Source organism: Myxococcales bacterium, assembly GCA_016720545.1.
Classification (GTDB): domain Bacteria; phylum Myxococcota_A; class Polyangia; order Polyangiales; family Polyangiaceae; genus JAAFHV01.
In genome coordinates, this window is the sequence record JADKKK010000009.1 from 1 (window position 1) to 230,686 (window position 230,686).

A 230,686-nucleotide genomic window follows, 5' to 3' on the forward strand; every position below is an offset into this window, starting at 1 on the left:
GACTACGAGGTGAAGGTGAGGACGCGCGGCGGCCTCACCGACGTGGCGTTGCCGGACGTCGGCTTCGGCGTATCCCAAGTGTTGCCTGCGCTCGTGCAGGCGTTCTACTGCCCTCCCGGCTCTACGGTGTGGATGGAGCAGCCCGAAATCCACTGCACCCGCAGGTGCAGGCGCAGCTCGCGGATACGTTCATCACGGCGATCCGTGCGCGCGAAGGAGTCCGCGCGACGTTCAGCTCGTCGTCGAGACGCACTCGGAGCACTTCCTCAACCGGCTCCACAGCGGCGCATCGCAGAGGCGACGCTCGCTCCGCACGATGTGGCCATCTACTTTGCGCGCTCGACCACGAACGGCGCCGAGCTCGAAGAGCTCAAGGTGAACGAGTACGGTGACATCACGAACTGGCCCGACAACTTCTTCGGCGATGAGATGGGCGACATCGTCGCGCGCACGCAGGCGGCCGCGGCGAGGCGCGAGAAGGCGGCACGACGATGACGGTGATCGTCGACACGAACGTCATCCTCGTCGCGAACGGGAGCCACGCGGACGTCAGCGACGCGTGCGTGAGCACCTGCGCCGGCAGACTCCTCGACATCTCGCGAAGCGGACGAGTGGCTATCGACGATGCCTATCGGATCCTCGCGGAATACCAGAACAAGACCTCGCCCTACGAGGGAAAGCGGGCCGGCGACGCCTTCCTGAAGTGGCTCCTCCGTAACAGCGCCAACCCCGCGAAGTGCGACCAAGTTTCCCTCTCCGAACACCCTGAACGCGGGTTCGAGTCGTTCCCAGACGACGAGCGCCTGCGGACGTTCGACCCGCCCGACCGAAAGTTCGTGGCCGTGGCGGTGGCCCATGCGGCAAAGCCACCCATCTTGCAGGCCGCCGACTCCAAGTGGCTCGATTGGGCGCTCCCGTTGCAAGACCACGGAGTTCGGGTGGACTTTGTCTGCGGCACCGATATCAAGCGGTTCGACGACAAGAAGAAGGGCCGCACACCCGGTCAGCCGAAGAATGGGTCCCGTGCGCCACGGCGGACCAAGGCATGACCGACTTCTTTCGCTTTCCGCACACACCGCATCTGGCATGGCTCGGTGCGGGCAAGACCGCGCGAGGACAAGGTCCTCGATGTGGCGGAGGCGGCCGCGCTCCTCGCTGGCGACGTTGTGGTCGAGGAGAAAGTTGACGGGGCGAATCTTGGATTTTCCGTGGACGAGCGAGGGGCGCTCCGCGCGCAGAACCGAGGAAAGTACCTCGATCTCACAGCGCTCACGGGCCAGTGGCGGCCACTTCGGCAGTGGCTCGGCGCACGCCACCGCTCGCTGGCCGAGCGCCTCTCGCCACACATCATGCTCTTTGGGGAGTGGTGCTACGCGGTGCACAGCCTCCGCTACTCCCGCCTGCCCGACTGGTTTGTCGGCTTCGACGTCTACGATCGCTCAACGGGCGTCTTTTGGTCGGTCGAACTTCGCAACGCCCTTGCGCGTGAGCTCGGTGTCGCGGTCGTGCCCGAGCTCGGTCGAGGCCGGTTCACACTTCCAGCGCTCGAAGCGCTGCTCGGCCGCTCCTCGCTGACCGAGGGCCCCGCCGAAGGGCTCTACGTGCGTCGCGAAGGCGGAGGCAGGCTCCGCTCCCGCGCCAAGCTCGTGCGCCCCGAGTTCGTGCAGGGCATCGACGAGCACTGGTCGAAGCGACCGCTCGAGGCGAACCAGCTGCGGATGGTGGGGCAATGAGCCCCAACGTTCACGCCCAGGCACGCTCAGGGGGCTGACGAGGCTCGGCCCGGCGCACCGGCCCCGCGAGGTGCGCCGCATCGAAAGGCCCGCCGGGCGTCCGGCGCGGTATGTTGCGCTCGGAGGTGACGCGTGAGCACTGACTGGAAGGCACTGAAGCCGCACGTTCCGCTGTCGCCGGGCGCGGCGCACTACGTCGCAAGGGCGGGCGCTGCTGGCGACGAGATCGCCGACTGGATTCTCGCCGACCGCGCGCCGCTCCTGGTCGGGGGGCCTGCGGGGGTGGGCAAGAGCACCGAGCTCGCGCGCGCCGCCGATCTGCTCCAGGCCCACCGCGTCGCGTGTCTGGTGCAGCTCGACCGCTTCGAGAACATGCGCCGCCTCACGCCCGATCGCATGCGCCTGCGCATCGCGCAGAAGCTCGGCTACCTCGCTCAGCAGGTGCTTCACCTGCCGATCTCCGAGAGTCTCGCGGCGCGCTCGAGAGAAGTGAACGAAGAGCTGGCGGGGAGCGCGTCAGCACCATGAGGCCTCGCCGAGCGTGATCTGAACGCGGCCTTGCCCGAGGTCGTGCGGCTCTCCCTTCAGGGGCGCGTCACCGTCTTGATCGACGGGCTTGAGAAGGTTCCCGAAGGCACCGAGAGTCTCGATCTCTTCGACGCGCTCGCGTCGATTCGCGAGGAGGTCGAGCTCGTCGTCGTCATTCCGTGGCACGCTGCGTTCGACCCCACGCGGAGACGGTCCTCCGAGCGGGGAGCGCTTCGTGCCGGTGCGAGGGCTGGAAGTCGAAGGCGACGCAGACCACGGTCAGGTTTTCTGTTCGAGAAGTGCTTCTTCGTCGTGTTCCGCTCCCCGCCGACCCAACGCCCATGAGCGGGTTGGCCGGGGTCCTGTATGGATCCCATGCCCAGGCTGCGGAGCGACTGAGCCTGGTCAATGACGCCGCTCGCTGGAGTGGCGGAATTCCTCGGACGTTCCTCCAGCTGATGGCCGACGCAGGCACGTACGCGCGCTTGCGTCGCGAGGCCCCGTGGCCGAACGCCACGGACCTCGCCGATGCCGCGCCGATCAGCCGTAGGACAGCTTCGGGCGGATCTTCCTGCCAGGGGACACACGGCGATCCGCCGTGGTGGGACGGACGGGCGTGAGCTCGCCCTCGAACGCAAAGGCGTTTGATGGCCCACGGGGTCGTGCTCGAGAGGATCCGTGGGGGACGACCTGTCTTGGAGATCCATCCGTTGGCGCGCAAAGGCATCGAGGAGAGCGCGCATGCGTGATCCCGTTGATTCGATCGTCAACGCGATCGAACGAGACGAGGGTGGCGTCGTGGTTTGGTGCCCTGATCTCGGCCTGCGCGAGTGGCTGGTCGGCGAGGTGGAGCCTTGGCGCTGCAGGCAGCGCACCCTTCGCGTCACGGACTTTGAAGCCGCGCTCGCTGAGCCGTCGCATGGCGATCTCGTGCCGGACGACGAACTGGCGGTGGTGCAGGACCCTCGACGGCCTCTCGCGACCGCCTCGAAGCGAGGACCGGCCGCGCACTCAACCCATCGTTTTGTTCCTGCTGCGAGGCGGAGACGGGCAACAGGCCCTCGAGGCATCGCGAGCCCTCAGCCCAGTGGGGTAGGAGGGCAAGGAAACCGATCCCGACAAGCCTGGCCGAGATCGACCCAGCAAGGAACGCGTGGCCTTCATCGCACAAGTGAGACAGAGCCCTGAGGGGTGGCTGTCAGTGGCGTGCTGGAGGCGAATTGCCTAAGACTTCCCGAAACCTGAGTCTGCCTACTGGGCCAATCTTTGGAGGCGCCGTGAACACTGTGGACGTCGCTCTATCGAGGCCACACGGCCGTTCGCGCCTTCCCCGCGGGGCGAGCGTCGTCCGCAAGGTCCTCAAGCGACCATTCTCGCCAGGCGGGGCACTGCGATCGCTCCGGAGAGCGGTTCAGCAACAAGAGCAGCGAGGGCGACCGAGTGGTGGATCCGAAGGCACGAACGGCAGGTTTCAGAGCCGCTCCATCAGGCATCGCGGCGTACGGCCAGCGGACTTGACGGTCCTCGCCTGACGGCAGGGCGAGACGGCACGCGCTCAGCCTCATGGTCGCCGCCATGAGAGGCGAGCGGCACGGCCGGAACACGCTGGGCGTCCACTTGCCCGATGATCGATGACCGTGGCAACTCGAGGCGGAGACCGCCAAGGACACGGCGCGTGCGGACACGCCGCAGTCCACTGCCGTAGGCCCGGACTCTGACACGCCCAGAAGGTGCGCGTGCCGCTTCCGGCCCTCGGTCCGTGGGCGCTCGATTGGATTGCTCTCGCAACTCGTACCCACTGTCGACTTCGAACCCGCGCCGTGGGCCGAGGTCCAGGCCGCTCTCAAGAAAGCTCCCGCATGACGACCCTTATCCACGAGCTCCTCGATCTGCCTCTTGCCGTCCGCAAGGGCGACTTCGTCCAGGACCTCACCGGCGGTATCTCGAACCCCGAGCGGACGGTGAAGGACTACGCGATCACGCCGAAGATCGTGCAGACCTTCGAGCACGCGCTGTCCATCATCGGCAGCGCGCTGCGCGACGGGCGCAGCCAGGCGGCGTACCTCCACGGCTCGTTCGGCGCCGGCAAGAGCCACTTCATGGCGCTCCTCGACCTCATGCTCGCCAATCACCCGGCGCCGTGGAGCCGCGGTGAGCTGCACGCGCTGCGCGGCAAGAACGAGTGGATCGGCAAGAAGAAGCTCCTCCAGCTCCCGATCCACATGCTCGGCGCGCAGGACATGGAGTCGAAGATCCTCGGCTCCTACGTCGCGTGGGCGGCGAAGAACCACCCCGACGAGGCGACGCCCGCCCTTTACGCCGACCAAGGACTGTTCGACGACGCGCGCCGCCTGCGCACCACGCTCGGCGACGACGCGTTCTTCGGCAAGCTGAATGGCGGCGTCCAGCAGGCCGCGACCGGCTGGGGCAAGCTCGCGCAGAAGCGCGAGTGGGACGCGGCGAGCTTCGACGCGGCGGCCTCGGCCACGTACGTCGGCGAGAGCGACCGCGACGCGCAGAGCCCGCGCGCCAAGCTGTTCAGCGATCTGGTGCGCACCTTCTTCACGTCGTGGACCTCGCAGCAGGGGCGCTTCGTTGACTTGGACACCGGGCTCGGCGTCATGAGTCGCCATGCCAAGTCGCTCGGCTTCGACGCTGTCGTGCTCTACCTCGACGAGCTGGTGCTCTGGCTCGCGGGCAATTCGAGCGACCTGCCGTTCATCGGTCGGGAAGTGCAGAAGATGGTGAAGCTGAAGGAGGCGCAGGACGCGGACCGCGCGATCCCCATCGTCAGCTTCATCGCGCGCCAGCGTGATCTCTCGCAGTTCCTCGGGGAGCACGCGCAGGGCGCGGTACGCAACGAGCTGTCGCGCAACCTCTCGCACCACGACGGGCGCTTCGAGACCGTCACGCTCGCCGACTCGAACCTCCCTGCGATCGTCGCCCACCGCGTCGTGCGCGCCAAGGACGAGTCCGCAGCGCAGCGGCTCGCCGATGACTTCGCCAAGACCTGGCGCGCCGCCGGGCAGGCGCAGAGCGTGCTCATCGGCAGCGAGGGCGACGAGGCCGACTTCAAGAAGGTCTACCCGTTCTCCCCCGCGCTCGTCGAGGCGCTCGTGGCGCTCTCGGACTGCCTGCAGCGTGAGCGCACGGCGATCCGCATCCTGATGGAGCTCTTGGTCAACCACCTTCCGGACCTCGAGCTCGGTCGCGTGGTGCCGGTCGGTGACGCGTTCGACGCCCTCGCCGAGGCCGAAGACCCGATCGACGATCCGGTGATGAAGGCGCGCTTCGACCGCGCGCGCGACCTCTACCGCGAGAGCTTCTTGCCAATCATCCGGCGGCAGCACAACACGGACAACCCGACCGCGTGCCAGCGCCTACGGGAGGACCACGACCGACGCCTCGGCTGCAGCGGCTGCCCGCAGAAGATGTGCCGCAACGACAACCGCCTCGCGAAGACGCTGCTGATGGCGGCGCTGGTGCCCGAGGCCAAGCCGTTCAAGGGCCTGACGGTGAAGCGGCTCGCCCACTTGAACCACGGCACCATCGCGTCGCCCATTCCCGGGGCCGAGATGCAGGTGGTGGCGCAGCGCCTCCGCGATTGGGCGAGCCAGGTCGGCGCCCTTCGCCTGGGCGAGCAGGCCGATCCCGAGGTGAACATCCACCTCGCGGGCGTCGACCTGCAGCCGATCCTCGCGCAGGCCGCGGAGGCCGATACGGCCGGAGCGCGCAAGAACGCGATGCGCCGCCTGCTGTTCCAGGCGCTCGAGCTCGACAGCGAAGGCACCGTCGTCGAGACAGAGCTGCCTTTCCACGGCACGCGTCGCAAGGGTCGAGTCCGCTACGGCAACGTTCGCGAGATGGACGACACCACGCTGACGTGCCCGCGTGAGTTCGAGTGGCAGGTCATCGCCGACTATCCGTTCGACGAACGCGGCCACGGCCCCGACGAGGACCTCCGCACCGTCGAGCGCTTCCGCGACTCGCGCCCCGCCGATGCGCCGCCGAACCCCACGGTGGTGTGGCTGCCGACGTTCTTCTCGCACTCGCTCGAGCGCGAGCTCGGCGACCTCGTGGTCCTGGAGCACATCCTCGACGGAGAGCCGCGCAAGTACCTCGGTCACTTGCGTGTCGAGGACCAGTCGACGACGCGCGCCGACCTCGCGAGCCTTCGCGCCCAGAAGCAGGCGCTGGTGAAGCGCACGCTGGCGCAGGCCTACGGGCTCGCGATGGCGAACGACAGCTCGTTCCTCGACCAGTCGCGCGCTGTGGACGAGCACTTCATCCCGCTCCTCGGTGATCTCGACATCCGTGCGGTGCTCGCCGGCACGATGAAGGACGGCTTCCGCCAGGTCGTCGACACGGTGCTGTCGAAGAAGTACCCGCACCATCCGCGCTTCGACGGAACGGTCTCGGCGACGCGCATGGAGAAGATCGGCGCGCTCGTCGAAAAGCTGCTCGACGAGCGGGACCGCCGCATGAACGTCGAGAAGGGCGAGCGCAACGACCTGCGCGCCTACGCCGATCCGCTCGGCATCACCGAGACGGGCGATGTCGCGGTGCTGCTCAACGAGCGGCCTTTCAAGGAGATTGAGCAGCAGCGCCAGCAGGCCGGCATCGACACCCCAACCGTCGGCAACCTTCGCGGCTGGCTCGATCCGCAGCGCACGCGCGGTTTGCCCGCCGAGGTGCAGGACCTGCTCGTGTCGCTCTACGCCGCGTGGAGTGGGCGCACATTCCGTCGCGACGGCAAGAGCTACACGCTGCCGCGCCCGGGGCAGGTCCCTGACGACGTCGAGTTGCTGCGCCCCGCCCTGCCCACCCAGGGCGAATGGACCGAGGCGCTGAACCGCGCGGGCGAGCTCTTCGGCGTGGCGATCGGCGCTCGCTCGCTCAGCGCACGCAACCTCTCGGCCTTCGCTGAGAAGGTGAAGGAGAAGCTGAAGGAAGTGGGCGACGCCGGCGAGCTGCCGGCAGCGCTCGAGCCGAAGATTTGTGACTGGGCCGAGCCGGAGGACGCGCCCCGCTTGGCGACGGCACGAGCCTCGGCGGCGCTGGTCCAGCAGCTCGCGCGAGGCGATGGGCGCGTCCATCGTACGCGACCTCGCGAGCTTCACGCCGCAGACCTCCGTCGACGGCCATGGAGCGCAACCTCAAGGCGGCCTCCGCGAGCAAGCGGCTCCTCCACGAGGATGCGCGCTGGATCGTGCTGCGCCAGGTGAAGGGGCTCCTGGGCGACGCCGAGCGAGGCGAGCGCGCGAGGCTGCTCCTTCAGGATCTCGCCACGCTGCTCACGTCCGACGAGATCACGAGGATGCTCGCCGACGGCCTGAGCGATCTGACCCGACGTGCGGACGAGCTGCTGCGTGTGCCCACCGGCCGGCCCGAAGGGCAGAAGCCGCGCGAGGTCGAAGAGAGAGGCGGCGAGGAGATCGTGCTCGAGGCGTCGAACGACCTCGCCTCTGCGACGTCGGCCGCGAGGGCGCTGCGTGAGCTCGCCGAGCGCTTCGAGTCCGAAGGCGCGGCCGCGTCCCGCATCACTATCCGGGTCACCGCGTGGAAGCGGAGGCCGGAATGATCGAGGGGCCGCTGCTCTCGCAGGCGGACGTGCGCCTGGAGGTGGAGCGTCTGTTCCGGCGCGACCACCGCTCCAAGCTTCTCGCGCTCTTCGGTCGAGGGCAGCCCGGGCGCTTCGAGCTCGATGGCCTCAAGTGGGATATCATCCCGACGGCGTGCGAGCTCTCGCTGCGCTCGAGGCTCCCGGCTCCAGGAGAACCGGTGACGACAGGGCGCGTCTATCTGGTGGACTGGGCCGAGGATGCGCTCCCGCTCGACGTCTCGTGCCGCCTCGCCGGCGGGCGCATCTACCATGTCGCGCGCGACGCTCGGCTCGCGGCGCTCTTCGGCGCGCGCCAGGTCGATCAAGGGCTGGCGTCCACTGCGCTCGCACGGCTCGCGCTCTCGGGCAGCGTCGATGGCCTCCGCAAGGTCCCTGGGCTTCGCCTCTCTACCGACGACCTCTGGAAGCGCGTTCTCGAAGCGCGCTTCGGGATCCCCGAGAGTGCGCTCGCAGCTGGGGCCTCGTGGCTGCGCTGGGTGCGCAGCTCCGATGCGGGCGTCGCCTTCGCGCGCGCGTGTGAGGGCGACGACCTCCTGCGCGCGGTGCGGCGCGAGCTGCTCGCCTGGCTCGAACAGCGGCTTGGCTCCGTTGGCGTGCTCGGGTTTCGCGCGTGGGAGCTCGGCCTCGTCGACCGCGCGATTCAAGCGCTCCTGCTCCTCGCGGCCGTGGAGCAAAGCGAGGACGCGTACCTGCGTGGCCTCGTGAACGGCCAGATCGCGAGCATCGCGCCGGGGCTCGCCAACGAAGTACGAGGGGCCCACGCAGGAGGAAGCTCCGAGGCCTTGCTCGAAGGGGTGCTGTCGGTGGAGGACGAGGCCGACCGGCGACTCCTCGACGGAGCCCAGCAGCACGCGATGGGCGGTGGGGCTTCGGCCCTCGTTACGGCGAGCGACTGGCTGCCCGCCGGCCACGCTGCGCGCGAGGCGGCTGTCGCTGCCGCGCTGACCGAGTTCGTCGACGCGCCCAGCGCCGAGTCGCTGGAAGGGGTGCTCGCTGCGTTCGACCACGTGAGCGCGCACCATCTCGATCGCGCCGTTCGCCGCTCGGAACACGTGGAGGCTCGAAAGATGGCGGCGCGCCTCTCGGCCTGGCTGCTCGCGCGTAGGGTTCGCCCACCGCTCGCCGAGCATGGCACGCCGTGGCAGCCGGCGATCGAGCTGGCGCGCCGATACGCCGAAGAGGGCGGATTCCTCGATTGGGCCCGCCAGAGCCTGCGCGGGATGCGTGGCGCGAGCGAGCCCCTGATGGCTGCCGTCCGCCAGCTCTACGGCGCCGTGGACGCCGTGGCGCGTGCCGACGACCAGCGCTTCGCCAAGGCCTACGTGTCGTGGGTCGAGGCCGGGAAGCCCTCGAACGAAGTGCTCCCCATCGAGCACGTGACCAAGCGCGTGGTCGCGCAGTTCCTCAAGGGCGGCGAGCATCGGCGCCTGCTCCTCGTGCTGATGGACGGCATGAGCTACGCGGCGGCGGTGCAGGTCCTGCAGCGCCTGCGCGAGCAGCGGCGGTGGAGCCCCATCGCGTGGCGCACGCCGGGCTGGAACGGGCAGCTCCCGATCCCGCCTGTGCTGGCGGCGGCGCCGACGCTGACCGAGGTGAGCCGCGCCGCTCTCTTCGCGGGCGTGGCCGATCCGCGCTTCGGCGACCAGGGGACGGACAAGGACGACTCGCGCTGGGCCTCGAACCCGCACATCCGCGAGCTGGTCGGCGAGGAGCCCCTCAAGGTGTTCTTCCGGCGTGACGTCCACGCCGGCCACGAGCTCATCGACGAGGTGAAGCAGGCCGTGGCGGGCGACCAGCGCGTGGTCGCGGTGGTCGTGAACGCCATCGACGAGCAGCTCAAGGGCAGCCTCCAGGTCGCCGTCGACTACAGCAAGATCCCCATCCTTCCGCTCGAGGCACTGCTGAGCGCGGCGGATGGTGCCGAGCGCGCGGTCTTGCTCGTGGCCGACCACGGGCACGTCGCGGGCGACGCGATGCGCGTCGCGGGCGGGCGTATCCCGGCAGGGCGTGAGGGCGGTGCCCGCTGGCGCGCACTGAACGAGGGGGAGCAGCCGCAGGACGGCGAAGTGCTGCTGCCGCGGACATCGTGGAAGCCGCGCGGAGCGGCGGGCATCGCAGCCCTCTGGGACACCGCGCTCGCGAACCGCGCACCGCACTACGGCGAGCACGGTGGGCTCTCGCTCGCAGAAGCGGTCGCGCCCGCCTTCCTCATCGGTCCCGAGTGGCTCGATCGCGTCGCGGGCGACGACGTCGAGCTGTCCTGCCGCGTGCTGCCTGAGCCCGACTGGTGGGCGCTCAAGATCGCGCGTCCGGCGGCGACGCCCGTCGCGACCGAGGAGCCGAAGACAACCGCGAAGGCCCAGCTCCAGCTGCTCGCCGTGGAGCCAGCGAAGACGCCCACAGCGCCGCCGGCTGCGACGACAGAGCCCACGCTCGTCGCGCACCTGCGCACGTCCAAGCTCTTCACGCAGCAGACCTCGGGCGTGCCCAAGCCAGACGTCGAGCGCGTACTCACGTGGCTCGCGGTGCTCGTCGAGGCGGGCGGCAGCCTGACCGCCACTGACTTCGCGCGGCTCTGCGGTGTGCGCCCCCATCAGGTTGGCGGCGCTGTCGCGCGCATGGGTGTTCTGAACGCTGACGGCTTCGCCATCGTCGAGCACGACGTCGCGGGGCGCCGAGTCGTTCTGCACAAGGCGAGGTTGCTCTCGCAGTTTGGAGTTACCGAATGAGCGAGACGAGTGGACCGAGCGTCCTCCTCCGCAAAGACGTCATCGAGGCGCTGCGCCGAGGTACGGTACCGCGGCGAGGTCTCGAGCTGTTCGCGGTCGGCACCGACCGCTTCTCCGTTTCCCTGAAAGAGGAGCTCGACCGCTGCGCCACGGGCGGCGCGGTGTTCAAGGCGCTGCGGGGCGACTTCGGGTGCGGCAAGAGCTTCACCGCGCGCTGGTATCAGCAGCAGGCGCTCGCGCGCGGCTTCGCCGTCGCGGAGGTGCAGATCTCCGAGAACGACACGCCGCTGCACCGGCTCGAGACGGTCTACCGCCGCGCGACCGAAGGCCTGCGCACGGCCGAGTGGGACACCGGCGCGTTCCGCGCGATCATCTCTCAGTGGCTGATGGGCCTCGAAGAAGAGGTCTCGCGCACGCTCCGCGATCCCGACGACTTGAATGCGCTCGCGGAAGGCGTTGGCAATCTGCTCGAGGCGCGGCTGAAGGACGTGAGCGCCGTACAGCCACAGTACGCGGCGGTGCTTCGCGCCTACCACGCAGCGGAGGTCGGGGGTGACCACGCGCTCGCAGAGGGCCTCATCGCGTGGCTGATGGGACAGCCGAACGTCAGCGCAGACCTCAAGAGGCAGGCGGGCATCAAGGGCGAGATCGATCACACTGGAGCGCTCGGCTTCCTGCGCGGGCTACTCGCGGTGCTCCAGCAGTGCGGGCGACCTGGGCTCTTGCTCGTGCTCGACGAGGTCGAGACCATCCAGCGGGTTCGCTCCGACAGCCGCGACAAGAGCCTCGAGGCGATCCGCAAGCTCATCGACGACCTGTACGGCGGGCGCTTCGCGGGGCTCTACATCCTCATCACCGGCACGCCCGCGTTCTTCGACGGACCGAATGGCGTGAAGCGCCTGCCGCCGCTCGCTCAGCGCCTGTACGTCGACTTCACGGGCGACGCGAAGTGGGACAACCCGCGCGAGGTGCAGGTGCGCCTGTTCCCCTTCGACCAGCAGCGGCTGCTCGAGGTGGGCCGGCGCGTCCGGGATCTGTACCCGACCGAGCATGCGGACCGCATGAAGGCGCGCGTCGGCGACGCGGTTCTCACGGCGCTCGCGCACGAGGTCGCCGGGAAGCTCGGCGGCAAGGTCGGTGTGGCTCCACGCATCTATTTGCGAAAGCTCGTCGCGAGCATCCTTGACCGCGTCGACCTGTTCCCCGATTTCGACCCGGCCAGAGACCTCGACATCCGCATCGATGCAGAGGAGCTCACGCTCGAAGAGCAGGCGGCGGCCGCCGGCAAGAAGCCGGACGACATCGAGATCGACCTGTGACGACGCCCGCCGCCCGGACGCCATCGACCGCCTGAGCCCTGCCGTTCGCTACCAGATCGCGAACGGGCTGGGCTGGAGCGGTCTGCGTCCGGTGCAGGCGCTCTCGACCGACGCGATCCTCGACGGCGCGAACTGCGTCGTGCTCGCGCCCACCGCGGGCGGCAAGACGGAGGCGGCGTTCCTCCCGCTCTTGTCGAAGATGGATGCCGAGGACTGGCGGGGCGTCTCGGTGCTCTACGTCGCGCCGATTCGCGCGCTCCTCAACAACCAGGAGTCGCGGCTCTCGACCCTCACGGGGCTGATCGGCAGGCGCGCCGGCAAGTGGCACGGCGACGTGAAGGCACCCGCGCGCCGTCGCATGATCGACGAACCGCCCGACGTGCTCGCCATCACGCCCGAGTCGCTCGAAGCGATGCTGCTTTCAACGCGCACGCCCGCGCGCCGCTTCCTTGCGCACGTGCGTGCCGTCGTCATCGACGAGGTACACGCGTTCGCGGGCGATGATCGCGGCGCACACCTAGTGGCACTGCTCGAGCGCGTCACGCGGATCGCGGAGAACGACATCCAGCGCATCGGTCTGTCGGCGACCGTCGGAGATCCCGAGGTCATCGTCCAGTGGCTCAGCGGCAGCAGCCTACGGCCGCAGCGGGTCGTCGACCCGGGCGGTCCCCGCAAGCCGCCGGAACTTTCGCTCGACTTCGTCGGGACGCTCGACAACGCGGCGCTGCTCATTGATCGCCTCTACCCGGGCACGCGACGGCTGGTGTTCGTCGACAGCCGCAGGCGCGTCGAGGAGCTCGGGCACCGTCTCTCGCAGCGCGGCGTGGACGTCTACCTGTCGCACTCGTCGCTGGCGCTGTCGCAACGCACGGCCGCCGAGAAGGCCTTCGAGGAGGGCAGCAACTGCGTGATCGTCGCGACCTCGGCGCTCGAGCTCGGCATCGACGTTGGCGACCTGGACCACGTGATTCAGATCGACGCCCCGAGCAGCGTCTCGTCGTTCTTGCAGCGCATGGGGCGGACGGGCCGACGCGCGGGCTCAACGGCCAACTGCACCTTCCTCGCGACCGATGACGACGCGCTTCTGCGCGCCGCCGCCATCATCGACCTGTTCAGGAGGGGCTACATCGAACCTGCTGCGCCGTCGGCCTGGTCGCCGCATGTGCTCGCGCACCAGGCCATCGCGCTGGCGATGCAGGAGCAGGGCTCGGCCACTCACGCATGGTGGAACTGGCTCGAAGGCTGCGCCGCCTTCCGCAAGGTCTCGGCACCAGAGCGCGAGAGCATCGTCCGCCACATGGTCGACAACGACATCCTCGTCGAGGCCGACGCGCGCCTAGCCCTCGGCGCGCGAGGCGAAAAGCTCTACGGAGCGAAGAACTTTCTGGAGCTCTACGCGGTGTTCTCGACGCCACGCGTGCTCCGGGTGATGCACGGCCAGTCGGAGGTGGGCGTCGTCGACGCGTCGTTCCTTCAGGACAAGGAGCAGAAGGTGCCAAACTTCGTGCTCGCCGGACGCCCTTGGCGCATCGCCGGCGTTGACTGGAAGGGCGGCACGTGTTCCGTCGAGCCCGCCGAGGTGGGCGGCTACCCGCGCTGGTTCGGCCTGCCCGTGAGCCTCGAACGCTCGCTCTGCCAGGCCATGCGACGCGTCCTCGCGAGCAAGGACACCGACCCCTCCTGGTCCAAGCGCGCCGTCACGCAGCTCGAGCTGCAGCGCGAGTCGCACGCATTCCTCGAGGACAGCTCTCTGCCCCTTGAAGAAGATCCCGATGGCCGCTGCCGCTGGTGGACCTTCGGCGGCGCAGCCGGCAACCGCGTCCTGGCGGGCTTCCTCGAGCTGAAGCTTGGCGAGCGCGTGTCGCCCAGCAACACGTTCATCACGTTCTCGAGCGGCGCCGCCGCGAGCGCCGTCGCGATCCGCCAAGCGATCGATGCTCTCGCGGCCCGCGCGCTCACGTGGGACGACGCCGCGCGCCTCGTCGATCCCGGCCAGCGGTCGCGCGTCTCGAAGTTCCAGCCCTGCCTTCCACCCGACATCGAGCACGGGCTGATTGCCCGCGAGACGATGAACGTCGAGGACGCCAGCGCGACGTTGGTGGAGTGGAAGAGGCGCGCGCAACACGGCGAGGGGGACGCATGACGGATAGCGCTGACACCATGGGAGCCGCCGCGCCCGCCCCGGGGGGGGCCCACGAAGCGTTCGGGAGCGTTGAAGCGCCTCGCGCGAGGAACGCCGACGGCGTTGGGCGGGCTTCTCCACGACGTCGAGAGCCACGTGACCGTCGATGGCACGCTGGTGACCGCGCACTGCCACTGCCTGAAGCTCGATGGGAACGGACGGGCACGCACCGAGGACCTCGGCGAAGGTCATCGCGGAGCACGTTCTCGACTACGCGATCCCGGAAGTCACATCCGGGAGGCGGACGAGGAGTTCCAGCGAAGCCGATCGACGCAGAAGCTGGTCCGCCTGGCCGACGAAGCGAGGAGTCTGTTCACCGATCTTGAACAGAGCGGCGAGGGAGGAGAGCTTCTGCTGTTCGCCTTGGCCGAGAAGCTTCTCCGGCTCCCGCAGCTCATCTGCAAGATGAGTCTCAAGACCAACAGGATGCACGTTCACGGTGCGGACGGCGCTCCACGCGGGGGGTCGACGGGCAAGCGCTTTTGTACTGGGGTGAGTCGAGATCTACGGCGACGTCACCGGCGCCGTGCGGGAGTGCCTGGCGTCCATCCGGCCAATGCTCGCAGAGTACTCCTCGGGTCAGCGTGACCTCCAGCTTCTCCAAAGGCACGCGGACCTCGACGATCCGGCGCTCGAAGCGGCTCTCAGTACCTCGATCCCGATTCTGACGAGCGCAACTCACTGGAGTTCCGCGGGCTATGCCTCGTCGGCTTCGACTGCGATGCGTATGGCGGCCGTCGCCGCAGCTCGCGTGATGGGCCGCAGCGCTACACACTTCCGCCTGGGGGTCCCAGAGCGATCGGTGAGAAAGGCGACGTCGTCGTGAGGGGCGGGGGGGCGTACTTCTTCAGCGTCATCGCTCTACGGGGGCGTTGGGTGGTCTTGGGGATGACGAGCAACCCGGCATCTTGCTCGCCGATGGGGACCCCAACCTCTCGAGGGCCCGTTCGTGGTGAAGACGGTCCGCGAACCTCTTCTGGGTGTCGCGGGGGGCGGCAAGCCGAAGGTCTGGCGTGCTGGCTCGTGGTTCGGGCGGTGGCGGGGAGATCGGGGCTCGCCCGACCAACGACAGCAGCGCCTTTCCTTCATCGGCTCGGTGGCCGCACGGCCATCGTCTACGTGAACGGCGCTGCGGGGCGGGCGCCGGGGCTTTTCGCCGTCGGTGCCGCGCGAGGTGATGCGGGGGGAGCCCGGCCCCAGCGCAACATGTCGTCCACAAGCGGTTCGCCCTCGCCACGTGCCTGCGACGCGGCGTCGCTCTCGATGCCATCTGGCTCCGCGAATGGACCGGCGCCGAGCTCAGGCCAGCAAGACGCGCGCCGAAGTCGGTGTTCGAGCCGTCGCGCTTCGCCACACGCGCGGCGGCTGGATGGTGCTCGGCGCCCCGCTGTGTAGCTGGCGACCACTGAGGCCCGCCGAGCTGGGCTCGATCTTGGGCATCCGCGCCGACAACCTCACCAAGCGCCACCTCTCGGAGATGGTTGCCGAGGGGCCTGCGCCGCCTGTTCCCGGGCGAGCCGACCCACCGAACCAAGCCTACGCCGCCGCGTCCGACGACGACGAGAAGAGCCTGACGGAAGACGCCGCCGAAGATGACCCGCAAAAAGAAGCCGACCGCCTCCCTCGTCCGCTCCTCGGCGGCCGAGTACCTGACCTTCGTGGCGGCCAGCGGCACGGGCGGCGTGGAGGCCGTCTACGCCGACGAGAACGTGTGGCTCAGCCAGAAGATGATGGCGCAGCTCTACGACGTCGAGGTCCCGACCATCAACTACCACCTGAAGAAGGTGTTCGAGGACAGCGAGCTGGAGGAGGACGCAGTTATTCGAAATTTTCGAATAACTGCCGCCGACGGCAAGACCTACGACACCAAGCACTACAACCTCTCGGCCATCATCGCCGTCGGCTACAAGGTCAACTCCGAGCGCGCGGTGCAGTTTCGCAAGTGGGCCACGCGCGTCGTCGAGGAGTTCACCATCAAGGGCTTCGCGATGGACGACGAGCGCCTCAAGCGCGGCGGCTCCGTCCTGAGCGATCGGTACTTCGAAGAGCAGCTCCAGCGCGTCCGCGAGATCCGGCTGTCGGAGCGCAAGTTCTACCAGAAGATCACCGACATCTACGCCACGTCGGTCGACTACGACGTGACGGCGCAGGCCACCAAGCGCTTCTTCGCCACCGTGCAGAACAAGCTGCACTGGGCCATCCACGGGCAGACCGCCGCCGAGGTCATCGTCGACCGCGCCGACGCGACCAAGGAGCACATGGGCCTCCACACCTGGACCGACGCGCCCCACGGCAAGATCCAGAAGTTCGATGTGGTCGTGGCCAAGAACTACCTGACCGAGCCCGAGCTCGCGCAGCTCTCGCGGCTGGTGAACGCCTACCTCGACGTGGCAGAGGACATGGCGCTCCGCAAGCTCCCCATGACGATGCAGGACTGGGAGACGCGGCTGAACCGGTTCCTCGCCGCGACCGACCGCGAGGTGCTGCAGGACGCCGGCAAGGTGACCGCCGAGATCGCTCGGGCGCACGCCGAGAGCGAGTTCGAGAAGTACCGCATCGTGCAGGACCGCCTCTTCGAGAGCGACTTCGATCGCGTCGTGGCCGAGACCAAGCGCCTTGGCGCGGCAAGTCCGGCTCCACGCGCGGCACCTTCCTCCCGAGATGAAGGCGAGGACGCCTCGTGAGCCGACGGAGCGGACTTCGACGAGGCGCGCTGGATCGATCGGCTCGCGAGCGAGGTGAACATCATCGAGACCTATGCTCTGCGGTTCGCGCTCCTCCGACTGCGCGCGCGAGATGTGTACGCCCTCTCGAACATGGCCGCTCAGGTGCCCTTCCCCCCTTGTGGGGGAGGGGCTCGCGAGTACCCGAACCGCCGAGGTGGGGAGAGGGCCCGCCGTGCCACGAGCCCTGATCCGCGCGCCGGAGCCCCCATGATCGATCCCGGCGCCGCCGTTTGGCTTGCCCGGAGCCCTATTTCGCGTGCCCAAAGGCCTGATCGGCGACCCGGAGCGCCCAAACTCGCGCCAGGAGTGACCGTGGCGCGCCCCGGAAGCCCTGATCGCCGACCGAGCGGCACCCTGACCGCGCCAGGCGCGCCCCGAGCGCGCACGGCGAGGGCCGATCCGCGCTCCGGCGCGGCCGAACTTGTGCCCGGCGCGACCGAAATTGCGCCAAGCGACGCTTCGGTGCGCGCCGACGGCCGCCCTTGCGCGTTTTTACGCTGCTTCCCGGCCCGCCCCACGGATGAGCCTTCCGCGTCCGCCGCGCCCCCCGTTTGCCTCGCGCCCCCTCCTCGTGACAGAACCCTGGGCTCCATGACCCCACTCCGTGTCCTCGGGCTCTCCGGCTCGCTCCGCAAGGCCTCCCTCAACACCGCGCTGCTGCGGGCCGCCGTCGACCTCGCGCCCGCGGGCATGACCCTCGAGCCCTTCGATCTCGGCGCGCTCCCGCTCTTCAACGAGGACCTCGTCGAGAGTCCCGGCGCGTGGCCCGAGCCTGTGGCCGCGCTGCGGACCGCGATCGCCTCGGCCGACGCGCTCCTGCTCGTCTCGCCCGAGTACAACCACTCGATCCCGGCGGTGCTGAAGAACGCGATCGACTGGGCGTCGCGCCCGCCCGCGGCGCCGCTCGGCGGCAAGCCGGCCGCGATCCTCGGCGCGAGCCCCGGGGGCTTCGGCACCGTGCGCATGCAACCGCACCTCCGCCAGGTGCTGACCGCCGTGAACATGCTCACGCTGGGCCGCCCCGAGGTGCTCGTCTCGAACGCCAAGGCGAAGTTCGACGCGAACGGCGCCCTCGTCGACGAGCCCACGCGCGAGGCGGTCCGAGCCCTCCTCGTGGCGCTCGCCGAGTGGACCGCGCGCGTGCGCCCGAAGACCTGAGTCGCTCCCGCCATCGATGGTCCCCGCGCGGCGTAGCTTCTGTGCTGGGCCGAGCTGAGACATCATGGAGGGATGCGCACCGCCACGCTGTCTGCGCTCGCCGCGCTGTCTGCGCTCGCCGCGCTCGCGTGCGGCGCGTGCCGAGCGCCGGCCACGCCGGTCGCGTCGGTCTCGCTGCCGGTGAGCGCGCCGTCCGCTCGCCCGCTCGCCCAGGCCCCGATCGCGCCGTCCGCGCCGGCACCTCCCGAGCTCCGCGCGCCCAGCGACGCCCCGGTGTGCACCTTCTCGAGCGAGCTCTGGGCGGGCGAGCCCATCGCGCTCCAGGCCCGGCCGGACGGAGAGCCCTTCGGCGTCGTGGCGACGGCGCGCCTCGCGACGGCCCACGTGCTCCCGAGCGGCGGCTGGCTCGAGGTCGACACAGGCCAGGCGAAGCTCCGCGGCCACTTCCGCGTCACCGCCCCGTTTCTGCACCCCACGCGGCCGCTGCTTCTAGGCGGCGTCCTCGTGACCACGGGGGCCTCGAGGCTCTCCGTCCAGGGGCGGAGCGGCGAGCGCGGCGAGCGCGGCGACAGCCTCCTCGTGAGCGCCGCGCCGCCTCTCGACTCCGAGCTCGTGGGCCCGGCCACGGTCGAGGCCACCTGCGCGGATCTGAGCCTCGATCCCGCGCGCTTCGAGCTCGACGCGTCGCTCCCGAGCGCTCCGTCGCAGCGGCCCCTCCCGCGGGCCTCGCTCGTCACGGGGCGGCCTGTGCTCGTCTCGGCAGAGCCCGGCGGCCCCGCTCGCCTCCGCGTGTGGCTCCAGGGCCGCGGGGGGCGGGACGGCGAGGCGGTCACGGTGATCGCGCGGCGCGGCGGGCTCGCGCGGATCGTGTGGCGGCGCGAGGAGGGCGTGGTCTTCGGCTGGGTCTCGGCGAGGGATCTCCCGCCCGCCACGGCCGCGGCGCCCGCGGCCCGACGCACGCTCACCCTCGCGGAGATCGTCGTCGCGGATCCCAAGAGGGCGCCCCCGCCGAAGACCGCCGCACGGAGCGCCGCGCGCGCCGCGCCCCTCGTGATCGAAGGTCGGGACGGGACGCGCGTGACCGTGGGCCAGGTCACCGCGGGGGCCGTGCTCGGCGCGGTCCTCCCGGTGCGCGCGGGCCCCAGCGAGGTCGACGCCGCGCCGCTCGGCCTCTCCCTGCGCTCCGGCTCGCGCGCGCTTCTCCCGGGCGCCCTCCTGCGCGAGCCGCCCGCGCCCGCGCTCGTCACGGTCGGCGTCCCGGTCCATGACGGCGCGACGGGCCGCACGATCCTCGCGCTCGCGAGGCGGTGCCACGACGGGCCGCAAGGCTCACCGTCGCCGCGCGGGACGCTCGTCGTTCGGGTGGCGGTCGACGCGGCGGGTCGAGTCGACGCGGTCAAAGTGATCGCGGATCCGAGCCTCGGGAGCGATCTCCCGAGCTGCCTCGCCGCGAAGCTCCGCGCCGCCACGCTCTCCCCAGACCCCGTTGGAGCCGCGCTGGAGGCCCGGGTCTCCTTCGAGCCGTGACGGCCCGCGCAGACGGCCCGCGCGCCTTACTCTGCTACCCCACCGACTTCTCGGCCTCGTCCTCGCGCAGCGCGGCCTTCTTCGGGCCGCCGCCCGGCGCGCTCTCGGGCGCGTCGTCGGCGGAGCGCGCCGCGGTCGTGGCCGCCACGCTCCGCTTGAGCGCCTCGAGCAGATCGATGATCTGCGCCTTGGGCGCCTCCTCCGACACCGTGACCTCGTTGCCCGCCACCTTCGCGTCGACCGCGGCGAGCACGCGCGCGGCGTACTCGTCCTTGAAGCGCGTGGGCTCGAAGGTGTCTTGCGCGAGCTGCTCGATGAGCTTGTCGGCGAGGTCGCGCTCGATGGGCTTGAACTCGAAGGTGCCCCCGGTCTCCACCTCGCCGAAGTCGCGCACCTCGTCGGCGTAGAACACCTCGTGCAGCACGAGGCCCTTTTTGTAGGGCCGCACGAGCACGAGGTTCTCCTTGCCGCGCTGGGCGAACTTGCCCACGGCCATGCGGCCGGCGCGCTCCATCGACTCGGAGAGCAGCGCGTACGCCCGATCGCCGCCCTTGTCGGGGCCGAGGAAATAGGTCTTCTCTATCGAGACCAGATCGACGCTCGCGGCGGGCACGAACTCGAGCAGCTCGAGCTGGCTCGTGCGCTCGGCCTCGAGGGTCTTCAGCTCCTCCTCGGTGAAGTGCACGTACGTGTCCTTCGTGTGCTCGTAGCCGCGCACCATGTCTTTGCGCTCCACCACCTCGTTGTCGATGGGGCACACGTACTGCTGCTTCATCCGGCTGCCGCATTTGCCGTGCAGGAAGTTGAAGTGCACCCCCTTCGGCGCCGCCGCCGTGTAGAGCTTGACGGGGATCGACACGAGGCCGAACGAAATGGTGCCGGATCCGATGGAGCGCGCTGGCATGGCCCGCTAAGCGTAGGGGACGGAGGCTAAGCTTGTCGAAAACCCTGCAAGAAGCGACCTCAGCCGGCGCCTCGAGTGACGCCGCTGTCGCCCTCGCGCCGAAGCAGCGCGCGCCCATGTTGTGCAAGCTCGCGACGCCTTCGGGCGGCGAGCGGCTCGACGACGCGGGCCGGCTCTACGAGCTGAAGCTCGACGGGGTGCGCATCGTCGCCGTCCGCGACGGCGACCGCGTGACGCTCACCTACCGCTCCGGCCGCGACGCGACCCGCGTGTACCCCGAGGTGGCCGCCGCGCTCGCCGCCGTGGGCGAGGCCTCCTTCGTGCTCGACGGCGAGATCGTGGCCCTCGACGCCGAGGGCCGGCCGAGCTTCGAGCGCCTCCAGCGGCGCATCGCCGCGGAGACGGGCGACGTCGCGCGGGCCGCCCGCGATGTGCCGGTGGCGTACCTGGTGTTCGACGCGCTCCTGGTCGCCGGCCGCGACGTGCGCGCCCTCCCGCTCGAGGCCCGCAAAGACCTCGTGCGCGCGCTGCTCCCGGCGCGCTCGCTCGCGATACCCCACGAGGGCCACGTGGGGAAGGGCGCGGAGATCTTCGCGCTGTGCGTGGAGCGCGGCCTCGAGGGCGTGGTCGGCAAGCGCCTCGGCTCGCCTTACCGCCCCGGCGAGCGCACGACCGACTGGGTGAAATGGAAGACCACCCGCGAGGCGGACTTCGTTGTTGTAGGATACACGGAAGGCGGCGCGAGCGGCCAGCTCGGCGCGCTCGACCTCGCCTCGTACGAGGGCTCGCGCCTCGTGGTGCGCGGCAAGGCCGGCTCGGGCCTCAGCGACGCGCTGGTGGCGCAGCTCCTGCCCGTGCTCCGGGCGCTCGCGGTGAAGGAGGCGCCCGCCGAGGGCCCGTGGGAGAAGGAGCCCCGCACGTACGTGATGCCCCTCTTGGTGGTCTCGGTGCGCTACGGCTCGTGGTCGTCCGACGGGCGGCTCCGCTGGCCGGTGTTCCTGGGGATTCGCCCCGACCTGGAGCCCGCCGCGTGTGTCGTGGGCCCGTCGAGCGACGACGCGCGGGATCCCGTTCGCGCCCCGTGACTGCGGCACCCGGCCCAGGCGGCCCAAGGGGCACCTTGTGGCCTGGCTCATCTCGCGGCGGGGGAAGTCATGCGGCACCCCAGGGGCACATTTGCGGAGCCCGGCCTGAAGGCCGGGGCAGGGAAACCGAGGTGACGCGGCACCCGCCGGGGCGGCTGCCCGAGCGCCCGAGGGCGTCGGGGGGGGGGGGGGCCGCGCTCGGTGTGGCTTGTCGGGGGCGGCGGGCGCGTAGGTACATCGTGAGGCGGGCGGGGGCACGACCCGATACGAACGCGGGCACGACGGGTGATGTCGAACGCCGCGTTCCGCGGACGAGGTGGAGGCGGCGCCATCGGCGCGTGGCCCAGCGTGGTGGCCAGGTGACCGCGCGAGCACGCCGACCGGGCGGCGGGGGGGCGGGGCGGGGGGGGGGGCGCGGAGGGCGACGGGCCCGGGGGGGCGGCGCGCGGGTGCGAGACGCGCGCGGGGTCGGGATCCCCCCTACCGACCGCCGAAACCCCCCGACGGCGCGGCGCGCCGGGCATGCGACGCGACCCCCGCTCCCTGGCCGGGCGCCCCCCCCCCCCCAAAGCTCTTCGAGCGCTCGCCGACGACTTCTCGCGAGTCGAGCGCCATCCACAGCCTCTCCGCGGCGGGGGGAGCCAGGGCTGCCGCCATCTCGCGGGCCTGAAGGCCGGGGGGACAGTCTCGAGCGCGGGGCGGGCCCGCGTCGCGAGCCAGGCGGTCCGTGTAACGTCCTGGCCGTTGCCCTTGCGCCCCGGCCAGGCTCGAGCCTCGGTCGCCCGCCGCGTTGCGTAGGGTCGGGCGCGCATGAAGGGGGGGGGGGCATGCAAGGGCCTCGCCGAGCCCTCGATGCGCCACCGCCGACGAGCCCGGCGTCGACGCCTCCACAAGCCTGCCGACCGACCGAAGGGAGGGCGGCACCCGCCAGGTCAGCCGCTCATGCGGGGGGGGGGCGGAACTCCCCATCCGGGCCCGCCACGGGCCGGCCCTCGGCCTTGCCGCGCGGCGGGCAGCGCGGGCGCGCCGGTCACCCCTCGAGCGGCAGCGCGTGGTGGGCGCCGAAGGGAGGCACGTGGGGGTCGAGCGCGGCCGGAGCCCCGCCCGGTGGGCGCCCCCGGGCCCCCTCGGCGGCGCGGCGGCCGAGCGCGCGTGGCGGGGCGGGGGCGCGCGAGGGGGGCGGCCGGCGGCATCCTGGGCGCGCAGATGGAGGCCCACGTGGGCCCCGACCTGCTCGACTTCGTGCGCGCCCGCGACGCGTATCCCAACTTCGCGCGCGACCTCGAGGAGCGCACGGGCGTGCACGTGGGGTATCGGCGCTGCGGCATCGTCAAGCTGGTGGACGACGTGCCCGCGGCGCGGGCGCTCCTGGACGCGCAGCTCGCCCTGGGCCTGCGGGCCGAGCTCTTGCTCGACGCCGCCGTGCGCGAGGCCGAGCCCGAGATCTCCCCCGAGCGCCGCGCCGCGCTGTTCTTCCCCGACGACGCCCAGATCGATCCGCGAGCGCTCCTGCGAGCGCTGTCGGCCGCCTGCGCGCGAGCGGGGGTGGAGGTGCGCGTGGGCGCGCTCGTCACGGGGCTCCTCCTCGAGGGCGAGGTGTGCCGCGGCGTGTCCCTTGGGGCCGAGTCGCTCGCGGCCGACGCGGTGGTGCTCGCCGCGGGGAGCTGGGCCTCTCTCGTGCCGGGTGTGCCGCTCTCGCTGCCGAAGGTCACGCCCGCCCGTGGGCAGATCGTGGCGCTCGAGGAGCGCCCGCCCCGCACGCGGCGCATCGTGTTCCACGCCACGGGCTACGTGGTGCCGCGCGGCGACGGCCGCGTGCTCTGCGGGTCGACGCTTGAACATGTAGGGTACACGAAAGACGTGACCGCCAAGGGCGTCGTGGACATCCTCGGCGCGGCGTGCGCGGCGGTACCGTCGCTCGGGACCGCGAGCGTGAGCGACTTCTGGTCGAACTTCCGCCCCTACGTGGCCGAGGGCGGGCCGCTCGTCGGCCCCTCGCCCGTGCCGGGCCTCTTCCTCGCGACGGGCCACTACCGCAACGGCATCCTGCTCGCGCACGACACCGCCCTCCGCGTGGCGAGCGCGGTGCTCGGGGGGTAGCGTGCAGCGGGCCGAGCGGCCCCCGAGGGAGGTCGGCCGCGAGTGAGAACCGCCGGGGGAAGGGGTGTGCCACGGTCCCCGGGATGGCACACGCCCGGACCAAAACCCTGGGAAAAAACACGATCGCGCGGGTGGTACACAAGGTGCAAGTCCGAGCCCATGGCCATCCACCGACCCCACCGCGTGAGTCTCTGCGGCGCCCTCCTGACGATGGGAATCGTCCTCGTGGCGTGCGCGCCGCCCCCGATCCCCGAGGGCATGACCGCCGCGTGCACGAACGGCGAGCTCCGCTTCGCGAACGAGATAACCCCCGAGCGCCCCGTCGACTTCCTCGGGATTCTCCGCGAGTCGACCGAGCCTGGCGGCTATTCGTCCAGCGGTTCGCCGCAGGTCAACTGGAGCGCCAGGATGACCGACGACGTACGGGGGACCCCCTGCTCGGGGGCGACCGACAAGGCCGCCTGCCAGAGCAAGGTGAGCGCCCTGCGTACCCTGCGTAGCTGCGGCGCGTACGAGGTGGCGCCGAAAGCGGCGCCGGAGGCCGTCCAGCGAATCGGACCGGCGACCGGCCAATGCACGGCCACGAACCTCGTCTATACACGGGGCGACGAGGTCGGAATGGTCGCCAGCGCCGTCGACGCCCGCGCCTTCTTTGGCGAGATCGACACTCCAAAGGAAGCCATCTACCTCGCGCGGCTCCGCGGCGAGCGCTTCGGCTGCGATGAGCGCCTGCCCGCAGCGTTCGCACAGGTCCCCGAGGGGTTCGACGTGCAGGCGGTCGGAGGCGCGTGCACCCAGCGCCTCCTGCGTGTCACTCGACAGGGGGTCGTCTCGGTCCTGAGCACCGACACCGACCAGCGCGGCTGTAGGGAGGAGAACCCCTGAGCCACGCGCGCGCTCAGGCGATATCGAGCAGGCGCGCGGCGTTGTCCCAGAAGATCTTCCGCCGCAGCTCGCGGCGCGAGTCGGTCGCGATGAGCACTCGCGCGATGGGCAGCGCCGCGGAGTAAAAGGGCCAGTCGGAGCCCATCAAGATGCGCTCGGGATCGCCGCGCTCGACCAGCGTGCGCACCCCGGCGAGCCCCTGGCTCGAGATCTCGAGGTAGACGTTCGGGTACTTGCGGCAGAGCTCCATCGCCGCCTCGAGCTGGAGCGCGCCCGCGTGCCCGAGCACGAAGGTGGTCGCGGGGTTCTCGGCGATGGGGCGCTCGTAGTGCCGCACCTGGGTGAGATACCGGCCGAGCGCCGGCTCGATGCCCACGGGCCCGCAGTGCCAGAGCACCGGGATCTTCGCGTCGGCGCAGAGCCGATAGAGCCTCATGGCGCGCGGGTCCGCGGGGTGCACGAGCTGCACGTTGGGGTGCACCTTCACGCCGCGCGCGCCGCGTCGCACTTGCTCGGCGAGCTTGCCCTCCAGGTCGGTCGAGTAGGGGTGCACCGAGCCGAACGAGAGCAGCGTGCCCCGGGTCTTCTCCTGGGCGTCGAGCGCGTAGGTGGCGTTCTGGCTGATGACCGGGAAATCGATCGGCAGGAGCACCGAGTGGCTGATCCCGAGCTCCGCCATCTCGCCCGTCAGGTTGGGGATCGTGTGGGTGCGGCGCATGCCCCCGGCGGTGAAGCTCCCGGCCGTGAGGTCCTTCTTCATGTTGGCGAGATCGCCCGCCGTGAAGTTGCGGTTCGAATAGGGCACGAGGTCGACCGGGCAGCACGACGGCAGGTAGTGCTCGGTGCGGTCCCACTTCTTGTCGAGGTCGAGCTGCATGGGCCGCAGGTACGCGAGCGCCACGTGCGTGTGCACGTCGATGATGGGCCCGAGCGAGGCGTCGCTCAGCACTACGCGGTCCTCGTGCGAAGAGAACCACGGGAGCCGCCCCAGGTCGGCGAGGTTGCGGAAGTGCGTGGGATGCGTGGCGTCCATGGACAGCGAGGACCTCTTTGGTGGCGCTCAGTTGTCGCGCGCGGCGGCGGTCGGTGCGGCCGCCGCGGGCGGCGCCGGCGGGATGTCCTTGGGCGCCTCGGCGGCGGGCACCGTGCGGATGGTCGCGGTGCCGCGGCCGGAGGAGAGGCGCGCGCTCCCGAACACGATCTCCGAGCCCGTGACCGTGCCGGTGGAGCGCACGGTGCCGTTCGGCTCCTTCTTGAACGCCGCGGTGAGGATGAGCCCATTGACCTGCACCTCGGGCTTCTCCACGACGAGGTTCGCGGGAGCGCTCACGAACGCCGCGGTGTTCTCGTCTTGGTCTTCGGCGCAGCCCGTCACCGTGATCGTGTAGCCCGTGGGCCTCGTGAAATTGGGAATGAAGTCCGGATACTCGTCCACCGTGCCCGCCTTGAGCGACGGGGGCACGCAGTCGGGAGCCGGGAGGAGGCGGCACACGGTCTCGGCGCTGCAGGCTTGCGGGCACTTCTGCGCGGGCTTCCGGTCGGCGTTGGTGAACTGCGCGCGCACGATGCCGGTGGCCGGATCGACGATGAAATCGCCCCAGAGTTGGATCTGCACGGGCACCGGCTCCTGGATGTCGAGCAGCGCGAAGTACGTGCCGCTCTGCATCACCTTCGTCGGGCGCGCGGCGGAGCAGCGGAAATCGTACGAGAACAGGATGCGCCGGCGGGTGGTGGTCGCGCGGCTCTCGTCGCGCGAGGTGAGCCCGGGCTCGATGAGCAGGGCGAGCTTCTGCCCCACAGGCAGCGGCGCGGTGGGGCGAATCACGAGGCCAGCGTCGTCGCCGAGGATCTCCGCCGTGCCGCCGAGCACCTCGACGCCGGAGGCCTCCGAGGGGTTCTGCGTATACGAGAACAGCGCCTTGAGCTCGGCGTCTGGTTTCCCCTGCTCGTCGGCGAGGTTGCCCTCGAGGTCGGTCTCGAGCGCGACCACCTTGAGGTTGAGGGTCTCTTTGCGGATCGATTTCGAGAACTCGAGGACGAGCGGCGCCTTGGTGTCGGTCAGGACGCCGTCTTTCGCGCCGCGGATGGTCACCTCGGGGGGCGCCACGAACGACTCGCAGCCGGCGCTGCCGGTGGCGACGACGAGCGCGGGGGCGGTGAGCGCGAGGAGCGCGGCGACGAGGCGTACGCGAGGGAAGCCGAGGGCGAGGAGGGCGAGGGGGGCGCGGCTCGGGCTCATGGCGTGACTCTTTCGGGGGTTCATGGGAATCAGAAGAAGAAGGTGGTGCGCCCCTGGAGGAGCACGGAGCGCGCGGCGTAGCCGTCCACGTCCTTGAACGCGTCGCCGGGGAAACATACGGCCCCCTCGAAGTCGAACGCGAAGTGCTCATACATCTTGTATTGCACGCGCCCCGCGAGCTCGGTGCCGTAGAACGAGCCGGGCTTGCCGCCCGCGAAGTTCTGGAGATCGTCAGCGATCTTCACGCCGTCGCGGCGCTGCTGCGAGAAGATGGGGTCGATGACCGGGGCCGGCGCCCACGCGACGAGCACGCCGCCGCGAATGAGCAGGTTGTCGACGGGCCTCACGTCGACCTGCGGGAAGATCGCGAACGCGTTGGTGAACGCGCCGTTGGTCGCGACCGACTCGACGGGGATGGTGGGGGCCTTCAGCGACTTCAGGAGCTCAGTCGCCGCCGCCGCCGTGCGCCCGGTCTGATAGGCCAGGAGGTGCTTGAACATGAGGAGCCCCACGTTCGAGTCGGGCGAGAAGTTCATCTGCGTGAGCGGCGTGCCCACCTGCGGATCGGAGTCGCCAGAGGCGTAGTCGGTCTCGAAATACAGGCTGAACTTCGGGCGGTCGTAGCGCACGACGCCGCGGAGGCCCACCTGCCGCACGGCCTGGCTCGCGGCCGGGTCGTTCGAGATCACGCGCAGCGCCTCGGACACCTCGCGCGTCTTGCCGAGGATGCCGACGACGTCGACCCCGGCGAACAGGTCGGCGAACCGCGCGGCCACGCGACCGCCGACCGCGTTGATGCGCGTCTCGTTGCGCGAGTCCCACCGGTAGGCGTGGAACGCGCGAACCTCCACGTCACGCAGGTCGCGGGTCACCTTCGGCGACAGCCACCGCATCGCGGTGACCCACTGATGCACGTCGTCTTGAGGATCCAGGGGCGTCGCCCACCACGCGGTCGTACGCGAGGATGAGGAACCCGCCGTTCGACTCGGTCTTGTCGCGCAGCGCCTTTGGCTTGAAGGCCTCGAGGGGCTTCGTGGCGAAGAGGATGCGGTCGACCGAGTTTCCGCGGTTCGCGAAGCCGAAGCGGTTCGCCCGCCCGTCGCCGTCGTTCAGCGCCACGGCGGCGCCGGCCGTGGTGGCCTGTCGCCCCACGCGGAAGAGGCCAATCGGCGTGGAGATGTCGCCGTAGAGTCGGCGAATGAAGAACGCGTCGGCCGCGCAGTTCGTGTACGAGTAGCTCTTCGGGTCGAAGGGGTTGCCCTCGCGCAGGCCCATGCAGAGCCGCGCCGAGTTCACGTTCTTCGAGTTGATGTTGGCGCCGCTCGACGACTCGGGCGGCCGCGCGAGGTCGCCGTTGTCGCCCCAGAGCACGCCATCGAGGGCGTCGATCGAGGTCGTGATCTTCACCTTCTCTTGGTAGTCCACCGCGCCGTCGAGGCGGAGGCGGTGCCTCATCCACGAGGCGTCGCGCGGGCCTCGTCGGTGAGCGCGAGCGGGCGTATCGTGAGCATGTTGGCGCGGTACTCGGCGCCGCCGCGAAAGCCGAGATCGCCCAGCGCAAAGCGGGTGGGCGGGGCGACGGGATCGTGGTCCGACCAGGGCTCCGGCGGGTTGGCGCGCGCGGGGCGTGGGGTCGCGAGCGTGACGAGCGCGAACAGCGCGAGGGAGGTGGAGGCGAGGGGGACGAGGGACCGCACCCCAAGACGTTCCCACGAAATCGCGTGGGCGCCTCGTCTCATTTTCGTGCAGAGTGCACGGGGGCTGGGCAGCGAGGCTCGGTGGCTCAGCCCACGAGGCGAGCGCGCACCTTGGCCAGCACGGGCAGGTCGGCCGGCGGGAAGCTCGCCGTGGCGAGCATGGCGAGGTCGGCCCAGGCGAAGGCCGCCACGTCGCGCGCCTCCGGCTCTGCGCTCCCGGGGCGCCGTGTGGCGTCGAAAAAGAGCAGCAGCACGGACTTCCCCGCGTCGTCGTACCGGTGGAACGTGACCTCGACGATGTCCCCGATGTCGGCCTCCACGCCGAGCTCCTCGACGAGCTCGCGGCGGAGGGCACAGCGCGGGTCCTCCCCGGGCTCGACCTTCCCGCCGGGGAGCTCCCACATGTCCTCCAGGTGCGTCCCCTTCTTTCGCTGCGACACGAGCACACGGCCACCCTCGATGATCACGGCGGCCGACACGAGGACGGTGGGCGAGGGCGGCGACGGAGAGGCGGGGTTGGCGGGGCTGACGGGACTTGCGGCGGTCACGGGGCGAAGGTAGGTGGCGCTCGCCGAGCCGTCCACGGGTCCGCGCGCGCCAGCGATTTCCGGCCCATGTGCGCCGCTTCTCGTCTAGCCTGCACGCGCCATGAATCCGCACACGTCCCCCGAGCAGCATCCCCACGCAGCGCCGCGCTCCGCCCCTCTCCCGGTCCTCCAGGCCGCGAAGTGGCCGCCGGACGACGACGCGCTCCCCTCCGGTCCACCCGGCGGCGCGGGCGGCGGTGGCGGCTACGGAGGCGGGGACGACGGCGACTTCAAGAAGGGCGCCACGAAGCCGGCGATGATCGCCATCGGCGCGCTGCTCGTGGCCGGCCTCGGCGCCGCGCTCTTCTTCGGCTTCCGCAGCGACGCGCAGAAGCCCACCGCGAAGGAGATCGCGGAGGACAAGAAGGCCATCGCGCTGCTCACGAAGGAAGAGCAGCTCCCGAAGTGGCGCCTGTGGGCCGCCCGCCAAGACGGCGCGAAGATGCAAGAAGAGGCGTTCGCGCAGCTCGCCTGGGCGAAGGACGCCGAGGGGTTGCCCCTCATCATCAAGGGGCTCTCATCGGGCGACCACCGCGTGCGCGGCACCGCGGCCACGGCCCTCCTCGAGTACGGCTCGCCGGCCGCCGACTCGGCGAAGCCGGCGCTGCTCACGGCCTTGAAGGAGGCCGACGCGAGCGACAAGCCGCAGATCGTGTGGGCGCTCGCGGCCCTGAAGGAGACCTCGGCGTTCGACGAGGTGCTCGGCGAGTACCGCCAAGGCCACCTCGCCAAGGTCCAGCGCCTCGATCAGAACCCGGCCTTCGATCCCGACGTGCTCGCCGGCATGGTCAGCCTCGACAAGCTCGCCCAGCTCACGAAGGACCCGAGCGAGAGCGTGCGGCAGCTCGTGGCCACGGTGCTGTCGCGCACGGGCGACGCGAAGTGGCTCCCGCAGCTCACCGAGCTCGTCACCGACAAGAGCGTCGACGTCGCGCGCGAGGCGGCCGTCGGCCTCGGCAAGATCGCGAACGAGTCGTCCATGACGCCGCTGCTCGCGGCCCTGAAGAACGCCGACAAGGACTCGCGCCCGCGCTTCCTCGAGGCGCTCCGCGACGGCGTCGGGGCGAAGGGCCTCGTGCTCGCTCTGCAGAGCGTCCAGAAGGACGTGACGACGGTGAAGGGCCAGGCCGACCGCGAGAAGTTCCAGACCAAGCAGCTCTTCGACATGATGCGCGAGCTCGAAGACCCGCGCGCTGGCGATCCGCTGATGGCCTATCTGAAGACCGAGCCGAAGCCGCACTGGAAGACCGAGGCCGCGCTCCGCATGGCGGAGATAGGCGATCTGCGCGCGGTGCCCACGCTCGCGTGGCGACTCCGGCAAGATCCCCTGAAGCTCTACGACAAGGACAAGGATCCGGAGTACCGCCTCGACGACAACGAGCGCGTTGTCTCGGCGCGCATGCTCGCCGACCTCGCGGTGCTCTACCCCGACAAGCACGAGGAGATCCGGAAAGAGGCCTACGAGGCCGTGATGTTCTGGATCACCGACAAGCCGCAGCCGCACGCCAACGGCCTGCGCTTCGTGGCGGCGGTCGACGCCCGCGAGGCGATCCCCCAGATGAAGAAGTGGGCGGATCCGAGCACCCCCTTCCCGAAGGAGGGGCAGCAGCAGATGCCCGAGTCCTGGGCCACCGCGCAGAGCGCGCTGCGCTACGCCGGGTGGATGAAGGCCGACTGGGGCCTGCTCGAGCGGCAGTTCGGGCGTCGCCCGAAGGACACCGACGTCACCATGGAGGGGCTCCAGCAGGGCGGCCTGGCGGTGCTCGGCATGACCCTCCGCGCGCTCGGCGTGGGCGCGTCGCACGGCATGGCCCAGTGGGGCGACTCGAAGGCCTACCCCATTCTTGTAAAGTACATCGAAGACAAGCAGAACAACGAGCAGGCGCGCCTCGAGGCGTGCTTCTCGCTGGGCTGGGTCTCGACAGACGAGCAGATGAAGGAGGTCGTGGGGAAGGTGAAGTCCTTCTCGCAGACCGACCCCAAGAGCCAGATGATCCGCGCCTGCTACCTGGAGACGCTCATCCGGCGCCCGGTGCCGCAGGCCACGGCCGGCCTCATGGACCTCATGCGGGCCGACGTCGATCTCGAGGTGCGCCACCAGGCGGCGCGCGCCATCGGCTTCGGCGGGCTCACCCCCGCCATGGCGAAGGAGCTCTTCGACAAGCTGAAGGACCCGAACACGCGCTCCGACGCGACGCTCGCGCTGCTCCTCGGCGGCGACGTCGACACGGTGAAGCGCGCGCTCGCCACCTACAACGACGCCGATCCGGCGGCGATGGAGGAGCTCAAGGTCACCTACAACCAGACCTTCGGCTACTGGTCGGATCGCAACTACGAGAACGGCGACGTGGCCCGCTGGATCGAGAACGCGAACGCGTGCGCGCGGGTGCGCGTGCGCGACGCCCTGCAAGACTGGCCGCGCCTCATCCTCTCCCGCGCGCTCCAGGGCATCGAGTACGACAGCGGCCCGCACTCCATGACCCGCGTCCAGCTCCGCGTGCGCCTCCTGAAGGACGCGCGCGGCGCCGACGAGAAGAAGCGCACGCAGGCCATCGAGATCCTCAAGTTCATGAAGGAGAAGGGCGTGCTCATGGCGCTCAAGGGCGAGTCGGGCCCGCACGCGCCGCTCGCCGCCAAGGCCTTCTTCGAGGTCATGAACCCCAAGATCGTGAGCGAGAGCCTCCCCGACGCGCGCACCCCGCACGGCGCCCATGTCGTCCCACCCAAGTGAGGGCGTGACGGGTGCCGGCGGCCGCTCCGCGCGCCCCTCGGGCTCCGCGGTGAGAGCGCCCGTCACCGTCACGAGGCTCGCCCTGCTCGGCGCCCTCCTCGGGGTCGCCGCGTGCGGCGCGACCCCCGTGGCGGTGGAGCCTCCCGCGGGGCCGACCGTCGTGGCGACTCACCTGTCGTCGAAGGAGGGTATCGCCCTCGAGTCCGCCTGCGTGGCCTCGGGCACCGAGCGCTGCTTCGACGCAGTCGACGACAACTGCAACGGCGTCATCGACGAGGGCTGCGGCATCGGCACGGGGCTCCTGCAGTTCACGCTCGCCTGGGGTGACAGCCCCGCGGACATCGACCTCATCTTGACCGAGCCCAAAGGCATGAAGGTGTGGCAGGGCAACCGCACTTCGCGCTCGGGCCTGCGCCTCGATCGCGACTGCCCGGGCGAGGCGGGGTGCCATGGGCAGAACATCGAGAACATCTTCCTCGAGTCCGGAGATCCGCCCCGCGGTCGCTACACGCTCGAGGTGAAGCTCATGGAGCTGAACAACGCCGAGACGCCCGTGAAGGTGCGGCTCGGCGCGCGAGTGGGCGGCCAGGTGTTCAGCGCGAAGCTCGAGCTGTTGCCGGGCTCCACGACCGACAAGAAGACGTTCACGTTCGATATCTGACGGCGGCGGGGGACGGCTCGTCAGCTATCGGAGTCGATTTGGGCGATCAGGTGGCCGAGGGCGAGGAACGAGGTCGTCGTGTGGGCCTTCGCGTCCGCGATCCGCCACAGCTCGCGGTCCTGGGCGTCCATGCCCACGAGGTCGATCGTGTCGCCGGACCACGCGCTCTTCCGGGTGATCTCCCGGCCAGCGCGGAAGACCAGTGCGCCCTCGTGGGTGAGGCAGACGAGCCCGTGGTGGCCCGAGAGGTACACCCGGTCTGCGGTCGCGAGCGCGGCGGCCGCCCGAAACGTGAGGTCGATCCCTCCTCGCTCGCTCCCGGTCGCCAGATCGAAGAGCGCGACGTGTCCTGCGGGATCCCTCGCCGTCGCCAAGAAGACGTTCCCTCCCGCGACGAGGACGCGATCCAAGGGCTCTCGGACGGGCCTCTCCCAGCGCAAGTGGCCGGTGGTGGCGTCGATCGCGACGAGACGCCCCTCGACCAGGCTGAGGAGTGGCATCGGCGCGGGCGTGGCGCGATAGGTCTGCATGGGCCCAGCATGCCCTGCGAGCGGACTCGCCTTCAAGGGACGCGTGCGCGCCGTCCCGGCGACCGCGCCGCGAGCCTTGTGCGTGGGGCGACGCGAGCGGCACGCACCACGACATTCATGACTTGCCCATGCACGCCCGTGCTAGTCGCAAGGCTCATGCAGACGCGCGAGACGGCCGCCTCTTCCCTCGCATGTCGCGCACGTCGCGAGGGGTCCGCGCGACTCGGCCGGCGGGTGGCCGAGCTCATGTGCCTGCTCGGGCTCACGGGGTTCGCCTGCGGGGGTCGGTTGGCCGCAGACGACCCGCCGGACGGCGTCCCCGACGCGGGCCCGTCCGCCGCGCCCTCGAGCGATCCGCGCGACGGCGCGCTGGGCCTTGACTCATCGGTCGACGCGAGCGACGGGGCCCAAGACGCGGCCCGAGACGCGGGTCCCGGGGATCCCTGCGTCTGCACGGACACCCTCGCGCAGGTCGCGGGCACGTGCGAGTTCGAGGTCGCCGATCGACCGATCCGCTGCGTGAAGGACATCACGGACTCCGCGGCTCCCGTGACGCTCGACCTCTTTCGCAGCTGCATCACGGGCCCCCCTCCCTCGTGGACCCCGGGCCTCACGCCGACGCGCATCGAGCAGTGTGACTGCACGCCCGGCGAGGCGCGTCGTCTCTGCGTCGCCTACCGGTGAGCTCGAGCATCAAGGGATCGCGGGTTCCGCGGCGGCGCCGAGGAGGCTCTTGGCCACCGAGTTACTCGCAGTGCACCGCCGGATCCGGGGGCATGCGTACGAAGAACGGGTGGGGCGCGACAGGACCCAGCATGACGTCGAACCACGACTTGATTTGGGTCACGTAGCCGTACCCGCCCGGATCGGTGGCCTGGAGCCCGTTCAGCGCGCTCTGGTTCGCGATGAAACCGCGGCCGCCCTCCGAGCCCTTCAGGTGAGACAGCAGACCCGTGATGATGTTGCCGCCCGTGCCGAGTCCGTTGCAGTACTGGTTGGGGTAGGTGACCGCGGCGGCCTTGCCATTCCCGGACGCGTTGACGAAGTAGAACCACGCGCCCATGGCCACGTTGCACGCGACGCTGGTCATGACCGACATATGCTGGGTTGGGCCGTTCACCGCCCAGAAATCGGAATTTCCGCTCTCGGCCGCGTGCGCCGCGAAGGACGCGGGCAGGGTGCACCCGGCGCAGGTGAGCCGGGCCTTCGAGGCGAGCACCGAGACCTCGTGCACCGTCGAGCTGAAGCGCACCTGGAGGAGGCCGACGACGGGATCGTTCGCCTGCTTGCCGCCGACGTTTCGCGTGGCGTAGGCGTCGCGCACGGTGACGGTCGGGTTGTAGCCCGACTCCTTGGAAATCGCGGCCGCGAGGAACGCCCAGCACGGCTCGCGCGGCCAGACGGCGGGCCCGAAGGCCTCGCAGGTGCGAAGGATCGCGTCGATCGCCTGGGGGCGAATCGCGGCAGACGGCTGGCTCACGAGCGTGTCGATGTAGCCCGACACGGTCGCCGCGCCGGCGGGGTTGCCCGCCGCTCCCGTGCAGTCGAGGCCTCCCGCGTCGGGATCCGGGGCGGCCCCGTCCTCGGTAGTGGCGCCGTCCTCGGTCGTCCCGCCGTCGTTCGGAGGCTTTGGGCTGCCGTCGGGCGCGACCCCGACGTCGGGGGTCGTCGTGGTGATGGGGCCGTCGCTGCCGGCCTCGCTCTCACCGCCGGGGGCGGGAGGATCGCTGGAGGAGCACCCGGCGAAGAGGGCGAAGGCGACGGCGGTCGTCGCGGTGGCGTAGCCAAGGACTCGAAGGGCGCTCATGGTTCGTTCTCGTTGGGCGTGGCGTGTGGCGCGGGCGTGCGATGTGTCGAGCGTGGCGCGTGAGCTTTCAATAGACGAAGCGCACGCCGGGGCATTTGGCCACGATGAAGTCGTGCTCCGGGCCCGAGCACAGGCGGGCGAGCGGCGGCGTGAGCGGGGGCATGCAGTTGATCGTGCCGTCGGGAGGGCAGGTGTAGCCGGCGTCGCCCGCGTCGCCCGCGTCTGCGCAGGCCCTCTTGGTGCACCCAACGGTGGCGGCCGTGCAGGTGCAGGTGTTGCACCCATCGGTCGCCGGGAAGGTGGCGCCGTCGGGGTAGACCTTGCCGTCGTAGGAGCACGCCCCACCGGCGTCGACGCGCGCGTCGGAGGCGCCGTCTGCGCCGCCATCAGGCGCGCAATAGCGCTCCGTGCACGCGAGGCCGCCGGCGAGGCAGGTGCACGTGTTGCATCCGTCGAGCGACGGAACCGAGTCGCCGCGGGCGATGGTCTTCCCTCCGAGCTCGCAGACGCAGGGCTCCACGCTGCACTGGACGCGCCCGCTCGAGGTGCACGTGCAGGTGTTGCAGTCGAAGGCCTTGAAGGTGTCCCCAACGCGGTAGGTCGCGCCCCCCGAGGTGCACTGCACCTCGGACGGCTGCGGGTCCGCCAGGCAGCCCACGCCGAGCAGCACGAGCGACGCGGTCGCGGCGGCCGAAGAGACGATGAGCCGGGCGGTTCCTGGGAGCTTGGCGTGGACCATGGCGTCAGTGTAGCGCGGTTGGACGCGCCGCGTGGGCGCGCAGGCACGCCAGCCTGTGCGGCAACATCGTCTGTCGACGATCACGCGGCGTGGCAGTGCGCGCGCGCCCTCCCAACGACCTGAGGCTCGTCGGTCGAAGGCAGCCACCGCGGGTCGTCAGGAGGGGATTCTTGGCTTCGCTCTGGGGATCTGTCAGGTATTCGTGCCGGCGCCCCGTCGCCGTGAACAAGATGCGAATCCCCAGCATCGCGAGCACGACGAGAGCGCCCGATACGTCCATGCTGTTCCCGAAGTGGCTACTTGAGGTTCTGTGCGATCGCGCTCTGCGTGTCCGCGATGCGCTTCAGCACGTTCGCGAGCGTCGACATCATCTTGGACGCCCGATCCATCGTCATCTGGAGGCGCAGCGACTGCATCTCCCCGAGCTCGGACAAGGAGTCGAGTCCGGTCGGGAGGGGGGCCTTCACTCCGGCGCGCCGCTGCTTGCGGTACTCGAGGAAGCGGCGGAGGTCCTCCTTGGTGCGCTGGGTCTCCTTGAGCTCGACGAGGACCGCCCGGAGATCCGCTTCGGCGTCGCTCGCGGCTTGCGCCATCACGATGAGAGCCAGGGCCTCGATGTCGGTGCCAAGGGCGCCGCCACGCAGGCTCGCCGCGGCGTCGCGCGCGTGCTCTTGGGGGCTCTTCGTCGCGCGGGTGTTCGCTGCGCGCTCGAGGCGAGCCCGATAGTCGCGCGCCGCGGCCTCGAGCTGCTTCCTTGCCTCCGGACGGAGTCGGGCGACCAGCGCGCCTTGCTGCGACACGACCGCCTCGGGGGTGGGCGTCGCTCGGGCGTCGAGCGCGGGCGCGGGAGCGGAGCTCGGCTCCGACGCCGCCGCGGTGCCGAGCGACGCGAGCAGAACGAAGGTCGAGGCGAGCGCGGAGCGCGACACGGTTCCCATGCGGAACGGTTAGCAGAATTCTGCTGGAGGACGAATCGGCTCACCGTCACTCACAGTGGCCGAGCTCCTGGTACCGGTTCACCCACGCCTCGTCGCCGCCCGGCTGGTCGACCGGTCCGTAGCTCGCGCGGATCACCCAGCGCCCCTGCTCGCAGTGGCGCGACGGGTGGACCGGGTAGGGCGCGCGCACGCGCACGCGCCACGCGGGCCGACCCTCGAGCTGCGCGGGGGTGACCTCCACGCTGCCCGGGGGCAGCGCGACCCCTACGTCGCGGCGCACGACGGCCGCGCGCGCGAGCGCCCAGGCGAACGCGATCCGGTCGGCCCGCGTGACGACCTCGAGGGAGAGCACGTCGTCCTTGAGCTCGGGCTCGCGGGTCACGGCGATCGTCGCGCCGCCCCGGAGCGCCTCGTCCTCCTCGTGGAGCTCGGGGAGGGCGATCTCGTGGCGCACTCGGCAGCGAGGCGCATCCCCCGCGACGCCCGACGCGAGCGCTCCGTCGACCGGTAGCCCCCCGTCGAAGGCGTCTTCTCGTCCCTCGGGGCAAGGCACCGCGGGGCCTGGGCGCGCCTGGCTTGTGCGCAACCGCGAGCACTTGTGGCCCTTCTGCTCGATCCATAGGTCGCCGCCCGCCGTGAGGCTCAGCCCCTCGGCCGCGCCCACGCCGGTGTCGCGTAGGGTGAGCGCGGCGCCCCGGAGCGCGACCTCGCACAGGTGGTGCTGCTCGCAGGTGAGCAAGAGCCTCTTCGGTCCAGAAGGCGCGGCCCAGGGCAGCCCGAGCTCCGCGGGCTTCGCCTCTGTCACCCTCTCCTCGAGCACGACGGGGCGCGAGCGCGCGATCACCTTGCCTCCCCCATCCAGCGCGACGAGCCGGAAGGCGGCGCCCTCCGCCGCCGCGAGCACGAACGCCCCCTCGATGCGGCCCATGAGGAGCAGTCGCCCGCCGGGCGCGTAGATCACCTCCGGCGCGAGCGCGTCCGCCCGCAATACCACGAGCTCGTGAACGGGCGCGCCTGCCCTGTCCGCGCGCACCCGCACGGCGACGGCGCGGCGCGCGTCGGCTGTGGGCACGAGCGTGCTGAAGGTGCCTCCGCGGGTCCCGTCCTCGGAGGTGATCCGGGGCCCGTCGGGGCCGAGGCGCGTGGTGCCGTGTCTCCACGAGGCGAGCCAGCGCAGCTCGACGTCCTCGTCGGTCGCGGGGCCTGGGTGGCTCGGGGTGGCTACACCCGAGCGGAACAGGAGCGCGCCTCGCTGCGCGTACAGCGTGCCGCGCACCTTCGCCGCGCAGTCCTCTCGGTCGACGTCGACGAGCTGAACCGGTGGTGCCTCGGCGGGGGCGCTCGACGGCGCGACGCGCCCCGTGGCCGCCGGGATGACGACCAGCCGCGTGCTCCGGGGCGCAGCGGGGGCGCCGCACGCCGACAGCGCGAGCGCCAAGAGCGTGCAGGTGGGGCGGACCGCGGAGGTGGGCATTCGCAAGTGGACGCGCCGCGGCGGCGCGTTGTCGAGCGGAAAGCGGAACGGCCTCGACGCCCGCGGGCACGCGCGCGGCTCCCCGCGCGCGATCCACTTCGCGAGATCGGCGAAGCTCACGCTCTTGCCCTGCATCAAGAGACCCACCCGGAAGACCCGCCCCGCCGCCCAGACGCACGTGAGCGCGGTCACGAGGACCGCCGCGAGCGCTGGCTGCCACCACGGGACGCCGGCGGGCGCCGCGAGGCGAGCCGTCATCAACATGGGCGTCGAGAACGGCACGAACGACCCAACGACCGCGATCTTGGCCCCCGGATCGCGAAGCACCACGCCGAGGAGCCACAGCGGCATCGACATCGCCATCAGCCGCCTTGGCCTCAACCCTGGGGTGTGCGAGAAAGCCGCGATGAAGAGCCCAACCGCGGTCGCCCAAGCGCAACTCGACGCCTACAACGCCCAGGATCTGGACGCGCACTGCGCGCAGTTCAGCGACGACGTGTTGGTCGCAGACCTCAACGGCGCCGTGACCATCGACGGCCTCGCCGCCTATCGCGAGCGCTACGCGAAGGTGTTCTCCGAGTTCCCGGAGAATCACGCCGCGCTCGTCAGCCGCATCGCGGTGGGCAACGTGGTCATCGACCACGAGCGAGTCACGCGCAGTCCGACCACGCCGCCGTTCGAGGTCGCGGCGATCTACACCATCGCCGAGGGCAAGATCCGAAGGGTCGACTTCGTTCGCTGAACACGGTTCTCCGCCGGTCGCGAGGCCGTGGCGTGGGCCTCATAGAGTCGCGACGACGTGCCCTACGCAGCGCGCGATGGTGGTCGCGAGGGGAGCGTGCCCTATCCCGAGGCCGCGGAGCTTCGCGGGGTCGAGGAACGACATCCAGCGCGTGCTGAAGGGCGAGACGTCGCTCGTCGCCGTCTCGTCTTCGACGAGCGTGGGGCGCGCCCCGAGCTCGTCGCCCAGCATCTCGAGCAGCTCGCGGAGCGTCGGCGTCTCATCTTGGGTCTGATTGACCGCCTCGCCGACGACTCGAGCGTCGCCGAGCAGGACGTCGATCGTGCGGGCGACCTCCTGCGCGTCCACGTGCCGCACGCGGCGATCGAGGAAAGCCGCGCGGATCGGCGCGCCGCCGAGCATATGTCTGATGTAGCGAGCGATGCGCTGCTGGTCGTCGCCCGGGCCGTTCACGATCGGGATTCGCAGGCGGGTCGACGGGAGCCGCCCGTGCGCGCGGACGAGCGCGTCCTCGCACGCGCGCTTGCCGGTACCGTAGTCCCACTGAGACCCGTCGCGCCCCCCGGGCCGCGCGATGGTGGGGCCGTCGTAGTCCTCCTCGCGCGAGGGGAGTCGAGGGCTCTCGCGAACGAGGTAGACCTGGCCGGTGCTCACGAAGAGGTAATGGCCCACGCGGCCGGCGAAGACGTCGATCGCCCGCTCGATGTCGCGCCCCTCGAAGCCGACAAGGTCGACGACGGCGTCGAACGTACCCTGCACGCGGGCGAGGTCGGTGGTGCGATCTCCCGCGAGCCGGGCGACGCGATCGCCGAACGGATCGCTCCGTGTGCCGCGCGTGAAGAGCGTGACGCGATCGCCGCGCGCGAGCAGCCTCGCGACGAGGTGGCGACCGAGGAATCCGGTCCCGCCGACGACGAGCACCGTGCGGCTCATGGCGCGACGCAGGCTTCGGGCCGCGCCCGCTGAGCGCGGCGGAGACAGCGGGGACGAGGGAGGGCGCGTGCGCTCACTTCGCGTACTCGCGTGAGAGCGCGACGGCGACGCGCACGATCAACGCGTACGGGATCGGGCGATCGAGCGGGAACGTGAGATTGCCCTTGGCGTTGCGGTAGCCCGACGTCGCCTCGATGAGCGCGGCGTCGTCGCGAACGGGCGGGTAAATGCCAACGTGCTTCTTGAAGGCCCCGAAGTAGAAAAATGTTCGAGTGAGCCTCAGCGCCGGCATCCCGTAGCTGAAGGTCTCGATCGCCGAGGGCACCGCCTCCTTGACGCCCCTCCGGATCTCCTCGAGGGCAGACCTCGCCACGGGCGAAGCCTGCGAGATGTACGCGTCGATGTCGGCAGCGGTCCCAGCCATTTCGAGACTCCAGCGGGCAGAACGACGAGGGCCACCCCCGGTCGTCCGAGGCCTGAGAATGCCCTCAAATCCGCGCGAGTGGGAAAGGAATATTCCCTCCCGTTTCGCCTCGTGGCTCGGAGACTAACCGGGCGCGCGCGCCGTCTTCGCGAGCTCGGCGAGCATCGCCTCGAGGTTCTCGAGGCCGCCGCGCTCCCCCTCGAACCGCCGGCTGAGGCGCATGTCCGGAGTCAGTCGATAGGGGCTCTTCTTCTCACGCACGAGCTCGGTGACCTTGCGCGGATCGAGCGTGGTGTCCTCGCGCAGGTGCAGCGTCACCTGCCGGCTACTCGCCTCGCACCCGAGCACGCGGAGGCGGCGGAGCTCGGTCTTGAGCGCCATGAGCCGCACCAGGCGGCGGGTCTCGGACGGGGGCGCGCCGAAGCGGTCCTCCATCTCCTGGGCGAGCTCGTCGACGTGGGCTTCGTCGAGCGCGCTCGCGAGCCGCTTGTAGAGCGAGAGGCGCACGCCCACCTCTGCCACGTAGCTCTCGGGGATGAGCGCCTCGACGTCGACCGACAGCTCGGGGTCGACCTCGTGCACCACAGGCTCGCCGCGGAGCTCGTGCACGGCGTCCTCGAGCATCTCGCAGAAGAGCTCGAACCCCACGCTCGCGACCGTGCCCGACTGCTCGCCCCCCAAGAGATCGCCACCGCCACGCAACTCGAGATCGAGCGACGCCACCTTGAAGCCCGAACCGAGCTCGGAGTAGCGCTCGAGCGCCTCGACCCGCGCGCGCGCCTCGTCGGTCATCGCGTCCTGCGGCGGCACGATGAGGTAGCAGTAGGCGCGCTCGCGCGAGCGGCCCACGCGCCCCCGCAGCTGGTAGAGCTGCGACAGGCCGAACAGATCGGCGCGGTCGATGAGGATGGTGTTGGCCCGGGGGATGTCGAGGCCGCTCTCGACGATCGCGGTGGCGCACAACACGTCGTAGTGGCCCTCGACGAAGTCGAGCATCGTGCGCTCGAGGTTCGTCTCCGTGTCGAGCGAGCCGCTGCCCGTTCGCCGCTTCGACTGCGTCATCTGCCCGTGGGCGACCGCGATGCGGGCCGTGGGCACGAGCTCGTGGAGGCGCTGCGCGCGCTCGTACAGCCCCTCGACCCGGTTGTAGACGTAGAAGACCTGGCCGCCCCGCGACAGCTCCCTCGTGACCGCCTCGCGGAGCACCTCGGCGTCGAACCGCGTGAGGATGGTGCGCACGCTCCGACGGTCGCTCGGGGCGGTGGTGATGAGCGACAGATCGCGGAGCCCACCGACGGCCATCTGCAGGGTGCGTGGGATGGGCGTGGCCGTGAGGGTGAGCACGTCGACCGAGGACTTTAGCTGCTTGATGCGCTCCTTGTGGGTGACCCCGAAGCGCTGCTCCTCGTCCACCACGAGGAGCGAGAGCGTCTTGAAGTGGACGTCCTTCGACAGGAGTCGATGTGTGCCCACGAGGACGTCGACTTTGCCCTCTTTCACAAGCGCGAGGGTCTCGTCTTGCTCCTTCTTCGACTGAAAACGCGAGAGGCACCGCACCGTGATGGGGTATCCCTGGAGGCGCGCCTCGAAGGTGCGGAAGTGCTGCTGCGCGAGCACCGTGGTGGGGCACAGCACGCACACCTGGCGCCCCGCCATGGCCACGCGGAAGGCCGCGCGAATGGCCACCTCGGTCTTGCCGAAGCCCACGTCGCCGCACACGAGCCGGTCCATGGGGCGCGGCGCCTCGAGGTCGCGGTTCACGTCGTCGATGGCGCGGGCCTGGTCGGCGGTCTCCTCGAAGGGGAAGGTGGCCTCGAACGCGCGGTACTCGTCGTCGACGGGGGGCAGCGCGTGGCCCTCCTGGGCCTTTCGCTCCGCGTAGAGCCGCAGCAGCTCGTCCGCCATCTGCCGCACCTCGCGGCGAACGCGGGACTTGGTCTTCGCGAAGGTGGTGCCGCCGAGTCTATCGAGCTTGGCGGACTCCACCTCCGAGCCGGAGAACTTCTGGACCTGGTTCAGCCGGTAAACCGGCAGATAGAGCTTGTCGGCGCCCGCGTACTCGACGACCAGGAGATCGACGACGTGCGCGCCCACGCTCTTGTGGATGAGGCCTACGTAGCGGCCAATGCCGTGCTCTACGTGGACGACGAGGTCGCCGACCGCGAGCGAGCGCAGGTCCTCCAGGAACGCCGTCTTCGTGTCTCTCGGCCTCGCCACCTTTCGGTGGGCGCGCTCGCCGAAGATCTCTTCCTCGGTGATGAGCGCGAGGGCGTCGGCGGGGAGCACGAGGCCCGCGGACAGGGCGCCTGGCACGAGCTCGACGTCGACCGAGGCCGCGCTCGGCGTGAGAACGTCGGCGGAAACCAGGTGTATGGTGCACGTGACCCCTTGGTGCCCGAGGAGACCTGCGAGGCGCTCGGCCTGGGTGGCCGTGCGGGCCGTGACGAGCACGCGGAAGCCCGACTCGCGCAGGTGGGCCACGCGGCGCACCAGGGGCTCGAGGCTCGGGATGCGGCCCTTGGAGGCGCGCGCGCGCTGCATCGCGGCCGACAGATCGCCGTGGTCGAGCGCGCCGAGCGCCACCGCGGTCGCGCTCGCCTCGGCGCGGGCGTAGGCGGCGAGGCCCTGCTCGGCGCCGCCGGCGACGGCGGCGCGTGTCACGGGGACCACCCGCAGGCCCGCGAGCGTCGCGGCGACCTCGGCCTCCGCGATGTAGAACGCCTCGGGCGGGAAGTGGACCGCTCCCGCGCGGGCCGCGGCCTCACGCGCCGCGCGGTCGAGCTCGTCGCGCACGGCGCGCGCGATGACCTCGGGATCGTCGAGTACCACTGTGGCGTCGGGCGGGAACAGCTCGCAGGGAGAGGACAGCTCGGCGTAGTACGCCGGCAGGAAGCCGTCGGAGCCGAAGAACGCGCGGCCGCTCGCCACGTCGTCGGCGAGGGCGCGCGCGCGGAGCGTGGGCACCTCCAAGGTGTCGCCGAGCTCGGCCACGCGCGCCCGCGCGCGCGCCGCGTTCTCACGGGTGAGGAGCGTCTCGCGCACGGGCGGCAGCAGGAGCTCCCTCTCGGCGCTGTCCTTGTGCGTGCGCTGCTCGAACGGGTCGAAGCGCTTGATGCTCACGACGAGCTCGTCGTAGAGCTCGACGCGCGAAGGCTCGGAGTCCTCCGGTGGCCACACGTCGAGCAGCGCGCCGCGCACGGCGAAGGTGCCGCGGTCTTCGACGAGCGGCACGCGCAGGTATCCCCCTTCGGCGAGGGTTCTGAGGAGGGCGTCGCGCGAGACCTCCTCCTCTGCGACCACCCGGGACGTGTGGCCACGCACGATCGCGAGCGGCACCACGCGCCGCACGAGGGCGGCGGCGGTGAGGCACACCACGCGGTACGCACCTCGGCCGAGCCGCGCGAGCGCGGCCACGCGGGCCATCTCGCCACGCCGATCGGGGTTCACGTCGGCGTAGGGGGAAGCCTCGGGTGTGGCGAGCACGAGCGCGTCGTGAGGTCCGTGCGTGGGCCCGAGGTAGAGGCTCACGTCCTCGCGTGCGCGGGCCGCGGCGTCCGCGTCGGCGACCACGAGGAAGACGGGCCGCGCGGTGTCGCGCGCGAGCGTCGCGGCCACGGCCGCAGCGGCCGAGCCGCGGGCGCCCGTCACGTCGACGCGCCGCGCGCCACCGAGCCGCGAGGTGATCTCGCGGAGCCGCGTCGCGCCCGTCACGGCGAGGTCGGGTAGCGGATCGCTCAGCGAGGGATCCCGCCGGATCGCGGCCGCGAGCGCGGCTTCGTCTTGATCGGCCTCGCCGGCCGCTGTCTTGGTCGCGAGTCGCTCGCGCAGGTTGCTCTTCACGGTATCTCCGGGGGCTGTTCGCGGGGGAGGACAGGCGTGGGGCTCGCGGCCGGAGGTGTCGGCGCGAGCAAGCGGAGCCCTGCGGGCACGACCACGAGCGAGGCGACGAGGCCCGCCACGGAGCCGATGGCGCCGACCGCGCCGAGGTCGAAGAGCCCCTCGAAGCGGCACGCGACGAGCGCCCCGAAGCCAGCCGCGGTGGTCAGCGCCGTGGCCGCGGAGAGCGGCGCCTGCTTGTCGAGGGCGGCGTCGATCGGATCGGCGGTGCCCTCGCTCCCGTCGCGGCTGCGCGAGCGCTCGTCGGCGGCGTGGAGGAGGAAGAGCACCTCGTCGAGGGTGATGCCCAGCAGCACGGGCAGGACGAGTGCATCATACACATGCCAGCGAATGTTGAGGACGCGCATGGCGACCCCCACCATCGCGATCTCGGTGGCCAGCGCGAGCAGCGCGAGGGCGACCGAGCGCACGCTCCGGAGCGTGAAGCCGAGCGCGACCCCCACGAACACCGAGGCCAGCAGCGCGATGCGCGGCAGGTCGTGGACGAGCGTGCGGCGCAGAGAGACCTCGAGCGCCGCGAAGCCCGTCACGACGGCCCGCGGCGAGGCCCCACGGAGCGTCTCGCGGAGGCGGAGGTCCTTCGCCGGATCTCCCGTCGGCCGCACGTACGCGGCCACGTAGTGCTCTCCCTTGTAGAGCTGCACGTGGCGCGAGACCACGAGCGACAGCGGCCCGCGCCCCTCCAGCGGGATACCAAGCGTCTCGGTCTTGGGATGCTCGAGCGACGCGGACGCCTCCGCGAACGCGTCGGCGTCGAAGCCCACCGCGTCGAGGGTCTCGCGGAGGAGACGCGCCTTGGCGGGAAGGTCGAGGCCGTCGCGCTCGAGGAGGCGTGCCCGCTGCGTGAGCCTGGAGGGGATGTAGGTGGTCATCGCATCGAACCCGTCGATCGTCCCGTCGGCCACGAGCGGCTCGAGCGCCTCGGCGACGGCGTCGATCTCGGCGGTCGCGCGGTCGAGGTCACGGTCGTGCACGAGCACGATCCACTGATTCGGGCGCCCCCCGAAGAGCCCGTAGATCGCGTCGCTCGTGCGCAGGGGAGCGAGGGCCGAGGGGCGGAGCGCGACCACGGCGTCCCCCGTGCGTGGGAGACCCATGAGCACGAGCGCTCCGACGAGCGCGGGGAGCACGGCGAGCGCGGCCCACGCGCGCCCACGGCCTCGGGTGAGCCGGGAGACCCCGCGGACCCACGCGGCTGGCGCGCGAGCCGCAGGGGTCCCGCGCTCGAGCCAGCGGCCCACGTCGGGCGCGAAGAGCAGGATGGCGATCGCGGTGAGCACCTCGCCGACCGCGCAGAGCACGCCCAGCTGGCCGAGGGCGGCGATGTCGGAGATGCCGAGCGCCCCGAACGCGAGCCCAGCGACGACCGCCGCTGTGAGCGTGGGCCGGGCAGAGGTGCGTCGCGCGATCTCCGCCGCCGCCTCGGGGCTGTGACCCTTCGCGCGTGCGTCGAGCAGGGCGCCATACACGTGCACGCCCGTGTCGACGCCGACGCCCACGACGACCGAGGTGAACGCGACCGAAAGAGAGGAGAGGCGCGGGTACACGAGCGCAGCGATCGCCGTCGTCCACACCGTGCCCAGCATGAGCGGCGGGAGCACGGCGAGGAGCGCGCGCGCGCGCCGAAACGTGACGAGGAACATCACGGCGGAGAGGACGAACGACAGCGCCGTGCTGAGGTAGAGATCGGTGCGGATCATGCGCTCGGTCGCGTAGGCCACGGCGTGCCCGCCGGTGAGCTCGAGGCGCACGCCGGGGTGGGCTCGTCGCACCTCGCCGAGCTCGCCCTCCACCTCGCGCACGAACGTCTCCGCGGCCTCGGGGTCGAACACTCGGCCCTTGGGCTCGAGGACCACGAGCCGCGCGCGCCCACCGTCGGCGACGAAGCGGCCCTCCCCGTCGGCGGTCACGCCCGCGGCGAGCTCGCTCCGGCCCTCCCATGGCAGCGCCGAGAGCCGCAGAGGATCGCGACGCAGCGCCTCGCTCGTCTCGGGCGAGCCGGCGGGCGCGAGGAGCAGCGAGCGGGTGCCCTCGAGTCGCCGGCGCATGCCGGCGGGCGTGAGGGCGTAGGCCAACGCCGCGCGGGCGCCCGGGCCCGCGTGGAGCCAAGCGAGCGAGGGATCGGGCGGCTTCGGCTGCGGCACCGAGGCCACGACCCGCTCGACCGTGGCGCGCCCCTCGAGCCTGCGCGAGGCGTCCTCCGTCGCCGCCGTGACGCTCGCCGGATCGTCGCCCCGCACGAGCACGAGGCCCACGTCGCCCCCACCGAACGCGCGCGTGAACGTCGCGAGCGCCTCGGCCTCGGGACCTTTTCGGGAACAGGTCGGTGAGATCGCCGGAGAGTCGGAGCCGCGAGCTGACGAGCAGGGAGACGACCCCGAGCACCAGCATCAGCGCCTGGAGCACCCGCAGCCGGCGGGACGGGCCGCCGCCCATCACGGCGTCGTCACGACCTTCACGCGGACGCGCACGCTCGTGATGCGCCGCCGGCTCATGCCGCTCACCTCCACCGACACCAGGGGGCCGAGCTCTACCTTGTCGCCCGTGCGGGGAATGCGGCCGATGCGCTCCTGGATGACCGTGCTTATCGCCTCGGCCGCGTCCTTCGTCTCGACCTCGACGCCGATGGTGCGCAGGTCTTCCATGTTCGCGCGGGCGTCCACGTCCCAGACCTCGGGGGCGTTCGGATCGCGGACGATCGTCGACGGCTCCTCGTCGAACTCGTCGCGGATCTCGCCGACGATCTCCTCGAGGAGGTCCTCGAGCGTGACGATCCCGCTCGACCCACCGTACTCGTCGATCACGACGGCGATGGGGATCTGGGTCTTCTGCATTTGCCGGAGCAGATCGAGCAGCCCCTTCTGCTCGGGGACGAAGAGGACGTCTCGCCGCAGGCTCGCGAGGTCGAGGCGCGCGGGCTCGACCTCACTCAAGAACACGTCCTTCGCGTAGAGGTAACCCGCGACGTCGTCGAGCGAGCGACCCCGGGTGAGCACGATGCGCGAGTACTGAAGGTCGCGCAGGAGCGCGACGGCGTCGACGCCGGTGGTCTCGATGGGTAGGGACTTCACGTCCACCCGCGGCACCATCGCGTGGCGCGCGGCGCGCTGCGAGAAGCGGATCACGCGCTGCACGAGCTCGCTCTTCTCGACGCCGCCTGGGCTCTTCGCCGTGTTCGCGACCAGGATACCGAGGATCTCCTCCTCGGACAGCTTGCCCTCGCTGGCCGCGTCGGCGCTCATGCCGAGGGCGCGGAGGAGCAGCTTCGTGGACGCCTCGAGGCCGAACAGCAGCGGCCGGAACGCGACGTAGATGAGGTGCAGCGGCCCCGCGACGCTGAGCGCGGTCTGCTCGGAGCGCTGGATGGCGACCAGCTTGGGCACGAGCTCGCCGAACAGCACGTGGCCGTACGTGAGGAGCGTCAGGGCCGCGACCATCGCCGCGATCTTCAGCGCGCCGCCGGGCTCGTGGCCCGTGAGTCGCTGGATGAGCGCGACGAACGCGTGCTCCATGGCGGGCTCGCCCACCCAGCCGAGCCCCAGGCTCGCCACCGTGATGCCGAGCTGCGTGACGGAGAGGTAGCGCTCGAGGTTCGAGACGACCTCGTGCGCGCGGCGCGCCTTCGGATCCTGCTTGGCGCGCGCGCTGAGCTTCGACGTGCCCACCTTGACGAGCGCGAACTCGGCGGCGACGAAGAAGCCGTTCAAGGCGATAAACACGACAGCGGCGAGCAGACCCAACACGTGGGGCGGTGGTTAGCACGGAAGCCGCGGGACGCGCAGTCCGCAGGTCGGTTGTGGGCCTGTCCGCGTGTGTAAGTCGTGGAAAGCAATTGATCTTGTGCCGTCGCTCGCGCTGAAACGAACGGCTGGTGAGCGCGCCACGGGTGGGCGTCGCGCGCTCGTCGAACCGCTCATCCGCGCCTCGGGGCGCGTGTCGGGAGGGCGCCGCTGCGCGTGGCGCGCCGATAGTGGACCACGGTCGACCCGCTCCAGCGCCGAAACGCCCGGGTGAACGCCGCGATCTCCGAGAAGCCGAGGCGCCAGGCCACCTCCACCGTTGGCTTCCCATCGGCGATCCAGGCGAGCGCCCGCGCTCGGCGGTGCCGGTCGAGCAGCTCCTTGAACGTGACGCCCTCCTGCTGGAGCCGCCGCTGGAGCGACTTCTCGGACAAGTCGAGCGCGTCGGCGATGCGACCACGCAGCGCCGCGCCGTCGAGCGCGTCGAGCGCGTCGAGCGCGTCGAGCACCTGGGCGCCGACCGTCACGGCCGCCGCCGGAGGGGCGACCCCGCCGAGCCAGTGGTCGGCGGCCACGCGCAGCACCGCGCCCAGGTAGGGATCTGCGTGGGGAAGCGGCGCGTCCGCGGCCGCGGCGTCGAGCTCGACGGCGGTAGAGGTAGCGCCGAACCTCACGCTCGGGCCGAGCACGCGATGGACCTCGGCGGCGTAGGGTGGGGCCCGCGTCGCGAGCTCGAACGAGACGTTCGCTTCGCCGGCGCCCAGCAGCGCGAGGAGGCGCCGCGAGAGCACGAGGTAGTGCTCGTGGAGGAACGGCACGGCGGGCGCGTCGGCGAGCGGCGCGTAACACAGCCGGAACCGCGCGCCGCGGTCCTCCGGGCGGAGCCGATCGGCCGTCGACACGAGCGACGCGTACCTCGCCCACGCGGCGGCCGCCTCGCGAAACGTGCCCGCGGACTGCACGATCCTCGCGACCACGTGCTGCCGCTCGGCCGGCAGCGTCTCGGCCACGTGCAGGCCGAGCGCCGGGTCGCCGAGCTCGTCGGTCGCGAGGCGCGTCAGCGCGGCGAACGAGGTGAGCGGCCAGCGGGCGTCCGGATCGCCCCACGCGGGGACCTGCGCCCCCACCTGCACCTCGATCGCGCCCCGCGACAACCCCGCCGCCTCGAGGCGCTCGACCAGCTCGCGGATGAGCACCGACGACGTGGTGTGCACCGCGAGATGCTATCGCGGCCAGGCGCAGGTGTCCCCGGTGCCCTGCCTGCGCGTCCGTCCTGCGCGTCCGTCCTGCGCCGGTCCCGCGCCAGTCCCCGCGTGTCCCGGCGGGTCGTCCCCGGCGTCCGCGCCGGTCCTACCGCGGCGACTCCCCTCGGGTCATCGTCTCACCATGTGGAAGCTCTACGTTCTGGTGGCGGTCGTCGTGCTCGGTGTGCTCGAGGGCTGGCGCACGCGAGGCGACACGTGGAGGCGCTCGCGCCGCGACTGGACCGTCGAGCTGCTCTGCGCGGGGTTGCTCCCTGGGGCGGTCGTGCCGCTGGTCACCTACGCCGTCGCGGGCGCGCTGTCCCACGCGGCGCCCGGCGGTCGTGGCGCCCTCGCGTGGCTCCCGTGGCCCCTGATGGTGGGCGCGTTCCTCCTGGTCGACGACCTCACGCAGTACCTGTGGCATCGCCTGTCGCACACGAGCCCCCTGCTCTGGCGCCTGCATCGCGCGCACCACGCGGCGCCCAAGATGGGTGTCGCGGTCACGTTTCGCAACAACCTATTTTACTATGCCATGATGCCCGGGCTCTGGCTCTCCCCGGTGATGGTCTATCTTGGCATGGGCGAGGTGTATCCATGGTATGCCTTCTTCAAGATGCTCGTCGTCGTCGGCGCGCACAGCGAGCTCCGCTACGACCGAGTGCTCTGGCGGCACCGCGCCACCCGGCCCATCGCCTGGATCCTCGAGCGGCTGCTCTCCACGCCCGCCACGCACTTCGCCCACCACGGCCTCGACGCGACCGATCCCGGCACTCACTACCGAGGCAACTTCGGCAACATGCTGTTCGTCTGGGACCTGTTGTTCGGTACTGCCAAGATCACGCGTATCTACCCGAAGTCGTTCGGTATCGAGGGCGAGCCGGAGATGTCCTGGCCCACCCAGCTCGTCTGGCCACTTGCGGCGGAGCCCCACGCGGCGCCGCCGGAGCCCGCCGTCGACCTGGTCGAGGTGGGTGCGAGCGAGCGGGGCTCGTCGTCGCGTCCCAGCGGCCTCACAGCGTGAGCCGCACCTTCGGCAGGCCCGCCTCGCCGGCGCTCGCGAAGCCGTACCGCGCGAGGTTGTCCATCACGCGCACGACGTAGCCGCGGGTCTCCAGGTAGGGGATCGACTCGACGAAGACCTCGAGGTCGGCGCCCTTCGCGCGCTCTTGCCAGCGCGTCATGGCCTCCGGCCCGGCGTTGTAGGCCCCCGCGACGCGGAGCGGATCGCCGTCGAGCTTCTCGCCGAGCTCGCGCAGGTAGCGGGCGCCGAGCGTGATGTTCGGGCCAGGTCGGGTGAGCCACGCGTCTTCGTGGGGGAGCTTCCCGCGCTCCGCGACCGCGCGCGCGGTCTCGGGGAGCAGCTGCATGAGGCCGACCGCGCGCGCCGGCGAGACCACCTCGGGATCGAAGCCGCTCTCTTGGCGCATGATCGCGTGCACGAAGCCGGCGCCGAGGCCGTTCGCCCGCTCGGCCTCGGTGACCTCGACCGCGAAGGGTCGCGGAAAGGCGCACTCCCACGCCCACCGCGCGCGCCCCTCAGGGCTCTCGCCGAGGAGCGAGGAGGGCACGCGGAGCGCGACCTGGTGCATGCGCCGAGCCCGTCCCGTGAGCGCGTAGGCCGCGCAGAGCGCCTGGACGCCGCGCCCGGGGTAGGCCGACTCGACGAACGCCTCGCGGCTGCGCAGCTCGTCCTCGGCGTCGTCGTCGAGGCCCACCGCGTGGAGCAGATCGGCGGGCGCGGGGAGGGCGACGGAGAGCGCGGCGAGCGACGACGGCGTCCCGCTCGCGGGCTCGAGCCAGGGCACCGGCGGGGCCTTCGCCTCCGCGAGGCGCGCCTGCGCGACGAGGGCGGCGAAGCTGAGCGGTCGGCTTCGCACGACCTCGGTCCACCGCGCGACGGCGTGCGTGCGATCCCCGTCGCGCAGCGCCGCGAGCGCGGCGAGGTTCTTCGCGCGAGCGCGGAGATCGGCCGTGTCCGCGTCGTCAGCGAGGGCCTCGAACAGGCGGCGAGCGCCCGGGTAGTCGCGCGCGGCGAGGTGCGCGAGCGCTCGGTAGCGCGCGGTCTCCCCTCGGGGCTGCGCGCTCCCTTTCCCCCCGCGCCCCTCGCCCGAGAGCTCGTCGAAGGCGCGCACCGCCGCCGCGTGGTCACCGTGGAGGAGCGCGATCCGGCCCAAGTGAAACCGCGCCTGGCTCGCGAAGGGCGAGCCCGGGTAGCGCTCGCGCACGTGGCGCATCGCGGCCTCGGCCTCCCGATCGCGATCGGCGCGCGAGAGCGCGCGGGCGGCGAGGAAGGCGTCCTCCGCGGCGCGCGCCCCTCCGCGTCGCTCGCACGCGCCGTAGGCGGCCGCCGCCTCCGTGTAGCGGCTCTTGGCCTTGTAGAGCGCCTCCGCGCGCGCGTGACAGAGCGCGTCCTCGCCGGGCGCGGGCTTCCCGGCGGCCGCGCGGGCGATGGCCTTGAGCGCCTCGTCGGGGCGCTGCTGGTCGGCGAGCGCGCTCGCGCGGGCTAGCCACTCCCCCGGCGAGAGGGCGCCCCCGAGCTTGGACAGCCTGGCGAGCGCGCGCTCGACCTCGGGCGGACTCGCGGCGTGGATTGAGAGCCAGCGCGCGTCCTCGAGCGCGGTTGGCTCGTCGTCGCGGCAGAGCCCGAGGCGCAGCGCGCGCGCCTCCTCCTCGAGCGCGCGAGGCAGCTTCCCGCGCGTGAGCGCTCGATCGACCGCCTGCCGTGCGCGCGCGTGGGCCCCACCGCGCTCGAACGCGCGCGCGGCCGCGAGAAGATCGCGTGGCGTGCCGCGGCGCAGGAATGCCTCTCCCGCCGCGTCGAACGGACCCACCTCGGCCATGGCCTGGAGGCGGAGGCCCTTGATGCGCGCGTCGAGCAACGGGAGCGCCTGCTCGAGCGAAGCGAGGAGCGCGGAGGCTTGCGTGTAGTCTGCACGTTCAAGGGCGCCGCGGGCGCGCGCCAGCCTCACGTCCGGCGCGGCCTGCTCCGCCGCGTCGAGCCGCGCGGCGGCGGCCTCGGCCTCCTCCCACCGCGCGTGTCGCACCGCCTCGCGGAAGCGCGTCGCGGGGTCGGCGCCTACGTCGGCGTCCGACGCGGGCTCTACGGGGCGCGCGCTCGCTGCGCTGTCGGTCACGGCGGCGCCCTCGGGCCCGCTGTCGCGGGCTTTCTCCGGGCCCTCGCGGTGGCACGCCACGAGAGCGACGCACGCGAGCGCGAGCCACCGGCCCTGCCGCCAGCCGATCGCGAGCGGCCTATCGGTAGACACCGAACGTCCCTCCTCCGGTGTACTCACGCGAGCGCCGGAGCCCTGTCGCGTCTTCTCCCCGAGCGAGCCTCGCGAGGCGCGGCAGGGCGAGCGACAGGGCGTGGTCTCCCTGTTCGATCCCGATCCAGCGGCGCCCCATGGTCTCGGCCACGGCCGCCGTCGTCCCGCTGCCGAGGAAAGGATCGAGCACCCAATCGCCGGGCGCCGTGGTGAGCGCGAGCAAGCGCTCCAGCAGCCGCTCGGGCTTCTTGTTCCTCGAGAACGCCACGCCGCCCTCGGGGGCGAGGCCCTGAAAGGGTATGTCGCTCCACACGTTCGTGAGCGGCTCCGCCAGCACGCGGGGCGCCGCCTCGGTCGGATCGAGGGTGCCGTCGGGCAGCAAGGAGCGGAGCTTCGACGCGAGGAACAGCACCCGGTTGCCGCCTCGCAGCACCAGCGCCGGCCGGCTCGGGCGCTCCAGCACGAGGGTCCGGTCGGGCTCCCGTCGCGAGCGCGCGACCAGCGCCTGGGCCTCGCGCGACACGGCCTCCACGCGCACCTGCGCGAAACGGACCACGCTCGCCGCGTGCGCGCGCGCGAACGCCGCCTGGCGGGCCGGCCACGCCTCGCCGAGCGACCTCTTCGCCGCGCTCCCCGTCGCGAACCCCGCGTGGGCAGCGACCGCTCGCGCGAGCGGCACGTACCGCCACGACGCGACGGGGGCGCCGCGATCGACGATGAAGGTGCGGTACGCGGGGTCCGCGCCCGCGCGCTCGCGGAAGAGGCGCGTCGGCGAGAACGCTGCGCGGCTCTTGGCGTAAAGGAGAATGAAATCGGACACATGGACAGGGCCCGCGTTCTGCGCCTTGTGACCCGTCGCCGCGCTGCGCACCACCGTGATGGTGCTCACGCGGTTGCGGCTCCCGAAGATCTCGTCGCACAGCACCTGCAGCGGCCCGAGCTCGGTGTCGTCGATCTCGACCGCCAGCACGCCGTCGTCGCGGAGCAGCGCGCGCGCCGCATGGAGGCGCGGCGCCATCATGGCGAGCCACGCCTCCCGGCTCCGGGCGTCGTCGTATTGCGAGAAGACACGGCCGGTGTTGAAGGGCGGGTCGAGGTACGCGAGGCGGAACCGCGCCCCGTGCGTGCGCTCGAGCTCCCTCATGGCCACGAGGTTGTCGCTCTGCACGAGGCGGCACTCGTCCGCCCGCCGCGCGCCAACGGAGAGCGACGGGTCTCGCGTCGTGCGCGGTCCCCGCGCGTCCGCGGCCACTCCCTCGGTCCCCTCAAGGCGGCGGGACGTGCGGCCCACGGATCCATTCGCGCGTGATGCGGTGGTAGTTCCCCTCGGCCCCGAGCCCTCCCATCACGCTCGCGAGCCCCCACTGCAGGCGGTTCATGAACGTGTGCTCGGTCGGCATGTGGATCGGCTTCGGGAGGTTCGGCACGCCCGAGTCGGCCGACTTCATGATCTTCTTTAGCCCGCGCGCGAGGTACGCCACGGTCTCGCGCGCGGCCTCGGGCGTGTGCCGGTACGGGGCGTCGACCGTGAGCGGGATCATGACGAACTTCGTGTAGTCGAGGTAGAGCTTGAACGACTCCTCGTCCGTGGGATCGAAGCCGAGGAAGTCGACGCAGGCGCGCTCGAAGTCGTCCCAGCGCTCGTCCATCGCGGCGATGATGTAGCGCTTCTCGCCGAGGAGCAGCTCGGGCGAGAGGATCTTGTGGCAGCCGAAATCGAGGAACGCGACCTTGCCGCCGCCGAGGAAGCGGTAGTTGCCAGGGTGCGGGTCGGCGTAGAGCACGCCGTGGCGGAAGAGCGCGCGCATCATGAAGCGCCAGATGGTCTCCGCCGCCTGACGCTTGTCGTCGGGGGTCGCCTCCGCGCAGAACGTCTTGTAGTCGACGCCGCCGATGAGCTCGGTCGTCAGGACCCGCCGCGTGGAGAGCGAGTGCTGAACGCGCGGAATGACGATCTCCGGATCTTCCGCGTGGATCGCGCGGAACATGTCGGTCGCGCTCGCCTCCCGTGAGTAGTCGAGCTCCGCGAGGAACACCGACTTGATCTCGTCGAGGGTCTCCTTCGTGTGGTAGCGGCGGCCCACCGGCGACATCATCTGCTCGAGCATCGAGACGCTCTTCAGGTCGTTCTCGATCGCCTTGTCGATGCCCGGATACTGCACCTTCACGGCGACGTGCTCGCCGCCGTGGGTCGTGGCCCGGTGGACCTGCCCGATGCTCGCCGCCGCGAACGGCTCGGCCTCCCACACCGAGAAGACCTCCTCGGGGACGCCGAGCTCGGCCGTCACCACCTTGCGCGCGGCCTCCCGCGAGAGCGGTGGCGCCTTCGCCTGGAGCTGCTTGAGGACGTCTTGGAACTTCTCCTCGTAGCCGGGGGGAGCGAGGCCGTCGATGTACGAGGCCATCTGACCGAGCTTGAGCGGGAGACCCTTCATCTCGCCGAGGGTCTTCAGCATCGCCTCCGCGGTCTTGCGCGCGTTCTCGCGCATGGCCTCGCGCTCCTTGGCGAGGCGCTCCGGGTCGTCGCCCTTCGCTCCGAGCCCGATGGCGCGCTTCAGCGCCGCGCCGCCTGCGGGGAGCGTACGGGCGGCGAGCGAGCCTAGCCGCGCGAGCCGGCCGAGGCGCGACGTGGGCGGCGCGTCGGGCCGATCGTCCTCCGGCTCGCCGTCTCGCTTGGATGCCATGGGGCGCATGGGACCCCCTCGCGCGCGGCGCGTCAAGGGCGCGCGTGGGGCCGCTCAGCCGCCGTCGAGCACTCGCTGCAGCTCTTCCGGGACGAGGCCGTACGCCTCCGCTGCGGCGACGAGGCCCGCGTTCTGGGCCACGTTGGTGAGAAAACCGCGGCCGTAGGGCGTGCCGCGCAGCCCCTGGACGCGCAGCGAGAGCCTCGGCATGGCCCTCACGATCGCGTCGCGGGCCTCTCGAAGCCGACCCAGATCGACGTACACGTCGTGCAGGGCCAAGAAGATGGGCGCCTCGTTGAGCAAGGAGGGCGAGCCGTCCTCGAGGAGCGCCGCCGCCTCGAGGGCGAGCTCCTGCGCGCGCTCGGGCTCGCCGAGGCGGCGCTCGGCCTCGGCCCACTCGCCGAGGGCGACCGGCACGAGGTCCAACATCTTGGTGGAGCGGTACGCGCCCGCGGCGGTGCGGAGGAGCACGCGGGCGCGCTCGACGTCGGGCGCCTCGACGCTGCGGAGGAGCTCGACCCCGCGGTAGAAGAGCACCCCTAGCGTCGCCCGATCGTGCGGCACCCAGCCGCCCGACGCCGCCCCGTCGGCCACGCGGCGCGGCTCGGCGAGCAGCTCCTCGAGGTCACAGGTCGCCCCGAACGTGGAGGCCCAGCAGAGCAGGATCATCTGCCCGTGCCGCAGCACGCCCTGGGAGCCCACGGCCTGCGCGAGCGCGATCCCCGCGTCGATCTCCGCGCGCGCCTCCTCTTTCGCGCCCACGGTCGTCAGCGCGAAGCCCACGTTGATGGTCAGCGTGGCCTCGTTCGCCTTGAGCCCGGCGGAGCGCGCGGCCGCCGCAGCCGAGCGTCGCGCGTCGAGCGCCGCCCCGACCTCGCCGCGCGCCTGCCGCACGACGGCGAGCGTCTGCCACGCGTCGACCGAGGCGCCGGGGACGCGGTGCCTCGTCGCGAGGTCGAGCAGCTCGGACGCCACGAGCGCCGCGCGGTCGAGCTCGCCGGCGAAGGCGCAGCGGGCGGCCAGCGTCGCCGAGGAGCGCGCTACCTCATCGAAAATGCCGAGCTCTTGCGCAGACTTGCGAATTTCGTCGAGCCCCGTGATGGTCTCGGGACCGCCGCCCTTCGCCGCGTCGTATCGGAGCCTGGCGCCCCGCGCTCGCACCGCGCTCGCCTCGTCGTACACCGCGTCCTCGAGGAGCGCGACGGCGGTCTCGCGATCCGCGGCCCGCGGATCGAGCCGAACGTAGGCCTCGTCGAGCAGCAGCGCGCGGCCGAACTGGGTGGGCTTGTCCTCGGCGAAGGCGAGGGCTCGCTCGGCGTAGGTCGCCGCGTCGGCGTGGGCGTTGGTGGCCAGCGCGCGGCGCGCGGCGCGCTCCAGGTACACCGCGCCTTCGGCCGCCTCGCCGCCGAGCTCGAGGTGCCGCGCGACCGTCGCGTCGTCTTCGCCCATGCTCGCGAGCCAGCGCCCCGCGCGCGCGTGGAGCTCGCGGAGGTCGTCCTCGCCGAGCGACGCGTAGGCCACCTCCCGCGCGAGCGCGTGCTTGAAGGCCCACTCGCGCGCGTCGCGGAAGCGGGAGCCGGCCTGCTCGACGAGGATCTCGGCGCCCGCGAGCGCCCGGAGCGCCTCGTGCGCGCGGGGGCATCCCAGCGCGGCGAGGCCCACGTCCCACCCCTTCAGGCCGAACACCGAGAGCCGGGTCACCGCGTCGCGGAGGTCCTCGTCGAGCGCGTCGAGGTGCACCTGGAGCGCGGCCTCGATGGTGAGCGCGCCGGCCGGATCGCGCCCCTGCGCCGCGAGGCGCGAGAGCTCCTCGGCGAAGAGCGGCGAGCCCGACGACTGCCCCGCGATCATCTCGAGCAGCTCCTCCCCGGCGGCCCCTTCGGCGCGCGCGCCGAGGATCGTCGTGGCGATCGCGCGGACCGTGCGTTTGGAGAGCGGACGCAGCTCGAGGCGCACGTGCTCGCGGCCCGTGAAGCGCTGCGCGAGCTCCCGCAGGAACGCCGGCCGCGCGGTCATCAGCACGAAGATGGGGTGCCTTCCCGCCCGCGCGAGCACGTGATCGAGCCACGCGAGGCTCTCGCTGTCGGACCACTGCGCGTCCTCGATGGCGAGGACGAGCGGCGCGCGGGCGGCGACGTTCAGGGCGGCCATCGTCAGCATGATCCACAGCGCGTCGCGCGCGCCGCTCTGCTCCACCGAGTTCGGCACCGCCTCGTTCGTGAGGAGCCGACCGACGAGCTCGCGCGTGGGGCCGCCCAGCCCCTCGAGCTGCGCGGGACGCACGGGCACGAGCGCCGAGAGCGCGTCCATGAGCTCCTCGTGGCCGGCGGTCTTCGGCAGGCCGGTGAGGGCGCGCGCGACGTCGGCCATGATCCCGAGCGCGTGGGTCTTCGCGAACGACTCGCACCGCACGAGCGCGATCTGGGGCGCGCTCGGGAACGCCCCAAGGCTCGCCAGCGCCTCGCTGCGGAGGCGGGTCTTTCCGATGCCCGGAGTCCCCGTCACCGACACGAGGATGGGGGTGCGCTCCTCGGCGCACTGCTCGAAGCTCCTCACGATCTGGGCGAGCTCAGCCTCACGTCCGAGGAAGGGCGCGCCCCCGACGGTCTCGCGCTTGGCCGTCACGGCCTGACCCAGGATCGACGTGCCGTCGGGCCGCAGCTGGAACTCGAAGCGCCCGCGAGCGAGCTCGGTCGTGGTGGTGTCGGAGAGCACCTGGCCGCGCCGCGCGTCGCGTGCGAGCGCGGCCGCGCGATCGACCACCTCACCGGTGGGCTTCGTGCGATCGATGCGTGAGCGTCCCGACGCGACGCCGACCGCCGCGTTCGTCTTCGCGAGGCGAGCGCCGAGATCGAGCGCGCGCCACGCCTCGTCGCCGAGGGTCTTGTGCACGCCGAAGTGCGCGACGATCGCGTCGCCGCCGAGCTCGGTGGCCTCGGCGCCTCGCGTGCGGAGGTGGGCGAGGAGCCGGTGGCGTGCGGGCCCCTTTGGCACACAGGTGGCGAGGATGCTGGTGACGAGGCGCTGGCCGCCAAGTCCTCGAGAAGACGAGAGAAACTGCGCCCCCACGCTCGGCGGAGGCTCGCTCAGCGGGTTCCTCACGGTCTCGGGGCCGTGCACGGCGAGCGCGTCACGGATTCGGCGGAGCTCGTCGGCCACGAGGCTCGCGCTGTCGGGGCGCTCTTCCGGGAACGTGGCGAGCATCCGCCCGAGCAGCTCGTCCAACGACAGGGGGGCGTCGTGGAAGAGCTCCCGGAGGCGCGGCGCCGGCGTGGTCACGAGCTTCGCGAGCACGGCGACGGGCGTGGGGCCGACGTGCGGCGGGCGCCCGGTGAGCATCTCGAAGAGGGTCGCGCCGAGGCTGTAGATGTCGGAGCGCACGTCGACGGCGCAGTCGCCGCGGGCCTGCTCGGGCGCCATGTACGCGGGTGTGCCTACGATGGCTCCCGTGCGCGTGATGCGCGCGTCCTCGGCGCTCGCCACGCCGAAGTCCACGAGCTTGGCGACGATGGGCGCCGGCTCCGCGCCGACCTGCGCGGCGCCGCTCCCGACGAGGATGACGTTCGACGGCTTCACGTCGCGGTGGACGATGCCCGCTGCGTGCGCGCAGGCGAGGGCGTCCGCGACCTGCGCCGCGATGTCGAGCGACTCCGCGATGGTCACGCGCTGCCGGAGCTGCCGCTGCGCGATGTCCTCGCCCTGGAGCCACTCCATGGCCACGAAGGGCTGGCCCTCGTCGAGCTGACCGAACGCGATGACCTTCACGATGCCTGGCGCCGAGAGCCCCGCGAGCAGCCGCCCCTCCCGGGCGAACCTGGCCTCTTCGCTCGCGTCTACGCCCGCGATCGCGATGACCTTGAGCGCCACCGTGTGCCCGGTGATGCGGTCGAGGGCGCGGTACACGATGCCGACGCCGCCACGCCCCACCTCGCGCTCGACGACGAAGCGGCCACCGAGCGTGCTCGGCGCGTGCTCGACGCCCCCGATCACGATCGACCCCCGGGAGCGGCCGGCTCCTGCGTGGCGTTCGGACTCGCGTGCTCGGGCGCCTTCCGCCGCTCGCCCACGACGAACACCTCGTAGCTCGAGGTGCGGGTGCCCTCGGGCCGGATGGTGCGCTCGGCGGCGAAGAGGCGCTTCACCTCGTCACGGGCGCGCACGAAGTCCTCCCCCATGAAGATCTTTCCAACGAACGCGCCCCCGGGCTTGAGCAGGGCCTCCGCGACCGCGAGCGCGCGCATGAACAGATCGAAGCTGCGGGTCTGATCGCCGAGGCGGTTGCCCGTGGTGTTCGGCGCCATGTCCGAGACGACGACGTCGTACGGAGCGAAGCGTGAAAGCGCTTCGGTCTCGAGCGACAGGGCGTCGCCAATGAAGAACTCCACGTTCGCGGGCACCTGCGTGTTGAGCTCCTTCAGGTCCATCGCGAGCACGCGCCCCTTGGGGCCGACGCGCCCCGCGGCGTAGAGCGTCCAGCTCCCGGGAGAGGCCCCCAGGTCGAGCACGCTCTGCCCGGGCCGGAACATGCGCACGCGCTTGTCGATCTCCTCGAGCTTGAAGACGCTCCGCGCGGGGTAGCCGGCCTTCTTGGCCTCCACCGTGAAGTGATCGGCCCCCTTGTACGGATTCTTACGCCCCTTCACGCCGGCACCTCAAGGTCTGTCCAGCCCCGCGAGCGCCTCCCGAGCGGCTCGGGGCGGTCTCCAGGCGGCATCTTAGACGCAACGCGGCCCGGGTTGTTCTCTCGCGTGCGCGAATGTGGGGTCGACAAAAGATAGAGCGCCCCGCGGCCACGAGGGCTGCGGGGCGGTCGCCGATGCGCCGTTCGCGCCTCGTGGGGCGCTCAGCCGTTCTTGAGGCGGCGCTTGACGGCGGCGCGGATGAGCACCACGCCCTGGTTCGCGCCCGGGACGCCGCCCTCGATCATGAGGAGGTTCTTCTCGACGTCGATGCGCGCGAGGGTGAGGTTCTGCATGCTCACGGTCTCGTTGCCGTACTGGCCCGGCATGCCGGTGTTCGGCAGCGTGCGACCCGGGGTCATGTTGGTGCCGATCGAGCCGCCGTGGCGGTGGTACTCGTGCGTGCCGTGCGAGCGGCCCATGCCGGCGAAGTTCCAGCGGCGCATGACGCCGGTGTAGCCGCGTCCGCGCGTGGCGCCTTGGGCGTCGACGAGCTGGCCCTCCGTGAAGACCTCGTCGAGCTTCATCGTGTGGCCGACCTCGAACTTCGCCGCGAACTCGGGCGAGCAACGCAGCTCGCGCACGACGCGCTTCGCCGCGACGTTGGCCTTCTTGAACGCGCCGGCGACCGGCTTCGTGACGTGCTTGTCCTTCGCGTCGGTCATTCCGTAGACGAGGGCGGTGTAGCCGTCCTTCTCGACGGTGCGCTTGCCGACGACGACCACGGGGCCGGCCTCGATGACGCACACGCGCTTCACGGTGCCGTCGGGGGTGAAGTACTGGGTGAAGCCGATCTTCTTGCCGATGATGCCAGGCTGCTGATTCATGTTCGTAGCTCCTTGGGTGCCCCTTCAAGGTCCCGGACGACACACCCGGCCGTTGGCGTTCCGCACGACTCTTCGTGCCAGACCGGTCCTTGGGGCTGGACCGGGGGAAGTCCCCACGCCTCGAGCACTGTCCGAGGGGCGCGCACCATGGCAAAAGACCGCCCCCGAGTCAAGCGGCTGTGACGCAGAAAGAGTGCTTGCGACTTTAATTCGCGAGCTTCCCGGCGGCCATCGTGAAGCGCGCGTCGGCGGAGGCGGCGAGGGTCTCGTCGTGGGTCACGGCGAGCAGGGTCATCCCGCCCGCCGCGCGCTCGCGGAAGAGCCCGGCCAGATCGGCGCGCCGCTTCGGGTCGAGCGCGCTCGTGGGCTCGTCGAGGAGCAGCACCGGGGGCTCGAGGACGAGCGCCCTCGCGAGCGCCACGCGCTGCGCCTCCCCGCCCGAGAGCGACTCGGGCGCGGCGTCCCTATGGGCCTCGAGGCCGAGGCGCTCGAGCATCGCGTGGGCCGCGCGCGTCGCCGTCGTGGGGTCGTGGCCGCGCACGTGCCGGAGCGCGAGGGTCACGTTCTCGGTCACCGAGAGGTGCGGGAACAGGTTCGCCTCTTGGAGCACGAGCACCGCGCGCCGGCGCAGCGCGAGCCGGAGCGAGTGCGGCGAGGGCCCCGGTCGCAGCGGCAGGCCGGCGATCACGACCGCGCCCTCGTCGAACGTCAAGAACCCCGAGAGCACGCGCAGCAGCGTGCTCTTCCCCGAGCCCGACTCGCCCACCAGCGCCGCGAGCGTGCCGCGCTCCACGGTGAGCTCGACCCCATCGAGGCGGCGCCGCGCGGGCTCCTCGGGATCGCGCACGACGAGCCCACCCGCCCGGATCATCGCGCCTCCCGCGGTGCGCGCGGCAGCCGCTTCTTCTCGAAGCGCCGCGCGAGCCGCGCGAGCGGGTAGCTCATCGCCAGGTAGAGCAGCGCGCAGGCGAGGCCGGGGCGCCCCCACTCGCGCACGTCGACCGCCGTGATCGACATCTGCTTCGTGAGCTCGACCACGGTGATGACCGACACGAGCGAGCTGTCTTTCAGCAACGACACGAAGTCGGAGGTGACGTTCGGCAGCGCGAGGCGCGCGGCCTGCGGGAGCACGACGCTCCACACCACCCGAGGCCTCGACAGCCCGAGGGCGAGCCCCGCCTCTGTGTGCCCCTCCGGCACGGCCTGAATGCCTGCCCGATAGGCCTCGGCCTCGTACGCCGCGTAGTTCAGGCCGAGCGCGAGCACGGCCGCCGCCGCCGCCGGGAGCTTCAGCCACGGGGCGAGCCCGAAATAGAGCAGGTAGAGCTGGAGGAGCAGCGGCGTGCCGCGGAGCACCTCCACGTACGTGGCGGCGACTCCTCCGAGCACGCGGCCGCCGTAGGTGCGCGCGCACGCGAGCAGCATCCCGAGCGGCGACGCGATGAGCATGCCTCCGAGCGACAGCGCGAGCGTGACCGCGGCGGCCTTCAGGAAGAGCACGAGGCGCGCGAGATCGAACCTGGGCTCCGGGGCCTCCGGGAGGGGCGAGCCGCCCGCCGCCTCCGCGCCCGCGTCTGCGCTGCCCGCGTCTGCGCTGCCCGCGTACGGATCGCCCGCCGAGCTCGCGCTAAGGAACACGCCGGTCAGGGCGCGGGCCTGGTCGGCTGCGGTCCACGCGAAGATGACCTCGTCGCGCGCGCCGAGGAGCTTGGCCCGCTGGAGGATGGCGCGAAGCTCGCCGTCGCGCACCATGTCGGCGAGCGCCGCGTCCACCGCGTCGCGCAGCGAGGCCTCGTCGCGCTTCGCCGCGATCGCGTAGGCGCCGGTCTCCAAGTCGCCCGCGACGGCGAGGCCCTTGCGGCCGCGCGCGTAGCGGTCGGCGATGAGGTCGTCGAGCAGCACGCCGTCGATCCGCCCCTGCTCGAGGTCGATGTACGGCTCGAGGCACCCCTCGTAGGAGACGGGCACCGCGCCGCTCTCCCGGGCGATCTCGAACGAGCGCGTGCCGGCGAGCGAGCCTATGCGCTTGCCCTTCAGCGCGGCGCGGGTGCCCTCGAGCGGTCGGTCTTGCCGCGCGGTGAGGCGCGCGGCGAACATTTTGTAGGGTCGTGTGTAAAGTACACGCGATGAGCGCGAGCGGGTGAGCTCGAACCCGTTGAGGATGACGTCGAAGGTGCCCCGCTCGAGCGCGGGGATCAGCGCCGACCAGTCGTTCTGGACGAACTCCTCGCGCACGCCGAGGCGCTTCGCGAGGCCCTGGGCGAGCTCCACCTCGAAGCCCACCCGGTGGCCCTTCGCGTCCTCGTGCACGAACGGCTCGCCGCCCTGCACGTCGCCGCCCCACCGGAGCACGCCCGCCTTCTTCACGCGCGCGAGCCCGTCGGCGGCACGTGCGGGGGCCGAGAGCAACGCGACACCGACGACCGTGAGCAGCGCCAAGAGGGCGCGCGCGCCGACGCGGTGGGGCGTCGAGGCGCGCGCGGGGACGGGTCGGGGTGCGTGGGCCGTGGTGGGCGTCACGCGGAGAGCGTACGCGAGGTCACGGCGTCGTGTAGGCGCAGCGGAAGCCGAGCTTGCCGTACTTGTTCAGGAGGTGCGACGAGTGGGTGCCGCCGATGCCGTGCCCCTCGAACGAACCGTTCTTCGCCCACGTCATGGTGGACCCGAACGGCGTAGACGCCGTAGGCGCCGAGATCGTGCCCGTGATTTCCATGAGGCCGTCGTTCAGCGAGTGACCATTGCCGCTCCGCCCGCGGAGCCGGCCCGGCGCGCCGATGAACACGGCGTAGTCGGTGCCGATGAGGTTCGGGTACTCGTAGCTGTAGAGGAAGTTCGCGTACTCGATGCTCTGGCTCGCGCTCGGCGCGTAGGTGCCGCCCACGGCGCGGAGGCTCGCGTCGGTGGCGGTGGGGAAGCGGTTGCCCGCGTAGGTCGCCGAGCCCTGGCCCTTGGGCGCGGGCGTGGCGCCCCACGGGTAGCTGCTCGCGCCCCAGGCGGCGTTGTAGTCGGCGGTGGTCTGCAGGCGGCCGCCGTCCCAAATGCAGAACGCCTGCGCCATCAGGTAGTTCACGCAGTTCAGGCCCTTCGTGTCGAGGATGTCCTGACCGTAGGCCCGCGCGTTGTCGTTCATGTACTGGGTCTCGATGGCCGCGGGCATCCAGTACGTGTGCGTGCCAGGCGAGTAGTTGTAGCAGCCGGTCTGGCTCTGCGTGTTCGCCCGGAAGATGAAGCCGCCGAGGTGGCGGTACACGCTGGTGTACACGCCGGGGATCGGCGCCGCGTCGTTCTGCGAGCCCTCCGCGAGCTCGGCCGGCGGCGCCAGCGTGTTTCCGCCGAAGCTCACGGGGAGGTAGGGGTCCCACGCCGCCGCCATGGGCGCGTTCGCGGGGATCTTCCCGGCCGCGCGGGCGCTCTGGATGAACCCACGGACGTTGCCGCCGATGCGATCGAGGAACACGCGCATGCGGCCGGCTGTGACCCCGTATTTGCCGAGGTGCACGCCTGGGGCGCCCGGCACGGGGGCCGTCGCGCAGCAGCTCTCGTGCGTCGCGCCAGGCTGACCCACCTCGCCCCGGCCGCAGGTGTCGCCGCCGTTGCGGGCCGTGCAGCTCGCGCGCGCGGTGCAGCGAAGATCGTACGCGCACCCGTCGGACGCGCAGTCGGCGTTGACGGCGCACACCTTGGTCACGCCGCACTTCGGGGCGGCGGCGCCGCCGCAGTCGACGTCGGTCTCGGTGCCGTTCTTCACGCCGTCGGTCGGGCTCGGCGCCTGGCACACCATGCCGGTGCACACGCGGCTCGTGCAGTCGTTGGCGACGCCGCACCCCTTGCCGTTCGCGCACGCCGGCGCGGTCGGGCCGCCGCAGTCGACGTCGGTCTCGGTGCCGTTCTTCTGGCCGTCGATCGCGGGCGCCTGGCAGACGTTGCCGACGCACACGCCGCTCGTGCAGTCGTTCTTGTCGCCGCAGCGGAGCGCGTCGCCGCACTTGGGCGCCGCGGGGCCGCCGCAGTCGATGTCGGTCTCGGTGCCGTTCCGGGTGAGGTCGGTCGGGCTCGGCGCCTGGCATCGGAGGCCCTGGCCGTCGGCCTTGTCTTTGCAAACGCCGCTCGCGCAGTCGAGGCGCGTGAGGCACTTCTTGCCGTCGTCGCACACCTTCTTGCTGATTCCGCCGCAGTCGACGTCGGTCTCGTCGTTGTTCTGGACGCCGTCGGTGAGCGAGGCGATCGCGCACTTGTTCGTGGGCAGGCAGATCTTCGAGGGGCAGTCCTCCGGCTTCACACACTCCAGCGGCGGCGCCGAGTCGGGCACGCTCGCGTCGGTCGCGGTGGCGGTCGCGGTGGGGCCGGGCGGCAGCCCGGGGATGGTGCTCGTGGTCGTCGCCGTCGGGCCGGGCGTTCCTCCGCCGGACGGCGGGGTGTCACCGCACGCCACGGGGAGGGCCACGAGCAGGCCAAGCAGCACGAATCCGGTTGCGCGGGTACGGTTCACCAAGGAAGCCTCCAGTTCACGCGTGCCGTTCACGCGGGGCGTGACTCATGAGCGTACCGCGACTTCTGGCCTCGTGCACATCCTACGGGGGGCTCGGTCCCAGTGTGTGGTCGGGCTACGTTCGGCTCGAGTTGACACCCCCCAGGCCCGGTGGTAATTCGGCGCGTCCCCAGTGAGGCCTCTGGCCCCAAGACCGAGAGAGAAACGGAAGAACCACGCCATGAACACCCCCATCCTCGCGGCGCTCGAGTCGACGCAGCTCAGGCAACTCCCCGAGTTTCGCGTCGGCGACACTGTGCGCGTCCACTACAAGATCGTCGAAGGCGACAAGGACCGCATCCAGGTCTTCCAGGGGGTGGTGTTGAAGCGTCACCGCGCGGGCGCGCGCAGCACCTTCTCGGTGCGCAAGGTGAGCTTCGGCGTCGGCGTCGAGCGCATGTTCCTCTCGCACTCGCCCCGCATCGACAAGATCGAGATCGTCTCCCGCGGCGTCGTGCGTCGCGCGCGCCTCTTCTACCTCCGTGACCTCCGCGGCAAGGCCGCCCGCGTCCGCGACCAGAAAGACGCCTGAGTTTCCCGCGACGCCTCCCCGGCGCGCCTCCCGACGCGACCCACACACACCGTGCGGTCGCGTTTGGTCGTTTTGTGCGCGCGGGTTTGGAGGCTGTTTTCAGCCCCCGCGCGCAGGTAGCCGAGCCTCCGCCACGAGGGCGGCGGGTATCGGGGGCATGAAAAAGCCCGCCGCGAGAGGCGGCGGGCGGCGTCAAGGGGGGAGGCTTGGGAGAGGGCGCGCGAGCGCGCGAAGCGCCCGCCCCCGGGCTCAGGCCTTCTTCGGCTGAACCAGCTGCCAGCGCTCGCCGAGGTACGAGCCGATCAGCGTGAACAGCACGCCGATGGCGCCCATGATCACGTAGAGGAAGGCCGGCAGCGTGCGCACGGTCTGGCTCGCGTGGAGCAGGTAGGTCGACGGCAGCGCCACGAGGAACGCCGCGATCATCGGCTCGATGAACGTGCGGCCGGGGGAGATCATGCCCACGAGCAGTCCGCCCAAGAACCACACCGGGATGCACACGATCATGCCGTTGCCGCCCTCGAAATCGAGCGCGCGCACGAGCCACGGGAGCCCGAACACGACCGCGGCGGTGAGCAGCCCCTGCACGCCGAGGGCGATCAGCGTCCATTGAGGGCTGATGCCGTCCTGCTGATATTTGCGGTCCCCTTCATCGGCCCGGACCTTGTCCAGGGCCTCCATCTTCGACCCGCAGGACCCACAGCGGAGGGCGTCGGCGGGGTTCTTGGTGAAACCACACGAGGGGCAGGTGGTGAGCTTCGCGGCCATTGGCCTTAGCCTACACGGGGTGCTTGGAGGTGCGCAAAGGCTTTGCTGCTTCGGGAACCTCCGCGTGCGCTTGCTGTCCTTACGGTGTACCCTTTTTTGAAACCCGTGCTCGCTCCCCGGGGTCCTCTCCGTGACGTTCGCCGCCTCCCACGCCCCCGACTCGCAGGCGACCCCGCCGATCTCGGGCTCGGGGGGTGAGCCGTCGCTCGTCGACGAAGAGCTCGACCCGGAGCTCCTGGCCCTCCCCGATCCCCCGAAGCAGGGGCGCGTCGCCACGGCGCTGCTCCTCCTGCTCACCGCCTTCGCGTCCATCGCGATGGCCGTCGCGCTTCGCCGCGACGTGGCCTACGCGTTCGCCAGCCGCGTGCCCCGCGAGCTCGGGGAGCTCGCGCCGGGCGCGCTCGCGTCCGGGAGCGTGAAGGGCAACGAGCTCGTCCACCTGCAGGTCCGCGTGGGTGCAGCGAAGGCCATCCGCTACGAGCGCCCCTTCGAGTCGATGAGCTTCAGGCTCGCGCCGGTGGTGGGGCACCCCGACCTCTGGGTGGAGCTGCACGTCCCCGAGGGCGCCGAGTCCGGGCGCTTCGCCCCCCCGCGCGAGTTCTCGGGCCGCCTCGTGCCGTTCGCGAAGGCGGGCCCGAAGCACCGCGGGCTCGAGGCCTCCATCGCGGCCTCGACCGGCAGCATCGTCCCCGAAGGGGCCTGGATCCTCGCCGAGGGCGAGCGCCCCGAGAACGCCCGCTGGGCCGTCGCGCTCGTGGCGCTGTTCGCCGCGTTCGCCGCGTGGAACGTCGTCACGCTCACGAAGCTCCTCCGTCGCGTGCGCGAGTAGCGCTGCCGCCGCGGCCTCGAAGCCGGATCCCGCGCTTCGATCGCAGAGTCGCGGGTCAGCGCGCCGCGGGGCGGAGCTCGTTCACGTGGAGGGGATCGCGCTCCTGTGCGCACCGAGGCACGTTCGCGGAGCAGCGCGCGCGCACGGAGGGGGCGTCGTCGGGAGTGCGTCGCGCGAGAAAGCTGTCCCGTGCACGCGCGGAGAGCGCTGGCTCCGCGCCGAGCGCGTCGAGCGCGAGCGACTGGACGCGCAGGAGATCGCCGTCGCGGGGCTGGAGGGTGAGGCCATGCGCCGCCGCCTCGAGGGCTCGCGCGTGCGCGCCGGCGCCGCCGAGCATCACCGCGAGCGTGGCCCACACCGTGTCGTCCTGAGGAGCGAGCTTCGCTGTCTGCTCGAGGTGCGTCGCGGCCTCGGCCCACGCCCAATCGGCGCGCAGGGCCTCGGCTCGGACGCGGGCGAGCGCGGGATGCGGCCCGACCAGCTCCTCCGCCCGCCGCGCAGCGCCGAAGGCGGCCTCCCGCCGCCCCTGCTTGGCCTCGAGGTCCGCCAGCAGCGCCACGGCGGCGGCGCGCTCCGGCTCGGTCTGCGCGCGCCCGATGGCGAGCGCGAGCGGATACCGCCCGAGGTCGAGGTGCTCCTGCAGCGCGTGCGAGAGGCCTTGGGCCCACGCGAGCGCGCGCGCGTGCTCGGCGCGCAGCGGCGCGCGAGACGCGATCGCCCCGCCTCCGAGCGCCACCCAGGCCGCTCCGAGCGTAGTCACGGGCTGCGGCGGGCAAGGGTCGAAGGCGCGGGCGCGGTTCTTCGGGGACTCCGCGGCGAACGCCCGGCCCCTCGGCGTGATCGCGTCGGCGCAGGCTGCGCGCTGGAGCGGGAGGCTCCGGGAGCGGTGGCGCAGCGTCGCGCGGACCGTCAGCGGCAGGCTCGCGCCCTCGGGGACCGTCAGCCCGTAGCGCACGATCGCCGCGTCGCGCGGGGCGAGCGTGTTGTCGTACACCAGCGCGCGAAAGTCGTGGGTCTCCCGCTGGCGCAGCGCCTGTCCGTGGCTGCCCGCGACGTGGGCGAAGAGTCGGTGCGCGGTGGGGTCCTCGCCCGTGGCCGCGTGCCGCGTCCCTGCCTCGTGCGTGAGCACACCCCGCGCGTCGGTCACGACGATCTCGAGCCACGTGTCCTGCGCGTCGAGCACCCCGCCCGGGAACCGGTGGCCGACGCGCTCGTTCTTGACGACCACGTCGACCACCAGGCGCTCGCCGGGGAGGATCGCGATCGGCTCCCCGGTGACGAACACCTGCTCGCCGCTCGCCCGGGTCACCCCAGCGATGTCGATCGTCGCGGATTGTTTCAGAAAATCGGCAACGATGGCGCGCAGCTCGGGATCGCGCTGGGCGTCGGCCAGCCAGGTGTGGCCGCCGAGGAATGCGTGCGAGGCGAGCGTCCCTCGCTTCGCGCCCGGGTCGCCGGCGACCGCCGGCACGCGCGGCATGTGGCACGATCGGCAGTCGCGTTCCGGCACCTCGTCGACCCTCGCGGCGTGGCTCCCCGCGTAGGCGGAGCGCCGCCACGCGCCCGCCTCGTCTTGGCCGGGCAGGTGGTGGGCGTTGCCGGTGGCCGTGTCCAGGAAGGAGCGGTGGCACCCGAGGCAGAGCTCACCCTCCCGCAGCACGGGCCGCGCGACGGCCTCACGGTGGGCCCGCGCGCTCGCCGGATCACCCTCGCGGGGCACCGGCACGGGCGAGGGGTCGAGGTCGAAGCTGCCGTTGCCGTCGGCTCGCACGGCCGTGATCCCGTGACACACGCGGCACGAGACGCCCGCGTGCGCGCGGGGATCTTCCGGGCGGACCTCGCGGTCCATCGCCCCGTCGACCAGCAGCGCGATGTCGTGGCACGCGGCGCACATGCGGCTCGCCTGCTTGCCGCGCTCCGCGCGCAGCCGCTCGACGGCCACTCGGTACACTGGATCGTCGAACGACGCGAAGGAGTGCGCGCTGGCCTTCCATCCCGCGAAGGCGTCGGTGTGGCACTCGGCGCAGCCGTCCACGTCGGCGAGGCGTGTCCCGTCGCCTTGCCCGCGTGGCGCGACCCGGAGCTGCGCCGGCGCGAGGTCTGGCGCCCCCTCCGAGGGGAGCGTGGCGCCGAGGGGTGAGGCGGTGATCGCAGGGGAAGCGTCGTCCGGCCTCGGCTCGTTCGGTGTCGGCGACGACGCGCATCCCACTCCGAGGCCAACGCTCAGCAGCACGGCGCGCCCCAGGGATCTGCGGCGCGCGGCGCCTGCCCGCCCGCGCCTCACCGCGCGCTTCGCCGTCGCCGCGCGAGCCCGACGAGCCAGGCGAGGCCCGTCAGCGAGAGCGCTCCGGTGGCGCCGTCGGTGGAGCCCGCCGCGCACCCGCCGCACCCCTGCTTCTTCGGCGTCGAGTCCGCGCTCGGCGTCGCCGCGTCCGCGTCCGCGCCCGGGGTCGGGCCTGCGTCGACGCTCGGCCCTGGCGTGGGGCCGGGAGCGCTCACGCCCGTGGGGCCGACGCCCGACACGAGCGCGCCCGCCGCGGTCACGCCGAGCTCGGGCGCGTCGGAGCGAAGAAAAGATGCAAGCTGCATGTTGCGCGGCGCGAAGGCGAGGCCCAGCGCGGGCTTCGGTCGGGGGTCGCCCGTGATCCCCGACGGCGGGCCACCCCAGCGACCTCGCTGCGGGTGCTCGCACGCGATGGGGCCCGTCCAGGGGTGCCGCACGGCGTAGCGCGCCTGGAAATTGTTCGCGTACGGGCTCGGTTGCGAGCGCTCCTCCAGGCGGCCTCCCGCGCCGCGCTGCTCGCGCCCGCCCATGATGGCCGGGGCGGCGCGGAAGACGAGGTCCTCGCCCAGCGACTCCTTCGTGTAGCGGGCGTGGAGGCGCGTGATCACGAAGCCGCCAAGCCCGCCGCGGCGCGTCGGGCGGCCGGGCATGATCGGGCCGGGCTTGCCCGGCAGCGCGCTGGGAGGCCGCGGCGTCGGGCGCGCAGGAGCAGGGGCAAGAGCCGGTGCCGGGGTGCCGGCCGTGTCGATCACGTCGGCGCCGAGGGTCGCCAGCTCGTTGAACGTGAGCGCGGGCAGCGGGCACGGATCGCACGACCCCGCATCCCAGGCGTACTCGGTGACGACGGCTCTCGGGCTCCTCGCGACCGTGCGATCGAAGAGCGACGTGTAGAATGCACCGAACGACTCGCGGGCGTTCTCGGCCACGTCGAGGTTCGTGGGGATGGTCACGTTCGGGTAGTTCGCGACCTCGTAGCGGGTGTTCCTGGCGAGCACGTGGACGATCAGATCTTGGGGCCCGTTCGCGTTCATGAGGCCGAGCCGCACGGGCAGCGCGAACTTCTCGGAGTCGTAGTGAAACCGAAGGGGCGACAGGTTCGCCATGCCCTTGTCGAACGTGACCTTGGTGGCGTCGACCTTGGCGACGAAGAACTTGCTCCCTTGCTGCACATAGGGGCGGAAGTACGGCTCCGCGCCCGGCGGGATCGAGTACTTCTGCTGTCGAAGCCAGGTGTCGAGGCCACCGGCGTCCTTCGCCGAGAGGATGACGATCTCGTACTCGCCGACGGTGAACTGCGCCTCGACGGTGACGCCGAGGTCGGCCTTCTTCGCGGCGGAGGCCGGGGCCGCTAGCGGAATCCCGGTCACTGGCGCCGCCATGGACTCGTACTCTCGCTCCACCTCGCAAGGGTCCCGCTCCCAGTACTCGACGAGCCTCGGTGCCGCGAGCTTGTCGAGCTTCTCGAAGATGTCCTTCGGGAGCGTCTTGACGTTCTCCTTCTGCAGGATGACCGGGACGGGCACGACCATCGCGAAGTTCGCGGCGGGGCCCTCGTAGTTGTTCTGCATGGAGAGCACGGTGCGCGTGCCCTCCCGCATGAGCGCGACCTGCGTCGCGTTGTTGAAGAGCTTCGCGTCCGCGCCGCCCACGTAGAAGCCGCAGAACGCGGCGGCCGGCTGGGGACTCGCGAGCAGGGTCGCCCCGAGGGCGAGCGCGACGGCGGTGGAGACGAACGCGGACTTCTTCATGGGAGGGCAGCTCCGGCGGCGTGGTGGTGAGTGGCGACGAGACGGCGGTGGCCGCGGTGGCGCGCGCCTCACGGAGTGAGACCCTTCTCGGTCACGTAGGTCGCGAAGCTCCGCTGCGCGTCCTCGTCGCCGTGGTGGAGGGCCAGCACCTTGGGGGTGGGCAGGTGACGGAGCCAGGCGAGCAGCTCGCCCCGATCGGCGTGGGCGGAGAGGCCTCTCAGGCTCTCGATCCGCGCGCGGACCAGCACCTCCTCGCCGTCGATAGCGACCTTCCCGCCCGCCTTGGCCGCGTCTTGGATGCGCCGGCCGGGCGTGCCCTCGGCCTGGAAGCCCACGAACAGGACGACGGTGCTCGGGTCCGGCAGGCCGTCGATGAGGTGCCTCAGGATGCGGCCTCCGGTGCACATGCCGCTCCCGGCGATGATGAGCAGCGGGCCAGGCAAATCACGCAGCCTGGTGGAGTCGCGCCCCTTCTTGACGACGAAGAGGGTCTCCCAGTCGAGCACGTCGCTGTCGCCGTGGGCGAGACGGTCGAGGCTCTCGCGGTCGAAGATGCGTGAGAAGCGCTTGTACGTGTCCGTCACCGAGAGCCCCATGGGCGTGTCGAGCGCCACGGGGAACGCAGGGACGCGGCCGTCCTCGACGAGCTCGTTCAAGATGTAGAGGAGGGTCTGCGTGCGGCCGATGGCGAAGCTCGGCACGAGGACGCGGCTCTTGTTGGCGTACGCGTCGAGGAGCACGCGCTCCAGATCGGCGCGCACGTCGTCGTGCCCGTGGGCGTGCTCGCGGTCGCCGTAGGTGGTCTCGACGACGGCGACGTCGAGCGGCCGGGACGTGTCCCACGTGGTGTTCGGATCGCGCAGGATGGGCGCGTTCGGGCGGCCGAGGTCGCCGGACAGGACGACGCGCGACCGCGCCGAGCGGAGCTCCACGCTCGCCGAGCCGAGGATGTGCCCCGCCTCGTGGAACGCGAGCGTGACGCCGGGGAGCAGCGGGTGCGGCGTGCCGTACGGCGCGGGTCGAGAGAGCGCGTCGAAGCGCCGAAGGAACGCGCGCACCTCTCCGTCGGAGGCGCGCTGCATCTGCAGGCTGTCCTCGAGAGAGAGGCGGGTCACCGCCAGCGTCGCGGGGGTGCCGACGATCGGCGCGTCGAAGCCGCCCTCGAGCAGCGCGGGGAGGCTGCCGACGTGGTCGTTGTGCCCGTGCGTGAGCACGACCGCGCTCACGTCACGCGCGGCGTCGGGCATACGGAAGCCGCGGGCGTCGCGGCCCTGCGGCGCGCCGCAGTCGACCAGCACCGCGCGGCCGCCGAGCTCGACGTGCGACATGGCGCCCGTGACCGTGCGCCATGCCCCGAGCAGCGTGAGCTGGCCGTCGGGGAGCTTATGGATCTTCTCGCACGCGACGACCTCGGTCATGCGTCGAGCATCGCAGGGAGCGGCGCGCGGTGGAAGGAGGGATGCGCGCGTCGCTTCAGTAGCGAACGTGGACCGTGGTGCCCTTGTTGTCGGTGGAGGTGAACCCGTGCCAGCCCTCGGGCACGGGCGGATCGCTCCACATGAAGATGCGCCTCGCGTCGATGGGCGCGAGGTTCACGCAGCCGTGGCTGCGCGCGGTGCCGAAGACGTCGTGCCAGTAGGCGGCGTGGAGCGCGTAGGCGCCCTCGAAGAACTGCACCCAAGGCACGTCGCGGAGCTCGAAGCTGCCCGCGCCGCGCCGGAGCTGCTTGCCGTCCTTGTCGCGCGGCGGCTGCTTGTGCCCGGGCTCACCCCCACCACCGGGGCTCGGGCCGCCGCCGGAGCTGCCGCCGGAGCGCTCGTTCGAGTCCATCGTGGAGGTGATGTGCTTGTTCTTGATGCGGAACGTGCCCTGCACGGTGGACTTGGTCGTCTTCGGATCCCGGGCGCCGTCCTGCCCGGTCGACACAAGTGTAGCATACACGGGTTTCTTGCCCTCCCAGAGGACGAGCACCTGGTTCTCGATGGAGACGTCGATCCACTTCTCGCCCTTCGCCGCCGCGGCGGGCAGCTCCGCGGGCGGGCGGGCGACGTGGAGATCTTTGGACTTGAGCCAGCGCCCACCTACGAGCTCGCGCTCCTGGTCCGTGCCTTTTCCGCGCGCCTGCCCGGTGAGCTTCACCGCCGTCCGCGCCTTCTTCGTGCCGTCGTCGACACGCAAGAACGCCATGGGAAAGCCGAACCCCTCGAGCTCGACGCCATGGAAGCGCGAGGCCGTGTCGGGCTTCACCTTCGTGGTGGGGATGAGGCGTAGATCGACCGTGATGGCGAACGGGCGGTTCAGGTGGTCTTTGTCGGTGTTGAAGAAGCCCACGAACGCGAGGCCCGAGTGCCGCAGCACCCGGTTCGCGAAGATGGCGCCGGGCGGCACGGTGAACCCCGACACGTTGGGGATGTTTCGGCTCGTGCCCTCGAGCCAGAACGGGGGTGGATCCGCCTCTCCCTTGCCGCCGAAGAGCTCGGCCTGGGTCATCGCCGTGGAGAGCTTCTCGGGCTTGTACCCGAAGACCTCGACGTCGTTCGCGCCGAGCACCACGGCGTTGAGCTCCTCGCGCTTCTTCTCGAACTTGGCGAGGTGCTCCTTCAGGCTCATCTCGCTCTTCAGCTGCATGTCCTTCGTGGGAACGCGGAGGTACTGCGGCGCGACCGCCCGAACGAACCCATAGGCGTAGGGCAGCGGCTTTCGGAGGTCGGGGCGGACGCTGGACGCGCGCACGAGCGGCGTCTCGAGGTCGAGGGTCGCGCTCTTGCCGACACACACGTAGCCCGCCGGCTCGATGTGCACGAAGCCCCCGGGGGCCGGGCACTCCCCGTTCGCGATCGGCCCGCCCTTCCTCGGCACGATCGCGCCCATGCGCAGGTAACCGATCTTGCTCGACGCGGTCGTGGGCTTCTCGAACACGCTGGTCTGCAGGTCGAGCGCGGCGACGCACGCGCCGCTCGGGCACGCCGGGCCCCTGCTCGGCTGCGCCGCCGATCCGCTGGAGGTGGTCGCGCCGGTGAGGGACGCCGCCGCGACGGGCTCGGCGTCGTCGCCTGCGTCGGCCGCGCCTTGCGCCTTCGAGCACCCGGAGCAACCCGACGTCACGAAGCCGCCCGCGGCGGCGGCGGCGAAGAGCGCGAGAGACCAGCGCGAGGTGGCGTTCGGGAGACGGCGCACGACGCGGGTACCATGCTGCGCCGAGGCCCGCTTGGCCAGAAAAATGGGCCGGGTTTCGTGGTCGCGATGGTGGTACCGATCGCGCCGTGAGGTCCCGCGACGAGCACAGCGCCTTCCTCGAGCGGAACACGACCCGCGCGCGGGTGCCCCTCGTGCCCGAGCTCACGGTGCGGGTCGCCGCCGAGGTCACCCCGCTCTGGCATGCGACCGAGGCCTGGCTCGCCGAGGTGGGGCTCGAGCCGCCCTTCTGGGCGTTCCCCTGGGCCGGTGGCCAGGCGCTCGCGCGGTACGTGCTCGACACCCCCGCGTGCGTGGCGGGTCGCGCGGTGGTCGACTTCGCCTCGGGCTCGGGCCTCGTGGCGCTCGCCGCCGCGCGCGCGGGCGCCCGCTCGGTGCTCGCGCTCGACGTCGATCCGCTCGCGGAGAGCGCCGCGCGGCAGAACGCCGACGACAACGGGCTCGCCCTCGCCTTCGAGACCGCCGATCGGGTCGGCGAGTCGCTGCGCGGAGTGGACGTGCTCCTCGCGGGCGACGTGTTCTACGACCCGTCGGACACACCGCGTTTTGTCGAGTGGTTTCGAATGCTTACGAACGACGGGGTCCGCGTGTTGGTGGGGGATCCTGGCCGCGCGTACGCGCCGCGCGAGGGCGTGCGTGTGCTCCTCGAGGTCGACGTCCCGGTGCCGGAGGAGCTCGAGGGGCGGCGCAGCCTGCGCGCGCGCGTCCTCGAGCTCACCTGCCGCGACGTGAGCCCGTGACGGCTACTTCGGGGTGCTCTGGCCGAGGTAGGTGCGGCACTGCGCGCCCTCGGCGCAGGTGACGGTGGGCGACGCGCCGGTCTGACGGCGCACGTTGCAGGTGGCCTTCTCGTCGCACCGCGCCGCGCAGTCGGTGGAGCTCGCGCAGTCGATTTCGCACGACGAGCCCTTGCCGCACTTCGCGTAGCAAGACTGGCCGCTCGGGCAGGTCATCGCGCACGTGCGCCCGTCTGGACAGGTGCAGTCGGTGGAGGTGCAGGCGATCGTGAGCGCGCCGCTGTCGGGCTCGGTCGTGGGGATGGGCGTCGCCGCCTCCGAGCAGCCTGCGACGAGCGTGGTCGCCAGCGCCGCGACGGACGCGAGCGACGCCGCCGAGGCGAGAGACGAGCGGACGAGCGACACCGGCGCCTGACGAGCGAGCATCGAGGCGTTCTAGCGGTCGGGTGCCCGAGGGCGCAAGGGCCTACGCGCCGGTCGTCGCCTCGCCGCCCTCGGGCACGACCGCGACGTGGAGGACGTCCGGCGGTGCCCAGGCGCGGAAAGGTAACTCGGTGGCGCCCACGCCGCGCGAGATGAGCACTCGCCCCGCGGGCGTGGAGTGCTCCCCGCTCACGAGGACGCGCCCGACACGACCCGGCACCACGGGCGCGCCGAGCGGCGTCGCGACGTGGCCACCGTGGGTGTGGCCGCACACGAACAGATCGAACCGGTGTCCGCCGGCCGCGCAGGCGAGCAGCCCCTCGGCCGCGTGGCAGAGGACGAGCACCACGCGCGCGTCGCCCACCCCCGCGAACGCGGTGGTGGCGTCGGGGCGGCCCGTCCACGGGTCGTCGAGGCCCACGACCGCGACCCCGTCGTGTGGCGCGCCCAGTCTGTGGCACTCGTTGACGAGCACCCGCGCGCCGGCGTCGGTGAGCGCCGCTTCGAGGTGCGCGTGGGTGGTCCACAGGTCGTGGTTGCCGAGCACGGCGAGCGTGGTTCGTGCCCCGACGCCCGCGACGCGCCGGCCGAGCGCGCGCGCCTTCTCCCTCGACGCGTGGAGAAACACGTAGTCCCCGCCGAGCAGCAGCACGTCGGGGCGAGCCGCGGCCAGGAGCGCGAACGCTCGATCGAGCGTGTAGGGAGAGGTGGTGGGGCCAAGGTGGAGGTCGGACGCGAACGACACGCGGAGCGGCCTGAGCCCGCGCGGCCCGACGACCTCCGCGTGCACCTCGCGGACGTCCCGCGACCTGCGGGTCGCGCCCCAGACTCGCGCGGGCCAGCCGCCCACGTAGGCGGCGTCGAGGAGCGACTCAATCACGCCGCGGGCACGCGAATACCCGCCGCCCCGCCCCTCGCTCGACCACTTCACGCTGTACTCCCCTCGGTCGCGTCGCAGGCCGCTCGCCGGCGGCTCGCCTGCATCTCCATGCGCATCCGGGGTGGACGCCCGGCGTGCGCCGAGTATTCCAGGGGGGCGCTCGCCGCTCCCCTCCATGACCTCTCCGCGCTCCCACGTTCCACGCCCTGCGCGCTCCGCGGCGCTCGCTCATCGCGTCGTGGGCCTCGTCGCGCTCGGGCTGTCGTGTTCGTTGACGGCGTGCTCCGACGGCGCCGCAGGCGACCCTCTCGAGCCTGCGTTCGTGGACGCGCTTGACCCGGACGCCGGCGCGGAGTCAGGGGGCCGGGCGGACGCAGGTGCAGACGCCCCGCGCGACGGCGCTTCGCCGGAGGACGCGAGGCCGGAGGACGCGGGCCCGCGCGACGCCGGTGAGGCCGGCGCGCCGACGCCGTGGGCCACCTTCGGCGCGGGCATCGCGGCGCGGCAGACCGGCCTCGGCGGCGGCGGCCCGCGCGACGTGGTCGTCGTGTACGGGGGCTTCGGGGCGACGTCGCTCCATGTGCGCGCTCTGGTCGACGAGCTCTTCGCGCGCGCGTTCGCGGCCCGAGGGGCGGCGTGGCTGGTGGCGGTGAAGGGGCCCGACGATCCGGCGTACCTGCGGCGCGCGGACATCGCCAACTCCGCGCTCGCGGCGGACCTCACGCGCGGCGGGTACGGAGCGGTGACGCTGCTCGCGCACTCGAGCGGCGCCTACGTGGCCGAAGAGCTCATCGGTCAGCTCGCGCCGACCTCCGGTGCGCTCGCGCGGGTGCGCTACTACGTCCTCGATGGCGCAGCCCGCGACCTCGCGCCGCACCGGGCCTCCCTCGGCTCGCTCCGGTTCGTGTACGCGAGGGACGGCGCGCTGCTCTCGCGCAACGCCTCCGCGATGCAGGCGGCGGCGGCCGCGGCCGGCGGGGCGCCGTTCGAGGTCCGCGCCACGGGCTCCGGCTGTCTGGCCGCGGACTGCCTGCACGACGCGGTGATCATCGCGCGCCCCTGGAGCCCCACCACGTTCGACGTGGCGCGCGACTACACGCAGTTCACGGCCGACCGCCCCGTGGTGACGAGCTATCTCGTTCCGTAGCCGGGGCTCGAGGGTCGCTCGCGCGCAGGTGTCCGAAACAGTTGACATCCCGGACCAAGAGCGTAGGTTGCACCTCGCTGACGCGCGGTGGAGCAGCCTGGTAGCTCGTCGGGCTCATAACCCGAAGGTCGTAGGTTCAAATCCTACCCGCGCAACTAAGAAACCCCGGTGAAAGCTGGGGTTTTGGCTTTTTGTGGCCCAATGCTCGGCCCAATTCCCCCCCGAAGAGAGGGCGTCAAGGGCATCGAGCGACGGCAGGAGCGGCCCGGCGATGGGGAACGTGCGCCGTTCGGGTTCGCTCTTCTGAGCCTTGACGGTCCGTGTCGCGTCGTCCCACGCCCCCGTGGAAGCCCGCCTCTTCGGAGCTCGCTCCCGCCAGCGCCATCGTCGACCTCACCCGGCGTGAGGCCGACCTCGCGCTCAGGACGATCTGGCGCAGTGGGCCGCGTTCCGAAAGAAGCTCCCGAACATAGTGCTAGTTCATTCGACTCGAGCGATCAGTGCTCCAAATATAGCCCATGTCTCGTGGAGCCTGGGTCGGGCGGCTGGCCGAATCCATCATGTGCGGGATTCGCTCATCGTCCTCGTGGACGGAGACGGCGCCTGTAGAGGTTCGTGCAGGGGGCCGCCCGGGATTCCTGGGGGCCAACTCGGGATATCCCCTCCGCAGCTCGTAGAACGAGTAGCCGAAGAAGGCCACGAGCCAGAGTGTCATGAACAGACCACCTGAGAAGATGTTCGAGTCACCCATGTTACTTCTCCCTTCTGGCGAGCTTTGCGAAACAGCCGAGCGACAGGATCGACGGCACCCATGACGCGACGAAGAGGCCCCCTTCTTTGTTTGGTGTGCCGAGTGGACCGAACCACAGGACGATCGAGAACAAGACCGAGAGCGCGGCGGGCGTGAGGATGAGGTAGTCCGGGCGCTCGAACAGCGCAGGTCTCGGCGGGTCTGGAGCGTAGGTGAGTGTTGTCGACTTCAATGTGTGCCTTCCCTTCGTTGTTGGACTCGTCGGTCGGTCCGCGCGTGAGGCGCGCCCCTCGGACCCGCCCACGAGAGCGATCTGCGCTCGTGAGTCGTGCTCCGAAACCGCGATCCCCGCTCGAACCGCGAGCGCCCTCCCTGGACCGCCGCTGTCCGAGCGCCCTCGCTCACCCCCCCCGGTTCGATCCACGCGGCGACGGGTGAGCGCTCCTGATAAACGTTCAAAACGTTCATCCATCTGCAATTTCGTGGCATCGCCTGTTTGATGCGTCGCTGCGCTACAAGGTTGCAAAATAAGTCGCGGTGGCTACGATCTCGTCATGTTTGGGGTCCATGAATCGTTCAAAACGTTCAAGGAAGAGCTCTCTCCGCGAGAGGTCGCGAAGGCGCTAGGGGTGAGCGAGTCGGCGGTCAAGCGATGGTGCGACGACGGCCTGCTCCCGTTCGAGCGCACCCCGGGCGGGCATCGTCGCGTCCCGTCCCACGCGGTGCTTCGCTTCGCGCGCGAACATGGTCGCGGGATCCGCGACGGGTCGGTGCTGGCCGCGGCGGCGGCCCCTCCAAAGCCAGCGGGCGCCGCGCGGGCCGCGCTGCTCAAGGCGCTCCTCGCCGGCGACCGCCCGGCCGTCCTGGCCGCGCTCGAGTCTCACTGGCTCGGGGGCCGCACGGTCGACGTGCTCTGCGATGAGCTCATTGCCCCTGCCTTTGCCGAGATCGGCGAGCGCTGGTCACGCGGCTCGCTCGAGATTTACGAGGAGCGCAGGGCGATCGAGCTCGTCCGCCGCTGCCTTGACGACCTCGGCGCGCGGCTCGCTCCGCTCGGGGAGCGCGCTCCGAAGGCGATCGGCGGGACGCTGGAGCACGATCCTTTCGCGCTGCCCACGACCATGACCGAGCTCGTCCTGCGGGATCGCGGCTTCGACGCGAGGTCTCTCGGAACCGGTCTGCCCGGGGCGACCATCGCGCGCGCGATCGCCCGCGTCGAGCCGCGGGTCGTCTGGCTGTCGGTCGGGGCCTCTGAAGACGAGCAGAAGACCGTCGCGGAGTGCAGCTTGCTGGAGCAGGCGGCCAAGGCTTGCGGCGCGGCGCTCGTCATCGGCGGCCGAGCCCTCGTCCCTTCGCTGCGCCGTCAACTTCGCTACTCCGCGTTCTGCGACGGCATGCTCCAGCTCGCCTCCTTCGCCGATGCCTTGGTTCCGCGCCAGGGTGGGGCCACCCGCTGAGCGGCTCGCCCAGGGCGCCCTACTGAACCAGCGGTGGCACGACGGGGTCCGCCGGAAATCCTAAGAAGTGGAGCTTGCGAGTGGCGACGCCCGTGGTGTCCCCGACCTCCCCCACCACGACGAAGACGTGGCTGCTGCCGAGCGCGATGGGGGTGCCGGCAGAGGTGGCCGCCACGGCTGACGCGAACGAATAGCTCGGGATCCCCGGGAGGGCCGGGTTCATCGACAACGTGTCGCTCGTCAGGTTGACCCCGGCCAGGACGACTTGCGGCGTGACCGGATCGCCATAGGCCACGGCGGCGGCCGCGAAGGGCTTGAACGCGCCGCCACCCGCGGCGGCGACACCCGCATTGACCGCGAGGGTGCTGGCCGCGCTCGTCGCGTGAACGAGCTGCGCGCCGAGCTGCGTCGGGCCGACAGGTCCGCGACTGATCGTGCGAACGGAGAGCCTCAGGTGGCCTGTCGCCGGATCGTAGGTCGGGCCGCATTTCGCCGCGGCCAGGGTCGCGTCGGTCAAGCCCGCGCTGCAGCCCTCTGCGGCCACCACGTAGGTCGTCTCGACCGCGAACGTCCCCGCGGGGATCGCCCCGAGCTTCACGAAGTCCACGCCCTCGACGGGGAGGGTCCCCGCGTCAGGGTACCCGCGCACGAAGAGGTCACCGCACGACGTGTTCGTCACGCCCTTGGACGCCAGGAGTTGCGCGTTCATCGCGTAGAGCTCGAGGCGTGTCGTGGAGAAGTCGACCTTCGCGGGGAGCACGCCGCCCGTGCCCGGCAGGTAGCCTGCGATAGGGAGCGGAGGCGCGGCCTTGTTCGGGATGGGCGGGACCGGCAGGAACGGATTGCTGCCGTCGGGGCCTGCGCGGAAGCAGATCCGCATCGCCCCGTTCAGCGCGGCGGCAGCGCCCGTCGAGCCCTCGAACGCCGGCCCGAGGTAGTTGGCCGCGTTCACGAAGATGAGCTTCTGCGACGACGGCGGAAGCGTCACGTCCGGAAACGTGGCGTCTCGGGGCGCGCCGTCTTGCGGAGGAGCGGCGTCTGGGGGAGAGGCGTCTTGGGGAGGCGCGGCGTCTTGGGGGCGCGCGGCGTCCTGGGGGCGCGCGGCGTCGAGCTCCGAGGCGCTCCCGTCGGTAGCCGGCGCAGGAGGGGTTCCGTCCGCGCCTCCGTCGAGCGGATCCGCGGGGGTGTCCGAGCAACCGTAGAGCGCGGCGCCCACACCCGCCGTCGCCGTGAGGAGCGCCAGCACCGACGAGAGTCTGAGTTGCCAACGTGTCGATGTCATTCGGGTGTCCCTCGGGATGGGCCGTCGCAGCTGAGCCATGCCGGGAGCGTAGCGCGTGTCCGCCGTGCCGGGGTAGCTCGCCGCCATTCTTTCTGGAATGGTTACGAGCAGGGAACCTCTCGCAGCAAGACTCGGCGGACCGCAGGGGGACGGCCACCGCGGAGCGAGCGCTCAGCGCGCCGACGCGAAGGTCTTGGTCTGTGTCGGCCGTTCGTGCCGATTCGGCCCCAGGTCACGATCAGCTCTTCTCCGTGAGCCTTCCAGCCTTCGCGGCGCGGATCATGACGGCGAGGGCTCGGTATCCCGTACGGTTACCTTCCATGGTGTGGACGGGCCCGACGGCCGACCCGAGCGTCCACAAGCGCTATCGCCTTCGCACAGCGTCGGGGCCGCCCGACGACGTCACTGACTCGGCGGACCGCGGGGACGGCCACCGCGGAGCGAGCGCTCAGCGCTCCAGCCTCGGGCCGTACCGGAGCGTTCGACCCTCGGTACCGACGAGCCACAGCGCGCCTCCCGGACCGCCTCCGAGCGCGCCGGCGAAGAGACTCCGCGCTTCACGAACAGGGGCCAGCTCCCGACCGTCCCAGTGAAGGACATGCCCCGGGGTACCGTCCGCGTGCGGCGGTTTGAGGAGCCAGACGTCATCGGCGCCGCGGCTGCCGATGACGTGACGCCCTCCGATGAACTCGTGACGCCAAGCGGCGCCGTCGAAGTGCCACCCCCCCACCCAGATGTCGTCTGGCGCCTTGATCCAGAGCCCGTCGTTGGGTGTCGGGCCGTGCGGAAGCGTGACGAGCTCGTCGAGTCGGCCCCCGCGCGAGATCTTCAGCTTGAGTGCGGGCTCCTCGTAGCAAATCGCATGGGCCAATCTAAAGATAGGATCTAAATTTCAGCAACGCCCGGACGCGTCCCCCAAACGCATGACACGACCCCCGCGGGCGTGGGGCCGACGGCCGCCATAGGGGCGGGCGGAAGTGTCCACGTGTGTCGCAGCGGTGCTCGACGGTCGCAGCGATCCGGACTCCTCGGGGGCACTCAGTCCGCGGCGCCGTCCCTCGGTCGCGGGGTGCCGGGCCACTCCAGCGACTCGGGGACGCGGCTCACCCCGCCACCGTCGAGAGGCGGGAACTTGCTCTCGACCGGTAGCGGTTCCCCGCAGGGCCCTCGCGTGATCACGGGCGGCCTCGTGCCGAGGCAGGCAGAGCCCGACTGATGGACCACCACGCGCTGCCCCTTGTGGCACTCCCAGACGTACACGTCCTCCCCTGCCTCGGTCCCCGTCCGGAACTGGCGATCGGGAGGGGCGTCGGGGGCTCCGGCCACGGACCATGGCGGCCCTCCGCAGGCGATCAGCGCGAGCCACCCGAGCCGGAGGAGAGTGGTGGGGGATCCCTTGCGCATGGCCCGAGGGTAACGCACCCCGACCGCCCCCGCGCCAGCGTCGCGCGGCGCCTGGGCCGCTGGCCCACTCGCAGCTACGGGCGAACCGCGTGGTCGACACGCTCGTCATGAACGTCGACCTCGCGCCCACCTTCGCGGAGCTCGCGGGGGTGACGCCGCCGCCGGGCACGAAGATGAACGGCAAGAGCCTCGCAGGGCTCGTCACGGGCGCCAGCGGAGAGGTCTCCCGCGCCCAGGTGCTCACGGAGTGCTGGGCCGGCAGCGGTCCCGGCCCCGACACCCACGCTGCCGTCCGCACCGATCGCTACGAGTACGTCGAGCACTACGAGGACACCTCCCGCGCGAAGGTGCGAACGCACTCGGCGGGGGGGCGAGGACGTCGAGCTCTACGATCTCCAAAAAGACCCGAACGAGATCGACAACCTGCTCCGCGTGCCGGACGCGACGCTCGCCCGCCTCGGGACCACGCGCGCCGATGTCGAGAGCCAGCGCGCCGCGCTCCGCGCCGCGCTCGCGAGTCTGCGCGTAGAGTAGGGAGTCCATTCCGGCCCCGTGGCAGCCCCCGCGTGTCATACTGAGTCACCGCAGAGGAGACCCTCATGACGATGCGTCGCGCGCTGCCCTTGTTCCTGACCGCCGTGCTGATCCCCGCGTGCAGCGTGGCAGCGGAGCAGCCCGCGGCGCCGCGACCGCCGGCCGGGGCGGACGGGGCCGCGCCGCTGCCCCCTGATGCTGGCGACGCGGGGCCGACCGCTACAGCAGCTCCGGACGGGGGGGCCGAGGCCGAAGCGCTCCGCCGGACCCTCGAGCCGCTGATGGCGCTCCATCTGAACTCGGGGACAGAGGCCGAGAAGCCCTTCGGCATGGTGCTGCGCGTGGAGTCACCGTCCGTCAGCTCCACGTTCGCTTTCGGAGCACTGACCCCTACGGAAAAGCAACCCGTCACGGGTCACGAGCGCTGGGTCATTGGGTCCGTCTCCAAGGTCATCACGGCCTTCATGGTGGCGCAGGCGGTGGAGGAGGGACGGCTCCGCCTCGATGCTCCCCTCGGGACCTACCTGCCGCCGGACTTTCGCGTGCCCAGTGGACCTGGCGGCGGCGTACTCATGCTCCGCCACTTGCTCGCGCACACGGGCGGCCTGCCCCGGTATCCCGCAACGCTGGACCGCTCGCTGGCCACCGCGCAAGGCGTCGCGGGCATGACCGCGGCGTGGCAGTCCTACACGAAGGAGAACCTTCGCGAAGATCTCGCGACGACGGAGCTCAGCGGCGAGCCGGGCGCCCGCTACACGTATTCAGATTTTGGTTTTGCGCTGGCCCAGCTCGCGCTCGAGCACTCCGCTGGAGAGGCCTACGCGACACTCCTCAAGAAGGCTCTCGGCCCGCTGGGCATGACGAACACCGTCGCGCCCGAGGAGCTGCCTCCCGGTGCGCCGGGCCTCATGCCTGGGCATAGCGGGGCTCGCTTCCAGCCGGCCGGCGTGGTGGCGCCCCGAGTCTTCACGGGCGACGGGTTCATCTACTCGAGCGCGGCCGACTTCGGTCGGTTCTTGCGCGTCTTGGGTCGCCTCGACGCCGCTCCGTCGCCGGCCATCGAGCGGGCCATTCGCGCCATGGAGACTCCGCGGTTCGCGCACACCGGCCCCGGTGGCGTGGCGGTCGACCAAGGCCTCGGCATTGGAATTCTCCCTCGCGGCGTCGCGACGCTCTACAAGAAGAACGGCGTGTCCACGGGCACGAGTACCTGCATGATTTACGAGCCAGTGCGCCACGTCGCCGTGATCCTCGGCGCCAACGGGGCGCCGGTCTCCACCCCCGCGGCGGGGGTGGTGCGCCCGCCCGCCGGCCTGCTTTTTTTGTCGCGCCCCCGCCCGCCGGGGGCGCACCACTCCCCCCTTTGCTTACGGGGCACCCCCGCCGGCCTTTTCCCGCCCGCCGGCCCGCGGGGGCCCACGGCCCCCCCCCCCCGGCCGCCGCCCCCGGGGCGCCGCGGCCGGCCTTCCTCCGCCCCCCCTGCCCGCGGGGGGGGGGGGGCCGCGGGGGGGGCGCCGGGGGGCCCCACGGACGCGCGCCCCCCCGCCCCCCCCCCGGGGCCCCCCCGCTCTGGGGGCGCGGCGGGCGGGGGGGGGGCGCTGGGGGGCGGTCGCGGGCGGGGTTGCCGGGCCCCGGCCCGGGCCCGGCCCTCGGCCGGGTGGGCCGCCCGGGGGCCCCCGCGGGGGGGGGGCGGGGGGGGCGGGGGGGGGCGGGGGGGGGGGGCGCGCCGGGGCGGGGGCCCGGCGGGGGGGGGGGCCGGGGCCGCGCCCTGCGGGAAGCACCCCGGGCGGGGCGGGCCCCCGGGGCCGCGGGTGCGGCCGCCCCCCCGCGCGCCGGGGGGCGGGGCCGGGGGCCCCGGGGGGCCGGGGGGGGGGGCCGGCCCCCCGGGGCGGCGCCGGGCGCCCCCGGCGGCGCCCGGCGCGGGCCGGGGCGGGGGCCGGTCCCGCGGGGGGCGGGGTCGCGGGGCCGCCCCGCGCGCGGGCCCCGGGGGGGGGGGGGGGGGGGGGGGGGGGGGGGGGGGGGGGGGGGGGGGGGGGGGGGGGGGGGGGGGGGGGGGGGGGGGGGGGGGGGGGGGGGGGGGGGGGGGGGGGGGGGGGGGGGGGGGGGGGGGGGGGGGGGGGGGAAGGGCGGCGGGGGGGGGGGGGGGCCGCGGGCCCCCCCCCCCCCCGGCCGCCCCCCCCGGGGGGGGGGCCCGGGCCCGGGGGCGCGGGCGCCCCGGGGCCCCCGGCCCCCCCCCGCCCCCGCCCCCCCCCCCCCCCCGCGGCCCCGCCCCGCGGGGGGGGCGGCCCCCCGGGGGGGGGGGGGGCGGGCCCCCGGGCCCCCGGGGGGGGGGGGGGCCCGGGGGCGCCGCGCCCGCCCCCGGGCCCGGCGCGGGGGGCCCCCCCCGGGGGGCCCGGGGGGCCCGGCCCCCCCCCCGCGCGGGCCCGCGGCCCGGCCTTCTCCCCCCCCCCCCCCCCGGGCGGCGGGGGCCGCCGCCGGGGCGGGGGGGGGGGGGGCCCCCCCGGGGGGGGCCGCGGGCCCCCCCCCGCCCCCCCCGGGCCGGGGGCGGCCGCCGGGGGGGGCCGCCCCCGGGGCCCCCCCCGCCCCCCCCCCCGGGGGGCCCCCGGGGGGGCCCCCCCCGCCCGCCCCCGCCCCGCGGGCCCGGCGGCGGGCCGCCCCCCGCGGGCCCCCGCGGGGGGGGCGGCCCCCCCCCCCCCGGGGCCCCCCCCCCCCCCCCCCCCCCCCCCCCCCCCCCCCCCCCCGGGGGGGCCCCCCCCCCCCCCCCGCGGCGCGCGCGCCCGGGGGGCCCCCCCCGCCGCCCGGGCCCCCGGCCCGCCCCCCCCCCGCGGCCCCCGCCCCGCCCCCCCCGCCGCCCCCCCCCCGCCCCGGCCCCCCCCCCCCGGCCCCCCCCCCCCCCGGCCCCGCCGCCGGGGGCCGCCGGGGGGGGCGCGGCCCCGCCGCCCCCCGGCGCCCCGGGGGCGGGCCCCCCCCGGCGCGCCCCCCCCCCCCCCCCGCCCCCCCGCCCCCCCCCGGGAAACTTCCCCCCCCCCCCCCCCCCCCCCCCCCCCCCCCGCCCCCCCCCCCCCCGGCCCCGCGGCCCCCCCCGCGGGGGGGGCCCCCCCGCCCCGGGGCCCCCCCCCCCCCCCGGTTCCCCCCCCCCCCCCCCCCCCCCCCCCCCCCCACCCCCCCCCCCCCCCCCCCCCCCGGCCGGGCCCCCTTTTTTTCCGGCGGGGGCCCGGCGGCCCCCCCCCCCCCCCCCCCCCGCCCCCCCCGGCCGCCGCGCCCCCCCCCCCCCCCCCGCCCCCCCCCCCCCCGCCCCCCGCCCCCGGGCCCCCCCCCCCCCCCCCCCCCCCCCCCCCCCGCCGCCCTCTTTCCCCCCCCCCCCCCCCCCCCCCCCCCCCCCCCCCGGTGCCCCCCCGCCCCGGGGCCCCCCCCCCGGGGCCCCCCCCCCCGGGGGCCCCCCCCCCCCCCCCCCCCCCCCCCCCCCCCCCCGCGCCCCCCCCCCCCCCCCCCCCCCCCCCCCCCCCCCCCCCCCCCCCCCCCCCGCCCCCGCCCCCGCCCCCCCCCCCCCCCCCCCCCCCCCCCCCCCCCCCCCCCCCCCCCCCCCCCCCCCCCCCCCCCCCGCCCCCCCCCCCCCCCCCCCCCCCCCCCCCCCCCCCCCCCCCCCCCCCCCCCCCCCCCCCCCCCCCCCCCCCCCCCCCCCCCCCCCCCCCCCCCCCCCCCCCCCCCCCCCCCCCCCCGGCCCCGCGGCCCCCCCCCCCCCCCCCCCCCCCCCCCCCCCCCCGCCCCCCCCCCCCCCCCCCCGCCCGCCCCCCCCCCCCCCCCCGCCCCCCCCCCCCCCCCCCCCGCCCCCCCCCCCGCCGCGCCCCCCGGCCCCCCGCGCCGCCCCCCCCCCGCGGGGGCCCCCCCCCCCCCCCCCCCCCCCCCCCCGCCCGCCCCCCCCGCCCCCCCCGGGCCCCCCCCCCCGCCCCCGCGGCCCCCCCCCCCCCCCCCCGCCGCGCTGAACACCGCGTGTTGCGCCGCCTTCATGGCCGCCGCCGAGGCCGCTGGCGTCAGAGATCTGAGAAGCCTGGAGGGGGACTGCAAGGCGCCGTTTTGAGCGCCGCGGGGGCTCGACTCTGAAGGGGGGACGTTGGGGCCGAGGGGGCGGAGGTCGAGGCCAAGCTCGGGCTCGCGAGCGGACGAGCTATCTCACGCGGAATGAGCGGAGAGCTCTTCCGCGCTCACAGCTCGCAATTTGATCCCACGTCGTCTACGGTCCCTGGAGCGCAGTGGAATATCACGCACTCGCTGATCCTCATCGCAGGAGTCAAGCTCCCGAACGCGAAGCGGGTCGGCCCCGTCTCCGGACTCGTCGAGCTGACATACGAGTTCGAGACGCACTGAGGGCAAGACGGCTGGCTTCGTGCGGGGGTGCGTCACATGGGCCCGAAGCGCCGACAGCGACCGACGGCCACGTTCGGGGCGCCTCGTCGGCCACGTCCCGGCGTCGCCCAGGGGCGAAAGCCCAGCGGAGCCCTCACGGAGGGGGACACTTCACCAGCGGCGTGAGCGGTGAGAACGCCTTCGCGGGTGCGCGTATGGCGTCGGTCTCGGCGAGCGCTTGAGAGAGCGCCGTCTGGATCTGGGCGAAGGTCTGGTCGAGCTTGTTGGCCGGGGTGGACGTCGCCGCGCAGAGGAATTTCGGCCGCCCGCAGATGTCGACGGTCTCGCAGCCAGGGGCCGCGGGCGCCGACGGCTCGAGCACCGTGTCCCCGTAAAGCGCGACCCCGCCTACCATCACGAGGGTGACCTCCCTCGGGCTCGCGGTGACGACCGCGTCGTAGGGGGCGCCCACGTTCCCGCGGAAGACCGAGATGTCGGCGAGGTAGCCAGGGGCAATTTTCCCGAGGCGGTCGTCGAGCGCGAGCACGGTGGCGCCGTTCGCGGTGGCCATGGTCACGAGGTCCCTCGAGGTGAAGCGCCCCGCCCAGCGCGTCGTGCTCCAGTTCGACGCGAACCGAAGCTCGTCGAGCATGTTCTGGCTTCCGCCCATCGACCAGTCGGGGCCGAGGGCGATGAGCACTCCCGAGTCGACGGCGAGCGGGATGTTGGCCGTGGCGCCGTACAGCGACAGGTTGGACTGGGGAGACCACACGAGCTTCATGCCCGTCGCTGCCATGCTGAGAAACTCGTTCGCGCCAAAGGCGACGCCGTGGGTCAACGTGGTCTGCGGGGCGTAGAGGCAGCCGGGCGGCGTCGAGACACCCAGACGCGCGAACTCGTTGAGGCTCCGAGCGTCGACGCCCTCTCCGCAGTGCGCGATGAACGAGGTGGTTCGCCCGGACGCGAAGTTCGCGCAGACGGCGTTGGCGTCGCTCGGAGGAAAGAGCGCGCTCGTCTGGACGGTGTCGGTGCCGAGTCCGTTCTGCGAGACGTCCACGGAGCGGGCGAGGCTGCCAAAGCAGCCGGCGCTCGTCCCTGGGAGGCCGACGATGCTCGTGGTCCCGGACACGAGGCCCTTCAGCTCACCCCACTTGTCCATCTCGCAGCGCAGGCTGCCGGCGGCGGTGCCGTACACCGTCGCGGCGCACCAGGCGGGCTTGCCCTGCGAGTCGTTCGCGAGGCAGTGCTTCACGTCGAGCATCTCGTGATACCCGGGCTCGTTGGTCCACTGGTCGTGGTTCTGATAGGACATGATCGGCGCCCAGTCGTCGGCGTCGAACACGTCGAACAAGATGTGGTTGTGCGTGTCGATGAGCCCTGGCGAGATGACGCCCTGGGTCTCGATTCGCGTGGCTCCCGCCGCGTCCGGGTGGCTCGAGCACGTGTTGCCCGGCTCCACGCACTGGATCGTGTCTCCGACGACGAGCACCTCGCCGGTGATCGCTCCAGTCGCCGTGAGGATCGTCCCCGCGAGCAGCGTGCGCCCGGGGAGGCCCGGCACGATGCTGGGCTCGGGAGGCGGACCGCCGTCGCCACCGTCGCCTGGGCCGCCGTCCGGCGCCGTGGAGTCAGCGCCGCCGTCCGGCGCCGTGGAGTCAGCGCTCGCGTCGGGGCTGCCCGCGTCGCCGGCGTCGGGCGCCGCGCCGTCCTTGGCGGGTGTGGCGTCCGGTGGCGTGGCGTCCGAGACGCTCGCGTCCTCGGAGGGGGGCAGGCCCTCCGACCCACACGCGGTGGCAGACGCAGCGAGGATCATCGCAGCGATGATCCCAGCCCACCTAGAGGCGTCGCGAAGTCTCGGCACGAAAAGAGCGTACGGTGCGACAACCGCCAAGAGAAGCTCGCCGATTCACCCCTCGGGCTGTTCGGTCCCGCGGCCAGCTACCGCCACTGCGAGAATGCAGGCTCGCAGAAGCCCAAACCTGGCAGCTGCTCACCCTTGGTGAGGTACCGCCACCGCGAGGGGCATCGAAGGCGTGGGCGCGGCGGGCGGGCGAGTGAGCGAGGCCCGCGCCGCCTCGAGGGCGACGGTGAGCGCGAACGCGAGGTCGGAGAGCGGCCGCTCGATCTCCACGATGCGGGCGCCCAGGCGGTCACGTTGAGCGAGGAGCCGCCCCAGCTCCGCGAGCTCCGCGGGGCGCGCGCGGGGGCTCGCGTCGTTGTAGCGCTCGACGGTGGCCTCGAGCTCGGGCTCCACGGCGAGGAGCGCCGCTCGCGCCGCGTCGCGCGCGTCCGCGTGCTCGGCCTCGGCGGCCGCGAGCTGACCGGCGAGCGCCTCGATCTCGGCGGGGAGGCCACCGAGCACCTCGCCAAGCTCGCGGGCCGAGAGCTCGCGAGCCTCGGCCGTCGGGAGACGGGGGGGCGCGCCGTCGCGCTCGGCGCGCGTGAGCAGCAGCGCCGAGTGGACCGCGCGCGTCGGCGAGGCGTACGACACCACGGGGGGGAAGGGCGCGGTGCTGTTCACGTCGATGACCGTGCGGAACAGCTCGGTCCAGGAGTGATCTTCGCCATAACCCGTGTCGGTCATCCCCACACTCTCGACCTCGGGATCGAGGAGGTCGGGGTAGCGCGCGCAGAGCGCCTCGAGCTTCGCGGGGCCCGCGTTGATGCGCTGTCGGCTCGGGCGCGAGATGTGCCCCGGCGCGCCGAGGGGCCGGCCCAGCCGGGAGAGATCGCACGGGGCGCTCGAGCCGTCTTCCAACTCCTCGACCTCCGTGGAGAGGAAATCGTCGGCGCCGAGCTCGGCGGCGGCGGCCTCCACGATGGGGCGAGGCGAGGCGCTGCTCAGAACGACCCGGAGCCCCGGGCAGCGTGCTCGGAGCCAGTCGAGATCGGCGCGATCGAGGGTCTGGTCGGCTGCGTGGCGGCGCAGCACGCGCGTGGCGAGCTCGCGCACCGTGGCCCGGGGGAGCGCGGCGAGCTGATGGAGGAGCGCGTGCTGCGGCACCCGCTGGACGGCGCGCACGGGCTCCGGGCCAAAGCGGCGGAACGTGCTGCGGCGCAAGGAAGAGGCGCCCCACGCGAGCTTGCCCCACACGAGGTAGAAGAGGCCTGGCGGTCCCCACAGCGCGACCGCCCGCGCGAGGTAGCGGAGACTCGAGAGCGGGCGCGAGGGCGCCAGGAACATTCTCCCAGGCGCGCGTGTGGGCTCGAGGTCGGCGAGGTATTCGGGCCCGTACCCGAGGTGCGCGGCGATCTCCCAGCCGAGCAGCTCGCCCATGTTGCGGTCGAGGTGCACGGTGCGGTCGAGGTCGAGCACGAGCAGGCGCGTGCTCGTCGGCACGGCGCGGAGGCACAGCTCGCGGAAGTCGATGGGCGCTCCGTGGACCCGAAAGCGCTCCACGAGCCTCGTGTGGACGCCGGCGCCCGAGTGCGCGCCCCGGCGTGACTCACCAAAGAGCGCGCTGCGTGCCGTTCCCATTCCCACACGGTAGCGCCGGCGTCCCCGACCGAGGGTCACACGTCCATCAGACGAGGCGCCGTACGCTGACGAAGCTGTGACAGCACCTCAGGCAGTGTTCACTCGGGTGGAAGACGATCTCGGGGGGCGCGTTTGGCGTGCCGCCGCCGGCGCCGGCGCGAGCTTCCCGGCCGCGTTCCGCCCGCTCCATGGCCCGTTTTTGCTGGTGACTCCCCAGCCGTCGGGGTACACTCCCACGCCTCCAGGCCCATGAACCTACACCGTTGTCGACTGTTCGGGCGGGCAAGGCTTGCCAGAGGGACGACGGCGCAGGATGCCCCTCGGAGCGCGCGAGGCATCGCGCAACGGAACCATCATGCGCATCGTTCTGCTGAACAACACCAACAACATTCTCTTCTCGACAGCTCGCCACCTCCGCGACCAGGGTCACGACGTGACCCTGTTTCTGATGGACAACGAGATGGCGGATGGGCCGCACTTCCACCCCTCGTGCGACACCTTCGACCTGGACTACCAGAACTACACGCGGGAGGTCCCGTGGGGGACGGCCAGCCGCTTCTCCTCGTACGACATGGACACGGTCGCTCGCGACCTCGAGCCCTTCGATTTCTTCGTCGGATCGGGCTCCGCGCCGGCGTTCGTCGCGCGCGCCGGCCGGGTGCTCGACGTCTTCATCCCCTTCGGAGGCGACCTGTGCGAGGACGCGTTCCGCCCGCCGAAGTTCGACCGTAGGAGTCTCCGCTCCCTCGTGGCCTATCCATACTGGCAGCGCCGGGGAATCGTGGAGAGTCGCGCGGTGTTCGCGGACATCTCTCCCTCCTACGTCGAGCCCGCCCTCGCCAAGCTCGGCTACAAGGGAAAGCGCGTCTTCGCCTCGCCGCCTCTCCCCTATGCTCCGCTCTACACTCCCGAGGTCCTCAAGGCCAGGACCGCCTACTGGCATCCCCCCGGGCGCCTCCGCGAGCGCACTGACGTGCTCGTCACCTCGCCTTCGCGCCACATCTGGAAGGGCGCGAGCTCCACGAACTGGTCGAAGGGCACCGACAAGCTCATTCACGCCGTGGCCGCGGTGAAGAAGCGTAGGCCGAGCGCGCGGGTCGGGATCGTGTTCTACGAGTACGGGCCCGACGTGGCCGCCTCGCGCGCCCTGGTCAACGAGCTCGGCCTCAAAGACGACGTCCTGTGGCTGCCGCGATCGAGCCGGAAGGACGTCATGGTGAACCTCACCCTCACGGACTTCGCCTGCGGCGAGTACGGGCCTGACTCCTGGTATATGGGCGGCGTCGTCGCCGAGGTCCTCTGCATGGGCAAGCCCCTCTTCCACCGGCGGGACGACGCGTTGTTCTCCCACCTTTACCCGGAGATGTATCCCATGATCGACGTTCAGCGTCCCGACGACATCGCGCGCGCCCTGGAGGGGTTCCTCGATTCACCCGAGGAGTACCGAGACATGGGCCGCCGAGCGCGGCTCTGGTTCGAGAAGCACATCTGGGGGCACTCGCTGGAGGCTTTCGAGAGCCTCATCGAGCGCCGATGAGCGCCGATTTCTCTTATGCCATGCTTCGCTCCGAGCTCGCAGCGGTGTGCGCAGCGGGCTACAAGCCCTTGCGGTGCGTGGACTACCTGGAGCACAAGAAGGACCCGGGCGACGACCCACACGTGCTCGTGATGCGCGTCGACATCGACCTCTCGCTCGCCAAGACGGCCATTCTGCTCGATCTCTTCGCCGAGCTCGGCATCAAGGCGACATTCTTCGTTCGGCTTCACGCGCCCGAGTACAACCCCTTCTCCTTCGAGGGGTACCGCATTCTCAAGCGCATCGTCAGTGAGGGGCACGAGCTCGGGTATCACGCCGAGATCATCGACCAGGCCAAGATCTGGGGAGAGGACGCCGGCGCCTGCCTACGGCGCGACCTCGCTGTCCTCGGTGCCATCGTGGGAATGCCCATCGTTGGGGCGGCCTGTCATGGTGGGCTCACAGGCAACAACAACCTCGACTTCTTCAAGGAGAACGATCACCGCGCGTTCGGGCTCTTGTACGAGGGCTACGATCGCACTCCGGAGTTCAATCTCTTCCACGAGAGTCGGTATGTCTCGGACAGCGAGTGGACTCGCTGGAAGGCGTACGACCAAGGCGTGCGCTTGGAGGGAGACGTGCGGGCGCCGAGCGGTCACCTCGCGGACCGCCCCAGCGTCCTTCACCTGCTCCTTCACCCGGACACTTACTACCACTCGCATTTCTACGAGCGTGAGAAGTGAGCCCCCGCGTCGTCGCCATTCACCAGCCGGACTTCTTGCCTTGGCTCGGATTCTTCGTGAAGATCGCGAAGGCGGATGTGTTCGTCGTGCTCGACCACGTGGAGAACAACCCTCGTCGCGCGTTCCTGTGCAAGCGAGTGAGCTTTCAGCTCCCGGGGTCGGTGGGGTTCCTGGGCCTCGTGCTCGAGCACCCCTCCGACGGGCGTATCAGTGTGCCGCTCTCCGAGATGGTGCTCGCCCCGGAGATGGAACGCAATCTCGTGAAGATGGAGCGCTCGGTCGAGCAGGCCTACAAGCGCGCGCCCTTCTATTCCGAGGTGTTTCCCCTCGTTGCCGACTTTCTGCGCTCGGGGGAGCGCCGCTTGGTCCAGCGAAACATGATGTTCATCGACCAAGTCCTCGAGCGCCTGGAGATACGCCCGGAGCGAGTGTACTCGAGCGGGCTCGGCTCCACCGCCCGCGCGGGCGAGCTCGTCGCGGAGCTGTGCGTGCTCGCGCGGGGTGACGTCTATCTGAGCGGCGAGGGCGGACGGGGCTACCAGTCTCCGGAGTCGTTCGCGTCCCGCGGCCTACGCCTCGCCTACAACCACTTCACGCCGCGCGAGTACCCCCGCTTCCAGGGCGTCTTCGCCCCAGGCCTTAGCGTGGTGGATGCCCTGATGAACCTCGGCTTCGCGGGCACCGCGGCGCTGATCGCCGAGGAGGTGACCCTCTCCGAGGCCAGGGCGAGGGCCGTGGGCGAGGCCGTGCGCCCCTGAGGCGCGTTCGCTCACTTGAGGGCGGTCGCGCTGGGATGGTGGCGCTCACCGGGCGCCTTCGGTTCTCTCTCGGCCCCTTGCCCGCGCGCCGGACAAGGGACGGTGACTCGAAGGTGCACGAGCTGATGCACGCGAGCGACAACGTGAGGGTCTGGTCGGCCCCGTCGGAGTCGACGACGTGAAAGCCAATCGATTGATAGAAGCGGAGCCCCCGCGGGTTGGAGACGGGGCACTTGAGATCGATGGAGCGCAGGCCGAGGCTCCGGCAGTGCTCGATGCACATCGCGAAGAAGTCTTTGCCCACGCCGAAGGCGCGGTGCTCCTCGGACACGAAGAGCAGGTGCACGTAGTATGCGGTCGGGATCTTGCCCGACGCCATGCAGAAGCCGACGAGCTGCTCGTCGCGAAAGAAGCCGAAAGAGTACTCCCACTTCTTCTCGAGGTCGGAGGTGAAGTTCGCCTCGCGCCAGTCGCCGTGCTCCCAGCCCCCGATGAGCACCGTGAAATCGCGCGCGTGCGCCTCCACATAGGCCTTGGACAAGCGTCGGAACTCGGTCTTCATGCGGTGCTCCCTTCGGTCGCGTGGCGGAGACACGCCGCTCGTCGGCGGCGCCTCGCATGTTCGTGGTCGGCGGTGCGCTCGGGCGGTGAGCCCCGCCGCGCGCGGTTGTCCCGCGCCCGTGAATGGTAGTCGATCAGGAGCATCCTTCGCCTTTCGACGCGCCCGCGGACGACTCGCGGAGCGCGTCGCTACGCTACCACGGTCCCGGTGGCGGGATCGGCTCTCGCGCCCAACGGCCACCGAAAGTGAAGACGAGAGCCCGCGGGAGCGCGGGGCCGTTGGCCAAGCGAGGGAAACTCAGCTACTCCTGCCTACGAGAACTCAGGGAGGATTGGTAAATGAAGCGTACTATTGTCTCTATCCTTGGTGTGGCGCTCGCGGTGGTCTCGGTCGCGTGCAGCAGCGCCGCGGACGACGTGTGCACGAAGAACAGCCCGTGCGGCAACGACGTGCCGGCCACGCAAGCCCAGAAGGACCAGTGTCTCTCGACTCTGAAGGCGAACGAGACCAGCGCTTGCTACAGCGAGGGCGTCTCCTACCTTCAGTGCCAGCAGAACAACATCGTCTGCGGCGGTGATCAGAAGACCGATCCGAAGCTGTCGGCGACGCAGATCGAGAACAACTGCAAGAACCAGCTCGCCGACTACCGCGCGTGCTGCACGAAGAACTCGTCCGCAACCGCCTGCAAGTAGGGCCCGCGGTCGCGCAGCGCGACTGGCTACAGCAGGCCTTGCTCGCGGTACCAGGCCGCGGCGTCCCGGAGGGAGCTCGCGGCCGGCCGCGACCGATACCCGAGCTCCCTCGCGGCCTTCTCGCTCGAGACCGCGACGCGAAGGCACGACTGAATGGCCATCTCCTCGGTGAGCAGTACGGGCGTCCCGCGCAGCGTGCCGAGCGCGTCGAGCGCGCGCCCGAGGGTGCGCATCACGGGCGCTGGCAGCTTCGCGATCGGCGCGTGTCCGCCGACCTCCTTGGCGATTCGCCCCATGAGGTCGCTCACCGACATGGGCTCGCCGGCGAGAGCGTAACGTTCGCCCGATCGGCCACGGAGCGCGGCGGCGAGGTGGCCATCGGCGACGTCGCGCACATCGCAGATCGTGCGCATGCCGTGGGTCGAGAGGTAGCCCGCCGGGCTCCGGGTGGCGCGGAAGAGGGGCAGCAGGTTGTGCTTGAAGTCCCAGGGGCCGAAGATGGCCGTGGGGTGGGTGACGACGACCTCGAACGCGGGGGTCGCGGCGGCGAGCGAGATCTCCTCGGCGAGCCACTTGGTGTGCGGATAGACCCAGCCGAGGTGAGCGAGGTTGTAGGCGCAGGTCTCGTCGATGGTGACCACCGGCCCGCTCGTGGCGGCGAGCGGCTTGCCGAGGGTGGAGCCGCTGGAAGTGAAGATGAACCGGCGCGCGCCGTTCGCCTTGGCCCGCTCGAGCATCACCCGCGTGCCCTCCACGTTCGTGCGGTGCACGTCGGCCCACGCGGCGCGCGACATGCGCACGTCGGCCGCGACGTGGAAGACGTGCTCCGCGCCCGCCATGCCGCGGTCGAGCGCCTCGACGTCGTGCAGATCGCCGCGTATGGGCTTCACCCCTAGCCCGACGAGGCCGCCCGGGAGGGCCGCGCCGCGGACGAGGGCGGTGACCTCCGCCCCCTGCTCGCGCAGGGCGCGCGCGATCGCGTAGCCCAGAAAGCCCGTCGCCCCGGTCACGAACGTCCGCTTGCCCGTCCACTCGCCCATGGCGCAGCCTACCACGCGCGCCGCGGAGGCGCGGCGCCCGGTCTCGCGGGCCCGAGGAGGCCACGCGGGCTGCTAGCAGCCCGTTGATAAACGGACCGAGCCCGCGCGTCGTCCGCGCGGCATCGGGCAAGGCGCGATCCGAGGAGCCCGCGGAGCCTGCTTTTGCAGGTGAGCAGGCACCGGAGGATCGCAACGCAGCCCGTGCCGATGCGGCGGCGCGGGGGCGACGGGAGTTTATCAACGGGCTGCTACGGCACGGCCGTGCCTTCGTAATAGGTGCGCGCGAGGGCGGTCGCGTCTTTGCCTATCTGCGAGCCGAGGCGACGCCCCACGAAGTCGTCCGGGGAGATGTGGATCCCACCCCAAATGCGCGACTGACCGGCTTGATCGGCTGCGTCGTAGTACGAGGCCCACTGGAGGTGCACGTCGGCGGTCGGACCGATCTCGAAGACGAGGTATTTGTCCTTCGGGCAGACGGCCTCAGCGAAGCCGCCCGGGAAGAAGGGACTGCCCGTGAGCGCGGTGAGCACCTCGGCGCTGGCCCGGCTGAAGGTGCTGTGGCCCGAGATGAAGCCGGGGAAGCCGGGCGTGACGAAGTTTCGGCGCTGGTAGGGCATCCAGTCGACCCCGCGCACCCAGCCGACGCCGGAGAGCTCGGTGGTGTGATCGCCGGGCTCGCCGCGCCAGGTCTTGATGGCGATCTGGCCTACGAAGAGCGACAGGTTCGCGTGCCGCTGGCCCGGGGCCGCGCTCTCCTTGGTGATGACCTCTACGAGGCCCGGGACGAGGGGCAGCCCCTCCGGCGAGTAGGCCGCGCCCGAGGGATCGCTCGACTGGCCCTTCTGCGACATGTAACGCACCCACGCGATGGGGCGTGCCCGCGCGGTGCGCCGCTTGATGTCCCACGCCGTAATGGCGGCGTCGTGGACGGCGCCGTTGAGTGCAAGATACACATGAACGTCCCAGGACAAGGGATCGAGGTCGGGCCCCGCGCCGAAGAGCTTGCGCGGAGGGTTCGGCGCGTCGGCGACCGAGTTCGCGAGCACGTTCCAGTGGCCGGGCGGCGTCTCGGACTTGGGGCCGTCGGCCCAGAACTCGGCGAGCACGCGGCCGAAGTCGCCGCGCTTCGCCATCGCGGGCGCGTACGGTTGGCCGGTCACGGGGTTCTGCGGGCGGCCCTTGCCGTCGTTCGTCCCGAGGGGGTTGTTGCCCACCGCGCCCGGCGAGGTGTCCATCGTCTCGCCGTCGTTCGGGTCGAGGAAGCTCGAGGTGCGGAGCACCTCGACGACGAGGGGCTTCAGCTCGGGCGCGAAGTCGGGCGCGGGGCCGGGGTCGTGCCACGGCACCGAAGCCGACGCGCGCTTCATCGCGAAGGGGCGCACGCCGCCCCAGCCGGAGCCGATGTACTCCTGCACACCCGCGGGCACAATGATGCCGTTCTGGGTGGCGGCGACCGAGAGGTTGAGCGGCTGCCACGCGCCCTTGTCGGTCATCGTCACGCCCGGGGCGTCGACGACGAGCGCGGGGTTCAGCGAGGTGTACGGCGAGAGATCGGCGTAACCCCCTGCCTCGTTGGAGCCGTCGGCGTCCCCGGCGGCGAGCACGGCCTTGGCCACACGGTTGCCGAGCCCGCGAGGGGTGTCGCCGAACTCGCTCGTGTCGGCGGGGTCGTAGCCGAGGTCCTTCATGACGGCGCGGTAGCAGGCGACCGAAACGTCGCCGCCGCTCGCCTTCTTGTAGCGGCGCTCGAGCACGCGGAAGGCCGCGTAGGAGATCGCCTCCTTGCGCGCGGCGGCCACGTCGGCGGCGGTCTGGCGCTCTCTCAGGAACACGCCGTCCGCGGTGGTGTCGTAGGCGGCCCAGGCGTCCCACATGGCGGCGGAAGAGTGGAACAGGTTCCGCGCGTGGACCGTCGGGCGGGGAATATCGCGCCGAATGGACGCGACAAGCTGTTCGTTCCAGCGCCGCGCGATCGACTTGGTGGCGCCCTCTGCGATGACCGCCGGCGGGCACACGGCCTGCGGCGTCTCGCCGTCGGGGCCCGCGTCGGGCGCGGGGGCGAGGATGCGCGGGAGCTCCCGGTCGCCGAAGTGCGCCACGCCGCCCGCCGCGAGCGCGGGCGAGAGCACCTCCCCGCCGACCGCGATCACGTCGCCCTCGGGGGCGATCCACGTGGCGTGGAACGACTGCACCTTCACGGTCGGCTGCGTCAGGGTGGGGACGAGCTTCGCGCCGCCGAGCTTCATCTCGTACACGAGCCCGCGCTCGCCGGCGGCGAACACGCGGCTGCCGCGCGCGAAGACCCCCTGGATGAGCGCCGTGTCGGTCGGCGAGATGTCGCGCACGGTCTCGGTGGCCGCGTCGATCTCGAGGGCGCGCCCGTTCGACGCGCCCCCTACGGCGTATACCTTGCCGCCCGTGCCGTGCACGGTGAAGAGCGTCTCGGTGACGCCGCTCGGGACGACCTTGAACGCGCCGCCCTTCTTCTTATGGAGCACCGTGCCCGCGCCGCCGACGGCCCAGACGTCGTCGCCCTCGCCCCACACCTTGAAGAGCCCCGGCGACTCTCCCTTGTCGGTCCTCGGGAGATCGTCCGGGAGGCGCTCTTCCTTGAAAGACGTGCCGTCGAAATGCCAAATGAAGCCGTCGCGCCCGCTCGCCCCGCCCACCGCGTAGACATCGTTGGCGGCGAGCGCGTGCACTCCGAAGATGGTCTGTTTGGCGAGCCCCGGAGTGGGCATTCGTTCGAACTTGCCGGCCTGGTACCGGAGCACCATGCCCGAGGCGCCGGCCATGAACACAGGCCCGCCGGGCAGCGCGTTCACCCACCAGAGATCCCCGCGCTGGCCGGTGGCCAGTGGAGTCCACGCCGTGCCGTCGAAGTGATGGACCGCGGGGCCGGCGCCCTTGTCCGCGCCGACCACATAGACATCGCTGCGCGAGGTGCCGCTCACCGCGAGGAGCGCGCTCGGGAGGCTCGTCGCGACGTCGCGCCACGCGCCGGTCGCCGGCACCACGACGACGTCGGGGGCCGCGTCGGGCTGCGGCTCGGTGGGGGTGTCCGGGCAGCCGCCGAGGCCTGCCGCGAGCAGCGGAAGCGCGCCGAGCGCGGCGAGCCGGATGGACCACGAGAGCTTGGCGCGGAGCCTGTAAGAGCGGAGCATGAAGCACCCAGGGTAGCAAGAATTGGCGAAGGGTTGAGCCCGTTGAAGCACCGCTCGTGCCAGCCCGTAACCCCGCGAATCGGCGCGGGTTCACCGTCGCGACGTATGTCATCGTGTGCCATCGCGGGGTGGGGGAGCACCCGCTCGGGGTGAGGCGGTCAGTCGAGCTTCGCGCCCTGGGCGACCCAGCGACCGAGGGTGTCTCGCTCTTCCGGAGTCATGCCCGTCTTGTTGGCGAGGGGCATGGTCTTGAGGACCGACGCCCGCTCGCGGATACGCGGCGCGAGCTGCTGCATGCGCTCGGGCGTGTCGAGCATGATGCCCACGGGCGCCGCCTTCCACACGTCGTCCGTGGGGTTCTGCGCGTGGCACGAGGTGCAGCGCGCCTCGATGATGGCCCGCGCCTCGGCGAAGCGCACGGGCGTGGTGTTGGTCGAGGGGGCGTCGTCCCAGCGCGCGGTGAGGACGTAGGTGCCGAGCAGCCCCGCGATCACGACGCCCACCGTGATGGGGAACCACGGCTTGAACACGAACCGCACGTTCATGAAGTGGCGCACGAGAGCGCCCGTGGCCATCACGACGAACAGCGCCGCCCAGCTCCACTTGGCGCCGGTGACGGCGGGGAAATGGTTCGACACCATGATGAACAGCAGCGGGAACGTGAGGTAGTTGTTGTGGATACTCCGCTGCTTGGCCTTGAGGCTCAGGGTCTTGTCCTGCTCGCGGCCGTCCTCGGTGGCCCGGACGAGCTCGCGCTGCGAAGGCACGATGGTCATCCACACGTTGCCCGTCATGCAGGTGCCCATGATGACGCCCACGTGGAGGAACGCGGCGCGCCCGCTCATGGCGTGCGTGAGCCCATAGGCCGCCGCGAACAGCCCCGCGATGGAGAGAGCCGTGGCGGCCGGCGCGCTGACCTTGCCGAGCGTCTTCCACAGAAGGTCGTAGACAACCCACGAGACGAGGATGCTGCCGACGCCGAGGCCGATGAGGGCGTGTGGGTGCAGCTTGGCGATGCTCGGATCGCCCATGAGCGACGCGCCGCCCATGTAATAGACCACGACGAGCAGCGCGATGCCGCTCGCCCAGGTGGTGAAGTTCTGCCACTTGAACCAGTGCAGCACCTTGGGCATCTCGCCGGGGGCGAGGAGCTTCTTCTCGACCTGGTAGAAGGCGCCCGAGTGGAGCAGCCAGATCTCCCCCTCGTGCAGCTTGGTGCGGCCGGGCACCTTCTCGAGGTTTCGGTCGAGCCAGTTGAAGAGCAGCGAGTTGCCGATCCACATGATGCCCGCGATGATGTGGACCCAGCGGACGACGAGATCGGTGATCTCCCTGAGGTGTGCGCTCACGACGGTCTCCTTGACGGCAGGCTTACTCGGTAGGGGCGCACAAGGACACTGGGAAGCGCGCACGGCGTGCTGGGCGCTGGCTGAGCCGCAGCGTCGGGGCCTCGCCGAGCGCCTCGCGGGTCGGCCCTGGTCGGGCCTCGACGAACAGCCAAAGTTGTGAAAATATGGACAAATGCGCCTTCGCTTCGTCGCCCTCGCCGCCGCCTTCGTGCCCTTTCTGCTGCGGTGCTCCAGCACCGACGCGCCGGGCGGCGCGACGACGGCTGACGGGGCCGTCCCCACCGCGTCGACCCCGCCGACGGGGAGCACTCCGCCCACGGCCACGGTGACCCCTGAGGGCGGCCCGGCCGACGCGGGCCGCGACACGGGCGCGAGCGACGCGTCGTCGGAGGAGGACGCCGAGCCGCCGCCGCCCCCGCTGCCCACCACGAGCCCCGGGTGCGGGCTCGCCGCGAGCCCGAGCCCCGCCGCGGGGGTCCGCAAGACGGTGACGGTGGGCGGCGTGGCGCGCTCGTTCGTGCTCTTCGTGCCGGCCGGCTACGACCCCACGCGCGCGTACCCCGTGGTCCTCGTCTTTCACGGCATCGGCGCCACGGGCGCGCAGATGGCGCAGTTCATCGCCATGCAGACGTACGCGGCGGGCGAGGCGATCGTGGCGTTCCCCGACGGTCGCGGTGGGGCGTGGGATCTGGGCGGCACGACCGATCTCGACTTCTTCGACGCGCTCACGGCCGATCTAGAGAACACGCTCTGCGTGAACCCGCAGCGCGCGTTCGCCGTGGGCTTCAGCTACGGCGCGTACATGACGAACTACCTCGCCTGCAACCGCCCGCGGACCGTGCGCGCGATCGTGGCCGCGGCCGGCTCCTTCGCAGGGACGGGGTGCGGCTCCACCGCGGCGCTCGTCTACCACCGCGCCGACGACAACGACGAGCCCGTGGCCAATGGCCGCAACGCGCGCGACGCGTGGCTCTCCTACAACGGCTGCGCGTCCACATCGACCCCGTCGCCCGCCCCGATGGACGGCCTCGGCTGCGTCACCTACGACGGCTGCGCCGCCGGCACCCCGGTCGTGTGGTGCGAAGACCGCGGCGCGAGCGCGTACAAGCACGACTTCCGCGACGTGTACCGGGTCCCCGCGTGGAACTGGCTCAATCAGTTCTGATCGGACCGCCGGTGGCCCGCGCCTCGAGCTCCGCGCGCGTGACGTAGAGGAGCGCGAGCGAGCCCTCGGCCTCGACCGCGACGCTCGCGGTCGCCGCGCCTCGCGCGAGCGCCTCGTCGACGCGGCAGCCAACGGCGAGGGCGCCCATGAACGCGCCCGCGAACGCGTCCCCCGCGCCCGTGGGATCGACCTCGCGCGCGGGTCGGGCGCTCCACGGAGTGAGCGTGCCCTCCCTCGCGTCGAAGAGCACGCCGCCGGCGGCGCCGCGCTTGTGGAGCACGTAGCGGACGCGGCCCACGGCGAGGGCGCGGAGCGCCGCCTCGGGGTGCTCGTCGGCCCCGGACAGGCGAAGCTCCTCGCGGCTCGCGAAGACCACGTCGACGCGCGCGAGCACCGCCCGCCACGCGTCGAGCGAGCCGTCGGTGATGGGCTCGCACGGATCGACGGAGACGAGCCGTGTGCCGTCGCCGAGCGCGTCGGTGAGCGCGCGTTGTCGCGGGAGAGGCATCGGCGCCACGTGCACGGCGGGCGCGCGGAGCCACGAGGCCGGCACCGCCGTGGGCTCCGGCGAGACCTCCGCGTGCGAGGGCCGGCCCGCGCGGTGGAGCATGCGCCGCCCGCCGTCCTCGTACAGCAGCCACACACGCGCGCCCGGCGTGCGCAGCGTGGTGAGGCCTTCGAGGGCGACGCCACGCCCTCGGAGGTCGTCGAGCGCCGCGCGTGGGTAGTCGCTCCCGGCGATGGTGACGCACCCCGCGCGTGTGCCCCACGCGGCGGCGGCGAGCGCCGCGTGCAGGAGGGCGCCGCCCGGCTGGGCCATACGCGTCGTGCCGTCCTCGAACACGAGGTCGTCGACGAGGAGGTTGCCGATGAGGACGAGGTCGAGTGGGCTCACGCCGGCAGCGCCTCGAACGCGCGCGCGACGGCCGTCACCGCGTCGGGGTCGAGGGGCGCCGCCCACGCGCCGCCTTGCTTCACCGAGGAGCCGACGATGAAGCCGTGTGCGCGCGCGTACTCCGCGAGGTTCGCGGGCGTGAGGCCGGACCCGACGAGCACGGGGAGCGCCGCCGCGCCGATCACCGCCTCGACCTCGCGCGCGGAGGCCGCGTGGCCCGTCGAGGTGCCCGTGACGATCACGCCGTCGGCGCAGAAGAACTCGGCCGCGTGGGCGGTCTCTTCGATTGATACATCTGATGTAATTGCGTGGGCCGAGTGCTTCTTCTTGATGTCGGCGTAGACGCGCACGTGCTCGGCGCCGATGGCGCGGCGGTAGCGGAGCAGCGGCCCCGCGCAGGCCTCGATGACGCCCTCGTCGGCCACGTGCGCGAAGGCGAACCCCTCGACCCGGACGAAGTCGGCGCCCGCGGCGAGCGCCACGGCGAGCGCCTCGTGGTTGGCCCCGGCGAGGATCTGCACGCCGAGGGGCACGCGCACCGCGCGCCGCACCTCGAGGGTGATCGCCGCCATGGCGGCCACGATCTCCGGTCCGACCGCGCCCTTCAGATACGGGGTGTCGTGCATGTTCTCGAGCAAGAGCGCCGTGAACCCGGCGTCGGCGTACGTGCGCGCCTCGGCGACAGCCCGTGCCGCCAGCACGTCGACCGGATCGCGTGACCTCGCCGTGCCGGGCAGGGCTCCCACGTGGAGCATGCCGATGAGGGCGCGCGGCCGCCCGAAGAGGCTCTGGAAGTCGTCGAGTGGGCTCACGGCGCGACCGTAGCGCGCGGGCGGCGGCGGGTCTACGCGTCCACCTCCGCGTCGCGCCCGAGCGCGCGCTTCGAGTAGGGTGGGGCCATGCCGTCGCCCCCCGCGCCCCCGACCACGTCGCCCCCCGACGCGGAAGATCCGTTCCTCCTCAGCGACGAGGTCGTCGAGGCCGTGGCCGCCCTGCGGCCCGTGACCGCCACCTTCTGGGGTGTCGCCGGTCACGATGGGGAGTGGGACGATCTTCGCCCGGAGGGCCATGAGCGCGCGCGCGCAGCGCTCGCCTCGTTCGAGGCGCGCGCCGCGACCGCGGCCGCGGGCGCCGCGCGTGACGGCGATCCGTGGCGTCGCCTCGCCGCCGACGTCCTCGTGGACTTCCTCCGCGTCGAGCTCGGCCGGTACACGCACCGAGATCACCTCACGGATCTGAACACCCTGGCCTCGCCGCTCCAGCTCCTGACCATGGCCTTCGACGTGATGCCCTCCGGGACCCCAGAGGCCTGGGAGGCGCGCGCGAGCCGCCTCGAGGGCCTCCCCGCCGCGCTCGAAGGGTACCGAGCCACGCTCGCGCTCGGCCTCGCGTCGGGAGAGGTCGTCGCGGCGCGCCAGGTGCGCGCGGTGCTCGCGCAGTGCGCCGTGCACGCCGGTCACGCGTCCTTCGTGCGTTCACTCGGTCGGCAGCTCGCGGAGTCCAAGCTCGACGACCCCTCGCTCAGCGCGCGCGTCGAGGCCGCGATCCCGCGGGTGTGCGACGCCTTCGCCGCGTTCGCGGCGTGGCTCGGGGAGACCTATCTGCCCGGCGCGCGCGAGGCGGACGGCGTGGGCCGCGCGCGCTACGCCCGCGAGGCGCAGCGCTTCCTCGGCATGAGCATCGACCCCGAGGAGACCTACGCGTGGGGGTGGCGCGAGATCGCCGCCCTGCGAGAGCGGCTCGGCGAGGCGGCGGCGCGCCTGTCGCCCGCGGAGTCCGTGGCCGAGGTGCTGGAGCGCCTGAAGGCTGCGCCCGACTACGCGGCGCCGAGCCTCGAGGTGTTCCTCGAGCGCATGCGGGCTCGCCAGCGAGAGGCCCTCGACCAGCTCGGGGGCGTGCACTTCGACGTGCCCGCGCCCGTGCGCACCCTCGACGTGAAGGCGGCCCCGCCCGGCGGACCAATAGGTGTATATTACACGGCTCCCTCCGAGGGTTTCGCGCGCCCGGGGTGCGTCTGGTATTCGCTCGGCGACGCGGCGGCCTCCGGCCCCGTGCCGATGTTCGATCACGTCGCGACCGCGTACCACGAGGGTTTCCCCGGGCACCACCTCCAGATTGGCATCCAGCTCTCGCTCACCGACAGGCTGAGCCGGCTGCACCGCGTGGCCGAGGGGTACTCCGGTTACGCCGAGGGGTGGGCGCTCTACGCGGAGGAGCTCATGGCGGAGCTCGGCTACTACGAGCGCCCCGAGTACCTGGTCGGCATGTTGTCGTGTCAGATGATCCGCGCGTGCCGCATCGTGCTCGACATCGGGGCGCACCTCGCCCTCCCCATCCCCGAAGGGCAGCCGTTCCATCCTGGCGAGGCGTGGACGTTCGAGCTCGGCGTCGAGATGCTCACCGAGCTCGGCGGGCTGCTCCCCGACCGCGCGGCGTCCGAGATGGTGCGGTACCTCGGCTGGCCGGGGCAGGCGATCGCCTACAAGGTGGGGCAGCGCGTGTTCCTCGAGCTGCGCGACGCAGAGCGGGCGCGCCTCGGCGCCGCCTTCGACCCGAAGGCCTTCCACGCGAAGGTGCTCGGCTCCGGGAACGTGGGCCTCGACCGCCTCTGCCGCGGCGTGACGGGCGCGCGCCCCTGACGCTTCTCGGGCGGGCCACGGGCGTGGTACGACGCACGGCATGGCAAACCCCACTGCGACCCTCGAGACCTCGCTCGGCACGTTCACCATCGAGCTTTTCACTACCGAGATGCCCATCACGGCGGGCAACTTCATCAAGCTTGCGAAGTCTGGGTTCTACGACGGCCTGCACTTCCACCGCGTGATCGCGGGCTTCATGTGCCAGTTCGGCTGCCCGCACAGCCGGGATCCGAAGAGCTCGCGCGCGGGCACCGGCGACGGCCCCGACGGCACGATCAAGGACGAGCACCCCGCGAACGCGAAGTTCTCCAACGAGGTCGGCACCCTCTCGATGGCGAACACCGGCCGCCCGAACAGCGGGAGCTGCCAGTTCTTCATCAACACGAAGCACAACGCGTTCCTCGACTTCTTCACTCCGGGCAACTCGAAGCACCCTGTCTTCGCGCGCGTGACCTCGGGCATGGACGTCGTGAAGAAGATCGAGACCACCCCCACCGACGCCGACGACCGCCCGCGCACCCCCGTGCAGATGATCCGCGTCACGGTGCAAGACGCCTGAGCGCTAGACCCGAGAGCAGGCCGCGGCCGTTCGCGCTCGCCGCCTCGGCCCGTCGCCGCCGTCAGCGGAACGTCGCGCTCGCCGCCTCGGCCCGTCGCCGCCGTCAGCGGAACGTCGCGCTCGCCGCCTCGGCCCGTCGCCGCCGTCAGCGGAACGTGTAGGCAGCGCCCAGCCCGAAGAGATCGGCGCTCGCCGAGTACGTGCCGCCGTTCACGGCCTCGAACGGCGCGTTGCCCTTGATGGGGTTCACGCGCGGGAGCTTGGCCGTGCGCGGATCGACCGCCTCGCCGGACGCGAAGATGTGGGCGTACACGAGGTCGAGCCGGAGACGCGGCGACACGTGGAGGCCCGCGCCGAGCGAGGCCGTCACCTTGGCGAAATCGAGCGACGAGAGCGAGAGGTATTCCGCGGGTACGCCGGAGGTCTCGTAGGTGACGCCCGCGCGCAGATCGAGCGCGCGGTCCTGGACGGTCACGCGCCCCTCGCCGCCGAGCCGAAAAGAGCTCGAGTCGGCGAAGCCCCGCGGGATGGTGATGGGCGGCATCGCCACCTTGGGGGGGAGCCCGGTGATGCCGTCTAGCGAGATGCCGCGGGGCGTGGCGGTGATCGCGTCGTGGGCCGACCAGAGCTCCCGCACGTAGGCGGCCTCGACCCGCAGGTTCGGCGTGGGCCGCGCCTCGACGCCGAGGCGCACGATCGCGGGCAGCACGAAGCGCACGTAGGCCTCGTCGCCGCGGATCTGCGCGGTGTCGAAGACCGCCGACGTGGGCAGGCGCACGGTGATCCTGGCGGTCGAGTCGATCACCGTGGGGAGCTGGCCGCTCACGCCGATGCGCAGGTACTTACTGGGCACGAACGTCGCGCCGGCGTTCATCGTGGGCGCGAAGATGGGCCCCACCTTGAGCTGTGCGGCCGCGTCGTACTCCGGCTGCTCGGGCGCGCCGATGAGCCGATCTTGCGGGCTCGCGCTGAAGGTGACCTGCGACTGGAAGACGCCGACGAGGGCCATCGCGCCGAGCCCGAGCCGGAGCTCCTCGAAGGGCTTGTAGGCGACCCACGCGCCGGGCACGGCGAGCACGCTGCCGTCGAAGGATCCGAGCGTGTAGCGCGCGGGCGAGGGCTGACCGCCCACGGTCTCGGCGTAGCTGTTCAGCGCCACGTACGGGGCGATGAGCCCGGCCGCGACGGTCCACTCCTTGTGGGCACCGAACGCGTACGAGCCTGCGATCGTGGGCAAGGGGATGAACTGCGAGTTGCCGTTCACCGTCGGCGACTTCACGCTCCGGTAGGTGCCGTCCGCGTCGAGGATGAGCAGCTCGCGCTGGTGATCGACCGAGAACCGCAGCCACGCGAAGTCGACGAGGGCGCTCGTGCCGGCGTCGGCGAGGCCCGCGGGGTTGTACCAGATGGCGTGGAGGTCGTCGGCGCCCGCGACGTACGCGCCCGCGCGGCCCATGGGGCGCACGCCGCGATCGGAGAAGTAGAGGCCCGCCGCTTCCGCTTCGGTCGCCCACGCGCTCGCGCCGAGCGCCGTAAGGCCAGCGAGGCACGCGAGCGTCGCGCGCGGTGCGCTGGAGACGCGCGCGCTCACGGCGCGGCGGTCGCCTGTCGGATGACCTCGTACACCTGCTCGAGCCCGCTGCCCTTGTCGAGCAAGAAGCCTCGGAGCTCGGTCGCGATGTTCGCGTAGTCCTTGCCTTCGAGCTTCTCGGTGAGCGTTGGATCGGCGCGGTTCACGTCGGCGACGACGTCGATGACGACCTCGATCGGGGCCGGCCGGTTCGGCTCTGGGGGCGTCATGAGCTTGCGGAGGGCGACCGCGATCACGCGGTTCGGGTCGACCTCGCGACCGCACACCTCGCGCCCCTCGGCGTCGCGCGCTTCTGCAAATACGCGGGTGAGGGCCTCGACGGCGGCGTCTGCGAAGCCGCGCCGCACCACGTCGCCCCGTTCGTCGACCAGGCGGGGCGCCACGGCGCTCGAGAGGGCCGTGTAGACCGGCGCGAGGTTCGTGTCGTCGCTCATCACCTGCAGCCCGTCGAGCATCGCGGCGAGCGTCGAGGCGTGCGCGTCGTTCTCCGACGCCGGATCGAGGAGATACTGAAGCAGGCGCTGGAGCTCGGCCCGCGCCGCCGGATCCGCGCGGAGCGCCTCGAGGAGATCGATCGCCGCGGCGAACGTGGGGCCGCCGACGGTCTCGCTCGCGTTTTGTCGGAGCTCGTCGCGTGCCCAGGCGCAGCGCGCGTTCGGCGACCTGTCGGGGCAGCGGGCGAGGACCTGCGACGACGTGGTCTCGAGCAGCGTCGGCAACATCGCCGCGGTCGCGGGGTTCGCCCAGGTGGTCGCCTTGCCCGTGCCCTTCACGCTGAAGAGCGCGTCGACGATCTGCGAGCGCGCCTTGCGCCACTCGGTCTGCCGCGAGGGTCCGTCCGGCGCTGCCGCGAAGGCCGCGTCGACCCCCTTCATCGCGTCGATGAGCAAGACGAGCGGCGTGGTCTGCGCGTTCTTCGTGCCGTCGTTGCGGACGGAGAAGGTGTTGCCGCGCGCGTCGGCGAGGCCCTTGTTCCGCGCGGGGTCGACGAGGACGCGCACCATGTCGACCAGCACGTCCACCCCGCTGCGCGGCGTGCCAAGCTTGAGGCAACGACCCGTCTTGGCGTCGGTGAGCTCGCAGCGCGGGATCTTCACCTCCTCGAGCACGGGGATGGTGTCTTGCAGCGCCTTGAAGAGGTCGGTCTTGCGGAGCACGTCGACGAGCAGGGGCTCGTAGGAAGAGGCGCCGTCTTGGGCGCACCACCGCGCGTTCGAGCGTGGGGCCGCGGGATCGCACACGTCCCTCGGCTGCGCGGCGCTGCCCCAGTGGAGGTGGAGCGTGTCGAACAGCTCGACGAACAAGAGGGGCTTGTTGTGGTCGTCGAAGGCGGCGGCGAGGGCGCGCACGTTCTTGATGAAGTCGTACTTCTCGAGCGGGAAGAGGGCGTTGTTGTCGCGCCCGCGTAGCGTGTCGGCGAACGAGCCGCACTGCCGGAGCTGCATCACCTTGCCGTCGGATGGATCTGTGAACGGCGCCGCGGGGCACACCATGGAGGGCACGGGCTCGAGGATGTCGCGGAGGAAGCGGTTCGTGTCGGGATCGCGCCGCGTGGTGTCCCCGGGCAGGCCGTCGTGCGCGGTGTCGAAGAACACCATGCGGGAGATGCCCGGCACCGTGGGGCGCGTCGATAGGCCCTTGATGCCCGAGGTGCGCTCGAGGAAGAGGTCGGCCCCGCCCACGAGATCGGTCATCGGGGACTTCATCATTTTGTCGAGGCAGTCGTCGCGCACGTCGAGCGGGAGGCGATCGAGCGCCACCTTGAGGAGCAGCTCCGCCACGTTCTCGAAGCGGAGCACGCCGCACTGGCGCAGCTTCGACGGGGCCTGCGAGCCGAGGAAGAGGCACACGGTCTTGGCGAGGAGGGCCGTCGGGTAGTCGAGCTGGACCTTCACCCCGCCCGGGTACGGCCAGATGATCTGCACGTGCGCGACGGCGTCCTCCTTCGTGCACGCCGCGAGGCCGTTCGCGTCGTGGAGGGCCTGCATGAAGCGCTGAAGGGCGCTCCGGTTCTCGCCCACGTCGGGCTTCGCGCGATCGACCCGCGTCTGGAACGACGCCGCGCTGTTCGTGGTGAGGTTCCACGCGGGGCCGTTGAGGTTCTTGCGGTCGTAGGTCAGCTCGTCGCGAAACTCTGTGTAGCTTGCAAATGCCTCCTGCAGCTTGACGGTCTCGTCGCGCTTGAAGGCGCGCACGATGTCCTCGAGGATGCCGGGCTCGCGGGCGATCTTCGCGAGCACGTCGAGCATCTCGTCCCAGAACGTGGAGGCGGCGGGGATCGACGCTTCGGGGTGGGCGTCGGCGATCTCCTTGATCTTGAGCCCGAGCCCGACGAGGCGCGCGAGCTCGCCGGGGTGGTCCTTCGCGAGGCGCCGGCCGAGCTCGATGACTTCGTCGACGGCGGGATCGGCGAGGAGCTGCCCCACCGCGTGCACGAGGTCCACGAGGGGCGAGGTCTCGGGGTGGAAGGCGCGGTAGCGGAGCACCACGGGGTCGGTCCCGAGGTTCCGTGGGGGGGGGGCCGAGTGCGTGAGCGCCCAGTCCCTCGTGAGGCTGGGATCGGGCGCGTACGTGCGAGCGCCGGAGGGCGTCGCGTCGCGCGCCCCGAAGAGCACGGGGGCCGCGCCTGCGGCCTTCATGAGCGCGTCGCGATCGCGCGTGGGGTCGGGGTCGAGCAGGGGGCGCAGGTCTTGCCCGAGCGACGCGAGCAGCGTGCGGTTGCTCTCGAGCGTCTCGTAGAGCGGAGCGCCGCTCGGCCCGAGCGCGCGCCCCTGGGCGTCGCGCGGCCCCTCTGCGCCGTTCGCCGCGAAGAACGGCGAGGCCACGGGCTCCGTGGTGACGAACTGGCCGAGCGGGCCGATGTCGGGGAAGCCGTCGGGGCCGACCCCGTCGGGGCCCACCTGGTCGAGGAAGGGCGACGGCACCTGGTCGCCTACGAGCGCCACTCCCGCGAACCCGCGCGCGTCTCGGCGGGTCACGTACTGCACGCTCGCGGTCTCGAGCTTGCTGGCGAATGCCGCGTCCTCGCGTAGCAGCAAGTGCCGCGCGAGCTCTAGCGTGGTGCGGGGGCGGCTCAGCGAGACGCGCGTGCGGATGAGCGGGTCGGTCCCCGTCACGAGGCGCGCGGTGGGGGCGGTCGGCGAGGTGGGCTCGGCGGTCCGCAGCTCCTCGCGCATCACCGCGAACAGGGACGAGAGCTCGCCCGCCGCGCGCCCGGGCACCGCGGTGCGGTTGTCGTTCGAGAAGGGGCGGGAGGGATCGCGGCGCGTCGACGCGTCGAGGGGCGCGGAGTCGCTCGCGACGACCCGGAGGAGCGAGCGCGTGAGCTCGACCAGCCGGGGATACGCGAGGACGGGGCGCGCGACGCCGAGCGCGATCCCCGAGGGGCGATAGCCCTGGCGCGCGTCGAGCCGGGCGAAGGCCGCCTGGGTTTCGGGTGTAGACTGCACGTTGTCGAGGACGTCGGCGAGGGCCCTCGTGAGCGCCGGGAGCGTGCCGTCGTTCTCGAGATCGGTGAGCCGGCCGAGCATGTCGCCGAGGGCCTTCGGCAGCGGCGTCTCGCCGCCCGCTTCGCACGATCCTGCGCCCTCCCCGAGGCGCTTGGTCGCGACGGGCTCGTCCGGGAACGCGGCGTCGAGGGCTCGGATGAGATCGCCGCGCCGTCGCGCGAGCGCCTCGATTCGCGCGATGCGGTAGCCGCGTCGCGCGCGCTGCTCGTCGATGGGGACCGCCGCGCCCGCGGCGTTCCGCGCCCCCTTGTCGAGAGGCACGAGCTTGCTCACATCGACGCGGTCGGCGAATTTGCCCCGGGCGTCGGCGTGGCAAACGGCGTGGAACGAGGCGCCGGTCACGTCCTCGCGGAGGGCCTGCGCGCCCACGCGGTCGCAGACGAGGGTGAACATCTCTTGGCCGAGCGAGCCGCGCCTGGGCACCACGCGGGTGGTGTCCAGGTCCGTGGCGCACGCGCCGAGCGCGGTCGCCAAGGTGGTCACGACTCCCAGGCTGGCCGCTGCGCGCGCGAGCCACGTAGCGGCGCGCGGGGCCCCCGAGGCGCGGCGTGGCCGATGGTGCCGGTGAACTGCCACTCTCACTACTCTACGATGGATCCGGGCCACGTCACCACGCGCCCGACGCGGGCCTGGGGTAGGGTGCATCGAGCGCCATGAGCGAACCTCTGCCGGAGTGCCTCTCGTGCGGCGCCTGCTGCTTCTCGCGCCTCGACGCCTACGTCGCGGTGACCGGCGCCGACTACGCGCGCCTCGGCGAGCGCGCCGACGACCTCGTGACGTTCCGCGGAAACCGCGCGTTTCTCCGCATGATCGACGGTCGATGCGCGTCGCTCGAGCTCGCGCCCGCGACGCGGGAGCTCGTCTGTTCCAGCTACGAGCTGCGCCCGGAGGTGTGCCGGGCCCTTACGCGAGGCTCGCCCGAGTGCCTCGGTGAGCGAGCCGCCAAGGCGAGTCGGCCGCTCGCCGCGCTCGCCGCGCTGGCTCGGGAGACTGCCCCGCCGTTCGAGTGAGCAGCCTCGCGTCAGCGCCGCCGCGCCCGGCGCCACCCGAGGACCGCGAGCGCGAGGCCCGCGGCGCAGATCGACCACGCGGGCGCGCCGCTGCGGATCGTGGCGGTGTCGCACGCGCAGCCTCGCGACGCGGGGCGCGCGGTGGGCAGGCCGGGCGTCGGATCGACCGTGGGCTCCGCAGCGCGCTGGGGTACTCCGCAGAAGCGCTCGCGGACGCACTGACTCTCCGCGGGGCATTCGCCGGTCGGGCATTCGCCGGTCTGCTCCCACGTGGGCGTCCCGCGGCTCTCGCCGCGATCGTGGAGGCAGAGCGCCCGCGTCTCGCACTTCGCCCCGCCGCACTCATCGTCGCGCTCACAGGAGATGGGGGCGCAGTAGCGGCCGTAGAGGTACCGCGAGGTCTGACCGGGAGGGCAGGATGGAGCCGGGCCGATGTCGGCGACGGCGACCGTGGAGAACGTGAGCAGCGCGAGGCCTGACGCCACGGCGAGCCGCGCAGGCTTGCCGCGCGGGCGGTGTCGGTGGAGGAGGGCCATTCAGGGAGCGTAGATGAGCGCAGCGCGCGCCGCACCGGGGAAAGAGTCCTCCCGGCGCCCACCCTCCGCCGCACCTCGTCGTGCGCCCGACTTGATTTTAGATAAAAATGACCAAATAGCTCTTGTGGGCGCCTGGCCCGTGCGGGAGCCTGGAAGAGCGCCTCCGCGCGGAAAGGCCGACCATGTTTTCCCTGAAGACCGGCAGCAGCAAAGCCGCATGCACCCTGTGCCCCATCGGGGCGGCGTCGCACGTTGGAACCGGCTCCGTATGTCCGATGGTCGACCGACGGAGACCGGCGGGCTCGACCCTGTTCGTGGCGGGGGCGCCCGCCGAGGCCGTCTATTATGTGAAGCACGGGTCGATCGCGCTCTCGCGCGGCGGCACCGAGGCCCTCGGCGAGGGGGCGCCGCACGCCCTGCGCCGGGCCGGCTCCCTCCTCGGCCTGGAGGCCATCATCCGCCCGACCTACCTCGACTCCGCGCGGGCGATCTCCGACGTAACCGTCTGCGTCACGAGCCGGACGCAGATGCTCGCGTGGCTCAGCGAGACGGGCACCTCCCGGGTCGTCCTCGACTGCCTCCTCGCGACGCTCGCCTCCGACAACCCCTCGCGCGCCACCACCGACGGGAGCGCGCCCCAGCGTATCGCGAGGTGGCTCCTCGACTCGACGCAGCAGCGGCGGCTCCCGCGGTCGGTGCTCGCGGGGCTCCTGGGGATGAAGCCCGAGACGCTCTCGCGAGGCCTCGCCACGCTCGTCCGCGGCGGGAGCATCTCGGCCACGCGCACCCGCATCGAGATCCTCGACGCCTCCCTCCTCGAGGCGATCGCGGGCGGCGCTTCGCGAGAGACCGTCGCGAGAGATCGCTCCGCGTAGAGGCAGGGCCGCGCGCGGCCCTCGGTCAGCGCTTGGTCGAAGGCGGCGCGACGTACTTCACGCTGCGCACGAGGTCGCGGAAGCGGACGTTCAGCTCCGCCAGCTTGGCCTGCGACTCGACCAGCTTCTTACCGACCTCCTCGCTCTTCTTCGAGAGATCCTCGAGGCGCTTGGTGAGCTGTACGCGCAGCTTGTCGGCGAGCTTGTTCTTCTCGATCGAGCGGAGGCTCCGGCGGGTCTCCTCGCTCTGGCTCGACAGCTCGCCGAGCTGCCGCTGCTGGTCGTTCGCGATGTCGTTTAGGCGGAGGATCTCGGCGCGCGCGGTCCACGCCTCGGTGAGTGAGGCCTTCGTGGCCGCGTCCACGCCCGGGCTCGCGAGCAGCGACTTGACGGCGGCCTCGGCCACCGGAGACATCCACGACTCCGAGCGCTGCACGCTCACGCGCTCGTCCACGAGCAGCTCGCCCTCGCTGCGCGGCTGGATGTCGTAGGGCACGAGCGCCGAGCCCGTCCCGACGTTGTCCTCCGTGCCCGCGGGCGGCTTCTCGAGGTGGCTGCCGGAGATGCGCGAGTGCTTCACGAGCAGCTTCGCGACCGTGGCCGCGCCGTTGCGAACGCGGTACAGGGTCTGCGTGGCGCTGTCGCGCTCGATCGTGAGCTCTCCGTTTTCGATCTTCTGGACGCGCTCGCCCAGCTCGTCGTGCTTGGTCGAGCGGTCGACGGCCACCCCGCGATCGAGCGCGAAGGGCACCGTCGCCGTGGCGCCCTCGGGGAGGGGATCGACCACGCCCTGACCGAGGAACGCGCCGTGATCGAACACCGCGATGGGGCCGCGCTCGAGCGCGCCGCCGCTCTTGTTGACGAACCTGACGACCCGGAACGGGTGGGCGAACGAGCCGGCGACCGCCCCGTCGGGGGCGTACAGGAACGCCGCGTCGCCGGGGAGCTTCTTGGCGAGGAGCATGACCATCGTGGCCGATTTGTCGGGGATGGTCACGTTGAGGGGCAGATCGTACCGGGTGACCCCGCTCGTGGCGCTGATGGCGGCGAGCGACCGGAGGTTGCGTGGCCCCGAGGGGGTGGTCGGCGCCCGAACGGCTGGGGGCGGCGGAGGAGGTGGCGGCGGAGGTGGCGCGCCTGGCCGCATCGCGGCGCCGCGGGGCGCGCTCGGCTTCTTGGGTGCGCCATCCTTCTTCAACGAGCGAGCCGGCCCCGCTGCGCGGCCGCCGCCCCCGGCGCCCATGCCGGTAGCCCCGAGCCCGAGGCCTCCCTGCTCCTCGTCTGCCAAGGCGTCATCGGCGGCCTCCTCGGCCTTCGCCGCCGGCTCTGCGGCAGGGGCCTCCTGGCGGGCGTACTGCTGCTGCGCGAGAGAGGTCTCCGCGCGAGGCACGGCCGCCACGACCTCGCCTTCGTCGGTGACGACGGGGCGCGCGGGCACGATCGGCGTGCCGAGCGTGGCCTCGAACGCGACGGGCGCGCCGGCGACGAGCGACAGCCTCACGTCGGTCCAGTCTTCCCCGGAGAGGTTCTGCACGATGCCCCAGGCCTGCATCGACGCGATCCCGTCGCCTTCGACCACGAGGCGGTACGAAGGGCGCCACATGGGGGCCTCGGTGACGTAGCCCACCTGGAGGTCGTGTTGCTTGCCGTCGAGCTGCAGGACCACTTCGCGGATGTGCCGTCGCTCCTGATCGGTGCAGGGGCGTAGGCGCGGCTCGGGCTCTTCTCCCAGAGGCCGCTTTCGGGGCGTCGCTGCGAGGGGGTTGGGATCACACTCCGGCACGTCGTCGGGGCTCGGGATAGGGAACGCCGCCGCGCGCACGCTGCTGCCGCCCTTCTCCATCACCGCGAGGGTGGCGAGGAAGTCGCCGACGGCCGCTTCCTTCATCTTGAATCGCACCTCGGACTCCGCCACCGTGCCGCCGCGCTCGAAATAGGCAATCCCATTTCGATAGACGACGACGCGCTGGAGGGGGAGGTTTGAGCTCACGGCGGCCGTACCACCGCAGCCGAGAGTCGCGACCGCGCCGAGGGTGGAGAGGAGCACGCCGAGAGACGAGAGAGCCTTCATGCGGCGAACGTACACGACCCCTCACGGTGCGGGAAGCCTGGCCTCGGGCCGGCCCCGCGAGTCGGTCGCCTCGGGTCTTGCCCTTCTCCGCGCCCGCTCCGCGCCCGCTCCGCGCATCCTCGCGCGCCTCTTCCCCGCGTCGCGAAGCGGGTCAGCAGGCGCTCCCGCCCGCGCGCATGCCACGCACGAGCTCCTCGACCGTGCTCTTCAAGATTCCGTATTCGAAGTTGCCATAAAGCATGGCGCGCCCGCCGTCGAAGACGTACGTGGGCGACCCCTGCATGCCGAGGCGCTCCTTCTCGTTGTGGTCCTCCCACACCGCGGCGAGCGCCGAGCCGTCGTCGAGGCGGGCCTCGATCGGCCCCCGCGGGAGCGACAGCTCCTCGGCCACCTCGAGCTGCACCGAGCGGAGCGCGATGTTGACCTCGCTCACGAAGAAGCGCTCGCGGAGGCGGCGCTGGTACTCGCCGCCGAGCGCGTCGTCCCCGTCGACCGTCGTGAGCGCCGCCTTGATCGCCGCGGCGGGGGCCCATGAGGTGGCGGGCATCGCCTTGCGCCAGCACTCGCCGCTCACGTCGCGTCGGCCGGCTCGCTCCGCGATCTGCCGCGTGGCGGCGACCCGGCCGTCTACGCCGTCCTTCGCCCACGCGCCCTTCTCCAGGCGCCAGCGCACGCTGCCGAACACCGGGACGACCCGGTAGTCGACCCGCAGGTGCTCCCCCAGCAGCTGCAAGACGCGATCGAGCTTCGGCTGCGCGACGAGCGCCCAAACGCAGAGGGGATCGGACCAATAGCTGAAGGTGGTACGCGTGCTCATCTTCGATGTCCTCGCTGGGGCCGCCGCCGCTATTGGAGCCACTCCACGCCGCGAAGGGTGCGCGGGGGAGGTGTCTTTGGCAATTCGGGAGGCCTCTCGTTGACGCCTCGCGCACGCGCACCCACGTTCCCCGCCAGACCCGACCCGCGAACGGAGCCGTGATGATCGTCGCTTGCAGCGCCTGCGCCCAGTCGAACCGCCTCCCCGCCGCGCGCCTGACCGACAAGGCGCGCTGCGCCTCGTGCAAGGCGGACCTCCTGCCGCTCGCGCGCCCGGTCGCGGTGGGCTCGGTCGCCGACTTCGACGAGCTGCTGCGCGACGCTCGAGTGCCCGTCCTCGTCGACTTCTGGGCGGCCTGGTGCGGACCCTGTCGCGTGGTCGCGCCCGAGCTCGAGAAGCTCGCGCGGGACCGCGCAGGTCAAGCGGTGATAGCGAAGGTGGACACCGACGCCCAGGGCGAGCTCGCCTCGCGCTTCGCGATCCGCAGCATCCCGACCATGATCTTGTTTCGCCAGGGCCGTGAGGCTCAGCGTGAGAGCGGCGCCATGACCCACGCGGCTATCGCCTCGCGGTTCGGTCTGTAGCCGCCGTTCAAGGCGTCGCTTCGTTCCGTGTCCCGACGGCGCGCGGTCTCGCGAGACGGTCGAGGCACGGGCTCCGACCGTAGCCCCCGGATCACTCCGCGAAGCGATCGTCCGATTTCGGCGCGCAGGCGAAGGCGAAGCGCTACCGTGGATACCCAATGAAGAAATCCGTCGTCGGGCTCGTCATTTCGCTCCTGCTCGTCACGTCGGGGGCATCGGCCGCGGTGGTGAGCTACGCGGCCACCCTGAACGGAGGCCAGGTCGTCCCCCCGGTCTCGTCACCCGGCAGCGGCACGGCGACGCTCCAGTTCGACACGGGCACGAAGATGCTCACGGGGACCGTCACGTTCAGCGGTATCTCAGTCGAGCGGCAGACCATCGGCGGCGCGGGCCCTTGCGGGGCCAGCCCGGCGACCCTGGTCGAGGCACTTCCCGCGCCGGTGGGGAACACGATCACGCTGGCACCGGTCGGCCTGTCGACGCTCTACGAGGGCCTCCTGATCGGCGGCGCGCTCTCGATCACGTTGAAGTCAACCGCGGGCGACATTCGCGGACAGATCTACGAGGTCGGCAGCGGAAAGAGCTGTGGCGGCGCGGCCCCCGACGCGGGGACCGTAGACGCGAGCGCTCCGGACAGCAGCGCTCCGGACAGCGGCGCTCCGGACAGCAGCGCTCCGGACAGCGGCGCTCCCGCCGACGCCGGTCGCCCGGTGGACGCGGCCAGCGCGCCTTCCCCGGCCCCCACGACGCCCGCGGAGTCCGCCGCCGACACCGGAGGCTGCAACAGCTCGGGTGGCGGCGCGGGCCTGCCCTGGCTGTTCGCCGTCGGGCTCGGCGCGGCCTTTGTCGTCTCACGCAGCAGGCTCGCGCGCAGGCGCTCGTAGCCGCGGTCGCGCGGTCGTTCCATCGCGAATACGGGGCGCGGACCCGCGTTTGGGACGAACCCACGCGGCGACTGACGGGCGTCCGGAAGTTTGTCGGAACAGCGATCCGTGGGCCGTCGCCGCGGCGCGATATGCTGGCCTCCAAGCCCATGCCCCGCGCGCTCCCTCCGACCGGCCTCGCCCTCGCGTTTCTTGCCCCGGCGCTCTTCGCGCTGGCCGGCGGGTGCGCCTCCGACGTGTCTCCGCCCGCGAGCGCGCTCGCTCCGCTCGACGTGCCCGCTGGGTGTGATCCGCTGCTCGGCGGCGCGGTCTGCTACTTGCCATTCCCCTCGGACCACGCGCGGAAGCCTGACCCCTCGAGCCCGACGGGCGCGCGGATCGTCGTGCCGGAGGGCGCGAAGCTCGTGGCGACCTCCGGGCGCTCGGGGGACGTGCACCCGGCGCTGCGGCTCGACGGGTTCTCGACCCTGACGCCCATCGTCGCGACGCTGCCCGGGGCGCTGTCCTCTCGTGGGCTCCCCGCGATCGACTCCGACGGCGCACTCAGCGCCACGGTCGCGAGCCCCACGCTCCTCGTCGACGCCGGCACGGGCGAGCTCGTCGCGCACTACGCCGACGTCAACGGCCAGCCCGGCGACGAGGCCGAGGGGGGCACGAAGCGGCCGCTCTCCCTCCGGCCGTTCGCGAAGCTCAAGCCACGCACGCGCTACGTGGTCGCGCTGCGCGGCGTCCTCACGGATTCGGGCGACCGCGCGGCCCCCGCCGAGGGCTTCCGGCGCCTGCGCGACAAGACCGCCGACGAGCCCGGGCTCGCGCCCCTCCGCGAGAGGTTCGAGCGCGACGTGTTCGCCCCGCTCGAGAAGCTCGGGCTCCCCCGCGCGGAGCTTCAGCTCGCGTGGGACTTCACGACTGGCTCGGACGACGCGCCCCTCGTCGACATGCTCCGCGTCCGTGAGCTCACGCTCGCGTGGCTGAAGGAGAACGCGCCGAAGGTCGCGGTCACGCGTGTCGAGCCGCGGAGCGGGCCCACGTGGAGGGTCGTATTCGGCACGATCGAGGCCCCGGCCTTCGTCCTCGCCGACAGCCCCGGCGCCCGCCTCGCGCGCGATCCGAGCGGCGCCGTCGTCGCCCGCGGCACCACGAAGGTTCCCTTCTCCGTGCACGTGCCGGCGTCGCTCAAGGGGCGATGTGTCCCGGGGCGCTCGATCGCGTACGGACATGGCTTCTTCGGCACCCAAGAGGAGATGACCTCGGCGCCTGCGACGTCCACGTCGAACGCCCTCTCGGCGGTCACGTTCGGCGTCGACTGGATTGGCCTCTCGAAGCCCGATCTCGGCTGGCTCGCGAACACCCTCTCGGCCGAGCCCTCGCGCGTAGGCGAGCTCACGGACCGGCTCCACCAGGCGATGGCCAACTGGATGGTGGTGACCGACGCCGCTCGGCGCGCGGGCTTCTCGGCGCCCGAGCTTCGCCGCCCCGACGCCGGTGAGGGCTCGTGCGTCGCCGAGGGGCAGGCGGGCGCGCTCCTCTACGACCCGACTCGCGTGGACTACTACGGGCCAAGCCTCGGCGCGATCCTCGGCGGGGTGCTCTCCACGCTCGACCCGAACATCACCCGGGCCGCCCTGAACGTGCCGGGCGCGGGCCTCGCTCACATGATGCCCCGGTCCGAGGCCTTCGCTCCCCTCTTCGCGCTCGTCCACCTCGTGTTCGGTGATCCCTTGCGCGACCACGCGTTCGCGGCCTCGATGCAGGGGGCCCTCGACTCCGTCGACCCGGCGAGTTACGCCTCGCGCATGCTCTCGCAGCGCCTGCCGGGCTCTCCCGGCGATCGCCGCGTGCTGTTGCAGGTGGGGCTCGGCGACGCCGCCGTTCCGGCCCTCGGCGCGTTCCTCTATGCGCGTGCGCTGGGCATCGCGCAGACCTCGCCGGAGCCGGTCTCCGTGTTCGGCGTGAAGGCCGCGCCGCCGGAGAGCCTGACCTCCGGGATGACGCTCTTCGACTACGGACTTGGCGCGAACAACGCGCTGCCGAGGCCTGTGCCCTCGAACGCCGTCCATGACGACCTCCGGAAGCGACCCGAGGCCACGAGCCAGCTCGACAAGTTCTTCACGGCCCAAGGCGCGATCACCCACCCCTGCGCGGGGCCCTGCCGATTCACTCTCAAGTAGCGAATGGATCTCCCGAGCACGGGCGCCGCGCCGGCGTCGCGACACCCTGACGTGATTCACCGTCGCGCCGGTGCGGACGCTGAGCGCCCTCTCGCGCAGCTACGCACCCTCGCCGGACTGGCTCGCCGCGCCGACGCGGAGGTCGACGCCTTCCCGCTCGAGCTCTTTCGCGTCGCCGTCGGGCTCGTCGCGACGGCCTACTTCGCGCGCCTCGCCTGGGAAGCGGGCGACATCGTCGCGGCCGATGGCCTGTACGACCACGCGCTCTCCCGCGACATCTTCTGGTTCACGGCCCAGCCACTCTTCCACACGTGGATGGGCGCCGCCTGGGTGCGCTCGGTTTACGCGCTCGGCGCGGTCGCGTCGCTCGCGCTGGCCGCGGGCGCGCGCGCTCGCCTTTCGGCCGCGGTCGCGTATGTGGTTGCAGTATGCAGCTATCGCTACAGCTTCCTCGTCGTGTCCGTCGATGACGCGGTGGTCCACCTGCTCCTCGCGTGGATGATCCTGCTCCCCGTGGGGCGTACACTCGGGCCCTCGCTCCTCGTCCGCCCGAGCCGCGAGGGGCTACACGACGCGCTCCGTGCGCGCGCGCCCGGGCTCGGGGTGCGCCTCCTCCTCGCGAACGTCGCGCTCGTCTATCTGGTCGCCGGCCTCACGAAGTGGCGAAGCCCGCTGTGGCTCCAGGGGGACGCGCTGCTCGCGGTGCTGAAGCTCCCCGCGAGCTTCTGGCCCGAGCAGTTCTCGGCCGAGCAGTCGTGGCTCTTGCGGCCGTTCAACTGGGCCGGGCTCGCCATCGAGCCGCTGTTCGCGTTGCTCGTCGTGCTCCCGCCGCGCCACGCGTGCAAGCGCGCGCTCGGCGCCCTGCTCGTCGTCTTTCACCTGTGCATCGCGCTCACCCTCGACGTGGGGCTCGCGAACGTCGGGTGCGCGGCCCTCGGGCTCGTGCTCTTTCGGAGGGAGCTCGCGGACCTCGCGCGGGCGAAGCTCGGAGCATCGACGGAGCCGCCGAGCCCCGCGTGCCCGCCCCGCGCAGCGCGTGAGCGGACGTCTCGGCTCGTCGCGAGCGCGTCCTTCGTCCTCGTGCTGCTGCTCTATGGCGCGATGGTCGGCTCGGCCCTCCAACCGAGCTGGCGTGCCGACGCGGCGCCGTCCGACGACCCGAAGGCCGAAGGCGGCGGTCCGATCCAGCGCGCCTGCGTGACGGGCCTCTGGGTCCTCGGCCTCGCGCAACAGTATCGGCTGCTCGACTGGATAGACGAGCGCAACTATGCACTCTCGCTCAGCGTACGCGAGCGTGACGCGCGCGGCGTTCTCCGTTCGATGCCGACGGAGCGCTACCTCCGCTCCTCTTCCGCGACGCGACCAACAAGTACCTCCTGCGCCGCGTCGCCGCGGGCCTCGTGACCGCCGAGGTGCTCTCGGGGCCGAAGCGCCCGTTCTTCGGTCCCCCGACCGCCGCCTCGGCGGCCCACCCGCTCGGCGCGCGCATCCGCGAGCTCCTTCACGGCTCCGCGCTCGACGACCTGCCGTTCCTCTCGCGGCGCGCGGCCCTCGCGCTCGCCGACCGCGCGGCGAAGGCCCCCGTCGCGGAGCAGCGATCGCTCGATCCGCTCATGTACTTGCTCGGTTCGGCCGTGGTGCTGCAGCGCGCGTTTCGGCCTTCGGCGTAGCGCGTGCTCTGCCCTCTCGCCGGCGCGCGCGGGCGCCGCGCGGACCTCCTCTCGCCACGACCTGGCCGCCTCACCCGCGGCAACGCGTGCCGAGTGCAAGCCGTGGTGCGCCTCGAGCGTGCTCGGGTGAGGCGACCTCGTGCAGCTCTGGTTTCTGCGAGTGAGCGCCCACGCGCGGGCGACTCGGCCCCCCGCCCGCCGCGGCTGCGCGCGCCCTCGGCTCCCTGGCGCGCGCAGCCGCTTTCCCTGCTTTCCCGCTGCCTGCGGCTACCCCGCGGGCGGCTCGTCCACCTTGACCAGCGGGCGCAGCTTCTTGAACGTGCCCCGGCCGATCCCCTTCACCCTCATCAGTTCCTCCGCGCGTCGAAACCGCCCCAGCTTGGCGCGCAGCGCCAGGATGGCCGCCGCCTTCTTGGGGCCGATCCCGGGGAGGCGCCTGAGGTCGTCCAAGGTCGCGGTGTTGAGCCCCACGGGAGACCCCTCGGTGGCCTTCCCGAGCCCCTCGGTCGCGGCCGCCTGCGCCTGCGTCCCCGCGCCGCCGTCACCGCGTGGGACCACGATTACGGTCTCGGCCAGGACGGTCGGCGCCGTCGTGGGCTCCGGGAGGGAGAGGCCCTGCGCGTCCGGCGGGCCCGTGGTGCCCCCGGTGGCGGCGGCCCCCGCGAGCGCCGAGCCGCCGATCGCCGACAGCACGACGAGCGCGAGGCCCGCGAACAGCGCGCGCCCGGCGGGCCCCGCCCACGGCGAGCGGGCCAGGCCGCGAAGCACCGCGGTGATCCGCGCGCGCGCGCATGCCAGGTTGACGGGCCCCGTTGACATCACGCGAACCTCCCGGCGGCGGTCTCCGCTGGGCCGCGCGTTCGCGTTCGCGTTCGCGTTCGTGCCCGCCCGCCCGCGCGCGCCGTGGTCACCCTCCTCGCGCGCCTCCCAGTCGCGCACCTGGAGCGTGCCGTTCGTGGGCACGGCGTCGAGCTTGAGGTTCAGCGAGCCGTCCTGGTTCTCGAAGCCCACGCCGACGCGCACCCAGTACGACTTCTGCCCGCGGTCCACGACCGTGTAGACCGTCTTCATCTTTCGCGCTTGATCCATCCTGCACCTCCTCGGTTCCTGCGTTCCGTCGCCCGGCCGCTGGCTCGGGCTGCGATGCGCTCATTGCGAGGTCGGTGCCACCGCGCGAGCGCGCGTGTCTTCGGGCTTTTTCGGGGTCGAGCGCGGAGCTCGCGCCGTCCTGGCCGTCCGTTCCCCCGTCCAGGACGCTGCCGGCTTGCCCGTTTCGCAAAAGCGCGTACAAATCCCCGGAACCCTTCGGAGAGTCCAGATGACCCAGCACGACGAGTCCATGCAGATTGCACGTATCGAGGAGAGCCTCGCGGCCGATACCCTGGCCTCTCGTCGCGCTTTCCTGGGCGTGGCGGGCGCGGCGGTGCTGGCCCCCAGCGCCCTGGCGCTGCTCGAGGGCGAGGCGCTGGCCGCGGGGGGGGCGAACGAAGCGCGCAGCTTCGCCGCCCAGCCGCCCGCCGGCTTCCGGCCCTTCTCGGCGCCCGGCAGGGTCGTCAAGGTCAGCAAGAAAGACTCGCTCGAGGCGAACCAGCTCTACCCCAAGGCTGACGACGCGAAGGCCATGCTCACGCGCGTCCTCACCGAGCTCACGGGAAAGCCCGACCTCGTGTCCGCGGTGAAGGAGTTCGTGCACCCGCAAGACAAGGTGCTCGTGAAGGTCAACGGCATCGCGCGCCAGAACATGGGCACCAACAAAGAGCTCGTGCTCCCCTTCATCGAGGCGATGATCGCGGCGGGCGTGCCCGCGGCGAGCATCACGGTGCTCGAGCAGTACGGCGGCTTCCTCGCCGGCACGCGCATCACCCCCCAGAACCTGCCGGCCGGCGTGCAGGTGGCCGTGCACAACAACGGCAAGATCAAGGGCCCCGATGGCGACAAGGAGAACCCCGCCATGGTCGCCATGCCGGAGCGCCTCATCCCCGGCACGGGCACGCGCACCAAGTTCGTGAAGCCCCTGACCGACGCGACGTGCGCCATCAACTTCGCCCTCGTGAAGGACCACAGCATCTGCGGCTTCACCGGCGCGCTGAAGAACATGACCCACGGATGCAGCATCAACCCGCACGATTTTCACGTGCACAACGCGAGCCCCCAGATCGCGCTCATGTACGCGCAGGACATCATCAAGTCGCGCGTGCGGCTCAACATCCTCGACGGCTACAAGGTCATGGCCCACGGCGGCCCCCTGTGGAAGTCACCTCAGCATGTGAAGCCGCACGAGGCCGTCTACGCCTCCACCGACGCCGTCGCGATCGACGCCATCGGGTGGGAGGTCGTCGAGAAGCTTCGCGCGGAGCTCGGCCTGAAGTCTCTCACCGACGAGAAGCGCGCCCCCTCGTACATCAAGGCCGCGGCGGAGCTTGGGCTCGGCGTAGCCGAACGCGCGCGCATCACCCTGAAAGAAGTAGCTATTTAGTCGCGCTCGCGAGTCCTGCGCGCCGGCCGCTCCTCGGCTATCGTGGGTCCATGCGCGAGAAGTACGCGACGGTGGAGACGTCCAGCTACACCGGCCGGACGTCGATTCCCGACCTGCCCGAGGGCACCGCGTTCCTCGTGGTGCTCTACGGTCCCGACATGGGCCGGCGCATCCAGCTTGGCGCAGATCCGTTCATCATCGGCCGTGTCGAGCCCGTTGACCTGCTCCTGCCCGAGGACAGCGTCAGCCGAAAGCACGCGCGCCTCTTCCTGCGAGGCGGCCGTCGCTACGCGGAGGACCTCGGGTCGACCAACTCCACGTTCGTCAACGATGCGCCCATCCGCGAGGTCGAGCTGACGAACGGCGCACAGATCAAGGTAGGGCGCACCATCCTGAAGTACATGACCGGCGACGACGTGGAGGCCCGCTACCACGAGGAAATTTACCTCCTCATGATGAGCGACGCGCTCACGCAGGCGCGAAACAAGCGCGCCTTCGATGAGGCTCTCCCGCGAGAAATCTCGCGCGCCGAGCGGTACCGGCGCGAGCTGTCGCTGGTGGTCTTCGACATCGACCACTTCAAGCGCATCAACGACACCCACGGGCACGTAGCCGGTGACTCCGTGCTCCAGCAGCTCGGCGGCCTCGTACGGGCCCGCGTGCGCGAGCACGACACGTTCGCCCGCGTGGGCGGCGAGGAGTTCGCGCTCCTGCTCCCCGAGGTCGACGTCGGTGGCGCGGGCGTCGTGGCCGAAAAGCTGCGTGCGTCCGTGGCGTCTGCCGTCTTCTCCGTGCGCGACCTCGAGTTCACCATCACGATCAGCGCGGGCTGCGCCACGTGGAGGCCCGGATGTTCAGCGGCGGAGCTCTACGAGCGCGCGGACAAGGCGCTCTACGCCGCCAAGCAAGGTGGCCGAAACCGCGTGGTCGCAGCGCCATGAGGGGCCACGCGCGGGCCCTTATGGCGCTCACCCTGTTCTCGGCGCTCGGGTGCCGCAAGCGCGATGCGCGCGTCGAACGCGACGCCGCCGTCGCGCTCCACGTGAAGGCGCCCTCGTCGGCGGCGACCGCCGACACGCCCGTCGCGCGCGGCAAGGTCGTCGAGCCGGTGGCCCCTAGCGCTGAGGACCCGCGAGCCTCGTTCATCGACAACCGCGTCGCGCGAGCCGCGGCCGGGACCCCCGAGATCGTGGCCCTGCGCGTTTGGAAGTGCGGTCCGTCGTGCACCTGCCCTCCGCCGTGCATCCAGGCCAGCGCCGAGGGCGAGCCTTCGCGGTGGCTCGACCTCCGCGGCGCCGACGGAGAACCCGTCGCGCTGGCCGATTGGGCCTCGGCCGACGTCACGGGGAGCTTTACCGGCCGCACGCGGGTCGCGCCGGGGCAGGCGGCCGCGCTCCCCGAGCTACGCCTCGTCGGCGAGCCGGTCGTCGTCGCGACAGGGCCGTCGCCGGAGCTCGGCGCGCGCGCTCGGATCGTGCTCGATGGGGCGGCGGCGAAGAAGGACGTCACCGCGATCCATGACGAGCGACCGTTCTTGGTGATCGCCGGGGCCTTCCCGCTCGGGGAGCCGACCTCCGACGCTGAGGCCGGGCGGCTCTTCGAGAAGGTCACGAGCTTCGGCGTTGCGGACGCCGAAAGGATCGACAGCCGAGCGTTCTCCGCGCTCGCGTGCTGCTTCGATCTCGTCGTCGCGGGGCGCTTCGCCGAGGCGAAGGCGGCCGCGACTCGGCAGCGTTTGCTTGCGTCCCGCGGCGTGAAGGCGGCCTACGTCAAGCGAGGCTTCTGAGGCCGCGGCGTCCGCAGATGCGACCCTGACCCGAACAACTCAACACGTTTCCGCGCGAGCCCCCCCGATCAGCCCCCCGATCAGCCCCCCGATCAGCCCCCCGATCAGCCCCCCGATCAGCCCCTCGATCGGGTGTCCGAGGAGCTCCGCAAGAGCGTTGCAACAGGCCTGTACCCCGGTGCGGAGCGAGATCTGTTCGCTGCGGCTGCGGTGCCTCGTCGCACGAACCTCATGAATCCGAGCTAGCGCGCGAGGACCACGAGGCAGGTCGGCGCGGCGCTCGTGCGGCACTTTCCGCGCAGCACGATCGAGCCGCCGTCGTCGGCGATCGATAGGACCTCTTCGGCGGACCCGAGCGCGTCCGACGCGACGGGCACCGCCGACGGCGTGACGAACGAGGCGTCGGAGGACACGCGTCGCGAGGCGACCAGGCTCAGGGTGTCCGCCGAGCCGGTGAGGCCGACGAGCCGGAGCCGGCTAGTGGAGAGGACGAATCCGCCCAGCTCGACGCTGTCGTAGACGGGGCGCCCAGACTCGCATCGGGACGGAGCTGCGTCGCTCCCCGCCTGGCACAGAAGGATTCGCGTGCCGCCGCTCGCCGACTGCGTGCCAACGAAGATCTCACCCCCTGCCCGCACCACCCGGACCACGCCGGCGTTGTCGCCGAACGGGGCCGAGGTCGTGTCCTTGAGGGCGATATGGAGCCCCGCGCCGCCGAGGGTGAAGAGCGCGTGGCTCGGGGAGCCCCCGGGCGCGTTGAATGCAGCAAAGCTCGTGGGTTGCCCGGGGCTCCCGAACGAGAACTGCGCTGCGCCGCCGACCACGGTGGCGCTGTAGAGGCCCGTCGTACCGGTCTCGTCGAGGAGCGCCAAGGTCCCGAGCGCGTCGTCCTGCGCCATGGCGACCACGTTCCCGGGCACCGGCGCCTCCTTCGCGAAGGCAAGTGGCTTCGCAGGCTCGGCGTCCACGGGGCTCGGGGGTGCGTCGGCGGGCGGATCTCCCCGACCGTCCGTCGAGGCGTCCGCACCGGCCCCTCCGGGGCCCGACGGCGCAAGCGATAGCCCGCACCCAACGACGCCGGTGATGAACGCGAGTGACAGGGCTCCCTTCATGAGGGCAGCGTAGCACGCTCGCGCTACGGCTTGGGCTCCGGGGTACGGGGCGGCTCGACCGGCTGAGGCGTGGGCGTCGCCGGCGTCGCCTTCGCGGGCGCCGCGCCGGCCTCGAGCGGAAGGAACTCGCCCTTCGGGAAGTCGACCTCGAAGGTGAACGTGCCTCCGGTGCCAGGGGTCAGCTTGTGGGTAGGGGTCGACGGCGCGCGGAGCACCACGATGAGGTGAAGATCAGCCCCCTTGGGCACCAGGCGAGCCACCACCATCGGCGTGTTGAAGTGCACGGTGACGAGCGCGTTGGTGTCGTTCCAATGCGAGATCCTCGCGCCCTTCAGCACATACGTGACGCTCCCCGCGGCCGCGTGCTCCTCGACCGCCACCGAGGCGGTCAGCCGCACGGAGAGGCGCGAGCCTCCACCCTCGGACGCGCTGAAGCCGGGGAAGGACGCGATCGGTCCCGTCTTGTTGACGGCGCGCGGACGCGCGGCACGCGCGCCCTTGCGGGCCGGCGGATCGCTGTACCCGTACCCTGCCGCCGAGCGCGCGGCCTTCGGTTGGGGTGGCGGGGGCTCGGCGGCGGCGCCACCCGCGGGCGGCGCCACGGGCTCGCTCGGCGCGCCGGGTTGGGTCGGAGCTGCGCCGGACGGTTTCGTCGGCTTCCGCTCCTGCGTTGCGGGCGCTTGGGCGAACGCAGGCGCCGCGAGCGCTGCCGTCATCGCGATAGTCGCGACCCACCCGAGCCCTCGATGCGCGCGCTTCTGCATGCGACGAGTAGACCATGCCTCCGAGTGGAAACCAACGGCGACGCAGGTGCGGGCGCCCGCGCGCGCGACGGCCGCGGGTCGAACAAAAAAAGCGGCGGGGTCGGGCCTTCGCGCCAGACCCCGCGTCGCGAGCCCGAGAGGGGGCTCAGAGCGACGTCGCGTTCTCCTTGAGGTACGCCGCCACACCGGCGGGGTTCGCCTTCATCGCGGTCTTGCCCTTCTGCCAGCCGGCGGGGCACACCTCGCCGTGCTCCTCCACGTACTGGAGCGCGTCGACCAGGCGGAGGGTCTCCTCGACCGAGCGCCCGAGCGGGAGGTCGTTGACCGTCTCCTGGCGGACCGTGCCCGCCTTGTCGATGAGGAACGTGCCGCGGAGGGCCATGCCGCCGTCGAGGAGCACGCCGTAGGCGCGCGCGATGTCCTTGTTCACGTCGGCGACGAGCGGGTAGCCGATCGGGCCGATACCGCCGTCCTCCACCTTGGTCGCACGCCACGCACGGTGCACGTGCGCCGAGTCGATCGACACGCCGAGCACCTCGACGTTGCGCTTCTTGAACTCCTCGATGTGGTTCGAGAACGCGAGGATCTCGGTCGGGCAAACGAACGTGAAGTCGAACGGGTAGAAGAACAGGACGACGTACTTGCCCTGGAGCGAGGAGAGCGAGATCTCCTTCTCATCGCCGTTGGCGAAGACGGCGGTGGCCTTGAAATCGGGGGCGGGCTTCTGAACGAGGGACATGGGGGCTCCTGAGAGTGGGTACGCTTTGGATGGTGACATACCATCGATGCCGGGAGCGCGTCGGGCGTCGCTTCTGGCCGGCGCGACCTCGCCCGGGTTTCGTAGACTCACCGGAGATGTTCCGCAAGACCCACCGCTTCGCGACGGGGCTCAGGCTCGTCCCGCTGGCCACGTGGGGCGCGCCTCTAGTCCCCTGGAGTCGTGGTTCGTATCAGAAGTCGGGTCTTCGGTGTCATTCCGAGGAGCGATGGGGTGCCCCGTTTTCGGCGGCGGCGGGCCCGTCCTCAACTCGGACGTCGTTCCGCGCGGTGGAGGCGGCGCTTTGCGCTCAGGGGACAGTGGTTTCGGGTGTGACCGCGCGAGAACGCCGACCCTCGAACATGAGTATCCTCCCACCGCCGCCGAAGACGGGACACCCCCTCGCTCCCTTGTGGCGAAAGGCCGAGCCGGGCGACTTCTGTAAGGGATCACGCTTCCAGGAGACTAGCCGTTCGTTCGACGCCGAGCGTGTGCGTCAGTCGCCGCCCGCGTCGCCGGGCGCGGCGTCGGCCCCGGCGTCCGGTGGAGGCGCGGCGTCGGCCCCGGCGTCCGGTGGAGTCGCGGCGTCCTCCGAGGGCGCGGCGTCGGTCCCGGCGTCCACCGGGGGCTTTGGGACGCCGCACGAGCCGCAGTCGTCCGGCACCTGCGCTCCGTCGCGAATCCAGAGGCGGAGCATCTCGCGCTCGGCGAACGTGAGCGGCAGGCTACGGTAGTCCCGGAACCCGGTCGGGAAGGGCATCTCACGGCCGAGGATGGCGTCGCGGAGCACCTGCTGCTCACGCTCGCTGGGCGCAGGAGTGACGCCTCCGGTCGCCGGCAGGTACTCGGGGGCGACCGGGCCGCCCTTCGCGCAAACGAACGGCGCGAACGGCGCCGAAGGCGGCGCGACCGGCGGCGGCGCCAGGAGCACCTTGTAGAGGAGCCAGCTGTTCCCCGGGTCTCCCGGCTTCACGAGCGGCATGTTGACGCCGAACACGCGCGGGGTCGGGGTCGGCGTGTCGGTGGCGCCCGTGTTCGCGCCCTGGGCGACGCGGCCGTCGTCGTTGCCGCGGGCCGTGCCCCGGAACCCAGCGGCCGTGGTGAGCATCAGCCCGGCCGCCTGCTTGCCGCCCGCGCCGTGGCAGGTGTCGCCGTCGCACTTGCCGAGGAAGATCGGGGCGATATCGTTGCAGAAGCTCGGCTTCGGGTCGGGCACGGCGCCCCGGCCCGTCACGAGGAAGGTGATCTCCACCGGCTCGGCGAGGGTCGCGCCGTCGAGCGCGCGCAGGCCGTCCTCACCCTCCTGCGCCACGCTGAGCTGCACGCGGTAGGTCTGCCCCTCGACGAGCCACGGGGCGCCCCCGTCCCCCGCCTCGTTGGGGCTCAGCACGTTGAGCGTGCGCGCGACCGGGTCGTACTGCACCCTCGGCGACCCCGTGCTCGCGCCGGTCGCCGTCACGATGCGGATCGACTGGCGGATCCCGGTAGACGGGAGGAGGTACCGGTTGAACGCGATCTGGACCGCGCCGTCGACCGGCAGCGGGCGGTTCGTTCCAACGTTGGAGCCCACCACACGGAGCGGTTCGGTCGGCTGGGTCGCCGGGTCCTTGCGGAAGGTCCCCGCGTCGCACCCCTGGCCGACTGTGAGCCCTGCGACCGCCGCGAGCGTCACCGCGAGAGTGACCAGCGTTCGGGACGGCGCGGGGGCGCGTAACCTGGCGAAAGAAAGGGAGAAGCGAGACGTCAGCTGTCGGAGTAGGTCGTGAGCTCCTGGCGAACCACCTGCTCGTTGATGCCGCTGCGGAGGTGCTCCTTCAGCACGTCGGCCAGCGCCAGCAGGAGGTCGTCCACGCCCTTGTCCTCGATCAGCTTCTGCAGGAGCGCCTTCGCCTCCTTGCTGTTGTCCCCCCGCAAGTACTGGCGAACCTGCTCGATCGAGATCTCGCCCTGGAAATCCAGGTACATGTTCTCCAAGAGATACCGAACAAGCTCTTGCACAGGAGGACTCCTCTTCTCCCTCGGGAAGGTCCGGGGGGTTTAGGCTATAGCCCCGCGGGCCGGGCTCTTGCAAGGAAAGGTGTGTGCCTGTGCCCGCGTCGGCGACGGGCTCGTGTGGGAGCTCGGGATCGAGGTCAGGGCGCGGCTTCGTCAGCGGCATCGGTCGAGCTTCCCGTCCTGAGGGTCGTGGCACACGTAGCAGGGGCGCGGGTTGCGCGAGAACTGCGACTGGCAGCCGGCGAGGAACCCGCCCTGGTGGGGGTTGAACCCGCCCCCGATGCCCTGGCCGCCGTGGCACACGACGCAGTCACGCTCGACGTGGCACGACACGCACGCGTTCAGGTTGCGCTTGGCCTCTTGCGAGTGGTGGCCGGGCTGGCGCGGCGGATCGCTCCAGACCGCCTTCGGCGGGTGGAATCGACCGGCCGACCGCACGTCGCCGGGGCCGCTCATGGTGATGCCCAGGCGCTGGTGGCACTGGAGGCAGAAGCTCTGCTCGCGGTGGCAGCTCTGGCACTTCTGCATGCCTAGGCGCGCCTCCACCGGGTGCATGGAGATGTAGTCGTTCGGGTGGATGTTGCGCGGGCGCACCCGGCCGTCGTGGCAGGCGGTGCAGAAGTCTTCCTTGTGGCAGTTCGCGCAAAGCTGCGAGTCGTTGGCGGCCACCATCTTGTGGCGTTCGAGGAAATCGGGCGTGTGCCCGGCGTTGTGCATCCACCGTGGCGGCTTCAGCGTGCCGCTGGGGAACGCGATCTTCATCTTGCCGCCGGTCGACGCCCCGCCGCTGATGTGGCAGTTCTCGCACTCGCCCTTCGCCGTGCCGCGCGCGGCGGCGTCGGGGTACTGGTGGCAGCCAAAGCAGCCGCGCATGCGGGGGAGCTGATCGCGCGTCGCCAGCTCGAGCTCCTGCACGTCGCCGTGGCACTGCTGGCAGTTGATGTTCTTGTCGGCGTGCTTCTTGTGGTTGAAGATCATGTTCGCCCGAGGGAGCACGAGCTTCGCGACGCGGTTGCCGTCGGTCGGCTTGTAGCCCTCGTGGCAGAACGCGCACTGCCCCGTGAGGTCGTCGCCGGGCTTCACGGCGGCGAGGTTCGCGTGGTCGGTGCCGTGGCAGTTGTCGCAGGTGGCCGGAGCCGGCACGAGGCGGTCCTGCGCCGACTGGCTCGTGAGCGCGCTCTTGTGGCACGAGGTGCACTTCGCGCCCACGCGGGTCATGTGGAGCTTGTGGTTGAAGCGGATCGTGAGCGACTGAGGCGGGTAGATGGCCTCGCTCGGGCCGGTGTCCGGCTCGAAGGCGCCCGGCGGCAGCCACTTGAGCGGCACCTTGGCGCCACCGGCGAGCGGCGCGTGGCCGCTCGAGAACGAGCTCGGGATGACCAGGCCGCCGCGCGCGATGACCGCCGCCGCGCCGGCGGGCGTCGGGGCCGAGGCGGCGGCCGCCCCGCTCGGCGCAGAGGGCGCGCCCGGCGCCGCGGTGGGCGCGGAGTCGGCGAGCGCGAGCGAGAGCGCCCCCACCACCCCGAGCACCAGCGCGAGCGTGAACGTCGCGAAAGAGGCGAAGGAGGCCGCCAGCGGCTTCGAGGCCTTGCGGGTCATTTCGTCACCGCCAGGGAGAGCCACGCCATGAGGCGGAAGCGGTTGCCGACCACGCGGTTGATATCATGTTCGAACTCGACGATGGCCTTCGATCGGGACGTGAAGAGGTAGCCGGCGCCGAGCACGTACTGGAAGCTCGTCGCGCTGCGATCGGGGCGCAGCGAGTCTTTCCAGTACCAAGCGCCCGCGCGCGCGGAGAGCAGGTAGCGATCGTTGAAGGTGCGGTCGATGGTTGCGTCGCCGCCGCCGCGCCCGCCCGTGCCGCCGCCGTCGCCCACGGCCTTGGCGGTGACTGCGCCTTTGCCGTAGCGGTAGCGCCCCGAGAGGCTGCCTCCGCCGTTCACGTAGAGGGGGCTCGCCGGGTAGAAGTTGGGGGCGGCGAGGGGGCTCGTGTTCGCGCTCAGGTCGGTCTCGCCCCGCTCCGCGCTGGGCTTCACCTCCGACGCGGTCTGGTTCGTGAACATGCGCACGTGGCCGCCCGTCGAGAACGCGAGCGCGTCGGTCGGCTGGTACGAGGCGCGCGCGCCGAGGTCGCTCGTGGGTCCGGCGACGAAGAAATTCCAGATGCTGTCGCCGTCGAAGGTGGGGCGGATGTGATCGAAGTCGGCGCCCAGGGTAAGCTTCTGGGTGGCGTAAAAGTCGGTGGAGACGAAGGCTTGGCTGAGCTTCTTGACGTAGAGGTCGTAGGCCAGCCCCGCCTTCACGCCGCCGACGTTCGGCAGGCTGGCGTCCACGGCGTAGCCGAGCCGCTCCTGCGAGATGCGCGAGCCGACGTACTTGGCCGGCTCCCGGAGACCCTCGGCGAACGGGCTCAGCCCCGATTCGCCTGTATTATACACGCGTCGGTAGGTGAGCCGCGTGTGCACGTAGCTCGTGCCGGTCGACTCGATGGCGGCGCCGAAGGCGGGCGCGATCGCCGAGGGCTGGTACGAGGGATAGAGGCCGTTCGGGTAGTCGCTGCGGTTGCCCCGCCAGATGCCGTCGCGTTCGAACCGCGGCGTCGAGAGCGGCAGCCCGCCGCGCTGCTCGAGCCCGCCGTAGGCCTCGACCGCGACGAAATAGGGCGTGGTGGCGCGCACCGTGGCGCCGTCGAACGACCACCACCCGAGCACGTCGGTCACGTACTGGCGCCCGAGCTTGAAGCCGAGCACACCGTTCGCGAAGCGGCGCCCCTCGACGTACGCGTACATGAGGTCGACCGGCCCCCGGTTGAACCCCGGCACGAGGGTCTCGGGGCTGGCCGCGTCGGCCTGGGACGCCGAGCCGCCGTAGTCGGAGTCGAACCGGAGCCGCGCGCGGAACACGAGCTCGGGCGCGAGGGGGTCCTGCGCGCGGACCTTGTCTTTGTCGAGGAGATCGTAGGCCGACACACCCAACGTGGTCATGAAGCGCCGGCGCGAGAGCACCTGCTGGCCGTTCGGGCTCGTGACTTGGTAAAACTGGGCGGCCGTCTCGCTCGTGACCTCGGGCTCGAGGGCCCGCGCGGGCGCCGCGGTGGCGAGCCCCCCGACGAGCGCGATCGCGCCCAGCGCGAGCGCTCCGGGGCGTCGTGTGCGCGCGGGGCGTGCGCGCGGAGGCTCTCGGAGGAGGGGGTGAGGAGGGGGGCGGGCTGTCACGGGGTTGCGGCGGGCGGGAAGCAGGGACGTTTGGGCGGTAGGCGATGAGGCGGCGGGCGAGCGGCGCCCGGTGCCTCAGGCGGTGGGGGGGGAGGCCGTCGCCTCTGGATCGCTGGAGCGGCGACCGCCGAACGACGCGACGAGCTGGTCGTCGAAGACGTCTGCGAGCGCCGCGACCTGCCGGATGGCGTAGAGGACCTCGCCCTCGTCGAGGTCCTGCGTGGGTCGTTCGGACACGAGCACGATCGAGTCGCCAAGGACGCCGAACGCGCAGGCCGCCAGGCCGGCCGCGTTCAGCTCCAATACGCGGAGGAAGAGCGCCTCGCGCGGGACGTCGCTGCCCTCGTCGGCGAACGCCACGACCGGCGCTACGACGCGGAGGTGCTGCGCCGGGTGGCCCGTGATCTCGCGCGTCACGAGCGCGACGAGCGCCCTCGCGCTGCCCCGCTTCATCGCCCACGCGCACTCGGCGTCGGGCCGCGACACGAGGATCTCGTCGGGCACGAGCCCGAGCGTGCGAAGCGCGCTCTCCACGACGGCCCGCGCGTCGGGCGCGGTCACCACGCGAGGCTCTCTCTGTGGCTGCGGGGATTCTTCTGCGCTCACGCCTTACGTTCGCATCGATCTTCGGGGCCTGGCAAGCATGCACCGCAGGTCACTCCGCGTGCCCGCGTGCCCGCGTGCCCGCGTGCCACGTGGCCGAGGGACGAGTCGAAGCGACTCGCGCGAACGCCCGCGCGAGCCCCCGAGCGGGCTGTGGTATGGTGGGGTATGCGCAGGCACTTGCTCCCTCTCGTGGCGCTCGTCTTGGTCGCGTGCTCCACGGGGGTCTCGGTCACGCCCGACGCGGGCGACGATGCTGGCGTCGACGCGGGGATCCCGGACGGCGCGATCGCCGCTGACACCGGCGTCGACGCGAGTGACGTGGGAAACCCGGACAGCGCGAGTGACGCGGGCAACCCGGACAGCGCGAGTGACGCGGGCAACCCGGACAGCGCGAGTGACGCGGGCGACGCCGCCGTCCGGACCAGCACCGGCGGCTCCGGCGGTGTCGCCTGCACGCGCACGGGCACGCTCGCCTCCGGCCGCACATACTGCGTGGGCGTGCTCGGGGGCTCCGAGTTCAAGCTCGAGCTCCCGCCAGCGCCCACCGGCCCGCTGCGGCTCGTGGCGTTCCTCCACGGTGACGGCGCCGTCGCGTACCTCGACGACAGCACCATGGAAGCCCTCGTCCCCTGGGCCGACGCGCACGGCGCCGCCGTGCTGGCCGTGAAGTCACCCAACGCGTGCGCGTGGTGGCAGCACCCGACGCAGACCGACTGCACCCCGACCGCGCCGTTCATGCCGGATCTCGACGGCCTCAACGCCGACGCGCTGCGGGCCGTGCTCGACGGCGTGCGCGCCGGGTACGACGTCACCCTGGGGCCAGCCTTCTACTACGGGAGCTCCGGGGGCTCGGTGTTCCTCACCCGGTCGTTCTTGCGACGTTTCGGCGATCGTTATCCTGGCTACTACGCGCTCAACTGCGGCGGCGAGAAGTCACCCAAGTCCTTCGAGTGGGACGTCATGAACCCCGCGAAGCGAGGCCCCACCCGGCTCTACTTCACGTACGGCGATTTGGACTTTCTCCGGTCCGACATCGAGGTGGCGATTCCTTATTTCGCCGGCCTGGGGTTCCCCACCGACTCGGTGATGCTCACGGCGACCGAGCACTGCGCGTTCGACACCAACGGGCGCGCGCAGGCCGTGTTCTCCGCCGCGCTCGGCGAGTGAGCCTCCACGCCCATTTCGCGCAGGCGCCCGCCCTGCACTGGCCACCTCCGCTGTCGACGCGGAGCTGAACCTCGTACATGCCGGGCGTGTTTCCGACTCGCTCTTTCGCTCGGTCACGCGCTTGTTCCGTGGAACGAGCACGGCCCCGCAGGCCACCTTCCCCTCGGGCCCGCCCGCGGCGAAGATGGCGGCCTTGCTCCTCCGTGCCCGCGCCCTCCACCTCGCCCTGCTCCGCGTCTCCGTCGTGCTGGTGACGCTCGTGTCGCCGGAGCCCGAGCTCGCGCGCGGCGTGGCCAAGGCGCCCTCCGCGCTCCGGTTCTTCCCCGACGGGCTCCGCCTCGCGGCGAGCTGGCTGCCCGCCTCTCCGTCGTCCGTCGAGGTCTCCCGCGCCGTGTTCTATTCCGCGGGCGGGCTCGCGCTCGTGGGCCTCTTCACGCGGCCCGCGCTCCTCGCGTTCGGGCTGGCCGCGCTCCATCTCTTCGCGCTCTGCCAGCTCACCGGCGAGGTCGTGCACGACATGCACCTCGTGTGGCTGCTCGCGCTCCTTGCGGCCAGCCCGGCGGGCGACGCGCTCTCGGTCGACGCCGCCCTCGCGCGCCGGCGTCCGTCGCGTAGGCGCGATCCCGCCTACGAGCTCGCGCTCCTGTTCGCGCGCGCCCTCCTCGGGGTCGTCTACTTCTTCCCCGGGTTCTGGAAGCTCGCGACCTCCGGCCTCGCCTGGATCACGAGCGATAACGTACGAAACCAGATGTACTGGAAGTGGGCCCAGTGGGGCGGGACGCCGCCCCCCGTGCGTGTCGACCTCGTGCCGGGGCTCGTCGAGGTGGGCGCAGCCTGCGTGGTGGCGTTCGAGCTCGGCTTCTTCTTCTTCGCGTTCGCGCCGCGCGCACGCCGCCCCCTCGCGTTCGGTGGCCTCGTCTTTCACCAGCTCACCGAGGTGTTCTTTCACATTCGGTTCGCGAGTTTGTATGCATGTTACACGTGTCTCGTGGCCGACGGTGGCCGCCGGGGCGTGCGCGGGCGCTGGTTGACGTGTCGCAGCGCGCCGGTTGTCGCGGTGGGCGCGGTGTTGCTCTCCGCGGCGACGGTGCAGGGCGCGCGCGGCGCCACCCAGAGCTATCCGTTCGCCTGCTACCCGACCTTCGCGCACACGCTTGGGCCGGAGATGCCGGACGTCCGGCTCGTCGCGCTCTCCGCCAGCGGCGAGGTGGGGGGTGAGGTCCTCTTGCCGCGCGTGGCGCGGTCGCAGTCCGACTGGGGCATGGCCTGGCAGATCGCGGGCCTGTGGGGCACCCCCGCCAGCCCCGACGCCGTCGCGGCGTTCGCGAGACGCGATCTCGCCGCCCTCTCCGAGGATCCCGCGGTGCGGGCGCTTCGCGAGTCCGGCCGGCTCCACGCCGTGCGCGCGCACCTGGCATGGCAGCCGGTCGAGCCTGGGCGACTCGGCGATCCTCCGCGGCTCGGGAGCGCGCTGGGGTTCGTTCCGCTGGCGCCCTGAGGCGCGGCTGCCGCGCTCTACGCGGCGGTCGTCGGGTCGATGCCGCGCTCGCGCAGCGGCGCGAGCACCTTGTCATCCATCGAGCGCTTGGCCAGCGCGAGGTACGCGCTCGACTCCATCCACGCGAGCGCCTCGCCCGCCGTGTCGGTGCGGGGGGGACGCTCGCGATGGCGCTTGCGGATGTCGGCCCACTGCGCCTCGATCGCGTCGGTGGCCATGCGCGCGTGGCGCGAGAGGTGCGCGCGGTCGGCGTCGGTGAGCTTGTCGTCGGCCCAGTCGAGGAACGCGAAGCCGAACGTCCCATGGGAGGCCTCGTCACGCACGATGCGGCCAAGCACGGCTCGCGGAAGCGGGTGCTTCGCAGCCTTCCACGTGCCGCGCAGGAGCGGGATCGACAGCGCCTCGCCCACGCAAAAAAACCTCACCGCCAGCTCGGCCGCTCGGAGCAACGGCGGGGTGCTCGGATCGGCGTCGAGCACCATCGCGTCCGGATCGTGGACGATCTCCGTGCCACCCCCGAGCTCCATCGCCATGCGCGCGCACAGCTCCACGTGCACCATCTCGTCGAGAGGGAAGCGCGACGCCACCCCGATGAGGTCGACCGGCGCGCGGCACTCGATGAGCGCCCGCAGCGTGGCAGCGCAGGCGATGGCGGTCCGATGCTCCTGGAAGGCCGCGCCAGTCCACGCGCGGCGCCCCGACACGAGCTGCTCCTCCGAGATGCCCGAGAGGTCGAGCGTGCCCCACGGCATCGCCTCCACCTCGGGCCGCATGCGGCGGTAGCGACGCTCCATGCCGCCACCGTAGAGCTCGAGCTCGAAGAGCTCAGCGCCCACGGAGGCTCCCGGCCTTTGGCCTATACAGCATGCGTGAATCCTCTGAAATTAGCTACTTGGCCAGGGGGAGTGGTGGCTTCGGGGGTGGTGGTGGCGGCATGAGGTTGCCCGGCGGGTGCGCCGTTGGCTTCGGGGGTGGCGGCTTCAGGGGCGCCGCGGTCTGCACGGGCTTCGCCCTCGCGTCCACCGGGGGCGTCGCCGCGTCTGCGGGCGCCTTCACCTCGACGGGGTCGGCGCCTCCGTCGACTTGGGGCGGCGGCGCGACGAGGTTGCCCGAGGTCACCATGGAGGGATCTGGCGGCGGCGCGACGAGGTTGCCCGGCGGGTAGGCGTCGCGCTTGTCGCAAGCGTAGAGCACCGAGGCCACCCCGATCGAGGCCACGAGGAGCTTGCGGCTCTGCACGACGCGCTTCTTCATGCACCCCAATCTATCGGCCTTCGCCGCGCGACGCGAGGGTTCCGTCCAAGGGCTCGCGTTCAGTCGCGCCCGCCGTCGGCCGGCCCGGCCGCGTCGCCCGCGTCGCCCGCGTCGGGCGGCGGGGGCGGCATGAGGTTGCCGGAGGTCGGCGGGACGTCGGGCGCCGCGTCGCGCGGGGGCGTCGCGTCGATGGGAGGAGGGACGAGGTTGCCGGAGGACACGAGCCGATCGGCCGCCGCGTCGGCGCCGCCAGCTCCTGCGTCGGTGCTCGCCACCTCTCCGGAGCAGGCGACGTAACTGACGGCGGCCACCCCAAGAGAGGCGACGAGGAGCTTCTTACCTACGACCGAGCGCTTCTTCATGGGTTCCTCCCCGCATTGTCGCACAGCTCCGCCGCGGGCGCACGGGTCGCGCGCCTCGATCGAGCGCTCCGCCCATGCCGGTCCTTGACCCGCCTCGGCGTAAGGTGGCACCCTGACGGCGCCTCTCGTCCGCCGCCCCGCCGCGCGCGCTCCGTCGGAGCCCGCGCGTGCGCCGCCGCCGAACGGAGTCCTCGCTCGTCGCTCCGGAGCCCGAATGTCTGAATCGCAGCAGCGCTACCGCGTCCTCCAGAAGCTCGAAGCGGGCGGCATGGCGGAGGTCTTTCGCGCCGAGAGCGAGGGGCTCCAGGGCTTCAAGAAGCAGGTCGCCATCAAGCGCGTCTTGCCGGATCTCGGCAAGAAGAAGAAGTTCATCTCGATGTTCCTGGACGAGGCCCGCCTGTCGGCGCAGCTCTCGCACTCGAACTGCGTGCAGGTCTTCGATATCGGCGCGGGCGACGGCGCCTACTTCATCGTCATGGAGTTCGTCGACGGCGCCGACCTGAAGGCGATCGCCGAGTCGATGAAGAAGCAGAACCGCGAGTTCTCCGTGCAGGCCGCGGCCTTCATCGCCCTCGAGATCTGCAAAGGCCTGTCGTACGCGCACGAGGTGCGCGACGAGTCAGGCGCTCCCCTCCACATCGTCCACCGCGACATGTCGCCGCCGAACGTGCTCATTACGAAGTACGGCGAGATCAAGATCGTGGACTTCGGGCTCGCGAAGGCGAGCTCCCAGCTCGAGAAGTCCGAGCCCGGCATCATCAAAGGGAAGTTCTCCTACCTGTCGCCGGAGGCGGCGATGGGGCAGGAGGTCGACCTCCGCACCGACATCTACGCTGTGGGCATCATCCTGTGGGAGTTGCTCACGCAGCAGCGGCTCTTCCTGGGTGAGACCGACTACCAGACCGTCAAGAAGGTTCAGGACTCGGTCATCCCGTCGATCTCGCAGATCAACACCAAGGTGCCACGCGAGCTCGAGCGCATCCTCAACAAGACGCTCCAGCGCGACCCGGCCGCCCGCTACCAGACCGCCCGCGAGCTGGGCCAGGAGCTCGCGCGCTTCCTCTACACGTTCGGCCAGCCGGTCAGCACCTTCGACATCGCGGAGATCGTCACCGTCGCCATCCGCGACCGCGAGAAGGTCCGCGCTCCCCAAGGCTCCAAGATCGACAAGCTGATCGAGGAGGCGCTCTTCGAGTTCACCTCGCTCCGCGACGACGAGGACTCGGGCGACCCCGCCGCGCAGTCCGAGGGCGTGCAGCCGCTCCACGGCAACTCGTTCGTCGACCCCACCAACTGGGCGAACGAGCTGAACCTCGGCGCCGACCTGTCGCGCTCCACGTCGACCCTCGCCGACTCGCTCCCCAACATCGCCGACGGCAACCTCTCCGCGCTCGAGGATCACGAGCCGCTCCAGGTCGCGTCGAGCAAGAACCCGCAGGGCGTGGCGGCGGCGGCGAACGCGCAGCCGACCGCGACCTCCGGAGCGGCGACCGCGCCGACGGCCCTCGTCGCGGCTCCCGCGGCGAAGAAGGGCGGCGTGGGCGCCGGGGCGATCGGTCTCGTCGTCACGCTGCTCCTCGCGGCTGCCGCGGGCGCCGCCTACTTCGGCGGGGTCTTCGGCCGCAAGTAGGAGCGCGCTCACAAGGATTCTCCGGGCTAGCGGGAAGCGCGCGAGGCGACGAGCTCCACCTCGTCGGGGGACTTCACCACGAGGTCGAGGTCGACCGTCACCACCCTCCCGCGAAACGACGCCGCGAGCGCGGTGCACGAGGCGTCGTCGGGGAACGAGACGCGCAGCGGATGCGAGGTGGTCCGCCCCAGCACGAAGCCCGCGTCGCACGACCCCGAGAGAGGGTCCTCCCGGTAGCCGTCATTCCCGCCGACTCTGCCTCCGCCGAGCATGGCCACGCGGTCCAGCGTGAAGCGCTCGCCCGCCGCCGCGCAGCGCCCCAGGTCGCGCCTCACGACGCGGTCGAGGGACCTCGAGCAGTCGGCCACGCCGTCGGTGCAGGACGGGTCCTCTTCGCGTCGGACGGTCACCTTCGACTCGCAGAAGTAGGTGTGCTCGTACCCGAGGAGGGAGTGCCCCTCGGTGCTGAGCTCGTCGGGCCCGAAGCCTCCCGCGGGGCGAATGACGGGAAACGGCGACACGGTGACGACCCGCTCGGCGCTGCCGGAGCAGCCGCCGAGCAGGAGCACCGCGAGACCCAGCGAGGCGGAGAGAGGGGCGTTCATTCCCGCAGCGTTCTGCAAGGAGCGGGCCACGCGACAAACCTCGGGCCGCGCGCGGCTCCTCGTGGCGTTCGGCACACGCTGGCACTCGCCTCGCCGCCCCGGAGACCGCGCGCGCCCGCGCCCGCCGCATCGAACAGGGGGACCTCGTAGCGCTTGCCGCGGTAGGGGATGCGCTCGGCGCCGTGCGCAGGCGCTGCGGCAGGCTCAGATGGTCTCGTAGTCATGCGGCCCCTCGGCTCCTCGCTCGGCAAACCATCGCTTCGCCGCCTCGAGGTGGAGCGGAAAGGCGAACACCTCGGCGAGGCGCGCTGGACCGAAGACGAGGCCCCGCTCGAGGGTCTCGGAGTTCGCCGCGAACGCGCCCAGCTGCCCCCCGTGGAGGGGGTCGCCCGCGAGGAAGAGCAAGACCCGGTTCGGCCGCGGGTCCGTCGAGGTGAAGCCGAACGGCCGCAGGCGCTCCGAGGCGACGATCACATTCGTCTCCTCGCGCATCTCGCGGGCGCCGCCCTCCTGAACGGTCTCGTGGTCTTCCACGAACCCCCCGACCAGCGCCAAGAGACCCCGCCGCGGTTCGATGCCGCGCCGCACGACGAGCAGCCCGGTGCGGTCGCCCTTCAACACGGGCTGAAGCACGACCGCCACCGGAATGGGGTTCGACCACACGGTGGTGGCGCAGCTCGGGCAGGTGCGCGGGTAGCCTGGCTCGCCCACCGGCCCGGTCGGCGTGGGCATCGCGGTCCCGCAATACGAACAATAGGAGTCTTTGCGGAGTCCTTGCGGCGTCATTGGGCTCACCTTGGTCGATGTCAGAGGATCGGGTCGCCGGCATTCGGCAGTAGCGATGAGAGGCTGTCGAGGGCCGACACGTTCGCGATGGCGGCCTCGTCGATCGCGCCCACGCGTGCATCCTGCACGAACGCGCGGAGCTGCGCCACGTAGGGGTTCTCGGGCTCGAAGGGCAGGGGAACCAGCGTGACCTCGGCGGCGGTCGGTCGCGCCCTCGAGGAGAAGCCTCCCCGACACCTCGGCCGGCGAAGCGCCGAGCAGCCACGCGCAGAGGTCGAGGCCGTGCGTGCGGAGCGCGGCCATCGCGAAGAACCGCGCGCCCTCGCCGCGCGCGGTGGCCCGCGTGGTGGCGCAGGTGATACCCGACTCGAACACGGGGGCGCCGAGCCTGATCGGCGCGGAGCCGCGCTGCGCTCGCGAGGGCACGCGCGTGGTGGGCCGCGGCGTCGCCCGCGCCTACGAGGCCGATGCGGAGCATCGATGCATGATACACGCGGACGACGGGGGCGCCTCCCCTGACGTCGCCGTCCCTCGGTGCGGGAGTCGCTCGCGTGGTGGCCCCACGGCGGGCCCCGCGACGCGGCAGAGCCAAAGAAAAGCGACGGGCACCCGGTTGGGACTTTGCGAGGCGCCCAGGAAGCGCTATCTCGCTCGGCTTGAGGAAGTGCCTCCGCGCGCGCGGTGGGCGGAGTACGACGAGGCTCCCGAGCCGCCTGAACCAGGCGGCGACGGGACCCGAGCCAGGAGAGATCATGAGCCGTTATCAGTTCACGTCGGAGTCGGTCACCGAGGGGCATCCGGACAAGCTTTGCGACCACGTCTCCGACGCGGTCCTCGACGCCATCTTGGCGCAAGACCCCAAGGCCCGCGTCGCCTGCGAGACCCTCGCGAAGACCGGCATGGTCGTGCTCGCGGGCGAGATCACCACCACCGCCCGCCTCGACTACCCCACCATCGTGCGCAAGACCGTGGCCGACATCGGCTACACGCACTCGGACATGGGCTTCGACGCGACCACCTGCGCCGTGCTCACCGCCGTCGAGCAGCAGAGCCCCGACATCGCGCAGGGCGTGACCGAGGGCGAGGGCATGCACAAGGAGCAGGGCGCGGGCGACCAAGGCCTGATGTTCGGCTTCGCGGTGAACGAGACCCCCGAGCTCATGCCGGCGCCCATCGCGTACGCGCACCAGCTCGCCCGCGTGCTCACCCAGGTCCGAAAGAGCAAGAAGGTTGACTTCCTCCGCCCCGACGGCAAGACCCAGGTCACGCTCGAGTACGAGAACGGCAGGCCGCTCCGCATCGACGCGGTCGTGGTCTCCACGCAGCACTCGGAGAGCGTGAAGCACAAGGCGCTGAAAGAGGCCGTCATGGAGCTCGTCATCAAGAAGACGCTCCCGGCCAAGCTGCTCGACAAGAACACCAAGTTCCACGTGAACCCCACCGGGCGCTTCGTCGTCGGCGGCCCCATGGGCGACTGCGGCCTCACCGGCCGCAAGATCATCGTCGACACCTACGGCGGCATGGGTCGCCACGGCGGCGGCGCCTTCTCCGGCAAGGACCCCTCCAAGGTCGACCGCTCGGCCTGCTACTACGCGCGCTACGTCGCGAAGAACGTCGTGGCCGCGGGCCTCGCCGCCAAGTGCGAGGTGCAGATCGCCTACGCGATCGGCGTCGCGAAGCCGGTCGGCGTGCACGTCAACACCTTCGGCACCGGCACCGTCGACGACGAGGTGCTCGGCAAGTACATCCTCGCCAACTTCGACATGCGCCCGAAGGCCCTCATCGAGGAGCTGAACCTCCTCCGCCCGATCTACCTCGCCACGGCGGGCTACGGTCACTTTGGCCGCAAGGAGTTCCCCTGGGAGAGCACCGCGCGCGCCGCCAAGATGGCGGACGACCTCGGCGCCAAGGCGAAGTCCAACGGCAACGGCAAGGGCAAGTCCAAGGGCGCGGCGCAGCCCACCGCCTGACCGCACCCCGCTCGTGAGCCGAGGCGTGCCCCGCGAGAGCCGGGTACGCTTCGGCGTTTTGTAGCTTCGCGCGGTCGAGCTCGCTGTTCCGCCGCGCCGGTGCGCGACGCGGACGCTGGCGCCGCGGGCGAGACGCGGCCATCATTGGCTCCGTGCAGTCCGACTCCCCACCTCAGGAGGCGCCGGCGCGCTTGACTGCGCTCTCCCAGGCGAGCCCGCTCGGTCTCCCAGAGGCGTGGCGCTCGCGGCTCGTGGCGGCGTACGGCGAGGGACGCCGCGCGTACCACACGCTCGGCCACGTCGTGGAGGTGCTCCGGCACCTCGCGTGGGCCAAAGAGCGCCTCGGGAGCCTTCAACGCGCCGCGCTCGACGACGAGGCGTCGGTGGTGGTGGCCGTGTGGTTTCACGACGCGGTCTACGACGCGCGCGCCAAGGACAACGAGGCGCGCTCCGCGGCGCTCGCCCGCGAGGCCCTCGCCGAGGTCCCTGTCGCGGATCCCGCCCGGGTCACCGAGCTCATTCTGGCCACGGCCCGACACGGCACGATCGAGCCCGGCGCCGATCGGGACCTCGCGGTGTTCCTCGACTGCGACATGGCCATCCTCGGCGCCCGCGCGGCGGACTACGACGCGTACGAGCGCGGTGTGGCGTACGAGTACGCCGAGGCCTACCCGCCAGCCGCGTTTCGCGCGGGGCGGGCGGCGTTCCTCGAAGGCCTCGCGGCGCGCCCGCGCCTCTTCGCGACGGCGATCTTCCACGACGCCTACGACGCCACGGCGCGGGCCAATTTGCGCCGCGCGCTCGCCGCCCTGCGCACCTGACCCGCGCCTGAGGCGCCGGGGTGTGCGAGCCCAGCGATCCGAGCGGGCCCAGAAGGGCAGGGCGAGCGCTCCGTCGCGAGGGCTCGTGGTAAGCTCTGCGCTACTCCTCGAGGGCCGGTTCGTGGCACGCATGCCCAGCAAAGCGACACCGCTCCTCGCCGCGGTCGCGCTCGTCCTCTTGGCGGTGGAGAGCCGCGCCGAACCCCCGGCGCTGCCCGTCGCGGTCGAGCGCGAGGCTCGCTTCTCCTTGGTCGTCCCGGAGAGCGCGCAGGCCGTACACCGCTGCGGCGGCCCCGAGGTCTTGCGCGAGGTGGTGGAGCGGCGCCTCCGCCGCGCCGTGTTCGTCCCCGAGGGCGCGGACCGCAGCCTGTCGCTCATGGTCGACGACCTTTCGGGGCGAAAATGGCGCGCAAGGATCGTCGAGACCGATCGCGCGGGCGAGCCCCAGGGAGAGCGCACGGTCACGATCGATGCGCCCGACTGCGATCGCGGCCGCGACGCGCTCGGGGTGCTCCTGGCCATCATGATTGGCCCTCCGCGCATGGTGGCCACGCCGCCGCCACCGGCGCCACCGCCGCCGCCGCCGCCACCACCGCCGCCGCCATCCCTCCCGCCACCCCCCCCGCCCGCCGCGAACCCTCCGCTGCCCGTGGCCCCGCGCGCTCCGGTGCGGTCGCCGCTTGCCGCGAGCGGTCGGCCTCCGGCGCGCTGGCAGCTCGTGCCGAGCGTCGACGTGCTGGGCGGCACCGGGGTCCTCCCGCACGTCGCCGTGGGGTTTCAGGGGGGGCTCGCCGTCCACTTTCCCACCCACGCGGGGGCCGCGCCGTGGCTGGTGGTCCGCGGCGCCTACTGGCCACGACGGTCGACCGAGACGCTCCCCGAGGGCCGGGTCGACCGGCTCTCCTTCGCCGCGCTCGCCTGTTGGGGGTTCGGGTCGGGGGCTCCGCGGCTCGCGCTCTGCGCCGGCGTCGACGCCGGGCGCCTCACGGCCACGGCGCCCGAGCTCTCCGGGGATCGCCTCTTCGCGCGTGCGCATCTCGCCGTGCCGGTCGAGGGCCAATTCGGGCTTGGCCCCTACCGGTGGGGCGCTCTCGGCCTCGAGCCGCGCCTCACCGCGCAGCTCGCGACGCCGCTGGTGCGGGATCGCTTCACCTACGACGACGCCGCGAAGCGCGAGACGACCCTGCACCAGGCCGCGCCGGTGACCTTCCAGACCTCCGCCGGGATCGCTGCGCACTTTTTTTGAGTTCGTTTCATAATTCGGCGGCCGACCGCTCTTTCTACTCAGGATGGTATCCTTCGGCTCCACCGGTGCGCTCGCCCATGCGCCCGCGTACCTGATGAGCACGAAGCCCAGCTGCGCCGACATCTTCCGTCAGCACGGGCCCATGGTTTGGCGCTTGTTGCGGCGCCTCGGCGTGCCGGACGCCGACCTCGACGATCTCACCCAGGACGTCTTCATCGCCGTCCACCGCGGCCTCGGCACCTACGAGGAGCGCAACCAGCTTCGGGCGTGGATCTACAAAATCTGCGTGCGTGAGGTGTCTCGCTACCGCCGCGCCGCCCCGCCCCGTAGCGCTCCCCTCGACGGCGTCGACGCCCCGTCGGAGGCGGCGTCGCCCGAGGCTGCCATGGAGCGGAGCCAGGCGCGCGCGGATTTCGACAGGCTCCTGGGCGCGCTCGACGAGCCGCGTCGGGCGGTGTTCGTCCTCTACGAGATCGAGGAGCTGACCATGGCGGACGTCGCAGCGGCGGTGGGGTGCCCCGTCCAGACCGCGTATTCCCGGCTGCATTCGGCGCGCGAGCTCATCGTCGAGGCCGGCCGTCGCCTCGAGGCCGCGCGCGCACATGCTGCGCGGGAGCCGCAGCGGGGGTCCCGATGAGCGGCATGGATCCCGAGCGACTCTCCCTCGGTGGCTCGTCCGTCGTGCGCGCCGCGCTCGACGCGGAGCGGGCCGAGCCCGGACCGGACGCCGAGCGGCTCCGGCGCATCGAGGCGGCGCTGGAAGGCTCCATTCCTCCCGGTCCGCTCGGCGGGCCGGGCGGACCGGGCGCGAGCCGTGGCCCCTGGGCGCTTGGAGGACTGCTCGGTGGCGTGGCGCTCGTCGCGATTGGGCTCGCGGTCACCCCGGCGCCGTCGCCTTCGGCGCCGCGCGAGCCGGCGCGCGCGCCCCTCACGACGACGACGCCCATCGCGACGACGGCGCCGCCGGACAGTCTCGTGGTCGAGGCTGTCGCGCCGCCCGCGCCGCCCGCGCCCGCGCCTCCACGGGTCTCCGAGCCGAACGCCGCGTCGACGAGCGGCGCCCCGAAGTCGCCCGCGAAGATCGCCACCGGCCCGGCGACCGAGGGCGACGAGCTGATGCTGGTTGGCCGCGCCCAAGACGCGCTCCACGGCCGCCCCGCGGAGGCGCTCGCGCTCTGCCGTGAACACGAGCGGGGATTCCCGTCGGGGCACTTCGTTCAGGAGCGGGAGGCCATCGCGATCGAGGCCCTCGTGTACCAGAAGCGGATCGCCGAGGCCGAGCGCCGCTGGAAGAGCTTCGAGCGCGCGTACCCCACTTCGAGCCATCGCTCGCACCTCGCGGCGCTGTTCACGCCGAGCGTCCACGCCAACCCAGGGAGCGCTACGCCTTGATTTTACACAGGAATCACTTCGTTGTCCTCACGGTCTGCGCGGTCGCGCTCGTCGCCGGCGCCTGCGCGACCACGGTCAACGTGGGCGCCGAGCCGACCGCCGCGGACGCCTCGCCCCCGCCCACGTTCATCCCCCAGGTGCCCGACGGCGGTGACGCCGCGCGGTCGACCAAGGGAGAGCTCGCGTGCATCGGCACCGAGTGCCCCGCTCCCTACTCGACGTGCTCTGACAAGCCGTCGTTCAAGTGCGGCACGAACCTCCTCACCGACCCCAACAACTGCGGCGCGTGCGGCGTGGAGTGCAAGGGGTTCGACGGCATCAACATGAGCGCGAGCTGCGCGCAGGGCGCGTGCGCGTTCGAGTGCCAGACCAAAGAGATCGGCCTCGGCAACGTCTTGGTGTTCAAGAACTGCAACGGCCTGCTCGACGACGGTTGCGAGGTCAACGTCGACGCCGATCCGCAGAACTGCGGGGTCTGCGGCAACGTGTGCCCTTCCGGCACCAAATGCATCAAGGGGCGTTGCGGCTGCGGCGACGGCAAGACCGAGTGCAACGGCCGCTGCGTCGACACGCGCAACGACCGGAGCAACTGCGGGGCCTGCTCGCGCTCCTGCTCGACGAACCCCGTCGGCGGGTGCAACCCCAAGCCCCCGAACACCGACTACGGCTGCGGCAACTCGCAGTGCGACGTCCTCGCGTGCAAGGCTGGCTTCGCCGACTGCAACAACGACCTCCGAGCCGGCTGCGCCTCGGACGGTTGCGAGGTCAACATCAAGACCGACCGCAACAACTGCGGCGGCTGCGGGCTCGCGTGCGCCGCCGACCAGGAGTGCCGCGATGACGGCGCGGGCTTCCAGTGCCTCGACGTGTGCGAGAAGTCGGGACTCACGAAGTGCGGTACCTCGGGGTGCAGAGACCTCGTGAACGACAAGAGCTTCTGCGGCTCGTGCAAGATTTTCTGTCCGAACGCCCGGAACAACCAGGTGAGCTCGTGCCGTAAGGGGCTCTGCGAGCTGGAGTGCCTCCCCGGGTTCGCCGACTGCAACGGCGATCCGACGGACGGCTGCGAGATCGATCTTCGCGTGCACCCCGCGAACTGCGGCGGGTGCGGGAAAGCGTGTGACTTCGGCGCAGGACAGCCGTGCATCGACGGGAAGTGCCTCATGACGGAGTGCGAAGCCGGGGTGTCGCGATGAGGCCGTCTCACGCGCCGAGGTCGCGGTGGTTTGCGGTCGGTGCCGTGTCGGCGCTGGTGGCCGGGGCGCTCTGCGCGGCGGTGAGCTGCGCCACGAGCGACGCGAGCCCCGACGACGCGAAGGACGCGAGCCGGCCCGGCGACAGCGCGACAGAGCCCGTGGACGCGGGCCCGGACGTCGCCGACGCGGGCCCCGAGACGGGCTGCGACGCGGCGGATCCTCGGTGCACGGTCCGGGAGGCCACCTGCGACGAGGTCGATTGGTGCAGGACGCCCACCGTCGCGAACCCGCTCCACGCCTTCACGGCCGTGTGGGGCTCGAGCAAGAACGACGTCTGGGCGGTCGGCTCGGGGGGCACGATTGCCCACTTCGACGGCACCAACTGGGCGCTCACGGAGAGCGGAGTTCGCAACACGTTCTTCGCTGTCTGGGGTAGCGGCCCGAACGACGTGTGGGCCGTGAGCGACTCGCAAGTCATCCTTCATTGCTCCGGTTTCCGTGGCCCGCAGACGACCTGGGAGGCGGTCCCCACGCCTCTTCCGGTCGCGAGCTCGGCGTACATCGACGCGATCTGGGGCAGCTCGCCCACCGATATCCGCATCGGCGGTCGCGCGTTCGATACCAAAGATCCCTTCACCGGGCGGAACACGTCGGGCGATCGCTTCATCAGCTACCCGAACCCCGACGGCGGCCCCGAGGCCGGCCTGGCCTGGGCACCGCAGACCGGCTCTCCGTACATTCGCGGCATCTGGGGCAGCTCGGCGAACGACGTGTGGATGGTCGCCGACAACAGCGTCTACGTGCCCCACGAGCGCGGGCTCACGCTGCACGGGACGCCGACCGATGGCGGCCCGCCCGAGACGGACGCCGGGTATCCGCTCGATCCGCTCACGTGGACGAGGGTAGACAGCCAATCGAACGTGACCCTCGAGGGCGTCTGGGGGAGCTCCGCCTCCGACGTCTGGGCCGTCGGACGACTCGGCACGATTCGCCACATCACGCCGGCGGACGACCGCTGGCAGCGCGTCGAGTCGCCAAGCCAGGAGGACCTGCACTGGGTGTGGGGCACGGGCCCGAGCGACGTGTGGGCGGTCGGCAACGGCGGCACCATCCTGCACTTCGACGGTCGCAGCTTCACGAAGTCGACCGCGCAGCTGCCGCTCGGGGCGAAGCCTTCCCTCCGTGGGATCTGGGGCAGCTCACCGAACGACGTCTGGATCGTGGGCGAGGGCATCGTCCTTCACTACACGGGGCCCAAGGCGAAGCCTGCGCCCCAAGGAGACGGCGGATGAACCCCACGTTGAATGGTCGCTCGCGCAGCCTCTTGCTCTCTCGCTCGCTCGTTGCCTCGCTCGTTGGGCTCGCTGCGACGTGCGCGATCGCCGTGGCGTGCTCGAGCTCGGACGGGCCTCTCGCCCCCGCCGACGCCGCTCCGATCGCGCCACAGGACGCGCAGTTGCCCTCCTCCGACGCGGCCGACGCCGAGGACGCGGCCGACACGGCCCGCCCCGACGCGCGTGACGCCATGGTCGGAGACGCTGCGCCGCGCGAGTGCTCGGCGCAGGGCTTCTGCCCGACCGCGCTGCCCCCCGACCAGAAGCTCAGCGGCGTGTGGGGCGACGGAACGGGGAGCGTGTGGGCGATCTCGGAGACCGGACGCGTCCTCCGATGGGACGGTCGCGCCTGGGCTCTCCACGTGACCCTCCCTGGCGAGCCGGCGCTCCTGAAGATCTGGGGGAGCGGCCCCACCGACGTGTGGATCCTCGGCGCGCAGGGGCTCCTGCACGGCACGGGCGCGAGCTCGTCCTCGCTCGTCTTCGCGCCGGTGGACGCGCCCGGCGACCCCACGATCCCGCTCACCGCGTTGTGGGGCACGGGCCCACAGGACGTGTGGGCCGCCGGCGGGACACGTGGCAAGAGCTACCCGTACCCCGCGACTGGGCGCCTCGTGCACCTCACGAGTGAGGGATGGCAGGTCGTGCCGGACGTCCCCACCGACGTCGCGTTCCGGCATGTCTGGGGCACTCCCGCCGCTGGCACCTGGGTCGAGGGCATGGTGGCCGCGGACACCGGCGGGCGCGCCGCGGCGCGGGTCCTTCGTCTCGCCGCGGGCTCGAGCACCTGGGAGGTCCAGACCCTCCCGCCCGATCCTGGCGTGAGCCCCGCCAGCTCGGGCATTCCCGGCGAGCTCACGGCCGCCGCCATGGGCTCCGCGACCTCGATGTGGCTCGTCGGGCAGAGCGCGGGCGGTGCGCTCGGGTATTGGCACGGAACGAGCGCCGACGCGGGCCGCACCTTCACGTGGGCCTTCCTCCCTCGCCCCATCTGGGATCTTCCGCTCGGCGCCGTGTGGGGCACCGCGCCGAACGACGTGTGGGCTGCGGGCGACTACGGGCGCCTCCGCCATTGGGACGGGACCACGTGGACGCAGGCCGCGCTCATGGTGACGAGCGCGCCGATCGTGCGCCGCTTCAGCGGCCTCTGGGGCGCGACCAGCGCTGATTTTTGGATCGTCGGCGACGACATCGCGATCCGCCGAACGCCTGGAAAACCTTAAGGAATTCATCACAATGAGCACCCGGCGTCGTCCACCCCTTCGCTCCCTGCTCGCCCTCGGCGCGCTCCTCGCCCCGCTCGCGAGCCTGGGCTTCGTCGCGTGTTCGAGCTCGGTCAGCCGACCGCCCACGCCGGAGCAGCCCGCCCTTGAAGCCGGCCGGCCGCCGGTCCTCGGCCCCGACGCGCAGGCCCCCTTCGACTCCAGCGTGCCCGACGTCGATCCGCGGCCACCGTTCGACCCTGCCGACGAGGCCGTGGTGTGCGCGTCCACCCCGTGCGTGGTGGAGCTCGCGGCGGGGGCGGCGCACTTCTGCGCGCGCATGAGCGACGGCACCGTGCGGTGCTGGGGGAACGACCCGAACGGTGAGCTCGGCGGCGCGGCTCCTCCCATCGTCGAGCCGGACGCGGGCGCTCCTGACGCGGGCGAGGCCGACGCGAGGCCGACGCCGAGGCCGACGCCGAGGCCGACGCGGGGACGCCCGGCACCAGCGACGCGGGGGCGAGCGATGCCGGTGACGCCGGCGCTCGACCCACGGTGGTCACCGGTCTCACGGGTGTGACGCAGCTCTCGGCGGGTGGCACCACCTCGTGCGCGCGCCTCGTCGACGGCAAGGTGAAGTGCTGGGGAGGCAACGACCGAGGGCAGCTCGGCCTCGAGAACCCTGCGGTCGCCGACGCGCTCGCTCACCCTCTCGCGAGCCCGGCGGCGCTCGCCGGCCCTGCGGTCCGCGTCGACGTGGGCCAGCGCACGGCCTGCGCGGTCCTCTCCTCGGGAGAAGTTCACTGTTGGGGCGCGAACGCGCAGCTCCTCCTCGCGCGGACCGATTTGGACGGCGGCGTGAACGGCGCTCCCGAGCGCGCCGATCTCGGCAGCGCGAAGATCGCGCGGACGGCCGGTGGCACCGACACCGCGTTCGCCGTGACGACCGCGGGAGCGCTGCTCGCCTGGGGAGCCGTCGCCGGAAACGAGGGCGTCGTGGCCGCGCGCATCGCCTCGCTGAGCCCCGACCCTCGCCCGCTCCCGCTCGACCTCACGGGCGTGACGAGCTTCTCGGTCTCGTCGACCACCATGTACCAGCCGCCGGGCACTGGCTTCCCCAGACCGCCGGTCCAGCCGCTCGGCCACGCCTGCGCGGTCGCGCGCGGCGGGCAGCTCTATTGCTGGGGCGGGAGCAACGGCGGCGCGCTCGGCACCGGGCTCCCCGACCCCGCGAAGATGCCGACGAGGGCCCGCGTCGCGAGCGAGAAGGGATACCCGCAGCAGGTGACCGCCGCCGGCGAGATCACCTGCGTGAGGCTCACCGACGGCACGGTGCAGTGCGCGGGCGACGACTCTCGCGGCGCGCTCGGTCGCGGAGTGGCCGACAAGTTCTCCATGTTCTTCGTCCCCGCCAAGGCGCTCACGGGCCGCGCGGTGCAGGTCGCCGCGGCGCGGGGCACGGTGTGCGCGCTCCTGCAGGGCGGGACGGTCTCGTGTTGGGGGAGCAACGAGCTCGGCGAGCTCGGCCTCGGCACGCGCGACACCGTCGCGCACCCAAGCCCCGTGTCGGTCCGCTTCTAGTGTCGCGTTTCCATCGAAGCGAACGGTGCTCCGCACACTGGGCCTCGCCCAACAACGCAGCACGATTCCTGTTCTGTTGGGCTCCGCCCAAACCCGCGTACCTCGATTCAAGAGAATCGAGGCACTAGAAAGGCCTCGCCCCATGCTCACCACTCTCCGGCCGCGCCGCGCGGCCTCCTTCATCCTCCTCGGCCTGCTCGGCGCTCTCTGCCCCCTGGCGCTCGCCGCCTGCGGCACGGCTCGCGATCCCGGCGAGGCGCCCAAGCCCACACCCACCTTCGAGCTCCCGAAGGAAGACGCCGCGCCGCCCGCGCCCCCGGTCTGCGGGGTGCACTGCTCGCGAGATCTCAAGCGCGTGCTCGATGGCTGCGAGGGCGCCGAGCGGGTCGTCGAGGAGTGCACGAAGGACCAGGGCTGCGGCAAGGGCACCTGCTTGGACGCCTGCACGGCGGTCGCGCTCTCCAAGGGGTCCACGGGCTGTGACTTCTGGGCCGTGCAGCCCGACGATCTGCCCTCCTACCGAGGGGCCTGCTACGCCGCGATGATCGCCAACACTTGGGACCGCCCGGTGGCGCTCTCGGCGGATTTCGGCGCCGCCTCCCTCGACATCTCCAAGTCCACCTACACCGTCAAGCGCAAGGGGATCGATCCCGAGTACACGGTGCTGAGCGGACCGCTCCCGCCCGGCGAGGTCGCGATCGTGTTCCTCGCCCACGATCCGCTCGTCGCGCAGGGCAGCCAGAACGTGAAGCTCTGCCCCGTCGGGGTCACGCCCGCGCTGACCGTCGACCCGATCCGGCACGGCACGTCGAAGACCCAGGCGTTTCACCTGAAGGCCGACGCGCCCATCGCTGCGTACACCATCTTCCCCTACGGCGGCGCGGACAGCTACGTCCCCACCGCGACCTTGCTCCTCCCGAGCACCGCATGGGACAAAAGCTACGTGGCCGTGAGCCCCAACGATTTTGGCACCACGCTGCGCCGCCGCACCCTGCAGATCGTAGCGAACGAGGACGACACCGAGGTGAGCATGCGCCCCACGGTCGAGATCCCGTCCGGGCAGGACGTCGCCGGCGCGGCGCGCAACGTCACCCAGTCTTGGAAGCTCTCGCGGGGTCAGGTGCTGCAGCTCACGCAGGCGTCGCTCACCGGCAGTCCCATCGCGACGAGCAAGCCGGTCGGCCTCTTCGGCGGCTCGGTCTGCACCGAGCTCCCGCTCCCCTACTGCGACACGATGCAGCAGCAGATCCCGCCTTTCGCGATGTGGGGCACGGAGTACGCGCTCGTGCCCTACAAGCCGCGGCTCGATAGCTTCTCTCCCGACATCCGCGAGAGCGTGCCCTACTCGATCGTGGGCGCGGTGAACGGCACCACCCTCACCTACGAGCCCTCGCGCCCGCTCGGCGCGCCCGAAAAGCTCGAGGCCGGCGAGTCGGCGCACTTCATCGCGGACTCCATCGTCGTCGTGCGAAGCCAGGACTCGAAGCACCCCATCTACGCGTCGGTCTACATGACCGGATCGACCTACGGCGGCGGTACGCCCGGGAAGCTCACGCTGGGGGATCCCGACTTCGTGAACGTGCCGGCGAGTGACCAGTTCCTGGACCGGTACATCTTCTTTACCGACTTCACCTTCCCGCTCACCACGCTCACCGTGGTGCGGCGAAAGACCGCCAAGGGCTTCTCTCCGGTCACCATCGATTGCGCCGGGGAGATCACGGGTTGGCAGCCCATCGGCACGGGCGACAAATACGAGTGGACCTGGGTCACCCTCACCGAGGGCTTCGTGCCGCAGAAGTTCCCCAAGGGCGAGTGCAGCTACGGTCGCCAAGAGGCCAAGAGCGACGGGCCCTTCTCGGTGACCGTGTGGGGCGTCGGTCGCGACGCCAGCTATGGGTACGTGGCGGGGACCGGGCTCCGACCGATCAACGACGCTCCCCCTCCGGGCGGTGAGGTAGCGCGGGCCGACCCAGGCGCGCCGCGCCGCGCGAGGCCGGCCTATCGCTAGTCCCCTGGAGTCGTGGTTCGTATCAGAAGTCGGGTCTTCGGTGTCATTCCGAGGAGCGAGGGGGTGCCCCGTTTTCGGCGGCGGCGGGCCCGTCCTCAACTCGGACGTCGTTCCGCGCGGTGGAGGCGGCGCTTTGCGCTCAGGGGACAGTGGTTTCGGGTGTGACCGCGCGAGAACGCCGACCCTCGAACATGAGTATCCTCCCACCGCCGCCGAAAACGGGGCACCCCCTCGCTCCCTTGTGGCGAAAGGCCGAGCCGCGCGACTTCTGGAAGGGATCACGCCTCCAGGGGACTAGTAGGTCACCACGGTGCGGATCGACTCGCCCCGCTTCATGAGGTCGAACCCCTCGTTGATGCGCTCGAGCGGCAGCGTGTGGGTGATCATGGAGTCGATGTCGATTTTGCCCTCCATGTACCAGTCGACGATCTTCGGCACGTCGGTGCGGCCGCGCGCGCCGCCGAAGGCCGAGCCCTTCCACACGCGCCCGGTGACGAGCTGGAAGGGGCGGGTCTTGATCTCCTGCCCCGCCCCGGCCACGCCGATGATGATCGACTCACCCCAGCCGCGGTGGCAGCACTCGAGCGCCTGCCGCATCAGGTCGACGTTGCCGACGCACTCGAAGCTGTAGTCGGCGCCGCCACCCGTGAGCTCGACGAGGTGCGCGACCAGATCGCCCGACACCTCCTCGGCGTTGACGAAGTGCGTCATGCCGAGCTGCGCGCCGAGGGCCTCGCGCGCGGGGTTGATGTCGACGCCGATGATCTTGTCGGCGCCGACGAGGCGCAGCCCCTGCACGACGTTGAGCCCGATGCCGCCGAGGCCGAACACCACGGCGTTCGCGCCTGGCTCCACCTTGGCCGTGTGGATGACCGCGCCAATGCCGGTGGTCACTCCGCAGCCAATATAACAGACCTTTTCGAACGGGGCGTCTTTGCGGATCTTGGCGAGCGCGATCTCGGGGAGCACGGTGTAGTTCGCGAAGGTCGAGCACCCCATGTAGTGGTGTATCGGCTTCCCCTTGATGGAGAAGCGGCTCGTACCGTCGGGCATCATGCCCTTGCCCTGGGTGGCGCGGATCGCGGTGCACAGGTTGGTCTTGCGGCTGAGGCATGACTTGCAGCCCCGGCACTCGGGTGTGTAGAGGGGTATCACGTGGTCGCCCGGGGCGAGCCCGGTGACGTCCGGGCCCACCTCGACGACGACGCCGGCGCCCTCGTGCCCGAAGATCACCGGAAATAGCCCTTCGGGATCGGCCCCCGAGAGGGTGAACTCGTCGGTGTGGCAGATGCCCGTTGCCTTGAGCTCGACGAGCACTTCGCCCGCCTTCGGACCCTCGAGATCGACCTCCTCCACGACGAGGGGCTTTCCAACTTCGTAGGCGACCGCTGCGCGCACCTTCATGAGAGCTCTCCTCGGCTTCGTGCGGTGCGCGAGCGCGCCCGCCGGCGCCGCCATGATAACCCGCCGGCTCCCGAAGAAGGAAGGCTCCCCCGCGAGGCGGGAGGACGGAGTCCTCCGCCGACGCGGGCCCCGAGCACCCGCGGGCCCCGAGCACCCGCGAGGCGGGAGGACGGAGTCCTCCGCCGACGCGGGCCCCGAGCACCCGCGAGCCCCGAGCACCCGCGAGGCGGGAGGACGGAGTCCTCCGCCGACGCGGGCCCCGAGCACCCGCGAGGCGGGAGGACGGAGTCCTCCGCCGACGCGGGCCCCGAGCACCCGCGGGCCCCGAGCACCCGCGAGCCCCGAGCACCCGCGAGGCGGGAGGACGGAGTCCTCCGCCGACGCGGGCCCTCCACCGTTTTGGGCTTGGGACCCAAAACCAGGAGGTGGGGCCCCAGCCGGCTCCGCCGGTGGGGCGGAGGACGGAGTCCTCCGATGACAAGTCAGACCTGATTGAGCAGTCGTGGTCGAAGACCACGACGTTCAATCAGGTGTCGAAGTAGAGATAGAACTCGTGCGGGGTGGGGCGCATGCGGATGGGGTTCAGCTCCTTCGTGCGCTTGAAGTCGAGCCACTCCTCGATGACGTCCTTCGTGAAGACGTCGCCGCGGAGCAAGAACTCGTGGTCGCGCTCCAGGTTGTTCAGCGCTTCTTCCAGGCTCCCGGGCATCTGCGGGACGGTCTTCAGCTCCTCGGGGGAGAGGGCGTAAATGTCCTTGTCGAGCGGATCGCCCGGGTCGATCTTGTTCTGGATGCCGTCGAGGCCGGCCATGAGCATCGCCGCGAAGGCGAGGTACGGGTTCGACGACGGATCGGGGAAGCGCACCTCGATGCGGCGGGTCTTGGGCGACGGCCCCGTGATGGGGATTCGCACGGAGGCCGAGCGATTGCGGCTCGAATAGGCGAGGTTGACCGGCGCCTCGAAGCCGGGGACGAGGCGGCGGTAGCTGTTCGTCGTCGGGTTCGTGAACGCGGCGAGGGTGCCCGCGTGCTTGATGATGCCGCCGATGTACCAGAGCGCCATCTGCGAGAGGCCGGCGTAGCCGTCGCCGCCGAAGAGGGGCTTCCCGTCCTTCCAGAGCGACTGGTGGACGTGCATGCCCGAGCCGTTGTCGCCGAAGAGGGGCTTCGGCATGAAGGTGCACGCCTTGTTGTGGCGACGCGCCATGTTCTTGACGACGTACTTGAACCAGAGGAGGTTGTCGCCGCACGAGAGGAGCTCTGCGAACTTGAAGCCGATCTCGCACTGTCCACCGGTAGCGACCTCGTGGTGGCCCACCTCGACGGAGATGCCCGTCGCCTCGAGCATCAGCATCATCTCCTGCCGAATGCCCGCGAGCGTGTCGGTCGGGGGCACGGGGAAATAGCCCTCCTTGTAGCGGGTCTTGTAGCCCAGGTTCGGGCCCTCGGACTTGCCCGAGTTCCACGCTCCCTCTTTGCTGTCGAGGAAGTAGTAGCCCTCGTTCGGCTTCGATTGGTCGAAGCGGACGTCGTCGAACAGGAAGAACTCGGCCTCGGGGCCCATGTACGACGTGTCGGCGATGCCCGTCTGCTTGAGATAGGCCTCGGCCTTCTTCGCGATGTGCCGGGGATCACGGGAGTACGGCTGCTTCGTGATGGGGTCGAAGACGCTCGCGACGAGGCTCAGCGTCGTGTGCTCGTAGAACGGATCGATCTTGGCCGTGCTGGCGTCGGGGATCATCACCATGTCGGAGGCGTTGATCGGCTGCCACCCGCGGATCGACGAGCCGTCGAAGGCGATGCCGTCCTCGAACATGGCCTCGTCGAGGCGGTGTGCGGGCAGGGTCGTGTGTTGCCACTGGCCCGGGAAGTCCACGAACTTGATGTCGATGAACTTCACATCCTTGGATTTGGCGAGCTCGATGACGTCCTTCGGCTTCATAGTCTTCCTCTCTTGACGATTTCATGACGGGAGGCTGGTGGCCTCGCTGGGGAACGGTTCAGGAGCCGGCGGGGCCCCTCAGATGGCGTTGCGGCCGCGCTCGCCGGTGCGAATGCGGACGGCCTCTTCCACGTCGGTGACGAAGATCTTTCCGTCGCCGATTCGGCCGGTCTTGGCGCTCTTCTCGATGGCGTCGAGCACGTCGTTCACGTGCTCTTCGGGGACGACGATCTCGATCTTCACCTTCGGCACGAAGTCGACCACGTACGCGCTGCCGCGGTAGACCTCCTTCTTGCCGCCGGTGCGGCCGAAACCCTTCACCTCGGTGACGGTCATGCCCTGCACGCCCACCTCGGAGAGCGCGTCCTTCACCTCGTCGAGCTTGAAGGGCTTGATGATGGCTTCGATCTTCTTCACGGTCGTGCCTCCGTGCGCGAGCCAGGCCGCGCGGTCGGGGAGCCTATCACCCCGGCCCTCGTCACGGTGGGCCGGGCCGAGGCCCTGTCCACCGCCGCCGCAGCACTAGCGTGGCCACCGTTTCGGAAATGTTTCCGACCGGTCGGGTCGTGCAATCGGCGCCGAATCGTTGCACCGTACGACCCATGCCGCCCGCCCCGCAGGACCCCGAGTCGCCGGCGCCTCGCGCTTCGACGCGCGGGAGCCTGCCGCTCGGGACGTTCCCGACCCCCGTCCACGCGCTCGAGGCCCTCTCGACGCCGCGCGTGTTGGTGTACGTCAAGCGCGACGACCGCTCCGGAGAGGCCTACGGCGGCAACAAGGTCCGAAAGCTCGAGCCGGTGCTGTTCGACGCGCGCGCCCGCGGGAAGACGCGCCTGCTCACCGTCGGCGCCGCCGGGAGCCACCACGTGTTGGCGACCGCGACGTACGGCCTCGCAGCAGGGTTCGCCGTGGCCGCCGTCCTCGTGCCGCAGCCGGGCAATCTGCACGTCGTCACCAACCTGCGCGCGAGCCTAGGGCGCGGCCTGGAGCCGATTTGCGCGCGCGGCTTCCACGAGGTGCCGCTCCAGGTGCTCGCGCACATGACCCCGCAGACCGCGTTCGTGTCGCTCGGCGGCTCGAGCGTCACCGGGACGCTCGGCTACGTGGACGCGGCCTTCGAGCTGCGCGCGCAGATCGAGGCGGGAGCGCTGCCCGAGCCCGACGTGATCGTCACGGCGCTCGGCTCGGGCGGCACGGTCGCGGGGCTCGCGGTGGGCCTCGAAGCCGCCGGGCTCGCCTCGCGCGTGGTCGCCGTCGCCGTCTCGTCGCCGGTGTTCGTCCTCGAGGGGCTCATGGCCCGCCTCGTGCGCCGAACGGCGCGGCGAGCCGCGGTCGACGCGGCCGGGGCGCTCGCGCGCGTCCGTGTCGAGGGAGGCTTCTTGGGCGCGGGGTACGGCCACGCCACCCCCCAGGGCGAGCTCGCGACGGCGCGCGCGGCGGAGGTGGGGCTCGCGCTCGACCCGACGTACACGGCGAAGGCCTTCGCCGCGGCGCTCGCAGAGATCGCGCGGCTCGAGGCGGCTGGCGAGCCGAGGACGGTCCTCTACTGGCACACCCTCTCGAGCGCGCCGATGGCGCCCCTGCTCGCGACCGCCCCCGAGTCACTCGAGGGCGAGCTCCGCGATCTCGTGCGTTGAGCCGGGCGGCTCCGCGTGGTTCAGGCGGGTGGGGCCAGCAGCGTGCGCATGTCGTCCTCGAGCGTGCCGAGGATGTGCGCGATCGTGCGGCCGCGAAGCCGCGACTTCGTGGCCTTGAAGGCCGGCCGCGCGAGCCCGGTCAGCCGCGTGGCCTCCTCCTTCGCGCGATCGAGCAGGCGCTCGGCCGGCACCACCTCGTCGAGGTAGCCCGCCTTCACGGCGCCCTCGGGATCGTAGATCTGTGCCATGAGCGTCGCGCGCGGCAGCTCGGTGCTGACGAGGCGGTCGCGCGCGAGCTCCATCGCCAGCACCGGCACGGGGAGGCCGATGGCGACCTCGTTCAGGCCGATGCGGAACGGGCCTGCGGTGCCGATTCGCACGTCGCCGGTGAGCACGAGCAGCGAGCCGCCGGCGAGCGCGTGCCCCGTGCACGCGATGACGAGCGGGAGGCTCGCGCCGTAGAGCTTCATGTAGAGCTCCGAGCCGCGGAGCAGGAGGGCCTTCGCCTGCTCGGGCCCGCTCATCATGACCTTCAGGTCGAAGCCGCCCGAGAAGCGGCCTTCGCGCCCGACGAGGATCATCGCGGAGGCCTCGCGCTCGGCGCGCTCGAGCGCCCCGGTGAGCGCGTCGATCATGCCCTCCGACAGCGCGTTCGCTTTGCCGTCGTCCATGCGGACGATCGCGGTGGTGCCTTCGAGGGTGTAGTTGACGAGTTCGGTGGTCACGCGCGCGAGCCTACCACCCTTTTTCCATTTTCGGCGCGCCCGCGCGGAGCGGCCGCGGCGCTCACCTGACCTCGGTCAACCGACGGCGCGGGACCTGTCGACGAGGCCCATGTGGGTGACTCGCGTGCCCCAACTTCGCGTAGGGTGCCGCGAGGCGCTGTTGCGCGCCTGCCTCACGCACGCAACAGAAAGCACCCGAATGGATATCCTCACTTCGCTCGACCGAAAGTCCGACTACACGAGAAACCAGCTCGAGCTCATCCTCGGGGCTTGGGTGATGAGCGCGCTCGTCGAGAAGCGTGGCAAGATCTCGACCAGCGACGGCGACGTCTCGGAAGACGACTACGACAAGACCTCGATCTACTCGCTCCTCTACTCGCTCTACCGCTCGGTGGGCGACGTGCGTAGCGCGTCGGGCGAGACGTACGAGCTCACCTTCAACACCTGGGGATACGCCTGGCCAGAGGGCTCAGGGGCCTGCCCGACGAGCGCGACCGATCCGCAGCGGTTCGGGAAGAACGCGTACACGGGGCTCTTCGAGTTCCCCGAGGTGAAGGCCCTCGTGGAGGCCCGGGGCGGCAAGGTGCACGTCGTCGAGCTCGGCTGTGGCACGGGCGCGGGCGCGCACCACGTCGCGTCGAAGGTGCTGCCCCGCTGCACCTACGAGGCGGTCGACATGCAGCGCGCGGCGATCGAGACCTGCAAGCGCAAGTTCGTGCCCGAGCTCGGCGGTCGCCTGAAGGCCACCTGGTCCGACGCGACCGCGCTCCCCACCGCCGACGGCGTCGCCGATATCGTAGCCGTCAACGAGACGCACGTCACCGAGCTCACGGGGCAAGCCACCGACGAGGACCGCCGCTTCTTCCAGACCGTCGTGCGCCTGCTGAAGCCAGGCGGCTACCTGGTGTGGGGCAACGCCATCCCCGAGCCCACCTGGGCGCCGTGTTTCGAAGTGCTCGAGTCGCTCGGCATGAAGAAGCTCGCGGTGCGCGACGTCACGGCCGAGGCCGTGGTCGCGCGGGATCAAGACAAGGGCCGCGTCGACGCGTACGTCGATCAGGCGATCGCGAAGTTCATGGCGTTCCGGCTCCCCGTCATCGGCGCCAAGCGGCGCGTCGAGGCCGAGCACGCGATGAAGAACTTCTATCGAAACCCCGGCACGCGGCTCTACGAGAAGATGGTCGACGGGACCGACACCTACAAGGTCGTCTTGTTCCAGAAGCCCGCGCTCGACTGAGGCGGGCAGGCGCGCTCGCGCCCCGGCCCGCCCCCGCGTAGTCTCGCGGGGTGCGAAGCCCTCGCCCCGTCGTAGTCGTCTCACGCGTCGCGGCCGCGGCCCTCGCGGTCGCGGTCGCGATCGGCGGCCCTCGCGCCGCGAGCGCCGAAGACGCCGGCCCCGAAGACGCCGCCCTCGGCCCCGCGCAGCCCGTCACGCTCCGCGCGCGCGTGCTCGACGACGGCGCGCGCGTCCCGGGTGACACGAAGACGCCGCTGCCCGAATCGCCTTTCCCCGGAGACGCCGCCGAGCTCTTCGCGCTGCGCGGCGAGACCGTCGCGTTCCAGGTGGTGGTCGAGCCCGACGGCACCGCGCGCACCCTCCACGCGACGCTCGGCGCCTTCGAGGGGCTCGGGCCCGTCGCCCGCGTGTTCGCGGAGCATTTCGTCGACGTCAAGCGCACCTCCGGCAACGACAAGGACGACACCTCGCTCGCGTGGACGAAGCAGGCCCGTCCATCGCCGCTGCTCGTTGGCCTCTACGCCGACGCGCTCCTGCCCGGCAAAGACGCAGCGCTCGGCGCCTCCACCCGCGCGGCCTTCTGGATCGACCTCGAGGTGCCGCTCGACGCGACTCCGGGCCTCTACGAGGCGCGGGTGCTCGTCTCGTCGCGCGGGGGCGTGGTGCTCGATCGGGCCGTTCGTCTCCGCGTGGCGCCGCAGGCCATGCCCTGGGGCGCGCTCCCGGTGATGGTGTATTACGAGCCGAAGAACCTCACCTCCAGGATGGGGAATCGGCAGGCCGAACCCGAGCTGCGCGCCCTGCTGCACGCGCACCACGTGGCCTCGTTTCACGCCGTGCTCACGCCGGCCGACCTCGAGCGCGAGATACCCTACTTGACCGGAGAGGCCTATTCGCCCCCCGCGTATTCGGGGCCGGGTCAAGGCAAAGGCGAGGGCATCGTCGTCTTCGGCTCCTACGGCGATCTGGGTGAGCCCGCGGCGTCGAAGGTGCCCGCGCTCGCGAAGATGCAGGCGCGCGTCACTGGCCTGTCGAGCATGCCCGAGGCCTTCCTCTACGCGGTCGACGAAGACTGCAAGAGCCCCTGGCCGGCCGCGTGGCGCAAGCTCCTCGACGAGGCCGCGTCGCTCGACGGCGGCGCCGACGCGCGCACCATCCGCGTCGGCGCGACGTGCGGCACGGACCCGTCGAAGCACGCCGCCGACGTGGTGATGGCCACCCCGGAGGACCTCGAGCCCGAGCGCATCGCCGCGGCGCGCGCGCTCGGCAAGGTGGTCTGGGCCTACAACGGGAAGCGCCCCTTCGGTGGGGCGATGGTCATGGACGCGCCGGCCATCGATCTGCGCGCGAACGGGTGGATCGCGGCGCGCTATGGCCTGCCGAGGTGGTTTTACTGGGAGGCCACCTCGTGGACGTCGGAGGGGGGCGGGAAGGTGGGCGGTGCCACGGATCCGTTCGTGGTGGCCGACAGCTTCCATAACAAGGACGGCGACCACTCGAACGGCGACGGCATCTTGGTCTATCCGGGCACGCAGGTGGGCGGCATGACCTCGTTCGGCGAAGACACGGTGTACCCTTCGGTGCGGCTCAAGAACCTGCGCCGCGGCGTACAGGATGCAGGATACATCTTGTTGGCGCGCGACCGCGACGCGAAGGCGACCGAGGCGATCGTCGCCCGGATGGTGCCAAGCGCGCTCTCCAAGGCGAGGGGCGCGGCTTCGTGGTCCAGCGACGCGCGGCCCTGGCTCGACGCGCGCCGCGAGCTCCTCGCCCTCGTGATGCGCGCCCCGGCCGACGCTGTGCCGCGCGTCACCACCCTGGCGCCGCCTGCCCCCCCGCGGCCGCCGCGACCCAAGCGGGTCGGCGCCGGCGCGTGGGCGGCGATCGCGCTGTGCGCGGCGGGATTCTTCGCCTGGGGCTTCGCGAAGACGCGCCCCGCGCCCCTCGTTCGCTGAGGGCCGGTCACAGTTCCAGCCCGCCGCGCGAGGGAGGGACATGGTCTCTCGTCGCCGCCTTCTCACGCTCGCGCTCGCCACGCCCGCCGCGCTGGCCGCGCTCGGCCCTGCGCGTGGTGCCCGAACCGCGCGGGCCGCGCCCTCACCGCCGAGCTCCCCGCCGCTGCGCAACCCGCGCCTCCGCAGCCCGCTGCCCTCGGGCGTGATGGCGGGGTACGCGGGCGACACGGGGCTCGACATCGGCGGCACGGCGCTCACGGTGTACGCGATCGCCGCCGGCACCCTCGATTACTCCGAGCGCGGGCACACGCGCTGGACCACCGGGCGCGACACACCGAACAGCGTCCGCCTCGCGCTCGACGAGCCCCTCGCCGTGGGTGGACGAGACGCACGCCGCGTCACGCATGTATATTACACACACATGGCGGGCTTGACCTACGCGCAGGCCGAGGGCGCGCCCACACGGCGCCGCGTCGCGGCGGGCGAGCCGCTCGGCGTGTCGGGCGTGGGCAACGGCGTGCCGCACCTGCACATCGGCCTCTTGTGCGACGGGCAGGTGGAGCAAGACACCTGGGAGAGCCTCCTCCGCGAGCACGAGATCCGCCGGCTGCTCGGCGGCTACGCGAACGGCGAGCGCCTCCCGGGCGCCGACGCGCGCTAACTGAGCTTGCTTGCTGCGAGGCTTGAGAGCGCGAGCGAACCTCGCACTCCCGCTCAGCGCGCTCGGCGTCTGAGTATTCGTATGCTCTGGGGGAAAAGGGCCGACCGGCGAGGTCGGCCGAGTGAACCGTCACGAAGGCGAAGAGCCGCGCCGCCGCTACAGCGAGGGCTCGTCGTACTCTTGACGGCTCGGCGCGCGGCAGCGGCCCGAGGCGGGATCGTAGGTCCCGTCATCGCAGCGACGGTTCACCGTCGTCGTGGTCCCCGCCCCGTTTCTGCACACCTTCAGCGAGGGGATCCAGGTCCAGTCTCCACGAAAGTTGTGGTATACACACTTTGGCGCCGCGTCGATCGCGGGGGTGCTCTTCGCGCAGTACCACTCGCCGTTCGCGGGCCCGGGAGCGATCACGCGCGCGGCGCCATACCCGCTCTTACACTTGATCTCGTCCTCGCACGGCTGTCTCGTGTCGCAGGCGCGGACGGTGCCCGAGAACTGACCGTTCGTCGTAAGGAGCGCGTGTGTGTACGCGGTGCCCGCGGGCTTCTCGCAGCGCCCGCTGGACGACTGGTATCCGTACCCGTCTCCCTCGCACTTGATGTTCTGGGTCGAGAGGGTGCCGGCCCCGTTCCGGCACGCCTTGGCGGTCGGGACCCACACCCAGTCATTGCGCAGGTTCCAGAAGCCGCAGGTGGGCGTCCGTGTCGCGGCGGACGTGGGCTTCGAGCAGAACGATCCGCGCGAGTCGTTGGTCGCGGTGTACCCGCCGGGGCAGGTCACGTGCCGGCCGCACGCGTCGGGCGACGAGCAGCTCCCGTCGGCCTGGCTCGGAGTCGGCACGATCGCCACCAACAGTCCACACACCGCAATCGCCCCAACCATCTTCGTTCGATTCATCATGGCATCTCCTCTCATCGTTCGACTGTTTCGGTCCTCGTCACGGGCCGAGCACGCGCGCGCGGCCCACCTCTCCGGAGGCGCGCGGTGCGGAGCCCTTCGCGCGCCGCGCGACCACCATCGACATCGGGGTCGGCGTCTCGATCACGCGCTCGAGCTCGAGCCCGGCTGCGGCGAGCAGCTCTGCGAACGCCGCTCGTGTCCGCTCGCGCCCGCCCTGACTAACCAGCAGCATTTGCAGGTCCAGCCAAGCGAGGTAAGGGCCGCTCTCCTCGGGAATGACCACCTCGATGAGGACGAGCCTCCCGTCCTCCGCGAGCGCGTCACGCCAGACCGAGAGCGCGGCCTTGGCGGCCTCGTCCGAGAGGCCGTGCACGATGTTCTTGGCGACGTAAATTCCGTGCCCCCGAGGCACCTCGGCGAGCACGTCGCACGGGACGATATCGCAGCGCTCCTCGACCCCGAAGCGGCCGAGCACCTCGGGGGCTCGCGCGAGGACCTTCGGCGCGTCACACAGGACGCCGCGGGCCGCCGGGTGCACGGCCAGGATCGACGCGAGGAGCTGGCCCTCGCCCCCGCCCAGGTCGCACACCGTGCCGTGGGCGGCGAAGTCCAGGCCTCGCGCGTAGGCGGGGGCCGCCTCGCGCGTGAGCTCGACCATCGCGCCGTGGAAGATGGCGTGCTCCTCGGGGTGGCGCTCGAGGTGCTCCCACATCCCCTCCTCGTGCAGCAAGTCCCACGAGGGCGCGCCCGTGCGCACGGCCGCGTCGAGTCGCGCCCACACCTCGACGTTGCGCGCGCCGCCGAGCTCCATGACCATGTTCCGCATCGAGCTCGGGTGGCCGGTCGCCAGCGGGCGGGTGAGGTCGGTGTGGCCGAAGGTCCCGGCCGGAGCCTCCACCAGCAGATCGTGGCGCGCGAGGGCGCGCAGCACGCGGTACAGGCTCTCGGCGTGCAGCCCGAGCTCGGCGGCGATCTCGGCGCAGGGCCGGGGTCCGTCCGCCATCGCGTCGGCGACGCCCAGGCGCGTGACTGCAGCGAGCGCATCGGACACCCAGCGCGCCGCGACGAGGTCGAGCAGGGCGAACGGGGGCGGCGACATGGACCGGGCGAAGGACGAGATGCCGCGCTGGATGCGCTGGGCGAATCGAACGAGACCGGTGGGGGGGACCTTGGCGACGGTGGGGGCGGGCATGGGATGGGAGTACCGAGCGAGGCGGTCACTGCCCATGCACAGGTGGGCCACGACCGTTCACGAGATGTGTGAACGACCGTGACCGCAGCGGACGCGCCGGGCGCGGTAGTCTCGGGTGCATGAACCTGAACGTGAGCCCCGCAGGGGCGAACCAAGTTCGAAGGCGTGCCCGAGCCGAAGGCGAGGTCTCGCCTTGAAGCTGGAGCTCGAGCACGGCGTTCTCGACTTGGGACGACGCGTGTTCTCGACCGGGAGCGGCGAGGTGGGGCTGACCACGACGGAGGCGCGCCTGCTCGCGCACCTCGCGGCGAGCCCGGAGCGCGCGTTTGGGCGCGACGACCTCCAGGTGGAAGTGTGGGGATACCGCGCGGGTATTCCGTCGCGCACCGTGTTCACGACCGTCGGGCGCATCCGGCAGAAGATCGAGCCCGACCCGGCCCACCCGCGCTACCTCATGTCGGTCGACGGCGGCTACCGATTCGCGCAGCCGCGGTCGACTGCGCGCCCGCGGGCGGCCCTCGTCGAGGCCGCGGCCTCCTTCGTGGGGCGAACGCGGGAGCTCGAGGACCTCGCTCGCGCCCTGGACGAGGGCGCCCGCGTGCTCTCGATCCTAGGCCCGGGAGGGATCGGAAAGACCCGGCTCGCCGCGGAGCTCGTTCGTCGTGTGGGATCACGGTACGCGTCGGCGCCGGCGCTCGTGGAGCTCGAGGGGGTCGAGTCGGCTCAGGCCGTCGCGCGGCGGATCACGAGCGGGCTCGAGCTGCGGCCGCTCGCACCCGGCGAGGACCCCGCGGCCGGCGTGGTCGAGCGCCTGCGGGATCGCGAACAGCTCGTCGTGTGTGACAACGTCGAGGGCATCCCTGGCGCGCCGATCCTCTTCGCGCAGCTCGCCGGTGGTTGCCCCCGCCTCCGCCTCGTCGTCACGACCCGGGTGCGCCTCGCGCTCGCGTGCGAGACGGCCTACGCGCTCTCCCCCATGGCGACGCCCTTGGACGGCGACGCGCTCGACCGGTCGGAGGCGGGGCAGCTCGCGCTCCTCCAGGCGAGGCGTGTGCGTCCTGGCTGGGACCCGACCCCGCGCGAGCGCCAGCACCTCGCCCGCCTCTGCACCCTCGCCGAGGGGAGCCCGCTCGCCATCGAGCTCGCCGTCGCGTGGCTGCGGCTGCTCGAGCCCGACGAGGTCGTGCGCGAGCTCGAGCGGGGGACGGATCTCCTCCGCAGCGAGGACCCCGACGTCCCCGCGCGACACACGAGCATCCGCGCGACGATGGACGCTTCGTTCCGCCTGCTCGCGCCGGACAGCGTGCGCGCCCTCGGCGCCGCGGCCTTGCTGCGCGAACCCTTCGATCGCGAGGCGGCGCTCGCGGTCGCGGGCGCCGGGCTCCGCGAGCTCGGGCAGCTCGTGGACGCCTCGATGCTGCGGCGTGCCGGGGGCGGGCGCTTCACCTTCCACCCCGCCGTGCGCCACGAGGCGCTCGCGCGTTTGCCCGGCGACGAGCGCAGCACGCGCGAGGCGCGGCACGCGGAGTTCTTCCTCGGACGACTCGTGCGCGCGTACGCGGCACTCGACCGAGGCGAGACGCGGGAGCGCGCATGGCTCGATGCGCTCGGTCAGGATCACGCCGACCTCGTCGCGGCCTTCGCGCACGCCTCGCGGCCCTCGGAGGCCGCGCGCCTCGCCGAGGCGGCCGAGCCGTTCTACCGCTACCTCGATGGTCGTAACAGGTTCGTCGAGCTGGCCGAGGCGTGGGCGCGCGCAAAACAAGTCCTCCGCGCCGCCCCGCGCACCGAGGATCGCGATCGCGCGCTCGGCCTCGTGATGGCGCTCGAGGCTGGCGCGGGCTGGGCTGCGCGCGAGGACGCCTCGGGGCTCGAGTTGCTCGAGCCGTTCGGCGGCGAGGTGCTGGTGACCGGCTTGATCGGCGCCTCGATCACGGCCCAGCTCGCGGGGCGCGTCGACGAGGGCGGCGACTTCGGGCGTCGCGCGCTCGAGCTCGCGCGCGCCCAGAGCCGCGTCTGGCAGCTGGGGTTCGCCCTTGCGGTGTGCGGTTCCGCCGCCGCCCGGCGCGGCGCCCCCGCGGAGGCCCTCGGCCTGCTCGAGGAGGCCGTCGCCCTCTCCGCGCTGCGAGGCGGCCGCGCGCACTGCAGGCCGCTGGTCCACCTCGGCGAGGTGCAGCTCATGACGGGAGACGCCACGGCCGCGGGCACGACGCTCGCGCGGGCGCTGGCCGCCTGCCGTGAGGTCGACGATCGTGCGTTCGGCCTCCTCGCCGCGAGCCGGCTCGCCGAGGCTGAGGCGCACCTCGGCCGGGACCCGCGGCCGCTTTGGGTCGAGGCCATCGAGGAGGGGTGTGAACACCACGTGCCGCTCTTCTGGTGGACGGCGGCGCTGGTCGGCCTCGCCGCGGCCGCGGTCGAGGACGCCGAGTGGGCCGGCCCGGCCGTCTCGGCGCTCGCGTGCGCGCGTCCCCGCGTCGCGGGACCTGAGCGCGCCCGCCTCGAACGCGCGCTCGCTCGCGGCGGCGAGGCGCTCGGCCCCGAGGCCTTCGCGGGGTGGCTGCGGGCCGGCGAAGGGCTCGACATCGAGGCCGCGGCGCTCGCGCTGATCGCGACCTGAGATCCGCCGCTGGCCTGCGCGGGCCCGTGCGCGAGTTGTATCGTGGTAAAAAGTGACGCGCCGCGCGCCGCCGGCGGGATTGTACCCGGACAAAAACGCCGCCGCCCCTCGAAGGGACGACGGCGCTCGTGCGAGCCCCTACGGCGCGCTCAGTGGTGGTCGGAGCGGAGCTGGGCCCGCCGCTGGCGTGCCTGAATCTCCGGCGACTCCGCGATCGACATGCCCATGAGGCGCGCGCCCTCCAGGAAGTGCTTCACGCCGATCTGCACGAGCTCCAGGTTGGCCTCGCCCACGTCGGGGAAGCCGCGCTCGTCGCTCGCGACCTTGCCCCAGTTGGCGAAGAGCTTGCCCCAGTCGCTCTCGATGATGGGGGCGATCTTCTCCTTCGCGAAGCGCGGGTACCAGAACATGTCGTGGTACGTGACGCTCGCCAGGTACGCCCACGGCGCGACCCAGGTCTTCAGCGACCACTCGATCGGCCCCTTCAGCGGCCCCCAGTAAATGCGGTGCTGGTTCTTCGAGGCGAACGTCATGTTCTTGAACGGGCCCTCGAAGTTCCAGTTCTCCTCGGCCGCGTCCAAGTCGCCGACGATCTCGATGTCGCGCACGTCGCCGCAGCCGAGGCCGAGCTCGTGGCCGAGGCGAACGAACTTGAGGTCGGTGAGCGGGTCGAAGCCCATGAGCTTGCCCGCGAGCGCGTCGATCGCCACCTGATCGCTCGAGGCGAGGATGACGTTCTTGCAGTGCGGGATCATGCAGCGCGGGCCCGGGCCGTCGCCCACGAAGGTGCCGTCCATGACCGCGAAGACCCCCTTGTGGATCTTGTTCTGGATCATGAGGAGGTCGACCAGGGTCTCGTGGATGACCGGGTGCGTCCAGTGGCGGTGCTCGTTCAGCAGGCCGCCGAACGCGTTCTTCATGGCGCCCGTGGTCGTCGTGAAGATGTGCGTCTTGATGGTGGGCAGGTGGATGATGTTCTCGCCGATGAACCGCTTCGGGATGCTGAAGCCCTTCGGGTACACCTCGTTCAGGCAGAGGAACTTCTTCGTGAGGTCGCCGACGGCGTCGCGCACGTCGATCCACTCCTCGTTGCCCTCGTAGAGGTGCACGTTGCGCAGGCCGTGCGCGTTCACCACGTCGATGTGCTTGTTCTCGCGCTCGCCCAGGTGCGCGTCGATCACCACCGTGCGGTTGTTGCACGCGTGGACGAGGTCCTTGGAGTAGCCGTCCTTCAGCATGGCCTTGACCACGCCGTCCATCTGCCAGGGCGTGGTGGAGGAGCCCGGGTAAAAGAAGTGCCACGAGATGTTCATCTTGAGCGCCGTGTCGGCGCTCTTGTCGATCACCCCTTGGTAGCCCGCGAGGTTCATCAGGCGGTGGTAGTCCTCGGTGACCGTACGGGGCGAGGTGCGCAAAATCGCTACTTTGGACTTGGCCATGGGCGCTCTTTAGCACCCCTGAGGCAAAGCGAAACCCCCCAGACCGCCGGGCTTGCGTTCGCGCTTCGCTCCGGCGAAAGAAGAAGCATGGCGCTCACCGCGACGGTCCCCGGCCTCTTCTACGAAAGCGCGGGGGAGGCCGGCCCGCCGGTGCTCCTCGTGATGGGGCTCGGGATGCGCGGGAAGGTGTGGGAACCCCAGGTCGACGACCTCTCGCGCGACCACCGCGTGGTCACCTTCGACAACCGCGGGGTCGGGGAGAGCGCCCCCATCACCGGGCACCCCACCATGCGCGACTTCGCGCGCGACGCGCTCCGCGTGGCCGACGAGGCCGGCTTCCGTGAGTTCCACCTCGTGGGCGTGAGCATGGGCGGCATGATCTCCCAGGAGCTCGCCCTCCACGCGCCCTCGCGGGTGCGCTCGCTCACGCTCATCGCCACCCACGCGGGTGGCCCACTCGGCATGGCGCCCAGGGCAGGCGGGCTGGTCGCCTTCGTGCGCTCCGCGCTCGGGCCCCAGAGCGGGCGGGTGCGCGCCCTCCAGGAGCTGCTCTACACGCCGGAGTTCCTCGACACCGTCGACAAGGCGCGTCTGGACGAGCGCATGAAGCTCCAGGTCGGCAAGCGGGCGCCGCGCCGCACCGTGCTCGGGCAGATCCTCGCGGTGGCGCGGCACGACACGCGCCAGCGCCTCCGCGGCATCGCGTCCCCCACGCTGGTCATTCGCCCCGACCGCGACGTGCTCGTGCGACCCATGCATTCTACACATTGCGCGAGAGATCCCGCGCGCGCGCCTCGTCGCGATCGACGACGCGGGGCACGGCGTCACCTTCCAGGCCGCCGAGCGTCTCTCGGCGGCGATCCGCGAGCACATCGCCTCGGTCGAAGCGGCGCGGCGCGACGAGGCCGGCGGTCCGCGTCCTGAGCCGGTCGGCGTGTGACCACCGAGGCGCCGGAGGCGAAGCTCGCGCCGCCGCGTGGGCTGGCGCGGCTCGGCAAGAGTGCCCGGCGACGGCTCGCGGTGTACCCGGGCCTCGTCGTGGTGCTCGTCGGGTCTGTCATGTATTGTACATGCATGCCGGGCAAGAGCCACGCCGGGCTCGAGGCGCCGACCGACGACGAGGTCGCCGCGGGGGTCGGGCTGCGGCGTGACGTCGAGGCGCTCGCGGGGACGATCGGCGCGCGGAACCTGGAGAACCGCGACACGCTCGCTCGCGCCGAGCAGCACGTGCGGAGCCGCATGCGCGCGCTCGGGTACACGCCGGAGCGCCAGTCGTACGACGTGGGCATCCGCTCGGTGGGTAACCTCGAGGCGACCCACGCGGGCACCAGCAAGCCGAAGGAGATCGTCGTCGTCGGGGCGCACTACGACTCGGCCTTCGACGCCCCGGGCGCGGACGACAACGCGAGCGGCGTCGCGGCGCTGCTGGCGCTCGCCGAGACGTTCGCCACCCGCCCCACGGCGCGCACCGTGCGCTTCGTGGCGTTCGCCAACGAGGAGCCGCCGCGCTTCTGGACCGAGGCGATGGGCAGCCTCGTGTACGCGAAGGCGTGCGCCGCGAGGGGCGACGACGTGAAGGCGATGCTCAGCCTCGAGACGCTCGGCTACTACCGCGACGCGCCGGGCACGCAGAAATACCCGCCCCCGATGAGCCTGCTCTACTCCGACCGCGCGAACTTCGTCGCGTTCGTGGGCAACACGTCGTCACGGTCGCTCACGCGCGAGAGCGTCTCGGTCTTCCGCGGGGCCGTGGAGTTCCCGTCGGAGGGCGCGGCCCTGCCCGGGTTCATCGAGGGGGTCGGCTGGAGCGACCAGTGGTCGTTCTGGCAGGTCGGCTACCCCGCGGTGATGGTGACCGACACCGCGCCGTTTCGCAACCCGAACTACCACAAGCGGAGCGACACCCCCGACACCCTCGACTACCCGCGCCTCGCGCGGGTCGTGCGCGGGCTCGCCGCAGTGGTGGGCCGCCTCGCCGGCGAGGCCGCCGCCCCGCCCTGACATCGGCCGCCGAGGCGCGAAGGCGCGCAGGAAAAGCGCGCCCGGGAATGACGGCGCGGACGGCGTGGTTAGTCTGCCAACACGCGCCTAGTCTTTGATACGTCTGCTACGAGGTCCGCTCGCCCATGGTCGCCAAGAGAGTCGTCCCCACGGTCAGCGCGCTCGCGCTGGCGCTCGCTTTCGCCTCCGCCTGTCGTCAGGGGCCCACGCCCACGCCCGACGCGGCGCGCGCGCCCGTCTCGCCTGGCACCACGGCCCCCACGGCCGCGACCCCCACGCCCGCGCCCGCGCCGACCCTCGGCCCCGGGGCGCGCATCGAAGACGAGCGCAACACGATCGCGGTCTTCAAGCAGGCCTCCGCGTCCACCGTGTTCGTCACACAGACGCGCACCGTCACCGACTACCTCGGCTCCGAGCAAGAGGTGCCGGCGGGCTCGGGCACGGGCTTCGTGTGGGACGACAAGGGCCACGTCGTCACGAACTTTCACGTGGTCCAGGGCGCCGAGTCCCTCGTCGTCACGTTCCAGAACCAGCAGCGCTTCGACGCGAAGGTCGTTGGCTTCGAGCCCAAGAAGGACATCGCGGTCCTCAAGGTGATGGCCCCCGCCGACCTCCTCAAGCCGGTGCGGGTGGCGGCGAGTAGCGAGCTCGAGGTGGGCCAAAAGACCATCGCGATCGGCAACCCATTCGGCCTCGATCACACGCTCACCACCGGCATCGTGAGCGCGCTCGGGCGCCAGGTGCAGGGCATCGGCGGCGTGACCATTCGCGACATGATCCAGACCGACGCGGCCATCAACCCCGGCAACTCTGGCGGCCCGCTGCTCGACTCGTCGGGCCACCTCATCGGCATGAACACGATGATCTTCTCGAAGTCGGGCAGCTCCGCGGGCATCGGGTTCGCCGTGCCCGTGCGCACCATCGCGCGGGTCGTGCCGCAGATCGTGAAGTCCGGCCGCGCCGAGCAGCTCGGCCTGGGGATTGGCATCGATCCGGCGCAGCGCCTCGAGCGGCGCTTCGGCCTCCGAGGCGTGGTCGTCGTGAACGTGCCGGAGGGCTCACCCGCGTTCAAGGCGGGCTTCCGCGGCCTGAGGCGCACCCCCCAGGGGATGAGCCTCGGCGACGTGATCGTGTCGGTCAACGGCCAGAAGGTCGAGAGCTTCGACGACCTCTACAACGTGCTCGACGCGAGCAAGGCGGGCGACAAGGTCGTCGTCGGCGTGCTCCGCGACGAGAAGCCCGTCAGCATCCAGGCCGACGTGATCGTGCTGCCTTGAGGCCCGCGGCTGCGCTCCACGCCCGCGCGGGCCGCCGCGTCGGGTTCACCGTCGGCGCCGCGCTCGCGCTCGCGCTCGGGCTCGGCGGGGCCGCGTGCAGCGGGGCCTGCGGCGGCGCGCCGCCCGAGAAGACCACCGAGGCGCCAATCCCCATCGAGGCGGGGCTCATGTTGCCCGCCCCGCCGCCGCTCGTGCAGGATCCTTCGCCCGAGCCGAGCGTGGGCCCCGCCGCTCCGCCGAAGCCACTCAACCGCTACCACACGCTCACGATCCAACGCGGGGACCGCCCCGACTGCGTCGAGCTCCGTCCGGCGCGCCCGGGCGACGACCCAAAAGATCCGATCTTTCGGCGGTGGGTCGCCGGCTCCGAGGGCATCGGCGTCGCGGCCATCGCGTTCTTCCACCCTGCGTTCACCAAGGCGCACCCCGGCTTCGATCTCACCGCGCCGCGGCGTCTGTCGCCGGCGGAGCTGCTCGTGCTCGCGGCGGAGCTCGCCGAGATGAACCTCGCGCTCCTCGCGGCCACCGATCTCGCCGCGGCCAAGGCGCGCTGGGGCAAGACGAGCCTCGTCTCCGAGCTCGAGTCGGACGCCGCCTGGAAGGCCGTGCGGCCGCTCCTCGGCGAGGCCGCCCAGGGGCTCGCCGCCCGCGCCAAGGCGATGGCGGCCGCGAAAGAGAGCCTTTGGGTGCTCGCTTACTGAGCCGGCTGGCCCAGGGGCGCGCGCTCGGCCACGCCCAGCGGCGATGCTGCTACACTGAGCGCCAATGGTCCCTCGCATCCGTCTCGCCGCCGCGCCCTCGCGCTCCCGCCGCAATCTAAAGAGCGGCGCGCTCGCGCTCGTTCTCCTGTGCGCCGCCGTGGGCGGGTATTCGGCCGGGTGCGGCTCCGATCCTCCGCCGGCAAACGTCTTCCCGCCCGCCGATCCGCCGCCCCCGACGGGCGAGGGTGGACCCGGGGGGCTCTTCGACGGGGCCACGTCCGAGCTCAAGCTGAAGGAGCTCACCATCGTGCCGGCCGACGCCTCGCTCACCGTCGATCTCGGTCAGCGCAACCCCACGCTCCCGTTCACCGCGCGCGGCGTCACGCCCGAGGGCAAGGTCATCGAGTCGGTCGTGGGCGCCTGGGGGTTCTCGCGCTTCGACGTGGCCGCCTTCACCGGCAACGCCCTCACGCCGACGGGCTTCATCGGCGGCAAAGGCGAGGTCACGTTCAAGGCGGGCGGCCTCACCGCGACCACGTCGGCCACCGTGAAGCTCCGCATGGTCACCGGGGAGACGCCCACCCCCGCGCAGGAGGCGGCGTTCGGCGCGGCCACGGTGTCGGACCCCACGCTCTCCGTGCTCTACCCGTACAACGGCACGGTGTTCCCGCGCGGCCTCGTGGGGCCTTTGCTCCAGTGGAGCGGCGGCAGCGCGACCGGCTTCTACAAGATCCAGGCGAAGAGCTCGACCTTCGAGTACACGGCCTACGCCACCGTCGCGGGCGCGAACGGGGTGTACACGTTCCCGAAGACGCCGGTCGACGCGTGGGCGCGTCTCACCGACTCGACCGACGGCACCCTCGACGTCACCGTCCAGCGCCATGACGGCACGACTGCGTACACGCCCAAGCCGATGCAGTGGAAGATCGCGGGCGCGAACCTGAAAGGGACCGTGTATTATACACGTCTCATCGATCAGGCCGGCGGCACCTTCGTGCGCAAGCTCGAGCCCGGCGGCACGCCGGCGAACGCGACGCAGGTCAACGGCGAGACGTGCATCGCCTGCCACAGCGTGTCGAAGGACGGCAGCCGCATCGTCGGCAGCATCAACGGCGGCGACAGCCCGTGGGGAGTGTGGGACACCCGCACCGGCGCGAAGGTCTACCAGAGCACCCAGGCCTCGGGCTTCCAGGCGATTTCGCCTGACGGCTCGCACGTGCTGTGGCGCCACTGGAGCCCCGGCCAGGGCCAGGACAACCCGGCGGAGCTGCGCCTCTCCACGGCCACGAGCGACGCCGTCCTCGCGACGCTGCGCCTGCCCGCGGGCAACCCCGGCGGCCTCAGCCACCCCGTGTGGAGCCCCGACGGCGCGCGCGTCGCGTTCGGCGTCCGCACCGCGGGCGGGGCGCTCGCCTACACCGCGGCCACCGTGTGGAGCGCGAAGGTGACCCTCGGGGCCACGCCGGGCTTCTCCGACGTGAAGAAGATCATCGACGCGAACGCCGCGTTCCCCGTGGCGACGAACCCCACGTACACGCCCGACTCCAAGTTCATCGCGTTCATGCGCGCGAACAAGGCGCGCGGCTCCGACGCCGACTCGCGCGGCGAGCTCTGGGGCGCGGGCGCCGACGGGGGCGGCGAGGTGCGCTTCGACAAGGCCAACGGCGCCGGCGTGCTGACGGCCACCGACCGCAACTGGGGGCCGAGCTTCCACCCCGTGGCCGCCGGCGGCTACTACTGGCTCGCGTTCTACGCCCAGCGAAACTACGGCCACAGGTTCACCGGCCAGAACCGCCAGATGTGGATCGCGGCCATCGACCTGAACCCGACCGCCGGCGTCGACCCCAGCCACCCGGCCTTCTACATCGCAGGCCAAGAGACCGACGCCACCAACGAGCGCCCGCAGTTCACCGTGCCGCCCTGCAAGCCGCTCGGGCAGACCTGCGAGAACGGCTACGACTGCTGCGACGGCTTCTGTCGCGCGTCGGAGGACGGCGGCGGGCTCGTGTGCCAGAAGCCCGGAGGCTGCGCGCGCCTCGGCGAGCGCTGCGCCGTGAAGGCCGACTGCTGCGATCAGGCCGAGTGCGTCGGCGGGTATTGCACCCCGGTCCCGAAGTAGGCTCGGTTCTCTCCCCGGCCTCGAGCGGCCGGGGAGGGGCACGGCGCCCGGCCACGCGTCGGGTCGCCGTGCTCGACCTTCGGCCGGCCGGGGTCGCGCCGTGCGCCGTGCGCTTTTCGTCCCCGAAAGGAGCGGGTCGCGGTAATCATTCGGCGGCAATCCAGGCCGCCGCGGTCTCTTCGCGCGCCTGGCCTTCGCCCCCGAGGAGCAGCGCACGCATGAAAATCCACGAGTACCAGGGCAAGCAGATCTTCGCGAAATACGGGGTCCCGGTGCCCAAAGGGTACCCGGCCTTCACCGTGGACGAGGCCGAGGCGGCCGCGAAGAAGCTCATCGCCGAGACCGGCAGTGAAGTGACCGTCGTGAAGGCGCAGATCCACGCCGGGGGGCGCGGGAAGGGCGGCGGCGTCAAGGTCGCCAAGGGCGGCGCGGCCGATGCGCGCAGGCTCGCCGAGCAGATCCTGGGCATGCAGCTCGTCACCCACCAGACCGGCGAAGCCGGGCAGAAGGTGCGCCGGCTCTACATCGAGCAGGGTCTCGAGATTCAGCGCGAGTACTACCTCGGCGCCGTGGTCGATCGCGATCGTCGGCAGATCGCCTTCATGGCCTCCACCGAGGGCGGCGTCGAGATCGAGAAGGTCGCGCACGAGTCGCCGGAGAAGATCCTCACTGTGCACGTCGATCCCGTCACGGGGCTCATGCCGTTCCAAGCGCGCAAGCTCGCGTTCGGGCTCGGCCTCCAGCAGTACGGCAAGGAGACCATCGGCAAGTTCACGAAGGTCATGCTCGCCCTCTACGAAATGTTCGTGAAGGAGGACTGCTCGCTCCTCGAGATAAACCCACTCGCGGTGCTGAAGGGCGGCGAGGTCATGGCGCTCGACGCCAAGCTCAACTTCGACGACAACGGCGAGTTCCGGCACCGCAACTGGGCCGAGCTCATGGACAAGGACGAAGAAGACCCCGTCGAGATCGAGGCGAAGGCCGCGGGGCTCAACTACGTGGCGCTCGACGGAAACGTGGGCTGCCTCGTGAACGGCGCGGGCCTCGCGATGTCGACCATGGACATCATCAAGGTCTTCGGCGACGAGCACGGCGTCGCGCCCGCCAACTTCCTCGACGTGGGCGGCGGCGCCAACCAGGAGCAGGTCACCAAGGCCTTCTCGATGATCCTGAAGAGCCCCAAGGTGGAGGCGATCTTCGTGAACATCTTCGGCGGCATCATGAAGTGCGACGTCATCGCGAACGGGGTGGTCGCTGCCGCGCGCGAGACGGCGCTGAAGGTGCCCCTCGTGGTGCGGCTCGAGGGCACGAACGTGGAGCTCGGCCGGAAGATCTTGAGCGAGAGCGGGCTCGCCATCACGGCGGCCACCACCATGGCGGACGGTGCGGCCAAGGTCGTCGCCGCGGTGAAGGGAGGTGCGAAATGAGCATTCTGGTCGGCAAAGAGACGCGGCTCCTCGTTCAGGGCATCACCGGCGGGGCGGGCTCCTTCCACGCGAAGCAGTGCATGGACTACGGCACGAACGTCGTCGCGGGGGTCACCCCCACGCGCGGCGGTGAGACCTTCGAGGGCAAGGTGCCCGTGTTCGACACGGTGGCGGGCGCGGTGGCCGCGACCGGCGCGAACGCGAGCGTCATCTTCGTGCCGCCGCCCGGCGCCGCGGACGCCATCTTGGAGGCCTTCGACGCGGGGCTCGAGCTCGTGGTGTGCATCACCGAGGGCATCCCCGCGATCGACATGCTGAAGGTGCGCCGCGTGCTCGAGGGGCTCCGCGGCAAGACCCGCCTCATCGGGCCGAACTGCCCCGGAATCATCACGCCGGGCGCCTGCAAGATCGGCATCATGCCGGGCCACATCCACAAGCCGGGCCACATCGGCGTCGTGTCGAAGTCGGGCACTCTGACCTACGAGGCGGTGGGGCAGCTCACGGCGATGGGCGTCGGGCAGTCCACCTGCGTGGGCATCGGCGGCGATCCGGTGGCGGGCATGGACTTCATCGACGTGCTCGAGCAGTTCCAGGCCGATCCCGACACGCACGGCGTCATCATGATCGGCGAGATCGGCGGCGGGGCCGAAGAGGCGGCGGCCGAGTACATCAAGGCGAAGGTCACGAAGCCCGTGGCCTGCTTCATCGCCGGCACCACGGCGCCCCCGGGCAAGCGCATGGGCCACGCGGGCGCCATCATCGCGGGCGGCAAGGGCACCGCCGCCGCCAAGATCGAGGCCCTCCTCGGCGCCGGCTGCAAGGTCGCGCCGAACCCCAGCGAGATGGCGAGCACCCTCATGACGATGATGAAGAAGTAAGCGTCGCCGCCCTTCAAGAGCCGAACGCGCGCCCCCTGCGAGGTGGCGCGCGTTTCGTCTTTTCGAGAGCGGTGGTAGAGGTCCACGTCGGCGCATGCTCGACCTCGACCCCTCACGCGCGCTCGCGGTCCCCCGCGACGCCGCCACGCTGCTCTTGCTCCGAGACTCGCCCGACGGGCCGGAGATTTTCTGTGTAGAGCGCAATAAAGCGAGCCGCTTCATGGGCGGCGCGCTGGTGTTTCCGGGCGGGAAGGTGGACGCGGCCGACGGCGACGAGGCGCTCGCGCTCCGCACGCGGGGCCTGCCCCTGGCGCGACAGGGCTTCGCGGACACCGACGCGCACCTGCGCGCCCTCGCCGTGGCCGCGCTCCGCGAGAGCCTGGAGGAGGCCGCGATCCTCCCGGTGGCGGGAGGGATTCACGCCGACCTCCTCGCGCTGCGCGCCGAGCTCACCGGGGGCTTCGGGGGCTTCGGCGCGCTGCTCGAGCGCGCCGGCCTCACGCTCGATCTCGCCGAGCTCCACCCGTTCGCGCGGTGGGTCACGCCGGAGGCCGAGGCGCGCCGCTTCGACGCGCGCTTCTTCGTGTGCCGCGCGCCCGACGGGCAGCCCGGCGCGCACGACGAGGGCGAGACCACCGCGAGCTTCTGGGCCACGCCCCGCGCGGTCCTCGAGCGCTTCGCGAACGACGAGGTGCGCCTCGCGCCGCCGACGCACCGGTGCCTCGAGCTCTTCGCGGAGCTCCCCTCGGTCGACGCGGCGTTCGCCCTCGCGACGCGCGCCGATCTCCGGCCCATCTGCCCCGCGCTCGTGGGCCAACAGGAGGGGGCCGAGACGCTGTTCGCGCTGACTTTGCCGGGCGATCCGGAGCATCCGCTCGCCGAGCCGCGGGTGCCCGGTCGCTCCAGATACGTGAATCGTGCAGGTAAGTTCGTCCCCGAGGACGCCCCTGCCACGGCGCAGCGCCGCGCGCCGTGAGGCACGGCCGGCTCTACGCGGCCACCGACGTCGCCCGCTTCTGCGGGGTCGATCTCACTACGATCCACGCTTGGGTGAGGCGCGGCAGCCTCGCGAAGGAGCACAGCGCCGGGGGGCAGCTGCGCTTCCGACGCACCGACGTCGTCGCCTTCCTCCGCGGTCGCGGGTTCCCTCTGCCCGCGTCGTTCGCGAGGGAGCGGGCGCTCGTCACGCTCGTCGGCGAGTGCCCGGAGGCCCTGGTCGACGCGCTCGCGCTGCGGGCGCTCGTCCGCACCGAGCGCTCCCCGGTGAGCGCCCTGCTCACTCTGCGGAGCGAGTGCCCCGACGCGCTGGTGCTCGGCGCCACGCTGGGCTTCCCGCGCGTGCCGCTGTCTCGCGAGCTCGCGGAGCTCGAGCCTCGCCTCGCGCTCGGCGCCCTCGCCGACTCCCCGAGCGACGCGCTCGCGCTCGGTGACGTGGGGGTGCGCGTGGTGGGGCTCGTAGGCGCGCCCGAGGCGTTCGCGTCTGCGGTGCTCGAGCTCTGCGGCGCGTGACCCACAAAACGGCGCGTGGCGACGCCGGGCTCGCGAGCCCGGTGCCGCCACACGTCACACCTGCGCCGTGCCTGGTGGCCGCGTCAGTGACCGGCGCCCGGCGGGCGCTTGGTCGCGTTGCGCACCTCGGTCACGTCCTTCGTGGTGATCGCGTCGCCCGTGTTGCCGAACGAGTTGTACACGTAGGTGAGGATGTTCGCGATCGCGTCGTCGGGGAGGTGGCTCCACGGCGGCATGACCGAGTTGTACGTGTTGCCGTTGACCTTCACCTCGCCGCTGAGCCCGTTCAGCACGGCCGTGATCGCGCGCTTCTTGTCGGCGAGGAGGTAGTCGCTCTTCGCGAGCGGCGGGAACACCTTGGGCGTGCCCGCGCCGTCGAGCTGGTGGCAGGTCGAGCAGGTGCCCAGGTAGAGGGTCTTGCCGGCCTCGATCTGCTGCTCCTTCGTGAGCTGCTTCTCACCGACGGTGAGCGCGGGGCCCGCCTTGTCGCTGAGGTACACCGAGTCGACCTCCTTGCCGGTGTAGATGTCCTTCCGGTCGGGCCCCTCCACCTTCAGCATGCCGAGGGCGCCCTTGTTGAAGACGCGGAGCAGGGAGTGGTCGACGAGGATGTAGGTGCCGGGCACCTCCGCCTTGAACTCGGCGATCGTGGAGCCGCCCGCCGGCACCATCGTGGTCTGCACGTGATCCTGGGTCTTCATGCCGCCTTCCGTGTACACGCGGTCGAAGATCTCGCCGATGACGTGGAAGCTCGAGGTGAGGTTCGGGCCGCCGACGCCGAAGAAGAAGCGCACCGACTCGCCGGCCTTCGCCTTGAGGGCCTTTGGGCCCACGAGCGAGTCCTCGGCGCCGTTGAAGAGCACGTAGGTCGGGTGCTCGTCGATGGCCTTCTGCATGTCGAAGGGCTGGAGCCCCTTATCGCGGTACTTGCCGACCGTGTAGAAGTCGCCCTCCATCACGTAGTACTCGTGGTCGACCGGGGGCAGGCCCTCCGGCGGCTCCACGTAGATGAGCCCGTACATGCCGTTCGCCACGTGCATGCCGACCGGCGCGGTCGCGCAGTGGTAGACGTAGAGGCCGGGGTTCAGGGCCTTGAAGCTGAACTGCGACTCGCGACCGGGGGCCGTGAACGAGCTGGCAGCGCCGCCACCGGGGCCGGTGACCGCGTGGAGGTCGATGTTGTGCGGCATCTTGCTCGACGGGTGGTTCGCGAGGTGGAACTCGACGAAGTCGCCCTGACGCACGCGGATGAACTTGCCCGGCACCTTCCCGCCGAACGTCCAGAACATGTACTTTACACCGGCCGAGATCTCCATCTCGACCTCTTTCACCTCGAGGTGCACCACGACCTTGGCCGGCTTCTTCCGGTTCGTGGGCGGGGGCACCTCGGGCGCGTCGGTGAGGACGGCCTCGATGGGCGGGCCCTCAGGCGGGCCGAGGTCGGTCGTCGTGGCGGCCGATGCCGACGCGGGGGGCGCGGCGTCCGCGACGGCGTCCGGCTTCTTCTCGTCGCAGCTCGGGGTGAGCGCGGCGGCGACCGCGGCCGCCATGAAGGCGAAGGGCAAGAGTGGCCGAGTGCGCATGGTCTTCTCTTTCAGCGAGGGGGCTTCGGGCCCGGTCGTGGGTTCGGGCGATTTCTTCGCCGTTGAGCAACTCCTGGGCCAGCTTGGGTGCGTCAATAAGCCGCAGGAATTCGGACTCTCGTGTCCATTGTCTGCGCACGACGTTCGCGCGCGTGCACCCCTTGCGTGGCCGTCTCGTTCGCGGTGGCTACTGGAACAGGAACGGAAAGTCGAGGGTCACGGTGCGGTACCCGGCCTTCGCCATGGGGTCGTCGACCGGGTGCGAGTACGCGACGCCGGGCCGAAAGAGCACGCCCTTCGTGAGCTTCACCGTGCCGCGCACGCCGATCGCCGCGGTGAGCTGCTGGCGCAGGGCGTCGTTCGCCGCGACAGCCGTCGGCGTCGACAGCCAGTGCTGGTAGCGGAGCTCGACGCTCGGCAAGAGCCACGGCAGCACGGCGTAGCCGACGTGCAGGCCCATCGTGGAGTTGGTGCGCAGATCGTCCTTGTCGAACTTGTCGCCGCGCACGCGAATGAGCTGGAGCAGCGTGGCCTCTGCCTGCGCGGTCAGCCCGTGGGCCACATACCCAAAGCCCACGCCGATCGTGGGGGTCATGTAGTTGACCGCGAAGAGCGCGTTGTCGAGCCCCGCGCGCCCGTAGATGCCGCTCCCGGCGGCCTGCCGCGAGAGCGCCGAACCGTCGTTGCCGCCGCCCATGCCGATGGGGAGGGTGACGCCGGCGAACAAGCCGAGGCGCAGGTCCTTCGCGATCTTCGGAGAGTAGATCGTGCCGAGGAGCGGGTTGGCGAGGGAGTGGCTCTGCCCGGTCGCCTGCGGCGCGTTGTACACGTACGGGATCCGTATGAGCACGCCGACCCCGTGGCCCACCTGGTAGCCGCCGGTGAGCACGGTCGCGATCGTCGTGGCCTTGTCTTGAAAGGCGAGGTTCGAGTCGAGGCGGACCACGTTCGGGAGCACGGCGGGCCGCATCCCCCAAGGGAGCGAGTAGGGGGCTGGCGGCGGCTTGGGCGCCTCGCCCTCGGGCGGGCCGGCCTTCTTGGCGGGCTCGGCGTCGGCCGACGCGGCGGCCGCGGCCGGTGGCGCGGCGGGAGGCGCGGCGGCGGGTGAGGCAGCGGGAGGCGCGGCGGGAGCGCCGCTCGGGGTCGCTGCCGGCGCGGTCGCCGGCGCCGTGCTCGGCCCGTCGTCGGCGCGCGCAGTGGACGATAGGCCAAGGCTCACGAGAGCGGTGGCCGCACAAATCCAGGACCGAGTGTTCATCCCCGCGCGCTCAGCAAGCCCCGTACCGGAGTCGAGCCCGGAACGAAGTGGGCACGTTTGTCTGCAAAAGCCGGCGCGACCGGCGTCGAGCGCGCGGACGAGGCGCAGGCCCTGCGTCGCGGTGCGCGAACTGCAGCTGCCATCTGCCCAGCCGGGGGCTTCTCGGCGGCCGGTGGAGCGTCTAACACTACTGCGAGAGGTTCCCTCTCGCTACGCAGTTCGCTGCGCGAACGGCAGTAGTGCTAGCCCTGTCCCGTAGGGGGCGCGGCGCCCCCTCTCGGCCACAAAGCTGGCCGATTCACCCCTCCGGCTTGTCCGCTCCCGCGGCCAACTACCACCACTGCGAGAATGAAGTCTCGCAGTAGTGCTAAGAACGAGCGCGTGTTCCCGGCTCGCCACCAGGCCTCCGTCGTGCGCGCGCTGGTCGTCGTCGCGCTGGTCGTCGCGGCGGTCGTGGCGCTGGCGCAGCCTCGCGAAGACTTCGACCTCATGGCCTACGTGGGCGTCGTGCATCGCTACGACGCGCGCACCGACGGGGAGGCGCGTGAGCGCACGCTCGCCGACCTCGGGCGACACCTCACGCCCGAGCGGTACGCGTGGATGGTCGGACGCGATTACCCGGACAGCTACGCGCGCGCGATGGCCAGCGAAGACCGCTCCTTCGGGCAGCAGCTCGGCTGGTTTCGCGGGAGACCGCTCCACACGAGGGCGGCGTGGGCGCTCACGAAGGCAGGGCTCTCCACGCCGCGCGCCCTCCACGTCGTGGCGTGGCTGTCGTCGCTCGCGCTCTCCGGGGTGCTGTTCCTCGCGACCGCCGGGGTCTCCAGGCCCTGGCTCCGGCTCGCCAGCTTCGCGCTGGTCGCGGGCGCCTTCCACCTGGCCGATCTCGCGGCCTCGCCGCTGGCCGATCCCCTCTCGGCGCTGCTCGTGGTGGGCGGCACGCTCCTCGTGCTCGAGGGAGGTGGAGCGGGGTCGCGCCTCGGCCTCGGAGCCCTCGTCGTCGCGGTCTTCGCGCGCACCGACAACGCCATGTACGCGGCGTCGCTCGCCGCGTTCGCATGCATTATGCATGTTTTTCCTCCGAGCGACCCAACGCGCCGGGTGCCGCCGCTCGCGGCGAGCGCGAGCGCCGCGTGCGCGCTCGGCCTCCGAGCCTGGCTCGAGCGCGACAGCTACGGCTGGTGGGCCCTCGTGCACTTCCGCCGCGTGAAGTTCGAGCCGTATCCCCGGGACGTGCGGCCGCCATTTTCGCTCTCGACGTATCTAGGGGTGCTCCGCGCGTGGGCGCTGGAGGTCTACGCGTGCGAGGTGCTCGCGCTCATCGGGCTCGCCTGGCTCCTCGTCGACGCGCGCGCGCGCGGGGAGCTGCGCCGTCAGCCGCTCGTGGCCTACGGGGCGCTCATGGTGCCGCTCTCGGTGGCGCGCTTCTTCGCGTTCCCCGACTGGGACTCCCGGTTCTTCATCGCGCCGCTCGGGCTCTTCTTCCTCGGCCTCGCGTACGCGCTCGACGCGCGCCTTACCCAGCGCGCTGCGCACGCGATACGCTGAAGGCGTGGAAGACCCCACTCACCGCCTCGCCGGCCGCCTGCTCGCGCGCCTCGCCCGGCTCTCGCCCGCCGAGCGTGCGGAGCTCACGGCCCTCGTGGAGGCCGAGCAGGAAGAGGCGCTGGGCGCTCCGGCGCAGGCAGGGAGCGACCCTTCAGCGCCCGACCGCGCCCGCTGATGTTCCCCTCCGAAGGCGAGGTGCTCGAGGCCTACGCGGCCGTCTCCACGGCGCTTGGGCTCCCGGCGCGCGTGTCGGCCGCGGGCGTGCGCGTGGCGCTCGCCGGCGCCGAGCAGCTCGCCGAGGACGTGTACGAGGGGCCCGCGGCCGTGCTCTTCGCGTTCGCGCGGGTGCCCCGGGCGTTCGCGGCGCCGCGCACGATGACCGTGCTGCTCACGCTCGCGCAGGCGGACGCGTCCGGGCAACACCTCGCCGCCACACCGCGGGAGCTTGCGGCCTGGGCCGACGGCGCGGCCCGGGGGGGGCTCACCTACGAGGAGGTGCGGGCCCACCTCGCCGAGCGCCTCTTCCCGTTCGGAGGCTGAGCCGAAAGAGTTTGCTGCGCATCGCAAAAAGTTCATGACTTCAGAGAGCTTTGTACGGGGAATTCCCGCGAGTTTACTGGGCGCAGAGCTTGCATGCGCCTCGCATGGCCCAACGTCGCTGGCGCTCCCTGTCGATCGGACTGGCCCTCGCCGTGGGAGGGATCGTCGCCGCGTGCGGCGATGCGTCGCTGCCCGCGGGGGTGGGCCCCGGAGGCGCGGCCGGACCCGCGTGTGCCGTGCCCGCCGAGGGCTGCGGGTGCTCCCCCGGCGCCGTGACCGAGTGCGGGGTCGAGGTCAGGGGCGACGAGAACTTCATTTGGTGCGAGAAGGGCACCCGCACTTGCAGCGCGGGCAAGTGGGGGGCGTGTGTTGGCTCGGGGCAGGTCTCGGTGAAGTCCCGGCCGGCCTCCCTCGCCTCAGCGCCCGCGGCACCGGGTGGTATGCGTCTCGCCAACCTGGGGAGCCAGGTCACCTGCGGGTCCCTCGGGCTCAACCCCTGCGATCCGTACTGTCAGGTCACGAGCGACACGCCGGGCGGCTTCAACCCCGGCCCGGGGTTCGGCTCGTCGGGCGGTGGCATCGTGGTGCTCGCGACGTGCGGTAGCGGCACGTTGAGTGGCGGCGAGGAGTGCGACGACGGCAACAGCGCGGACGGCGACGGCTGCTCGAGCCTGTGCATCGTCGAGGCGGGCTTCCAGTGCCCCACGCCCGGAGCGCCCTGCGTGGCGAGCACCTGCGGCAACGGGGTGAAGGAGGGCGCGGAGCGGTGTGACGACGGCAACACGATCCCGTACGACGGGTGCTCGCCCACGTGCCAGCGCGAGGCCAGCTGCCCCGGGGGTGGCGAGTGCGTCGCCGTGTGCGGCGACGGGCTCAAGTTCCCTACGGAGGCGTGCGACGACGGCAACACGACCGACGGCGACGGCTGCTCCGCCACCTGCGCGGTCGAGGCGGGCGCCACGTGCGTGACCCTCAACTCGGGATTGCCGCCCACCATCGACGTGCCGATCATTTATCGAGACTTCACGCCGGCGACGAACCCCGACTTCGAAGGAGGCTACGGGGGCGCGCAGACCGGGATCGTGCAGCCGCAGCTCGCGCCCGACGGGACTCCCCAGTTTCTCGCCACGAAGGGGGTCATCACGAACGCCGCGTCGTTCTTTCAATGGTACCACGACGTCCCGCCGAACAACCAGACCATCTACGACGCGATCACCTTCACGAAGCAGCCGGACAACTCGTATCGCTACACGAACGTGAACTTCTTCCCGCTCACCGGGAAGGGCTTTGGAAATTACTTGTCCACCGGCAAGAACTTCCATTTCACGAGCCAGCTTCGCTATCCGTTCACCTTCGCGGGGGGCGAGGCGCTCAATTTTGCGGGTGACGACGACGTGTGGGTGTTCATCAACGGCCGGCTGGTCGTCGACCTCGGCGGTATCCATGGCCCGCTCGCAGGGAGCGTCACGCTCACGCCCGCGGTCGCGGCCGCGAACGGTCTCGTCGTGGGCCGCACTTACGCCATCTCGGTCTTTCAGGCCGAGCGACACGTCACGGGCAGCAACTACGTGCTCTCCCTCGCGGGCTTCGAGCGCGCGCGGTCGGCGTGCTCGTTCCCTGGCGGCCAGACGATCATTCGCGACTACGCCGCCACCTGCCCGCCCGGCCACGTGGCGAAGTGGCAGCTCTTCCAGTGGCGCGCGGCCGTGCCCAGCGGCGGAAAGATCGACTTCCGCGCGGCGACGGCGGCCACGCAGGCCGCGCTCCCGCCCGGGCCGGGGCCCGCGCCCCTGACCGTCGGGATTGGCACCGCCGACGCCGTGAACAGCCCGCTGCTCGGGCCCGTTCTGTGGCGCAACGAGGTCGACGGCTTCGCGCAGCCGGTGCCGGTCTCGCAGAGTCTCCGCACCGAGGCCGGTGTTGGCTCGCAGTCGTGGCTCCGCGTCTACATGTCGTTCACGACCGGGGCAGGCTCGCCGCGCCTCGACGAGTGGCGACAGCTCTACGACTGCGCGCCCGACGAGTAGCCAACCCAAACGGGCTGCTGATCGTCGCGAGTTATTCCGGCTAGTCCCCTGGAAGCGTGATCCCTTCCAGAAGTCGCGCGGCTCGGCCTTTCGCCACAAGGGAGCGAGGGGGTGTCCCGTTTTCGGCGGCGGTGGGAGGATACTCATGTTCGAGGGTCGGCGGTCTCGCGCGGTCACCCCCGAAACCACTGCCCCCTGAGCGCAAAGCGCCGCCTCCACCGCGCGGAACGACGACCGAGTTGAGGACGGGCCCGCCGCCGCCGAAGACGGGGCACCCCCTCGCTCCCCCTCTCGCTCCTCGGAATGACACCGAAGACCGGACTTCTGATACGAACCACGACTCCAGGGGACTAGCCGCCCGTTTGCGCCATGCTGAACGGCACTCGGTCGACGTCGACGTCGGGGTGATGGCTGCGCTTGCCGGAGAAGCCGCGGTCGAGCCGCGCGCCTAGCTCCGCTGCGTCGCCGCCGGCGAGCGCCCCGCGGAGATCGATCCCACCGGACTCGTAGAGGCACCCTAGAAGGCGCCCCTCGGCGCTCAGGCGCATTCGGTTGCAGTCTGCACAGAATGGCTGCGTGTCCGAGGCGATGATCCCGAACTCGAGGCCGTCGTCGGCGCGAAACCGCGCGGCCGGCGCGCTCGCCTCGCGACGCGGCACCGGCGTCGCGCCCCCGTGGGCGGCGAGGGCGTCGGCGATGGCCTGCCCGGTCATGAACACCGACCGCGTGTACTCGGCGGCGCTCCCCGTGTTCATGAGCTCGATGAACCGGACCTCGACGCCGGTCTTCCGAGACCACGCGAGGAAGTCGCCGAGCTCGTCGTCGTTGTGGCCTCGCTGGACGACCACGTTGAGCTTCACCTCCGCCAACAAATCGTGCGCCGCGAGCGTGGCCGCGAGCACCTCGCCCACGTCGCCGTCGCCCATGAGCGCTCGGTAGCGCTCGGGTCGCAGGCTGTCGACGTGAACGGTCGCGCGGGTGATGCCGGCCTCGGCCAGCGCGGGGAGGCGCTCGGCGAGGTGTTGGCCGTTGGTCGTGAGCGCGAGCGTCGCCTCGGGCGCGCCGCGCCGAAAGGCCGCCACGACCGCCGGAAGATCGCGGCGGAGCAGCGGCTCGCCGCCGGTGAAGCGCACCTTGGTGACGCCGCGCGCGGCGAAGAGCGGCGCGAGCGAGGCGTAGTCGTCCGCGGTGAGTCGCGAGGCCTGCTCGACGTACGGCGCCACCGCGCCCGGGCGGCAGTAGGGGCACCGGTACTGGCAGCGGTCGAGCACGCTCACGCGGAGCGTCCACGTCGACGGCGCGCGAACCGGCGACGCGGCTTCGCGGAACATCAGGCTTCGTCTCGACCAACCCACGGGAGACACCCTAGCCTCGCCGGACACGTGGGTCCACGGCGTGGAGTCCGCGCCGTGCGCGACGCAAGTGGCGCGCGTGCACGCAAGCAGTGCACCTCGGCCTCACCAGGCGCCGGCGGCCGCGCACTTCGCACCTGGCACGGACGGTGCTGTGGGTGGGCATGCTCCCCGCCGCGCGCCCCGCACACACTGACGCTCTCCGCAGCCAGCCAACGCCTTTCGACGAGCGCCCCATGCTCGCGATCTGGGAGCTGACGCAGGCGTGCGAGCTCGCGTGTGTGCACTGCCGCGCCTCGGCCGTGAAGCACCGCGATCCGCTCGAGCTCACGACGGTCGAGGGCAAGAAGCTCCTCGACGACGTCGCGGCCATGGGGACGCCGCTCTTCGTGTTCACGGGCGGCGATCCAGCGAGCCGCCCCGACCTGGTCGAGCTCGTCCGCCACGGGGCGCAAGCGGGCCTCATCGTGGCGGTCACCCCGTCGGGGACCGCGCTCTTCCAGCGCCCGCTCCTCGAGGAGCTCAAGGCCGCCGGCATGGCGCGGCTCGCGGTCTCGGTGGACGGCCCGGACGCCGCGACGCACGACGGCTTCCGTCGGGTCGCGGGCAGCTTCGAGCACTCGATCCGCATCCTCGAGGACGCGCGAGATCTCGGCGTCGAGCGCCAGATCAACCTGACCCTCGCGCCGCACAACGTCGATCGGCTCGGCGAGATGGCCGCCCTCGCGGAGCGCCTGGGCGTCACGCTGCTCAGCGTGTTCGTCGTGGTCCCTACGGGCCGCGCCGACGCCGCGCTCATGCTCCCCGCCGACCGGCTCGAGCGCGCCTTCGAGGAGCTCGCCGACCTCTCCGAGGGCGCGAGCTTCGACGTGAAGACCACGGCGGCGCCTCACTTTCGTCGCGTGCTCCTCGAGCGGCGCGCGCGGCTCTCCGCGGTGGGCGTGTCTCACGACGTCGACGCCGAGGGGAACGTGCTCGGGCCGCGCGGCATCAACGACGGCACCGGCTTCGTCTTCGTGTCGCACCGAGGCGACATCTTTCCGAGCGGCTTCCTGCCCGTGCGTGCCGGCAACGTCCGGAAGGACGCGATCGCCGACGTGTACCGAACGAGCCCCATCTTCCAACAGCTTCGCGACACGAGCCAGCTCACCGGCAAATGCGGGGTGTGCCCGTTCAAGCGCGTCTGCGGCGGGTCGCGCGCGCGCGCCTGGGCGGTGGAGCATGATCTCTCGGCCTCCGACCCTGCGTGCGCCTATGTGCCGCGCGGCTGGTCCGGAGGCGCCTGACACGACTCGCCGCGATGCGCGGGCGCGCGCTCTCTCAGCGCGCCGCGGGGCGCACGGCGACCCACGTCAGCACGTCGAGCCCCTCGCCGGGATCGGTCTCGATGCGCTTCCCGTCGGCGGAGACGCGCCCCTTTGCGGCCACGCGGGGGAGCCCGCCCTTGTTGTCGTTCGTGAGGATGTCGTCGCTCATGACGACGAGCTCCACCGCGCTCCCGGCCGGGAGCCCGCCGGCCTCGTCGAGCGTGAGCGCGACAGGTTTCGACGGCTTGGCCTGGAACGGCGCGAGCGCGACCACGAGCGCCAACAAGGTCCACGGCCTCGCGAAGGCCGCGGTGCTCCGCGAGATCGACACGGCGCTCACGAAGTAGCGGGTGGGGTCCGTCGCGCTCGACTGTTTCTTGCCGAGGCGCCGCTCTACCCCAGGTCCCCAAGGCGGTGCTGAAGCAGGGTCACGCCCATGAGCACCGCGGTCTCCGCGCGAACGACGCGACCGCCGAAGCGCACCGCGTGCGCTCCGAGCGCCTCCCGCTCGGCCGCGGAGAACCCCCCTTCGGGGCCCACGAAGAGGGCGACGCGGGTCGCTCCACGGGGGACCCGCGCGATCGCGTCGCAGGGGGCCGCGCCAGCGTCGTCGAGCGCGAAGCGCCCCTCGGCGTCGCGCCAATCTCGGCTCGCAAGCGCCGCCTGAAACGAGATGGGGGAGGCCACCTCCATCACGCTCGCGCGCCTGCACTGGCGCGACCCCTTGAGCCCCTGGCCCTGCCACGCCCACGGCTTCTCCTTCTCGAGCGCCTTGCCGGGCCCGACGCTGTGCTCGGTGAACACGGGCACGAGGCGGGCGGCGCCCAGCTCCGCCGTCTTCTGGGCGACGAAGAGCATGCGCTGCCGCGCCAGCACGGCCACCATCACGGTGAGCGCGATCGGGGACTCGGGTGAGGCGACCATGGGCTCGTACACCAGCGCGCGTGCGGAGCGAGCGTCGAGCTCGAGCAGGCTCGCGCGGAAGAAGCGCCCCTCGGCGTCGCTGAGGGTGAACGCCTCTTTGGGGTTCACCTGGCGAGCCGCGAGCCCCTCGGCGAGCTCCGGCCCGAGCGTGACGGTCTCGCCCACGGCGAGCGGGCGGAGGTGGCGCAGAGGGAGGAACGTGGAGCGCATGCCCCGACCGTATCCCAGGCGTCTGAGCCGCGGCCCGTGGGAGTGAGGTCTTCGCGCCGTTTGGAGTGCCCGGGGCTCGCGACCGCGGCCGGCTTGCGGCAGCTCAGGTCCGGCTGAGCCTCATGGCCGGTCGAGCCAGAGCGCTCCGAAGAGCAACACCTGGTAGGCGATCGAGGCGGCGAACACCCTTCGGCCCCAGACCGCGTCGGTCGCCGCGCGCCGCGCCTCGACGCCGAGCAGACCTGCGCCAAGCACCGCGGCCGCCAGCGCGTACTTCGCGCCGCCGAGCCCGAGCGCGTACGGCGCGGCGGTGAGGGCCACGAGCGCGATCGACGTGCCCACCGTCGCACGAACCGCCGCGCGCGCGCCCAGCTCGACCGAGCACACTCGCAGCCCAGCCGCCGCGTACTCCTCCGCACGAAAGAGCGAGATCGCCGTCGAGTGGGGGAGCTGCCACACGAAGAGCACCGCGAAGAGCGCGAGCGCGCCCGCGTCGAGCGAGCCCGTGACGGCGGCCCAGCCCATGAGCGGAGGCGCTGCGCCCGCGAGCGCGCCGAGCGAGAGCGAGTGCCAAGTGCGCCGCTTCAGCGGGGTGTACGCGAACACGTAGATCGCGAAAGCGAGCGCGCCGACCGCCGCGACGCGTGCGTTCGCGGCCCCGAGCAGCGGCATCGACGCGGCGAAGAGCCCAAGCCCCCACGCGAGCGCCACGCGCGGCGAGAGCGCCCCCGTGGCGAGCGGTCGCCCCTGGGTGCGCGTCATCTTCGCGTCCGTGTCGCGCTCCCACCACATGTTGAGCGTGTTGGCGGCGGCGACCACGAGCAGCGTCCCCAGCGCCGACAGCGCGAGGGTCCAAAGGGAGGCCCGGCCGGGCGCCATCGCGGCGCCGAACGCGAACGTGAACACCACGAGCGCCGTGACGCGTGGCTTCGTCAGCGCGACGAGGAGCGCTCCCGTCCTCGCGCCCCTCGAGAGCCACGAGGCGTGGGGTGGCGACAGAGTCAGCCCAGGGGTGCCCGTCATCGCCATTGGAAGCCCTCCAGCTTGTTGAAGGTCACGACCCGGCTCGTGCGCGACTCGAACGTCATCGCGCGCTCGTCCACATGGTTCCACTCGCTCGAGTCCGGCGTGTCGCCGAGCTCCACCCGGACGCGGTGCTCGCCCTCGGGTACCTCGAGGCGCTCGACCGTCATGCTGTTGCCGTCGCTCCACAGGCCGCGCGGCGCGTGCGTCGTCGTGCTGCGGAGGACGCCGTCGATCGTCACGCGGAGCCGCACGGCGACCCGGCGTCGTTCGCACACCTTCGCGGGCCGCATGTGGGGTGGGGTGCTGCGCTTCTCTTCCTCGGTCAGCTCGCGGCACTGCTCCCCGACCGAGCCCGGGTGCTTGAAGGATACAACCATCGTGGGCGCGGTCTTCGGCGAGGCGTACCCCACGCGGCTCCCAGCCCAGGTCGCGAGCGCGACCACGGCGGCGGCGGCGAGCCCTGCGGCGACGAGGCGCCCGACCCCACCGGTCGCGCCGGTCGGAGGGACGACCCCGCGCCGCAGCTCGCCCGCCGCGCGCGCGAGGCCCGCGTGATCGCCGCGAAAGACCTCGGCCACGCGGACCCGTGCGGGGTCCACCTTGGTGAGGTTGAGCGAGGGCTCCCGCTGGCCGGCCATGCGGACTTGCGCCCACTTGACCCCCTCGCGGTAGCGCTCGCTGCCCGGGCCGCACCCCACGATCAGCACCCCCGCGGCGCCGTGGCGCAGGGCCCGCTCGACGGAGAGCGCGTGCACCCACCCCGCGCAGGGGACCGGGAGCACCACGTATCCCGGGAGCGCGTCGCAGCGCCCGTTCGCGTCCGGCGAGAGAGCCGCGCCGGCAGACTCCGCGCACACGAAGGCCACGAGCGGGGCCTCGCTCGCCTTCACGGCGGCGTCGACCCAAGCGTCCATCCGCGCGCGGAGCGGCACGACCTGAAACCAAGGCAGCGAGATGCTGCCCGAGTCGCAGGAGCCAGCGCACACGCCGCACCCGACGCACTTCGCGGGATCGACCTCGGCTTGAAGGGTGAATTTGCGTCCGTCGGTGCGCGGCACCATGCGGATCGCGTCGTACGGGCAGTCGTCGTGGCAGTGGACGCAGGCGTTGCAGGAGGGGAGATCGACCGTGGCCGTGGTGGCGCGTCGCTCGCCACGGCGCAGGAACGACCACGGCACGGAGTAGACGGCGAGCCCCGCCACGAGCGCGATCGCCCAGAGCGCCCCGGCGCCGAGCCGGTCGGTGAGGGCGAGCGGCGCCAGGTACCAGGCGTCCATCGTGAAACCGCTGGGCGCGACCGCCATGCGCGCCGGCGCTGCGGTCACGGCGGGCAAGGCGAGCGAGATCGCCGCGAGCGACCCCAGCACCCACGCGGTGAGCGTGCGCCCCGTGAGGAACTCGGGGCGTGAGAGGCGGGTGATGTGGAGCCAGAGCATCACGCCCATGCCGAGCGGGACCAGCATGTGCACGAAGAAGACGACGAAGAAGAGCAGCGAGCTCACCGCGTCGTCGGCGAGGAACGAGCGCGACAGCGGATCGGCGAACACGGGGAGCGCGTCGAGCATTCGCGCGGTGCCCAGCGCCACCTGCCGCGCCCGCTCGTCCCACACGAGCCAGTAGCCGAGCCACCCGACGATCCACAGCGCCGCGATGAGCGCGGCCCCCGTGATCCAGGCGAGCCAGCGCGCGCCTCCGAACCTGCGGGCGAAGAAGAGCTTCAGCGCGTGGAGGACCACGAAGAGCATGCACGCGTCGGAGCTGTAGCGGTGCACCGAGCGCACGAAGCCCGAGGTGAAGCGCGCAGAGTCCATCGCGTGCACCGAGTCGTAGGCGTCGTGGACGCTCGCGCGGTACCAGAAGAGGAGCAGGACGCCGCTCGCGATCGCCACGATCAGCGTGGTGTTCGCGATGGCGCCCGTCTGCCCGAGCGGGTTCAGGTGCTCTGGCAAGAATCGAGAGAGCGCGCGATCGGCCCGCAGGAACAAGGACTCGCCCGCGCGCAGCCACGCTTCACCCCGCACGGGCGGCTCGACACGCGCGTCTTCGCGCTGCGGCTGGAGCACCGGCAGCGAGCGCTTGCCGGGGGGGGCGGTGGCGCAGTCTTTCAGGCTCGCCGCCCGGACCTCGGGCGACAGCTTGCGGGGACGCGGCTTAGCGGGTTGGGAGGTGGGAGCGGCCACGATCAGCTCCCCCGCGGGGCCTCGACGAGCAACGTGCGGAGAGCCTCCACGAGCCACTTCTCCTGCACCGCGCCGAGGGTGAGCCGGTACGCGACCCGGCCCTGTCGATCGATGAGCACGAAGATGTTCGCGTGGTCGATGGCGCCCGTCTCGGGGTTCTTCGAGCGCCCGATGGTCAGCGCGTCGAGCGCCGAGTTTACCTCGGGAGGCGGGCCCCACAGCAGGTTCCAGCCCGGCGCCGCCACCCCTTGGGCCTTCGCCATCGCCGCGAGCGCGGCCTGGTCGTCGTGCTCAGGGTCGAGCGTCACGGCGATCACGGTGAGATCGGCGCGCTCCGCCGGCGTCAGCGCCCCGACGGCGCGCTTCGCCTGGGCGAAAATCATGGGGCAGGTGAAGCCGCACGAGGCGTACACCCCGGTGAGCATCACGACCTTGCCCGGGTAGTCACTCACGGACACCGTGGCCCCGTCCTGGTTCTTCAGGGAGAACGCAGGCGCGTGGAGCCCGGTGCGTAGCGACTTCGCGGGGAACGGCAGATCCTCCGCGCGCGCGTCGCGGTCCATCTGCAGGAGCGAGAACGCCGCGACGCTCACGAAGGCGAGGGCGCTCGCGAAGTATGGCAGCGTCGCCCGCGGGCGGGATCGGGCGACCTCGCGCAGCGGCCGCCACCAGAGCGCGGCGATGATGACGCCGAGCACCAGCGGCTCCGCGATCGCGAGGAACACGTACGCGCCCTCCGAGTGTCCGGTGTTGGGGTCGTAGCCGAAGCACCAGATCTTGAACTGCTCGGCGAACGCCCCAAACCCGGACTTGGAGGTGGGAACGAAAAGGACCGCCAGCACCAGCGCCTTGAAGGTCACGAGCACCGACAGTACGAGCGTGGGGAATCGCCACGACGAGAAGAAGACCTGGAGTCCGCCGAGCGCGCGCATTACGTGTTTCATGGTGTCTCCTGGTCCCCCCTCGTCGTGTCGAAGCGAAGGATCTCAGCGCACGTGCCAGACGTCCGCGAGGGCCTTCCAGTTGGCGAAGTAGTAGACCGCGAAGGTGCCGAGGAGCACGAGGACGAGCACGAAGGTGCCCGGCGCGTGGTGATCGTCCGGGTCTTCGGCGGCCTCGCTGTGCACCAGGTCGACTACCTTCTTTTCATTGGATTCAGTCACGGTTGCCTCCTCCGCCTCACCAGGCGGTCATCGCCTTGCCTGCGTTGCTCTTGCCGAAGAACACGGCAGCGACTGTCAGCAGGATGAACATGAGCAGACCCAGGAACGCGATCGTGCCACCAATGCCCATGATTCCGAGCATGACGTGGGCCGAGGGGTCGAAGCCCGCGGAGAACTGCGCTCCCGCGAACTCGACGTCCCAGTGGCGTCGAGGGACACCGTACGAGCCGGCGAGCGACATGCCGATCGCCATGATCGAGATGCCCACCGCGAAGACGTACGGCTGGGCCCGCACGAGCCCACGCGCGTAGTACTCGCGCTGGAAGAGCAGCGGGACCACGTAGTAGGCGAGGCCCATGAACGCGAGCGACGTGCCGCCGACCACGGTCATGTGGAAGTGGCCCGGAATGCGCAGGGTGTTGTGGGCGATGATGTTGATCTGCTCGGTGCCCAGCGTCACGCCCGTGATGCCGCCGCCGAAGCCGAAGATGACCAGCGAGAGGAAGAACGCCGAGAACCCGGGGTTCTTCCAGGGCGCCGCGGCGAGCCAGCTGAAGAGGCCCGACTTGTGCCCCTTCTTGCGCATCGCGACCTCGACCGAGGCCGGGACCGTGAAGCCGTGGATCATCGACGCGAGCACCGCGAGGTACATCGCGTAGGAGGTGTTCCAGATCTTCCAGCCCGCACCCACGCCCGGGTCCACGAGGAGGTGGTGGGCCGACGCGAGGTTGATGAACAGGATGTACAGGATGAACGCGCCGCGGCAGACCGCCTGGTTGATGGGCTTGGCGCCGACGGTGAGCGTGGCGAGGAAGTACCAGACCGACACCATCGCGCAGACGTTGACCTGCTGCGACATGTGTCCGAGGCCCCACCAGATGAGGCGGTACCACGCGGGGTCGGGCGGGCCGACGAGACCGAGCGACCAGAGGAACGTCGGGATCATGACCGCGGCGCCGTGCGCCAGCGTGACGACCGCGATGATGGCCGCCGCGAGGGCGCCGAAGGTGACGAGCGGCATCGACCCTACGTAGGTCTTGTCGCGCTTCGCGATGTAGAGGGTCGCGAAGAAGTTCCCTACGGCGATGAGTGTGCCCACCGCCACGAGGATGATCCCCAGGTAGAAGCCTGGGTGTCCCTGGAGCGGCGCGTAGCTCGTCATGAGCACGTCCGCCTTCCCGGCGAGCACGAAGTAGTCGACCATCACCGCGCCGACCAGCATCATCCCGAAGGAGACGTAGGCCATACTCTTCCACGCTAACCTCGAGTTGAGGAGCGTCGTCGACGCGAAGTAGAGGATCGCCACCTCCATGAAGAGGATCCAGAAGATGAGCATGTTGAGCCCATGCAACGTCAGGATCCGGTAGTACCAGGCGGCTGAGAGCAGGTGCACTGCCGGCCACCGCGTCATCGCGAGCAGGAGCGCCGAGACGCCTCCGACCAGCAGGAACACGACCGCCATGACGGCGTTCAGTCGGATGAACTGCTGAGCCACGAGGCAAATAGGCAGTCCGGTGGTGTCGCAGGAGCGCAGCTCACCGGCGCGGTGATTGCCTTTTGGCTTCTCCGGTGCGACGGGGGAGTCCTCCGCCTCGGGGGCGGCTCCCAGGGTTGCTGTGTTGGCCATTGGGGGTTCCTCTCTAGTCCTCGACGATGATCTTGCCGGTCATCGTGTGGTGGCCGATGCCACAGAACTCGTTGCAAATGACGTTGAAATCGCCCGACATGGTCGGCGTGATGGTGATGACGTGGTCGTAGCCGGGCAGAATCTGGAAGTTCAGGTTCACCGGCTGCACCGAGAAGCCGTGCTGGAGATCGAGCGACGACATGTGGAGTCGGTAGCTCTGCCCCTTGCGGAGCTTGAGGATGGGGCTGAAGCGCCACATCTGGGCGAGCAGATAGGCGTCTCCACCGGGCGATGGCTCCACGATCGCGACGCCCTTCTCTTCGCCGACCTTGTTCGTCTTCACGAAGCGGTCGACTCGAGACTGGAAGGCCGCGGGCTCCACGCGGTACGACTCGCCGGTACTGTTCTGCTTCCCCTTGTAGTGCCAATAAGGCATCGCGAGCGTGAGGACGACGCACCACAGGAGCGCGAGTCCGATCCACGCACGCTCACCGCCCGAGGGCGCCTTGAACCAACCTTGCGCTGGTGTGCTTATGCTCATGTTGCCCTCACGGGAGCGTCGCGGGCTTCACGCCCGCGATCTCGATCCAGCCCCAGACTGTGTACGAGACGAACGGGACCAGGACCCCGAGCGCCAACAGCAACCAAGGGTTGTCCATCAGCCGCTGGAGTGGATGCTTTGGCTGGGCTTGTTCCACGGAGACCTCCACGGGGGCGACGTGACCTCGGCGCCCCGGTTCTTGGCGTGGCTGCTGCGCCACGCGACGATGACGATGACCAGAAACAGGAGGCCCCCCGCGACGGCGAGGAGTCCTCCGAGACCCATGACGAACAGGCCGGCGGTGCCACCGAGGCTCCGCGCTGCCTGCTCTTGCCCGTAGCTCTTGCGGGCCATCCCCCCCGCGCCCGCGAGGGCGAAGCCCACGGCGAAGATGAGCTGTCCCATGCCGTAGACGACGGGCTGGATGCGCGCGAGGGCGCGCTGGCGCGTGGTCGGGAGGGGGTAGCCGAGGCCCGCGAGGAGGGGGTAGGCGACGCCCATGAAGGCCGCGGTGACGGCGCCGATCGACGCGTGGTAGTGGGCCGGCACCATCGTGGTGGACCCCCGGATGAGCGCGCCGAGGATGGCGCCGACCACGGCGAGGCTGGCGCTCACGGCGAAGGCCAGCGCGCGGGGATCTCGGAGCCTCTCCGCGGGCAGCTCGCCGCTCTTGCGGGCCTTCACGAGGGCGCGGACGCACGCGACGAGGAAGGCGAGCACCACGGGGAAGAGCGCGAAGCGCATGAGGTGGGTGAAGGCCGTGCGCGCCTCGACGTCCTGGATGCCGCGCGCCGCGAGGAGCGGGGCGGCGAGCCACGGGAGGACCAGCAGACCAAAGAGCGCCGAGGCCGTGCGTCGCGTGATCGGCGAGCGGCCGAGGACGCCCGCGAGCAGGATGAGCCAGACCGAGAGCATGGCGCAGGTGCTCGCTAGCTGGAGCACGTGGCCCCCTCCCCAGTTCGCGAGCTCGAAGAGGGTGTCGACGACGAGGCCCGAGGGGCGGTGCCACCACGAGCCCGCGAACGTGAGCGCGGCGAGGAGCAACGCGATGGCCGTGGCGCGGAGGCCGGGCACCGCGGCGTCGGGGAGGAGGAGCACGAGGTTGCCCGTGGGCGTGTCCGGGAAGAGCCGCGCGTCGGTGAAGCTCATGAGCACGCCGGCGCCGAACGCCACGAGACCCGCCGCGAACAGAGGGTGGTCGATCATCGGGACGTAGTTCGACACGATCGGTCGAGAGCCAGGGGTGCCGGCCGAGAGCACGAGCAGCGCGACGCCCACCGTGGAGACGAACACGCCCACGCGAGACACGCGGCTGCTCCGGCCCCGCTCGGGGAGCGTGGAGAGCAGCGCCGCCACGAAGGCGTAGAACCACACGACGAGCGAGAGGTCCACGTGGACGACCAGGCATCGCCGGAAGAACTGGGGATCGGTGACGAGCCGGTCGAACGGGGGCATGCGCCCGAGGACCAGCGACAGGGAGAGGAGGCCCGCGAGCACGAGCGAGCCGACCGCCAGGCCGAGCCAGCGGCGACCGCTGGTGATCTCGGGCGCGCAGTCGAGCGCGGCTCGGCTGGCAGACGGGGCTGCACGGGGGGAGAGGCTGTCGTCCGACATGTTAATGGACATAGACGTCCGGTTTGTTCGGCGACATGACCGAAGTCATGTTGCGGTCGCGTTCGCGCGTCACCATCGGGCGATGGACCCCCGAGGGCGATCGCGGCCAGAGGACAGCGCACTGGCGGTCGCGGCCGCGGGCGGCGAGGAGCGTTCGCCTTCGCCTGGCGGTGCGCGCTCGGCGCTCCTCACGCAGACGGCGGTCTACGCCCTCCGCGCGATGTCATGCGTCGCGGCGCTCCCGCTCGGCGAGTCGGCGACGGCCACGGAGCTCTCGCGGCGCTCGAACGTGCCGCTCCCCTACCTGTCGAAGGTGCTGCGTCGCCTCGCGCGGCGCGGGCTGCTCGTCGCGCAGCGGGGGCACGGCGGAGGCTACGCGCTCGCGCGGCCGCCGGCGACCATCGCCTTCCTCGAGGTCCTCGAGGCGCTGGGAGAGATGCCCGACTCGGGGCGCTGCGCCTTCGGCTGGGGCGCGTGCGACGCGTGCAAGCCTTGCCCGCTCCACGCCTCCTGGAGTCAGCTCGATCGCTCATTTCGCACGTGGGCCGCGACGAGCACCCTCGCGGACGTCGTCGCCTAGTCCCCTGGAGTCGTGGTTCGTATCAGAAGTCCGGTCTTCGGTGTCATGCCGAGGAGCGAGGGGGTGCCCCGTTTTCGGCGGCGGCGGGCCCGTCCTCAACTCGGACGTCGTTCCGCGCGGTGGAGGCGGCGCTTTGCGCTCAGGGGACAGTGGTTTCGGGTGTGACCGCGCGAGAACGCCGACCCTCGAACATGAGTATCCTCCCACCGCCGCCGAAAACGGGACACCCCCTCGCTCCCTTGTGGCGAAAGGCCGAGCCGCGCGACGACTCCAGGGGACTAGCTAGAGCGCCGGCGGCGGAAAGATGGCGGCGATCGCGTCGCGTCGAAAATCGAAGATGCGCGCGAGGGTGCGGCGCACGAACAAGGCGTGGGCGAGGGTGCCGAGCGGACCCATGGGCAGCTCGTAGTCGACGCGGTCGCGCATCCAGGTGGCGTCGGGCCCGTCGCACGTGAGCTCATGCGTGTGTCGCCACGCGCGGTAGGGGCCGCGGAGCTGCGCGTCGACGAAGCGCTCGGGCGGCGTGTACTGCTCGATCCGCGTCTGCCAGCGCAGAGGCACTCCGAAGAGCGCGATTCGGTAGTCGATGAGCGTCCCCTCGGCCATGTGGACCGGGGGCTTCGTGAGGATGGCGAAGCGCAGGAAAGGAGGCGTGAGGCGCTCGAGGTTGCTCGCGTCCTCGAAGAAGGCGAAGACCTCCTCGCGCGGTCGCTCGATGCGCTGGGTGCGCTCGAGGACGCCCCTCACGGGGCGCCCCCCGCGAGCATGGGCTCCGTGACACGGTCCGCGACCTGGTGGAGCACGTCGGCGAGGGCCTCGTCGAGCCGTGGGTGGGCGAAGCGGAACCCGGAGGCGAGGGCCCGCTCGGGCGCCACCCGCTGCGAGGAGAGGAGCACCGCGGCGAGCTCCCCGAAGGCGAGGCGCAGCGCGATGGCTGGCACGGGCATCGGCGTGGGTCGACGGAGCGCGCGGCCGAGCGAACGCGTGAACTCCACGTTCTGCACCACCCCTGGAGCCACCGCGTTCACTGGGCCGCGCAGGGTCGACGTGGTCGCGGCGTGCAGCAGGAGGCCGACGACGTCGTCGAGGTGAATCCAGGGCATCCACCCGAGCCCGTCGCCGAGGCGTCCGCCGACGCCGGCGCGAAAGATGGGGCGGAGCCTGGCGAGCGCGCCTCCGGTTGGCGACAGGACGATCCCGATCCGGAGCGTGACCGTGCGCACTCCGAAGCGCCGCTCGGCCTCGCGCGCCTCGTGCTCCCAGGCCACGCAGACGTCCGACAGGAAGCCCTCGCCCGGCGCCGACTGCTCGCTGAGCGGCTCGTCGCCGCGGTCGCCGTAGAAGCCCACCGCCGAGGCGCACACGAGGACCCGCGGGCGGTGACGGGTGTGACCTATCGCCTCGACGATGGCGCGAGTACCCAACGTGCGACTCTCCAGGATTTTGCGCTTCTTGTCGGCCGTCCAGCGGCCCTCGGCGACGGGCTCGCCGGCGAGATGGAACACCGCGTCGAGGCCCTCGAACGCGGCCGAGGGCGGCGCGTGGAGACCGTCCCACGCCGCGCCCTGCCCCGTCGCCCTCGGGTCGCGGCGGAGCACCGTCGTGTCGGGCCCGAGGGAGGCGGCGAGGCGCTGGCCGATGGTGCCCGTCGCGCCCGTAACGAGCGCGCGCATCAGGAGGCCCCTCGCGGCGTCGCGGCGTCGATCGCGCATGTCTCGTCGGTGCACCGCCCGGTGAGCCGGAGGCGATGCCGCGCGAACCACGCGTACGCCGCGTCGAGCGCCCACGCGACGGGAGCGAGCCGCGTGAGCGCGACCCAGCGCCCGAGGCCGACCGCCGTGTAGACCTCACGGAACACCTCCACGCCCGTGACGACCGTGCCGTCGGCGCGGCGCCCGTGGATGCTCGCCATGAGCGCCTCGCGGGTGAGCCCGGGCGGAGGCGTGAACGAGGCGGAGGCGATGTCGGTTAGGCGCACGCGCTCATTCTTGTCCATTCTTTGCACAATGTTCATCTCGCGCCGGCAAAGAGGACAGTCTCCGTCGAAGAAGACCTCGAACGCGTCGCCTCCCGCGCTCACGGCGTCCTCGTGGACCGCGGCGAGGGCAGGGGCAGCAGGTGTCCCGAGCGCATCGCCTTGGTCGCCAGGTAGGCCTCGTTGTGCTGGCCGGGGGCGATGGCGTGGGGCACGCGAGAGGTGACCGCCATGCCGTGGCGCTGCAGGCCGAGCACCTTCGCGGGGTTGTTGGTGAGCAGGTCGACCGAGCGGACCCCGAGCGTGCGCAGGAGGGCCGCCGCCACGCCGTAGTCGCGGAGGTCGTCCTGGAAGCCGAGGGCGAGGTTGGCGTCCACGGTGTCGAGGCCCTGCTCCTGTTGGAGCTTGTACGCACGGATTTTGTTCGCCAAGCCGATGCCGCGACCCTCCTGGCGGAGGTAGAGGACGATGCCCTGGTTGGCCGCGCCCACGAGCTCGAGCCCGCGCTCGAGCTGCTCGCGGCAGTCGCAGCGGAGCGAGCTCATGATGTCGCCCGTCAGGCACTCGGAGTGCAGCCGGGTCAGCACCTCCGTCGCCCCCCACACGTCGCCGCGCACCATCGCGACGTGCTCGCGGTGCTCGCCCTCCGCCGAGAAGACGTAGATGCGGAAGTCGCCGAAGCGGGTCGGCAGAGCCGACATCGCCTCCACACGAACCCGCGGGGTTCGCGTGGCGTCGGAGCCGGCGGGGTGGAACATGTCGCTGGTCGTTCGCTGGGTCATGGCAAGTCCTCGATGGTTTGGTGTGTCGCTAGTCAGTGTAGGCTTTGCATAATGTTTGTCAAGGCCTGTCGAAGAGGGGCGACCAACCCACGGAGCCCCACGCATGCGCTAGGCCTTGCCGCCAGCCGTCCACCACCCCACGCTCGGTCCCGCATGAAGAAGCCGCTCCTCTCCGCGCTGCCACAAGGCTTCCGCGAGCGAACCTGGGTCACCGCGCGCCTCGCCGCGCGGCTCGGCGTCGCGGCGGCGAAGGCCAACCTCGGCATCGCGTCCGCCGAGGGAGACGAGGGGGCCGCGGTCGCGCGCGCGGAGGAGCTCGTCGGTCAGATGGGCTCGTTGAAGGGGCTCGCGATGAAGATCGGTCAGATGGCGAGCTACCTCCCGGGCTCCATGCCCCCGGCGGCCCAGCGCGTGCTCTCGAGCCTCCAGGCGAGCACGGTCGCGCTCGAGTACGAGGTCGTCGCCGCGGAGATCGAGCGCGAGCTCGGCGCGCCCCCGCACGAGGCCTTCGAGTCGTTCGACCGTGAGGCGTTCGCCGCCGCCTCGATCGGGCAAGTGCATCGCGCCCGACACGACGGCACCGACGTCGTGGTGAAGGTGCAATATCCAGGGATCGAAGAGGTCATTCGCGGCGATCTGAAGACCGTCGGTGCGCTCGCCACGCTCTCGACCGTCGGGTCGAAGGCCGACGGGGCCGCCCTCGCGGGCGAGCTGCGCGCGCGCCTGCTCGAGGAGTGCGACTACCGCATCGAGGCGAGAAACCAGCGCATCTTCGCCGCCGCGCTCGCGCGGGTGCCGGGCGCGCAGGTGCCGAGGGTGATCGCGGAGAAGAGCTCCCGGCGGGTCCTCACGAGCGAGCACGCGCCGGGACGCCGCTTCCAGCAGCTGGTCGACACGTCCACGCAGGAGGAGCGCGACCGCGCCGGAGCCCGCGTCTACGAAGGCTGCTTCCGCCCCCTCTTTCAACACGGCCTCTTCAACGCCGATCCGCACCCCGGCAACTACCTCTTCGGTGACGACACCGTGACCTTCCTCGACTTCGGCTGCGCGCGCGCCTTCGACGTCGACTTCATCGACCGCTGGAAGACCCTCGCGCGTGCCGTCACCGATCGCGACCGCGCCGCGTTCCCCGAGGCCCTCTGCGCTGCCGGGTTCGCGTCGATGGACGACAAACGCTTCGACTGGGACGCGCAGTGGGAGGCCACGAGCCTCCTCTACCGACCCATGATCGAGCCCGACTTCCGCTTCACCGGCGAGTTCGTCCGCCAGACCTACGACGCCTTGATGTTTCAGAACCCCAACAAGTTCCGTATGTCGATGCCCCCCGAGTGGCTCTTCCTGAACCGACTTCAGTGGGGGATTTTCGCCATCCTCGCCGACCTCCGCGCCGGCCCGGGGGTGTACGAGCTGTGGCGCGAGGTCATCGAGTCGAAGACAGAGCCCGTCGCGCTCGCGTGAGCCTCACGCGCCGCGACGCGCGGACCCCGATCGCGTATGCTCACGGAATGAGACGCGCCGCCCTGCTCGCCGTCGCGCTCGTCGCGGCCCTCGCGGCCAGCGAGGTCGGGTGTTCCGCGGCGGCTGCTCCCGGCCCGCCTGCCCCGCGGCCGCTCACGGCGGACGTCGGGGTCCACGACGTGTCGTTCCTCTATCCGCTGCCTGCTCAGGCGCAGCGCACGTCGCTGCTAGGGGCTGCGTCGGCGGGTGAGCGCGGTCCGCTCTTGCCGAACGATCTGTACGGCGGGCTCCCGCCCCTCGATTTGCTCACGCCGAACCTCCAGAGCTACCACTTGTTTCGTGTGGTCGCCGTGCGGCTCGACCCCTGCTTCCCCGGCCTCGGCGTGCCGGACGAGGCGTCGTGCAAGAACCAGCTCCGCCTCGTGATGCAGCCGGTGGTGCCCCAGGTGGGCACGCAGGCGCTCACCACCGCCGACACCGCGCTCCACTTGTTTTACTCGCTCACGCGCGTCGAGCTCGCCGACATCCTCGCGCAGCTCGTGGAGCTCCGCCGCGCCTCGGGCGCGGTCGACGGGCCGGTGGGTGTGCACCCGGCGCTGGCTCGCGAGGGCGTGGAGGGCGCCTTCGCGCGCGGCGCGCGCGCGCTGCTCCTTGGCCACGCGGGCCGCGACAACCTCACCCGAATCACGTTCATGGCGCTCGAGCAGGTGGGGCAGGCGTGGCGCTTCGGCGGCTTCGAGGTGGAGGCCGGGGCGCTCCGGCCGATGACCATCCCCCTCGTCGGTGTAAAAGAGCAGACCTTTCAGAATCTCGACCTGAAGGGGCACACGTTCGAGCGCGCGGCCACCTACCCGGCCTCCCCCTCCGAGGACGATCTCCGGCTGCTGCTCGATCCGAAGGCGCTCGAGGCCGCGGGCCCGGCCGAGCGCCTCGTCGCGTACAGGCACGCGCTCCGCATCGAGAACCCCACCGCGCACTCCCCCGACACCATCGATTGCGCGACCTGCCACGTCGCCTCGGCGGCGCGGCGCTACGCCGAGCTCACGTACGGGCTCTCCGCGACCGGGCCGGAGCGCTACCTCCACCCCGCGGGGCTCCCGCTCTCGGGCGCCACCCCGGCCGCCACGAACGAGCTCCGCGCCTTCGGCTACTTTGGAGTCCAGCCCTCGGTGAGCCCCCGGGTAGTGAATGAGACCGCCGAGGTGGTCCTCCGCGTGAACGCCACCGTGCGCACGCGCTGAGCCGCGGGGGTGCGTCTTGGCGCGCGGCGAGCCGCCGTGTGCCCGGCCCCCGCCGCTCGCGGGCGCCCCCGGCGCGGTCTCGCCCCGCGGGCCCGAACGGTGATACGCCTGTCTCATGGCCATGAAGACCTCGCGCCCGCTCATCGTCTCCGTCGCGCTCGCCGCGCTCGCCGCGCTCGCGCTCTCTGGTCGCGTGCGCGCCCAAGCTCTCGACGCCCCTGGCCGACATCCCGAAGCTCACCTCGCTCGACGCCGTGATGGACAACCAGTCGACCATCGCCGATCCGCAGTGGGGCAAGATCGGCGCGGCGAGCTACACCGACGGGGACTACACGGCGTTTGGCGCCGTCGCCGAGCGCATTCAGGTGACCAGCCTCAAGATCAAGGACTTCTCGAAGGGCCCCGAGTTCGACGCCCTCGCCATGAAGCTGAACGAGAAGGCGAAGGCGCTCGGCGCCGCCTCGATCGCCAAAGACGCGAAGGCCGCCGGGGCGGCGCTCGGCGAGATGAAGGCGACGTGCAAGGAGTGCCACTCGAAGTTCAAGTGACCGCGCGACAGCGCGCTAACTTTAGCGTGCCCATGAAGTTCACCGACCTCGACCGCCGCATGCGGGTCTTCGAGACCGCCCACGACCACTGCGTGCTCCCCGGCGTGCACATGGTGGCGCGCATCGACGGGCGCTCGTTCTCGCACCTCACGCGCGTCGCGCAAAAGTTCGACGCGCCGTACGACCTCCGGTTTCGTGACTGCATGGTCGCGACGCTGGTGCACCTCGCGACCGCGACCGGCTTCTCCGTGCTGTACGGGTACACGCAGAGCGACGAGCTCTCGCTGCTCTTCCGCCGCGACGAGGCGCTCTTCGGGCGCAAGCTCCGGAAGCTCCTCAGCGTGCTCGCGGGCGAGGCCAGCGCGAAGTTCTCGCTCGAGCTCGGCGCGCTCGGCGCCTTCGACGCGCGCATCTCGCAGCTGCCGCGCGACGAGGACGTGGTCGACTACTTTCGGTGGCGCCACGAGGACGCGGCCCGCAATGCGCTCAACGGGCACGCGTACTGGCTGCTGCGAGGGCAGGGGCTCGACGATCACGCGGCGACCTTGCGCCTGCGCGGCGCCTCGGTCGCCGATCGTAACGAGCTGCTCTTCCGCCACGGGGTGAACTTCAACGACGTGCCCGCGTGGCAGCGCCGAGGCAGCGCCGTTCGGTGGGTGTCGGTCGCGGAGCCCGGCCTCGATCCTCGCACGGGAGAGGCGACGGTCACCGAGCGCCGTCGCCTGATCGTCGACCACGACTTGCCCATGAAAGACGACTACGACGCGCTCGTCCGCGGCATCGTCACTGCGCAGTAGTCAGCGGCTCGACTCGAGCCTCGCGAGCAGCGTCGCCGGCGGGAGCACCTCGAAGCCGAGGTCGCTCGGGTAGTCGCGTAGGTTGCCGGTGATGACGGCGTCGGCGTGGCTAGCCAGGGCGACCTCCACGAACATCCGATCGTCCGGGTCTAGCAGCGGGCCGGGCCACGCCGGCACGTGGGCGATCGGGGGCGCTGCGAGGAGCTCGTCGAGGAGGCGCTCGCGCCGGGCGGGGTCGATCGGCCGAAATTTGGGCCGCGCGAGGACACTACGATACTCCGCGACGATCCGTGTATCATACAGAAATAGCGCGCCTCGCTCCAACAGCAGGTCGAGCGCGCGGGCCGGCACGCTGCCCGGGCGCAGCAGCGCCGAGACCACGACGTTGGTGTCCACGACGACGCGCATGCGCGTCGACCGTAGCTGGCGCATGGCGCCGGCGGGCGGGGCACGCGCAGGCGCAAAGAATGCGCGCGAGGGAGACGGCGGTCGCAGGAGCGCTCTCCGCGCTCGGTGCTACCGTTGGGAGATGCACCGACCCCGCCTCGTCCTGCTCGCCTCGCTGATCCTTGGCTCCACCTTCGGCTCGACCCTGCTCTATGCGCGCCCCGCCGCGGCGTGTGGCGGCTGCTTCATCCCGCCCGAGAACAACACCGTGGTCACCGACCACCGCATGATCCTGTCGGTCGCCCAAGGGCAGTCGACTCTCTACGACCAGATCCGCTACCAGGGCGCGCCCGAGTCGTTCGCGTGGGTCCTCCCCATCACCGGCGAGGCGCAGGTGGGCCTCTCGGCCGACGTGGTGTTCTCGGCCCTCGACGCGATGACCCAAGTCGCCGTGGTCGCGCCGCCCCGCAACTGTCCCCCGCCGCCCAACTGCGACGCGCTCGGGAAGAACGCCGCCGCCCCGTCGGCCGCAGGCGAGAGCGGCGGTGGCGGCGTCACGGTCACCAAGTCGGAGGTCGTCGGTCCGTACGAGACCGTGCAGCTCCAGACGACCAACCCGCAAGCGCTGAATGACTGGCTCCAGGCCAACGGCTTCTCCCTCCCCAACGAGGTGAAGCCCGTCGTCGCGGCCTACGTCCGGGAGAACTTCAACTTCCTCGCCATGAAGCTGCGGCCCGGCGCGACGGTGAAGTCCATGCGCCCCGTGCGCGTCACCACGGCGGGCTCCTCGGTGACCCTCCCGCTGCGCATGGTGGCGGCGGGGACCGGGGCCAAAGTGGGCATCTCCCTCTGGGTGCTCGGGCAGGGCCGCTACGAGCCCACGAACTTCCCCAAGTTCACGATCAAGTCCGAGGAACTTGCCTGGGACTGGGTCAAGAACGCCAGCAACTTCAAGGAGCTACGAGAGCAGAAGGCCGCGGCAGCGGGCGGGCGCGGGTGGGAGCTCGAGACCAGCCTCGCGCTCCCCGTGCAGCAGATCGACAGCGCCATCCGCAACGGGTTCTTTGGCGGCCCTGGCGGCCCCGGCGGTCCGCAGCCGCCGAGCGCCGACGGCGACTACACGCCCGTCCCTGCGGCCGGCGGGAAGCCGGCGAAGACCGCCGCCGAGGTGCGCGACGAGGACCTCGGCGTGCTGCTCGGGCGGGTCATTCCGGGCGCCGAGCTCCGCACGACGCGCCTGCGCGCCGACCTCGTGCAGGCCGCGCTCAACGAAGACCTCGTGCTCGCCGCGTCGGCCGATCAGAGCCAGCTCGGCAACACGCGCCAGGTGACCCGCGAGGTGAACGAGCCCGTGTGCCCCGTGTTCGACGGTTGCGACGTCGTGGGGCAGGCGCCACGCAGCGAAGCGGCCAACGGCGTGGGGTCCTCTTCCGCCGCGGCGCGGAGCAACTGCGCCACGTCGAGCGGGAACGTCTCCTCCGGGGGGGCGCTCTTCGCCGGCCTCGGCGCGCTTGGGCTCGTGCTCGGGCGCCTGCGCCGCCGTCGGTCCGCGTAGCCCGGCCATGAGAGCCCCGCCACACCAAGCTGCCGTCGGCGCGGTGCCGAGGCGCACCTCGCTGGAGTGTGACGCGGCTGCGTCGACGCGACAAAAAGCCGGAACACGTCACGCGGTCGCTCGACGCGTGCGGTATCCCGTGAGACGTTCGGGCCATGAAGAGGGTGGGGTTCTCGTTGGCCGCGGTGGTGGCGCTGGCGTGGCTATGGGCGTGCTCTACGGAGAGCGAGGCCCCGCCGGCAGCGCCGGACGCCGCGCCACGGCCGACGAGCCCGCCCGTCCCGTCGTCCTCGAGTGACGGTGCGATCTCGCTGGCGGACGCGGCGGCGCCCACCGACGCGGCCCTCCCCACGGATGCGGCCACACTCGCGGACGCCCCCGCCGATGCGCCCACGGACGCGGGCCCCCCAGATGCGGGCGACGACGCGTCCGATGCTGCGGCCCCGCCCATCCCCGTCGCGCTCGGGGCGGACAACGTCCTGCGCGGCCACGTGCATGGCACCTTCACCCATGACTGGCGGGGCGTCATCCGCTTGTCCGCGTCTGCCGCCGCGTGCCCTGCCCCTGCCCCCGCCGGCACGCCGATCACCGTCAGCAACGGCGCCCGGTGCTGCGTCTGGCGTGGCGCCTTCGCGGCGACCTCGGTCGCGAACATCCCCGTGGAGCTCGACCTCACGACCCGCGCGGGCACCCTCGCCGGCTCGCCCATGGGCGTGTACTCCGGCCCGCCACCCGACGCGAGCGGAGCCTTTCGCCACACGGTCTCGCCTTCGACCTTTCACCTCACGAACGGGTGGAAGGCCACGGAGGCGATCGGGGACTTGATCGGAGAGTCCTCGGCGCTCGTCGCCGAGTCCCGCGACTACTTCACGCTCATCGCCAGCGGCGCGATGCGCGAGGTGCTCATTTCGTTGAGCAGCGCGGAGGTGCAGTGGAACCCCACCGCCGGGACGTTCCGCATCCGCGACACGCACCAGGTGACGCCCGGCACCGCCGGCACGTGCGGTGCGGAGACCGCCGCGGCGACCGCGAGCTTCCTCCTCACCAGTCCCTGAGGGCGCGAAGGCAGATCGAGCGCTCGCGCTCCACGAACCTCGGTCGAGGCGTCGTCGCCGCCTCGTGTGCACGCTCTCGCCGGAGCGCGCGGGGCGGCGCGTCCGGCGGGGAGCACGCGACCACGTCGGCGAGCGCGCGAAGAAGCGCTCGGGGGCGTGCAGTGGAGGCGCGCGAGGTGCTGGCGGAGCATGGGCACATCGGGCCCCGGCCGCGCGCCGCCGTCAACGGGTGGTGCAGAATCGATCCATCCTGGGGCGAAAATTCCGCTGTCAACACATCCAAGTTGACCTTGCGCAGGTCGACCTATCGACTAGACGTACCCCATGCCACTCCTCCGCACCTTCTCCGTCCTCTCTGTCGCGGCGCTCGCCGCCGCGCTCGCGCTCGGGTGCAGCTCGGCCGCCCCGGTCGAGGAAGGCGATGACGGCACGTCGGTCGACGACATCACGCCGCAGTCGGCGGCCACCATCTGGACACTCGCGGAGCTCTGCGACTCCAACATCACGCGCCACTCGGCGGTGAAGGCGCAGGAGACCGCCGCGGGCGTCGTGCGCTGGCAGTGCGGCGACCGCGAGGGCGTCGACGGCGAGCTCGATCGCGGCCAGGAGTACTGCGAGTACATGGCCGTCTCGAACGGCAAGAAGGTCACCAAGGCCACCGAGATCACCAAGGGCAAGCCGCTCCAGTGCCTCTTCACGTCGGTGTACTCCGACGTCGACGGCCAGAGCCAATACGACGCCGCGGGCAAGAACACGTACGCGTCCGGCGCGATCGACGGCGAGCTCGCGGCGGCCCTCTCCGCGAAGGAGAACCTCGACGCCTCCATCGACCCGAAGCTCGTCCGCATGAAGGGCCAGTTCAACACGCGCGGCGCCGCCACCACGCTCATCGCCGACTCGATGCGCCTCTCCGCCGAGAAGGGCACCACGAAGGAGCGCGCCTACCAGCGCGCCGCCGCTTGCTATCTCGCCAGCAAGACCGCGACCCCGGAGAACCGCGCGAAGCTGAAGGGCATCTGCGAGCGCAACGGCCTCGGGAGCTCGAAGAACTGGAAGAGCGTCGAGGCCCTGGGGGTGAAGGTCGCCGCGGCGAACACCGAGGGCTACGAGGCGCAGCAGTCGATGTACGCGTGCATGTCGGTCAACCGCCTCCAGAACGGCGGCGTCGACTGGCGCATGTCCGACCCCCACATCACCGAGATCGTGGTGCGCGCCTCGCTCGAGTGCGGCTGCGGCTACGACGCGCTCCCCACCGCGCTCGGTGGCTTCCTCCAAGGAACGTGGGCTGCGGCCGACAAGCTCCCGCCCGGCTGCCGCCGCGCCAAGCTGAAGGACGGCACCGAGTCGCAGCAGCTCACGATCTGCGACGTGCCCGCGCAGCGCGTGGCCGAGCTCGAGAACGACTTCGACTTCAGCGAGAACCTCTCGAAGCTGTGCAACGAGATGTACGGCAAGGACATCGTCATGACCGCCCCCGCGCGGGCCGTCGAGAAGGCCGGCACGTGCGTCAACAAGACCGCCAGCGCGTTCTGCGCGGACTGGACCAAGGGCTCGAAGTGAGGTCGCTGAGGGTGTGGGCCGCGCTCCGGCGGGCACCTCACGTCGCGCCGCTCGGCTTGGCGTGGGCCCTCGCGTCCGCCGTGGCCCTCGCCGCGTCCGCCGCTGCATGCAGCAGCACCGTCGTCGACCCGATCGAGGAGTCTGAAGAGGACATCGCCGAGGCCGACGGACTCTTCGGGGACGACCGCGTGGCCGACGTCCTCCGCAAGGATCTGAAGAAGGTCCCCGCGAGCTACGCGCAGGCCGAGAAGCTCTTCGGCATGGGCCGCGCGTGCGCTCGCACCGACTCGAAAGAGATCTTCGTCGTCGAGGAGGCGCAGACCCGCGGCGAGACCGGCACCGCGAAGACCAACACGATCCTGCCGCGCGCGATCGTCACGGGCTGCAACACCCCCGACCGCGTCGCGCCACCCGAAGTGTACGACCCGCAGTGGGGCAGCTACAGCCTCATGATGGCGCTCTTCAGCGATCCCTACACCGAGGCGGGCAAGGCCGGCGACACGATGGTGTTCGACCGCGTGGAGGTCATGGCCCTCGACCGGCGGACGGGGCTCTACAACTTCTACGTGTTCTCGCCAGGGCCCGATCCCGCGGGGCCCGGCGTCATGCAGCGCGTGCGGCTCATGCCGAACAACTCGGTGCTCGTGTACGAGAAGAAGCCGACGGCCAAGCGCACGACGAAGGCGCCCAGCACGAAGGACCGGCAGTGCAACGACTGCCACGTGAACATGGGCCCGCTCATGAACGAGATGTCCGAGCCGTGGACCAACTGGGTCTCTACCCACAAGCTGCTGCCGGTCGACACCAACATCAGCGGCGCCACCAAAGAGATCGTCAGCGAGAGCGCGTCGCTCGACAAGAGCCACTCGCGCCTCAGCTTCGCCAACGATCTCGAGAAGATCATGGTCGCCGGTACGGCGGCGTGGAACGAGGGCCTCCCCAAGCAAGACGGCACCGTGGTCGACCGAACCGGATTCGTCGCGGCCAACCTCGACGGCGATCAGCCCAAGGGGATAGGCGGCCTCCTGAAGAGCGTCTTCTGCGAGACCGAGCTGCGCTACACCAGCGGCTTCGAGACCGTGCCGCTGGAGGTGTTCGCCGACCCGTTCGTCTTCGGCAGCGCGCTCGTGCGCCCGCTCTCGTACTCGCTCGACGTCTTCCCGCGGATGATGCCCGTGCGCTCCGAGATGGATAAGCGCATCGAGCGCGCCCTCCAAAAGAAGGGAGTCCTCACGTTCGCGACGGTCACCGCCGCGCGCCTCTTCGACGAGAAGAACGACATCTTCTCTCCAGCCCGCTGCGCGCTCCACGCCCAGGTGCTCGTGAACCTCCCCACCGAGGCCGCCAAGGTCGACGCGCACGTGCGGACCGTCCTCCGCGCGGCCGTCGACGGCGCCATCCCCGAGGGGCCGCGCCGCGAGTACGCGCGGGTGCTGCTCGACGACAACGCCAAAGACAAGGTCTCGGCCGCGCGCACCGCCTACCTCACCGAGGCCGTGCCTCGCATCAAGGCGGAGCTCGACAAGGTGCAGACCGCCGAGGGCCGCGCGCAGCTGAAGCGCCGCTCGACCGAGCGCAAGGCGCTCGCGCAGAAGATGTTCCCGGGCTCGCGGGTGCCGCTGCCGCTCCTACCCGCCGAAGAGTGAGCCGCGACCGCGGTCGTCAGATTTTGTCTTACTTTCAAGAGGTTGAGAAGACCATGAAGCTCATTCGTCGCACGCTCCTGCCGCTCGTCGCGCTGTCGACCGCCGCCCTCTCTGGCTTCTTCCTCCCCGCCTGCGGGGGCTCCGGCACGACGCCCTCCGAGGAGACCGCCGACGAAGACATCACGGTCGCCGGCGTGCCCGACGACACCTTCCTCACCAACGTGCTCGCGGGCTCGAAGTGCACCGTGATCGTGAAGGGGAAGCGGACGCGCACGAAGGGCACCGCCCCGTGCCCGACCACGCTCAACGCCATCCTCGACAAGCTCGAGGGGGTCGCGCCGGCCGCGGCCCCGCCGGGCTCCGCCGCGCCCTCCGGCTCCGCCACCGGCTCGGCCGCGCCGTCCGGCTCGGCCGCGCCGTCCGGCTCGGCCGCGCCGTCCGGGACGGGCACCACGCCGCCCCCGCCGGCCCCCGTCCCGGCGTCGAAGCCCGAGTTCTTCGTCGTGTCCGAGCTCGGCGACCGACCCTCCCTCGACAACGCCTACCGCTTCGTCATCGCGGGCGGCGCTGGCGTCTCCAGCGAGAAGCTCTACGTCGCCTCGTTCACGTCTGGCAAGGGCGCTCCGCAGGGCGGCACCGAGGTCATGGCGTGGAGCGAGAAGATCCAGGCGTTCGCCTACTACAAGGAAGAAGGCGGCAACTGGGTCCGCAAGGGCGACGGCACGATGGTCCCGTCGCAGGCGAAGGGCGCGAAGCCCACCTTCGAGTGCATGGCGTGCCACACCTCCGGCGGCCCCATCATGAAGGAGCTCCACGACTCGTGGGCGAACTGGACCTCCACGTGGATGACCGTCACCGATCCCAAGTCGCCCGACGCCGCGTTCAACCGCATGTTCGGCAAGGTGACCCGCGCCGACGACATGGAGAAGCGCATCATCGCCTCCGAGCACCTTCACGTGAAGGGCCGCGTCGATCGCGCCAAGACGGGCGGCGATCTGAAGGGCGTCCTCACGCAGCTGTTCTGCGACGTGGGCGAGGGCACGCTCATCGCTGCGCACTCGAAGAACAGCCAGCGCTTCGGCACGGTGAGCACGTTCTCGAGCATGCTCCCCGGCGCCTTCGTCGTGAGCCCCCTCTTCCGCGCGCCGCGCACCGGCACCGGCACCGAGCTCGGCCTCGAGAACAACCTCAAGTTCAGCCTCCCGCAGATCGACTCGCTCTCGGTCGACTCCAAGGCGTACTCCGACACGCTCGCCAAGTTCGGCAGCAAGATCGGCGGCGAGGCTGGCGACTCCATCTTCCCGATGAACGGCCCCGAGAAGAGCTACGCCGACATCGACGCGGTGCAGGAGCTGCTCCGTCAGGGCCTCGTCGACGCGGACTTCGTCGCCGACGTGCTCATGACCGATTTCACCACCCCGGCGTTCTCCGCGCCGCGCTGCGCCCTCGCCGACGCCCTCCCGGCCACGTGGAAGGATCCGGCGGAGCTCAAGACCGCGTTCGCCGCGAACCTCGCCAAGTCGAACGCGCGCGGCGCGAAGGGCCTCGCGGCTCGCCTGGCCAAGACCGACGACGCCGCCGCCCACACCGCGACCCTCGAGGCCTACGGCAAGGCTTGCGCCGACCGCAAGACCGCCAACGCGGCGACCTTCACCGAGGACACCCTGCGCGTCCTCTCCCAGCGCCGCCTCGAGTTCGTGGACGCCTACGGGTCCCTCGTGGAGTCGGAGGCGCTGCTCCCCGTCGACAACCTCGGCTCCAAGCCTGGCGCGCAGCGCTTCAACGGCACGACCTGCGTCCTCGAGCCGCAGTCGGCCGCGTTCGTCGGCGAGCAGTAGCCGCCGCGCGGACACGCCGCTTCGCACGGATCTGCCTCCCGGGGCAGGTCCGTGGTCGTTTGTGGGGTCGACCGCCGCGCTCGGGGCAGCCTTGGGGCTAGAGCCGCGAAATTTGCGGCCTTCGCGGGCCGCCGTGTCCTCGTGGCGCGAGCCGGGGAACTTCTCGCGCGCTGGCGCGTCCTATCGACCTGCGCGTCTCGACGCGCGTTGCTTCGCGCGATCGATCCGGCATACGTTCAGACCCGGTCGCCAACAGCCTTCGTCCGTCGGGCGACATGCCCAGGGGAAACTGCCGATGCGCTCGTTTCGTCCGTTCGCGTGCCTCCTCGTGCTCGTGCCGCTCGCGGCTTCGCTCCCGTTCTTGGTCGTGGGGTGCAAAGGACCGTCGCCGGCGGCGGTCGTCGCCCACGGCGACACCTTCGCGGAGCTCCGCGCGGTGAAGGGAGAGATCACCGTCGCCGAGGGCGGACAACCCGCGCGCGCGCCCTACCCTCGCGAGCGTCTCACCGAGACGAGTGTGGTGACCCTCGGGGCCGGCGCCCTGGCGTGGATCCGACGCGACACCGGCGCCGTGTGGCTCCTGGCCGGGCCAGCCGAGCTCCGCATGACCGGTGACTCGGCCAAGCTCTCCTCGGGGCGGGTCTTCGTCGACGGCGAGGACGGCCCGCCCGTCCGCATCGACTCCCCGCGCGGCGTGATCGAGCTGTCCGACGCGCGGGCCAGCGTGGAGGTCACGCCGGACGGCACGGAGGACATCTACGTGCTCCGCGGCGCGGCGCGAGCCGCGGCGCGACCCGAGCGGGCGATCGCCGGCGAGCGACTCACGCTCAGGGCCGACGGCTCCGTCACTCGCAGCGCCGCCGTCGCCTGGGACGACTGGACCGGCGGCCTCGCCACCGCCGATCCGGGCGCGCAGCCAGCGCCGTTCGGGCTCGGCACGGTGGGCGCGCGGCCGCCTGGTGATAAGGGTAAACCAAGGTTTTCATTGGTGATTGAGCGCCTCGATGTGCGCGTCACGGTCGACCACGACTTCGCCGTCACCGAGGTCGATCAGACCTTCGTGAACCCGAGCTCGGCGACCGTCGAGGGCATCTTCAGCTTCCGCACGCCGCCCGGCGCCGTGCTCCACAAGTTCGGCGTCGATCGCGAGGGCGAGATCGTGTGGGGCCGCGTGAAGGAGAGCGCGGCGGCCAAGGCGCAGTACGAGAGCAACGTCTACGCGGGCTCCACCGAGGATCCTGCGCTCCTCTCTTGGGCGGCGCCGGGTGTGTACAACGCGCGCCTTTACCCCATCGAGCCTGGCGCGAAGCGACGCGTGGTGACGCGCTACGCCGAGTGGCTCTCCCGGCAGGGGCCGAAGGCGGATCGTCGCGTCTACGTCTACCCGATGGCCGCCGAGGGCGCGCGCGCCTCGCTGCCGCGCATCGAGGAGCTCCGCGTCTCTCTCGACCTCGCGCGCGCCGGCGCCACCCGTGTCCGCGCGGGCATGAACGGCCGCGCCGAGGGCAAGAGCGTCGTCATCCAGGCCTTCGACCTCGTCCCCCGGGCCGATCTCGCGGTCGAGCTGTTCGACGGCGGGGAGAGCGAGCCGGTCGCGTACCGCGCGCGCCACGCGCTCACGGCGGCCGACGTCCCGATGAACGCCGACGCCAAATTCGCTGAGCAAGTCTCGAAGGAGGAGCCCGACTACCTCCTCGTCCCGCTCCGCGGCGGCTCGGTCGACGTGGCCCCCAAAGGCATCGATCTCGCGATCGTGGTCGACACGTCCGCGGCGACCGAGCCCGGGGCGCTCGCCGTGGCGCGGAGCCTCACCGCGGCGCTGCTCGCCCACCTCGGCCCAGACGATCGCGCGGCGCTCTGGGCCGGCGACGCGACCCTCCGGCCGGTGGGCGAAGGCGGCGGTGAGCTCGGGCCCGTCGACGCGGCGCGCAGGCGGGCGTGGCTCTCCGGGCTCGCGAGCGTCGAGCGCGGCGGCGCGACCGATCTCGGCGCCCTGCTCGCCGAGGCGGCAAGCAAGCTCGACACCAAGCGCCGAGGCGCCGTGCTGTACATCGGCGACGGCCTGCCCTCGGTGGGCGAGCTCACCCCGAAGTCCTTGCGCGACCGCATGGCGAGGCTGCCGCCGAGCACGCGAGTGTTCGCGGCGGGCGTCGGCAGCCGCGCGAACATGCCGCTGCTCGCTTCCATCGCGCGGGGGGCGCCGGCGGAGTCGGTCGGGGATGGCTACAGCGCCGCGCGGGCCGCGCTCCGGCTCCTCGAGGCGGCCCAGAGCCCCGCGTGGGTGGGCGCGTCGCTCGACCTCGCGGGTGTCGAGCGCGTGCTCCCTCGCGAGCTGCCGCCCGTGGGCCTGGACGACAGCGTCCTCGTCGTCGGTCGGGTGGCGGGCAAGGCGCCGGGCTTCGTGGACATCAAGAGCGGAGACGTGACGAGCCACAAGGCCTTACGGGTCGTGGAGATCGACGACGGCGGCGATCTGCGCCGTCGCTGGGGGCAAGGCCGCATGGAGGAGCTGCTGGCGGAGGGCGCGGGCCGCGCCTCGCTCGTCGACATCGGGCGGCGCTACAGCCTCGTCTCCCCGTACACGTCGCTCTACGTCCCCACGGCTCGCGAGGTCCAGCAGGGCGCCGACACGGGCGACTCTCTCGCCGAGGCGCGGGCCGCCGCCGTGGAGCGCCGCCGCTTCTGGCGGCCGTGGTCGCGCACGTGGAGGCTGGATGACTCGACGTTGGAGGCCTCTCCTGCTTCGGTCGCGGACAACAAAGAAGGCGGCACGGGGACGCGAGCCAAGGGCGAGGAGGGGTCGATGGGCGCGCCCAGAGCGCCCAGCAACCACCGGTACGCCGTGCGAGGCCCGTCCGACTCGTCGAACGCGGACGATGAGCGGAAGAACGCGCTGAAGGACTCCGCCGAGTTCGGGATGATCGGGCTGCTCGACCCGCAGGCGCCGCCGCCGCCCCCGGGGCCGCCTCGTGACGCTCCCGTCGAGTCCGCGCCCATGGCCGCGGCCACAGCGGCGAGCGCGCCCGCGGCGCCCGCGCAGGAGGTCGCGAAGCAGGGCAAGGGTGGGATGTGGGCCACCGACGGCGACACCCTCGCCGGGACCGGCGAGGGCGGCGGTGGCCGAGGCGAAGGCATCGGCCTCGGCAACATCGGCACCCTCGGCCACGGCGCCGGGACGGGGACAGGTCAGGGCTTCGGCAGCGGCGCGGGCCGCCTCGGCGGCCAGCACGCCACGCAGGCGCCGCAGCTGCGTCAGGGCGCGACCCAGGTCAACGGCCGCCTGCCCCCCGAGGTGATCCAGCGCATCGTTCGCCAGAATTTCGGACGCTTCCGCTTGTGTTACGAGAACGGGCTCCGCAGCAACCCAAACCTCCGGGGATGGGTGAGCACGCGCTTCGTCATCGACCGGTCGGGCGCCGTCTCGGCGGCCTCTGTCGCCTCCTCCGATCTGGGCGACCCGGCGGTGGCTCAGTGCGTGGTGCGGTCGTTCGGGAACATGAGCTTCCCCGCGCCCGAGGGGGGCGTCGTCTCGGTGGTCTACCCGATCGCGTTCGCTCCTGGGGGCGAGTCGCTGCCGCAGCCGGCGCCGCAGGCCGCCCAACCCGCGCAACCCGCCCAAACGGTACCGCAGGCCGCCGCCGTCTCGGCGTTCTCGGTCTCCCTGGGCGTCATCGGGCATGTGCCCCGTCCGTGCGGTGCCGCGGCGGATCTTCCTCTCGCCGAGCGACGCGTCCTCTGGAGCGAGCGCCTCGCCACCCAGCGCAGCGCGCCGGGCGCCCTCGCGATCTATCGCAAGGCGCTCGAGGACTGTGAGGCGCCCACCTGGCGCGAGCGCACCACGCTGCTCCTGCTGATGGTCGAGCAGCTGCCGTCCGTCACCGCGCGCGTCGCGCTCTGGCGCTCGCTCATCCTCACGCCCGCGGCCGACATCGTTTACCGCGCGGTCGTCGTTCGCGTCCAGACCGTGGCGGAGCTCCACGAGCTTCACCGCGCGCTTGGGCTCGCTTCGGTGGATCCCGACCTGCTGGCGGGCATGCTCGCGAAGGCCAAGACCCCGCCCGAGCGGCTCGCCGTGCTACGCGCCGCCGCGACGAAGTGGCCCGACGACTTCGAGCTCGGGCTCCGCGTGCTCGACGCGCTCGAGGACGCCGGCGATGACGGGGGAGGCCGCGCGTGGGCTCGGCGCCTGCGCAGGAGAGCCGACGCCACGGCCCATGTGTGGACAACGGTGGGCGAGTATTACCTTCGGCTCGCGGCCCGCGCCACAGGCCCGGCGGCCGAGCGCGATCGCGTGGAGGCGCGGCGCACGTTCGGTGAGCTCGTCGAGTTCTCCCCCGAGGATCCCGCGGCGCGCCGCCGCCTGGGCGACCTCTTGAGAGCTCACGGGTGGCACGAAGAGGCCCTCCGGCAGTACCTCACGCTGCAGACGCTGACGCCCGACGACCCCACGGTCCCGCTGCTCGTGGCCGCCGCGTCGCACGGCGTGGGCCGGGTCGAAGAGGCCGTGGCGTGGGCAGAGAAGGCGGCCACGGCCGGCTCGCCCGACGGCGCCAGCGCGCTCTCGCGGGCCGCGCGTGCGACGGCGCTCTCGTTCCTCGCCGCCGCGCGCGACGAGGCGCTGCGCGCCGGGAAGCGCGACGACGCCGAGCGCCTCCTCGGGCGCACGCGGCGCCTGCTCGCCGCGGGGGAGGGCGGGCGACCTGGGGCCGAGCAGGAGCGCAGCGTGCGCGTGCTCGTCACCTGGGCTCACCCCGAGCTGCACCCGTCGCTGTGGACGACGGCGCTGGGCGCCCCGATGCCGTCCCCCGACAACTTCCCTAGCTTCGGCGTGGCGGAGGCGAAGCTCGGGGCGACGCCCGCCCAGGTCGAGCTGAGGCTCGAACCAGAGGACGCCGCGCGTGCGGCGCGCCTGGGGCTCCGGGCGACGGTCACGGTCATCGTCGGAGGTGGGACACCGGCCGAGAAGATCACGCGACAGGAGGTCACCTTCGGGACCACGGCCGACCCCGCATCGCGCGTGATCCTCACCCACGACGGCGCGGCCCTACGCGTCGAGCGCGCGCCGGCCGACAAGGCCAAGGGAGCCGAGCGATGAGGCGGCGAATCAGCGCGCTCGCCGGCCTCTTCCTCCGCTTCGAGGTCACCCTCACCGCGCTGGCGCTCGCCGCCGCGTGGAGCGGCGATCTCGGCTATTCGACCCGCGTGCGCACGGTGGACATCGGGCCGGTGCAGACCACCGTGGGAGATCTCCGCGCGCTCCACGCGGAGGTGCTCGTGCGAGGTGCAGAGGTGCGCGGGAGCGCTCGCCTCCGCGACGGCGACGAGATCAAGACCGGCGCGGGTGGCCGCGCGCGGGTGCGGCTCGACGACGGCACCATCGTCATCGTCGATGGCGACGCCACGCTCACGCTCAAGGGGGCGCGCCTCACGCTCGCGCGCGGTCGGGTGTTCGTGCAGGCGGGCGCTGCGGGCCGCACCGAAATCGCGATGCGCGACTCGCTGACGCGCGTGGTCTCCAGCGCGGCGGCGTTCGACGCGGGCGACGCGGGCGACGCCAAGAGCCCCGCGAAGGCCTACTGCGCGCGCGGCGAGCTCGTGCTCACCGCGGCCGGCAAGTCGGCCCATGTGCAGAGCGGCGAGACCGTCACGGTCGGCGTTGGCGAGGCGAAGGTCGCGCCGGAGACCGCGTTCGACGACTGGACCGGCGGCTTGGCGGTGCCTTGGTCGGGCGAGCCGGCCACCGCGAGCGCCCTCGCGGAGCTGTGGGGTGGCGCAGGTGGCGTCGACCCCGGCGCCCCGCTGGTCGTTCGCTCCGCCAAGGTCGAGGTGGGCATCGACGGCGAGGTCGCGCACACGCAGATGCGAATGACCTATTTCAACGGCTCGGAGCGCCAGGTCGTCGCCGACGTTCGGATGGCGCTGCCGGAGGGGGCCATCGTGTCGAAGGTCGCGAGAGTCGACGAGGGCAACGCCACCGAGCAGACCGCGACGCTGGCGGTGGGCAATCCGAACGGGGCCGACAACGGCCGGCTCGAGTGGGCGGGCGGCGGGTGGTTGCGCGGGACCCTCACGGGCGTGCCCGCGGGGCGCTCGGTCGAGCTCGCCGTCGACTACGTCGAGTGGCTCCCCCAGCGCGATGGCCACGCGACGTACCGCTTCCCCATGGCGAGCGACACGGAGGCCCCGATGGTCGGAGGACTCGACCTCCGCGTGGTGTCGCACTCGCCCGCGCGCTGGCTCTCGGCGAGCACGGGCGCCGCCGTCGTGGGCGGCGCGATCGAGCAGCACAGCGCCGACCTCCGCCCCACCGGAGACCTCGTCGTCGAGCTCTCGCCCGACGTGGTGAAGGCCGGGATCGCGCGCGCGTACGTCGCGCCCGGCGCGCGGGGGGAGGACCCCTACCTGCTCGTGCGCACCGAGGCGCCGGCGGCGGCCGAGGCGGGGGTGACCCTGGCCCTCGTGGTCGACGCCTCCGCGAGCGTGGGCCCTTCGCTCCTCGAGATCGAGCGCGCGGCGGTGGACGCGCTCCTCGAGGCCCTCGGCCCGAAGGACGCGGTCGTCCTGCTCGTGGCCGACCACGGCACGCGCCTCGTGGGGCCCGAGAAGCCCGAGGCGGTGACGCCCGAGCTCCGCGCGCGCCTCCGGAAGGGGCTCGCCGACGTGCGCGCGGGCGGGGCCTCGAACCTCGGGCTCGCGCTCGAGCGCGCCGCCGACCTGCTGGACGGCGAGGGCGACCGCGCCGGCAGCGGCATGGTCGTCTACCTCGGCGATGGCAGGCCCACGGTGGGCGAGTCGAGCGCGCGCGATCTCCGCAAGCGCCTGGCGCGGCGGGCCAGTGGCGCTCCGCGGCTCGGGGCGCTCGCCGTGGGGCAGGGCGCCGACCGGTGGCTGCTCGCCGAGGTCGTCGCGGGCGGTGGCCCCGTGTACGACGTGCTCGACCGACCCGACGCGGCCCGCGCGAGCGCCGCGCTCGTGGCCGACGCGCTCGCACCTACGCTGCGCGACGTGTCCGTCGACCTCGGCGCGACCGTCGATCGCGTCTACCCGCGCGAGCCCCAGGGCGTGGCGGCGGGGTCGACCCTGACCGTGGCCGGCCGCCTCCGTGGTGAGCCGCCGAAGCAGCTCGCGCTGCGCTACCGCCGCGGCACGAAGCTCGTCGAGGAGCTCCGGCCGGTCGAGCTCATGCGCGTGCCCGCCGCGGCGGACGTCGCCCGACGCTGGGCCGAGCAGCGCATCCAAGAGAGCGTGACCCACGCCGACGGCCTCGAGCCTGGTATCGCCCTCGCGTCCCGCTCCGGGCTGCTCACGCCGTGGACCGGCTGGTACTTCGGGGGCAGCGCCGGGTCGGCGTCGTGGGACCAGCGGGTGCTCGGCCTCTCGCCGCGCGTCGACGCCGCGTTCGCGAGCAAGGTCGAGCCTGCGCCGCCGCCCTCGTCGCTCTTGCTCGAGCCGCCTGCGCTCGAGCTCGATCGAGACGCGGCGCCCGCAGACGAGGCCTCGATCGAGCAGGCCGTGGAGCTCGCGGCCCGCCGCTCGATCCGTGACTCGATGGGCGCGATGGTCGCCTGCCGTGACGCCCGCGCGTCGATCAAGCCGGGCGTCAGCGGGAACCTGCGCGTCGAGGTCGCGGTCGACGCCGAGGGTCGCGCCAAGCGCGTCGTCGTTCGCGCCAGCGCCACCGCCGACGACGATCCGGTGCTCAATCGCTGCGTGCGCGTGGTCGTGAGCGCGGTGCCCTTCTTCGCGTCGGGCGTCGCCGTGTCCGTGACCCTCGACCTCTCGCTGCCGCCCGGGCAGCGCGCGAAGCGCACGCAGTGCTCCGTGGCCTCCACCCTGCCGCTCGCGGTGAAGCGCGGGATCTGGCGTGCGCGTAAGTCTAGAGGAACGCTCGATTATTCGGAGGCGGCGCGCGCGTGCGAGCTCCCTACATGGAGCGACCGACGCACCCTCCTCGGCATCCTCGTCGCCGGCATGGCGCCTGTCACCGGGACCGCCCTCGCCGCGCGCTTCTCCGCCGAGGGCGCGACGGACGCGGCCGCGTTCGTTCGCCAGGAGCTCCTCCGCACGATCCGGCTCGACGGGCTCGACGCGGCCACCCTCCGCAAGCTGCTCATCGACGACGAGCCGAAGCTCGACCACTCGCTCGACAAAGCCTACCGAGCCGCGACGTCCGACGCGGCGCGCCTCGCGGTGCTCCGCCGCTTCTTGAGGCTCGCCCCGCACAGCCCGCTCGGGCGCCGCCTGCTCATCGCCCAGCTCGAAGCGACCGGGGCGCGCGAGCCGCTCCTCGACGAGATCGAGCACATCCGGTACGACCGCTTCGCCGACGCGGGCCTGCTCGCCGAGTGCGCGTCCACGCTTCGGCGCGTGGGGCTCGACGAGGAGGGGCGCCGCGCGTTCGGCGAGCTCGTCGAGCGCGCGCCGCGCGATCCGTGGACCCTCGGGTACGTGGGCGATCGCCTGCGCGCCGAGGGCCTCTACGAGGACGCGCTCGCGGCCTACCAGCGGCTCGACGCCGCCATGCCGGACGACCCCGCCGTCACGCTCCGCCTCGCGCTCGCCCACGCAGGCGCCGGGCGGCTGGACGTCGCGACCCGACTGCTCGATCGGGTCGCGCAGACCGGGGGACGTGGCGATGACGGTCGGCTCGGCGAGCTCTCCTCGATCGTGTCCGCGTCGCTCATCGCGGCCGCCCGGCAGGCCCCCGCGCGCGCGCCCGCCGCGCTCGCCGCCGAGACCGACGCGCTGCTCGTGCGCCGCCTCGCGCAGACGCCGCTCCCCGACGTCGCGAGCTTCATCCTCGTGAGCGCGCCCGTCTCCGACTCCTACGTCGAGGTGCTCGTCGCCCGCCAGGAGAAGGACAAGGACGAGCTGGCCGCCGACCTCGACGCCCCGGTCATGGGCCTCGCCGCCGTGCGCATCGAGCGCGGCGGCGGGACCACGCGGCTGCGCCTGCGCCGCCGCGGCTTCCCGAGCACGCGGTCGACCCGGGCGATCGTTCGTGCTCTCGTGCTGAAGGGGGGCGATCGCAGCCAGGCGGTGCTGGTCACTCGGGAGGTCGACGTTCCCGCGGGCGAAAAGGGCGTCGAGCTGCGCTGGACCGGAGAGGCGTTCCAATGACATCCCCCGACGCACCCGAGACCACGGCCCTGCCGTCCGCGACCGCGAGCGACCCTCTCGCGGCGCTCTCGGCTGAACCCGCTACAGGCGCCGCTGAGGCGTTCGCGCAGGCCGACGCACCCGGCGAGCCCGAGGCGCCGGGCGCTGCCGTGCCCCACGCGCCAGGCGTTGAGCCGCCGGCCGACGACGCCGCTGCGGAGGCCATCGCGCAGCCTGCCGCGATGCAGGCCGAGAGCGCCGTCGGGCCTTTTTCGTACGGGTGGCCACCGCCCGTCTCCGCGGGGCCGTACCGCACGCCCCCGTACGAGGGGAGCCCTCACGTCCTGCGCGGGCCGCGCCTTCCCTGGGCGATCCTCGGTCCGTCGCTGCGCGTGTTCGCGGTCCTCCTGTGGAGCTACGTGGTGGTAGGGCAGTTCACCGCGTCCTGGCCTCTCGGCAGGCCCATTAGCCCTGTGGTCGCGCTCGCCCTCGTGTCTCTTCTCACGCTCCTCGCGTGGATCGTCGCGTTCCGAACGAGCCTCGCGGTCGCGCCCGCGGCGAACGCGCGCCGCTTCGTGGGGCGCGGCCTCGCGATCGCGGCGGGCGGCTTCGCGCTCTTCGTCGGCGCGGTGCTGGCGCCGATCGTCGGCGTCGTCGTGCTGCCGCACACGCGGGGATACGACCTCCTCGTCGGCTTCGCGCTCGTGTCGGTCTCGCTCGTGGCCGCGCTCCTCGGCGACCACATCTCCCACTCGCCCGATCTCCCACGACCCACGCGCACGCACGGGCAGCGCTTCGTGACGGTGCTCGCGTGGATGGGCGGCGTGGCGCTCACCCTCATCGCGGGCGCCGATCTCGCAGGCGCCCTATGAGCGGCGCGCGAACGTGAGCGTAGCCACGGGCCCCGGGTCGAGGCCGAACGCGGCCTTGGCGCCCGCGCGGGTCGCCTCCGGACTGCCCGTCGTGAAGGCGCGGATCCGCCGCGCCGCGGCGCGTTGCGCCCCGACCATCGGGGGCTCGATCGGGCATACGCGCTCGGCCAACGCCTCCGCCGGGTCGAGCAGCTCCACCCCAGGCAAGTGCCGCTGCAGCACGCCCTCTATCGCCGGGTAGTGCGTGCAAGCGAGGAGGACCGCGCGCTCGCCGCGGAGCGGCGCGACGACGCGCGCCACGTCCGCCTCGAGGGCGGCCGACCCGAGCTCGCCCCGCTCGACCCACGCCGACAGCGGCTGCGCGACCCGCCCGCGCACCGTGACGTCGCGCGCGGCCAGGCGGCGCCGATGGTGCCCGGAGCGCACCGTCCGCCCTCCGCCCAGGAGCCCCACCCGGGAGAGGCCCGTGCGGAGCACCACCTCCACGCCAGCGTCCAGCATGTCGAGCACCTCCAGCGAGGTCGCCGGGAGGAGGTGCGCCACGGTGCTCGCCGCGTTGCACGCGAGCACCGCGCGCTCGGCGCCGAGGCCTGCGAAGTAAGCGAGCAGCACCCCGAGCCGGGCCGCGAGCGCGCGGGTAGGTACCTTGCCGTACGGAGTGAATCCCGCGTCGGAGACGTAGACGATGGAGAGCGTCGGATCGCGTCTCCAGAGCGCCCGCACCACGCCGAAGCCGCCGATGCCCCAGTCGAGCACGAGCAGCGGCGCGCGCGATGTGCCCGTCACGGGTAGCTCTGCGGGAGCGCGAAGCCCCGCGGGAGCGGACCCGAGTCGAACGCGACCACGCGCGACGCGAGCGCCACGGTGAGCACCTCCACGCGTCGCCCGGGGAAGCGCCCCTCCAGGTACCACCGCACCTCGTGCTCGGAGCGGATGGGGTTGTACTTCAGCATCTCGGCCCAGCTTGGATCGCGCACGAGCGCCCCGAGCTTGCGGTGAAAGTGTGCATAATGCACGCGACTTCGTGCGCGGGCCAGCGCCCCCGCGACGAGCCGCGGAGCGTCCCGAGCACCGGCTGGAACGGCGACCATGTCGACGATGAGGAGCCGGCCCCCAGGCGCCAGCACCCTCCGAATCTCGGCCATGATCGGGTCCCAGTCGAGGTACCGGAACGAGAGCATCGAGATGACCACGTCGACGCTGGCGTCGTCGGCCGGGAGCGCCGGCCCGGTCACGGCCTCGAACCGGAGGCCGCTCGTGTGGCCGAACCTGCGCCGCGCGCGGGCGATCATTTCGCTCGACGCGTCGAGCCCGAGGCCGCTGCCGAGCCGAGGCGCGAGCCTCGCCAAGAGCGCGCCGTTCCCGCACCCGATCTCGAGGGCTCGTGCGCCCGTCGACGCGTCGGGCAGGTGGCGCTCGAGCCAGGCCACCTCGGGCCCGCGGACCCCAATGTCGGCGAAGGCCTCGTCGTAGAGATCGGCCACGCGATCGTACGAGGCGGCCGCGGGGTCGAACGTGGGGTCGGGCAGGAAACGCAGCATGGCCTCCGGACGGAGCGCTCCGGCGTACTTGAGCGCCGTGGCCCCGAGCCCGTGCGACTTGCGACCCGGCAGCGCCACGACGTGGAGGGGCGCGTCGGCGCCGGCCATCCCACAGCAGCCGCCGTCCCACGCGAAGCGGTCGCGGGCGCGCGAGAAGGTCGTGTAGAGGTGGTGCCCGCGCGCGGGGACACCGAACGTGCGCGCGAAGAAGGGCGCGAACCAGCGCGCGCTCCGGCAGCAGTGGAAGTAGGCCTCGCCGCCTGGCGCGAAGGGCAACGCGCCCTCGGCCGCGAGCGCGCGCCACTCGTGCGGGCTGAGCTGCTCGGGCACCTTCGTGGTGCGGAACATGGGCCCGTACATGCCCGAATGGCCGATGAAGTGGAGCTCTGCGAGCGCGAGACCCTCCGCGCGCAGGCTCGCCATCGCGCGGACGAGATCGGCCTTCGACTCGACCGACTCGACCACCACACGCGCGCGCGGGTGCTTCGCCCGCAGCTCGGCGCCGAGCGTGCGCGCGGCGCGCGAGAACCGCCCGCCGCCCTCCCGGTAGAGCGTGGTGAAGCCCACCCAATACGCCGGCGGGGCCACGCTCACGGCCGCGTCCAGGGCTCGCGTTGCACCACGTCGTCCGGTGGGAGCCACGCGCCGCCGCGCGCGAGGTAGGTGCACCGAGCCTCCGCGTCGTACAGGCGGGCTGGGCCCGCGTCGCCAGGGTAGAGGTGGAGCGTGAGGCCCACGGCGTCCGCCGACTCCATGTCGTGCACGACGTCGCGCGCGACCTCGATGGACTCGCCCGCCTGCCAGCGCCGCACCTGAGAGGGGACGCCGAGGGCGGGGCCGTCGAGGGCGAAGCGGCGCTCCTCGAACCGCCCCGCGAGGACGAGCACGCGCCCTTGCGTGCCGCCGTGGTCGTGAGGCGCGCACCGCACCCCGGGCTGCCAGGTAGCCAGCATCACCTCGCCGCGGGCGCCGTGCTCCAGCGGCACGCGGCCGTAGGGCCTACCCGCGGTCGGCGCCGCGCGGAGGGCCGCGAGGTCCGACGCACGGAGCGAGGCCTCTGACGCCCGCGTGAGCGTCCCGGTCGCGTGGAGCTCCTCGAGCGCGCGGAGCAGCCGCGCGCGGGTGAGCGGCGCGATGAGGCGCCGTGCAGTGGGCAGCGCGCGCAGCGCGCGCTCGTGGGTGAGGGGGGAAATCATGGACCGTCTCACGTGCCTCCAAGCAGAGAACGCCGGACGCCGCCCCTCCATTCTCACGACGCTTGCGCGACGAGCAAGCCCAGCGCGCGCCGAGGCCGGCGCGCGAGTGGTCGTGCCCCTCGCGCAGCGCCCCACGCTGCTGTAGACACGCCCCATGGCCCTCCGCACTTTGTACCCAGCGATCGAGCCCACCCGCCGCGGCAGCCTCGCCGTCTCCGACGGCCACACGTTGTATTGGGAGGAGTCGGGCAACCCCGAAGGCAAACCGGTCGTCTTCCTGCACGGCGGCCCGGGCGGCGGCTCCGATCCGAAGCACCGGCGGTATTTCGATCCCGCCCGCTACCGCATCGTGGTGTTCGATCAGCGCGGCTCCGGCAAGAGCACGCCGCACGCGTCGCTCGAGCACAACACGACCTGGCACCTCGTCGCCGACGTCGAGCGTCTGCGCGAAGAGCTCGGCGTGGAGCGATGGCAGGTGTTCGGCGGCTCGTGGGGCTCCACCCTCGCCCTCGCGTACGCCCAGACCCACCCCGAGCGCGTGACCGAGCTCGTCCTGCGGGGGATATTTCTCCTGCGAAAACAAGAGATTGACTGGTTCTATCAGCGCGGCGCGGGCGCGATCTTCCCCGACGCCTGGGAGGCCTACGAGGGGCACATCCCCGAGGCGGAGCGCGGCGATCTCGTGAGCGCGTACTACGCGCGCCTCACCTCCGACGACGAGGCCGCGCGTCGGGAGGCCGCGCGCATTTGGAGCGTGTGGGAGGGGCGCACGAGCTGCCTCATCCCCGACGTCGAGCTCATCGAGCGCACCTCTGGCGACGAGTTCAGCCTCGCGTTCGCGCGCATCGAGTGCCACTACTTCATGCACGGAGGGTGGCTCACGGGCGAGCGCGCGCTGCTCGCGCCCGCGAACCTCGACCGCATGCGCCACATCCCCGGGGTCATCGTGCAGGGGCGCTACGACGTGGTGTGCCCGGCCGAGAGCGCGTGGGCGCTGCACAAGGCGTGGCCAGAGGCGGCGCTCCACATCGTGCCGGACGCGGGCCACTCGGCGAGTGAGCCGGGGATCGTGGACCAGCTCGTGACGGCCACCGACCGTTTCGCCGAACGTTAGACCGAGCGGCGAGCTCCGCGACGCGCCGGGGGTCTTCGAGGGCGCGCGTGACAACTTCCTACGACGACTGACAAGTCCGAGACGCGCGGATCGCGCGCTCGCGCGTCACTCCTTGCGAGCCGCGCTCGCGTCCCCCGCGCCTTCGAGCCGAAGTCGTCCGGCGGGTTCGCGAAGCACGCGGCCGGAAAGGTACGCTCTCGTGAACGTCACCCTCATGACCGACCCGCATTCGCAAGTCGCGCCCGCGGCGCCGTCCGAGCGCCCCCTCGAGCGCCCCCCGCCCAAGGCGCCCGCGTCCCGCATCGCCGCGTTCGCGCGCGCGCTCGCGCTGGCCCTCGTGGTGCTGGCGGCGCTCGCCTACCGCCCGGCGGCGCACCACGCCGACGCCGCGCAGCTCCTCACCCGCTTCTCCGACTCGAACGCCCGCGTCGAAGGCCTCGACGAGCAAGAGACCTTCGTCCCGACCCCGCGAGGGCCGGTGCGTGCGCGCGTGTTCGCCCCGCGGGCCCGGGCGGCGTTGCCCGGCGTGGTCCTCGTGCACGGCGTGCACTACAAGGGCATCGACGAGTCGCGCATCCTGCGCTTCGCGCGCGCCGTCGCGGACACCGGCGTGGTCGTGATGCTGCCGGAGATCTCCGAGCTCGCGGACTACCACGTAGACCCCCGATCCATCGACACGGTCGGCGCGGCCCTGCGTGAGCTGTCGCGCCGCACGTCGCGCGGGCGCGTCGGACTCATGGGCATGAGCTTCGGCGGCGGGATCGCGCTCCTCACCGCGGCCGATCCGCGCTTCGCGGAGCACGTCGGGTTCGTCGTGGCGGTCGGCGCGCACGACGATCTCGGGCGGATCCTGCGCTTCTTCGCCACGGACGCCATCACCCTGCCGGACGGCACCACGCGCACACAAAAGGCGCACGGGTACGGGGCGACGGTGCTCGTTTACAACAGCGTGGAGCGCATGTTCGCCGCGCCCGACGTCGCCGAGGCCCGCCTCGCCCTCCGCGACTGGCTGCAGGAGAAGCGCGACGAGGCGCGGGCCCACGCAGCCAAGACGAGCCCCGCGGCGCGCGAGAAGCTCGCGCGCGTGTTCGACCCCGACGGCGCCTCGCTGCGGCCGGAGCTGGTCGCGATGCTCGACACCGCGGAGCGCGACCCGGCCAGCCGTGCGGCCGGGCGTGCGGTCTCTCCTCACGGGAACCTCGGCGGCCTGCGCGCGCCCACCTACCTGCTGCACGGCGAGGGCGACACCGTCATCCCGGCGTCCGAGACGCGCTGGCTCGAAGGCCAGGTGCCCCCGGGGCTCCTGCGGCAGGCCCTCGTGAGCCCCGCCATCCAGCACGTCGAGGTGCACGGGGAGCCCACCGCGCGCGAGAAGTGGGACCTCGTCCACTTCATGGGGGAGGTCCTCGGCGACGCCCACGGGATGAGGTGATCTTCACGCCAGGGCACGCGTCAGGGCACAAAGAAGCCGAAGCCTCGCGTCCCGGGTGGGAGCGAGGCTTCGCTGTGGTGCTTGGCGGGGGCGTGCGTCGTCAGGCCTTGGCGGTGGCCGCGGACTTGACGATCTGCTCGAAGCCCTTGGGGTCGACGATCGCGATGTCGGACAGCACCTTGCGGTCGAGGCCGATGTTCGCGATCTTCAGGCCGTGCATGAGGCGCGAGTAGCTCGTTCCGCTCGTGCGAGCCGCGGCGTTGATGCGCGCGATCCACAGGCGGCGGAAGTCGCGCTTCTTGCGCTTGCGGTGGGCGTACGCGTACACCCAGGCCTTCATCACGACCTCCTTCGCATACGCGAAGAGGCGCGAGCGGGCGCTATGGAAGCCCGAAGCGTGCTTCAGAATACGGTTGCGGCGGCGACGCGCCTTGAATCCTCGTTTTGCGCGGGGCATGGGCTATCTCCGTTCAGCCGTAGGGGATGAGACGCTTGATGTGCTTCTCGAGCGTCTTGTCGACCATGTCGTTGTTGCGGAGGCGGCGAATGCGCTTGCGCGATTTCTCCTGCATTCCGTGGTTCCCGCCCTGCTTGGAACGGCGGACGCGGCCGGAGCCGGTCACTTTGAACCGCTTTGCGGCGGTCTTGCGGGTTTTCATCTTGGGCATTGTGTGCTCCGTGTTCGCTCCGGACCAAGGCAGCCCCCCACCACAATGACGGTCGAGGGCTTTTTGCCTTCCGGAAGCGGGAAGGGACGGGCGTTATCGCCGACGATAGGGCTCCTGTCAAGGGCCGGCGTGGAGGAGATCGGGTCTTTTCGCGCCGATCGGACCTGCCTCCGCAAAGCACCAGGCTCCACGGTAGCGGCCCGAGCGAGGTCGAAGTAGGGATAGGGGCGTGACCCCCGAAGAATACCTCACCTACGACGCCATCTCCCTCGCCGAGCTTGTCCGCACCAAGAAGGCCTCGCCCCGCGAGCTGCTCGACGCGTCGCTCGCGGTGATCGACCGCCACGACCCCAAGGTGAACGCGGTCATCCACCGGCTCGACGGCGCGGCCCGCGCCCAGGCCGAGACCGTGAGCCAGGGCGCCTTCGCGGGGGTTCCCTTTTTGGTCAAGGATCTTGACGGAACCCTCGCGAACGCCCCGTGGAACGCGGGCTCGAAATCGCTCCGTGGCTACGTCGCGCCGGGCGACTCCGAGCTCATCGCGCGCTACCGCCGGGCGGGCCTCGTCTTCGTGGGCAAGACGAACACCCCCGAGTTCGGCC

General features: G+C 71.8%; 186 protein-coding genes, 1 tRNA gene and 4 pseudogenes (1 of these 191 cut by a window edge). 96 read left to right on the forward strand and 95 right to left on the reverse strand.

Translation table 11 applies throughout. The features are described 5' to 3' along the window. From IPQ09_17505 to IPQ09_17520, 4 genes and pseudogenes are all read left to right on the forward strand, one after another. A pseudogene (locus tag IPQ09_17505) lies at window positions 1-495 on the forward strand (DUF3696 domain-containing protein). Continuing rightward, window positions 492-1,049 carry a hypothetical protein gene (locus tag IPQ09_17510; GenBank protein MBL0195983.1) on the forward strand — a complete coding sequence of 186 codons (558 nt, stop codon included), beginning with the start codon at window positions 492-494 and terminating at the stop codon, window positions 1,047-1,049. The pseudogene IPQ09_17505 and the gene IPQ09_17510 overlap by 4 nt, the downstream one beginning before the upstream one ends. Further along, window positions 1,046-1,733, forward strand: a pseudogene (locus IPQ09_17515) (RNA ligase family protein). Before IPQ09_17510 ends, IPQ09_17515 begins: the two are co-directional and overlap by 4 nt. A 132-nt stretch (window positions 1,734-1,865) precedes the next feature. Further along, entirely contained in the window at window positions 1,866-2,261 is a 396-nt protein-coding gene (locus IPQ09_17520) for a hypothetical protein (GenBank protein MBL0195984.1), read from the forward strand. On the opposite strand, the gene IPQ09_17525 is transcribed toward IPQ09_17520, so the two are convergent. Then, complete coding sequence (locus IPQ09_17525) at window positions 2,250-2,447, reverse strand: hypothetical protein (protein ID MBL0195985.1); 198 nt, start codon at window positions 2,445-2,447, stop codon at window positions 2,250-2,252. The two genes, IPQ09_17520 and IPQ09_17525, sit on opposite strands and share 12 nt — an antisense overlap. Before the next feature lie 1,673 nt (window positions 2,448-4,120). On the opposite strand from IPQ09_17525, the gene IPQ09_17530 reads away from it, so the two are divergent. The 9 genes and pseudogenes from IPQ09_17530 to IPQ09_17570 all read left to right on the forward strand — a co-directional run bounded on the left by IPQ09_17530 (window position 4,121) and on the right by IPQ09_17570 (window position 19,525). After that, window positions 4,121-7,486 (forward strand): hypothetical protein, encoded by a 3,366-nt coding sequence (locus IPQ09_17530; GenBank protein MBL0195986.1) that lies wholly within the window; start codon window positions 4,121-4,123, stop codon window positions 7,484-7,486. Then, window positions 7,471-7,842 carry a hypothetical protein gene (locus IPQ09_17535; GenBank protein MBL0195987.1) on the forward strand — a complete coding sequence of 124 codons (372 nt, stop codon included), beginning with the start codon at window positions 7,471-7,473 and terminating at the stop codon, window positions 7,840-7,842. Before IPQ09_17530 ends, IPQ09_17535 begins: the two co-directional genes overlap by 16 nt. Beyond that, a complete protein-coding gene (gene pglZ / locus IPQ09_17540) occupies window positions 7,821-10,613 on the forward strand; it encodes a BREX-2 system phosphatase PglZ (protein ID MBL0195988.1) in 2,793 nt (930 codons plus the stop codon). The genes IPQ09_17535 and pglZ overlap by 22 nt, the downstream gene beginning before the upstream one ends. Continuing rightward, complete coding sequence (gene brxD / locus IPQ09_17545) at window positions 10,610-11,932, forward strand: BREX system ATP-binding protein BrxD (protein ID MBL0195989.1); 1,323 nt, start codon at window positions 10,610-10,612, stop codon at window positions 11,930-11,932. Before pglZ ends, brxD begins: the two co-directional genes overlap by 4 nt. Then, on the forward strand, window positions 11,856-14,075 hold the full coding sequence (locus IPQ09_17550; protein MBL0195990.1) for a DEAD/DEAH box helicase: 2,220 nt from the start codon (window positions 11,856-11,858) through the stop codon (window positions 14,073-14,075). Before brxD ends, IPQ09_17550 begins: the two co-directional genes overlap by 77 nt. Then, window positions 14,072-14,843: pseudogene (locus tag IPQ09_17555) on the forward strand (DUF1837 domain-containing protein). The gene IPQ09_17550 and the pseudogene IPQ09_17555 overlap by 4 nt, the downstream one beginning before the upstream one ends. Window positions 14,844-15,706: 863 nt before the next feature. Next, complete coding sequence (locus IPQ09_17560; GenBank protein ID MBL0195991.1) at window positions 15,707-16,798, forward strand: virulence RhuM family protein; 1,092 nt, start codon at window positions 15,707-15,709, stop codon at window positions 16,796-16,798. 633 nt (window positions 16,799-17,431) lie between these two features. After that, a complete protein-coding gene (locus tag IPQ09_17565; protein ID MBL0195992.1) occupies window positions 17,432-17,998 on the forward strand; it encodes an NAD(P)H-dependent oxidoreductase in 567 nt (188 codons plus the stop codon). Between the two features lie 72 nt (window positions 17,999-18,070). Continuing rightward, the gene (locus tag IPQ09_17570; GenBank protein ID MBL0195993.1) at window positions 18,071-19,525 is read left to right on the forward strand and encodes a hypothetical protein; all 1,455 of its coding nucleotides are present in this window, start codon (window positions 18,071-18,073) and stop codon (window positions 19,523-19,525) included. 34 nt (window positions 19,526-19,559) lie between these two features. On the opposite strand, the gene IPQ09_17575 is transcribed toward IPQ09_17570, so the two are convergent. Next, window positions 19,560-20,429 (reverse strand): Ku protein, encoded by an 870-nt coding sequence (locus IPQ09_17575; GenBank protein ID MBL0195994.1) that lies wholly within the window; start codon window positions 20,427-20,429, stop codon window positions 19,560-19,562. Between the two features lie 116 nt (window positions 20,430-20,545). Here IPQ09_17575 and ligD point away from each other — a divergent pair, with 116 nt between their 5' ends. The 3 genes from ligD to IPQ09_17590 all read left to right on the forward strand — a co-directional run bounded on the left by ligD (window position 20,546) and on the right by IPQ09_17590 (window position 24,499). Further along, the gene (gene ligD, locus IPQ09_17580) at window positions 20,546-21,514 is read left to right on the forward strand and encodes a non-homologous end-joining DNA ligase (GenBank protein MBL0195995.1); all 969 of its coding nucleotides are present in this window, start codon (window positions 20,546-20,548) and stop codon (window positions 21,512-21,514) included. Window positions 21,515-22,666: 1,152 nt separating this feature from the next. Further along, window positions 22,667-23,614, forward strand: coding sequence for an FAD-dependent oxidoreductase (locus IPQ09_17585; protein ID MBL0195996.1), 948 nt, complete (start codon window positions 22,667-22,669; stop codon window positions 23,612-23,614). Between the two features lie 159 nt (window positions 23,615-23,773). Further along, window positions 23,774-24,499: a hypothetical protein gene (locus tag IPQ09_17590; GenBank protein ID MBL0195997.1), complete on the forward strand. Its 726-nt coding sequence runs from the start codon at window positions 23,774-23,776 to the stop codon at window positions 24,497-24,499. Window positions 24,500-24,512: 13 nt separating this feature from the next. On the opposite strand, the gene IPQ09_17595 is transcribed toward IPQ09_17590, so the two are convergent. From IPQ09_17595 to IPQ09_17620, 6 genes are all read right to left on the reverse strand, one after another. Next, the gene (locus tag IPQ09_17595) at window positions 24,513-25,532 is read right to left on the reverse strand and encodes an amidohydrolase family protein (protein MBL0195998.1); all 1,020 of its coding nucleotides are present in this window, start codon (window positions 25,530-25,532) and stop codon (window positions 24,513-24,515) included. Between the two features lie 27 nt (window positions 25,533-25,559). Then, the gene (locus tag IPQ09_17600; GenBank protein ID MBL0195999.1) at window positions 25,560-26,738 is read right to left on the reverse strand and encodes a hypothetical protein; all 1,179 of its coding nucleotides are present in this window, start codon (window positions 26,736-26,738) and stop codon (window positions 25,560-25,562) included. 29 nt (window positions 26,739-26,767) lie between these two features. Beyond that, the gene (locus tag IPQ09_17605) at window positions 26,768-27,652 is read right to left on the reverse strand and encodes a hypothetical protein (protein MBL0196000.1); all 885 of its coding nucleotides are present in this window, start codon (window positions 27,650-27,652) and stop codon (window positions 26,768-26,770) included. Beyond that, window positions 27,591-28,193, reverse strand: a complete 603-nt coding sequence (locus IPQ09_17610) for a hypothetical protein (protein ID MBL0196001.1) — start codon at window positions 28,191-28,193, stop codon at window positions 27,591-27,593. Before IPQ09_17610 ends, IPQ09_17605 begins: the two co-directional genes overlap by 62 nt. Further along, window positions 28,190-28,435: a hypothetical protein gene (locus IPQ09_17615; GenBank protein ID MBL0196002.1), complete on the reverse strand. Its 246-nt coding sequence runs from the start codon at window positions 28,433-28,435 to the stop codon at window positions 28,190-28,192. The genes IPQ09_17610 and IPQ09_17615 overlap by 4 nt, the downstream gene beginning before the upstream one ends. Before the next feature lie 86 nt (window positions 28,436-28,521). Next, the gene (locus tag IPQ09_17620; protein MBL0196003.1) at window positions 28,522-28,983 is read right to left on the reverse strand and encodes a (deoxy)nucleoside triphosphate pyrophosphohydrolase; all 462 of its coding nucleotides are present in this window, start codon (window positions 28,981-28,983) and stop codon (window positions 28,522-28,524) included. Between the two features lie 100 nt (window positions 28,984-29,083). On the opposite strand from IPQ09_17620, the gene IPQ09_17625 reads away from it, so the two are divergent. Both IPQ09_17625 and IPQ09_17630 read left to right on the forward strand, forming a co-directional pair. Next, window positions 29,084-31,753: a HEAT repeat domain-containing protein gene (locus IPQ09_17625; GenBank protein ID MBL0196004.1), complete on the forward strand. Its 2,670-nt coding sequence runs from the start codon at window positions 29,084-29,086 to the stop codon at window positions 31,751-31,753. A 49-nt stretch (window positions 31,754-31,802) separates the two neighbouring features. Beyond that, complete coding sequence (locus IPQ09_17630; protein MBL0196005.1) at window positions 31,803-32,414, forward strand: hypothetical protein; 612 nt, start codon at window positions 31,803-31,805, stop codon at window positions 32,412-32,414. A gap of 20 nt (window positions 32,415-32,434) precedes the next feature. On the opposite strand, the gene IPQ09_17635 is transcribed toward IPQ09_17630, so the two are convergent. After that, window positions 32,435-32,944, reverse strand: coding sequence for a PQQ-binding-like beta-propeller repeat protein (locus IPQ09_17635; protein MBL0196006.1), 510 nt, complete (start codon window positions 32,942-32,944; stop codon window positions 32,435-32,437). A 234-nt stretch (window positions 32,945-33,178) separates the two neighbouring features. Here IPQ09_17635 and IPQ09_17640 point away from each other — a divergent pair, with 234 nt between their 5' ends. Then, entirely contained in the window at window positions 33,179-33,628 is a 450-nt protein-coding gene (locus tag IPQ09_17640) for a hypothetical protein (GenBank protein MBL0196007.1), read from the forward strand. A 61-nt stretch (window positions 33,629-33,689) separates the two neighbouring features. Here IPQ09_17640 and IPQ09_17645 read toward each other — a convergent pair whose 3' ends face one another. The 4 genes from IPQ09_17645 to IPQ09_17660 form a co-directional block, all read right to left on the reverse strand. Then, window positions 33,690-34,751 (reverse strand): hypothetical protein, encoded by a 1,062-nt coding sequence (locus tag IPQ09_17645; protein ID MBL0196008.1) that lies wholly within the window; start codon window positions 34,749-34,751, stop codon window positions 33,690-33,692. Between the two features lie 67 nt (window positions 34,752-34,818). Further along, complete coding sequence (locus IPQ09_17650) at window positions 34,819-35,490, reverse strand: hypothetical protein (protein MBL0196009.1); 672 nt, start codon at window positions 35,488-35,490, stop codon at window positions 34,819-34,821. A 296-nt stretch (window positions 35,491-35,786) separates the two neighbouring features. Then, window positions 35,787-36,428, reverse strand: a complete 642-nt coding sequence (locus IPQ09_17655; protein MBL0196010.1) for a hypothetical protein — start codon at window positions 36,426-36,428, stop codon at window positions 35,787-35,789. Window positions 36,429-36,474: 46 nt separating this feature from the next. Continuing rightward, window positions 36,475-38,265, reverse strand: coding sequence for a hypothetical protein (locus IPQ09_17660; protein MBL0196011.1), 1,791 nt, complete (start codon window positions 38,263-38,265; stop codon window positions 36,475-36,477). 43 nt (window positions 38,266-38,308) lie between these two features. Here IPQ09_17660 and IPQ09_17665 point away from each other — a divergent pair, with 43 nt between their 5' ends. Next, a complete protein-coding gene (locus tag IPQ09_17665) occupies window positions 38,309-38,644 on the forward strand; it encodes a nuclear transport factor 2 family protein (GenBank protein MBL0196012.1) in 336 nt (111 codons plus the stop codon). 39 nt (window positions 38,645-38,683) lie between these two features. Here the strand turns inward: IPQ09_17665 and IPQ09_17670 are convergent, their stop codons facing one another. The 6 genes from IPQ09_17670 to IPQ09_17695 form a co-directional block, all read right to left on the reverse strand. Further along, on the reverse strand, window positions 38,684-39,577 hold the full coding sequence (locus IPQ09_17670; protein MBL0196013.1) for an NAD-dependent epimerase/dehydratase family protein: 894 nt from the start codon (window positions 39,575-39,577) through the stop codon (window positions 38,684-38,686). Between the two features lie 73 nt (window positions 39,578-39,650). Then, window positions 39,651-40,001: a DUF1801 domain-containing protein gene (locus IPQ09_17675; protein ID MBL0196014.1), complete on the reverse strand. Its 351-nt coding sequence runs from the start codon at window positions 39,999-40,001 to the stop codon at window positions 39,651-39,653. A 123-nt stretch (window positions 40,002-40,124) separates the two neighbouring features. Beyond that, window positions 40,125-43,424 (reverse strand): transcription-repair coupling factor, encoded by a 3,300-nt coding sequence (gene mfd, locus IPQ09_17680; GenBank protein ID MBL0196015.1) that lies wholly within the window; start codon window positions 43,422-43,424, stop codon window positions 40,125-40,127. 413 nt (window positions 43,425-43,837) lie between these two features. Then, window positions 43,838-46,153: an MMPL family transporter gene (locus IPQ09_17685; GenBank protein ID MBL0196016.1), complete on the reverse strand. Its 2,316-nt coding sequence runs from the start codon at window positions 46,151-46,153 to the stop codon at window positions 43,838-43,840. A 180-nt stretch (window positions 46,154-46,333) separates the two neighbouring features. Further along, window positions 46,334-47,617, reverse strand: coding sequence for an HlyC/CorC family transporter (locus tag IPQ09_17690; protein MBL0196017.1), 1,284 nt, complete (start codon window positions 47,615-47,617; stop codon window positions 46,334-46,336). Between the two features lie 194 nt (window positions 47,618-47,811). Then, entirely contained in the window at window positions 47,812-48,852 is a 1,041-nt protein-coding gene (locus IPQ09_17695) for an AraC family transcriptional regulator ligand-binding domain-containing protein (GenBank protein ID MBL0196018.1), read from the reverse strand. A gap of 172 nt (window positions 48,853-49,024) precedes the next feature. Between IPQ09_17695 and IPQ09_17700 the strand changes: the two genes are divergently transcribed. Beyond that, entirely contained in the window at window positions 49,025-49,903 is an 879-nt protein-coding gene (locus tag IPQ09_17700) for a sterol desaturase family protein (GenBank protein MBL0196019.1), read from the forward strand. Here the strand turns inward: IPQ09_17700 and IPQ09_17705 are convergent. The 9 genes from IPQ09_17705 to IPQ09_17745 form a co-directional block, all read right to left on the reverse strand. Further along, window positions 49,893-52,148: a transglycosylase SLT domain-containing protein gene (locus tag IPQ09_17705; protein ID MBL0196020.1), complete on the reverse strand. Its 2,256-nt coding sequence runs from the start codon at window positions 52,146-52,148 to the stop codon at window positions 49,893-49,895. The two genes, IPQ09_17700 and IPQ09_17705, sit on opposite strands and share 11 nt — an antisense overlap. Next, window positions 52,135-53,439, reverse strand: coding sequence for a site-specific DNA-methyltransferase (locus IPQ09_17710; GenBank protein ID MBL0196021.1), 1,305 nt, complete (start codon window positions 53,437-53,439; stop codon window positions 52,135-52,137). The genes IPQ09_17705 and IPQ09_17710 overlap by 14 nt, the downstream gene beginning before the upstream one ends. Beyond that, window positions 53,414-54,832: an AarF/ABC1/UbiB kinase family protein gene (locus IPQ09_17715; protein MBL0196022.1), complete on the reverse strand. Its 1,419-nt coding sequence runs from the start codon at window positions 54,830-54,832 to the stop codon at window positions 53,414-53,416. Before IPQ09_17715 ends, IPQ09_17710 begins: the two co-directional genes overlap by 26 nt. 54 nt (window positions 54,833-54,886) lie before the next feature. Next, window positions 54,887-58,825 (reverse strand): protein kinase, encoded by a 3,939-nt coding sequence (locus tag IPQ09_17720; GenBank protein MBL0196023.1) that lies wholly within the window; start codon window positions 58,823-58,825, stop codon window positions 54,887-54,889. After that, a complete protein-coding gene (locus tag IPQ09_17725) occupies window positions 58,819-59,475 on the reverse strand; it encodes an RlmE family RNA methyltransferase (protein MBL0196024.1) in 657 nt (218 codons plus the stop codon). The genes IPQ09_17720 and IPQ09_17725 overlap by 7 nt, the downstream gene beginning before the upstream one ends. Before the next feature lie 200 nt (window positions 59,476-59,675). Beyond that, a complete protein-coding gene (gene rplC, locus IPQ09_17730; protein ID MBL0196025.1) occupies window positions 59,676-60,338 on the reverse strand; it encodes a 50S ribosomal protein L3 in 663 nt (220 codons plus the stop codon). Between the two features lie 205 nt (window positions 60,339-60,543). Beyond that, window positions 60,544-61,209, reverse strand: coding sequence for an amino acid ABC transporter ATP-binding protein (locus IPQ09_17735; GenBank protein ID MBL0196026.1), 666 nt, complete (start codon window positions 61,207-61,209; stop codon window positions 60,544-60,546). Continuing rightward, on the reverse strand, window positions 61,206-62,747 hold the full coding sequence (locus IPQ09_17740; GenBank protein MBL0196027.1) for an ABC transporter permease subunit: 1,542 nt from the start codon (window positions 62,745-62,747) through the stop codon (window positions 61,206-61,208). The genes IPQ09_17735 and IPQ09_17740 overlap by 4 nt, the downstream gene beginning before the upstream one ends. 130 nt (window positions 62,748-62,877) lie before the next feature. After that, window positions 62,878-64,827 (reverse strand): hypothetical protein, encoded by a 1,950-nt coding sequence (locus IPQ09_17745; GenBank protein ID MBL0196028.1) that lies wholly within the window; start codon window positions 64,825-64,827, stop codon window positions 62,878-62,880. Between the two features lie 220 nt (window positions 64,828-65,047). Between IPQ09_17745 and rplS the strand changes: the two genes are divergently transcribed. Beyond that, window positions 65,048-65,398, forward strand: a complete 351-nt coding sequence (rplS, locus tag IPQ09_17750) for a 50S ribosomal protein L19 (GenBank protein MBL0196029.1) — start codon at window positions 65,048-65,050, stop codon at window positions 65,396-65,398. Between the two features lie 249 nt (window positions 65,399-65,647). Here the strand turns inward: rplS and IPQ09_17755 are convergent, their stop codons facing one another. Then, a complete protein-coding gene (locus tag IPQ09_17755; GenBank protein MBL0196030.1) occupies window positions 65,648-66,166 on the reverse strand; it encodes a hypothetical protein in 519 nt (172 codons plus the stop codon). Window positions 66,167-66,296: 130 nt separating this feature from the next. On the opposite strand from IPQ09_17755, the gene IPQ09_17760 reads away from it, so the two are divergent. Then, a complete protein-coding gene (locus tag IPQ09_17760) occupies window positions 66,297-66,995 on the forward strand; it encodes a hypothetical protein (protein MBL0196031.1) in 699 nt (232 codons plus the stop codon). Window positions 66,996-67,050: 55 nt separating this feature from the next. Here IPQ09_17760 and IPQ09_17765 read toward each other — a convergent pair whose 3' ends face one another. The 4 genes from IPQ09_17765 to IPQ09_17780 all read right to left on the reverse strand — a co-directional run bounded on the left by IPQ09_17765 (window position 67,051) and on the right by IPQ09_17780 (window position 73,898). Further along, window positions 67,051-69,228, reverse strand: coding sequence for a hypothetical protein (locus IPQ09_17765; GenBank protein MBL0196032.1), 2,178 nt, complete (start codon window positions 69,226-69,228; stop codon window positions 67,051-67,053). Window positions 69,229-69,275: 47 nt separating this feature from the next. Continuing rightward, window positions 69,276-71,027 carry a DUF2330 domain-containing protein gene (locus IPQ09_17770; GenBank protein MBL0196033.1) on the reverse strand — a complete coding sequence of 584 codons (1,752 nt, stop codon included), beginning with the start codon at window positions 71,025-71,027 and terminating at the stop codon, window positions 69,276-69,278. Window positions 71,028-71,095: 68 nt separating this feature from the next. Then, entirely contained in the window at window positions 71,096-72,445 is a 1,350-nt protein-coding gene (locus tag IPQ09_17775; GenBank protein MBL0196034.1) for an MBL fold metallo-hydrolase, read from the reverse strand. Between the two features lie 55 nt (window positions 72,446-72,500). Continuing rightward, entirely contained in the window at window positions 72,501-73,898 is a 1,398-nt protein-coding gene (locus tag IPQ09_17780; GenBank protein ID MBL0196035.1) for a L,D-transpeptidase, read from the reverse strand. 392 nt (window positions 73,899-74,290) lie between these two features. On the opposite strand from IPQ09_17780, the gene IPQ09_17785 reads away from it, so the two are divergent. Beyond that, window positions 74,291-74,962: a methyltransferase gene (locus IPQ09_17785; protein ID MBL0196036.1), complete on the forward strand. Its 672-nt coding sequence runs from the start codon at window positions 74,291-74,293 to the stop codon at window positions 74,960-74,962. Window positions 74,963-74,965: 3 nt separating this feature from the next. On the opposite strand, the gene IPQ09_17790 is transcribed toward IPQ09_17785, so the two are convergent. Together IPQ09_17790 and IPQ09_17795 are read right to left on the reverse strand one after the other, a co-directional pair. Further along, entirely contained in the window at window positions 74,966-75,385 is a 420-nt protein-coding gene (locus tag IPQ09_17790; GenBank protein MBL0196037.1) for a hypothetical protein, read from the reverse strand. Window positions 75,386-75,425: 40 nt separating this feature from the next. Next, window positions 75,426-76,262 carry a metallophosphoesterase gene (locus IPQ09_17795; GenBank protein ID MBL0196038.1) on the reverse strand — a complete coding sequence of 279 codons (837 nt, stop codon included), beginning with the start codon at window positions 76,260-76,262 and terminating at the stop codon, window positions 75,426-75,428. 322 nt (window positions 76,263-76,584) lie between these two features. Here IPQ09_17795 and IPQ09_17800 point away from each other — a divergent pair, with 322 nt between their 5' ends. After that, complete coding sequence (locus IPQ09_17800; protein MBL0196039.1) at window positions 76,585-77,409, forward strand: hypothetical protein; 825 nt, start codon at window positions 76,585-76,587, stop codon at window positions 77,407-77,409. 81 nt (window positions 77,410-77,490) lie between these two features. Further along, window positions 77,491-77,564 (forward strand) — tRNA-Met (locus IPQ09_17805). Between the two features lie 597 nt (window positions 77,565-78,161). Here the strand turns inward: IPQ09_17805 and IPQ09_17810 are convergent. After that, entirely contained in the window at window positions 78,162-78,392 is a 231-nt protein-coding gene (locus IPQ09_17810; GenBank protein ID MBL0196040.1) for a hypothetical protein, read from the reverse strand. Between the two features lie 322 nt (window positions 78,393-78,714). On the opposite strand from IPQ09_17810, the gene IPQ09_17815 reads away from it, so the two are divergent. After that, window positions 78,715-79,617, forward strand: coding sequence for a helix-turn-helix domain-containing protein (locus tag IPQ09_17815; protein ID MBL0196041.1), 903 nt, complete (start codon window positions 78,715-78,717; stop codon window positions 79,615-79,617). 19 nt (window positions 79,618-79,636) lie between these two features. On the opposite strand, the gene IPQ09_17820 is transcribed toward IPQ09_17815, so the two are convergent. The 3 genes from IPQ09_17820 to IPQ09_17830 form a co-directional block, all read right to left on the reverse strand. Further along, a complete protein-coding gene (locus IPQ09_17820; protein MBL0196042.1) occupies window positions 79,637-80,899 on the reverse strand; it encodes a hypothetical protein in 1,263 nt (420 codons plus the stop codon). A gap of 448 nt (window positions 80,900-81,347) precedes the next feature. Continuing rightward, window positions 81,348-81,770 carry a hypothetical protein gene (locus IPQ09_17825; GenBank protein ID MBL0196043.1) on the reverse strand — a complete coding sequence of 141 codons (423 nt, stop codon included), beginning with the start codon at window positions 81,768-81,770 and terminating at the stop codon, window positions 81,348-81,350. A 167-nt stretch (window positions 81,771-81,937) separates the two neighbouring features. Continuing rightward, the gene (locus IPQ09_17830) at window positions 81,938-82,303 is read right to left on the reverse strand and encodes a hypothetical protein (protein MBL0196044.1); all 366 of its coding nucleotides are present in this window, start codon (window positions 82,301-82,303) and stop codon (window positions 81,938-81,940) included. Window positions 82,304-82,902: 599 nt separating this feature from the next. Between IPQ09_17830 and IPQ09_17835 the strand changes: the two are divergent. Continuing rightward, a pseudogene (locus tag IPQ09_17835) lies at window positions 82,903-84,108 on the forward strand (beta-lactamase family protein). A 2,908-nt stretch (window positions 84,109-87,016) separates the two neighbouring features. Then, window positions 87,017-87,202, forward strand: a complete 186-nt coding sequence (locus tag IPQ09_17840) for a hypothetical protein (protein ID MBL0196045.1) — start codon at window positions 87,017-87,019, stop codon at window positions 87,200-87,202. 133 nt (window positions 87,203-87,335) lie between these two features. Here the strand turns inward: IPQ09_17840 and IPQ09_17845 are convergent, their stop codons facing one another. Beyond that, a complete protein-coding gene (locus IPQ09_17845; protein MBL0196046.1) occupies window positions 87,336-88,994 on the reverse strand; it encodes an amidohydrolase family protein in 1,659 nt (552 codons plus the stop codon). 177 nt (window positions 88,995-89,171) lie between these two features. After that, window positions 89,172-90,659, reverse strand: coding sequence for a haloacid dehalogenase-like hydrolase (locus tag IPQ09_17850; protein MBL0196047.1), 1,488 nt, complete (start codon window positions 90,657-90,659; stop codon window positions 89,172-89,174). 355 nt (window positions 90,660-91,014) lie between these two features. Here IPQ09_17850 and IPQ09_17855 point away from each other — a divergent pair, with 355 nt between their 5' ends. Genes IPQ09_17855 through IPQ09_17865 form a run of 3 tightly spaced genes read left to right on the forward strand, consistent with a single transcriptional unit; the run spans window position 91,015 to window position 93,676 of the window. Next, a complete protein-coding gene (locus tag IPQ09_17855; protein MBL0196048.1) occupies window positions 91,015-92,196 on the forward strand; it encodes a hypothetical protein in 1,182 nt (393 codons plus the stop codon). 20 nt (window positions 92,197-92,216) lie between these two features. Beyond that, window positions 92,217-92,918: a hypothetical protein gene (locus IPQ09_17860; GenBank protein MBL0196049.1), complete on the forward strand. Its 702-nt coding sequence runs from the start codon at window positions 92,217-92,219 to the stop codon at window positions 92,916-92,918. Further along, on the forward strand, window positions 92,915-93,676 hold the full coding sequence (locus IPQ09_17865) for a WbqC family protein (GenBank protein ID MBL0196050.1): 762 nt from the start codon (window positions 92,915-92,917) through the stop codon (window positions 93,674-93,676). The genes IPQ09_17860 and IPQ09_17865 overlap by 4 nt, the downstream gene beginning before the upstream one ends. Here IPQ09_17865 and IPQ09_17870 read toward each other — a convergent pair. Continuing rightward, window positions 93,558-94,238: a GNAT family N-acetyltransferase gene (locus tag IPQ09_17870; GenBank protein ID MBL0196051.1), complete on the reverse strand. Its 681-nt coding sequence runs from the start codon at window positions 94,236-94,238 to the stop codon at window positions 93,558-93,560. The genes IPQ09_17865 and IPQ09_17870 overlap by 119 nt on opposite strands. Before the next feature lie 338 nt (window positions 94,239-94,576). Here IPQ09_17870 and IPQ09_17875 point away from each other — a divergent pair, with 338 nt between their 5' ends. Next, a complete protein-coding gene (locus IPQ09_17875; GenBank protein MBL0196052.1) occupies window positions 94,577-94,930 on the forward strand; it encodes a hypothetical protein in 354 nt (117 codons plus the stop codon). 26 nt (window positions 94,931-94,956) lie between these two features. Here the strand turns inward: IPQ09_17875 and IPQ09_17880 are convergent, their stop codons facing one another. The 3 genes from IPQ09_17880 to IPQ09_17890 all read right to left on the reverse strand — a co-directional run bounded on the left by IPQ09_17880 (window position 94,957) and on the right by IPQ09_17890 (window position 100,483). After that, window positions 94,957-95,970, reverse strand: coding sequence for an NAD-dependent epimerase/dehydratase family protein (locus tag IPQ09_17880; protein MBL0196053.1), 1,014 nt, complete (start codon window positions 95,968-95,970; stop codon window positions 94,957-94,959). 248 nt (window positions 95,971-96,218) lie between these two features. Next, window positions 96,219-99,134, reverse strand: a complete 2,916-nt coding sequence (locus tag IPQ09_17885; protein MBL0196054.1) for a vanadium-dependent haloperoxidase — start codon at window positions 99,132-99,134, stop codon at window positions 96,219-96,221. A gap of 158 nt (window positions 99,135-99,292) precedes the next feature. Then, window positions 99,293-100,483, reverse strand: coding sequence for a urate hydroxylase PuuD (locus IPQ09_17890; protein ID MBL0196055.1), 1,191 nt, complete (start codon window positions 100,481-100,483; stop codon window positions 99,293-99,295). Between the two features lie 172 nt (window positions 100,484-100,655). Between IPQ09_17890 and IPQ09_17895 the strand changes: the two genes are divergently transcribed. Further along, on the forward strand, window positions 100,656-101,648 hold the full coding sequence (locus IPQ09_17895; GenBank protein ID MBL0196056.1) for a prolyl oligopeptidase family serine peptidase: 993 nt from the start codon (window positions 100,656-100,658) through the stop codon (window positions 101,646-101,648). Here IPQ09_17895 and IPQ09_17900 read toward each other — a convergent pair. Together IPQ09_17900 and IPQ09_17905 are read right to left on the reverse strand one after the other, a co-directional pair. Next, a complete protein-coding gene (locus IPQ09_17900) occupies window positions 101,635-102,543 on the reverse strand; it encodes a carbohydrate kinase family protein (protein ID MBL0196057.1) in 909 nt (302 codons plus the stop codon). The two genes, IPQ09_17895 and IPQ09_17900, sit on opposite strands and share 14 nt — an antisense overlap. Further along, window positions 102,540-103,355, reverse strand: a complete 816-nt coding sequence (locus tag IPQ09_17905) for a BtpA/SgcQ family protein (protein ID MBL0196058.1) — start codon at window positions 103,353-103,355, stop codon at window positions 102,540-102,542. Before IPQ09_17905 ends, IPQ09_17900 begins: the two co-directional genes overlap by 4 nt. Window positions 103,356-103,442: 87 nt before the next feature. On the opposite strand from IPQ09_17905, the gene IPQ09_17910 reads away from it, so the two are divergent. Both IPQ09_17910 and IPQ09_17915 read left to right on the forward strand, forming a co-directional pair. After that, window positions 103,443-105,182 (forward strand): DUF885 domain-containing protein, encoded by a 1,740-nt coding sequence (locus IPQ09_17910; GenBank protein ID MBL0196059.1) that lies wholly within the window; start codon window positions 103,443-103,445, stop codon window positions 105,180-105,182. A gap of 40 nt (window positions 105,183-105,222) precedes the next feature. Further along, the gene (locus IPQ09_17915) at window positions 105,223-105,741 is read left to right on the forward strand and encodes a peptidylprolyl isomerase (GenBank protein MBL0196060.1); all 519 of its coding nucleotides are present in this window, start codon (window positions 105,223-105,225) and stop codon (window positions 105,739-105,741) included. 145 nt (window positions 105,742-105,886) lie between these two features. Here IPQ09_17915 and IPQ09_17920 read toward each other — a convergent pair whose 3' ends face one another. Beyond that, complete coding sequence (locus IPQ09_17920; protein MBL0196061.1) at window positions 105,887-107,332, reverse strand: outer membrane protein transport protein; 1,446 nt, start codon at window positions 107,330-107,332, stop codon at window positions 105,887-105,889. After that, complete coding sequence (locus tag IPQ09_17925) at window positions 107,329-111,324, reverse strand: hypothetical protein (protein ID MBL0196062.1); 3,996 nt, start codon at window positions 111,322-111,324, stop codon at window positions 107,329-107,331. The genes IPQ09_17920 and IPQ09_17925 overlap by 4 nt, the downstream gene beginning before the upstream one ends. Before the next feature lie 182 nt (window positions 111,325-111,506). Between IPQ09_17925 and IPQ09_17930 the strand changes: the two genes are divergently transcribed. Further along, a complete protein-coding gene (locus IPQ09_17930) occupies window positions 111,507-111,851 on the forward strand; it encodes a YkgJ family cysteine cluster protein (GenBank protein MBL0196063.1) in 345 nt (114 codons plus the stop codon). A gap of 11 nt (window positions 111,852-111,862) precedes the next feature. On the opposite strand, the gene IPQ09_17935 is transcribed toward IPQ09_17930, so the two are convergent. Further along, window positions 111,863-112,387 (reverse strand): hypothetical protein, encoded by a 525-nt coding sequence (locus IPQ09_17935; protein ID MBL0196064.1) that lies wholly within the window; start codon window positions 112,385-112,387, stop codon window positions 111,863-111,865. A 182-nt stretch (window positions 112,388-112,569) separates the two neighbouring features. Here IPQ09_17935 and IPQ09_17940 point away from each other — a divergent pair, with 182 nt between their 5' ends. Further along, window positions 112,570-113,262, forward strand: coding sequence for a Crp/Fnr family transcriptional regulator (locus IPQ09_17940; GenBank protein MBL0196065.1), 693 nt, complete (start codon window positions 112,570-112,572; stop codon window positions 113,260-113,262). A gap of 25 nt (window positions 113,263-113,287) precedes the next feature. On the opposite strand, the gene IPQ09_17945 is transcribed toward IPQ09_17940, so the two are convergent. Then, window positions 113,288-115,333, reverse strand: coding sequence for a DUF4139 domain-containing protein (locus tag IPQ09_17945; GenBank protein MBL0196066.1), 2,046 nt, complete (start codon window positions 115,331-115,333; stop codon window positions 113,288-113,290). Between the two features lie 151 nt (window positions 115,334-115,484). Continuing rightward, on the reverse strand, window positions 115,485-116,150 hold the full coding sequence (locus tag IPQ09_17950) for a DsbA family protein (protein MBL0196067.1): 666 nt from the start codon (window positions 116,148-116,150) through the stop codon (window positions 115,485-115,487). Window positions 116,151-116,311: 161 nt separating this feature from the next. Here IPQ09_17950 and trxC point away from each other — a divergent pair, with 161 nt between their 5' ends. The 5 genes from trxC (at window position 116,312) to IPQ09_17975 (ending at window position 121,459) form a co-directional block, all read left to right on the forward strand. Continuing rightward, window positions 116,312-116,734, forward strand: coding sequence for a thioredoxin TrxC (gene trxC / locus IPQ09_17955; protein ID MBL0196068.1), 423 nt, complete (start codon window positions 116,312-116,314; stop codon window positions 116,732-116,734). Between the two features lie 158 nt (window positions 116,735-116,892). Then, on the forward strand, window positions 116,893-117,618 hold the full coding sequence (locus IPQ09_17960) for a CHRD domain-containing protein (protein ID MBL0196069.1): 726 nt from the start codon (window positions 116,893-116,895) through the stop codon (window positions 117,616-117,618). A 149-nt stretch (window positions 117,619-117,767) separates the two neighbouring features. After that, window positions 117,768-119,789, forward strand: a complete 2,022-nt coding sequence (locus IPQ09_17965; GenBank protein MBL0196070.1) for a hypothetical protein — start codon at window positions 117,768-117,770, stop codon at window positions 119,787-119,789. A gap of 3 nt (window positions 119,790-119,792) precedes the next feature. Then, window positions 119,793-121,193: an HTTM domain-containing protein gene (locus IPQ09_17970; protein MBL0196071.1), complete on the forward strand. Its 1,401-nt coding sequence runs from the start codon at window positions 119,793-119,795 to the stop codon at window positions 121,191-121,193. Next, window positions 121,166-121,459, forward strand: a complete 294-nt coding sequence (locus tag IPQ09_17975; GenBank protein MBL0196072.1) for a hypothetical protein — start codon at window positions 121,166-121,168, stop codon at window positions 121,457-121,459. The genes IPQ09_17970 and IPQ09_17975 overlap by 28 nt, the downstream gene beginning before the upstream one ends. Window positions 121,460-121,726: 267 nt before the next feature. On the opposite strand, the gene IPQ09_17980 is transcribed toward IPQ09_17975, so the two are convergent. Continuing rightward, a complete protein-coding gene (locus IPQ09_17980) occupies window positions 121,727-122,548 on the reverse strand; it encodes a helix-hairpin-helix domain-containing protein (protein ID MBL0196073.1) in 822 nt (273 codons plus the stop codon). A gap of 229 nt (window positions 122,549-122,777) precedes the next feature. Between IPQ09_17980 and IPQ09_17985 the strand changes: the two genes are divergently transcribed. From IPQ09_17985 to IPQ09_17995, 3 genes are read left to right on the forward strand one after another with little or no spacing between them, the layout of a single operon-like run. Beyond that, window positions 122,778-123,935 (forward strand): DUF362 domain-containing protein, encoded by a 1,158-nt coding sequence (locus IPQ09_17985; GenBank protein MBL0196074.1) that lies wholly within the window; start codon window positions 122,778-122,780, stop codon window positions 123,933-123,935. Between the two features lie 50 nt (window positions 123,936-123,985). Continuing rightward, entirely contained in the window at window positions 123,986-124,876 is an 891-nt protein-coding gene (locus IPQ09_17990) for a GGDEF domain-containing protein (protein MBL0196075.1), read from the forward strand. Continuing rightward, window positions 124,873-125,721 (forward strand): hypothetical protein, encoded by an 849-nt coding sequence (locus IPQ09_17995; GenBank protein MBL0196076.1) that lies wholly within the window; start codon window positions 124,873-124,875, stop codon window positions 125,719-125,721. The genes IPQ09_17990 and IPQ09_17995 overlap by 4 nt, the downstream gene beginning before the upstream one ends. Before the next feature lie 242 nt (window positions 125,722-125,963). On the opposite strand, the gene IPQ09_18000 is transcribed toward IPQ09_17995, so the two are convergent. From IPQ09_18000 to IPQ09_18035, 8 genes are all read right to left on the reverse strand, one after another. Next, complete coding sequence (locus IPQ09_18000; GenBank protein MBL0196077.1) at window positions 125,964-126,833, reverse strand: hypothetical protein; 870 nt, start codon at window positions 126,831-126,833, stop codon at window positions 125,964-125,966. 23 nt (window positions 126,834-126,856) lie between these two features. After that, window positions 126,857-127,597 carry a hypothetical protein gene (locus IPQ09_18005; protein ID MBL0196078.1) on the reverse strand — a complete coding sequence of 247 codons (741 nt, stop codon included), beginning with the start codon at window positions 127,595-127,597 and terminating at the stop codon, window positions 126,857-126,859. Window positions 127,598-127,742: 145 nt separating this feature from the next. Then, window positions 127,743-128,336, reverse strand: a complete 594-nt coding sequence (locus tag IPQ09_18010) for a peroxiredoxin (protein MBL0196079.1) — start codon at window positions 128,334-128,336, stop codon at window positions 127,743-127,745. 514 nt (window positions 128,337-128,850) lie between these two features. Continuing rightward, on the reverse strand, window positions 128,851-130,026 hold the full coding sequence (locus IPQ09_18015; GenBank protein ID MBL0196080.1) for a hypothetical protein: 1,176 nt from the start codon (window positions 130,024-130,026) through the stop codon (window positions 128,851-128,853). A 71-nt stretch (window positions 130,027-130,097) separates the two neighbouring features. Continuing rightward, complete coding sequence (locus tag IPQ09_18020; protein ID MBL0196081.1) at window positions 130,098-130,352, reverse strand: hypothetical protein; 255 nt, start codon at window positions 130,350-130,352, stop codon at window positions 130,098-130,100. A 150-nt stretch (window positions 130,353-130,502) separates the two neighbouring features. Next, entirely contained in the window at window positions 130,503-131,948 is a 1,446-nt protein-coding gene (locus IPQ09_18025) for a cytochrome c family protein (GenBank protein ID MBL0196082.1), read from the reverse strand. Beyond that, entirely contained in the window at window positions 131,945-133,564 is a 1,620-nt protein-coding gene (locus IPQ09_18030; protein ID MBL0196083.1) for a hypothetical protein, read from the reverse strand. Before IPQ09_18030 ends, IPQ09_18025 begins: the two co-directional genes overlap by 4 nt. Before the next feature lie 75 nt (window positions 133,565-133,639). Next, a complete protein-coding gene (locus IPQ09_18035) occupies window positions 133,640-134,125 on the reverse strand; it encodes a YbjN domain-containing protein (GenBank protein ID MBL0196084.1) in 486 nt (161 codons plus the stop codon). Window positions 134,126-134,347: 222 nt separating this feature from the next. Here IPQ09_18035 and IPQ09_18040 point away from each other — a divergent pair, with 222 nt between their 5' ends. Then, entirely contained in the window at window positions 134,348-135,337 is a 990-nt protein-coding gene (locus IPQ09_18040; GenBank protein MBL0196085.1) for a hypothetical protein, read from the forward strand. A 121-nt stretch (window positions 135,338-135,458) separates the two neighbouring features. Next, window positions 135,459-136,835, forward strand: coding sequence for an HTTM domain-containing protein (locus IPQ09_18045; GenBank protein ID MBL0196086.1), 1,377 nt, complete (start codon window positions 135,459-135,461; stop codon window positions 136,833-136,835). Window positions 136,836-136,852: 17 nt separating this feature from the next. On the opposite strand, the gene IPQ09_18050 is transcribed toward IPQ09_18045, so the two are convergent. Genes IPQ09_18050 through IPQ09_18060 form a run of 3 tightly spaced genes read right to left on the reverse strand, consistent with a single transcriptional unit; the run spans window position 136,853 to window position 138,451 of the window. Next, a complete protein-coding gene (locus IPQ09_18050) occupies window positions 136,853-137,671 on the reverse strand; it encodes a ferritin-like domain-containing protein (GenBank protein MBL0196087.1) in 819 nt (272 codons plus the stop codon). 52 nt (window positions 137,672-137,723) lie between these two features. After that, window positions 137,724-138,089 carry a hypothetical protein gene (locus IPQ09_18055; GenBank protein MBL0196088.1) on the reverse strand — a complete coding sequence of 122 codons (366 nt, stop codon included), beginning with the start codon at window positions 138,087-138,089 and terminating at the stop codon, window positions 137,724-137,726. Window positions 138,090-138,148: 59 nt separating this feature from the next. Next, entirely contained in the window at window positions 138,149-138,451 is a 303-nt protein-coding gene (locus IPQ09_18060; GenBank protein ID MBL0196089.1) for a hypothetical protein, read from the reverse strand. A gap of 214 nt (window positions 138,452-138,665) precedes the next feature. Here IPQ09_18060 and IPQ09_18065 point away from each other — a divergent pair, with 214 nt between their 5' ends. After that, window positions 138,666-140,081: a serine/threonine protein kinase gene (locus tag IPQ09_18065; protein MBL0196090.1), complete on the forward strand. Its 1,416-nt coding sequence runs from the start codon at window positions 138,666-138,668 to the stop codon at window positions 140,079-140,081. Window positions 140,082-140,107: 26 nt separating this feature from the next. Here IPQ09_18065 and IPQ09_18070 read toward each other — a convergent pair whose 3' ends face one another. Both IPQ09_18070 and IPQ09_18075 read right to left on the reverse strand, forming a co-directional pair. Continuing rightward, on the reverse strand, window positions 140,108-140,686 hold the full coding sequence (locus IPQ09_18070) for a hypothetical protein (protein MBL0196091.1): 579 nt from the start codon (window positions 140,684-140,686) through the stop codon (window positions 140,108-140,110). Between the two features lie 204 nt (window positions 140,687-140,890). After that, entirely contained in the window at window positions 140,891-141,472 is a 582-nt protein-coding gene (locus IPQ09_18075) for an NUDIX domain-containing protein (protein ID MBL0196092.1), read from the reverse strand. 752 nt (window positions 141,473-142,224) lie between these two features. Here IPQ09_18075 and IPQ09_18080 point away from each other — a divergent pair. The 11 genes from IPQ09_18080 (at window position 142,225) to IPQ09_18130 (ending at window position 154,222) form a co-directional block, all read left to right on the forward strand. Next, the gene (locus IPQ09_18080; protein MBL0196093.1) at window positions 142,225-143,442 is read left to right on the forward strand and encodes a methionine adenosyltransferase; all 1,218 of its coding nucleotides are present in this window, start codon (window positions 142,225-142,227) and stop codon (window positions 143,440-143,442) included. Window positions 143,443-143,633: 191 nt separating this feature from the next. Next, window positions 143,634-144,263 (forward strand): hypothetical protein, encoded by a 630-nt coding sequence (locus IPQ09_18085; protein ID MBL0196094.1) that lies wholly within the window; start codon window positions 143,634-143,636, stop codon window positions 144,261-144,263. A 130-nt stretch (window positions 144,264-144,393) separates the two neighbouring features. Further along, window positions 144,394-145,509, forward strand: coding sequence for a hypothetical protein (locus IPQ09_18090; protein MBL0196095.1), 1,116 nt, complete (start codon window positions 144,394-144,396; stop codon window positions 145,507-145,509). A gap of 43 nt (window positions 145,510-145,552) precedes the next feature. After that, window positions 145,553-146,146 carry a sigma-70 family RNA polymerase sigma factor gene (locus IPQ09_18095; GenBank protein ID MBL0196096.1) on the forward strand — a complete coding sequence of 198 codons (594 nt, stop codon included), beginning with the start codon at window positions 145,553-145,555 and terminating at the stop codon, window positions 146,144-146,146. 5 nt (window positions 146,147-146,151) lie between these two features. Beyond that, the gene (locus IPQ09_18100; GenBank protein MBL0196097.1) at window positions 146,152-146,901 is read left to right on the forward strand and encodes a hypothetical protein; all 750 of its coding nucleotides are present in this window, start codon (window positions 146,152-146,154) and stop codon (window positions 146,899-146,901) included. After that, complete coding sequence (locus tag IPQ09_18105) at window positions 146,898-148,097, forward strand: hypothetical protein (protein ID MBL0196098.1); 1,200 nt, start codon at window positions 146,898-146,900, stop codon at window positions 148,095-148,097. The genes IPQ09_18100 and IPQ09_18105 overlap by 4 nt, the downstream gene beginning before the upstream one ends. Before the next feature lie 44 nt (window positions 148,098-148,141). After that, complete coding sequence (locus IPQ09_18110) at window positions 148,142-149,389, forward strand: hypothetical protein (protein ID MBL0196099.1); 1,248 nt, start codon at window positions 148,142-148,144, stop codon at window positions 149,387-149,389. Next, window positions 149,386-150,654 carry a hypothetical protein gene (locus IPQ09_18115; GenBank protein ID MBL0196100.1) on the forward strand — a complete coding sequence of 423 codons (1,269 nt, stop codon included), beginning with the start codon at window positions 149,386-149,388 and terminating at the stop codon, window positions 150,652-150,654. The genes IPQ09_18110 and IPQ09_18115 overlap by 4 nt, the downstream gene beginning before the upstream one ends. A gap of 13 nt (window positions 150,655-150,667) precedes the next feature. Beyond that, the gene (locus tag IPQ09_18120) at window positions 150,668-151,213 is read left to right on the forward strand and encodes a hypothetical protein (protein MBL0196101.1); all 546 of its coding nucleotides are present in this window, start codon (window positions 150,668-150,670) and stop codon (window positions 151,211-151,213) included. After that, the gene (locus IPQ09_18125) at window positions 151,189-152,214 is read left to right on the forward strand and encodes a hypothetical protein (GenBank protein MBL0196102.1); all 1,026 of its coding nucleotides are present in this window, start codon (window positions 151,189-151,191) and stop codon (window positions 152,212-152,214) included. The genes IPQ09_18120 and IPQ09_18125 overlap by 25 nt, the downstream gene beginning before the upstream one ends. A 142-nt stretch (window positions 152,215-152,356) precedes the next feature. Beyond that, on the forward strand, window positions 152,357-154,222 hold the full coding sequence (locus tag IPQ09_18130; GenBank protein ID MBL0196103.1) for an IgGFc-binding protein: 1,866 nt from the start codon (window positions 152,357-152,359) through the stop codon (window positions 154,220-154,222). Between the two features lie 294 nt (window positions 154,223-154,516). On the opposite strand, the gene IPQ09_18135 is transcribed toward IPQ09_18130, so the two are convergent. The 3 genes from IPQ09_18135 to IPQ09_18145 form a co-directional block, all read right to left on the reverse strand. Further along, the gene (locus tag IPQ09_18135; protein MBL0196104.1) at window positions 154,517-155,626 is read right to left on the reverse strand and encodes an S-(hydroxymethyl)glutathione dehydrogenase/class III alcohol dehydrogenase; all 1,110 of its coding nucleotides are present in this window, start codon (window positions 155,624-155,626) and stop codon (window positions 154,517-154,519) included. Window positions 155,627-156,152: 526 nt separating this feature from the next. Then, a complete protein-coding gene (gene glnA, locus IPQ09_18140) occupies window positions 156,153-157,568 on the reverse strand; it encodes a type I glutamate--ammonia ligase (protein MBL0196105.1) in 1,416 nt (471 codons plus the stop codon). Between the two features lie 78 nt (window positions 157,569-157,646). Beyond that, window positions 157,647-157,985 (reverse strand): P-II family nitrogen regulator, encoded by a 339-nt coding sequence (locus IPQ09_18145; GenBank protein ID MBL0196106.1) that lies wholly within the window; start codon window positions 157,983-157,985, stop codon window positions 157,647-157,649. A gap of 185 nt (window positions 157,986-158,170) precedes the next feature. Between IPQ09_18145 and IPQ09_18150 the strand changes: the two genes are divergently transcribed. Next, window positions 158,171-159,205, forward strand: a complete 1,035-nt coding sequence (locus IPQ09_18150; protein ID MBL0196107.1) for a pyridoxal-phosphate dependent enzyme — start codon at window positions 158,171-158,173, stop codon at window positions 159,203-159,205. Between the two features lie 20 nt (window positions 159,206-159,225). On the opposite strand, the gene IPQ09_18155 is transcribed toward IPQ09_18150, so the two are convergent. Next, the gene (locus tag IPQ09_18155; protein MBL0196108.1) at window positions 159,226-159,930 is read right to left on the reverse strand and encodes a crotonase/enoyl-CoA hydratase family protein; all 705 of its coding nucleotides are present in this window, start codon (window positions 159,928-159,930) and stop codon (window positions 159,226-159,228) included. Between the two features lie 199 nt (window positions 159,931-160,129). Between IPQ09_18155 and IPQ09_18160 the strand changes: the two genes are divergently transcribed. From IPQ09_18160 to IPQ09_18170, 3 genes are read left to right on the forward strand one after another with little or no spacing between them, the layout of a single operon-like run. Further along, on the forward strand, window positions 160,130-161,167 hold the full coding sequence (locus tag IPQ09_18160) for a class I SAM-dependent methyltransferase (GenBank protein MBL0196109.1): 1,038 nt from the start codon (window positions 160,130-160,132) through the stop codon (window positions 161,165-161,167). A gap of 50 nt (window positions 161,168-161,217) precedes the next feature. After that, complete coding sequence (locus IPQ09_18165; protein ID MBL0196110.1) at window positions 161,218-163,122, forward strand: DUF4091 domain-containing protein; 1,905 nt, start codon at window positions 161,218-161,220, stop codon at window positions 163,120-163,122. Window positions 163,123-163,162: 40 nt separating this feature from the next. After that, window positions 163,163-163,783 (forward strand): hypothetical protein, encoded by a 621-nt coding sequence (locus IPQ09_18170; protein MBL0196111.1) that lies wholly within the window; start codon window positions 163,163-163,165, stop codon window positions 163,781-163,783. A gap of 156 nt (window positions 163,784-163,939) precedes the next feature. Here IPQ09_18170 and IPQ09_18175 read toward each other — a convergent pair whose 3' ends face one another. Both IPQ09_18175 and IPQ09_18180 read right to left on the reverse strand, forming a co-directional pair. Beyond that, entirely contained in the window at window positions 163,940-164,680 is a 741-nt protein-coding gene (locus tag IPQ09_18175; GenBank protein MBL0196112.1) for a hypothetical protein, read from the reverse strand. Between the two features lie 37 nt (window positions 164,681-164,717). Beyond that, on the reverse strand, window positions 164,718-165,872 hold the full coding sequence (locus IPQ09_18180) for a helix-turn-helix domain-containing protein (GenBank protein ID MBL0196113.1): 1,155 nt from the start codon (window positions 165,870-165,872) through the stop codon (window positions 164,718-164,720). Window positions 165,873-166,065: 193 nt separating this feature from the next. Here IPQ09_18180 and IPQ09_18185 point away from each other — a divergent pair, with 193 nt between their 5' ends. Beyond that, window positions 166,066-168,489 carry a winged helix-turn-helix domain-containing protein gene (locus IPQ09_18185; protein ID MBL0196114.1) on the forward strand — a complete coding sequence of 808 codons (2,424 nt, stop codon included), beginning with the start codon at window positions 166,066-166,068 and terminating at the stop codon, window positions 168,487-168,489. A 149-nt stretch (window positions 168,490-168,638) separates the two neighbouring features. Here IPQ09_18185 and IPQ09_18190 read toward each other — a convergent pair whose 3' ends face one another. Beyond that, window positions 168,639-169,928, reverse strand: coding sequence for a DUF362 domain-containing protein (locus IPQ09_18190; GenBank protein MBL0196115.1), 1,290 nt, complete (start codon window positions 169,926-169,928; stop codon window positions 168,639-168,641). An 87-nt stretch (window positions 169,929-170,015) separates the two neighbouring features. Between IPQ09_18190 and IPQ09_18195 the strand changes: the two genes are divergently transcribed. The 9 genes from IPQ09_18195 to IPQ09_18235 all read left to right on the forward strand — a co-directional run bounded on the left by IPQ09_18195 (window position 170,016) and on the right by IPQ09_18235 (window position 179,840). After that, window positions 170,016-170,852 carry an alpha/beta fold hydrolase gene (locus IPQ09_18195; protein ID MBL0196116.1) on the forward strand — a complete coding sequence of 279 codons (837 nt, stop codon included), beginning with the start codon at window positions 170,016-170,018 and terminating at the stop codon, window positions 170,850-170,852. A gap of 135 nt (window positions 170,853-170,987) precedes the next feature. After that, window positions 170,988-171,929, forward strand: coding sequence for a M20/M25/M40 family metallo-hydrolase (locus tag IPQ09_18200; GenBank protein MBL0196117.1), 942 nt, complete (start codon window positions 170,988-170,990; stop codon window positions 171,927-171,929). A gap of 125 nt (window positions 171,930-172,054) precedes the next feature. Beyond that, entirely contained in the window at window positions 172,055-173,206 is a 1,152-nt protein-coding gene (locus IPQ09_18205; GenBank protein ID MBL0196118.1) for a trypsin-like peptidase domain-containing protein, read from the forward strand. Then, window positions 173,203-173,907, forward strand: a complete 705-nt coding sequence (locus tag IPQ09_18210) for a hypothetical protein (protein ID MBL0196119.1) — start codon at window positions 173,203-173,205, stop codon at window positions 173,905-173,907. Before IPQ09_18205 ends, IPQ09_18210 begins: the two co-directional genes overlap by 4 nt. Window positions 173,908-173,971: 64 nt before the next feature. Beyond that, window positions 173,972-176,026 (forward strand): hypothetical protein, encoded by a 2,055-nt coding sequence (locus IPQ09_18215; protein MBL0196120.1) that lies wholly within the window; start codon window positions 173,972-173,974, stop codon window positions 176,024-176,026. A 218-nt stretch (window positions 176,027-176,244) separates the two neighbouring features. Next, a complete protein-coding gene (gene sucC / locus IPQ09_18220) occupies window positions 176,245-177,453 on the forward strand; it encodes an ADP-forming succinate--CoA ligase subunit beta (GenBank protein ID MBL0196121.1) in 1,209 nt (402 codons plus the stop codon). After that, window positions 177,450-178,331 carry a succinate--CoA ligase subunit alpha gene (gene sucD / locus IPQ09_18225; protein ID MBL0196122.1) on the forward strand — a complete coding sequence of 294 codons (882 nt, stop codon included), beginning with the start codon at window positions 177,450-177,452 and terminating at the stop codon, window positions 178,329-178,331. Before sucC ends, sucD begins: the two co-directional genes overlap by 4 nt. Before the next feature lie 94 nt (window positions 178,332-178,425). After that, window positions 178,426-179,307: a hypothetical protein gene (locus tag IPQ09_18230; protein MBL0196123.1), complete on the forward strand. Its 882-nt coding sequence runs from the start codon at window positions 178,426-178,428 to the stop codon at window positions 179,305-179,307. Then, entirely contained in the window at window positions 179,304-179,840 is a 537-nt protein-coding gene (locus IPQ09_18235) for a helix-turn-helix domain-containing protein (protein MBL0196124.1), read from the forward strand. The genes IPQ09_18230 and IPQ09_18235 overlap by 4 nt, the downstream gene beginning before the upstream one ends. A gap of 83 nt (window positions 179,841-179,923) precedes the next feature. Here the strand turns inward: IPQ09_18235 and nirK are convergent, their stop codons facing one another. Continuing rightward, window positions 179,924-181,390 (reverse strand): nitrite reductase, copper-containing, encoded by a 1,467-nt coding sequence (gene nirK / locus IPQ09_18240; protein ID MBL0196125.1) that lies wholly within the window; start codon window positions 181,388-181,390, stop codon window positions 179,924-179,926. A gap of 220 nt (window positions 181,391-181,610) precedes the next feature. Further along, window positions 181,611-182,642: a hypothetical protein gene (locus tag IPQ09_18245; GenBank protein ID MBL0196126.1), complete on the reverse strand. Its 1,032-nt coding sequence runs from the start codon at window positions 182,640-182,642 to the stop codon at window positions 181,611-181,613. A 387-nt stretch (window positions 182,643-183,029) separates the two neighbouring features. Here IPQ09_18245 and IPQ09_18250 point away from each other — a divergent pair, with 387 nt between their 5' ends. From IPQ09_18250 to IPQ09_18265, 4 genes are all read left to right on the forward strand, one after another. Beyond that, window positions 183,030-184,229, forward strand: coding sequence for a hypothetical protein (locus tag IPQ09_18250; protein MBL0196127.1), 1,200 nt, complete (start codon window positions 183,030-183,032; stop codon window positions 184,227-184,229). 4 nt (window positions 184,230-184,233) lie between these two features. Further along, window positions 184,234-184,404 carry a hypothetical protein gene (locus tag IPQ09_18255; GenBank protein ID MBL0196128.1) on the forward strand — a complete coding sequence of 57 codons (171 nt, stop codon included), beginning with the start codon at window positions 184,234-184,236 and terminating at the stop codon, window positions 184,402-184,404. Continuing rightward, on the forward strand, window positions 184,404-184,769 hold the full coding sequence (locus IPQ09_18260) for a hypothetical protein (protein MBL0196129.1): 366 nt from the start codon (window positions 184,404-184,406) through the stop codon (window positions 184,767-184,769). Before IPQ09_18255 ends, IPQ09_18260 begins: the two co-directional genes overlap by 1 nt. Before the next feature lie 104 nt (window positions 184,770-184,873). After that, complete coding sequence (locus IPQ09_18265) at window positions 184,874-186,796, forward strand: fibro-slime domain-containing protein (GenBank protein ID MBL0196130.1); 1,923 nt, start codon at window positions 184,874-184,876, stop codon at window positions 186,794-186,796. 350 nt (window positions 186,797-187,146) lie between these two features. Here IPQ09_18265 and IPQ09_18270 read toward each other — a convergent pair whose 3' ends face one another. After that, on the reverse strand, window positions 187,147-188,127 hold the full coding sequence (locus tag IPQ09_18270; GenBank protein ID MBL0196131.1) for a radical SAM protein: 981 nt from the start codon (window positions 188,125-188,127) through the stop codon (window positions 187,147-187,149). 185 nt (window positions 188,128-188,312) lie between these two features. Between IPQ09_18270 and IPQ09_18275 the strand changes: the two genes are divergently transcribed. Next, window positions 188,313-189,434 carry a TIGR04053 family radical SAM/SPASM domain-containing protein gene (locus IPQ09_18275; protein ID MBL0196132.1) on the forward strand — a complete coding sequence of 374 codons (1,122 nt, stop codon included), beginning with the start codon at window positions 188,313-188,315 and terminating at the stop codon, window positions 189,432-189,434. 34 nt (window positions 189,435-189,468) lie between these two features. On the opposite strand, the gene IPQ09_18280 is transcribed toward IPQ09_18275, so the two are convergent. Further along, window positions 189,469-189,624 carry a hypothetical protein gene (locus IPQ09_18280; GenBank protein ID MBL0196133.1) on the reverse strand — a complete coding sequence of 52 codons (156 nt, stop codon included), beginning with the start codon at window positions 189,622-189,624 and terminating at the stop codon, window positions 189,469-189,471. Between IPQ09_18280 and IPQ09_18285 the strand changes: the two genes are divergently transcribed. Continuing rightward, complete coding sequence (locus IPQ09_18285) at window positions 189,623-189,802, forward strand: hypothetical protein (protein MBL0196134.1); 180 nt, start codon at window positions 189,623-189,625, stop codon at window positions 189,800-189,802. The two genes, IPQ09_18280 and IPQ09_18285, sit on opposite strands and share 2 nt — an antisense overlap. 46 nt (window positions 189,803-189,848) lie before the next feature. On the opposite strand, the gene IPQ09_18290 is transcribed toward IPQ09_18285, so the two are convergent. The 8 genes from IPQ09_18290 to IPQ09_18325 all read right to left on the reverse strand — a co-directional run bounded on the left by IPQ09_18290 (window position 189,849) and on the right by IPQ09_18325 (window position 198,740). Then, a complete protein-coding gene (locus IPQ09_18290) occupies window positions 189,849-190,589 on the reverse strand; it encodes a 16S rRNA (uracil(1498)-N(3))-methyltransferase (protein ID MBL0196135.1) in 741 nt (246 codons plus the stop codon). A gap of 120 nt (window positions 190,590-190,709) precedes the next feature. Beyond that, entirely contained in the window at window positions 190,710-191,612 is a 903-nt protein-coding gene (gene cyoE, locus IPQ09_18295; GenBank protein MBL0196136.1) for a protoheme IX farnesyltransferase, read from the reverse strand. After that, window positions 191,609-193,795, reverse strand: coding sequence for a hydrogenase iron-sulfur subunit (locus IPQ09_18300; protein ID MBL0196137.1), 2,187 nt, complete (start codon window positions 193,793-193,795; stop codon window positions 191,609-191,611). Before IPQ09_18300 ends, cyoE begins: the two co-directional genes overlap by 4 nt. Window positions 193,796-193,797: 2 nt before the next feature. After that, entirely contained in the window at window positions 193,798-194,739 is a 942-nt protein-coding gene (locus IPQ09_18305) for an SCO family protein (GenBank protein MBL0196138.1), read from the reverse strand. Window positions 194,740-194,781: 42 nt separating this feature from the next. Further along, entirely contained in the window at window positions 194,782-194,958 is a 177-nt protein-coding gene (locus tag IPQ09_18310; protein MBL0196139.1) for a hypothetical protein, read from the reverse strand. Between the two features lie 16 nt (window positions 194,959-194,974). Next, the gene (locus tag IPQ09_18315) at window positions 194,975-196,585 is read right to left on the reverse strand and encodes a cbb3-type cytochrome c oxidase subunit I (GenBank protein MBL0196140.1); all 1,611 of its coding nucleotides are present in this window, start codon (window positions 196,583-196,585) and stop codon (window positions 194,975-194,977) included. Window positions 196,586-196,598: 13 nt separating this feature from the next. After that, on the reverse strand, window positions 196,599-197,126 hold the full coding sequence (locus IPQ09_18320; protein ID MBL0196141.1) for a cytochrome C oxidase subunit II: 528 nt from the start codon (window positions 197,124-197,126) through the stop codon (window positions 196,599-196,601). A gap of 117 nt (window positions 197,127-197,243) precedes the next feature. Next, window positions 197,244-198,740, reverse strand: coding sequence for a hypothetical protein (locus tag IPQ09_18325; protein MBL0196142.1), 1,497 nt, complete (start codon window positions 198,738-198,740; stop codon window positions 197,244-197,246). Window positions 198,741-198,822: 82 nt separating this feature from the next. Between IPQ09_18325 and IPQ09_18330 the strand changes: the two genes are divergently transcribed. After that, on the forward strand, window positions 198,823-199,320 hold the full coding sequence (locus tag IPQ09_18330) for an Rrf2 family transcriptional regulator (protein ID MBL0196143.1): 498 nt from the start codon (window positions 198,823-198,825) through the stop codon (window positions 199,318-199,320). Window positions 199,321-199,602: 282 nt separating this feature from the next. Here IPQ09_18330 and IPQ09_18335 read toward each other — a convergent pair whose 3' ends face one another. The 4 genes from IPQ09_18335 to ribA all read right to left on the reverse strand — a co-directional run bounded on the left by IPQ09_18335 (window position 199,603) and on the right by ribA (window position 202,053). Further along, window positions 199,603-200,067, reverse strand: a complete 465-nt coding sequence (locus IPQ09_18335; GenBank protein ID MBL0196144.1) for an SRPBCC family protein — start codon at window positions 200,065-200,067, stop codon at window positions 199,603-199,605. Then, entirely contained in the window at window positions 200,064-200,993 is a 930-nt protein-coding gene (locus IPQ09_18340) for a TIGR01777 family protein (protein MBL0196145.1), read from the reverse strand. Before IPQ09_18340 ends, IPQ09_18335 begins: the two co-directional genes overlap by 4 nt. Beyond that, on the reverse strand, window positions 200,993-201,334 hold the full coding sequence (locus IPQ09_18345) for a DUF393 domain-containing protein (protein ID MBL0196146.1): 342 nt from the start codon (window positions 201,332-201,334) through the stop codon (window positions 200,993-200,995). Before IPQ09_18345 ends, IPQ09_18340 begins: the two co-directional genes overlap by 1 nt. Before the next feature lie 62 nt (window positions 201,335-201,396). Beyond that, a complete protein-coding gene (gene ribA / locus IPQ09_18350) occupies window positions 201,397-202,053 on the reverse strand; it encodes a GTP cyclohydrolase II (GenBank protein MBL0196147.1) in 657 nt (218 codons plus the stop codon). 177 nt (window positions 202,054-202,230) lie between these two features. Here ribA and IPQ09_18355 point away from each other — a divergent pair, with 177 nt between their 5' ends. The 4 genes from IPQ09_18355 (at window position 202,231) to IPQ09_18370 (ending at window position 206,121) form a co-directional block, all read left to right on the forward strand. Beyond that, the gene (locus tag IPQ09_18355; GenBank protein MBL0196148.1) at window positions 202,231-203,535 is read left to right on the forward strand and encodes an AarF/ABC1/UbiB kinase family protein; all 1,305 of its coding nucleotides are present in this window, start codon (window positions 202,231-202,233) and stop codon (window positions 203,533-203,535) included. A 47-nt stretch (window positions 203,536-203,582) separates the two neighbouring features. Further along, the gene (locus IPQ09_18360) at window positions 203,583-204,776 is read left to right on the forward strand and encodes a hypothetical protein (GenBank protein MBL0196149.1); all 1,194 of its coding nucleotides are present in this window, start codon (window positions 203,583-203,585) and stop codon (window positions 204,774-204,776) included. A 254-nt stretch (window positions 204,777-205,030) separates the two neighbouring features. Then, window positions 205,031-205,324 carry a cytochrome c gene (locus IPQ09_18365; GenBank protein ID MBL0196150.1) on the forward strand — a complete coding sequence of 98 codons (294 nt, stop codon included), beginning with the start codon at window positions 205,031-205,033 and terminating at the stop codon, window positions 205,322-205,324. 32 nt (window positions 205,325-205,356) lie between these two features. Further along, the gene (locus IPQ09_18370) at window positions 205,357-206,121 is read left to right on the forward strand and encodes a guanylyltransferase (protein ID MBL0196151.1); all 765 of its coding nucleotides are present in this window, start codon (window positions 205,357-205,359) and stop codon (window positions 206,119-206,121) included. Here the strand turns inward: IPQ09_18370 and IPQ09_18375 are convergent, their stop codons facing one another. Further along, the gene (locus IPQ09_18375) at window positions 206,122-206,529 is read right to left on the reverse strand and encodes a putative toxin-antitoxin system toxin component, PIN family (GenBank protein MBL0196152.1); all 408 of its coding nucleotides are present in this window, start codon (window positions 206,527-206,529) and stop codon (window positions 206,122-206,124) included. 121 nt (window positions 206,530-206,650) lie between these two features. Here IPQ09_18375 and IPQ09_18380 point away from each other — a divergent pair, with 121 nt between their 5' ends. The 8 genes from IPQ09_18380 to IPQ09_18415 all read left to right on the forward strand — a co-directional run bounded on the left by IPQ09_18380 (window position 206,651) and on the right by IPQ09_18415 (window position 224,133). Then, window positions 206,651-208,063 carry a DUF2330 domain-containing protein gene (locus IPQ09_18380; GenBank protein ID MBL0196153.1) on the forward strand — a complete coding sequence of 471 codons (1,413 nt, stop codon included), beginning with the start codon at window positions 206,651-206,653 and terminating at the stop codon, window positions 208,061-208,063. A 155-nt stretch (window positions 208,064-208,218) separates the two neighbouring features. After that, window positions 208,219-209,118 (forward strand): hypothetical protein, encoded by a 900-nt coding sequence (locus IPQ09_18385; GenBank protein MBL0196154.1) that lies wholly within the window; start codon window positions 208,219-208,221, stop codon window positions 209,116-209,118. A 324-nt stretch (window positions 209,119-209,442) separates the two neighbouring features. Beyond that, window positions 209,443-210,678, forward strand: coding sequence for a hypothetical protein (locus IPQ09_18390; GenBank protein MBL0196155.1), 1,236 nt, complete (start codon window positions 209,443-209,445; stop codon window positions 210,676-210,678). After that, window positions 210,675-212,324: a hypothetical protein gene (locus IPQ09_18395; GenBank protein MBL0196156.1), complete on the forward strand. Its 1,650-nt coding sequence runs from the start codon at window positions 210,675-210,677 to the stop codon at window positions 212,322-212,324. Before IPQ09_18390 ends, IPQ09_18395 begins: the two co-directional genes overlap by 4 nt. Window positions 212,325-212,377: 53 nt before the next feature. Continuing rightward, window positions 212,378-214,162 carry a hypothetical protein gene (locus IPQ09_18400; protein ID MBL0196157.1) on the forward strand — a complete coding sequence of 595 codons (1,785 nt, stop codon included), beginning with the start codon at window positions 212,378-212,380 and terminating at the stop codon, window positions 214,160-214,162. Between the two features lie 295 nt (window positions 214,163-214,457). After that, the gene (locus tag IPQ09_18405) at window positions 214,458-219,257 is read left to right on the forward strand and encodes an AgmX/PglI C-terminal domain-containing protein (GenBank protein ID MBL0196158.1); all 4,800 of its coding nucleotides are present in this window, start codon (window positions 214,458-214,460) and stop codon (window positions 219,255-219,257) included. After that, window positions 219,254-223,282 carry a VWA domain-containing protein gene (locus IPQ09_18410; GenBank protein MBL0196159.1) on the forward strand — a complete coding sequence of 1,343 codons (4,029 nt, stop codon included), beginning with the start codon at window positions 219,254-219,256 and terminating at the stop codon, window positions 223,280-223,282. Before IPQ09_18405 ends, IPQ09_18410 begins: the two co-directional genes overlap by 4 nt. After that, window positions 223,279-224,133 carry a hypothetical protein gene (locus IPQ09_18415; protein ID MBL0196160.1) on the forward strand — a complete coding sequence of 285 codons (855 nt, stop codon included), beginning with the start codon at window positions 223,279-223,281 and terminating at the stop codon, window positions 224,131-224,133. The genes IPQ09_18410 and IPQ09_18415 overlap by 4 nt, the downstream gene beginning before the upstream one ends. On the opposite strand, the gene IPQ09_18420 is transcribed toward IPQ09_18415, so the two are convergent. The 3 genes from IPQ09_18420 to IPQ09_18430 are packed head-to-tail and all read right to left on the reverse strand — an operon-like array spanning window position 224,128 to window position 226,870. Next, entirely contained in the window at window positions 224,128-224,919 is a 792-nt protein-coding gene (locus IPQ09_18420) for an aspartate/glutamate racemase family protein (protein MBL0196161.1), read from the reverse strand. The two genes, IPQ09_18415 and IPQ09_18420, sit on opposite strands and share 6 nt — an antisense overlap. Further along, complete coding sequence (locus IPQ09_18425; GenBank protein ID MBL0196162.1) at window positions 224,916-226,268, reverse strand: class I SAM-dependent methyltransferase; 1,353 nt, start codon at window positions 226,266-226,268, stop codon at window positions 224,916-224,918. The genes IPQ09_18420 and IPQ09_18425 overlap by 4 nt, the downstream gene beginning before the upstream one ends. Next, entirely contained in the window at window positions 226,265-226,870 is a 606-nt protein-coding gene (locus IPQ09_18430) for a cysteine dioxygenase family protein (protein ID MBL0196163.1), read from the reverse strand. The genes IPQ09_18425 and IPQ09_18430 overlap by 4 nt, the downstream gene beginning before the upstream one ends. A 154-nt stretch (window positions 226,871-227,024) precedes the next feature. Here IPQ09_18430 and pip point away from each other — a divergent pair, with 154 nt between their 5' ends. Then, entirely contained in the window at window positions 227,025-227,984 is a 960-nt protein-coding gene (gene pip, locus IPQ09_18435; protein ID MBL0196164.1) for a prolyl aminopeptidase, read from the forward strand. A gap of 199 nt (window positions 227,985-228,183) precedes the next feature. Further along, a complete protein-coding gene (locus IPQ09_18440; protein MBL0196165.1) occupies window positions 228,184-229,416 on the forward strand; it encodes an alpha/beta hydrolase in 1,233 nt (410 codons plus the stop codon). Between the two features lie 100 nt (window positions 229,417-229,516). On the opposite strand, the gene rplT is transcribed toward IPQ09_18440, so the two are convergent. After that, the gene (rplT, locus tag IPQ09_18445; GenBank protein ID MBL0196166.1) at window positions 229,517-229,873 is read right to left on the reverse strand and encodes a 50S ribosomal protein L20; all 357 of its coding nucleotides are present in this window, start codon (window positions 229,871-229,873) and stop codon (window positions 229,517-229,519) included. Window positions 229,874-229,886: 13 nt separating this feature from the next. Next, window positions 229,887-230,084 carry a 50S ribosomal protein L35 gene (gene rpmI / locus IPQ09_18450; GenBank protein ID MBL0196167.1) on the reverse strand — a complete coding sequence of 66 codons (198 nt, stop codon included), beginning with the start codon at window positions 230,082-230,084 and terminating at the stop codon, window positions 229,887-229,889. 229 nt (window positions 230,085-230,313) lie between these two features. Between rpmI and IPQ09_18455 the strand changes: the two genes are divergently transcribed. Further along, window positions 230,314-230,686, forward strand: the start of a protein-coding gene (locus tag IPQ09_18455) for an amidase (protein ID MBL0196168.1). It continues 1,115 nt past the right edge of the window; the window shows 373 of its 1,488 coding nt (coding positions 1-373); the start codon lies at window positions 230,314-230,316; its stop codon lies off the right edge, out of view.

Coding starts and splice junctions, on each gene's coding strand:
- IPQ09_17510 (MBL0195983.1), top strand. CDS start 492: ATGACGGTGATCGTCGACACGAACGTCATCCTCGTCGCGAACGGGAGC.
- IPQ09_17530 (MBL0195986.1), top strand. CDS start 4,121: ATGACGACCCTTATCCACGAGCTCCTCGATCTGCCTCTTGCCGTCCGC.
- brxD (MBL0195989.1), top strand. CDS start 10,610: ATGAGCGAGACGAGTGGACCGAGCGTCCTCCTCCGCAAAGACGTCATC.
- IPQ09_17550 (MBL0195990.1), top strand. CDS start 11,856: ATGCAGAGGAGCTCACGCTCGAAGAGCAGGCGGCGGCCGCCGGCAAGA.
- IPQ09_17560 (MBL0195991.1), top strand. CDS start 15,707: ATGACCCGCAAAAAGAAGCCGACCGCCTCCCTCGTCCGCTCCTCGGCG.
- IPQ09_17565 (MBL0195992.1), top strand. CDS start 17,432: ATGACCCCACTCCGTGTCCTCGGGCTCTCCGGCTCGCTCCGCAAGGCC.
- IPQ09_17570 (MBL0195993.1), top strand. CDS start 18,071: ATGCGCACCGCCACGCTGTCTGCGCTCGCCGCGCTGTCTGCGCTCGCC.
- IPQ09_17575 (MBL0195994.1), bottom strand. CDS start 20,429: ATGCCAGCGCGCTCCATCGGATCCGGCACCATTTCGTTCGGCCTCGTG.
- ligD (MBL0195995.1), top strand. CDS start 20,546: ATGTTGTGCAAGCTCGCGACGCCTTCGGGCGGCGAGCGGCTCGACGAC.
- IPQ09_17590 (MBL0195997.1), top strand. CDS start 23,774: ATGGCCATCCACCGACCCCACCGCGTGAGTCTCTGCGGCGCCCTCCTG.
- IPQ09_17595 (MBL0195998.1), bottom strand. CDS start 25,532: ATGGACGCCACGCATCCCACGCACTTCCGCAACCTCGCCGACCTGGGG.
- IPQ09_17600 (MBL0195999.1), bottom strand. CDS start 26,738: ATGAGCCCGAGCCGCGCCCCCCTCGCCCTCCTCGCCCTCGGCTTCCCT.
- IPQ09_17610 (MBL0196001.1), bottom strand. CDS start 28,193: ATGAGGCACCGCCTCCGCCTCGACGGCGCGGTGGACTACCAAGAGAAG.
- IPQ09_17625 (MBL0196004.1), top strand. CDS start 29,084: ATGAATCCGCACACGTCCCCCGAGCAGCATCCCCACGCAGCGCCGCGC.
- IPQ09_17635 (MBL0196006.1), bottom strand. CDS start 32,944: ATGCAGACCTATCGCGCCACGCCCGCGCCGATGCCACTCCTCAGCCTG.
- IPQ09_17645 (MBL0196008.1), bottom strand. CDS start 34,751: ATGAGCGCCCTTCGAGTCCTTGGCTACGCCACCGCGACGACCGCCGTC.
- IPQ09_17650 (MBL0196009.1), bottom strand. CDS start 35,490: ATGGTCCACGCCAAGCTCCCAGGAACCGCCCGGCTCATCGTCTCTTCG.
- IPQ09_17655 (MBL0196010.1), bottom strand. CDS start 36,428: ATGGGAACCGTGTCGCGCTCCGCGCTCGCCTCGACCTTCGTTCTGCTC.
- IPQ09_17660 (MBL0196011.1), bottom strand. CDS start 38,265: ATGGCGATGTCGATGCCGCTGTGGCTCCTCGGCGTGGTGCTTCGCGAT.
- IPQ09_17665 (MBL0196012.1), top strand. CDS start 38,309: ATGAAGAGCCCAACCGCGGTCGCCCAAGCGCAACTCGACGCCTACAAC.
- IPQ09_17670 (MBL0196013.1), bottom strand. CDS start 39,577: ATGAGCCGCACGGTGCTCGTCGTCGGCGGGACCGGATTCCTCGGTCGC.
- IPQ09_17675 (MBL0196014.1), bottom strand. CDS start 40,001: ATGGCTGGGACCGCTGCCGACATCGACGCGTACATCTCGCAGGCTTCG.
- mfd (MBL0196015.1), bottom strand. CDS start 43,424: ATGGCCCGCGTGGCCGCGCTCGCGCGGCTCGGCCGAGGTGCGTACCGC.
- IPQ09_17700 (MBL0196019.1), top strand. CDS start 49,025: ATGTGGAAGCTCTACGTTCTGGTGGCGGTCGTCGTGCTCGGTGTGCTC.
- IPQ09_17715 (MBL0196022.1), bottom strand. CDS start 54,832: ATGGCATCCAAGCGAGACGGCGAGCCGGAGGACGATCGGCCCGACGCG.
- rplC (MBL0196025.1), bottom strand. CDS start 60,338: ATGAATCAGCAGCCTGGCATCATCGGCAAGAAGATCGGCTTCACCCAG.
- IPQ09_17735 (MBL0196026.1), bottom strand. CDS start 61,209: ATGATCCGGGCGGGTGGGCTCGTCGTGCGCGATCCCGAGGAGCCCGCG.
- rplS (MBL0196029.1), top strand. CDS start 65,048: ATGAACACCCCCATCCTCGCGGCGCTCGAGTCGACGCAGCTCAGGCAA.
- IPQ09_17755 (MBL0196030.1), bottom strand. CDS start 66,166: ATGGCCGCGAAGCTCACCACCTGCCCCTCGTGTGGTTTCACCAAGAAC.
- IPQ09_17770 (MBL0196033.1), bottom strand. CDS start 71,027: ATGAAGAAGTCCGCGTTCGTCTCCACCGCCGTCGCGCTCGCCCTCGGG.
- IPQ09_17775 (MBL0196034.1), bottom strand. CDS start 72,445: ATGACCGAGGTCGTCGCGTGCGAGAAGATCCATAAGCTCCCCGACGGC.
- IPQ09_17780 (MBL0196035.1), bottom strand. CDS start 73,898: ATGGGCGCGATCGTGCCGAGGAAGGGCGGGCCGATCGCGAACGGGGAG.
- IPQ09_17790 (MBL0196037.1), bottom strand. CDS start 75,385: ATGCTCGCTCGTCAGGCGCCGGTGTCGCTCGTCCGCTCGTCTCTCGCC.
- IPQ09_17815 (MBL0196041.1), top strand. CDS start 78,715: ATGTTTGGGGTCCATGAATCGTTCAAAACGTTCAAGGAAGAGCTCTCT.
- IPQ09_17820 (MBL0196042.1), bottom strand. CDS start 80,899: ATGACATCGACACGTTGGCAACTCAGACTCTCGTCGGTGCTGGCGCTC.
- IPQ09_17830 (MBL0196044.1), bottom strand. CDS start 82,303: ATGCGCAAGGGATCCCCCACCACTCTCCTCCGGCTCGGGTGGCTCGCG.
- IPQ09_17840 (MBL0196045.1), top strand. CDS start 87,017: ATGAGCGGAGAGCTCTTCCGCGCTCACAGCTCGCAATTTGATCCCACG.
- IPQ09_17845 (MBL0196046.1), bottom strand. CDS start 88,994: ATGATCCTCGCTGCGTCTGCCACCGCGTGTGGGTCGGAGGGCCTGCCC.
- IPQ09_17850 (MBL0196047.1), bottom strand. CDS start 90,659: ATGGGAACGGCACGCAGCGCGCTCTTTGGTGAGTCACGCCGGGGCGCG.
- IPQ09_17855 (MBL0196048.1), top strand. CDS start 91,015: ATGCGCATCGTTCTGCTGAACAACACCAACAACATTCTCTTCTCGACA.
- IPQ09_17860 (MBL0196049.1), top strand. CDS start 92,217: ATGCTTCGCTCCGAGCTCGCAGCGGTGTGCGCAGCGGGCTACAAGCCC.
- IPQ09_17870 (MBL0196051.1), bottom strand. CDS start 94,238: ATGAAGACCGAGTTCCGACGCTTGTCCAAGGCCTATGTGGAGGCGCAC.
- IPQ09_17875 (MBL0196052.1), top strand. CDS start 94,577: ATGAAGCGTACTATTGTCTCTATCCTTGGTGTGGCGCTCGCGGTGGTC.
- IPQ09_17880 (MBL0196053.1), bottom strand. CDS start 95,970: ATGGGCGAGTGGACGGGCAAGCGGACGTTCGTGACCGGGGCGACGGGC.
- IPQ09_17885 (MBL0196054.1), bottom strand. CDS start 99,134: ATGCTCCGCTCTTACAGGCTCCGCGCCAAGCTCTCGTGGTCCATCCGG.
- IPQ09_17895 (MBL0196056.1), top strand. CDS start 100,656: ATGCGCCTTCGCTTCGTCGCCCTCGCCGCCGCCTTCGTGCCCTTTCTG.
- IPQ09_17910 (MBL0196059.1), top strand. CDS start 103,443: ATGCCGTCGCCCCCCGCGCCCCCGACCACGTCGCCCCCCGACGCGGAA.
- IPQ09_17915 (MBL0196060.1), top strand. CDS start 105,223: ATGGCAAACCCCACTGCGACCCTCGAGACCTCGCTCGGCACGTTCACC.
- IPQ09_17935 (MBL0196064.1), bottom strand. CDS start 112,387: ATGGCCCTCCTCCACCGACACCGCCCGCGCGGCAAGCCTGCGCGGCTC.
- IPQ09_17940 (MBL0196065.1), top strand. CDS start 112,570: ATGTTTTCCCTGAAGACCGGCAGCAGCAAAGCCGCATGCACCCTGTGC.
- IPQ09_17945 (MBL0196066.1), bottom strand. CDS start 115,333: ATGAAGGCTCTCTCGTCTCTCGGCGTGCTCCTCTCCACCCTCGGCGCG.
- IPQ09_17950 (MBL0196067.1), bottom strand. CDS start 116,150: ATGAGCACGCGTACCACCTTCAGCTATTGGTCCGATCCCCTCTGCGTT.
- trxC (MBL0196068.1), top strand. CDS start 116,312: ATGATCGTCGCTTGCAGCGCCTGCGCCCAGTCGAACCGCCTCCCCGCC.
- IPQ09_17960 (MBL0196069.1), top strand. CDS start 116,893: ATGAAGAAATCCGTCGTCGGGCTCGTCATTTCGCTCCTGCTCGTCACG.
- IPQ09_17965 (MBL0196070.1), top strand. CDS start 117,768: ATGCCCCGCGCGCTCCCTCCGACCGGCCTCGCCCTCGCGTTTCTTGCC.
- IPQ09_17970 (MBL0196071.1), top strand. CDS start 119,793: ATGGATCTCCCGAGCACGGGCGCCGCGCCGGCGTCGCGACACCCTGAC.
- IPQ09_17980 (MBL0196073.1), bottom strand. CDS start 122,548: ATGGATCAAGCGCGAAAGATGAAGACGGTCTACACGGTCGTGGACCGC.
- IPQ09_17985 (MBL0196074.1), top strand. CDS start 122,778: ATGACCCAGCACGACGAGTCCATGCAGATTGCACGTATCGAGGAGAGC.
- IPQ09_17990 (MBL0196075.1), top strand. CDS start 123,986: ATGCGCGAGAAGTACGCGACGGTGGAGACGTCCAGCTACACCGGCCGG.
- IPQ09_17995 (MBL0196076.1), top strand. CDS start 124,873: ATGAGGGGCCACGCGCGGGCCCTTATGGCGCTCACCCTGTTCTCGGCG.
- IPQ09_18000 (MBL0196077.1), bottom strand. CDS start 126,833: ATGAAGGGAGCCCTGTCACTCGCGTTCATCACCGGCGTCGTTGGGTGC.
- IPQ09_18005 (MBL0196078.1), bottom strand. CDS start 127,597: ATGCAGAAGCGCGCGCATCGAGGGCTCGGGTGGGTCGCGACTATCGCG.
- IPQ09_18010 (MBL0196079.1), bottom strand. CDS start 128,336: ATGTCCCTCGTTCAGAAGCCCGCCCCCGATTTCAAGGCCACCGCCGTC.
- IPQ09_18025 (MBL0196082.1), bottom strand. CDS start 131,948: ATGACCCGCAAGGCCTCGAAGCCGCTGGCGGCCTCCTTCGCCTCTTTC.
- IPQ09_18055 (MBL0196088.1), bottom strand. CDS start 138,089: ATGAAGAAGCGCGTCGTGCAGAGCCGCAAGCTCCTCGTGGCCTCGATC.
- IPQ09_18060 (MBL0196089.1), bottom strand. CDS start 138,451: ATGAAGAAGCGCTCGGTCGTAGGTAAGAAGCTCCTCGTCGCCTCTCTT.
- IPQ09_18065 (MBL0196090.1), top strand. CDS start 138,666: ATGTCTGAATCGCAGCAGCGCTACCGCGTCCTCCAGAAGCTCGAAGCG.
- IPQ09_18070 (MBL0196091.1), bottom strand. CDS start 140,686: ATGAACGCCCCTCTCTCCGCCTCGCTGGGTCTCGCGGTGCTCCTGCTC.
- IPQ09_18075 (MBL0196092.1), bottom strand. CDS start 141,472: ATGACGCCGCAAGGACTCCGCAAAGACTCCTATTGTTCGTATTGCGGG.
- IPQ09_18080 (MBL0196093.1), top strand. CDS start 142,225: ATGAGCCGTTATCAGTTCACGTCGGAGTCGGTCACCGAGGGGCATCCG.
- IPQ09_18090 (MBL0196095.1), top strand. CDS start 144,394: ATGCCCAGCAAAGCGACACCGCTCCTCGCCGCGGTCGCGCTCGTCCTC.
- IPQ09_18095 (MBL0196096.1), top strand. CDS start 145,553: ATGGTATCCTTCGGCTCCACCGGTGCGCTCGCCCATGCGCCCGCGTAC.
- IPQ09_18100 (MBL0196097.1), top strand. CDS start 146,152: ATGGATCCCGAGCGACTCTCCCTCGGTGGCTCGTCCGTCGTGCGCGCC.
- IPQ09_18115 (MBL0196100.1), top strand. CDS start 149,386: ATGAACCCCACGTTGAATGGTCGCTCGCGCAGCCTCTTGCTCTCTCGC.
- IPQ09_18120 (MBL0196101.1), top strand. CDS start 150,668: ATGAGCACCCGGCGTCGTCCACCCCTTCGCTCCCTGCTCGCCCTCGGC.
- IPQ09_18130 (MBL0196103.1), top strand. CDS start 152,357: ATGCTCACCACTCTCCGGCCGCGCCGCGCGGCCTCCTTCATCCTCCTC.
- IPQ09_18135 (MBL0196104.1), bottom strand. CDS start 155,626: ATGAAGGTGCGCGCAGCGGTCGCCTACGAAGTTGGAAAGCCCCTCGTC.
- glnA (MBL0196105.1), bottom strand. CDS start 157,568: ATGAAGCCGAAGGACGTCATCGAGCTCGCCAAATCCAAGGATGTGAAG.
- IPQ09_18150 (MBL0196107.1), top strand. CDS start 158,171: ATGCCGCCCGCCCCGCAGGACCCCGAGTCGCCGGCGCCTCGCGCTTCG.
- IPQ09_18160 (MBL0196109.1), top strand. CDS start 160,130: ATGGATATCCTCACTTCGCTCGACCGAAAGTCCGACTACACGAGAAAC.
- IPQ09_18170 (MBL0196111.1), top strand. CDS start 163,163: ATGGTCTCTCGTCGCCGCCTTCTCACGCTCGCGCTCGCCACGCCCGCC.
- IPQ09_18175 (MBL0196112.1), bottom strand. CDS start 164,680: ATGATGAATCGAACGAAGATGGTTGGGGCGATTGCGGTGTGTGGACTG.
- IPQ09_18180 (MBL0196113.1), bottom strand. CDS start 165,872: ATGCCCGCCCCCACCGTCGCCAAGGTCCCCCCCACCGGTCTCGTTCGA.
- IPQ09_18190 (MBL0196115.1), bottom strand. CDS start 169,928: ATGGCCAAGTCCAAAGTAGCGATTTTGCGCACCTCGCCCCGTACGGTC.
- IPQ09_18195 (MBL0196116.1), top strand. CDS start 170,016: ATGGCGCTCACCGCGACGGTCCCCGGCCTCTTCTACGAAAGCGCGGGG.
- IPQ09_18200 (MBL0196117.1), top strand. CDS start 170,988: ATGTATTGTACATGCATGCCGGGCAAGAGCCACGCCGGGCTCGAGGCG.
- IPQ09_18205 (MBL0196118.1), top strand. CDS start 172,055: ATGGTCGCCAAGAGAGTCGTCCCCACGGTCAGCGCGCTCGCGCTGGCG.
- IPQ09_18215 (MBL0196120.1), top strand. CDS start 173,972: ATGGTCCCTCGCATCCGTCTCGCCGCCGCGCCCTCGCGCTCCCGCCGC.
- sucC (MBL0196121.1), top strand. CDS start 176,245: ATGAAAATCCACGAGTACCAGGGCAAGCAGATCTTCGCGAAATACGGG.
- sucD (MBL0196122.1), top strand. CDS start 177,450: ATGAGCATTCTGGTCGGCAAAGAGACGCGGCTCCTCGTTCAGGGCATC.
- IPQ09_18230 (MBL0196123.1), top strand. CDS start 178,426: ATGCTCGACCTCGACCCCTCACGCGCGCTCGCGGTCCCCCGCGACGCC.
- nirK (MBL0196125.1), bottom strand. CDS start 181,390: ATGGCGGCCGCGGTCGCCGCCGCGCTCACCCCGAGCTGCGACGAGAAG.
- IPQ09_18250 (MBL0196127.1), top strand. CDS start 183,030: ATGAAGTCTCGCAGTAGTGCTAAGAACGAGCGCGTGTTCCCGGCTCGC.
- IPQ09_18260 (MBL0196129.1), top strand. CDS start 184,404: ATGTTCCCCTCCGAAGGCGAGGTGCTCGAGGCCTACGCGGCCGTCTCC.
- IPQ09_18265 (MBL0196130.1), top strand. CDS start 184,874: ATGGCCCAACGTCGCTGGCGCTCCCTGTCGATCGGACTGGCCCTCGCC.
- IPQ09_18270 (MBL0196131.1), bottom strand. CDS start 188,127: ATGTTCCGCGAAGCCGCGTCGCCGGTTCGCGCGCCGTCGACGTGGACG.
- IPQ09_18275 (MBL0196132.1), top strand. CDS start 188,313: ATGCTCCCCGCCGCGCGCCCCGCACACACTGACGCTCTCCGCAGCCAG.
- IPQ09_18285 (MBL0196134.1), top strand. CDS start 189,623: ATGACGACGAGCTCCACCGCGCTCCCGGCCGGGAGCCCGCCGGCCTCG.
- IPQ09_18280 (MBL0196133.1), bottom strand. CDS start 189,624: ATGAGCGACGACATCCTCACGAACGACAACAAGGGCGGGCTCCCCCGC.
- IPQ09_18290 (MBL0196135.1), bottom strand. CDS start 190,589: ATGCGCTCCACGTTCCTCCCTCTGCGCCACCTCCGCCCGCTCGCCGTG.
- cyoE (MBL0196136.1), bottom strand. CDS start 191,612: ATGACGGGCACCCCTGGGCTGACTCTGTCGCCACCCCACGCCTCGTGG.
- IPQ09_18305 (MBL0196138.1), bottom strand. CDS start 194,739: ATGAAACACGTAATGCGCGCGCTCGGCGGACTCCAGGTCTTCTTCTCG.
- IPQ09_18315 (MBL0196140.1), bottom strand. CDS start 196,585: ATGGCCAACACAGCAACCCTGGGAGCCGCCCCCGAGGCGGAGGACTCC.
- IPQ09_18320 (MBL0196141.1), bottom strand. CDS start 197,126: ATGAGCATAAGCACACCAGCGCAAGGTTGGTTCAAGGCGCCCTCGGGC.
- IPQ09_18325 (MBL0196142.1), bottom strand. CDS start 198,740: ATGTCGGACGACAGCCTCTCCCCCCGTGCAGCCCCGTCTGCCAGCCGA.
- IPQ09_18330 (MBL0196143.1), top strand. CDS start 198,823: ATGGACCCCCGAGGGCGATCGCGGCCAGAGGACAGCGCACTGGCGGTC.
- IPQ09_18340 (MBL0196145.1), bottom strand. CDS start 200,993: ATGCGCGCGCTCGTTACGGGCGCGACGGGCACCATCGGCCAGCGCCTC.
- IPQ09_18345 (MBL0196146.1), bottom strand. CDS start 201,334: ATGAACATTGTGCAAAGAATGGACAAGAATGAGCGCGTGCGCCTAACC.
- ribA (MBL0196147.1), bottom strand. CDS start 202,053: ATGTTCCACCCCGCCGGCTCCGACGCCACGCGAACCCCGCGGGTTCGT.
- IPQ09_18355 (MBL0196148.1), top strand. CDS start 202,231: ATGAAGAAGCCGCTCCTCTCCGCGCTGCCACAAGGCTTCCGCGAGCGA.
- IPQ09_18360 (MBL0196149.1), top strand. CDS start 203,583: ATGAGACGCGCCGCCCTGCTCGCCGTCGCGCTCGTCGCGGCCCTCGCG.
- IPQ09_18370 (MBL0196151.1), top strand. CDS start 205,357: ATGAAGTTCACCGACCTCGACCGCCGCATGCGGGTCTTCGAGACCGCC.
- IPQ09_18375 (MBL0196152.1), bottom strand. CDS start 206,529: ATGCGCGTCGTCGTGGACACCAACGTCGTGGTCTCGGCGCTGCTGCGC.
- IPQ09_18380 (MBL0196153.1), top strand. CDS start 206,651: ATGCACCGACCCCGCCTCGTCCTGCTCGCCTCGCTGATCCTTGGCTCC.
- IPQ09_18385 (MBL0196154.1), top strand. CDS start 208,219: ATGAAGAGGGTGGGGTTCTCGTTGGCCGCGGTGGTGGCGCTGGCGTGG.
- IPQ09_18390 (MBL0196155.1), top strand. CDS start 209,443: ATGCCACTCCTCCGCACCTTCTCCGTCCTCTCTGTCGCGGCGCTCGCC.
- IPQ09_18400 (MBL0196157.1), top strand. CDS start 212,378: ATGAAGCTCATTCGTCGCACGCTCCTGCCGCTCGTCGCGCTGTCGACC.
- IPQ09_18405 (MBL0196158.1), top strand. CDS start 214,458: ATGCGCTCGTTTCGTCCGTTCGCGTGCCTCCTCGTGCTCGTGCCGCTC.
- IPQ09_18410 (MBL0196159.1), top strand. CDS start 219,254: ATGAGGCGGCGAATCAGCGCGCTCGCCGGCCTCTTCCTCCGCTTCGAG.
- IPQ09_18415 (MBL0196160.1), top strand. CDS start 223,279: ATGACATCCCCCGACGCACCCGAGACCACGGCCCTGCCGTCCGCGACC.
- IPQ09_18430 (MBL0196163.1), bottom strand. CDS start 226,870: ATGATTTCCCCCCTCACCCACGAGCGCGCGCTGCGCGCGCTGCCCACT.
- pip (MBL0196164.1), top strand. CDS start 227,025: ATGGCCCTCCGCACTTTGTACCCAGCGATCGAGCCCACCCGCCGCGGC.
- rplT (MBL0196166.1), bottom strand. CDS start 229,873: ATGCCCCGCGCAAAACGAGGATTCAAGGCGCGTCGCCGCCGCAACCGT.
- rpmI (MBL0196167.1), bottom strand. CDS start 230,084: ATGCCCAAGATGAAAACCCGCAAGACCGCCGCAAAGCGGTTCAAAGTG.